Here is a 230,686-nt window from a genome sequence, read left to right as displayed (position 1 = left end):
AACCAATAAAAATGAGATAGAAAACCACAACTGAAAAAATATATTGATCATCAAAGAAGAGAATTGCCAGCCAGATAATGCAAGATCCAAGAATTAAATAGCGCAGCCAGGTCAGGTTGATTCTTTCGGTATGCGAAAATTGATTGTTGATGTTCTTTTGGTGTTTTACAAGTTTTTGCAGCGAAAGTAAAGGATAAATAATTCCCGAAAATACGATTGCAGCATACAAAATAGATATTAGGGTTTCGTAGCCTTTGCCTTTGTTTTTAAAAACGGCTGCTTTTTCTTCGAAAGACAAATTATAAAACGGAATCAGTACCAGAATGGCAGCTAGAAAAGGAATAAAATGTAAAAGATTAAACTTTTTATAGCGATTTTGGTTCGTTAAAGCCGAAGTGTATAAAAATAAAAAAGGTCCCTGAACTAAAGGCATTGGGAGTTCTAAACCCAGTAAAAAAGGGAAGTCCCTATAGTCATTTTTGTAATGAAGATAGAACAGGAATAAATGAAAGCCGGTAAAAAAGAGCCAAAGTGCCAGAATCTTGTCGGCCTCGGTTTTGTTCCTTTTGCTTGCCAGTACAACAACCAAAAAAAAGGTGATTATAATGCCGGTTAAATACAACATACAGGTCTGGGGGTATAAATTAAATCGGTTGTTAAAATATCGACCAAGATAATTTATTTTGCTCAATTGTCTGCAGTTGAGGTGTTTTGCAAAGATTAATTTTTTATAACCTGTTTGGCTTAGTAGTGAGGCTATTATTCCTCTTTAGACGTTTCAGTATGGTGGTCTTTAAATTCCCCATACCATTTTTCGATTGATGGATAAACAAAAGCGGCTACTTTTTTAACCGGATTATAAAAAATAGAATGATCTAAGGTTTCTTTTTTAGCAAAAGTGTTATTGAAATTGATCTTCTCAAAAAGAGCGATAAAAATACTTAAGATTAGTATGGTTTTTAAAATTCTGAAAAAGCCACCGCCTAATTTATTGGGTAATCCCAAAAAGGCAAAATCGGCAATTCCGGTAAGGATTTTAGCTAGGAAGTAAATACCAATTACCACTAAAATAAAAGTGAGAATAAAAGCAGTGATTTGTATCGTGTTCGGATTCCAGGAAACATGCTTCATGATCAATTCTTTCATAAAAGAAGAGAATTTAATCGCAATATAGATTCCCAACAATAAAGAAACGAAAGAAGCAACTTCTACAAAAAGCCCGTTTTTAATTCCTTTATATAAACTAAAAGCTAAAAGAGCGGCCACAATTATATCAAAAAAACTCATATTTGGGTGTGTTTAAAAAAGCGCAAAGATATACTTTTTTAGGTTCGGAGGTTCAGAGTGGCAAAGGTTCAACTGTTTTTTTGGAGTTCTTCTTTTCTAAGTGTTTAATTTTTTTAGGTGCAATGTGTTGAACTATGTATCTTTGTAAATCAAAATTTAGCGTTAAGATTGTAATTCTGTCCCCTTCAGAATTGAATTTTGCAACAATCTAAGATCTAAACTCAAGAATCTAAAATCATAAAATGTCCAGAGATACACAACTAAAAGAGCGATGGGAAAAGCTCGTCGATATATTGTCTAATCAATTTTCGCAAGGAGAAGATTTAGATTTAGACGCCATAATTTATTTAATCGGAGTTCAGGAACTTGGAAAAGTACACCGTGAATTCAAAAAAGATGAAAAATTAAACCTAATGCACATCGCCATTTGTCGATTATTGGAACCTTATGGGTTTTATGAATTTGACTTTTTTGATGCTGAGGGATGGCCACATTATAAAGTAAAAGAAGAATTACCGCCACTGAAAGCAGGCGAACAATCGGTTTTGATGAAAGAAGCCATTGTGAATTATTTTTTAGAAAGAGAACTGATAGAGTAGTTTTTAGTCTCAGCCTCAGTTTTAAGTCCAATTGAGACTGAAAACTGAGACTGAGACTGTATACTTTAAAGTAAAATTATGTAAATTTGCACCTTCAAAGCAAGACTGATGATAGACAAGATAAAAGAACATATAGAGGAAGCAAAAGCCTTTAATGATAAAAATAAAGAATCTTTAGAGCAATTCCGTATCAAGTATTTAGGTAGTAGAGGTTTAGTTAGAGAACTTTTCAATGAGTTTAAAAATATTCCAAACGACCAGAAAAAAGATTTTGGAGTAGTAATGAATACTTTAAAAACTGCTGCGGAAGAAAAGGTAAAAGCGATTCAGGAAGAGCTGGAAAGCAAGCAGGAAGTAAAAGGAATGTTTGGTGATTTAACTCGTGCGGCCGAACCAGTAATTATTGGTTCACGTCACCCGATTTCAATTGTTAAAAATCAGATTATTGATATTTTTGCAAACATTGGTTTCAACGTTTCTGAAGGTCCGGAAATCGAAGACGACTGGCATAATTTCACCGCTTTGAACTTACCGGAATACCATCCGGCGCGTGATATGCAGGATACTTTTTTCATTCAGACTAATCCTGATGTGTTGTTGCGTACGCATACATCATCTGTTCAGGTGCGTTATATGGAAAATCATAAACCGCCAATTCGTACTATTTCTCCGGGACGTGTGTTTCGTAACGAAGCGATTTCGTCTCGTTCGCATTGTATTTTCCATCAGGTAGAAGGTTTGTATATTGACAAAGAGGTATCGTTTGCCGATTTGAAACAGACGTTGCTTTATTTCACTAAAGAAATGTTCGGGAAATCGAAGATTCGTTTGCGTCCGTCGTATTTCCCATTTACAGAACCAAGTGCCGAAATTGATATTTATTGGGGTTTAAAAACCGAAACGGATTATCGTATTACCAAAGGTACTGGTTGGCTGGAAATTGGAGGTTGCGGAATGGTAGATCCAAATGTTTTGAAAAATTGTGACATCAATCCTGATGAATACAATGGTTTTGCTTTCGGAATGGGAGTAGAGCGTATTGCTATGTTACTGTATCAAATTGGTGATATTCGTATGTTTTATGAAAATGATGTTCGTTTCTTAGAGCAGTTCAAAGCCAATATTTAAAAATAAAGTTATTAGTAAATAGTGATTAGTGAGAAGCCTTCTTTCTAATCACTATTTACATTTTATGAATTACTAAGATTATGAAAAAAGATATAACAATTCCCGAAGTAGAAAACGTATTTCTTGCAGCAGTACAGGAATGGAGCGACGACTTTATGGAAAAAGTATGGTACGCTTACCTGGTAAACGACAGTGATTTTAACCTCGACAGCGTGATGGTAGTTTCAAAAGCATTTGGAACGATTGATGGCGAGATGAAAAAAACGTCTGTTTTACGTCATGCCTTTGTAGAAGTTCCTGCAGTTTCGGTTGTCAAAATCGAAATGGTTGAAAAGAGTTTACTGGTACTGAACAACGAGTTTATGGTAACGTTCTTCATTGGAAATACATTGTACGACAAGAAATTTACTTTTAAAGCAAACCTGATCAACGAAAACGATACGGAGGAAGTGCCTATTTTATTTGTTGAAGGAGTTATGGTGAAGTAAGTAGAGCGGAGTGCAGATTTGTAGAAGCAAGAAGTAAGAAGCAAGAAGCAAGAAGCTAGAGCAAAGAGGCAAGAAGATAGATTGTAGAGAATAGAATATAGAGTTTAGATTTCTTTATATTAAAATAGAAAAGAGTCAAGATGAATTTTAATTCTGTCCTGACTCTTTTTTTATCTGTCAAAAACAAGCTCACAATCTTATAATCTTGCTTCTTTGCTCTTGTCTCTATACTCTATACTCTTTGCTCTTGCCTCTAGCTTCTTTGCTCTTGTCTCTATACTCTTTGCTCTTGCCTCTGGCTTCTTGCCTCTATATTCTATACTCTCACTTCTCTAAAAAAGAAACTAATCCAAAGACTCCGTTAATTTTTTGAAAACCGATTTTGCATCTTTTCCTTCGTATAAAACAGCGTAGACAGCATCGATAATTGGCGTTTTTGCACCATAGCCCTGATTTAGTTTATAAGCGCTTTTAGTGGCGTAATAACCTTCGGCCACCATACTCATCTCCATCATCGCACTTTTTACCGTATAGCCTTTACCAATCATATTTCCGAACATTCTGTTTCTTGAGAACACAGAGTAACCTGTAACCAATAAATCGCCTAAATAAGCGGAGTCATTGATGTTACGTTTCATTTTATGAACTTTGCGGATAAATTTCTTCATCTCGCGAATTCCGTTACTCATCATAACCGATTGAAAGTTATCTCCATAACCTAATCCGTGAGCAATTCCGGCTGCAATAGCATAAATGTTTTTAAGCATTGCCGCATATTCAGTACCAATAATATCGTCTGAGATTTTGGCTTTGATATAATTTCCGGACAAATGTTTTGCTACGATTGAAGCTTTTTCCGGATCTCCACAGGCAATTGTTAAGTAAGAAAGTCTTTCTAATGCTACTTCTTCAGCATGGCATGGACCTGTAATTACACCGATATTGTAGTAGGGAATGTCGTATTGAATATGAAAATGTTCTCCAACAATCAAACTTGTTTCAGGAACGATTCCTTTAATAGCAGAAAAGATAATTTTATCAGACAATGAAACCGTTAAGTTTTTCAATTCACCATCTAAAAAAGCAGAAGGAATTGCAAAAATTACATAATCTGCATAGGCAACTGCTTCATTAATATTATTGGTCAGTTTAAGTTTTGCCGTATCAAATTCAACCGAACTTAAGTAATTCGGATTGTGTTTGTATTTCTGAATGTGTTCGATAGCAGCATCATTACGCATGTACCAGGCAATTTCTGAAAGATTTACACATAACATCTTTGCAATTGCCGTTGCCCAGCTTCCTCCTCCAATTACTGCAAATTTTAAATTTTCACTCATTATTTTAATAATTTAAAGCAAAAGTACTTAATAATGTAGTAATAATACAAAATCTCATTTAAGAAATTTGGAAAGGCTCTTTAAATACAATAGTTTCCGGAGGATTTAAATTGGAATAGAAAATATTTTAACGATTACACAATAAAAAGGCAATCAGTACGTTGTAACTATTTATAAATTAGAATTTAATGAGTTTAGCAAGAATTGAGTTAGTTAATTTTGTTTTAGTATTGTAAGAAGGCGTTCCCATAAAATGAGAACGCCTTTTTTTGTAAAATTCCAAATGAGCTTAAAATTGGAATTTGGATTTTTTTATTTGGAATTTATGCCTTAGTAGCTCATTTCAACAATCGATTTTACTTTGTCTAAAGTAATTAGTTGTTTTTCGCCCAAACCTTTCCAGCCTCTTTCATTAAATCGGTTTACAATAAAATCAGCCGTTTTGCTATAATCGTCTGTGTATTGCGAAAGTTTAGTATCCATTCCCATAGTATGGAAAAATGCTACCGTTTGATTGATGGCTTCTTTCGCTACTTCATCGTCAGAACCCGTTAAGTTGAAAATTCTTCTGCCGTATTGGGCAAGTTTTTCTTTTTTGGTCTCAAACATGATTTGGTATAAACTAGGTCCGATGATTGCCAAAGTTCTGGCATGATCAATTCCGTATAAGGCTGTTAATTCGTGTCCGATCATGTGAGTTGCCCAGTCTGAAGGAACTCCTTTTTGAATCAATCCGTTTAAAGCCATGGTACAGCTCCACATAAAATTAGAAGCCAAAGCATAATCGGTAGGATTTTCAACCACTTTTGGACCAACTTCAATTAACGTCTGTAAAATTCCTTCGGCAATGCGGTCTTGTAAATAACCTTCGTGCGGATAAGTCAGGTATTGCTCCATTACGTGCGTATAAGCATCCACAACGCCATTTTGTAATTGTCTTTTTGGTAACGAAGCAATTACAGTCGGATCGCAAATTGAAAATTTAGGGAAAAGAGCGCTTCCGCCAAAAGCAAGTTTTTCCTGAGTTGCCTCAATAGTGACAACCGCTCCCGAATTCATTTCACTTCCTGTTGCAGGTAAAGTCAGAACAGTTCCGAAAGGCATAGCGTTTTCTTTAATAAGTAATCGTTTTTGCAGAATATCAATCGGATCTCCGTCGAAATTTACAGCTGCTGAAATAAATTTTACACCATCGATTACGGAACCACCGCCAACAGCTAAGATAAAATCAATTTTTTCAGCTTTGATCACAGCAACCGCTTTAATCAGCGTTTCAAAATGCGGATTGGGTTCGATTCCGCCAAATTCTACAATATCGAAACCTTTTAAGTTTTGAATCACCTGTTCGTGAATTCCGTTTTTAAAAATACTTCCACCACCATAGGCCAATAAGATTTTGGCATCTTTAGGAACCAGAGTAGAAAGTTTTTCAATTTGTCCTTTTCCGAAAATTAAATTCGTCGGATTGTATAATTCAAAGTTTAGCATTTTTTTTTAGAGTTTCTAAGATGCTGAGGGGCTAGGGTTCTAAGTTTTTTCTTTAGATTCTTAAAATCTCAATGTCTCAGCATCTTTCATTATTTTTTTATTGTTAAGTTCATTAGTTTAATAACTTAGAATCTTAGTGTCTTAGTACCTCAGAATCTTTATTAATTCAATTGCTGTAACAATTTTCCAGCTACTAATTTAGACGAAGCAGGGTTTTGTCCGGTAATTTTTTAAGTTTCTAAGATGCTGAGGTTCTAAGTTTTTTTTAGATTCTTAAAATCTCAATATCTCAGCATCTTTCATTATAGTAATTGTTTTATTTTAATGTTTCTAAGTCCTGTTGCTTAGAACCTCAGAACCTTAGTATCTCAGTGTCTTTATTAATTCAATTGCTGTAACAATTTTCCAGCTACTAATTTAGACGAAGCAGGGTTTTGTCCGGTGATTTTTTAAGTTTCTAAGATGCTGAGGTTCTAAGTTTTTTTTAGATTCTTAAAATCTCAATATCTCAGCATCTTTCATTATAGTAATTGTTTTATTTTAATGTTTCTAAGTCCTGTTGCTTAGAACCTCAGAACCTTAGTATCTCAGTGTCTTTATTAATTCAATTGCTGTAACAATTTTCCAGCTACTAATTTAGACGAAGCAGGGTTTTGTCCGGTGATTAAAAGTCCATCTTCTACAGCATAAGGTTGCCAGTTGGCTGCTTTCGAAAAGATAGCACCATTTTTGGTCAAAGCATCTTCCAATAAGAACGGAACTACTTTGGTTAAGCCCACCGCTTCTTCTTCGGCATTTGTGAAACCGGTTACTTTTTTGCCTTTTACTAAAAATTCGCCTTTAACTTTTACGTTTTTTAAGACTGCCGGAGCATGACAAACAAAAGCAACAGGTTTTTTATGAGTATAGAAAGATTCAATTAAAGCAATGGAACTTTTATCCTCTACCAAATCCCAAAGCGGACCATGACCTCCCGGGTAAAAAACAGCATCATAACCTTTCTGGTTGATCGTAGAAAGTTTATGGGTGTGTTTTAACTTCTCCTGTAAAGTTTTATCGGCGTCAAAACGTTTGGTGTCTTCAGTGGCCGATGCCGGATCGGCACTTTTAGGATCAATTGGAGGCTGACCTCCTAGTGGAGAAGCAATTGTAATCTCGACGCCCTGATCTAACAATTCGTAATAAGGTGCAGCAAATTCTTCTGACCAAAATCCGGTTTTCTCTCCTGTATTTCCCAGTTTATCGTTACTGGTCACAACAAATAGTACTTTTTTGGTGCTTTTTTTCGTTGCTTTTTGTGCTATAGCTGAAGTACTAAAAGCACTAAAGGCTATAATCGTAAGTAAGGTTATCTTTTTCATAAGTTTAAATTTTGATCAAATTTACGACTAAAGTGATATCAGTAAAAATAAAATAAACTATGTTTGTTATAAATATATTTATATCATGGTGAATTTGGAGTGGTACAGAACCTTTAAAGCTGTATATAAAAACGGGAATTTTTCTATCGCTGCAAAAGAGTTATTTATGAGTCAGCCTGCGGTGAGCCAGCAAATCTCTATGCTGGAAGCACATGTTGGAAATAAATTGTTCAATCGAAAGTCAAAAGGCGTAGAACCAACGGAATACGCTAAGTTACTGAATAATTTAATTATAGATGCGCTGGATCGGCTTGAAAATGTAGAAAGCAGCTTTCGGGCAAAAGCGGAAGATGCCAATCGGCTAATCTCTGTTGGGATCTCCAAAAATCTTTTTAATTGTATTGGAAACCTGTTGATTGCTAAGTTCGATTTGATCGATTTTACTTTTGCAGAAAACGATGTGCTTTTTGAGTTAGTGGATGCCAAAAAGCTTGACTTCGCAATTACCACAAAAAGATTTGACACCTTTGATACGGTCTACGAAATTGTGGGGAAAATTAAGCTCATCATGGTGGCACCAGTACGTTTGGACGGAACAGAGTTCCGTCAGAAATTAAAATCAGATAATTATACGGAAGTAGAGCAGTGGCTCAATGAACAAAAATGGTACAGTCACGATGCCAGAATTCCACATATAAAGTTATTTTGGCTACACGCTTTTAATAAAAAAAGGCCCTCTATGGTTCCGAACTATATTATTCCGTCTGAATCTGAAATGTTAAGGATGTTATCCGATAATGAAGGAGTAGCGATAACCTGGAACTGCAATGCACGAAAATATATTAAAGAAAATAAATTGCAGTTATTATGGAATAGTTTTTACGTACCGGAAGAGTATGTGTACCTGCTAACCGCTAAAAACAATAATCTGAATTCGTTTTTTGAAATTATTTCCAAAGAGTTAAAATTGTTTTTTGGTAACAGATTATGATGAAAATCATTGTTTTCTGTATTTTTAAAGAATAATTTTGGGAGATAAATTCTTAATATTTTTAAAAATGAAAAAGATTGCATCAATTTTAATGCTTGCCCTGATATTTTATACGGCTAATTCTTGTAGCAAACATGACGACGAGGTTATCTTGGATTGTTTTGCAGAAGCAATTTATGTAAAATTGCACAATTCTACAGATGCTACTAATCCAAAATTAATGAACTATTCTGTTGGATATAGCGGAACCGGAACTTTAGTTAGTGTAAATTGGACATTTGGAGACGGGACTACCGGAACAGGTAAAGATATTACACATCTTTATCCGGCAGCAGGAACCTATGAAGTTAAAGCGGAAGTTACAGTTGCAAAAGATGGTGCAAATTGTACTTCTATTCCAAAGAGAAACGTAACAATAAACTAGGCAGGCCGAAGGAAAAGGATATTCATGAGAGTCAATTTTATAATTTATTGCTGATGTGATAGATTATAAAATTGACTCTCATTCGTTATATTTGTGAGATAGGAGTTTTTAAATATGGAAAATTTTCAAAATATTCGAATTGCGGTTGATGCCATTGTGTTTGGATATAAGAACAACAGTTTGTATGTGCTTTTAATTGAGCAAAAATTTGGCTCTGCCGATAAGTATTGGGCTTTACCGGGTGGATTAGTAAAACAGGACGAATCTTTAAGTGAAGCTGTGATTAGGGAGTTGCATGAAGAGACCAGCGTTCAGCTTACTTTTATGGAGCAGCTGTATACTTTTGGAGATGACATTCACCGGGACTCCAGAAATCGCGTAATTTCAGTTGCCTATTATGCTTTAGTAGATGCCTCAGGTCTGGAAATTAAAGCCGATACCGATGCCGAACGCGTGCAATGGTTTAAAATTGATGAGATCCCTGATCTGGCATTCGATCATAATATAATCGTAAAAACTGCCATAACAAGATTAAAAGCAAAACTGACTTATGAACCCGTTGGTTTTGATTTACTTCCGCAGGAATTTCTGTTTTCTGACCTCGAGAATCTTTACTGTACCATTTTGGAGAAAGAAATAGACCGTCGAAATTTCAGAAAGAAGATACTCAGCTACGGCTTTTTAGATCAAACCGATCATTTTTCGCCAGTTAAAAGTGGGCGTCCTGCAAAACTTTTCAAGTTTAATGATTTGAAATATAAAGAGTTAATTGAAAAAGGGTTTCACTTTGAAATAAAGTTTGCGTAAATTTTACACAAAATAAATTGTTTAATAAATATATTGCTTTATATTTGCGTATAATTAACGCAAACTAAAATACTATGATACTTAATTTAGACCCAAAATTCACTCCAATTCTTAATAAAGAAGAAATAAAATTCCAAAGCTTTACATTTTCAGGAGGAGAACCACATATTAAAATCAATCCTGATTTTGATAATACCCAAAAAGTAACCATCACACACCGATTAAATTCATTCAACGATTTAGGTTTATTGTGCATCACAGTAGATGCATTGCGCAGAATGGAGGTTAAAATAATTGATCTTTTTATGCCCTATTTTCCTGCAGCAAGACAGGATCGTGTTATGATTAAAGGGGAATCTTTATCTGTAAAAGTATATGCTGATATCATTAATGCACTTCAGTTGAATAAAGTATTTGTTTTTGATGCGCATTCTGAAGTGACTCCGGCCTTAGTAAACAATTGCGAAGTGATTCCGAATCATACTTTTATTGCAGCGGTTTTGAAAGTCATTGGCGAAAACGTAAAATTAATTTCTCCGGACGGCGGAGCATTAAAGAAAATTTACAAAGTTTCTGAATTTCTTGGAGGTATTGAAGTAGTAGAATGCAGCAAAAGTCGTGATGTAAAAACCGGAAGACTATCTGGTTTTAAAGTTTATGAAGACGATCTAAACGGAATGGACTGTTTAATTGTAGATGATATTTGCGACGGAGGAGGAACTTTCGTAGGGCTGGCTGAAGAATTAAAAAAGAAAAATGCCGGAAAATTGTATTTGGCCGTAAGCCACGGAATTTTTAATAAAGGTTTTGAAGTTTTGGATTGTTTCGATGCCATTTTTACCACCAATTCAGTAAAAGACTTCGAAGGTGAAAGCGTTCAGGTGATTGGATTGGATCAATTAATTTAAGAAGTTTCAAGTTACAGGTTTCAAGCTGTATAAGGAACCTGAAACCTGAAACAGAATAGCAGAGAACTCGTTTCTTTGTTTCAATAACAAAAAACATGAAATACAATATAGATACCATAGCTCCGGAAAGTAAATTTTTATTTTTCTGGGGACACCAGCCAACAAAAGATGGAAGCATTTCGAAAACCTGTTTCAGTCAGTGGTGGTTAAGTGCCTTTACCGTTGATAAAGTGACTTACAAAACTGCCGAACATTGGATGATGGCAAAAAAAGCCGAATTGTTTAATGACAATGAAGTTTTAGCAAAAATTATTAAAGCCAATTCTCCTGCTGAAGCCAAAAAGTTGGGACGTCAAGTTAAAAATTATGACGATACACTTTGGTTAGCCAATCGATTTGATATTGTTACACAAGGAAACTACCATAAGTTCAGTCAAAACCCCGATTTGAAAGCATTTTTGCTAAACACAGATGAAAGAGTAATAGTCGAAGCGAGTCCCGTTGATCCTATCTGGGGAATTGGAATGGCAGGTGACCATAAAGATGTTCTGAATCCTGAAAAGTGGAAAGGGCTGAATTTATTAGGTTTTGCTTTGATGGAAGTTAGGGATGAATTGAGATAACTATAGGTTATGAAAATAGAAATCATTAGAACCGATATAACCGAAATACACGTTGATGCTATTGTCAATGCAGCAAATACTTCTTTATTAGGCGGTGGTGGGGTTGATGGGGCTATTCATAGAAAAGGAGGAAAAGCCATTTTAGAAGAGTGTACCCAAATTCGAAATAAACAGGGTGGATGTAAAGTTGGGGATGCCGTGCTAACGACAGCTGGTAATTTGCCTTCAAAATATGTGATTCATACTGTTGGACCTGTTTGGAACGGAGGTAAAAGTTTTGAAGTCGAATTGTTGCAAAACTGTTATTTAAGTGTTTTAGAATTGGCGGTCACAAATAATATAAAAACAATCGCTTTTCCTAATATAAGTACTGGTATTTATAAATTCCCAAAAGATTTGGCGGCGGAAATTGCGATTAATATGATCGATAATTTTGAATTAAAAAATCATTTCGAAAAAATTGTTTTTGTTTGTTTTGATGAAGAGAATTTCAAGATTTATAATGATATAATAGAAAATGACTTCAATTATAAAATTAAATCCGGCTTGTTTGGAGTAGCGGTTGGTGATGCATTAGGTGTTCCAGTTGAGTTTTATTCTAGATCTGATTTAAAAGAAAATCCTGTTTCTGAAATGATAGGTTTTGGAACACATCACCAGCCAGCAGGAACATGGAGTGATGACAGTTCACTTGCTTTTTGTTTAGCAGAAAGTTTGTGCAATGGTTATGATTTATCTGATATTGCAAGAAATTTTGTAAAATGGTATAACACAGAATTATGGACGCCACACGGAAAAGTTTTTGATATTGGAATAGCAACCAGAAATGCAATTCATAATATTGGGAAAGGACATGAACCAGAATTATGCGGCGGTTTTGAAGAAAAAGATAACGGAAATGGTTCTTTGATGAGAATCTTACCTTTAGTTTTTTATCTTAAAAATGAAAAAGATATCGAAGTCATTTATAAAAAAGTAAAAGAAGTATCGTCTATTACCCATGCCCATTTTAGATCAGGATTTGCCTGTTTTATTTATGTTGTTTACTGTTTAGAACTTTTAAATGCCAATGATAAGACAGAAGCTTATAGAAGGATGCAGGATGTTGTCGCTGGCTTTTTGCGAGATAAAAAATTTAGTCCTGTTGAACTTCAATTGTTTGATAGAATTTTAAAGAGTAATATAGCCGAATATCCCGAAAATGAAATTCATTCGTCAGGTTACGTTCTTCATAGTTTAGAAGCCAGTTTATGGTGTTTTTTAAATTGGAATTCTTATGAAGGAACCGTTTTAAAGGCAGTAAACTTAGGAGGTGATACTGATACAACTGCAGCTATTACAGGAGGTTTGGCAGGTATTTATTATGGAATTGAGAACATTCCTCAAAAGTGGATTTTGGGATTAGCAAGAAAAAACGATATTGATGATTTGTGTGAACGATTGTTTTTAAAGTTAAAATAATAAAAGTTATGAATGAAAAAATAGCAAAAAGTGTCAGCAAATTTCTTAGTCTGGTGCTCAGACATTCACCTGAAACCATCGGCTTAAACTTAGACGAGAACGGATGGGCAGATGTTGAAGAATTGATTATAAAATGTAATAAAAATGGAAGCCAAAATCAGATGACGGCTGAACTTTTGGACTATGTGGTAGAAAATAATGATAAAAAACGTTTTGCTTTTAATGAAGACAAAACAAAGATCAGAGCCAGTCAGGGACATTCAATTTCAGTTGAGCTCAACTTGAAGGAGGCCGAACCTTCAGAGTTTTTATACCACGGAACCGTTGGGAAATTTATGGAAAGCATAAAACTTGATGGCTTACAAAAAATGAGCCGTCAGCACGTACACCTTTCCAAAGACAAAGAAACGGCAATAAAGGTGGGAAGCAGGCGAGGAGCCCCCCAAATTCTAACCGTAAGAAGTGGTGCCATGTACAGAGACGGATTTCAATTTTATCTGTCCGAAAATAATGTTTGGCTGACCGCTGAGGTTCCGGCAAAGTACATAGAGTTTAAATTATAAGGAGTAGTAGGCATCATTTTAAAATTATAAAACACAACAAATTATGATACTAGAAGCAGCAATAGGTGATGCATATGGTGCAGGTTTTGAATTTCGGGATTTAGATTTTATTACTCAAAACAACCATTTAACACAGTATCACAAACACGGACTTTATACTGAAATTTACAAACGCTATACAGACGATACGCAAATGGCAATTGCCATTTCGGAATTGCTGTTAGAGGAGGATAATTGGAACGAAATCAAAGTGGCCGATAAGTTTGTTGAGGTATTTCACCGAGATAAAAGAAGAGGATACTCTGATAGAGTCTACAATGCCTTGGACGCAAGTAGAAATGGATCTGATTTCATTAAAATAATCAACAATGGCAGTAACGGAAACGGTTCTGCTATGCGAGCCTATAGTATTGGTTATTTAAAAGATATAGAGCAGTTGATGAGTTTCTGCGAAATTCAGGCAAGAACTTCTCATCATACTCCTGAAGGGATTAGTTGTGCGAAGCGTATTGCCTTGGCCGTTCACTATTTCAAATACAATTTGGGTGATGGATCGACTTTAGTGTCATTTTTGAACGAAACGCTAAAGGAGAATGAAACCTATAAAATTACTTCGCCAATCGATATGCACGGTTATCCGACTACACAGGCGGTTATTAAAATCGTTTCCGAAGCGACTTCCATGAAAGATTGCTTAAAAACAAGTATCGGTTATGGCGGAGATACCGATACGGTTGCTGCCTTGTGTATGGCGATTTTAAGTAACAAAGAAAACTGCGATGAAAACCTGCCCGCATTTTTGTATGAAGGTTTGGAGAATGATACATTTGGAAAAGACTTTCTAATAAAATTAGATGCGGCTCTCGAAAATAAGTTTAATTAAATCATGAAAAGAACCTTTGTTTTTGGGGATATTCACGGCGGATTAAAAGCATTAATTCAGTTGTTAGAGAGAATGGATTGCTCAGAAAAGGATCGGTTTATTTTTTTGGGAGACTATGTAGACGGCTGGAGTGAATCAAAACAATTAATTGATTTTCTGATCGATTTATCCCAAAAACAGGAGTGTATTTTTATCAAAGGAAATCATGATGTCTGGTGTCAGGAGTGGTTAGAGAATGATGTTATAAACGATATTTGGTTTTTGCATGGAGGAAAATCGACTATAGAGAGTTATGTCGATGTTGAACGTTCGGAAAAAGAAAAACATCGCCATTTTTTCAATACTATGAAAGATTACTTTGTAGACGAAAGTAACAATTTATTCATTCATGCCGGTTTTTCGTCCATGCATGGCCCGGAGAAAGAACATTACCAAAGCAATTATTCGTGGGATAGAACGTTGTGGGAAATGGCTTTGACAATGGATAAGAGAATTAAAAAAGATTCGCTTTCCTATCCGAAAAGATTGTTACTTTATGATGAGATTTATATTGGTCACACACCAACCCTTCATTATAATGTAGAGATTCCAATGCAAGGATGTAATGTGTGGAATGTCGATACCGGGGCTGGCTTTTATGGCAGATTAACGGGGCTTGATGTAGAAACAAAAGTATTTTGGCAAAGTGATATAGTACAAGAGCTTTATCCAAATGAAAAAGGAAGAAATAAATAATTGAAAAAATAACGAAGAAATTTTATGAACCCATTATTATTAACCGACGGTTACAAAGTTGACCACAGAAGACAATACCCAGACGGAACAACATTAGTATATTCCAACTGGACGCCAAGAAAATCAAGAATTGAAGGTTTAGAAGAAGTTGTGTTTTTTGGATTGCAATATTTCATCAAAAAATATATCATTCATGATTTTGAGGCCGATTTCTTTAAAAGACCAAAAGAAGAAGTCGTTAAAAAATACGCTCGCAGAATCAACAATTATTTAGGGGAAAATCAGGTTGGAACCAAACATATTGAAGATTTACATGATTTAGGATATATTCCAATGGTTTTTAAAGCGTTGCCAGAAGGTGTTAGCGTGCCATTAAGAGTACCCATGTTTACGATGTACAATACGCTTCCGGAGTTTTTCTGGCTAACTAATTATTTCGAAACCTTATTGTCTGCTGTAGTCTGGTTGCCTTGTAACTCTGCTACTATTGCAAAAGAATATCGAAAAGTATTGGATAAATTTGCCCACGAAACAGCATCAGTTCCTGAATTTGTAGATTGGCAGGCGCATGATTTCTCAATGAGAGGAATGGGTGGAATCGAGGCAGCAATTACTTCTGCTGCTGGACATTTATTGAGTTTTACGGGTTCTGATACCATCCCGGTAATTGACTTTTTTGAAGAATATTATAATGCTAACTCTGATACCGAATTGATTGCAGGTTCAGTTGCGGCAACAGAGCACTCTGTAATGTGTATGGGAACCACTGAAGGAGAATGCGAAACGTTTAAAAGACTGGTTACAGAAGTGTATCCAAAAGGAATCGTGTCTATAGTTTCGGATACCTGGGATTTATGGAAAGTTCTGATCGACTATTTACCACGATTGAAAGAAGAAATAATTGCCAGAGAAGGTAAAGTGGTGATCCGACCTGATAGTGGCGATCCGGTAGATATTATTTGTGGTAATCCAAACGGAAAAACAGCAGAAGAGAAAAAAGGAGTAATTGAGCTGCTTTGGGATGTTTTTGGAGGCACAGTTAATGCAAAAGGATATAAAGAGCTTATTCCGCAGATTGGTGCCATTTACGGTGATAGTATTACGGTAGCAAGGGCGACCCAAATTTGCGAAAGATTAAAAGAAAAAGGATTTGCTTCTACAAACGTTGTTTTGGGGATCGGTTCATTCACCTATCAATACAATACCCGAGATACTTTTGGTTTTGCAATGAAAGCAACTTATGGAGAAGTTAATGGAGAAGGCAGAGCGATCTTTAAAGATCCAATCACAGATGACGGAACTAAAAAATCAGCCAAAGGATTAATGAAAATTGATTTAATTGATGGGGTATATCATTTAACGGACAATGTTTCCTGGGAAGAAGAAAAACAAGGCGAATTAAAAGAAGTTTTCAGAGACGGGAAACTTTTAACAGAGCAGTCTTTAGCAGATATTAGATTTCGAGTTAAATCTCAAATAAGCGTTACATTATAAAATGTAAAAGCCTGAATTTTGAACATGCCCCAAAAAGTTAGACACTATTTGGGGCATTTTTTTTGTGCTTGTCATTCCGAGGAACGAGGAATCACACCAGAAACTCTACAATCAAAATCGTCAATCTTTGTCGAATTACTTGTGTGATTCCTCGTTCCTCGGAATGACAAGATTGCGTATAAATTATTTCTTGTAAAAATTATTATGATCGATATATTCCCAAACTTTTGGCGGTAAAAGAGGCTGTATGTTTTTGCCTTCTTTGATACTGTTTCGGATAAAAGTAGAAGAGATTTCTACAATTGGAGCATCAATAATATGCACTTTTGGATGCGATTTTAATTCGATGTTTTCCTCTTCTTCAGATATTCGCGGATAAACATAAATATCGTAATCTGCTAAAAGCACTTCGTAGTTTTTCCATTTATGAAGCGTTTTTAAGTTGTCTTCGCCCATGATTAAAGAAAAGTCATGCGATGGATACTTTTCATGCAAATGAACCAGTGTATTGACCGTATAACTAGGCTGTGGTAATTTGAATTCAATGTCTGAAGGTCTTATTTTTGGATAATCTTCAGTGGCCAAATATACCATTTGCAAGCGTTGGTGATCGTCTAACAAGGTAGATTTCTTTTTAAGCGGATTGTGTGGGGTAACAACCATCCATATCTGATCTAAATCGGCAAATTCAGCCATGTGGTTGGCAATGATTAAATGACCAACATGAATGGGATTATACGTTCCGAAATAAAGGCCTATTTTCATGGTTTAGTAACTGGTAATTAGTGAAAAGTGATTAGTCTTTAAGTGTTTTGCAAAAAGAATTAATCATTTTTGATTCTTCTTCAATTAGATTTAGAATTTTTCTATAAAGAACTTCGTTAGTTATAAATCCTAGTTCATTTGCAATTACTAATTGAGTTTCAATCTCAAACAGAGACCCTCTGGATATATTTAGGAAATGGGTAAATGAATTATCAGTATTCCGGCCATAGCCTTCTGCGATGTTCGATGGAACTGAAACAGAAGCCCTTTTTAACTGACTAGTGAGTGCATATAATTCTTCTTGCGGGAATGATTTTACCAACTGATACGTCAGGGAAACAATTTTAATCCCTTTTTGCCAAATTAGTAATTCCTTATATGATTTAATTCCACTCATGTAATATTATAATTTAAATTCGAGATCTACTATTTATGACGAAAGACTAGCAACAAGTAACCAAGGGCTAATGACTAGTAACTAATGACTAATAAACTATTTCGAAATAAAATCTTTTACCAACTGATATGCTTCTTCTTTAGCGGTATCTAAATCGTAATTTTTGATAATCGTATCAAATTGCGGTGCAGTTGCCAGTTCAACCGAAGCCTTTGCAATTCGCATGTTTATTTTATCATCACTTTCTGTAGAACGTTGTTTTAGTCGACGTTTTAGTTCGTCAACACTTGGAGGTTTTACAAATACAGCCAAAGTTTGTTCCGGGAATTTATGTTTGATACGCAGTCCGCCGGCCACATCAATATCAAAAATCACATTTTTACCTAAAGCCCAGATTCTTTCAATCTCCGATTTTAAAGTACCATAAAAGTTGTCGCGATACACTTCTTCCCATTCCAGGAATTCCTCGGCCTTGATGTGTTTCTTGAATTGCTCCAGTGAAATAAAATAATAATCTTTTCCGTGTTCTTCCTCTCCGCGTGGGTCGCGAGACGCTGCTGAGATTGAAAATTCTAAATTTAAATCTTCTTTCCCCAATAAATGCTTTACTATAGTTGTTTTCCCCGATCCTGATGGTGCTGAAAAAACAATTAATTTTCCTTTATTCATTAATTTATGCTTTAGGCTTTAGGCGGTACGCTTTAAGCTCACTTACTCTATGTTTTTTTTGCTTAAAGCCTATTGCTTAAAGCTTGCGGCTTTTAAAGTACATTTAAAACCTGTTCTTTGATTTTTTCCAATTCATCCTTCATCATGACAACCAATTTTTGCATCTGCGCATGATTCGATTTTGAACCCATGGTATTGATTTCACGGCCCATTTCCTGAGTGATGAATCCAAGTTTTCTACCGTTAGCTTCAGAACCTTTTATAGTTTCAAGGAAATAATCTAAATGATTGGTTAAACGAACTTTTTCCTCCGTAATATCAAGTTTCTCAAGATAGTAAATCAATTCCTGTTCAAATCGGTTTTCATCCACATTCACTTTCAATTCTGAAATAGCAGTTTGAAGACGGTCTTTAATCGCTTTAATACGTTCCGGATCAAGTGCCAGAGCGTCATTCATGTATTGACGGATATTTGATATTCTAAGATTGAATTCTTTTTCAAGAGATTCGCCTTCGTCTTTTCTAAAAGTCAGAATGTTTTCCAAGGCCTCTTCGATGATCAGCTGAATTTGTTCCCAGTCATTTTCATCAATTTCTTCACGTTCGGTCTTTAGGGTATCCGGCATTCGAACGGCCATTTTCATCAGTTCCGTTTCGTCTGCATTCGGGTAAACTTCTTTTAGTTGGGCAATGTAGTTTTTTACAACAGGAACATTTACCTTAGTTGAGGTTTGTTCAGAAGTACTTTCAACGTAAATTCCGAAATCAATTTTTCCTCTTTCCAGTTTAGTAGAGATTTGAGTTCTTAAACCTAGTTCCATTTCGCGGTACACCGATGGCATTCTAACATTTAAATCTAAACCTTTACTGTTTAAGGATTTTACTTCAACGGTAATTTTTTTTGTAGGCAATTGCAAAGAAGCTTTGCCAAACCCTGTCATAGATTGTATCATATAATTGAGTATAAAGGCGCAAAGATACTAAAAAACTTTAGAGTGAGGTTTTCTAGTTTCTATTGCCTTATTTTTAAAAGGTTTTGGGCGTTCCCTTCGGTCGGGCTATTCGTTTCAATCTTTTTTTGAGCAGAAAAAACTCAAAAAAAGGATTTCCACTTCTATCCCTAACGCAAACCGGGAATCTTTACAGCTTTTAGCTATATTATTGTCCTAAGGCTTTCATTACCTGTAGAACATTCTGCTGACTGTTACCGATGTAGATTTTGCCGTCAATAATAAAAACAGGACGGCTTAAAAAAGTATAGTGTTCCAAGATGTATTTTTTAAAATCGGCTTCCGTTAAAGATTTGTTCTTTAAATCCATCGATTTATACAATTGTGCTTTTTTGCTGAACAAAGCTTCGTAACTACCCGAAAGTTGATACATTTCTTCTAATTCCGTTGCTGTAATCGGATTTTGTTTAATGTCGTGAAAAACCAGGTTATTGCCTTCCGGTAATGCTTTAATGATTTTTCGGCAAGTATCGCAGGATGCTAAGTAATATATTTTGTTCATAAGTTTAAATTTAAGAGACTACAAAGAAAATCCATTTGAAACTTAAAATTGCCTAATTTTAGAAAAAAAAATAAAAATATGAACCCAGTTTTTGAAGTACAAAAGACCATTAGAGAGATTCTTTTGAAAGTTTTAGACAGTCATTCATTAGAACAGTTAAACAAAATTCCACCGGGATTTAATAATAATATCATTTGGAATATCGCACATTGCGTTGCTTCACAGCAGGCTTTGGTTTATAAGTTATCGGGCTTACCGGTTACCATTTCTGAAGAGTTTATTGCTAAATACCGAAAAGATACTAAGCCGGAAGGAGACGTTTCGCAAGCGGAAGTTGATAAAATACGGGAGTTGCTTTCGACTACTTTAAAGCAGGTTGAAAATGATTTTGCGGCAGGTATTTTTGTAAATTATAATGAATACACCACTAGTTTAGGATATACCCTGAAGAATATAAACGGAGCTTTAGATTTTAATAATTATCATGAAGGCGTTCATACCGGGGTAGTAATGAGTATTCGAAAGTTTGTTTAGATCTTTTTTGGGACAACTCAATTTACGAAAAAATCCGACGGTTTCTAAAAAACTGTCGGATTTTGTATTTTAAAAGGATGTTATTCTACTATAGTTTCGATTGTAACTTTCATGGCACCACTTCCTTTACTTTTCGTGATTTCCATAAAGGCTCTTTTGGATAGATCGAGATCTCTTGTTCGAACAAATGGACCGCGATCGGTAACTTTTACAATTACAAATTTTCCGTTTGCTTCATTGGTGACTTTTATTCTGGTTCCGAAAGGAAGTTTTTTGTGTGCTGCAGTGTAAGCGCTGTTGCTGAATCGACTTCCGTTAGCTGTTTTTTTACCATTAAAACGGTCAGCGTAATAAGAGGCATGTGCATTTTTTTTATAAGGTTTTAATTTCAAGCCCTTATCCGTAAAAACAGAATCAGTTGGTATTGCAATTAAATTAGGTCTGGCAGTTTTGACAGTATCCTGAGTAATTTTAGGTTCAGTTGCAGGCTTTGTTTGGCTTATAACATAGGTAAAACAACTTAAAAAAGTTATAGTAAGTGCAGTGAGTAAAATATGTTTTTTATTTCTCATGTTTTATTTTTTTTCAGACTTGGGGAGTTTGTACAAATAATATGCCGAGATAAAAAAAGCCCTCTTTTTAGGGCTTTAATTGGTTTTTTCTTAGAACCATAGGTTCCATGGGATTCTGCTTAAAATAAGCAATAATCCTAATCCGTAAAAAATAGCAAATGTTTTAAACTTTGCAGCGCTATCGATTAATTTTTTATGTTTAGACCATCCGATGGTGATCAAAATGATAGCAATAATATTGATTAAAGGGTGTTCTAATGAAGTAAGTCTAAGTGCTGCATCAGACATTTGGCCAAGGACAGCTTTCCCTAAAGGAGATATAAAATAAAGAATAAGACCGATCAATAACTGCGTATGAGTTCCAATCAAAGCAAACAAGGCAATTTTGCGGTCTTTGGCTGTGAAGTCTTTTTTAGAAGTAAGGCCAAGGATGGCATTTACAACAGCAATTAATAAAAGCAACAGCGCCAAATAAGCCCATCCTGAATGGAATTTTTGTAAAAAATAGTACATAAATTAGATTTTTTGATAAAACAAATATAGCAAAAAAGGGTATAAAAAAAGCGGCATCAGACTAAAAGTCAATGCCGCTTTAGGTATTTATTTAGATTCTAAATATTAGAAATCATAACGTAGAGAGAAGTTCCATGTTCTTCCGAAACCGAAGAATACCTGGTTAATGTTTGCTACTCCATTGTAAAGCATTCCGTTAGATGCGTAAGTTCCTTTTGAACCAGCTGGTTGGCCAGAAGCTACAGGAAGGTTGTCATCAGCGAAAAAGTTTGTTCTTGATTCAGCGATGTAAATTTTATCAAGTACGTTGTTAACGTTTAATCTGAAGTTAACTGATTTGTCTTTGTTTTTTCCAGTTAACATTTTGTATGAGAAACCAGCATCCATCAAACCATAAGAAGGCAATTGTAATGCTCCTTTGTTTGTTGCAGATGTAAAACTAGTTGGGTTGATTCCTGCATATAAATTGTCGTTGAAGTTATAGTTTGCATCAACTGTTACTCTTGTTAGAACTTCGTAAGATGCTCCTAAAGAGGCTGTCATTTGTGCTGCGTCACCCACTTTTACTTTGTCCATGTAAACTGTAGTTCCTTGGAATCCTGGTACAGGTGAGTTGTCTGCTTGGAAGTAAGCATTAACTGTTGCATTTCCTTTGTATTCCCAAATACCATAAGAGAACATTCCTGTTACTTTTAATCTTTCTGTAATGTTAGAAGATCCTTCGAATTCAATTCCAGAGTGAACTTCGTTAAGTCCTAAGAACTCAGTGTAAGTTGAGTTTGCAGGTGTTGCAGTAGTAGTTGGAAGTGCATTACCTTTTAAGTATCTGTCATTCCAAGTAGTGTTGTAAACGTTTACTGTAGCGTTGAAAAATCTAGAACGGAAACCATATCCAGCTTCAAATCCAATAATTTTCTCGTTAGTAAGGTTAGGGTTTACTGTTGATCTGTTGTTTGGATAAACAGAGTTAAAGAAAGGTTGTTTGGAGTAATATCCAGCGTTTACATATACGTTGCTTTTTTCGCTAATATTGTAGTTAGCTCCCGCTTTTGCATTACCACCTAATAAGTTTTTGTAAGGAGTAGAAGCTAAAGGATCAGTTGGTAAATAAACGAAGTCATCTTCTCTTTTGTATCCTTGTTGAGAAATTGCTCCCTGAACAAATGCTGTTAGGTTGTCTTTAGAGTACTCTAATTGAGTAAATAAACCATACCATTTTACATTACCAGTACTGTTGAAAGATACTTTGTCGTATTTTCTATTTTGGAAAACATTCCATTGAACATCAGTATCGTAAGTGTTAGTTAACTGTCTTCCGTTTGGTTTTTGACTAGCAATAAAGTTGTCAAAATACTCACCACCACCTAATAAATCATTTACAACTGTAAAGTGGTATCCTTTATAAGTTCTTCCGTCAAAACCGAAATCTAAAGTTAAGGTATTAGAAAGTTTCTTGTTTAAGTTAATTACCGCACCAAACCAGTCATGAGAGTTGATAGATGACGTTTGTGAGATACCAGAAGTGTTGATATTTGTGCTTGGATTATAATTTGCTACATCAGAACCTGCATTAAAATAAGAACTGTTTTGATAAACTCCACCAATTTTTTGTCTTGTTTGAGGTCCTGTAAAACCTGCGATAGTAACTGGTTTTCCAGAGTTGTAAGCATAAATTTTATCATAGTCTACTAAACCGTCAGCAGTTCTGAATGCTATAGCATCATTGTATCCTTTTCCTTTAATTCCTCCAGTTGCACTAGCTCCTGCACCACGTCCCATAGAAGCGTAAACAACAGAAGAAAGTTTTGTAGTTTCGTTGATTTTATAATCCCAGTTGAAAGAAGCTACTGGTTTGTGGTAGTAGTTTTTTCTAATGTTATATTCTTCACCATTCAAATATCCTGCATCAGGATTGTATCTGATATTTGGTTCGTTATTTCTACCGTATTGTTGGTAAGCTGCGATTGTAGATACTGTAGATCTTTGGTTGTGCCATTGTGGAGCACCTGTTACCGTAAGTTGAAAGTCGTGTTTACCACTTTTGCTGCCATATCCTAAAGCAACATAGTAGTTAGATCCTTCAAATTGAGTTCCGTTAACATATCCGTCTCCCATTGTTTTTGATAACAAAACAGATGCAGAAAGACCGTTTTCTAATTTTCCGGTATTGTATGAACCTTGAATTTTGAAATTTCTACCGTTTCCGAAACCAGAAGAGAAAGATCCTCCTTCTTTTCTGTCAGAAGCTTTAGTTACAATGTTGATCGTTCCTCCTACAGAAGGAGTTGCAAGTTTAGATGCTCCTAAACCTCTTTGTACCTGCATAGCAGATGTAACATCTGAAAGACCAGCCCAGTTACTCCAGAAAACAGAACCGTTTTCCATGTCGTTTACCGGCATACCATTGATCATAACAGCAATATTGTTTTGAGTAAAACCACGAATATTGATTCTGGCATCTCCAAAACCACCACCTGCTTTTGTTACATACACAGAAGGAGTGTTTCTTAAGATTTCCGGAAATTCCTGAGTTCCAAGTTTTTCCTGGATCTCAGCAGCTTTAATTGTAGAAACCGCTACTGGAGTTTTTCTGTCTTTTGCGATGTCAACGATTGTGCTTTTTACAACAATTTCGCTTAATTCGTTAGAATTAGAAGTCAAAACAATTGTTCCTAGATTAGTAGTTTGACCATTTTTAACTGAAAATCTAAGAGTTAAGTTCTCGTAACCTAAAAAAGAAATAACGATTTCTCCTGTACTTGTTGTTGCATTAAGAGTAAATTTACCGTCAAAATCTGTAGAAGTAGCAACTGTAGATCCTTTGATCACAACGTTTGCTCCCGGAAGTGAACCCACTCCGTCGGTAATCATACCGGAAATTTTTCCTTGAGAAAATGCGGTTGAAACTATCATGAACAATAGTCCAGTAAGTAACCAATTTTTCATTGTCTTCATTTGTTAATTAGTTTATTGTTTTTGGCAAAATTATAACAATAAAATCAGATAATGTTATCAAAGTGTTAAGAAAAGAAAGATTTGTATAATGTGTTGCGCATTAAAATGATTTTTCTAATTTTTGCTAGATAAAATGTAGTTTTTGTAAATTTTTAGACACTGATTTTGTTAAAATCGTAATGATTGTAATGGTCTTGTAGTGCTAAACTTGCAAGAACGCGTTGTTTGGCTCCTTTTTCGCAGGTTTACGTACGAAAAAACGCCTTAATTTTTATTAAATCAAGGCGTTTCAGTATGTTGTGAAAAAAGGCTTTCGTTAATTTTATTTGTTCTTCAAAAAGTGATTTAACAAAAAAGAAGTCGAGCTGTCATGATTCTTTACGGTCGTACTGTTAATTTCATCCAAAATAGAATTCGCTAATTGCTTTCCTAGCTCCACTCCCCATTGATCGTAACTGAAAATGTTCCAAATAATACCCTGAACAAAAATTTTGTGTTCGTACAAAACAATCAGTGATCCCAAAGTTTTTGGAGTTAGTTTTTGAATTAAGATCGTGTTTGTAGGTTTGTTTCCTGTGAAAACTTTAAAAGGCAATAAGTAAGCTGCTTTTTCTGCTGATAATCCTTGTTTGTCAAATTCGGACTGAACTTGTGCAGCTGTTTTTCCGTTCATTAAGGCTTCCGTCTGAGCAAAAAAGTTGGACATCAATTTATCGTGATGATCGTTGTTTCCGTATAAAGGTTGAACGAATCCAATAAAATCTGTCGGAATTAATTTTGTACCCTGGTGAATCAATTGAAAAAAGGCATGTTGAGAATTCGTTCCCGGTTCTCCCCAGATAATTGTTCCGGTTTGGTAGTTAACCGGTTTTCCGTCACGACCAACACTTTTTCCGTTACTTTCCATAGTAGCCTGTTGCAGGTAGGGAGCTAATTTTTGAAGATATTGGGTGTATGGAATCAATGCTTCGCTTTCAGCACCAAAGAAATTATTATACCAAATGCTTAACAATGCCAGAATTACAGGGATGTTTTTGTCGAATGCTGTTGTCTTGAAATGTTCGTCCATTTCATTAGCTCCTTTTAAAAGTTCGTTGTAATTGTCAAAGCCAATCGCCAACGAAATGCTCAAACCAACAGCGCTCCATAAAGAAAATCTTCCTCCAACCCAATCCCACATTGGGAAAACATTGTCAGGATTAATTCCAAATTCAGTTACTTTTTGAATATTGGTGGAAACCGCAACAAAATGTTTGGCAATATCTTCCTGGGAAGCCGATTTCAAAAACCATTCTTTTATCGTTTCAGAATTAGATAAGGTTTCCTGAGTGGTAAAAGTTTTGGAAACAATAAGGAATAAAGTTGTTTCCGGGTTCAATTTTTTAATCACTTCGTTTACATGGTCGCCGTCTACATTAGAAACAAAGTGTAAGTTTAAGTGGTTTTTGTAATACTGTAAAGCTTCAACTGCCATAACCGGCCCAAGGTCAGAACCTCCGATACCGATATTTACTACATCAGTGAAAGCTTTTCCGGTGAAACCTTTTCTTTCTCCCGAAATAACTTCATGCGTGAATTGTTTGATTTTGTTTTTTACTTCATAAACTTCCGGAATTACATTTTCGCCTTCTACTTTAATAACTGCAGATTCTGGTGCACGCAACGCAGTATGCAAAACCGCTCTGTTTTCAGTCTGGTTAATGATTGCTCCTTCAAAATATTGAGAGATGGCTTCTTTTAATCCAATGGAATGGGCTAATTCCAGTAAAAGAGAAACGGTTTCCTGACTAATGTTATTTTTGGAATAGTCAATTAAAAAGTCATTCCATTGTAAATTGAATTTTTCAACACGCGCATTGTCCTGTTGAAAAAGTTCTTGTATCGTAGTTGTATGAGTTGCGTTATAGTGGTTTTGTAGATTTTTCCACGCTTCAGTCCCGGTTGGGTTTGTAGTGTTTAAAGCCATTTTTTGTTTAATTGAGAATGTGGTTATAAAAAAACAAAAATACTGAAATTAGTTCTAATAGCTTTAAGCTTCACAATTATATAACAAATAGTTACGAAAACGATATATGTGTTTATTTGTTCCGAATTCTTGCCGTTATTATAATGGCACCATCGTTTTCTTTTTCGTTGTAAATGATGCGGCTGCTGTTTTCATTTAAAAAATCTATACTTATGATGTCAGCTTTTTCAAGAGGCAAAATTATAGTGTCTTGCTTTTTGTCGTACTGGAACGGAACTCCGTTTATCACAATTAAAGGCGATTTTTTAATGATGTCTTTTTCGAATGCCTGTTGGATGGATTCCGATACAAAGTATTGATTTTGTTTCTTATCGTTTAAAAGAAAAGTGTGTGGATTAGAGCACCCCACAGCTATTGTACAAGAAAGTAGTAGTAAGAATCGTTTCATGCGTCGATGTAGGATTTGATAAATACTTGTTTTTAAGTGGAAGTTTTACCAAATTTTCCACCAGGGCTTTTTGTTGATTTCGATGCGCTTTTTGATTGTATTGATTTCTATTCTTTGAAGTTCCTCTTTTTTGATAGTTGAATCGTCAAAGTGTAATTCACCGGAAAGACTGATGCCAATAGGGGATTTTGTTTTTTCTCTCCAAACTTCGGTTTGTAATTCCGGAATTAGAGGAGCGTTGATTTTAGCGGTAAATTTTTGTCTTGCTTTTGTTGTAATTTCTTCTTCGAGATTTGAAATCGAATTTTTAAAAAGCGGAAGTGAGTTTCCGGGAATGTTGAGGAGGAAAATCTGGGTTTTGTTGTCGATTTTACAAATGTCCAATACTTTAAAGAAAGAATTGTCATCCAGAAGAGCATGTCCGTTTTTTGCCGAATCCGGATTGAATTTGGATAAATCTCTTGCTCCGGCACTTGCAATTAAAAATCTACAGTTTCCGGAAAGACCGCCACCAATAAAAGACATGTCTGTAAAGTCTTTTTCTTTTAATATTTGTCCAATTTGATACGCAGTAAGTAAACGATCATCTAAAGTGGTGTCTCTGTAGAATAATTTTAAATCTGAAAAAGTTTCATCAAGAAGGTCTTTAATGCGTTTGTTTTTCATGTTTGTTTCTATATTAAGGATAAAAACAGATTTTTATAGATTCCCAATACTGTCCAGTTCTCTCTTCAAAGGTTCTATTTGCTGGAAGAAACGGGTTTTGTAATTTCCGGTTAAAGATTCTCCGGTTGGTAAATTAAGTCTCAAAGCATCTACCTGTACGCCATTTTTCCAAAAACGGTAACAAACATGAGGTCCTGTTGCAAGCCCTGTGCTGCCCACTAATCCAATGGTTTGTCCTTGAGTAACACGCTGACCGCGTCGCACTAAAATTCGGGACATGTGTAAATATTGAGTAGAGTAGGTTCCGTTGTGTTTTACTTTTACAAAGTTTCCGTTTCCTGCTGTGTATCCTGTTGCTTCTACTATTCCCGAGGCAGTTGAAGAAATTGGTGTTCCGGTTGGAGCGGCATAATCCGTTCCTTTGTGGGCTTTCCAGGTGTGTTGTACCGGATGGAATCTGTTGGCTGTAAATCGCGAAGTGATTCGGCTGAATTTAATCGGAGTTTTTAAGAAAAAGTTTTTCAGCGTTTTTCCCTGATCGTCATAATATTCTATTTTCCCTGAAGTAGTGTCTTTTTCAAATGGGAAAGCGTAAACGATTTTACCTTTATATTCGAAAAAAGCGGCTTCAAGATCTTCAACACCGTCGTAAGTTTTGCCATTAATAAAACGTTCTGTGAAAATTAATCCATAACGATCTCCTTTTTTTAGTTTAAAGAAGTCAATCGACCATGAAAAAACTTTGGTAATTCTGCTGGCAAGAGCGGCTTCCACGCTTTCATTGCCTAGAGTTTCGGATAAGGAACTTTTTAAAACTCCTCCGATAATTTTGCGTTTTAAAGTGACCGGTTTTATTTTTTTGCTGGCCTTTGCAATACTGTCTCTTACATCTATTACATAATAAGTCAGCGGGTCCGGCTGATAAATAAAAACCTGTAACTTGTTTGTTTTGTTTTTTGAGCGAAGTATAGTATAAGGTTTGTTGTAGCGAATGGTCCTTACATTGAAAGAATCCTTTATTTGTTCTACAACATCATAGACTTTTTTGTCTCCAATATTCTGACTCTGAAGAATAGATCCAAATGAATCTCCTTTTTTAATAGTATCGTGAATAACATTGAAATCGGCGTAATTAAAACCAAATTCTACTTTTTTAGTTTTTGGCTTAGTGATTTTAGTTTCAACTTTTTCGGCAGTTTTATTGCATGAAAATATTGAGAATAAAACGATTATAATTACGAATGCTTTTTTCAAACTTTTAAATTTTTTTAGGAAATTAATTAGCTGTTTCATTTCCCCAATTGGACAATTCTTCTTCGGTCCACAATTTAGGAAAAAAGATGCGTCTTTGGTATTTTGGGTGCATATATTTTTGCCAATCACTTCCTCCGGTGGCTTCTCCATTTCCTTTTCCGCTTTCCAGTATGTATTTTCTTGCAGTATTTAAATGCTGCATTACCCAGGTGATGTTTACCGTTTTGTCGTAATGACGCATCGCATCAATTAACTCCTGATTTTGTTGGTCCTCTAAAGGTAACTGAGTAAATTTCTGCCAGATGTTTTTTGATTTAAAAGTTGACATTTGTCTTAGGAACTGATCCTTGTACTTGTTTTCAAATTCCTGAAGCAAATATGATTTTTCTCCGGTTTGATAATCTTTTCCGGCAGCCTGCCAATATAAATGTTCGAAACTGGTTTCTAGCGGAGTATTTTCGTCAAAGTTTGATTTGTATCGGCGATCGGTTAAATTGATCACATCTGTCGATGCAAATTCGATTAATCGGTATTGTGCACTTTGAAAGCCGCTTGCAGGAGTCAGTGTATTTCGGAATTTCATGTATTGATCTACTTCCATTCCGTTTTCCATAATGCTAAACGAATTGGTCAGCATGTCAAAGTATCTCGTTATTCTTGATAATCTTTCACTGAAAAAGACAACCTGAATAGCTTGCGTGTTGGAAATTTGGTCAATTTCCCATAATATCATTTTAAAGATCAATTCGTTAACCTGATGGTACATGATGAAAACCATCTCGTCAGGAAGCGTAGTGCGTTGGGTTTGTAAACTTAACAGGGCATCCGTTTGTATGTAGTCCCAGTAGGTGATAGGTTTTGACCAAAGCAATCCTTCTAATTGTACATCGGTTTTTTGATTTATAGCTTGGAATTTAAGGTCAATTTCTTTTAAAATTGATTCTGAATGATCAGTAGGGTTCATTATTTTTTTGCTTTAAATGGATTTTTTAATCCTTTATATTCGTCAAGGTCGGCTTTAAGTGATCCAACAGCCAAATCTGCTTTTATGCGTATCGGAACTTTGTTCTCGTCGTCTGTAATCCAAAGGGTTACGCTCTCTTTTTCTTTGAAAACTCTCCCGGTTTGTACCAGTGGTTTGAAAACCATTGAAGAAACAGTACCAAATTTAGTTGTAATATCCTGTCGGCCTACATATTTTAACTTAAATTTTGTGATTTCATCATCAAAAAACATATCAATGGTGATGGCCTCACCTGATTTGAGTTTGTCTATGTTGGGATGGTTTCTCAAATAATAAAAAGAAGAGATAATATCCTGAACATTGTCGGTGATTACAATTGTTTTTTCGGTTTTACGCTTGTAATCTTTTACTAAAACTTTTTTCTCAGACTGATCAAAAAAACCTTCCTGGTTTTTGGTGTAGCCTCCTTCGTTTATTTTTCTAACGTAGCGATAAGGATCTCCGTTTTGTTTGTCGAAATAACTTTCATAAAGGTCTTCCACCTTAAAGAAAAATTTTGACATTCCGGTGGTGTATCCTTTACCTACAGCATGAAAAACTTTTTTATTGTTGATCGTTGCGTCCTTAATTTCAAGGGTAGCGTAACCGGCGTTTATGATTCCGTAATGAATTCTGAATCTGAAGTATTCTCCGGTGTCAAAAGCATCTTCTTTTTGAGTGTCGAAACCTAGGGTCGTAAGAACTAATATGAGCAGGACTATTTTTTTCATAGTACATTTTTTACATTTCACTATTAAAGATATATAAATGCAAATTTTATTCCAAATGTATCAAAACAAAAAAACTCCGTCAAGGAATGACGGAGTTTTTATGCTATTAACTAACCAAAAAACTATAAATTATGAAATTTATATCAATTCGGAAGGAAACCACCCCTTCCTGATTTGCGAGTGCAAAGATAGATACAAAGTTCAAAAAATAAATGTTAAAAAGTGAGTTTAACATAACATTTGCATAAAAACCATCATTTTACAGAGAATTTTTTTGCATAATGTAAAAAAAAAGCGTTTTTACAACGTTCCTCTCAATTCCTGCTCTCTCTCGATTGACTCGAAAAGGGCTTTAAAGTTTCCTGCGCCGAATCCTTTTGCGCCCATTCTTTGTATAATTTCAAAGAATAGTGTTGGTCGGTCCTGAACAGGCTTCGTAAATATTTGTAACAAGTAACCGTCCTCGTCGGCATCGACCATGATAGCCAGCTTTTCAATTTCGTTAATGTCTTCTTTCATCATATCCATATGCACGCCTAATCTTTCAGGAATTGCCTGATAGTAAGTGTGAGGAGGAGCTGATAAAAATTCAACACCTCGTGCTCTCAATTGTGATACGGTTTTGATGATGTCATCTGTAGCAATGGCAATGTGCTGAATTCCGGGACCACCATAAAAATCTAAATATTCTTCGATTTGAGATTTTTTCTTTCCTTCTGCCGGTTCGTTAATAGGAAATTTGATTCTTCCGTTTCCGTTAGACATTACTTTACTCATCAATGCTGAATATTCTGTGGTAATTTGCTTGTCATCAAATGATAGGAAATTTACGAATCCCATAACATCTTCGTAGAATTTTACCCAGGTATTCATTTCGTTCCAGCCTACATTTCCAACCATGTGGTCGATGTATTTTAAACCGGTTGGCTCGGGATTGTAATCCGATTTCCATTCCTGATACCCCGGAAGGAAAATACCGTTGTAGTTTTTTCTTTCTACGAAAATGTGAACCGTTTCTCCGTAAGTGTATATTCCCGAACGAACCACTTCTCCAAATTCGTCTGATTCAACCGTTGGTTCCATAAAAGAACGAGCACCGCGTTTCATCGTTTCTTCGTAGGCACTTCTGGCATCTTCAACCCAAAGAGCGGCTACTTTTACACCATCACCGTGTTTTTTAAGGTGTTCGTGTATTGGTGAATCCTGAGTTAAAGGTGTTGTTAGAACAATTCTGATTTTGTCCTGTTTTAAAACATAAGAAGCCTTGTCCTTTACTCCGGTTTCCAGTCCGGCATAAGCTAATGACTGATATCCGAAAGCTGTTTTGTAATAATGTGCCGATTGTTTTGCATTTCCGACGTAGAATTCTACATAGTCGGTTCCTAATAACGGAAGGAAATCCTGTGCTCCTTCAAAGATTTTTTCCAATCCGTATTCTACTGATTTTACTTCTTTGCTCATTTTGTTTTTAATTTGAAAATGAGTTAATTAGAAAATTAGATAATGTGCGTTCTGATAAAAATTATCTCATTGACACATTTACAAATTATCTAATTATTTCATTTTTGATGTTGATATTATTTTGTTTAGAATTTTTAGAATTTCTGATAAATCGTTTAAAAGATTTTTACAATTTGGATAGTCCTTATGTGCTTCGCATAAAAACAACCAATACTCAGTTTCGTCAGCTTCTTTGATCGCAATTTTTAATTTATGAATAAAATCGGCCTTGCTTTCTGCGTTTTGTGCTTCTTTTGAGTTCGCTCCAATTGATGTTCCGCTTTTTAATAATTGATTGGCGATTACAAATTTCTTTTGTTCCTGAAGTTCACTCGTGAAATCAATTATGTTTAGGGCGAAATGGAATGTTTTTGTTAAAAGAACATTGTCTTTGTACTTGTCATTGAAAGTCATTGTTTTAATTAGAAAATTAGATAATGTGTTAATGAGATAATTTATTATGCTTAGTAAAGATAATAATTTGTAGTCTAAAGATTACTTTTTATTACCTCGTTTTCTAATTATCTCATTTTCTAATTGCCTAATTGTCACATTATCTAATTGCCACATTGACTAATTTTACTCACACCAGGATTTATAATACTGACCGTCGTCAAGACCCATGGCTTCTTCTGTAACCATAAGTGGGCGGAAAGTATCAACCATAACGGCTAATTCCTGTGTTTCTGTGTGACCAATGCTACGTTCCATCGCGCCTGGCGCAGGACCGTGTGGGATTCCTTTTGGGTGTAAAGTGATATGACCCTGCTCAATGTTGTTACGGCTCATGAAGTCACCGTCTACATAATATAGAACTTCATCAGAATCTATATTGCTGTGATTGTAAGGTGCCGGAATTGCTTTCGGATGATAATCGTAAAGTCTTGGGCAGAAAGAGCAAACAACAAAAGTAGCCGTTTCGAATGTTTGGTGTACCGGAGGCGGTTGGTGAACACGTCCCGTTATAGGTTCAAAATTATGAATCGAGAATCCGTATGGGAAATTGTAACCGTCCCAACCCACAACATCAAATGGATGTGTCGCATAAACCACTTCATGAATCATGCCCTCTTTTTTGATTTTAATTAAAAAATCGCCTTTTTCGTCATGTGTTTCCAGTTCGTTTGGCAAAATAAAGTCGCGTTCGCAAAATGGCGAGTGCTCTAAATGCTGTCCCGATTGGTTTTTGTAACGTTTTGGGGTATAAAAAGGGGAGTAGGATTCGACATAAAAAAGTCGGTTTTCTTCCGTCTCGAATTCGATTTGGTAAATAATGCCTCGTGGAATAATTAAGTAATCACCATATTCAAACGGAATGTTACCTAACATGGTTCTTAATTTTCCTTTTCCTTTATGGATGAAAAGCATTTCATCAGCATCGGCATTTTTGTAGAAATAATTTCGAAGTGATTCTTTAGGAGCAGCCAGTCCAATGATACAGTCTTTATTAACCATCATCGCTTTACGGCTGTCCAAAAAGTCATTTTCAGGTTTTAATTCAAAACCTTTAAAAAGTAACGATTTTATATTTTTTCCGATGGCAATTTTTGGCTCAACGGAATAGGAATTTAAAATTTCTTTTACCTGAGTTGGTCTGTGAACATGATAAGATAATGACGAGTGTCCGTGAAAACCTTCAGTTCCGAATAACTGTTCGTAGTAAAAACCTCCGTTAGGTTTTTCGAATTGTGTGTGTCTCTTTTGAGGGAAGTCTCCAAGTTTGTGATATAATGGCATGGCTTTTCTATTAGATAATTTTAAAATTAGATAATTTGAAAATTTGAATTGTGTGAACAGATAACCAGCTCAATTTCTTAAAATTGACCAATTATCTCAATTCGATAGCTTCACTCAGGATTTCTCTTGATGAGGAATTGAAGATACTCTAATAAACCTGTCCATTTTGTTTTCATTATAACAAATGTCGTAATTTTTGCTGAGTAAAATTATAAATTATATCATTTACAAACATGATTTTTTTTAATTTTTTTTGATATAATTTTTAAAGGGCAAAAAAATAGTACAATTTTGTTGAACTATTCTTTGCTTTAGTGCTAAAATAAAAACCCAATACTAAACCAGGTATAGCTTTTAGACATTTCCGGAGACCAGGATTGTTTAATCTCGATTGGGCCAATGATGGTTTCCAGTCCATAACCAACAGCATATCCGGTATATTTTGGCATTGAGATCCAGTCGACCTTAGTAAAAATATCATTTCCCAAGTTGGCAAAGTTAGCAGAAAGATTTACGTGATTCTTTTTGAAAATTTCATAATCGAGCGTAATCCCCGTTTTTATAAAGCTGTTTCCGGCTATACTTAGAAAATCGTATCCATAAAAATAATTGAAGTTGTTGATTTTGCTATACCCGTATCCTCCGAGTATAAAGTCGAAAAACGGAACGCTGTCGCTGCCAATGTTAAACCCTGCGTCGGCGTCAATTTTGAAAGTAGCCTTTCTGAAGAACGTTTTTACGAAAGCAATTTCGGCCTTTGCAATCGAGAATGGTTTAAATTGACGTGTATAGTCAGACGACGCTAAGTAGGTTTGTAAATCGGTAGAGAAGTACAAGCCGGAACGAGGGAAGCTTTTGCTGTCGAATGAATCGTATTTTAAGTAACCAAAAAGACTAAGATAGCTGCTCTTTTCAATAGTATTTACGGTATTGGTAAGTGTTGGAGAGTCTATTTTTAAATATTTGTATTCAAAACCACCCCCCATTAAAAATTTTTGTACAAAGATGGTTTGAAAATAGGCCTGATTGGTAATGTCTAAAAAGTCAACATTAATCAGATTTACATTTGGATTCTGTGCTGTTAAGGTATTAATGCTAGTGGTGACATTCCGATTAAATTGATTCAAACGGGACTGAAATCCAAAACTGATATTAAAACCGTTTTCTATATAGTAGTTGAAGTCGTACCTGAAGTTATCTCCCAAAATAACATCAAGCGAGGTAACATCATTTTTTAAAAAGGTCTTTTTGTGGGTAAGATTTAGCAGAATTCCACTTTTGTACAGCCCGTCATAATGCAGACCTAGTTTTAGAAAAGTCTGAGTGGGATTTTCTTTTAAGACGATATCAAGATCGTCCTGTTGGTCATCCGGCTGTAAACAGTAGGAAATAGTACTGAAGTTCTGGGTGGCATTCAGGTTATTGATTCCGGTTTTCAGATCATTGTAAGTAATCGTACTTCCGGGTTTAAAACGCAGTTTTCCGCGAATGTATTCTTTCGTGTAATTCTCAAGGTTTTCACTGTTTATCTGTTTGATTTGCAGTGTGTCACTGGCAATTTTTAGTTTAGGTTTTTTATAAAAATGAGCTTCATCGGTTAAAGATTTGATTCTTTCATAGACCGCAAAAGCTGCTTCTTCTCCTTTTCGGATAATTTCTTCTCCTTTGTCAAATGAAATTACGCCATAATCGCGAATGTCCGGTTTGATATAAACATCGGTATCCTTGATTTTGTTTTTCATCTTATCGATAGACTGCAAATTGGTAATCTGTACGAGTATCTTGGTCGCATTTTTCAGATTTTTGCGATTCATAAGATCGTCCTGAACATCGACACCAATAATAATATCAGCACCCAGATTACGAACTTCTTTTATGGGATAGTTGTTGACTACACCTCCATCTACTAGTAAATTTCCTTCAATTTCGACAGGGGTGAACAGGGAGGGGAATGCTGAACTTGCCATCATAGCCTGAACGAGATTTCCTTTGTTTAGTAAAACTTCTTCTCCGGTTTCAATATTAGTTCCGATACATAAAAAAGGAGTTGGAAGTTGATTGAAATCACGTACATGACGTACATTCCGAGTAAGACCACTTAACAAATTGTAATTGTACATTCCTTTTGAAAGGGCTTCCGGAATCCCGATTCTGAAGTTGCTAAAAGGTAATGAAATGGCATATAACTCATCATTTTTTTTGCCATAGAAGTTTTTGGACGATCTCGGTATGTAATCGTTGATGAGTTCATCAAAGTTGGTTTTCTTGAAAATGGAATCAATCTGAGAGGCATTGTACCCCGAAGCATAAAGTCCGCCGATTATAGATCCCATACTGGTACCACCGATAAAGTCGATTTTAATTCCGGCTTCTTCCAGAACTTTTAAAACTCCAATATGAGCGAATCCTTTTGCGCCTCCACCGCTTAAAACCAATCCGATTTTGGGTCTTTTAATGCTGTCTTTTTTTTGATCCTGTGAAAATGTTTTTTGCGGATTTAGAAGTAACACTATAAAAAGGAATAGTGCTGTGCTCCAGATCGAAACAGACAACTGCGAACTACAAAGAAACTTTCCTTTTGGAAAGAATAGAACAACTTTAGAAACATCTTTTTTCAGTGGAGAAAAAAAAGGTTTCGATGTGGTATTTTTGTGGGGCAGTTGATCTGGGCGCATAAAGATAACTAGTTGGTTTTGTAAAAGTCGACAATTTTTTTGGCTTTTGATACCCCTATTACATCAGATATTTCTTTTTCGGTAGCCAGTTTCAATCTTTTAACACTTTTGAAATGTTGTATTAACGTAAGCATTGTTTTTTCGCCAATGCCGGGTATGCCTTCTACTGAGGAGTTAAGTGCGGCTTTGCTTCGTTTGTCTCTGTGAAAAGTGATCCCAAATCGGTGCGCCTCATTTCGCAGCTGCTGAATCACTTTTAAGGTTTCGGATTTTTTATCGAGATACAACGGAATTGAATCTCCGGGGTAAAACAATTCCTCGAGACGTTTCGCAATTCCGATGATCGCAATTTTGCCGCGCAGTTCGAGAGCGTCGATACTTTTTAATGCTGCAGAAAGCTGTCCTTTTCCACCGTCAATGATGATTAATTGCGGCAATGGTTCGTTTTCATCTAATAACCTTTTGTAACGTCGGTAGACAATTTCGGTCATCGAGGCAAAATCGTCAGGACCTTCGACGGTTTTAACGTTAAAATGACGATAGTCTTTTTTGCTGGGTTTCCCGTCTTTAAAAACTACACAGGCGGCTACCGGATTTGTTCCCTGAATATTCGAGTTGTCAAAACACTCAATGTGACGGGGTTCAACAGGCAATCGCAGGTCCTTTTGCATTTGTGCCATGATCCGATTGGTATGTCGGTCAGGATCTACAATTTGTAATTGTTTGAGCTGTTCGATTCGGTAAAATTTCGCGTTCCGAATAGACAGTTCTAATATTTGTTTTTTATCTCCCAATTGAGGAACGGTAGTTTTGATGTTTTCACCTAAATCAATTTCAAACGGAACGATGATTTCTTTAGACAATAACTGAAAGCGCTCACGTAATTCTATAATGGCAAGTTCTAATAATTCTTCGTCCGTCTCCTCCAGCTTTTTCTTCATTTCTAAAGTATGCGAACGTATAATCGATCCGTGCGAGATTTGAAGGAAGTTAACATAGGCTGAGCTTTCATCGGAAACAATCGAGAAAACATCAATATTTGTAATTTTCGGATTGACAATGGTAGATCGCGACTGGTAATTCTCCAGAATTTCGATTTTTTCTTTTATTTTTTGAGCTTCTTCAAAACGCAAGTCTTTTGCATACTGGATCATCAGTCGTTTGAAGTCTTTCATGCTTTCTTTGAAATTCCCTTTTAGAATTTCGCGGATCGCATCAACCTGTCTTTGGTAGTCTTCCAGAGATTCAAGTCCTTCACAAGGTCCTTTACAGTTACCAATGTGATATTCCAGACAGACTTTGAATTTTCCGGAATCAATATTAGACGGACTCAAATCAAAATTACAAGTCCTCAAAGGGTATAATTCTTTGATTAAATCTAAAATAGTATGTACTGTTTTGAAACTGGTGTAAGGACCAAAATATTCAGAACCGTCTTTGACCATTCTTCGGGTAGAAAATATTCTCGAAAAAGGTTCCTTCTTGATACAGATCCAAGGGTAACTTTTGTCGTCGCGAAGCAAAACATTATAACGCGGTTGGAGTGTTTTAATTAAATTGTTCTCCAATAAAAGTGCATCAGTTTCTGTGGGAACTACGATGTGTTTGATGGTTACAATTTTCTTCACCAAAACATTGGTTTTGGCGGTATCGTGTATTTTATTGAAATAAGAGGAGACTCTTTTTTTTAGGTTCTTAGCTTTTCCAACATATAAAATCTTTCCGTCTTTGTCATAATACTGATACACACCCGGATTGTCCGGCAAGGTTAGGATTTGAAGATCTAAGGATGATGGTTTGTGCATTCTGTTTTGTTTCTGAAGATAGTTGTTAAACTTTAAAAAAACCTTTTGAGGTCTTAAAAAGCTTAACATTGATTTAGTTTCAAATTTACGAAATCAAAAGAATAATTTCTATATTTAGATTTTATAATTCCACATGAAAAACAGTAAACCCCTGATTATTTTTGGCGAATCAGTTTTGCCGGGCGAAAGTAAAACAATAAACGTTGAAATTGCTCGTCTGCATACCACTACAAAATTGAATATTCCGATTATCGTACGCCGTTCAAAAATTGAAGGTCCGGTCGTTTTATTTTCGGCAGGAATCCACGGTGATGAGATTAACGGTGTTGAAATAGTCCGACAGCTGATCAGCAAAAAAATCAACCGTCCCGCTAAAGGAACCATTATTTGCATTCCCATTATCAATATTTACGGTTTTGTAAATAAATCCAGAGAATTTCCCGACGGGCGTGACTTAAACCGCGTTTTTCCGGGGAGCAAAAAAGGATCTTTGGCAAGCCGTTTCGCTTATCATATCGTAGCAGAAATTTTGCCAATTATTGATTATGCGGTTGATTTTCATGCCGGGGGAGCGAGCCGATTTAATGTTCCGCAAATCAGGATTACGGAGAACAACCCGGAACTGAAAGAACTTGCCGATGTTTTCAATGCGCCTTTTACCTTGTATTCTAAAAATATTAGCGGTTCATTCCGCACTACCTGTGAAAAGGCCAATATAAAAATGCTGCTTTTTGAGGGCGGAAAATCTCTGGATATTAATGATTCGGTGGCAAATGAAGGGGTAATGGGAGTGAAGCGTTTGTTGAATTATTTGAATATGCTGGATTCAAAACATCTTGTCGAAACCGCAGAAGATCCTTCTATCTACATTAAAAATTCGGTTTGGCTGCGTGCGAAATGTTCGGGTCTGCTTCATGATTATAACAGGATTGGACGTTTTGTAACGAAAGGGACTATCTTAGCCATTATTACCGATCCGTTTGGTAAATTTGAACAAAAAGTAAAAGCACCGCATGACGGATTTGTGATCAATGCCAATCACTCGCCCATCGTGTACGAAGGAGATGCGATTTACCATATGTCTAAAAACAGAGACGAGTATGCCGACGAATAAAAAAGAATTACGATTACACTATAAAAATCTTCGAAAAGAACTTTCAGAAAATGATATCGAAGAGAAAAGTCTGGCTATTGCCAATAATATAATCCAATTGTCTATTTGGGATAAAATCTATTATCATGTTTTTCTTCCGATTGAAGAGCAGCGAGAAGTAAATACAGAATACGTATTGCATTTGCTTTCCGGAAAAGATAAAGAAATAGTAGTTTCAAAAAGTGATTTTGAGACTCGTGGTATGACGCATTTTTTGTTGACCGATAATACCAAAATCAGAAAGAATGAATACAATATTCCTGAACCGGTAAATGGTTTGCAAGTTCCTTCTGAAACTATAGAGGTTGTTTTTGTCCCGCTTTTAGTTTTTGATGTTTTTGGAAATCGGGTAGGATACGGAAAAGGGTTTTATGATAAATTCCTGTCAGAATGTAAACCCGGAACAATTAAGATTGGCCTTTCTTTTTTTGAAGCTGAAAATCAGATCGAGGATGTTTTTGAATCAGATGTGAAACTGGATTACTGTGTGACGCCTTTAAAAATCTATAGTTTTTCATTGTAAAACAAGAATTTGCCATAAGTAAACTTAAGAAGTATGCGGTCTTGAACTTAAGTTTATTTATAGTATCGATGCGATTCAGAAGTGATTGATACCCATACAAAAAATCCCAAACACCATTTTAAGAGGGGTGTTTGGGATTTTTTTATTTGATTTTTTTTGAATATTTATTTTACTTCCCGAATGGTAGAGGCATCCATCCAGCCTTCCGTTCCATCAGTTAATTCTATTTTTTTCCAGCCTCCAACAGTTTCCAAAACATATACTTTGGCTCCTTCGTGCAGTAAAATAATGGCAGAACCTGATTTCTGAGGTTCGCTGCGAACTTCACTTAATTCGGCAAAAACAATTGCAGGACGGTCGTTGTCAAAATGATTTTTTTCAGACATCCCTGCCGAAACACTTAAAAGCAAAGCGATCAAAAGAACAAACATTCCAATGAAATAAATTCTTTTCGAGAGCGTAAGCTGTGAGAAGTAATAGCCGATAAAAGTCAGTAAGAAAGCAAATGCGATTGCGATAGAAATTATTGCCCAGGTATTATAATCGAAGATTCCGGTAAAATTCTGAATCAGTTTTGCAAAACCTACTTTTGGGACTTCTTTAATTTCATCGATGGTTAGCTTTTTGGCAAATTTTAAGTTGTTTAGGGTCTCCGGATCATGTGGTTTTAAAACCAGTGCCTTTTCATAATTATAGATCGAAGGAGCTACTTTGTTTAATTTATAGTAACTGTTCCCTAAATTAAAATACAATTCTGCCGATTGCTGTTTGTCTTCTTTGAGAATACTTTCATAAACATCAACCGCTTGCTGATATTGCCCTTTTTGATACAGCGCATTTCCTTTTTCAAAGCTGCTTTGAGCAAAGAAAATCTGAGTGATTAGTAAAAAAAGATATACTATATTTTTCATCTTATTGTCGTTAAACCCGACAGGTTTTTTAAAACTTGTCGGGTTTGATTTTTTAAGTTTAAACGATTTGTTTCTCTAAGTCCGAAATGATCAGAACAGCTTTGTCAAAATCCTGTTGGATTGATGTGCTGGATGCCGGAGCATATCTTGCAAATTCACAGTTTTCAGTCAGATTAATAAAACTTTGAACCGATTCCGGGCTGGCATTTCGGGACAATAACAGTTCGCTAATATTATCTTTGCTCATTTCTGAAGTTTCGATATGCAGTTTCGCTTTTAGGAAATTGTGCATCGCTTTTTCCAGAGCAATATAAAACGGTTCTTTGTTGTTAAGTTGTTTTTTAGCTTCAGATAGATATTTCTTCGCCAGCTTATTGTTCATTTTAATACGGTTTCCGGTAACGTCGCCGTCAATTGCTTCTTTTCTTTTCTTAGCCAGAATAATGATTGGCAGAATTACGAAAGGCAGGAACAATAGCGTGTAATATAAATTAGAACCGTAAAAATCATTTTTAGCGATCGAAACCAAAGTGGTTTTAGGTTTGATGTACTTGAACTGTTCCGTTTTTGCAATTGTATTTGTAGCTGCATGTGCAGGGGTATTTGCTGCCGATGGCATTGGGCCGTCTAAAACGTCAATCATGATTTCCTGTGAAGTGATCGTTTTGTAGGAACCTGTGCTCAAATCAAAATAAGAAAACTGCATGGGTTTGATGGCATATTTTCCTTTGTATTGCGGAATAATGGTGTACTTGTCGCTTATTTTTCCGGACATTCCCGAAAGTGAAGTGGTTACTTTTTCATCGTGAACCGGATCATACATCTCTAAGGCATTAGGAACGACAGGTTTTGGCAAAGTAAACAATTTCATGTTTCCGTTCCCGGCTGCGCTCACAAACAGGTCAAGACTTTCTCCGCTCTTCAAGGTCGTTTTAGAAGGGGTAACCGTAAAATTAAATTTACCCACAGCACCGCCAAAGCCTTCAGGTTTGGTAGCTTCCGGTAAAGGTCGTACGTTGATTGTTTTGGCTCCGGCCGAAACTACTTTATTGTCGTCGCTTACAATCATCTGACCGAACATATCACGACGGTTGGTAGGCAATTGCACGCCTATGTCCAGTGAAAGTGGTTCAATGGTAAGTCTTCCTGATTTTTGTGGATACAAAATGGTCTTTTTCAAGACTACATAATAACATCTTTGCCCTTGATAACTTCCCTGTTCAACAGCAAGTTGTTTGATATCGATATTCTGATTCCAGAAGTCATTGTATTTAGGTTTAGCCAACTCTTTGAAACCGGTCACATTGATATAGTTGAAATACAGTTTGTAAACAACAGTTATAGGTTCATTCAGATACGGATTTGTTTTTGAAATTTCGGCCACAAGGTGTAGCATTTCATCACCTGTACTTGATCCTTGAGGTCTGTCATTAGGATCTCTTTCCTGTGCAACGGCATTGGTTACCACAATTTTTAAAGGTGCCGTTTTATAGATCTGACCATTGTATTCAATAGCAGCTTGTTTGATTGTTACAGTCCCTTTGTGGTCGGGCTGTAAGATATAGGAATAGATTTTTTGAAAAGAACTTCTTCCATTAATCCAGGATTGACTGATTTGCTGGCTTGGTCCGGCTACAATTTTAAAACCATCAAAAGAAGGCTGGTCAAAGTTGTCCCCATCAACATTCATGATGAAGTCGATACGAAGCCTTTCGTTTACTCCAAGCGTATTCTTGCTTACTCTGGCTTCAAATTGAACTTGAGCCATAAGTCCCTGAAAAGTGAATAGTAATAGAATTAAATATCTTTTCATTACTTGTTTAATCGGTTTGTTGTTTATGGTTTGTCGTTTGCCGTTTTTGGTTTATTGTTGGTTTAATAACTACGAACAATAAACTATAAACAATCGATCTACCAGTCTTTTTCTGTTTTTTTCGGGTTACCTTTTACTTTTTGAGCGTTGACTTTGTCCTGAATTTTCTTTTCTTCGTTGTTCACGGCATCCAGTAAATTCTGAACTCTTTCTTTAGATATCCCTCCAGGCATTGGTTTTGGCTCCCCTTTGTTGTCTGATTTGTCATCTTTCTTAGGGTCATTTTTACCGTCTTTTTTATCCTTGTCTTTATCGCCTTTGTCGTCTTTTTTCTGATCGTCTTTTCCGTCCTTTTTGTCTTTGTTGTCGCCGTCTTTTTTCTGATCGTCTTTTTTGTCGTTCTTTTTATCTTTATCCTTGTCCTTGTTTTTGTCGTTTTTCGGAGGATTTTCTTTTAGTTTCTGTTTTGCCAAAGCATAATTGTAACGGGTCTCATCATCGGTAGGATCGTTACGCAAAGCTTCTTTGTAAGCTTCAACGGCCTGTGTATAATTTTTCTCTTTCATAAAAACATTCCCTAAATTGTGAAATGCCTTGTGTTTATCAGGTCTTGCTTTAGCATTTTTTATCGCTTTAGCATAAGCAAACTTAGCCTCAGAAACCTGATTCTGTTTGTATATAGTGTTTCCCAGATTATAAGGAGCAGCAGTACGTTTTGGGAATTTTGATTCTGAAATTCTGTAATTGGCTTCTGCGTCCGTAAATTTATTCTGCTTATATTCTTCATTGGCCTCAGGCAATGTTTTGTCTTTCTCCTGAGCAGAAACTGCTAAAGAAAATGTGAGTAAAATATAAAGAAGTAAATTTTTCATTCTAATTTTTTTATGTTTTGTTTCCGGTTTTATGGGAAACAATTATTTCTTTTCGTTAAATAAATTCAACTCTTTAATCCAGTTTGTTTTTCTTTCCAAAAGGAAAATGTCTAAAAACAACAACAGAAAAGCAAATCCGATGAACCACTGAAATTGCGATTGAAAATCGGCCATTTGAGTTGCTTCGAATTCTGTTTTTTGAATGTTATTTAGGGCATTCTTGATGTATTCCAGCACTTCTTTGGTATTTCCGCCGTAAACATAGCCACCTTTGGTCGCTTTTGCAATATTTTTTAAATCTTCCTGATTTAATTTTGTGGTAACGGTTTGCCCGTTTTGGTCTTTTTGATAACCTCTGACTACGCCGTTTTCTTTTAAAGGAATGGTACCTCCTTTTTCAGTTCCAACACCAATGGTAATGATTTTCATTCCCATTTTGTTGGCTTCTTCTGCAGCAGCTGTAGCGCCTTCAGAGTGGTCTTCTCCATCGGAAATCAGAATCAGTAATTTACTGGTTTTGCTTTTTTCGTCAAAATAAGTAGAAGAAAGTCTGATGGCCTCGTCTAAAGAAGTTCCTTGTGAAGAAACCATGTCGGGAGTCATGCTTTGCAGGAACATTTTGGCAACACTATAATCGGAAGTAATTGGTAAAACCGGAAAGGCGCTTCCGGCATAGGCTACGATTCCGATTCGGTCACTTCCTAAATTGTTGATGATTTGAGAAACCAGCTGTTTACTTTTCTCTAAACGGCTTGGTGCCACATCTTCGGCAAGCATACTTTTTGAAACGTCAACGGCAAAAACAATATCGATTCCTTCCCGTTTTACGGTTTCCATTTTAGTCCCAATCTTCGGATTTACCAATCCGATAATTAAACAGGCAAGTGCCAAAAGCAATACCGATAATTTTAGGACAGGTTTAAAAACAGAGCGTTCCGGGCTCAGTCTTTTTACCATTTCAAGATCACCAAATTCACGTTGTTTTTTCTTTTTCCAATACATATTGAAAAGGAAAATGCACGCCACAATTGGGAGTAAGAATAAAAGGTATAAATATTTTTTTTCGTCTAATTCCATTTTTTAATTCTAGTTCTCAGTCGCAGTCACAGTTTTCAGCTGTAAAGGGAAAACTGTGACTGCGACTAAAATATTATATAAAGCTTCTGTAAACTGTATTTCTTAATCCTACTTCCAATACTAACAAAAAGGCGGCAAGTAAAACAAATATTCGGTACTTTTCGTCGTAATCGTAGAATTTTAGTTCCTGTATTTCGGTAGTTTCGAGTTTATTGATGGCACTGTATATTTCGGCTAATCGATCGTTACTGGTTGCTCTGAAGTAGGTTCCGTCTGTTTTTCGGGCAATACTTTTCATCAATTGCTCGTCGATTTCTACTTTTTGCATTTTAAACAGGAAACCTCCGTTTGGTGCGTAGGCGTATGGCGACGGAGCCATTCCGTTGGTACCAATTCCGATCGTGTATACTTTTATTCCGTATTGTTTTGCAATGTCTGAAGCTGTTTCAGGCTCAATAAAACCGGCATTGTTCACCCCATCAGTCATTAAAATAATCACACGACTTTTTGCCTTACTGTCTTTTAGACGGTTTACGGCTGTTGCCAATCCCATTCCAATTCCCGTTCCGTCTTGCAGCACCGTGTCGTATTTAATTCCTTTGATCGCTTCTAGAATAATAGCTTTATCGCTTGTAACGGGAGTTTTGGTATAAGCTTCTGAGGCATATAAAACCAATCCGATTCTGTCGTTAGGTCTTTCCCCAACAAAATCTGCTGCCACTCTTTTTAAAGCTTCCATACGGTTTGGCTTTAAATCTTTGGCAAGCATACTACCCGAAACGTCAATTGCCATTACAATATCAATCCCTTTCGTGGTCTTGGTCTGATTGCTGATGTCAACCGTTCTTGGTCTTGCCAATGCAATGATTAAAGAGCTTAAAGCGATAATCCTGAAAACATACAAACAAGGTTTTAATTTGGTCAATAGCGATTCGCTGTTTTTGAAACCCTGAGTTGAACTCATTTTTAAAGTCGCCGATTGCTGGTTGCGTTTCCAGAAAAACCAAGCGATCGCAATGGGGATTAACAGAAACAACCAAAAAAATTCCGGATTTAAAAAAGTTATCTTATCCATTAGTTACTCGCTTTTCTAAGTTCTACAGAATTTAATATTCTGGTTGTAATATCATTGGCATAGGTATCTCCTTCTTCGTGTAAAATCAAGATCTGTTGTAATCCCTGATCTTGTTTAAAAAGTAAGAGTTCATAATATGCTTTTGCACTTGTCTTGTCAATAGGATTGAAAACGGTCATGGTTCCGTATCCTTTTAGTCCCTGAACGCCTTCATTGGTTTGAAAATCTTCTTGTTTTACAATAATATTTTGTCCGCCCTGAGCTTCAATAACTTTTAAAGAACCTTCTAATGCTTTGGCTAAGTCAAGCTCTACAGGATTCTTAAACTTGCTGGTAGAAACGGTTACGTAGAAGTTTCCAACCATGCTTCCGTAAGCGAAAAGCTGCATTTCTTTGATGAGGGCCATAGTTTCTTTCGGAAGGACTTTTTGAGTATCCATACGTTTTAAAACCTTTGGAGTTTCAATCAGGATGCCCGGATTTCCGTACTCACTTTTTACCCATTCTCCTTCTAATAATTCTTTCGAAGGATGTCCGATTACATTATCTTTTACATAGTTAAAACCTTTTGTAACGATAAAGAAGGCGGTAGTGGCAATCAGTAAAAATAAAACAGATCCTACTGAGATCGCAATACGTTTGTTGCGTTTCTTTAACAACTGAAGTTTTATCTGTTTTTGTTTTTGTGCTTCGTTCAACAATTGATCCTCTTCTTCTGCCGGTACTTCGGTTGGAATAGCATTATCAAGTGTCAGGATTACTTTCTGAATTTTATTTCGGTCTTCTGTGATTTCAAACTCTAAGGGTTTAGATTTCGCAAATTTCACTAAATCCGCCTGACGTAAAACACGTTCTAAGTTTTCAACGGTTTCCGGTGTTAAAGTCATCTTCTTTTTGGTAGAAGCGGTTCTGATGGCCTGAATCAATTCAGAAGTGGTGCTTTCCATTGCCGGAATATGAATTGCCTCTTCGATGTAGTTTCGGGCAATATCCGTCAATTCACTGTAGTATTCTTTTATTTCTCCTTTTTGTACCAGTTCTTTCTGCTCCAGATTGTTCAACAAACTTGTCGCTTTTTCTATAGGAGTTTTGTAGACTTCCTCTTCTATCTTTTTCTTTTGATGTTTCTTAACATACCAATAAACAAACGCTCCGATGGCAAGAATTACAATCAGAATCAAAACGTAAATCCACCAGTTACCAATCCCATTGTCTGCGGGAGTAATGTCTTTGATGTCGTACATTTTTTGCTGTAACGTATCGACTTTTACATTGGCCACTTCAACGCGAATAGAATCTGTTGCATATGGTTTCTTGTCAATTAAAATTTTAATAGACGGAATGGTATATTTTCCGGAATCAAATTGGGTTAATCCGTATTTTTTAATCAGTTCGTAAGTGTCATTTTTCTTGACAGTGTCGATAGGATAGGATTGAATAACCTCTAAAGGACCAATGTTTTTTAGTTTAGGAAAAACAACCTTAGATTTTGAACTTACAACTGTTTTAAGAGTGAGTTTAAACTCGGCACCAATTTTATTTTTTGTAGTATCAATACTTGTCTCAACTTGTTTTTGTTGCGCAAAAACAGCTGAGGAAAGTAAAAATAAAAATATGTAAAATTTTAATTTCATTTGGTTTTTGATTTCAGATTTTGGTCTAAAATGAATGCTTAAAAATGGAACATGGATGACACAGATTTAAACGGATTTTTTTATCTAAAGACTTTATAATTCGTATAATCTAACAGTCTGACAATCTAAGAAGTCTAATATTCTAAGAAGTCTAACAATCTAAGATCATCTTGATTTGAAATAACCTAATAATTTGGTCACGTAATTTTCGTCGACTCTTGTATTTACGACACCAGCTCCCGATTTACTAAAAATATCCTTGAAATAATTCACTCTGTCCTGATAGTGTTTTTCGTAATTCAGTCGTACTGTTTTTGAGCCGGTATTTACCAATTGAATTTTTCCTGTTTCGGCATCGAGCATACTTACCATTCCTAAATTCGGAATTTTTTCCTCGCGGATATCGTACACACGTACCCCGGTGATGTCATGTTTTTTAGAAGCAATTTTTAAAGTCTGCTCATAATTTTCGGCCATGAAATCGGAAATCATAAAAACGATCGCTTTCTTTTTTTGTGTTCCGGACAGGAATTTCAAAGCTTGCGAAATATCGGTTTTGTGACTCTTTGGTTCAAATTCAATTAACTCGCGAATGATTCGGAGTACATGAGAACGTCCTTTTTTTGGGGGAATATACAACTCTACATTGTCAGAGAATAATATTAAACCAATTTTATCATTATTTTGTGTAGCCGAAAAAGCCATCGTTGCCGCAATTTCGGTGACGATGTCTTTTTTAAACTGACTTTTTGATCCAAAACCTTCAGAGCCTGAGATGTCTACCATTAAAACCATGGTTAGCTCACGCTCTTCTTCAAAAACTTTTACGTGAGCTTCGTTGTAGCGCGCCGTTACATTCCAATCGATGTTACGAATATCATCGCCATATTGGTATTGACGTACTTCACTAAAAGTCATTCCTCGTCCTTTAAAGGAAGAGTGGTATTCTCCTGAAAAGATATGATTACTCAGTCTTTTGGTTTTGATTTCTATTTTCCGTACTTTTTTTAAAAGCTCTTTTGTATCCATTTTATTTGTTTAAAGTTTAAAGTTTAAAAGTTTCAAGTTAGTCTTGCAACAACCTGAAACCTGAAACTTGAAACAAATTTTTAAGGTACCTCAATCTCGTTTACGATTTTGTTGATAATGTCTACAGAAGTAATGTTTTCGGCTTCAGCCTCATAAGTGATACCCACTCTGTGACGCAGAACATCATGTACTACTGCACGAACATCTTCAGGAATTACATAACCACGACGTTTGATGAAAGCGTAACATTTTGCTGCGTTAGCTAAATTGATACTTCCACGTGGTGATGCTCCAAAGCTGATAAGAGGTTTTAAGTCGGCAAGCTTGTATTTTTCCGGATAACGGGTAGCAAAGATGATATCTAAGATGTATTTTTCGATTTTTTCGTCCATGTAAACTTCACGAACAGCTTCTTGCGCACGCAAAATTTGCTCTACAGAAACGACAGGATTTACTTTTTCGTAACTTCCTTTTAAGTTTTGACGAATTACGAAGCGCTCTTCGTCAATTTTTGGATAATCAATTACAGTTTTAAGCATAAAACGATCGACCTGTGCTTCAGGAAGCTGATAAGTTCCTTCCTGCTCCACCGGGTTTTGGGTAGCAAGAACTAAAAACGGACGATCTAATTTGAAAGTGGTATCGCCAATGGTAACCTGCTTTTCCTGCATCGCCTCTAAAAGTGCCGATTGTACTTTTGCCGGAGCACGGTTAATCTCATCTGCAAGAACAAAATTAGCGAAGATTGGTCCTTTTTTAATGGAGAATTCGTTGGCTTTGATGTTGTAAATCATTGTTCCAATAACATCGGCAGGTAATAAGTCAGGAGTAAACTGGATACGGCTGAACGATCCCTGAACGGCTTGCGACAAAGTATTAATCGCTAAAGTTTTGGCTAATCCCGGAACACCTTCAAGCAAAATGTGCCCTTGTCCTAAAAGTCCGATTAGTAAACGCTCGACCATATGTTTCTGGCCCACAATAACTTTGTTCATTTCCATTGTAAGAAGGTCTATAAAAGCACTTTCTCTTTCAATTTTCTCATTTATCGCTCTAATGTCTAAAGTCGTTGTATTTTCTTCCATATAAATATTTTTAAAACCTTGATTTTTATGCCTAACTTTTGAGAGTGCAAATTGAATATTTTTTGAGAAGTAAGATGTTAAAAAATGGTTAAAACTTCGACCAAAGACCTAATTTTAAGGACGAATTGGGAATCTATTTTTATATTTTTAAGAACTTTGGTGATTATGCTTCAGAAAAGCATATTTATTACCAAAAATAACGCAATAAAACCATGAGTAAAACAGCATTATCGCCTATTATTTCGGGCACTATGAATTGGGGTGTATGGGATAAAAACCTAACGCTTAAAGAAATGGAAAACATGATACAGATCTGTATCGAAAACAAAATTACTACTTTTGATCACGCTGATATTTACGGAGCTTATACTACTGAAGCGGATTTTGGAAAAGCATTTCAGGCCAGTAAAATTTCGCGTGAAAAATTACAACTAATCACCAAATGCGGTATTCAGATGATTGCCGAAAGCCGTAAAAATACAATCAAACATTACGACTACTCGAAAGAATATATTATATGGTCTGTTGAAGAATCGCTAAAGAAATTAAAGACAGATTATGTGGACGTTTTTTTACTGCACAGACCTAGTCCGTTGATGCAGGCCGATGAAATTGCGGAAGCCGTTGAAAAGTTAAAATCAGAAGGGAAAATTATTGATTTCGGACTTTCGAATTTTACAAGTTCTCAAACCGAATTGATTCGTCAGAAAACAGAAGTAAGCTATAATCAGGTGCAATTTTCAGCAACGAATTTCGAGCCGATGGTTGACGGAAGTTTCGATTATATGCAGACTCACGGGATTCGTCCGTTGTCATGGAATCCGCTTGGAACGGTTTTTAGAGAAGACACTAAAAAAACACGTCGTTTGAAAAAGCTGTTTTCGGATTTAGTGAAGAAATACGGATTTGGTTCGGATACACTTTTATTAGCCTGGATTTTAAAACATCCTGCTCAGGTAATTCCGATTGCGGGAACGGTTAATATTGCCAGAATTCAGTCGTTGATGAAAGCAGTGGAATTGGAAATGGATAAGGAAGACTGGTTTGCGATCTGGACAGAAAGTATGGGCGATGATGTTGCTTAATTTTTTTAAGTTTTCAGTCGCAGTTTTGAGTATTCAGGGAAAATGCTAAAAATATTTTGCCACAGATTAACGGATTATAGATGATTGATTAATCTGTGAAAATCTTTTAATCTGTGGTAAAAAAATAAAAATATACAATGAAAAAAACAGTTTTAATTACTGGGGCCACAAGCGGAATTGGAAAAGCAACTGCGCAAATACTGGCCAAAAACAATTTTAAAGTGATCCTTTGCGGAAGACGTACGGATCGCTTAAACGAACTTGAAAAAGAACTTTCGGAGTTTACGGAAGTACATTCTTTAGCATTTGATGTTCGGGATAAAAAGGATGTTCTTGAAAAAATTGCTTCTCTTCCTACATCCTTTTCAGATATTGATATTTTGATCAATAATGCCGGAAATGCTCATGGTTTAGATCCGATTCAAACCGGTGATTTAGACGATTGGGATGCTATGATTGATATCAATGTCAAAGGACTTTTGTACGTTTCAAAAGCGGTGATTCCGAAAATGACAGCCAAAAAATCAGGCCATATTATAAACATTGGTTCAACAGCCGCAAAGGAAGTGTATCCGAACGGAAATGTGTATTGCGGAAGTAAACATGCCGTTGATGCGATTACAGCCGGAATGCGAATCGACTTAAATCCTTTCGGAATTAGAGTTGGAGGAATTCATCCCGGGATGGTCGCAACCGAATTTAGTGAAGTGCGTTTTAAGGGAGATACTGAGAGAGCTTCAAATGTATACAAAGGTTTCGATCCGCTACAAGCAGAAGATATCGCCGATATTATTCATTTTGTAGTTTCAAGACCGTACCACGTTAATATTGCCGATTTAGTGGTCATGAGTACGGCACAAGCCTCGTCGACAATTGTTAAGAAAGATTCTTAGACCTCTTAGACTGGCTTAGATTTTTAGACTAGCTTAGACTTCTTAGAATGTTCGATTATTGGATTCTTAGGTTTTTAGACTGGCTTAGACTTCTTAGAATGTTAGATTATTGGATTCTTAGATTTTTAGACTAGCTTAGACTTCTTAGAATGTTAGATTATTGGATTCTTAGATTTTTAGACTAGCTTAGACTTCTTAGAATGTTAGATTATTGGATTCTTAGATTTTTAGACTGGCTTAGACTTCTTAGAATGTTCGATTATTGGATTCTTAGATTTTTAGACTAGCTTAGACTTCTTAGATTTTTTTAGATACTAAATCAGTAATCTTAAAATAGAGTTTACGGACTTCTTAAAATTTTAGATTAATTTAGAGGTCTCAGAAGTCTAGCAATTTCGGCTTCTTAGATTGTTGGATTATTAGATCTTTAGACTAAGCAGTAATCCAACAATCTAAAACTCGAATAATCCAACAATCTAAAAAAAAATGATCAACAAGCGCCTTTTAATAAAAAACCTGCTCGCTCATAATGACGAGAGCAGTTTTTATGATAAGAAAAGGCAATTGAATCTGCATTCGCGGGAAGGAAAGGGGAAATTCCTGAAACATATCTGTGCCTTATCCAATTCCAACCCGACCAATAATTCTTATATCGTGGTGGGGGTGGAAGATCACGACAACGAAATCGTTGGGGATGATTTTTTTGATGACAGCCGAATCCAGAATCTCGTGAACGCCTTTTTAGAAAATCCGCCTAAAATTCAATACGAGAATGTACCGTTCCCAAATCTTCCAAAAGATAAAGTAATCGGATTGGTAACGATTAAGCCCAAAAGTAAAATCTCGTATTTTAAAAAAGGAATTCATACCATTCTTGCTAATAGTGTTTTTATTCGACGGGGAAGCAATTCTGTTCCTGTTGAAGGCGAGGTCGAAAAGAACTATCAAAATACAGAAACGGTCATCGGGATCGAAAACAGCTCAAGAAACAGCATCCAGTACACACTTGACGGGGTAATTGATTTTATGAATTTCAGACACAAAGACATGTCGCCTAAGTACCATGTTTTTAAAGAATTATTTGTGATCTGCTGGGCAGGAGTTCCTAAAAAATCCAGAGATAAAACATTCTTGTCCCGCGTTGATATTGAGCTGATCAACGAACAGATTAAGCTTTTTTATTCTGCTCAGGATGTGGTTACGATTGTGTATGATGAAGATAGTTTTACCATAACAGAATATGTTCCGCTGGGTTTAAATGACAAGACCAGTTATTATCCGTTGGAGAAGCAAACCATTCATTTTTTTGACAACGGCTATTATAAAATTGAAAGTGAAATGCTTTTTCAGCCCCCGGAATTCAATCGGAAAATGTTGTATCATATTTACAATTCAAATATCGCGCTACTCCAAAAACTTCAGAAAGGGATCGCTTTGTCAGCGCGTGAATTAAAAGATCTGGAAAATCTGCCCTCTACTTTTATGATTTGTCATCTGAATGGTTTTGAGGATGCCAAACAAAAATTGATTGATGCCAAACTGCTTTTAAAACCTTTTGGGAATATTTACCTGTCATTTAAAGAGGCGCTTCGAGTTTTGCGTAAGATGAAATACGATGTTCAGGAAGGGGCTAAATAGAGGTTCTAAGTTGCTAAGGTTCTGAGAATCTAAGGTTATTTTTGAAACGTGTAACTATTGGTACTTTAAATACTTGCGGACTTCATCGTACGGAAATAATAGCTCTTTAGGCCCGTCGGCATAAGAAGCGGCTTCATAGGAGTTGTAATATAAGAGCAATCCTTCTTTTGTATAAAAAATGTTCTGTGGCAGGTGAAATTTGTCATTTTCAAACATTAGACCAGTTGCATTGATGTTTGATTTTTCAGGGATTTTATATTTTTTGCGGAATTCCTTTTCGGCATAAGCCATAAATTCTTTTTCGTTTTTAAAGATCTGATCGGTAAAAATTGTTTTTCCCGTTTGGGAATGAAACAATAAGGAGCGATATCCCTGATAGCCATGTGCTCCTCCGGTAAACGTATAGTGATCAATTTTGATATTGATAATCTCATCAGATTCAAATTCGACATTCCCTTTTACGGTCGCTTCCCATCCGAAAGTTTCTGTTGGGAATTTTTTGTGCATTTCTTCATAAGAAGCTATAAAAGAGGTTGCTAAAGATTTGTAGTCGTTAGCTTTTTTGGGATCTTCTTCAAAATAGACGATCTCTTTTATCACAGAGAAAACTTTTTTATTAATACTGTCGGCAACAACAGGAATATTTTTTGCAATAGGAACGTCGATCGTTATTTTCGGACAGTCCTTTTCGCAAGGGATTGTCGATTCTTTTTCAAATGACTCATTTTCAAATGAAAGTTCTTTGCTGCAGCTTACAAACGTTAATAGCAAAAAGAGTATAAAAGGATAATGTTTCATGTCAAAAAGTGTTAATTATATACAAAGGTAAGAAGTTGTATCAGGATTAAAATAAATTAAACGGTAAATTTGTACCAGAATTAAGGATTTAAAATTTATAACCATATGAAATTCAATACTAAAGTAATACATGGGGGTCAGCATCATGATCCGGCTACAGGAGCAGTTATGCCTCCGGTGTATCAAACTTCAACTTTTATACAAACCAGTCCGGGTAAACCATTGGCAGATTATGAGTATAGTCGTGCTTCAAATCCAACGCGTACAGCTTTAGAAAATGCTTTGGCCAGTATTGAAAATGGTACTCGTGGATTGGCTTTTTCATCAGGTTTGGCTGCTACCGATTGTATTCTGAGATCGTTTAAGGCCGGTGATGAGATTATCGCAATGGATGACTTGTATGGAGGAACCTACAGAATGTTCTCCAGAATATATAAAGATTCAGGAATTAAGTTTCATTTTGTTGATATGACAGATATCGAAAAACTGAAATCATTAATCAATGAAAATACGAAATTGATCTGGGTGGAGACGCCAACCAATCCGTTGATGAAATTAGCAGATATTCAGGAAGTAGCCAAAATTACTAAAGCCAATAATATTTTATTTGCTGTTGATAATACATTCGCAACTCCTTATTTGCAAAAACCTCTTGATTTGGGTGCTGATATCGTAATGCACTCTGCAACAAAATATTTAGGAGGACACTCAGATGTTATTGCAGGAGCTTTAATTGTGAAAGATGAAGCTTTAGGAGATCAGCTGCATTTTCAGCAATTTGCGACCGGAGCAACATTAGGGCCAATGGACAGCTTCTTGGTTTTAAGAGGAATCAAAACACTTTCGTTAAGAGTACAGAGACATTGTGAAAACGGAGAAAAAGTGGTTGAATATTTAAGCAAACACCCTAAGATCAATACGGTTTATTATCCGGGCTTAGAGAGTCATCCTTTTCATGAAATTGCCAAGAAGCAAATGAAAGCTTTTGGAGGAATGGTATCTTTTACTTTTAAATCAGGGAAAAAAGAAGACTCAATTGCCTTTTTAGAGAAGCTGAAAGTTTTTACTTTGGCGGAGTCTTTAGGTGGAGTAGAATCTTTGGCCAATCATCCGGCTTTGATGACACATGCATCGATCCCGGCAGACAAAAGAGCCGAAGTGGGTATTACCGATGACTTAGTTCGATTGAGCGTTGGTATTGAAGATGCCGAAGACTTAATTGCCGACTTAGAACAGGCTTTAGCATAAAAAAATGAATAAAAAAATCCCAAATTCCAATTTGAATTATTTTGGAATTTGGGATTTTTTATTTGGGATTTTTAAAATTATAAGTATTGAATATATCCTATATTAAACCAAATCTGAGCATCGTTTGATTTGTTTTCTTTGTGAATTTTCTTATTCGGATTTAGACCGTCTACCCAGTCGGAATTAAAAGCCTGAAAACGGGTTTCAAACATCAAATCGCTCATTTCATTTAATTTATAATGAACACCTATTCCGGCAGTACCAGATAAAACGATACCGTTTTCACTTGAAAAGCCAAATTGACGGCCATCTGAAGGAGTCAGATATTTAGGAAATGTAGCTGCAGGAGTTCCCAACTGACCAAGGCTGGAACTTACTTCTGTTGTATAGTAACTTACCAAAAAACCTAAACTTACATAAGGGCTGAAAGCACCTACAGAATTTTCATAATAATGTATTTTCATTGGAGAAAATTCCAGTTGGGATCCGAGACTTATTACAGTCGATTTTCCTTGCATGGCTTTGAGTTGTCTAACCCCCAGTGTTTCGGGTTTTTTCTCTGTCCACTCTCCAAAATTATTCAGTTTTGTTCTGTTGAATGAAAGTTCTGATCTGACTTTAAAGTGTTCAGAAAAGAATCGTTCTCTGTTGCTGTTAGTGGAAAAGTTGACAAAATGAACAAGTCCAACTCCAACCCCTGTATTTCCAAGAGTCGTATCCAGATTGTTTCTTTCGCCAAAATCAGATTGGAAAAGAACAGGGCCGAATATTATTCCAACCTCGTGTGCTAGTGATTGTGCAGTCGATATTGTTGAGATGCCTAGAAAGGCAAAAAACGTGAGTATTATAGGTTTAAGCATGTGGTATTTGGTATGGGGTTTCAGATCCCGGCAAATATATAAAAAGAGGAGCAACTAAGAAGTATAAAGAGCTGTATTGATGAATATTTATTAAAAATATTAAAATATTAAATATATCGGTAGTAATTTACTGTAAAACGCAAAACCTAAAATATCTTTTTTCTTGATTTACTGTATAATGAATAAAAGTTTAAGAGAATCGTAAAAAAATATTCAATAAATGTCATTTTCGATTACCTTTGTCATAAATAACGAAAACGTTTTCTTAAATGTTAATAATCTAATAATCATGTCACAAAGTATTACCGCTTTTATGGATTCGGTTAGTCAAAAAAACCCGAATGAATCAGAGTTTTTACAAGCAGTTTTAGAAGTTGCCGAAACGGTAATTCCTTTTATTGAAGAAAATAAAAAATACCAGAACAAAATGCTTTTAGAGCGTATGGTAGAACCTGAACGTGTTATCTTGTTCAGAGTAAATTGGTTAAACGACAAAGGAGAAATCCAGGTTAATAAAGGATATCGTATCCAGATGAACTCCGCAATCGGACCTTACAAGGGTGGTTTGCGTTTTCATCCTTCTGTTAACTTAAGTATTTTGAAGTTTTTGGCTTTCGAGCAGACTTTCAAAAACAGCTTAACCACATTGCCAATGGGTGGTGGTAAAGGAGGATCTGATTTTGATCCAAAAGGAAAATCAGATAATGAAATCATGAAATTCTGTCAAAGTTTTATGACGGAACTTTCAAAACATATCGGAGCTGATACTGACGTTCCTGCCGGAGATATCGGAGTAGGTGGTAGAGAAGTAGGATATATGTTTGGTCAATACAAAAGATTAAGAAATGAATTCACCGGAGTTTTAACTGGGAAAGGAATTTCTTTCGGAGGATCATTAATTCGTCCGGAGGCTACAGGTTACGGAGCAGTTTATTTTGCTCAAAGTATGTTGGCAACTAAAGGAGATGACTTTAAAGGAAAAACGGTTGCAGTTTCAGGTTCTGGAAACGTAGCGCAGTACGCAACTGAAAAAGCAACTCAATTAGGAGCAAAAGTAGTTACATTGTCAGATTCTGCAGGATATATTTATGATGCAGACGGAATCGATGCTGAAAAATTAGCCTTCGTAATGGAGTTGAAAAATGAGCTTAGAGGAAGAATCAGTGAGTATGTGGCGAAATATCCAAATGCAAAATATGTAGAAGGAAAACGTCCATGGGAAGTTAAATGTGACGTAGCATTACCATGTGCAACTCAAAACGAATTGAATGGTGATGAAGCTAAGCTTTTAGTTGCTAACGGTTGTATTGCTGTTGCGGAAGGAGCAAATATGCCATCTACACCAGAGGCAGTTACTGTTTTCCTTGAGGCTAAAATTTTATTCGCTCCTGGAAAAGCTTCTAATGCCGGTGGTGTTGCAACTTCAGGTCTTGAAATGTCGCAAAACTCATTGCGTTTAAGCTGGTCTTCTGAAGAAGTTGACGAAAGATTAAAAGGAATCATGTTAGCAATTCATGCTTCATGTGTAAAATACGGTTCGGATAAATCAGGTTATGTTGACTACGTAAAAGGAGCTAACATTGCAGGATTTGTTAAAGTTGCCGATGCTATGCTTGCTCAGGGTGTAGTATAATTTTTTAGTTATAGTTTTTTAGTGCCTCCATTTGTCTTTTTTAAGATAAATCGGAGGCATTTTTTATTTGCAGGAGAACAAAAATCAAATACTTTCGTTTGTAGTATATTTGTCTATCTGAATTTATCAAACAATGAAAAGAAAGTTTTTGTATGTTTTACTTTTGTTGGTAGTACAATTTTGTTTCTCTCAGAATAAATTGTCCTGGCAGGGGTATTTTTCGTTTAACGAAATAAAAGATATCTCACAATCTTCAACAACTGTTTTTGTAGCTTCAGAGAATGCTCTTTTCTCTAAAAATACAGCTATGAACACAGTTAAAATGACTACAACGGTCGATGGACTTTCCGGGCAGACCATTTCTGCTTTATACCATAGTGAAGGATTTAAGAAAACCATAATTGGATACGAAAACGGACTAATGATTGTGGTAAATGAAACCGATGGCAGTATACTGAAAGTTATTGATATCATAAACAAACAATTGCCGGTCAACCTGAAAAGAATTAACCATTTTATGGAGTATAATGGCGTGATTTATGTTTCCTGCGATTTCGGAATTGTACAGTTTAATTTAACTAGCCTCAAATTTGGAGATACTTATTTTATTGGAGATAATGGGGCTGAAGTTCGAGTAAGACAAACGGCTTATTTTAATGGATTCTTCTACGCGGCGACTTCAAGCGGAATTAAAAAAGCCAATAGTACCAATACCAATCTTATTGATTTTAATCAATGGAGTCTGGTAAACGCGGGTGACTGGAGTAGTATTGAGCCGATAGATTCGGAGCTGGTCGCGATAAGTTCGGCAGGATTCATACACCGATACAACTCCAATTCATTTGTTGGTTTTTTACAGCTCCCAAAACCTTCAGTTGACATGCGGGCTGTAAATCATAATCTAATAATCACAACGCCGGATGTTGTTTATGTGTATAACAATCAAATGGTATTGATGCGACAGGTTACCAATACACAGGTCTTGGATAATATGCTAAATTTTACCTGTTCTAGTGTTATTGGAGATCAAATATATATAGGAACAAAAGAAAAGGGATTGTTCTCATCAACACTTTCAGGAACTTCCGCTTTTCAGGAGAATACACCATCAGGGCCAGTTCGAAATAATATTTTTTCTTTAGATGTAAGTCCTAACGCGCTTTGGGCAGTGTATGGGGATTATGATACTTTTTACAATCCGTATGAGCTAGACAGCTATGGAGTGAGTAAATATAGTACTTCGGGCTGGCTAAACATTCCTTACTCAGGGGTTTTTGGAGCGAAATCAATGACAAGGGTAATTACGAACCCCAGTAATGAAAAGCAGGTTTTTGTAAGTTCCTTCTTTTCCGGTTTGTTGAAAATAGAAAACGATATCCCGGTCTTATTGTACAATGAAAAAAATAGCGGATTAGAATCGATTTCGTTTGCAGGGCCCAACTATATTGATGTTCGTATTAATGGAACTGTTTTCGATAAAACGGGGAATTTGTGGGTCACTAACAGCAGAATTAAGAACGGTTTAAAAGTTTTGAAAACCGACGGAAAATGGCAAAGTTATGCGACAACTTCAATTCTTAAAGATGCAGAAACAATCAGTTATGCCGGAATTGTTGTCGATAGAAATAATACCAAATGGATCGCAACGAGTAATGATGGAGTAATTGCTTTTAACGAGAGTAACAATACTTTTAAAAAGATGACTTTTGGAGCTGATGTGGGAAATTTGCCGGTTGCCGATGTGAGGGCTGTGGCACTTGATGCCAAAAGTCAGCTTTGGATTGGTACTACAAAAGGGTTGAGAGTATTGTCAAATGTTGGGGGTTTTCAAACAGAGAGCCAGCTAAAGGCAAATCCAATCATAATCATGGAAGATAATCTGGCTCAGGAGCTGCTTTATGAGCAGTTTATCACATCGATCGCAGTAGACGGAGCAAATAATAAATGGATTGGTACAATTGATTCCGGGATTTTTATGGTGTCACCAAACGGTCAGGAAACAAAATATCATTTTACAATAAACAATTCGCCTTTGCCAAGTAACGTAATAAACGATGTCAAAATCAATAGTGTTACCGGTGAGGTTTTTATTGCAACCAACAAAGGAATGATTTCGTTTAAAGGAATTGCAACAGGAGCAAACGATGATTTGAATAATGTTTATGTTTATCCAAATCCCGTGCGTCCTAATTATGCAGGGACCGTAAAAGTTGCCGGACTTATTGATAAAGCCAATATTAAAATTACAGACATCGAAGGTAATTTAGTGTACGAAACTACTTCGTCAGGCGGAACAATCGAATGGGATACCACTGCTTTCGGAAAGTATAAAGTAGCTTCAGGGGTCTATATGGTTTTTATTTCAGCCGAAGATGGAAGTGAAACTAAAGTAAAAAAGGTAATGATAATTAGATAATTGGATTTTTAGATTGTTGGATTGTTGGATCATTAGAAAGAATTAGAATTTAACATCTAAAAAGTCTAACATCTAAGAAGTCTAAAAATCTGAAAATCCAACAATCTAAGCAGTCTAACATATAAGCAGTCCAATAATCCAACATCTAAGAAGTCTAACATCTAAGAAGTCCAACATCTAAGCAGTCTAAAAATCCAACAATCTAACAATCTAAAAATCTAATCTTGCTAGTCAAAACCAAAGCAATAGTAATCTCATCGTTAAAATTTCAGGAGAAAAGCCTGATCGTAAAGTGTTTTACACTTTCACACGGACTGAAATCCTATTTTGTACGTGATGCCTTTTCGAGTCGGAAAGCAAGTCAGAAAATTGCTTATTTTCAGCCATTGTCTGTTCTTGAGATTGAGGCGGTACACAAAAACAAAGGAACCTTAGAAACTTTTAAGGAGATAAAAACAGCAGTACCTTTTCAAAGTATCCATACCGATCTTGTAAAAAGTACGATGGTGATGTTTTTGTCTGAAATGCTCCATTATTCCATTCAGGAAGAAGAAAAAAATGAAGCCTTTTTTGTGTTTTTAGAGACAGCATTGGGTTGGCTGGATCACCATGATGAAATTTCGAATTTTCATTTGATTCTGCTTTTGGAAGCTACAAAGTATTTTGGTTTTTATCCTGATATTTCAGAAGTTGAATTTTCTTATTTTGAAATGATTGACGGCGTTTTTACTTTGTTTCATGGAGCAAATACTTTGACAGAACATGAAACAAATCTTTTTAAGAAATTAATTGATCTTAAATTCGAAAACGATCAGAAGGTTTTTCATGTAGCTGAAAGGCAAATTTTACTGAAAATCCTCATTGATTACTACAGTTTTCATTTGGAAGGATTCAAAAAACCAAAATCTTTAGAGGTTTTAAAGGAGATTTTTTCTTAATTTTTTAAAATCGACATTCTTTTTTACGAGATCTATTAGAAATTTTCTGTCCGGGCGCTTTTTTTAAACATCTTTTATCTATATTCCTCAAAATTCCTTACTTTCGCACCTCGTTTAAGAAAAGTATAAAATGAGCACAAAATTTACTGAATACAAAGGACTTGACTTGCCAACAGTAGCGTCAGAAGTACTTGATTTTTGGAAGAAAGAAAATATATTTGAAAAGAGTGTAAGTACCCGTGAAGGTGCTGAGCCTTATGTGTTTTTTGAAGGTCCGCCTTCAGCAAACGGATTGCCTGGAATTCACCACGTGATGGCTCGTGCAATTAAAGATATTTTCTGTCGTTACAAAACTCAAAAAGGTTTTCAGGTAAAAAGAAAAGCCGGTTGGGATACTCACGGATTGCCTGTAGAATTGGGTACCGAAAAAGAACTTGGAATTACAAAAGAAGATATTGGTAAAACCATTTCTATCGAAGAATATAACGAAGCGTGTAAAAAAACCGTAATGCGTTATACCGATGTATGGAATGATTTGACCGAAAAAATGGGGTATTGGGTAGATATGGAAGATCCGTATGTAACCTATAAACCTAAATATATGGAATCGGTTTGGTGGCTTTTGAAGCAAATCTACGATAAAGGTTTGTTGTACAAAGGATACACCATTCAGCCTTATTCACCTAAAGCCGGGACAGGATTGTCTTCTCACGAAGTGAATCAGCCCGGAGCATATCGTGATGTTACGGATACTACAATCGTAGCACAATTTAAAACGTTACCGGAAACATTACCTTCATTTTTGAAAGGTTTTGGAGATATTCACATCCTGGCCTGGACGACCACTCCATGGACATTACCATCGAATACTGCTTTGACAGTTGGACCAAAAATCGATTATGTTTTAGTAAAAACGTTCAATCAGTATACTTTTGAACCGATCAATGTGATTTTGGCTAAAAATTTAGTTGGAAAGCAATTCGGAAAAGGATTTTTTGCCAGCGAAGACGATGCTGATTTTGATAAAGTGAAAAACGGCGATAAACAGCTTCCGTATAAAATTGTAGCAGAAGCAAAAGGAACCGATTTGGCAGAAATTCGCTACGAACAATTATTACCATACGTGTTGCCTTATCAGAATCCTGAAAATGCGTTCAGAGTAATCACAGGAGATTTTGTTACCACAGAAGATGGAACAGGAGTAGTGCATACTGCGCCTACTTTTGGTGCTGATGATGCGAAAGTAGCAAAAGAAGCTAAGCCGGAAGTACCGCCAATGTTGGTTTTAGATGAAAATGGTACAGCAGTTCCTTTAGTAGATTTGCAAGGAAAATTCACTTCTCATGTAGGTGATTTGGCAGGGAAATATGTGAAAAACGAATATTACGATGCAGGTCAGGCGCCGGAGCGTTCTGTAGATGTTGAAATTGCTATTCGATTAAAAGAAGAAAATAAAGCCTTTAAGGTTGAAAAATACGTACATAGTTATCCACACAGTTGGAGAACTGATGAGCCGTTATTATATTATCCGCTAGACTCATGGTTTATTAAAGTAACCGATGTCAAAGATAGAATGTTCGACCTGAACGAAACTATCAATTGGAAGCCTAAGTCTACTGGTGAAGGACGTTTTGGGAACTGGCTGAAAAATGCCAACGACTGGAACTTATCTCGTTCTAGATATTGGGGGATTCCATTGCCAATTTGGAGGACTGAAGACAAAAAAGAAGAAGTTCTTATTGGTTCTGTTGAAGAATTGTATCATGCGATCGAAAAATCTATCGAAGCAGGTTTTCAAAAAGAAAACCCATTCAAAGGTTTTGAAATCGGAAATATGTCTGAATCAAATTATGATTTAGTTGACCTGCATAAAAATGTAGTCGACGGAATTACTTTGGTTTCAGCTTCAGGCCAGCCAATGAAACGTGAAAGCGATTTAATTGACGTTTGGTTTGATTCGGGAGCGATGCCTTATGCACAATGGCATTACCCTTTTGAAAATAAAGATAAAATCGATGAGAATAAAGATTTCCCTGCGAATTTCATCGCAGAAGGTGTCGATCAGACTCGTGGATGGTTTTATACACTGCATGCAATCGGAACTTTAGTTTTTGATAAAATTGCGTACAAAAATGTCGTTTCGAATGGTTTGGTTCTGGATAAAAACGGACAAAAAATGTCGAAACGTTTAGGAAATGCAACAGATCCTTTTGAAACCATTAAGGAGTACGGTCCTGATGCCACACGTTGGTACATGATCTCTAATGCAAATCCATGGGATAACTTAAAGTTTGATATTGAAGGAATTGCTGAGGTTCGCCGTAAATTCTTCGGAACGCTGTATAATACGTATTCATTCTTCTCGTTATATGCCAATATTGATGGGTTTAAATATGCAGAAGCTGAAATTCCGTTAAACGAAAGACCGGAAATCGATCAGTGGATCATGTCTGAATTGCATAGCTTAATAAAATTTGTTGACGAATGTTATGAAGATTATGAGCCTACGAAAGCAGCAAGGGCTATTTCTGACTTCGTTCAGGAAAACCTGAGCAACTGGTACGTTCGTTTGTGTCGTCGTCGTTTCTGGAAAGGAGAATACGCCCATGATAAAATCGCAGCCTATCAAACGCTTTACACTTGTTTATTAACGATAAGTAAATTAAGTGCTCCGATCGCTCCTTTTTTCATGGATAAATTATACCGCGATCTAACAGGTTCGACGCAAACAGAGCAATTTGCCAGTGTTCACTTGGCAGAGTTCCCGAAATTTGTCGAAAACTTTGTTAATAAAACGTTAGAAAGCAAAATGCAGAAGGCGCAAACTATATCGTCTTTGGTTTTGTCACTGCGTAAAAAGGAAATGATTAAAGTACGTCAACCTTTGCAAAAGGTAATGATTCCGGTACTTGACGAGAATCAGAGGGCTGAAATTGAAGCGATTTCTGAACTTGTAAAAGCAGAAGTTAACGTTAAAGAAATTGTGCTTTTAGACGATGATTCAGGTATTTTGGTGAAACAGATTAAGCCTAATTTTAAAGCTCTTGGGCCACGTTTCGGTAAGGATATGGGGTTGATTTCCAAAGAGATACAGTCTTTTTCTGCAGGTCAGATCAATCAATTGGACAAGCAGGGAGCATTGGATATTGTAATTGCAGGAAATACCGTAACTTTATCATTAGAAGATGTCGAAATAACATCTCAGGATATCGAAGGCTGGCTGGTTGCAAATTCAAATGGAATTACGGTTGCACTTGATATTACAATTTCTGAAGAATTGAAAAACGAAGGAATCGCGAGAGAATTGGTAAACAGAATTCAAAATATTCGTAAAGATTCAGGATTTGAAGTTACCGATAAAATTAAAGTTCAAATAAAAAGAAGTGGCCTTTTAGAAGAGGCAATTCTAAAAAATGAAGACTATATTAAGTCTGAGACATTGACTGATGATTTGGTTTTTGTTGACGCTTTAGAAAACGGCACAGAAATTGAATTTGATGACATTAAAACAATGATATTAATTTCAAAATAATATAAGATGATAGATGAAATTACAAGATACTCTGATGCTGATTTAGCAGAGTTCAAAGAAATAATTCAAAGCAAAATACAAAAAGCACAAGCTGATCTGGATTTAATTAAGAGTGCTTATATGAACGATTTGAATAACGGAACAGATGATACTTCTCCAACTTTTAAAGCATTTGAAGAAGGAAGCGAAACAATGTCTAAAGAAGCAAACTCACAGTTGGCGATCAGACAGGAAAAGTTTATACGCGATCTGAAAAACGCATTATTCCGTGTTGAAAATAAAACCTATGGTATTTGCAAAGTAACAGGTAAATTAATCAGCAAAGAAAGGCTTAAAATCGTTCCTCATGCTACAATGAGTATCGAAGCTAAAAACTTGCAGAGATAATTTTCAATTTTAATACTTCATAAAATAGACGCTCCTTAATTAGGGGCGTTTTTTTTGTTTAATGTTTTAACGGTTTTGTTTAAGGAGTAACGGAGTGATAAATAAAGAATTGAATTACAAAAGGCTAAATGTAGTAAAATAATGTTGCTTATTTTTTGTAAGAATTTTTCAAACGATAGTTTTTGGAGACTATAAGGAGTAAAAAATAATTAGAACTGCCAGTTTGGAAGACAGTTCTAATTAAAAAGTTGGCTTGAGATTAAGCCAGATTTTTTTCCAGTTCTAATTTGTGTTTTCTTAAAACAGCTCTTGTCATTCCTAAATTTGCTTTAGTAGAGTCAGCGGCAAGATAGATCATGAATTTTTTGTTGGGAGAAATGTCGATGATGTGAATTTGATTCGAAAGTGTAATCAAAATGTCTTCGATTTCCTGATTTAAATTTAAAGCTTTTACGGCGCTTAATTTTGCTTTAACAACTTCTAGGTTGTATGCTGCTGCAAGTTCAGGGTCAAATGCCGGATCTATTGTCAGGTTTCCAAAGCTTAATCCTGATTCGATTTCTGTTACAGCTACTGCAATAAAGCCGTTTACGTTAGTTTTCATTTCATTCAAAAAAACGTTTAAAAAGTCATTACTCATAGTTTTCGGGGTTTGGTGTTAATAGAAATATGTTATTTTAACAGTGAATTTTTGCTTAACTCAGCAGCAGTTTCCTCGGTCGATCGTAATAATAACCCCAGATTGCTTCCGTCTTTTGAAAATGTAATAATGAAATTTGTGCCGCTTATTTTGTTTCCGATAATAACTCCTTCAGTGGTTTTTAAAAAGAGTTGTTTTAAGGAGCCTTTTTCAAGATCTAATAATAATTTGTCGCTCATCGATACTATGGCAGAGCTCATTGCGGCAATACTGTCTGCATAGTCTAAGTGAAGTGATGTGATTAGTTTTCCTTTTCCATTGATAATTAATGCTGCGGAAGATTTGGTATGAAGCAGAAAATCGTTTAGAGTAGTTGTGATTTCATTCATATTTGTAGGATTTAAGAAAGTTGTTAAATTCTTTTCGTTTTAATGCCGTATAAAGGGTAAATATGATCTTTTAATCTAAACAAGTGTTAATTTTTATTAACAAATATAAATTAAATTATGTATCATTGTAATACCAAATCATGAATAATTTTATTTATTTAACATTAAAATCTTGTAAAATGGCTAAAGTGTTGAAATTTAAAGAGGTAAGCTCTGATGTAGAGCACAGAATGAAAGAATTTGAAAGGATTCGTATTCAGTTTAAAACTCAGGTCAAGAAAGCTGAGGCTAAGAACGCAGCAGCAGGAAAAGAAGGGAAAGGGCTCTTTAAGTCGATTTCAGAATTCTTCGCTGATCCTCCCAAAAAGTCAGCGCAGTCCAATGTGAGAAAATAAATTCTCTATATAGGTGATGAATTGATGTAATACCTGCTCGTTTGTCCTCAAAAAACAATTAACGCTCCATTGGGAGCGTTTTTTTTGATTAAATTGTTATTTTTGCCGCATCAAAATTTAATAAAATGTCATTACGAAAAGCGTATTTGCTTATATTCTTAGTTTTAATTGTTGATCAGCTTTCAAAAATCTATGTAAAAACAAACTTTGTACTAGGAGATGAAGTGGAAGTTTTTGACTGGTTTAGAATTCATTTTATTGAAAATGAGGGAATGGCCTGGGGAACTAAAATTCCCGGAGAATATGGTAAATTGATTTTGACTGTTTTCAGGATTTTTGCTGTATTCGGAATTGGATACTGGTTAGCCGATTCGGTTAAGAAGCGTTATTCTAATTATTTAATTGTTGCCATTGCTTTGATTTTTGCAGGAGCTGCCGGAAATATAATCGATTCAGTATTCTACGGGGTTATTTTTGATGCCAGTGATAGTAATTTAGCAACGCTTTTCTCGCCGGAACCTTATGGAACATGGTTTCATGGTTTGGTTGTAGACATGTTTTACTTTCCGATCTGGAGAGGTACTTTACCTGCCTGGTTTCCTTTATGGGGAGGTGAAGAGGTTTCTTTTTTTAATGCGATCTTTAATGTTGCCGATGTGGCAATTTCTACAGGAGTGGGGATATTGCTGGTTTTTAATAAAAGAGCATTTCCTAAAACAGCATAATTTTTGTAAAAAGTCTAAAATATTTAATTTCCAAATTCCAATAACTGTATGTATTAAATGCATCAGGTATTGGAATTTTACATTATTGGGATTTAGAGCCTGTTTAAAATTAATGTGTTATTTTTACCCTACGAAAAACCAAACTTATGCAAAGTCCGTCTTTCTCTATCTATGATGCATCTGCAGGCTCCGGAAAGACCTATACTTTGGTAAAAGAGTACCTTAAAATTATTCTTTCTTCTCCAAGGAACGATGCTTATCGCAACATTCTGGCCATTACATTCACCAATAAAGCAGTTCATGAAATGAAAAGCCGTATTGTTGGAAGTTTGTCTGAGTTTGCAAAAGATGAGCCTTCCGCAAAAGCAAACGATTTGATGGAGGATTTGTCTCGGGATACCGGACTTTCGGTTATTAAGATTAAAACAAAATCTCAAAATATTATCAAGCACTTAATTCATAATTATGCTGCTTTTGATATTTCTACCATTGATAAATTTACACATAAAGTGATTCGTGCTTTTGCACATGATCTTAATCTGCCAATGACCTTTGAAGTCACTTTGGATACAGAGAACTTACTGGTTGAGGCCGTTGACGCTATAATTGCACAGGCCGGTCAGGACGAAACATTGACTAAGCTGTTGGTTGATTTCACGATGGAAAAAACCGACGATGATAAAAGTTGGGATGTTTCCCGGGAAATCTTAGAAACGGGTAGGCTCGTTCTGAATGAAAACAATCGGAATGAAATTTCTCATTTTCAGGATAAATCTATTGAAGAGTTTATTGAGATCAAGAAAAAAATGCTCGCTTTGTGTAAAGAACTCGAATCTGAAAATGAAAATTTTGCGATTGAGGCATTAGCTTTAATCGATAAAAACGGAATCGATTTGAAGTCATTCTCTCGCGGTACTTTTCCAAACCATTTAGAAAGTATTCGCGACGGGAAATTTAATCCACGAAATAAAACTTTTCACGAATTTGATGATATAGCAATCAATAAAACCGCAAAAGACCGTGCGTTAATTGAAAATATAATCCCTGAACTGCTTCATATTCTGGTGAAAATCTATAAGAATTTCGAAAAAAGAGATTTCTATAAAGCCTTTCTGAAAAATATTACGCCATTGTCGCTGTTGAATACGGTTAGTAATGAATTGGCTAAAATTCAATCAGAGCAAAATGTACTGTCTATTTCTGAATTCAACGCTATTATTCACCGTGAAATTCAGAATCAGCCTGCACCGTTTATTTATGAGCGTTTGGGAGAGAAATACCGCCATTTTTTTATCGATGAATTTCAGGATACCTCCGAGATGCAATGGCAGAATCTGATTCCGCTGATTCATAATTCCCTTTCCGGAGAAGATGATTTTGGAAACAAAGGGACGCTGATGATAGTGGGAGATCCGAAACAATCTATTTACCGATGGAGAGGGGGAAAAGCAGAACAGTTTATAGAATTAGGAAAAGAAGAAAATGCTTTTTTTAACCATAAAAAAGAGGTTAAGCATTTAGATACAAATTACCGCAGTTATAGTGAGGTAATTGAATTTAATAACGATTTTTTTAAATTAATTTCGGCAGAGTTTACCAATGAAGATTACAAAGATTTGTATGAAAATCATAGTTTTCAGAACATAAATTCAAAGAAGGGAGGCTATGTTAATATTGCTTTTCTTCCTCTAATCGAGAAGTCAGATTATGCAGACGAAGAAGAAGTGGTCGAGAAATCGGATCTGTATGTTTTGGCGACTTTAAATACCATTCAAAAAGTGGTTCGGGAAGGTTTTGAATACAAGGATATTGTAATCTTAACCCGAAAAAGAGATCAGGGAATTGCTATTGCGAACTATTTAACGGAGCAGAATATTCCGCTTTTATCATCTGAAACCCTAATGATTCAAAATGCAACAGAGGTGCGTTTGATTGTTTACTTGCTGAAATATTTAAACAACAGTGCTGATTTAGAGTCGAAAGCAAATTTTCTTCATTTTTTGGGATCCAATAAAGAAGTTCAGCTGCCAATTCATGACTTTATTGCTTTAGGGATGTCTCAAAAAAAGGAAGGTGATTTTGAAAAATGGCTTTTAACTTTTGATGTCTCGCTTTCTTTCGAAGATGTTCGTAAAAAATCCTTGTATGAGGCGGTTGAAATTATAATTGCAAAATTTATTCTTCCTAATGAAGGAAATGCCTATGTTCAGTTCTTTTTGGATATTGTTTTAGAGCGGGACATGAGAAATCAGGCTGGTATAGCTGATTTTTTAAGTTATTGGGATAAAAATGCGGAGAAATTTAGCATTCCGTCTCCTGAAGGAAACAATGCTGTTCGGATCATGACGATTCATAAATCAAAAGGATTGGAATTTCCGGTTGTCATTATGCCATTTGCAGAAGAAGACTACAATCGAAAACCAAAGGATAAATTATGGCTCGACACCGAAGATGTAAATTTAGATGTTCCAAAAGCTTTGATCGATAATAGTAGTGCGGTTGAAGGTTTCGGTGAGAGTGCTTCGGCAGTTTTTAACTTGAAGAAACAGGAAGAACTGCTGGATAATATAAATGTTTTGTATGTTGCTTTAACACGTGCTGAAGAGCAATTGTATGTGATATCGCAAGGGATGAAAGAAAGGAAAGATGGTGAATTGCCTAATAATATGGCTTCTTTTTTTATTCGGTATTTAATGCATAAAGGGGTTTATGATGCTGAACGATCAGAGTATGAGTTTGGCAATAAGAGTAGGCTTTCGAATGCTGTAAAATCAGTTGATTTGGTGAAGACGATTCCTGTTGTTTCGGAAGTTTTAAATCCGAAAAACATCAAGATTGCACAACGAGAGGCTTTAATGTGGGGAACGCATCAGCAGGAGGCAATCGCTTATGGTAATATAGTTCACGAAATTCTGGCTTTTGTTAAAGATCGGTCGGATGTGGATCTGGCAATTACAAAAGGAATTGAAAATGGACTTATTACAAACGATCAGGTCGATATGGTTTCAAAGACACTTCAGGAAATTGTGAATCATCCGGAGCTGAGTATTTGTTTCGATGGAAATGCAACTATTTTGAACGAACAGACAATTGTTCAGAAAGAAGGCAGGATTTTAAAACCCGATCGTATTGTTCTTACTTCAAATAAAGAAGCTTATTTGTTGGATTATAAAACAGGAGTGATCAATTCAAAATATACAAGACAAATTCAGGAGTATGAGGAGGCTATAGAGGATTTAGGTTATAAAGTGTTAAAAAAAGCGTTGGTATACATCGGATCAGAAATCGATGTAGTAAATTTGTGAAAAAATTAATCAGATGTTAAAGGTTTGACTAGGTGTTTTTGTCTTAAGTTGTTAATTTTTAACGTTTTAAATAAATAGAAATGTACGGTAAAATAAAAGAACATTTGCAAAATGAGTTGCAAACAATTGAAGAAAACGGAATTTTCAAAAAAGAACGCATTATAACTTCAGCACAAGATGCTGAGATAACGATTTCCACAGGAGAAAAAGTTTTAAATTTTTGTGCCAACAATTATTTAGGACTTTCATCACATCCTGAAGTGGTACAAGCGGCAAAAGACGCAATGGATTCACATGGTTTTGGGATGTCATCAGTACGTTTTATTTGCGGAACACAGGATATTCATAAAACTTTAGAGAAGAAGATTGCAGATTTTTATGGGACAGAAGATACTATTCTTTATGCCGCGGCTTTTGATGCCAATGGTGGTGTTTTCGAACCTTTGTTAGGAGAAAATGATGCTATTATTTCAGACAGTCTGAATCATGCGTCTATTATTGACGGAGTTCGTTTGTGTAAAGCAGCGCGTTACCGTTATGAGAACAGTAATATGGAAGATTTGGAGCAGCAATTAATTAAAGCAAATGAAGCTGGTGCGCGTTTCAAATTAATTGTTACTGATGGAGTTTTCTCAATGGACGGCCTTGTAGCACCCCTTGATAAAATTTGTGACCTGGCAGATAAGTACGATGCTATGGTGATGGTAGACGAGTGCCATGCTGCAGGATTTATCGGAGCAACCGGAAAAGGAACTCTCGAAGCAAAAGGAGTTATGGGAAGAGTTGATATTATTACCGGAACCCTTGGTAAAGCTTTAGGTGGGGCAATGGGAGGTTATACTACTGCCAAAAAAGAAATTATTGAGTTATTGCGTCAGCGTTCAAGACCGTATTTATTCTCAAACTCACTAGCACCGGCTATTGTTGGGGCTTCTATTAAGGTATTTGAATTGTTAGAAAAGGATACTACTTTAAGAGATAAATTAGAATGGAATACCAATTACTTTAAAGCAGGAATGAAAAAAGCCGGTTTTGATATCATTGATGGAGATTCGGCTATCGTTCCGGTCATGTTATATGATGCGAAATTGTCGCAGACTATGGCAAATGAATTATTGAAACAAGGCATTTATGTAATCGGATTCTTCTTCCCTGTAGTACCTAAAGAAAAAGCGAGGATTAGAGTGCAATTATCGGCCGCGCATACAAAAGAGCACTTAGACAGGGCTATAGACGCTTTTACAGTTGTCGGACAAATGTTAAAAGTTATATAATTCCCACTTTGGTCGAATTTTTGTAGGTTTTTTTTAACATTTCATTTTGTATTTAAAAATTTTGGTGTTACTTTTGCTTGTAATTAACTAAATTGTAATTAAAAAAAATTAAGTATGAAACATCTTAACAAACTTTTAGTTGCTGTGATGATGGTGATGGGTTTAAGTTCTCACGCACAAGACAGCAACAATCCATGGGCTATCTCTTTTGGAGTTAATGCCGTTGATACTAGAACAAGTTCTGGGTCAGGAAGTGGTTTCTTCGATCAACATTTTTCTCAGCCATTCGCTGTAAAAGACAACTGGAATATTCTTCCTTCTCTATCTTACATTGGTGTAAATAGATATGTAGGTAGCGGTTTCTCTGTTGGTTTACAAGGATCTGTGAACAAGATTGATAAGTATGTTACTTTCAGTCCATCTGCTGTAGGGCATGATAGTAGAGGTAACGTAGTAACTAATCCTGGTGACTTGATGTATTACGGAATTGATGCTACTATTAAATATAGCTTCCAGGAATTAATCAAATCTAAAGTAATCGATCCTTCGTTATCTGTTGGTGGAGGTTATACTTTCTTCGGAGATAGCAGCTACGGAACTGTTAACCCAGGTGCTGGTGTTACTTTCTGGTTTACTGATGCTATTGGTCTTGAGCTTGCTACAAGATACAAATGGTCAGTTAGTGGTGATAGAACAGACAAAGCTGGTGTTCCAGATGCTCCATCTCACTTTCAACACACTGCAGGTCTAGTTTTCAAATTCGGAGGTAAAGATACTGACGGAGACGGAATCTACGATAAAGATGATGCTTGTCCAGATGTTGCTGGTTTAAAACAATTCAACGGATGTCCTGATACTGATGGAGACGGAATCGTTGACGCTTCTGACGCTTGTCCAGATGTATTTGGTTTAGCTGCATTAAACGGATGTCCTGATACTGACGGAGACGGAATTGCTGACAAAGATGACGCTTGTCCAGATGTTGCTGGTTTAGCTGCTTTAAAAGGTTGTCCTGATACTGACGGTGATGGTATCGCTGACAAAGATGACAAATGTCCTACAGTTGCTGGTCCTAGAGAAAATGGTGGTTGTCCTTTCTTAGACGCTGACAAAGACGGTGTAGCTGATAAAGATGACGATTGTCCTACAGTTTACGGTCCTGCTTCTAACAGAGGTTGTCCTGAAGTAACTACTGAAGCTTTAGAAGATCTTAAAGTTCAAGCTAGAGCGGTTTACTTTAACTCAGGAAAAGCTACTTTCAAAACTGGTGACAAAGAAACTCCAGCTAGATTAGATGCAATTAAAGAAATCCTTAAAAACTATCCAAACGCGAAATTCTCTATCGAAGGACACACAGATAGTACAGGTTCTGCAAAAATCAACGACAAACTTTCTCAAGAAAGAGCTGACGCTGTGAAAAATGCATTAATCGAAAGAGGTGTAAATGCTGAGAACTTAGAGTCTAAAGGATTCGGATCTTCTCAACCAGTTGCAAGCAACAAAACTGCTGCAGGTAAAGCACAAAACAGAAGAACAGAAATTAAACACATTGGTTCTAAATACCAAGGTAAAATCTAATTTACTGTCTAAATAAATACTAAAAGCCATTCTTAATTGAATGGCTTTTTTTATTTTTATCAAATGATAAATACTTCTTTTCTCGGGAAAATAGCGACCGTTATAATTCAGGAATATTCAGATAAACTTGCTGAAACAACTATTATTCTGCCTAATAAAAGAGCAAAAGTTTTTTTAATCGAGGCCCTGAAAAATGAGACGAAGAAAACAATACTTTCGCCTGAAATTATTAGTATTGAAGATTTTGTGCAGGACGTAGCCTCGATCCGATCAGTTGATTCAATTGAGCTTTTGTTTGAATTCTATGATGTGTATCTTTCCGTAACAGAGAAACAACATCAACAGTCTTTTGAATTATTTGCCAATTGGGCAAAAACACTTCTGCAGGATTTTAATGAAATCGATCGCTATCTGTTAGATCCTTCGCATGTCTTGTCGTATTTAAGTGATATTGAAGACATCAAAAAATGGGGGATTGAAGTCGAGAACAAAACCAAACTTTTAGAGAATTATATTGATTTCTGGAAACTTCTTCCATTGTATTATGATTCGCTATACAATCACTTACTGAATAAATCAATTGGATACCAGGGATTGATTTATCGGGAAGCCGTAAACAATCTCAATCACTTTTCGAATACCGTTTCAAATCGTAGTTTCATTTTTGCAGGATTTAATGCTTTGAACGCAGCTGAAGAAAAAATTGTTCAGCATCTTTTGGCCTTAGATCAGGCTAGGATTTATTGGGATGTTGATCAGACTTTCTTAAATGATCCTTATCATGATGCGGGACTTTTTGTGAGACGTTTTAAAGAAAATTGGAAACATTATAAGGCTCATCCGTTTGAATGGATTGTAGATGATTTTTCACAGTCTAAAAACATTCAGATCATAGGGACGCCTAAAACAATTGGTCAGGCAAAACTAGCGGGTAGTATTGTCGAGAATATGATCACAGAAAACCCAACTACTGCTTTAGATAAAGTGGCTATTGTGCTGGGTGAGGAGAATCTACTGATGCCGGTTTTATATTCCCTGCCTTCTTCGGTTGGAAGTTTGAATATTACAATGGGTTATTCGGGAAAGAACAACCCATCGCAGATATTAATCGCGAAATTGTTTAGAATGCATACCAATGCGCTTTCGCGTAAAGGAGAAAGTTATGTCTTTTATTATAAAGATATACTTGATATTCTTACACATCCATTGGTTGAACCTTATGCCAATGCCAGTAACTTGGTTCGGATTATCAAGGAGAATAATTACACTTTTATTACGCATAATCGGGTTTTAGAACTCAATTTGAGTCCAACGCCATTGTTTGATCTGCTTTTTCAAAAGTGGGAGAATGGATCGATTGCTGTTCTTGAAAATGTTTCGGCTCTTTTACTTTTGATAAAAGGAAATTTCAGCAATGATAATGAGGAGGAAAAAATTGCCAAAGCTTTTGTTTATGCTGTCTTTAAAGTAATTAATAAGCTAATTAATTATTACACAAAACACAATCACATTGATAATATAGATACTTTGCATGCGATCTATAAACAGATTATTGATGTGGCTGAAGTTTCGTTTGAAGGAGAGCCTTTACGTGGACTGCAAATTATGGGGGTTTTGGAAAGTCGTGTACTTGATTTTGATACTGTAATTGTGACATCGATGAATGAAGGAAAGTTCCCGGCTGGAAAATCTCAGAATTCATTTATTCCCTATGATGTCAAAAACGAACTGGGATTGCCTACTTTTAAAGAGAAGGATGCCATTTATACCTATCACTTTTACCATTTACTGCAAAGAGCCCAAAATATCTATTTGATTTATAATACTGAAAATGATGGATTGGATGCAGGAGAACGTAGTCGTTTTATCACACAATTGGAGGTAGAGAAACAAAAGAAACACAACTTAACGTTTGATATCTATAATCCTGTTTTGCCCACAACGGCTTATCAGCCTATGGTGGTTCCTAAATCCGATGCTGTGATGGATCGTTTAAAAGAAATTGCACTTGCTGGTTTTTCTCCTTCGGCTTTGACGAGTTACATCCGAAATCCGATAGATTTTTATTTTCAAAAAATACTTCGAATTAGGGAAGTGGAAGAGGTTGAGGAGAATATCGCGCTGAATACTCTTGGAACTATCATTCACGAAACGTTAAAAACACTTTATGAGCCCTTTATAGGTAAGTTCATCTCGGAAACAGATCTCGAAAATTGTTTCAAATTATTGGATGCTGAAGTTTTAAATCAGTTTAAATTGGTTTATAAAGAAGGTGAGATAAAAAAAGGACGTAATCTTTTGGCCTTTGAAGTAGCGAAGCGAAATGTCTCTAATTTTTTGAAAATGGAATTAGAATCTCTTAAAAATGGAGATGCGGTTCAGATCATAGCTTTGGAGGAAACTTTTGAACGTGAATTAAATCATCCGGATTTGCCGTTTCCTGTTTTAATTAGAGGTAATGTGGATCGTATTGAATTACACAACGGGAAAATCCGAATTATTGATTATAAGACAGGAAAAGTTGAAAAGACAAATGTTATCCTGAAATCATGGAACGGATTGACTCAGGAGCTTAAAAATGATAAAATTATTCAGGTTTTGGCTTATGCCTTTATGTTTGAAACCAAAGCGAAAGAAATCCCCATCGAAGCGGGTATAATTTCTTTTAAAAATCTTAAATCAGGTTTTTTGCCTTTCACATTCAAAGAGGATAAAGAGAGTACTACTACAGTTTCAAAAGAAATTTTGAGTAAGTATTTAGAGGAAATCGTATTACTGTTAAAAGAGATTTTTGACCGGACAATTCCTTTTGAAGAGAAAATGGATTAATCGTTTTTATTCAGAATATCAACTTTGATGTTTTCCTGATGAAAAAGTGATTTCATTTCTGAAATTATATTTAAAATGGACTTTTTTTAAATGAATTTTATGAAGTAAAATGTTATAATTTTTAAGGAGTGTATTTCTTTTTGATGAATTTGTCTACAAATTTCACCCAATAAACCATCAAAGTATAAACTATAAATAAAAGTGATTCAAGGGCTTAGGATTAGTGCATAAAAGGAATAACTTTGCCGAAATTTTTAAAAAGAAATTTTTAAAAAAGTATAAATTTTTGCCCCCAACAAAAAGAAGAAAAGGCTGTTTCGATAATTTTTCGAAACGGTCTTTTTTTATGTTGAAGGCCGTGATCTAAGAGAAAAATTGAGACAAAACGGTTTTTAATTCCTCTTTGTTTTCGATATGACTCATATGTCCGTCTTCGAAAGAAATGAGTTCTGCTGTAGTATCATCTATCTGAGTACGGGAATCTTCGTAATCCAGAACAGGATCTTTTTTTCCTAAAATTAATAAAACGGGAAAAAGGTTTTGTTGTAAAAGTGTTTCCCTGTCTTTTCTGACTTTCATTCCTTCAAGTGAAGCTATAATTCCCTGTAAAGGTGTTTGGAGTGCCTGCGTTTTTACTTTTTCGATTTCGTCGGTTAATCGGATTCGGTTGTTCTCACTGAACAAATTACCAATAGCCAGACTCACAAAGGTTGCGTAATTCTGTTTGACTGCTTTGATAGCTCGTGTTCGGTTAAGTTTTCTCTCTGGGCTATCCTCCCTTGAAGTAGAGTTGAGTAAAACCAGTTTCTGAATGTTTTTTGGAAACAATTCGGCGAAAGCCAAACCAACATAACCTCCCATTGAATGTCCTACAACGGTAGCTTTTTCAATCTTTAAATGATTCAGCACTTCCTGAACGGCATTGGCATTGTCTTCCATCGTATGCACATATCCCAAAGAATCCGATTCGCCGTGTCCTAATAAGTCGATTGTAATGACACGATATTTTTCAGAGAAAAAATCAACATAGTCTTTCCACATTTTTTTGTTTTCCAGAAAGCCGTGAAGGAATACAATTGCATTTCCAGTTCCCGAATCTGAGTATGATATTTTGGTATTTTTGTATAAAAGCGTTTTCAAAATGAACTTTTTTTGTTGTCAGGCACAAAGTTAAGAAAGCTGAAGTAAAATATCGAGATGTCTTGATTTAATTGGGAAATCTTTAAAACTGGAATAAATTTATTTATAGCAAAATACGGTTTGTGAACGAATTAAAAATGGCTTCCATTTCTGAAAGCCATTACAAATTAAAATCGGTTATCACCATCTAAAAGATTTCCTAATCCGCCTAGCAGGCTTCCTTCGTCACGGCTGTTTCCGCCAGATTTTGGTGCCGATGCAATAATGCGGTCAGCCAGTCTCGAGAAAGGCAACGATTGTATATAAACTGTTCCGGGACCTTTTAAAGTGGCATAAAATAATCCTTCGCCACCAAAAATAGAATTCTTAATTCCGCCAATAAATTCAATATCATAAGCTACATCTTTAGTAAAACCAATGATGCATCCCGTATCTACTTTTAGGACTTCGCCTGGTCCCAATACTTTTTTAGCCATTGTTCCGCCCGAATGTACAAATGCCATTCCATCTCCTTCGATTTTTTGCATAATAAAGCCTTCACCGCCAAATAAACCACGTCCAAGTTTCTGAGAAAATTCTATTCCGACAGAAACACCTTTAGCAGCACATAAAAACGAGCTTTTTTGGCAGATAAATTTGCCTTGAAATTCTGTTAAATCAATTGGAAGGATTTTTCCAGGATAGGGCGACGCAAATGAAACTTTGCTTTTGCTATTGCCTTGGTTTAAAAATGCTGTCATAAATAAGCTTTCGCCGGTAAGAACTCTTTTTCCTGCGCTTAAAAGTTTGTCAAACAAACCTGATCCTTGTTGTTGAGAACCGTCTCCAAATATAGTTTCCATCTGGATGTTGTTTTCCATCATCATGAAACTGCCAGCTTCGGCAATTACAATTTCCTGCGGGTCCAGTTCTATTTCAACATATTGCATTTCTTCCCCAAAAATCTGATAATCTATTTCGTGTGCTTGCATAATTTCTTAATTTATTTGTTTTTAAAATTAGACTAATAATGCCGTAGAATGTTACATTCTTTAGTCAGTTACCGCTGTTTTTAAGAGCATTAAATGATTTTGTTATTTTAAATTAGTCTTAATTATGTTTTTTATTGCTTTAAATTCTATATTTTTGCAACGTTATTATATTTTATCAGAATGGCGTTAGTTAGTGATTTGACCACCAAAGTATTATTTGAAACCGAAAAAGGATATAGTTATCAATGTGATTTGACCAATAGTATAATCATCAATTTTGTTGATACAGTGTCAAGTTACAAAATTCATGATTTTTTGATTTTTCAAAGAAAGGTCAATAGCGTTGATATTCTTAATATGCTTTATGACTTATCTGATCGGTCAGACGCACAATTGATTGAAACCACCAAAAGAAATTTTTCCAGAAATCTTACTATCTGTGAAATAGTGCAGTTAAGAGATTTATTAAACGGAACTAAATTTACCCTCACTTTACATTCTATGCTTTGTAATATTGTAAACGTAGAGCTTATTTAGATTCTTACTTAGATCAAATCCAAATTTTCGAGCAGTTAGAGGTGCCTTCTTTAATTTTTGTAATTTTACACATATAAAAATTAGAGGATATGAAAGATTTATTAAGAACACGTACTTCATTAGTTGAAAGTGTAGAAAATATATTAAACTTACAAGCAAAATTAGAAAGTGACGCTTCTAACAAATATTTAGCTATGGCAGCATGGTTAGATAGAAATGGTTATGCTAATACAGCATCTTATTTGTACAAACAAGCCGAGGAAGAGAGAGAGCATTTCCTAAAAGTTTTCAAATATATTACAGATATGGGAGGGATTGCCGTTACGCCGTCTGTTCCGGAAGTGCAGCAGGAATTTGCTTCTTTGAGAGAAGTATTTGAAATTGCTTTGCAGAATGAAATTGCAGTTACACAAGCAGTGAATAAAGTAATTGCAAAATGTAGAGCTGAAAATGACTATGCTACAGAAGATTTTATGATGTGGTATGTTGCTGAGCAGAGAGAAGAAGAGAAAAACGCAAGAAGAGCTTTAGAGCTTTTTGAGTTGATTGATGAAAGCGAAGCTGCCGGAAAATTCCAGTTGGATGTGCAAATCGCAAAAATCGGAGAGTAATTGATATATAAAATTGAAAAAGCCCTTAATAAATTTATTAAGGGCTTTTTTCTATTTATTCATTCATCAAGCTTTCAATCTCGTCAGCTTCAATAGGAATGTTGCGCATTAGGTTAAATGGCTCTCCTTTTTCCTGAATCACCACGTTGTCTTCTAAACGAATTCCGAATCCTTCTGCCGGAATATAAATTCCCGGTTCAACGGTAAAAACCATATTGGCTTTCATTGGCTCGTGAAGTAATCCGTAATCGTGCGTGTCCAGACCCATGTGGTGAGACGTTCCGTGCATAAAATATTTTTTGTAGGCGGGCCATTCCGGATTTTCGTTCTGAACATCGGCTTTGTCGATCAAACCTAAACCTAATAATTCAGAGGTCATCACTTTCCCTACTTCTACATGGTATTGTTTCCAAAGTGTTCCCGGAGTCAGCATTTTTGTAGCTTCGTTTTTTACTCTTAAAACAGCATTGTAAACTGCTTTTTGTCTTTCGTTATACCTTCCCGAAACTGGAATTGTACGGGATAAATCGCTTGAGTAGTTGGCGTATTCGGCAGCAACATCCAGTAAAATTAAATCCCCTTCTTTACATTGTTGGTTGTTTTCGATATAATGTAAAACATTCGCATTATTTCCCGAAGCAATAATTGGAGTATAAGCAAAACCTTTAGAGCGGTTACGAATAAATTCGTGAATCAATTCCGCTTCAATTTCGTATTCGGTAACATTTGGTTTTACAAATGATAATAATCTACGGAAACCTTTTTCGGTAATATCACAAGCCTGCTGAATCAAATCAAGTTCTTCGCTTTCTTTTACAGAACGAAGACGTTGTAAAATCGGGTTGCTTTTGGCTACATTGTGTGCCGGATAATGTTCTTTCCACCATTTTACGAATCGGGCTTCACGGGTTTCTGTCTCCACTGTAGCGCGGTAATGTTCGTTGGTGTTGATGTACATCGTATCGGCATACGTCATCATTTCGTTCAAAATCTTATGAAAATCCTGTAACCAATACACTGTTCTGATTCCTGAAACCTGAAAAGCACGTTCTTTAGTCAGTTTTTCACCTTCCCAAATGGCGATATGTTCGCTGGTTTCTTTTAGGAAAAGAATTTCTTTTTGATGCTCATAAGGTGCATCCGGAAACAAAAGCAAAATACTTTCTTCCTGATCTACACCACTCAGATAAAAAATATCTCTGTGTTGTGCAAACGGCAAAGTACTGTCGGCACTAACCGGGTAAATGTCATTAGAATTAAAAACGGCAACTGAATTAGGTTTCATTTCTGCCGTGAATTTTTTGCGGTTTTTTACAAAAAGAGCGCTGTTTATTTGGTGATATTTCATGATAATTCGGTTTTTGAACTTCGAATTTCAAAATTACGTTTTTTCAGCAAACAGCATGAAATTGATTTCTTAAAGTTTTATTATTTGTTTTGTGTTTTCCTGAGCGAAGTCAAAGGATCACCGCGAAGGGCGTTAAGGTTTACGCAAAGCACGCTAGTTTTTTCTCGCAAAGTCGCAAAGTAACCACAATCTTGTCATTCTGAGGAACGAAGAATCACACTAGTAACTCGACAAAGATTGGCGGTTTTGTTTCACGCAGATTTCGCAGATTCTGCAGATTTTTTCTTTTTTGCAGTTGGTCTTAACCACAATCTTGTCTTCCTGAGCGAAGTTGAAGGATCAACGCAAAGTAACCACAATCTTGTCATTCTGAGGAAAGAAGAATCACACTCGTAACTCGACAAAGATTGGCGGTTTTGTTTCACGCAGATTTCGCAGATTCTGCAGATTTTTTCTTTTTTACAGTTGGTCTTAACCACAATCTTGTCTTCCTGAGCGAAGTCGAAGGATCAACGCAAAGTAACCACAATCTTGTCATTCTGAGGAACGAAGAATCACACTAGTAACTCGACAAAGATTGGCGGTTTTGTTTCACGCAGATTTCGCAGATTCTGCAGATTTTTTCTTTTTTACAGTTGGTCTTAACCACAATCTTGTTTTCCTGAGCGAAGTCGAAGGATCAACGCAAAGTAACCACAATCTTGTCATTCTGAGGAAAGAAGAATCACACTCGTAACTCGACAAAGATTGGCGGTTTTGTTTCACGTAGATTTCGCAGATTCTGCAGATTTTTTCTTTTTACAGTAAGTATTAACCACTAATCTTGTCATCTCGACGAAGGAGATTCGAGCGAGAGCGAACAGACGAAGTAAATCACATTAGAAAATCTACACAGTAATTCGCCAATCTTTGTCGAATCCCGACTGTGATCTACTTCGTCGAAAGGACAATATTGCGTAATATTGTATAATCTATGTACAAGTAACAGCCCAATAAAACATAAAATGCATCACCCAAGTTTCAAATTAATAACAATCAAAGAAGTCAAATCGCAATATCTATTTTTAATCGATCGGGAAGGTTTCGATTATTTTGAGGAATGGGAAGAGGAGGATTTTTTTTTGGTTGCATCCGAAAGTGTAAATTTTGAAGGAAACTTTTACTTGGATCTTTATGAAGATAAAGAGAAAAAATGGCTTGCCGGTCTATTAAATCTTCCCTTAAAAGAAATGGAAGATCTTAGAATTGAAGGAGTCCTAATAAATGGAAATCTTTCTGTAAACGGAACGATTATAAATGCCGACGGCGATTACGGACCTTATGTTTTTATTAAAGGAAATGTGAGTTGTCAAAGCATGTTGTTGGGAGGTTCGTATGTCGAAATTGAAGGCAACGTTACTGCGAAAGAAGTAGTAATGACTTCCTATAATCACGGTAATTTTAAATGTTCGGGCTGTATTGAAGCTCCGGTTTTTATAGTCGAAGATCATTATACCACATTCTTAAGCCGTAATAACAATTTGTTCTACTATAATGATAAAACAGACGACATGGATCCTGAAAATGAATCGGAATATGATGAGGAAACTGACGAAGAAGTTATTTCAGCCGAATTGCGAAAACATCTTAATAATTCTCTAATAACCACTTTTGAAGAACTGAAAAGAGAGTTGGAGGAAGGGGAGTTGGTTTTAAAAGAAAGTAATCCGTTGCCAAAAAATCAGGAATACTGGCAAAAGAGAGTTTCGTCCAATTACAGAGATTTAAAAATAGTTCCGCTCGAGTTTAAAACAGCAGCATTGTGTGAGATGGCATTAAATATAACCCATCATGCATTACCGTTTGTGGAAGAAGATTTTATTACGTCTGAAATTTGCGAGAAATTAGTGAGTAAAGATGGTTTTGCGCTTCAGGTAATTCCCGATCCATTTATAACCGAAGAACTTTGCTGGAAAGCGGCTGAGAGCGGAACATTGGTTTCATTGATTCCGGAGCGTTTTTACTCGGAAGAATTAATTATAACGACTTTTAAAAAAGGCAAACACGAACCGAACATTAATGATGTTCCTGCTGAATTGATCACCGATAGTCTACTTGCAGCATATGTAAAAATCGGCAAAGGTTTATGGCTCGACAAGGTTTGTAAAGAAAGCGAAAAGGATAAATTATCCATTTTAAAAAGTGTAATTGATTCCGGAATACAGCATCTTGACGCTATTTTTGGGAATCACTTTAGTAAAGAAGTTGTTGATTATGCGGCATCTCTTTATAATAGTGGAGAAAATAAACAGAAATGGGATAGCTATGTTCAAAAATATAAGGTTAAATTCGGGCGTCTTGGATTAAACTAATTTCTTTAATCAGGCTTTAAATATAAAATAAAACAGATTATGATTGATAGAGAAAGAATAATTAAGAATTACGTTGAAGGTTACAATCAATTCGATATTGATAAAATGACAGCTGACTTTAGTCGGGATATTGTTTTTGAAAACATTCAGAACGGTGAAGTAAATATGACTTTAAACGGACTAAATGAATTTAAAGAACAAGCCGAAAATGCAAAAGCCTACTTTTCCGCCAGATCACAAGTAATTACTGTATTGAATCATTTTGAGTCTAAAACAGAGATCGAAATTGATTACCATGCTGTTTTGGCGATGGATTTTCCTAACGGAATGAAAGCGGGAGAAGAATTAAACTTGAAGGGGAAATCTGTTTTTGAATTTTTAGATAATAAGATTTTAAAATTGAGTGATATTAGCTAATTATAAAACTGGAGAAAAGAATTCAAGAGATTAGATTTAAATTATGGACAATGAAAAACTAAGAATATTAAGAAATAAAATTTCAATTCCATTAAGCCAGGCTATTAGACTTCTTAAAAAAAATAATGATGACATTGAATTGTGTGAGCAGGAATTTCATAATGATAATATCAAGATAATAAGTATAAAAACAGAGTGTGATTATGATGTTGCAAAAGAGAATTATGAGTTATGTAATTACGATGTTGTAAAAACAGTCGAAAGAATTAATCAAAAACCAATTATCATAACAACAGGAAAAGCAACAGATTCTAAAATAGGCTTTGTTTTATGGCCCGAAAATGGAAAAGGGGAATTCTATAAAACTGCTAAGCGAAATGATGCTTTTATTCCAACAGAAGATTTTGATCTTTTTTTGAAAGAGTTTCAATCTGTTTTCCCCTTGCGAAATCCGTGGAATGATGTAATTGAAGATGAATTTGATAAAACGGGTCATAATTTTTTTGACCATAAAACGATTAGATTGATTGTTGAAAAAATAAAACTTTTAGAAAATGAAAATGAAAAGGAGGGTGCTTTTTTATTGGAAACAATAAATTGGCTAAACGATAAATTAGTTTATGCTGAATATATTGTGGTTTATGGTAATTTATAGAAGACTATGGAATCAAAAGTTAAAATCAGAAAAGTAGAAAAACAGGATTTAGATTTTGTTTACAAAGCAATTTGCGAACTCGAAAATGAAGTTTTAGATTTTGAAATTTTCGAAACGATCTTCAGTGAGAATATTTCGAACCTGAAAAATCTCTATGTAATTGCCGAAAACGAAACGGAAGATTTAGGTTTTATTAGTTTTCATACCCAAAATCTTTTGCATCATTGTGGATTGGTGGGGGAGATTCAGGAGTTCTTTATTCACCAGAAACATCGCGGGCAAGGGGTTGGCAGGTTATTAATAAATGAGGTTTTGCAGTATGCCGATCGGAACAATTTAAAAAGTATTGAAGTGACCACCAATAAAAGACGAGTAGAGAATGTTGCCATTTACGAGAATCTTGGGTTTACTTTAAGTCATAATAAGTTTACGATTTATAAGTAAACTTTGCAGCGATGGGAAGATTCAACATAAAAAAACTGCTGTTTTGTAGGCAGCAGTTTTAATAAATGGGTAATTATGTTGTCATTAATGTGAGTATTCCATACAGATACTGCCAACTGCTGTTTTGTATAAAATCCAACCACATCTGTTTTGTCCGATAGAAGGATAGATTTCTTCGCCGTTACACATCGGATATGGTACACATTCTATAGTACTGGTACCACCGGCATTAATTGATTTTAATTCTTCTTTGGTTAATTTTTCGAAATTTTTCATAAATGGTTTTTTGTTTTTTTGATTTTCCTACTCTATAAGTTTTTCGGATGCCACTTTGATAAAAATATAAATTATTTTTAAATAAATACTTACAAAAGAAAGTTTTTGATTCGGAGTGATTTTTACTTGATGGAAGTTGGGTAAAAGTTTAATATTGTAAATTAATAATTTGTCTAAAGAAAAAATGAAGCAATTAAATACGTCCATAAAACATCATTTGATCGTTGGTGCACTAATTAGTGTTTGGCTATTTGTTTTTGCTTTCATCATTAGACCATTTGACGACGGAACGATCAATTTTAAGTCATGGCTTTTAATTAGTTTAGGCTTTAGTGTTTTGGCATTTTTATGTTATTCAATTGTCGGATTTATTCAAAAGAGTATTTACAAGAAGATATCCAAATGGAATGTTAGTTTAGAAATCGCAAGTATAGTTTTCTTTTATTTGATTTATCTTTTTGGAACTTACACCTATTATAAAAGCCCTATTTTAAACGGAGGATATGATTTTACAGCATTTTTCTCGATTATTTTTATCAAAGTCACCCTGATTTTAACTCCTGTAATTGTTTTGGCAAGACGTTATTTGCTTAAACTGATTCCGATAAAAGAGGATTTTTTGATTGTTAAAGGAGAAAACAAATTAGATGTTTTAAAAATTAAAAAAGCAGATTTGGTTTGTGTTTCGAATGCACAAAATTATGTCGAGATCTTTTATTTGGAAAACAATCAGCTTCGGACAAAATTGATTCGGTCTTCACTCAAAAAAGTAGAGGAAGATTTTGATTTTTTGCTTCAAATTCATCGTTCGCATTTAATAAATCCATTGCATTTTAAATCCTGGAGGAATTCAAATACGATCCTTCTTACTCAAATAGAACTTCCGGTATCCAAAAATTATAAAGCAAGTCTTTTGACTTTGTAATTTCGTACCTAAAACAGTACGTTTTGTACCAAAGCCAATAAAAATGGGGTTTGAGCGGATTTTAAAAAATAGTTTTGCTTCATCAATTTTAAAAATAAATTATGAAAACAAAACACATTTGCCTGCTTGGATTGCTATTTTTTTTGATCAGTTATCTCTTCTTTTCTAAGATTCTGCCAAACTTTCAAAAACCAATCGATTTTGCGCATTGGTTTAATTTAGTTGGAGCCTGTTTGTTGTTGTCATTTAATGATGTGTTTCCGAAAAGCAAGCTAAATTTGATTGCATCAGTATTAACCACTTTTGGTGTTATTGCCCACATTGGCCTTTGCACGATTGATTTTATGATGTGGAGTTTCGGGAATAACGATCTCGCCAGAGAGGCATTGGGCAAGCAGATTAGTGATACACCATCTATTCTTTATCCTTTTGTGATTGTTGGGCCCTCTTTGCTTTTTGTTGGTTTGGCGATTCATGCATTTACTTTTATAAAAACGGAAACCGTAAAATCTTTGATGGTAATTGTTGGTTCGGCTGCTGTGGGATTTTCATTTTTTGCTTTGAAAAATGGCGTTTTGATGCTTTTGAGTTGTTTGGTTTTTGTTTTAGGATTAGGTTTGCTTCTTTATAGAAAAGAAAATCCGGAAACAAATGGAGTATAAGGCAATTGGGAAAGAGTTTTCAGGTAGATTAGAACTTCTGTTTTAATTCATATCTTCGCTTTCATCTTGTGTGAAAATGAGGATAGAAAAAGCAAATACAACCGATAGCGAAATTCTAACACAAATAACCAAAAAGTCAAAAGCTTATTGGGGATATTCAGCAGAACAAATTCAAAAGTGGGAGGTGAATCTTACTATTTCTCCAGATTATATAAGAGAACATGATGTATTCAAATTGGTAAAGGACAAGGTAATAATTGGTTATTATTCTTATCTTTTTGAAGATGAAAAGAATGTAAAAATGGATAATTTATTTATCTTGCCTGAATATATAGGAAAAGGTTTTGGAAAATACCTGTTTCTCGATTTTTTAAACCGAATGAAAGAGGCTGGAATTCAGACCATTCAACTCGATTCAGAACCAAATGCTGAAGGTTTCTACTTAAAAATGGGGTTTGTAAAAATCGGAGCATTCGAAACTTCGATAAAAGACAGGTTTATGCCCATTATGAAAATGAAATTATAATAAATCAAATTAAAATTGAAAAACTATACAAAATACCTGCTTTCGCTCTTTCTGGCTTTTGTCGTGATTGTGAATGATGGTGTTTTAGTTTCTCCCTCAAAATCGGCAGATTATTATCAATCTTCGTTTGTAATTCTGAGAGCTGAGTTAGATTTTTCTAATTCTCGTTTATATAAATTTATTCCATCTGCTTCACGGGTAAGGACGCTGTTTTCGGTTGTTTTAAAGTATCTCGATTTAAGAGATGTTTTTAGTCTTCAAATCAGGGGAGCTCTAAATCTTCAACTATTTCTTTTTCAAAAAGTAAGTTCGTTTATAAAGCAGTCTGTTTTTGTAAATGAAACCGTTAACTCTGCAAATTTTAAAACAAGTTTATACATAGCTTAAAGGGATTCTCTCTTAAGTTTTGATGCGCTTCAATGCATACGATGGTAAAATAATGTCTAATCATTTATCATTTTCAAAATGTATAAACAAAATAATAAAACACGTTTAGAGCAATCTAAGCGACCACTTCATTGGATAAAAAGAAAATTAATAGTAATACTAACTGCTTTCATGCTCGGAATGTCACACGGAATGAATGTGCATGACGAAGCTCTTAAAGGAAATCAAAACTATACGGAACAACATAAGAAGGATTGATTTGTTGTTTAACCGCAAAGAGCGCAAAGATTTTGTCTGTTTAATGTCTTAAAAACGCAATGTTCGCAAAGCTTTGTGTTTATAGGTCGCACAAAACTTAGCGAACATTGCGTAAATCTTAGCGCTCTTTGCGGTTACATCTAAAAGTTAAGTTTAAAAAAAAACCGAAGCAATTTGCCTCGGTTTTCTATTTATTAGAATTTCTTAATCAACCCACTTATAATATCTCGCCCCAATCAAAACAGGGATCTCTTTTTCAATTCGGTCTAAAATCCATTCATTTTTTGGAGTTCTGACGCTTTGTTTTTGTTCTTTTTTGTGAAGGCTTTCGTAAGTGTTGAAATCAATTTCTTTACTTTCCTTCAAATTTTCAAAAAGCTTCACGTTTGCCAGTGCAGCTTTCCATTCCGGCTGAATTGTACCTTCAAAAACTTTCGATTTCGATCCGCTTCCGTAAGCTAAGAATCCAAATTGGGTTCCGGCGATTTCTTTATTGGTATCATAATAATGAGCCAAAGTCGATAACAATCCCATGAAAATAGATCCTGTATAAAGATTACCAATTAAAGACGAAGCCAATTCAGCAGGTTGTAATTTCTCGGTTACAAAATTTCTATATTCTTCAGATTTTGCGACTTCCTTAATTTTAGCCTGATAATCTGCCGGTTCAATGTTTTCTGAAATGATCTTTTCGGCACTGTCTAAAGCGTAAATTTCAGATAACATGCGTCGTCCTTGAAACGAATAGGGAAGGTGCATGATGATGCTGTTCCAGGTAGTGTATAAAGTTTTCGTAGTATTTTTTAGTTTCTTGAAGGAGAAATAAGCATTACGGGTACGATCCATATAACATTGGTTGGAATACTGACCGTCGAAAACCGGTTGGTCTTTATGGATTTCTATTTCGGCTTCTAAATTATCAAACCAAAGATCGTTGTTGGTATTTTGTGTAATTGCTTCTTTTGAAATGCTTCGGTACGGTTTAAAGAAGTCAAAAACTCCTTTTGTGCTGGTTGCCCAATTTTCGTCAAAAGCGATAATTCTGGGGTTAGAAGTCACTAACATTGCAACTGCTCCGGCACCCTGGGTATATTCTCCGGTGGAGTTTAAATCGTATTTGGCAAAATCGGTTGTTACGACAATTGCTTTTTTGGCTGGATTCAATTTTACAAAGTCAATACAATTTTGCAAAGCGTCGACACCACCGATACAGGCAAAAGTAAAATCGACTACATCACATTCCGCCAAAGTATCTTCGCCAAATTTTTGCTCTATCAAACTAATTAAGAACGAACTGATTGGTTTAGAGCTGTCAATACCACTTTCAGTTCCAACATAGATCCTGCTAATTTCGTTTAGGTTGATGTTGTGATCCAGAATAAGTTTCGTTAAAGCATTTGCTCCAAAAACTACTGGATCCTGATGAACATCAGGTAAAGTCATTTGAATTAGTCCAAGGCCTTTTTCTAATTTTTCGGGTTCGATATTTCTGGCAGTCGCCAAAGTTTTTATAGGTAAATGTATGTTGGCTACATCAAAAGAAATAGCGTCAATTCCTGTTTTCATTGTCATTTTTTTTGAAGCCGATAAAGGTAAAATTATGCTCTTAAAATTCCCTTGTTTTCATTCAATAAAATTCGGGCTCGCTTTACTTTTGAGGAAAACAGAGCAAAAAGGGGTGAAAAATAACAATTTGGTAATTATATAAAAACTAGGAATTCGTTAAAATCACTTGCGAAAAATTTCTATTTTATTGTTTTTAAATAATTTGCAATAATATCACCGAAAGCTCTTTAAAATCATTATAAATAACAACGAAATGGTTGTAGTTCATGTCTAATTGCTTTATTTTTGTCTAATTTTTTAAAACAAACTACTTTAACACTTATGGCACAATCTGCACTATTGAATGCTTCCATCTTAAAGAAAGTGGCTATGGCCCTTTCGGGAATATTCTTAATCACGTTTTTAGCGCTGCATGTTTCCTTAAATTTTATTTCTATTATTAGTGAAGATGTTTTTAACGAAGCTTCTCACTTTATGGGATACAATCCGCTGATTCAATATGTAATGCAACCTGTTTTGGCAATCGGAGTAATTTTCCATTTCGTAATGGGATTTGTATTGACTGCTCAAAATAGCGCAGCAAGACCAATTGCTTATGCAAAATACAACGGAGCTGCTAATGCTTCATGGACTTCGAGAAACATGATTATCTCAGGCTTAGTTATTTTGGCTTTCTTAGGATTGCATTTCTATGATTTTTGGTTTCCTGAAGTTACTTACAAATATATTGCAGGTACAGCACCGGACGCGACAAGATATTATGGAGAGCTAGTGCATAAGTTTCATGACCCAATCCGCACAGGTATTTATTGTATCTCATTTGTGTTATTAGGATTTCACCTTTGGCACGGATTCAGTTCATCTCTTCAATCTGTTGGGATGCACAATAAGTATTCTCGATTCTTAAGTAAAGTTGGTTATGGATTTGCGGTTGTAGTACCGGCACTTTTCGTTATCATCGCATTATTTCATCATTTCAATAATTAATATCAATTATAATGGCATTAGATTCAAAAATTCCAAATGGTCCAATATCGGACAAATGGACAAATTATAAAGATCATATTAATTTAGTAAACCCTGCTAACAAACGTAATTTAGATATTATTATAGTTGGAACAGGTTTGGCTGGAGGTTCTGCTGCGGCTACTTTGGCTGAGTTAGGATATAACGTAAAAGCTTTCTGTTTTCAGGATTCACCACGTCGTGCGCACTCTATTGCTGCACAAGGGGGGATCAATGCTGCAAAAAATTATAAAGGTGACGGTGACTCTGTTTACAGATTATTTTATGATACTGTAAAAGGAGGTGACTACCGTGCACGTGAGGCAAACGTTCACCGTTTGGCTGAAGTTTCGGCTAATATTATCGACCAGTGTGTGGCTCAAGGGGTACCATTGGCTCGTGAATATGGTGGATTATTGGATAACCGTTCTTTTGGAGGAACTTTGGTTTCCCGTACTTTTTACGCACAAGGACAAACCGGACAACAATTATTGTTAGGAGCTTATTCTGCAATGAACCGTCAGATTGGTCGTGGAAAAGTAAAAATGTACAACCGTCACGAAATGCTTGACATTGTAATTGTTGACGGAAAAGCGAGAGGTATTATCGCTCGTAACCTTATCACAGGAGAAATTGAAAGACACTCTGCTCATGCGGTAGTAGTAGGTTCAGGAGGATACGGAAACGTGTTTTTCCTTTCAACTAATGCTATGGGAAGTAACGCAACAGCAGCTTGGAAAATACATAAAAAAGGAGCGTTTTTCGCGAATCCTTGTTACACACAAATTCACCCAACTTGTATTCCGGTTTCAGGAGATCACCAGTCAAAATTGACTTTGATGTCTGAATCATTACGTAATGACGGTCGTATTTGGGTTCCTGCAAAATTAGAAGATGCGAAAGCAATTCGTGAAGGAAAGAAAAAAGCAACTGATTTATCTGAAGACGAAAGAGATTATTTCTTAGAAAGAAGATATCCTGCTTTTGGTAACTTAGTACCTCGTGACGTTGCGTCTCGTGCTGCAAAAGAAAGATGTGATGCCGGTTTTGGTGTGAACAAAACAGGAGAAGCGGTTTATTTAGATTTCGCTGCTGCTATTAAACGTTACGGTGCTGAGGCTGCTCACGTAAAAGGATTGAATGAAAATGACAGTGCTTTAGTAACTAAGTTAGGAACGGATATCGTAAAAAGTAAGTACGGAAACTTATTCCAGATGTACTTAAAAATTGTTGACGAAGATCCTTATGTGACGCCAATGATGATTTACCCTGCGGTTCACTACACTATGGGTGGTACCTGGGTTGATTATAACTTAATGACTACCATTCCGGGATGTTTCTCAATCGGAGAGTCTAACTTCTCTGATCACGGAGCAAACAGACTTGGAGCTTCTGCCTTAATGCAAGGTTTAGCAGATGGTTATTTCGTATTACCTTATACTATCGGGGATTATTTGGCTCCGGATATTAAAATGGGACCTATCTCTACAGATTTACCAGAATTCGTAGAAGCAGAAAAAGGAGTAAAAGATCAAATCGAGAAATTTATCAATAATAAAGGAACTCATTCTGTAGATTATTTCCATAAGAAATTAGGGAAAATCATGTGGGATAAAGTAGGTATGGCTCGTAATGCTAAAGGTTTAGCCGAAGCTATCGAAGAAATTGCCGCTTTACGTGAAGAGTTTTATAAAGACGTAAAAGTACCTGGAAGTGCTAACGAATTTAACCAGGAATTAGAAAAAGCAACTCGTGTTGCTGATTTCTTAGAATTGGGAGAGTTGTTCGCAAAAGATGCTTTACACCGTAACGAATCTTGTGGAGGTCACTTCCGTGAAGAGTATCAAACAGAAGAAGGTGAAGCACTTCGTGATGATGAGAACTTTGCATACGTTGCAGCTTGGGAATACAAAGGAAAACCAAGTGACGCAGTATTACACAAAGAACCTCTGGTTTACGAAAACATCAAATTAGTACAACGTAGTTATAAATAGGGTTTAGTCCAAAGTCCTAAGTCCAAAGTCTTAAAGTATTAAGCTTTCGATTTTTGACTTTATGACTTTAGACTTTAAGACTTTTAAACTTATAGAAAATGAAACTTACATTAAAAATATGGCGTCAGAAAAACGCCCAAGATAAAGGAGGGATTGTAGAATATCCTATTGACGGAATTGAACCGGATATGTCTTTCCTTGAAATGCTTGACGTTCTTAACGAACAATTGATCAATAAAGGAGACGAACCGGTAGCATTTGACCACGATTGTCGCGAAGGAATTTGCGGAATGTGTTCTTTGTTTATCAACGGAGAAGCGCATGGACCAGACAGAGGAGTTACTACTTGTCAATTGCACATGCGTATGTTCAAAGATGGTGATACGATTTTTATCGAGCCATTTAGAGCAAAAGCTTTCCCTGTAATTAAAGATTTAGTAGTTGATAGAAGTTCTTTTGACAGAATTCAACATGCAGGAGGATTTATCTCTGTAAATACTTCAGGTAATACAATTGATGCAAATACAATTCCAATCAACAAAGACGATGCAGATAAATCTTTTGATGCTGCAGCTTGTATTGGTTGTGGAGCTTGTGTGGCAACTTGTAAAAACTCATCAGCAATGTTGTTCGTTTCTGCAAAAGTATCTCAATACGCTTTATTACCGCAAGGTAAAGTTGAAGCAGTTGACCGTGTTTTAAATATGGTTCACCAAATGGATGCAGAAGGTTTTGGTAACTGTACAAATACCGGAGCTTGTGAGGTAGAATGTCCTAAAGGAATCTCTCTTGAAAATATCGCACGTATGAACCGTGAGTATTTAGCAGCAAGCTTGAAAGGATAATTTAAAACGTATCTTTTTAGTTATATAAAAAAGCATCCGCCTTTATGGCGGATGCTTTTTTTTTTTGTTAGCTCGAGAGGAGCGATAGGTGTTAGATTGTAAATAGATATCGCTCCTCTGGAGCTTTTTTTATAGGTCTTGTTGAAGTTTTATAAATAGAGTACCCCGTTGGGGTTTTACTGTTGCTTTTTTACGAATTTTTGTTCCATCAAAGGAGTTGTTATTTTGGGTTATCACTTTTGTGCTTTTACTCGAAATAGAATTGCGAAGCGCTGATTTCCTGTTTTTCTTTTCCTTCGGGTTGGATAAAACAATTTAAAGTAGTTCCGCCAATCTGGTCAAAATAACTGATATTGAATTTGTGGAAACCTTTTTCGAGTTTCACGACTCCGTAGGCTTCGTTGAGCCAATGTATTCCATCGTTATTCACGATCAGTTCATTGTCAATAAAAAGCTTCGATCCGTCGTCTGAGAGCGTTGAAAAGGTATAATTTGCAGTTTCCGGAATGTAGATATATCCGTCGAATTTTAAGCCAATATAGCGCTCTTTTTTCGTTTTCCATTTTTCGCTGCTTATGGTGCCTTCAAAAATTCCCGAATTCACTGGTTTTACTAATTCTAAATCCTGAACCTGCTGAAATAAGGTTCCGACAAAATACTCGTATTTCAAACCTTGTTTGGTTGGTTTTACAGCTAATGCAGGTTTTAAATCAGGATTTCGGAGTATAATTTTGTTGATTGAACTTTTTCTTCCGCTTGGGCTAATCTGAACGGTTTTTACGGTTCTGAATTCTCCTTTTGGAACGTGTATCGCGACAGGTTTGGTATAAAGTTCTGCCGTTTCATCCGGATTATAGCCGTCGATGGTATAGAAAATTTGTCCGTTTTTGATGGTTGGTTTTAGATCCAGGGTATATTTTGAAGTGATTAAAGCGGTTTCGTTTGCTCCAAACGGTGTTGGTACTTTGTATAATCTTTTCTGTAGTTCCAGTTTTTCTAAATGATGCGGCATGCGATTCAGAACAAAATTATGGTAATTTTTATTTTGTGGGGCTGTCCAGGCTATCTCTGCTAAAGCAAACATTCGGGGATAAAGCTGATAATTTAGTTTGGCCGGACTCGTTAAATATTCCGACCACAGATTGGACTGTACGCCCATGATGTATTTTTGTTCGTCAATCGTTAAACTGTCAACTGGAGTCGGGTTGTAGTTGTACATTTTTTCGACTGTGACTAATCTTCCCACCGTTAAAGGTTCATTTGGAGAATACGCCTGATTGTAATCCAGATACAAAATGTGCTCGGGATTCATGATGACAAAATGCTTTTGTTTGGCTGCGGCAATTCCGCCCGATTCTCCGCGCCAGGACATTACTGCTGCATTTGGAGTCAGGCCGCCTTCGAGCATTTCGTCCCAACCGAGAATTTGTCTTCCATTGTTGTTTAGGAATTTTTCGATTCTGGTGGTAAGATAAGTTTGTAATTCGTGTTCGTTTTTCAATCCTAATTCTTTGATCTTTTTTTGACAGTTTGGACATTCTTTCCATCTGGCTTTTGGGCATTCGTCACCACCAATGTGAATGTATTTGCTAGGGAATAACGCCATGACTTCAGTTAAGACATCTTCCAGAAAAGTAAAGGTTTCTTCTTTTCCGGCACAGAAGATATCTTCAAACACTCCCCAGTATTCAATAACTTTATAAGGGCGATCCGGAAAACAGGATAAATTTGGATAAGCGGTAACGGCTGCAGTGGCATGTCCTGGCATTTCGATTTCGGGGATCACATTGACATAATGTTCTTCAGCAAATTTTACCACGTCCTTGATTTCTTCCTGAGTATAAAAGCCTCCGTAAGGATTTCCGTCAAAAAAATAAGGGAATCTCTCGAACTTATTTCCTACGAGAGTCTGGGCTCTTTTCGAGCCTACTTCGGTTAGCTTCGGGTATTTTTTGATTTCAATTCTCCAGCCCTGATCGTCCGTTAAATGCCAATGGAAATTATTTAATTTATAACTGGACATCTGAGCGATAAAATCTTTTATAACATCAACAGAAAAAAAGTGACGGCAAACGTCTAAATGCAGGCCTCGGTAATCGTATCTCGGTTCATCCTCTATCGTCACACAAGGAAGTTTTATTTCCTGACTTTTAGGTTTGTTCGGAAGCATTTGCAATAAACTCTGAACTGCATAAAACAATCCTTCTTCACTTCCGGTAACGGTTATTTTTTTAGGAGTGATTGCAATTTTATATCCTTCTTTTTTTAGAGAGGAAGCAGGATTTTGTGTTAGGAATAAAACATCGATAGTGCTTTTTTTCTTTGAGGTGTTAGCATTTATAGCAGACTCCAACAGCTTTGCTGTTTTTTGTTCTTTAACACTGAATTTATTTTTCTCAAAAAGCACTTTAATTTGCCCATTTAAACGAATACTGTCTCCGGTGGCTTTGTAGAAATTAGGAGCCGGAATGATCGAATTATTATTTAAGGAAGTCTGGGCACTTCCAAAAGAATAACAAAATAGTAAAAGAATAAAAATATTTTTTTGCATGATTACTTTTTTGGTTTGTTAAACAAATGTAAGGTTTGTTGGGTGATTTGCATTTTTTTTGCAAATGCTATTTGTATTTAAAAGTCTTTATAATAGATGAATTAACGTTATTATTACACTGTATTCTAATTTGTTTCGCAATAATATTGCATTAATTGTTTACATTTGCTTTACTAAAATTGAACATGCATGAATAATGATAATGAAGTGGTTAATTACACCAAGGAAGAACGTAAAAATCTTATTTTAAAAGAGATTAACCTGCACACTCGTGTAAGTTTTGAAACCCTTTCGGCTAAATTATTTGTTTCAGAAGATACTGTGAGACGAGATATTAATGAACTTGAATCAGAGTCCTTATTGATTAAAGTAAAAGGTGGTGCGATGACAAAAGCCTATCACCATTCTTCTTCCAATCAAACTTATGCAGGAGAAGCAAAACAAACCATTGCACAGAAAACTTTAGGTTTACTTCGTGATGGTATGGTTTTATTACTTGGTGGCGGAACAACCATCAGAGAGTTTATCCGATTGATTCCTGACACTTTAAACCTGACGATTTTTACCGTTACCGTTTTATCGGCGGTTGAACTTCTGGACAAACCCAATGTTAAAATTATCATGATTGGCGGCAGCATTTCGTCGTACAGCCAAATGTGTGTGAGCGGTGATGTTTACAATCAGCTGGCAAATATTAAAGTCGATTTGTTAATATTAGGAACCAATGCCTTAGACATCGAAGGCGGCTTTTCAGATTCGGACTGGGAAACAGTTCAGGTCAAAAAAGCGATGATTCAGGCTTCTGAAAAAACAGCCATTCTTACGATTTCTGAAAAACTGGATACAGTTCTAAAAATGAAAATTGCCAACTTATCCGAGGTTGATTACGTGGTGACGGAAGTAGATCCCGATCACGAAAAACTACAGTCGTATAAGAAGGCAGTTCCCAGTTTAGTTTTTGTTTAATCCCAGTTTTTTAGTAAAAAGTTGATCCAGTTTTGATGAAAAATTTTATTTAAATCTTCATCTGAATAGCCATGATTTTTAAAGATCAGAACTAGTTTCTGCAAATCGGCAATAGTGTTTAAATCGTACGGAGATTGCTCTGTACCAAAAGCACCATCAAGATCAGAACCTACTCCTATATGATTGGCATTTCCGGCCAATTGACAGATGTGATCCATGTGTCTGAAAACAGTTTCAAGATTGCAGTTAGTTCCCTGTGGGGTTGAAACTCCTCTTTCCCAATTCGGAACCAGCATCCAGGCGTCTAAAGCTCCTCCTATAACGGCTCCTCGTGAAATCAAAGCTTTGATCATTTCGTCGCTGTATTGACGGTTGTGATCTACCAGACTTCGGCAATTGTTGTGGCTTGCCCAGACCGGTCCGTTGTAGTGGTCTAATGCCTGCCAGAAAGCATCATCACACAAATGAGTGGCATCCAGAATAATGTTCAGACGTTCCATTTCTTTGAGTAAATCAAGTCCGTTTTGCTGCATTTTTCCGGTGGCATCTGTTCCGTTTGCGTATCGGCCAGGACCGTAATGTGCGGGTCCGATAGCGCGTAATCCGTATTGATGTGCTTTTTGCAAGTAAGAAATATCGATAATAGAATCGGCACCTTCTAGACTTAAAATATAACCAATCGGTTTTTTATCATTTGGGGTTCCGTCATTCCATAAATCAATCTGTTTCAGTAGCGATTTTTTGTCTGTAATAGGAGTTATTTCTCCGGCTTCTTCCATGGCTTTGTACCAGACGAGCTGCCCTTGTGTTTGTGCCCATGCCTGCTCAGGAGAGTTCCAGCCGGGAATAAGACTGTCGGGTTTTACAAATCGTGCAATTTGAGTGGCGACCACAATTCCAATATTTCCTTTTCGCAAATCAGGAAAAGAAACAGTGGCACGTTCGCGATCGGGTTTGTCTGTCATACCTTTTTCTAAATGGCGTAAGGTGGCAACATCGTTTCGTAGGTCTCTGTTCCATTCCATCGCATTCATGCTAAGGTCTAAATGGGCATCTATTATAAACATAGTATTTTAAGGTTCTAAGGTTCTGAGGTTCTAAGGTTCTGAGGTTTTCTACAAGGTCTATGGTCTTTTTTCTTTTCTCTATTCTCTTGGTTCTATTCTCTTTCTTCTTGATTCTATTTTCTTGATTCTATCTTCTTGACTCTATACCTCTTCACTAGATATTAATTTTCCGATTTCTCGCAACCACAAGCCACTGATCACAAATCTGCTGTTCGCTATTGACTACCTGAACGGAATCGTACAATGCGCAAGTGGGGCAAACGTGGTAGGGCTGCGCATAAATAGTATCACCAATCGCATAGTTGTTTTTACCTCGATTTTCGATGACCAGATGCTCTTCAGAATGTGAAATTGGGATCAGGTCGTTGTCATTTAAAATGACCAGTCTTTTATCGATAGGATTTTCAGAAGCGACCGCTTTGTACCCAATGTCGATACAAAAAGTAGTATCGGTTGGTTTTGAGATGATGGTTCCAACGATTGCTAAAGCGGGTTCGAAATGTTGCTCCGGTAAGTTAATTTGATAGTTGGAATCCCAGAAGACAAAAGTTCCCGGACTGCATTCTACATTTTTCTGCGTGGCATAAAAAGGAAAGGTGTTAGATCCTCCTGCTACAATTTTTAATTCATAACCCAGTTTTTTCTGTATACTTTCAATTTCTTCGTTGATGCTAAAGAAGATATTTGAGGCAACCGAATTTCGATGTTCAACATCTCCTTTCAGATGACCATCATACAGGTGAATACCTGCAAAATGAATATTTTTTAGTTTGATGATTTCATCAATCAGGGCTTCCCAGTTTTTAGAAATTGAAATTCCGGTTCTGTTCATTCCGGAGTTCAGATCCAGGTAAAGGGTAAGTTTTAGGTTGTTTTTATGTGCCGCGATATCCAGTGCTTTTGCCGATTCGTAATTGTCAACAATGGTCGAAAAAGCGGTAGCAGGATATTTTTTAAGTAAGGAAATCCATCGCTCTTTTTTATTGCCTACAGGCTGATAGGCGAGAAGTACGTCTTCAATTTCGTGTATGGCAGCAAGTTCTGCTTCGGCAATTGTGGCGCATTTAACTTTGTTGATATTATAGGTTTTAAACAAGTCCAGAATCTCCCCAATTTTATGGGTTTTGATGTGTGGTCTTAATTTTTGAGTATCACCGTTCACAGATTCTATCAAACGTTCAATGTTGGTCTGAATGCGATCTTCGTAAACGGCCAAAAATGGGGTGTCTACACGGATTTCGGAGCTAATTTTCCACCAATTGTTTTGCATAACTTAGTTTCTTGTTTTTTTGACAACTTCAATTAAATTCTGAAAAGCCTTAAGTGACTGCTCATAACTTAAATCAAGCATCATTTCTTTAGTAAATAAATTAGAACCAATTCCAACGCAAACCACTCCTGATTTGAACCAGGATTTCAGGTTGCTTTCTTCTAAGGTTACTCCGCCGGTTGGCATTATTTTTAAGTTTGGGAAAGGGGCTCTGATGGCTTTTACATATCCGGGACCACCAATTTTATCGGCCGGAAAAAGTTTTACAATTTCAGCACCTAATTTATTGGCATGAAGTATTTCATTTAAGGTCGCGGCTCCGGGAATCCAGTAAATGTTGTTTTTGAAACAATAGTTCCCAATTTCCGGATCGGTATGTGGACAAACAATGCAATCTGCTCCTAACTGATGAAAGGTTTCGGCATCCTGAACGCTTAATATAGATCCCACGGCTATCTTAACCTCTAAATTATTTGCTTTTTTAAAATGGATCATTTGGCTAAAAACTTCTTTAGCATCAGTTGCACGAGCGGCAAACTCGATAATTTTTATGCCAGCATCAGCCGCCGATTGCAAGACTATTTGGGCTGTTTCAATGTTGATTTGTGTCACTAACGGAAGTACACCTTGCGTTTTTAATATGCTGTACATGTTTTTGTTTTATCTGTTAATTCTGTTACTTGAGCCATTTTTAATAAAATGATTTACTTCGTCAGGAGTGCTTATGGCAAAATCTCCGTGAATACTTTGTTTGATGACGCCGCAGGCAGTTGCCCACTCGATGCAATCCTGACCGGATAATTTATGAGTCAGTCCGTATAATAATCCTGCGTTGAAGGCATCTCCGGAACCTATTTGGTCTGTTACGACCTGTATTTTGTGTTCGGGTGTTTGATAGAAATTGCCTTCATGAAGCAATAACCCTTTGTATAAATGCGCCGGTCCGTCAGACTTTCTGAAACTCATGGCGAGTGTTTGCAGAAAAGGCATTTTTACTTTTAACAATTCGTATGTTTTTTGAAAACGGTCGGCATCAGATTCTCGTGCGTCAGTTTTGATTCCGAAATAAATTTCAATCGCATCTAAATCGGCAACCGTAATGGTGCTGTATTGAAGTAAATCAGGCATGACTTCTGACGGATGTTTTCCGTATTGCCATAATTTGGAGCGATAGTTAAAGTCAGAAGAAATAGGTAGTCCTTTTTGATGTGCCGCGAGAATGGCTTCTTTACAGACCAGAGAGGCTTCATGCGAAACTCCCGGACTTATTCCGGACCAATGAAAATGGGTCACATCGGCCAAAGCTAAATCCCAGTTAATCTGATCTTTTTGTATGGTCGCAAAGGACGAATTGCTTCGGTCGTAAATGACTTGCGATTGTCGGATCTGATTTCCGGCCTCGACAAAGTATAAACCTAAACGGTCTCCGCCATAAACACATTTCGAGGTGTTTACTTTGTATTTCTGAAGTTCGTTTACAGCCAATTGTGCTAAGTCATTTTGAGGTAATCGGGTAATGTAATCGGTGGGTATCCCAAGTTGGGAAAGTAAAACACAAACATTTGCTTCGGCACCACCCACGTAAACTTTTATTTCGTTGGCCTGTGTAAATCGATTTCCGTTGGCAACATTCATCCGGAGTAATAATTCACCGAAAGTTGCGATTTTTGTTTGTGAGGTATTTGTATTCATGTTTTTTGTTTTTTTGCCACTCCCGATAGTTGTCGGAATTATATTGATTTATAAACTTAGCGATTATTTTTTTAACACATAGAAGCATAGTTTTTGAAACCTTGTAATAGGCGTTTCACTTGCATTAATACACACAGCTATGTGCGAAAACGAGTTTTTTTGTTATTCTCAATGAAGTAAAAAAATCTATGTTTCTATGTGTTTAATTCTTTCGCCACGAATTTCACTAATTTTCGCAAATCAGTGCGTGAAAAATTAATTCGTGCTAATTCGTGAAATTCGTTGCAAACAAAAAAATCAATTTAATCATTAAAATCTGTGACATAACTTTTTAATATAATTCGAAAACGGCTTCTACTTCAACAGGAATATTTTCCGGTAAAGATCCCATACATAGACTTAGCGATTATTTTTTTAACACATAGGAGCATAGTTTTTGAAACCTTGTAATAGGCGTTTCACTTGCATTAATACACACAGCTATGTGCGAAAACGAGTTTTTTTGTTATTCTCAATGAAGTAAAAAAATCTATGTTTCTATGTGTTTAATTCTTTCGCCACGAATTTCACTAATTTTCGCAAATCAGTACGTGAAAAATTAATTCGTGCTAATTCGTGAAATTCGTTGCAAACAAAAAAATCAATTTAATCATTAAAATCTGTGACATAACTTTTTAATATAATTCGAAAACGGCTTCTACTTCAACGGGAATATTGTCCGGTAAAGAGCCCATTCCTACGGCGCTTCGTACTCCAATTCCGTTTTCGGGTCCCCATACTTCGGCAAATAATTCACTGCAGCCGTTTATAACGTATGGATGTCTTAAGAACTCGCCATTGCAGTTTACCATTCCGAGTACTTTTATAACTTTTTTTACTTTGTTCAGGCTTCCAAAATTGGTTACAATTGTAGAAAGCATGGTTAATCCGACTTGCCTTGCGGCTAATTTTCCTTCTTCGATGTCCATGTCATCACCAATTCGGCCAATGATTAAGGATTTGTCGTCTCTTACAGGCCCGTGACCTGAAAGGTATAAATATTTACCATCAACTAAATAGGGCTTGTATATTCCTAGAGGCTGAGGCGCCGGAGGAAGGGACAATCCAAGGGTTTCAAATTTTTCTTGTGGTAATAAATTCATGATATTAATGTATTATAGTGTTTAAAATAAAAATGAAAATGATTCCTAAAACGGATACTAAGGATTCCATAACGGTCCATGATTTGAAAGTATCTTTCAGGCTGATGTTAAAATATTCTTTGAACATCCAAAAGCTTGGGTCGTTTACGTGAGAGCACATTAAACTTCCTGCTCCAACAGACAGTACTAATAGGTTAGGGTCAAGTCCGGCAGTTTGCAATAAAGGCAATAGAACCGTGGCGGTCATTAGTCCGGCCGCTGTTGCTGAACCTACGCAAACACGAATGATCGCTGCCATCATCCATGCCAATAAATAAGGATGAATGTTGATTTGTGTTAAAGCTGTAACGATGGTTTCGTTTACACCGCTTACAATCATGACTTCTTTCAGACCGCCGGCCCCTCCAACAATTAAAACGATTAAGGCAACATCTTTGATCGCAACGGCATAGTCCTCCATTACTGAGGTAATGCTGCGGTTCATTCTGATGCCTAAAGTGTAAGTACAGATCAGTAAAGAGATCAGCATAATCATGCTTGGTTCTCCAATTGTTTTGCAGATATCAGCCAGAGTTTCATTTTTAGAAATCATAGGTGCTATCGAAGTCACTGTTAATCCAAAAACCGGAAATAAAGCAGAGAACAGACTCAATGAAAAGCTTGGAAGTTTGCCTTCGTTTGCAACTTCTTCAACGTTTAAGATTTCGTGATCCGATTCGGTTTTGATGTTTTTGAGTAAATTCGAAAACAATAGACCTGCAATAAAAATGGTTGGTATGGCGATGATAATTCCATAAACTAAAACGAGTCCAAGATCGGCATTAAAAATACTGCTTAAAGCCATTGGAGACGGATGTGGGGGTAAGAAACCGTGTGCTACTGAAAGCGACGCCAGCATTGGAATACCCAGATATACTTTTGACAGCTTAAATTGATGGGCTACTGAGAAGATTAAGGGTACTAACAAAACAAAACCAACACTATAAAATAGAGGTATCCCAACAATAAATCCGGTAATCATTAAGCCAAGGCGAACGTATTTTTTACCCGTCCATCCCATAACCGTTTTGGCAATAACATTGGCGGCGCCTGATGAAACGGTAAGTTTACCAATACAGGTTCCGAAAACAATAATCAGCGTAATAGATCCTAACATTTCGCCCAAACCTTTTTGTACAGTTTGTGATAAAGTATTTATTGGCAGGCCTAAAAAAAGACCTGCTAGTAAAGCTGTTATGATAAAGGCAATAAACGGATTGATTTTAAACCAGGCGATCTGGACGATTAGAAACGCAATGCATGCCGTAAGAATTAAAATGCTCATTTATCTGTTGTATTAGTAACTCCGCAGAGTGTAATTCGTATAAAATTGATTAAACACATAGCAACATAGATTTTTTTACTTAATAAAAGAATAACAAAAAAAAGTTAGCTTTTAAAACATAGTCCCGATGCATCGGGATGCGTATTAATGCAAGTGAAACATCTTTTTAGGATTACAGGATCTATGTCTCTATGTGTTTAAATTAATTATAGCAATGGATTTTTATTGTTTATCCCACCAGATTCTTGTAGTAAAAGTATCAGGTCCTTGTTGTTTAACCGCTTCTGCTAAGTTAGTTGTATTTACTGAATATTCACTGGTTGGATATCTAAGACGCCTTGGTATTGTGCCATTTGTTACATTTCCAGGGAAATTTACGGGAGTTAAAACAGGGTATCCGGTTCTTCTCCAATTGGCATAAATTTCCTGTTCGTCCACAAATAAAGCTACATAAACCTGGGTATGAATTTGATTCATTTTGGCTTCAAAAGTCCCTGTTGCGTTATAAGGATTAGCCGTTAAATAAGGAGTTGCATCTGTAATGGCGTAGGATGTTCCATAAATTCCCATATTTAGGAAAGATGCTTTCACTCCTTTTTCATATAAGTCCTTATCAGTTTCGGCGGTGTACCATCCTCTTGCAGCAGCTTCGGCCAGATATAAATTAGTTTCGGCATTGCTTATTAATACCAGCGGAGCATCGAATCTTAAAATGGTATTTTGATTTGGCTCAGAATAAGTGGCTTGCTCTAATGGTGCTAATGCTGTTGTGGTTCCATTTGGGAAACCTTTCTGCACGGCCGGGTTAGTATTTTGTATAGTTCCTTGCCAAACTCCGGCGTAAACACTGATTCGCGGGTCAGCGGTAGTTTTTAATAAGTCAATGAAAGTTTTGGCTAGTTTGCCTCCCTCAGTATTAGCTTGACCGTATGATCCGCTTGCATAATCTCCGGTTCTTGAGTCAAAAGCAACGGGGTTTCTGTTGAAGTTATTTGGGCCGTCGGTATAGTTCATGATGGCATTGTCTGCTCCATTAACGATTACTCCGCCTGCAATGGCTTTGGTAACCCAGGTTTTTGATAAAGCGGGATCCACTTTAGTTAAACGCAAGCCTAAGCGAAGCATTAGGGAGTAAGAGAATTTCTTCCATTTGGCAACATTTCCGTTATAGATAAAATCAGCAGTACCGAAACTCGGTTTCGCTGGATCCAGTGCAGTCGCAGCTTCATCAAGCTCTTTTAATAAATCTTTATAGATGAATTCCTGCGAGTCATATTTTGGAAGAAGTAGATTTGTAGTGTATGCCTGTACTGCTTGAGAGTAGGGAATACTTCCGTACAAATCTGTAATTTTATGATATAAAAAAACTTTCCAGATTCGGGCGATATTAAGTTTGTTGCTGTCGTTCGGCGTATCTTTTACGGCATTAATTACGATTTCAGTTTCATTTAATGCTGTTGGGTATGCCTGATTAAAGTAACCGGAATAGTATTTTTCTCCATCTAAGTATTTATCACCCACTCCGGAGACTTCTTTGTAAGTAGCATAATGTTGCAGCATTCCGCCACATTCAAGCATGTTAGTGAAAAAATAATTATTAGCTAGGCCGTCAATTTGAGCTCTGCTGAAAATAAAATTAGGATTTGGTTTTTCAACGGCATTGGGATTAGTGTTAATTTCTTCAAAATCTTTGGTGCACGCTGTCATGCAACCCAACAGTATGCCTGAAATGTATAATAGGGTTATCTTTTTCATGTCTTTTAGTTTAAAAATTAGGGATAGGGGGTGTTTAAAATTTAACATTTAAATTTAAACCGAAACTTCTGGTTCTCGGAACTCCAAATTGTTCTATACCCTGAGCATTTCCGGCACTAAATACAGATTCCGGGTCTACGTTTGGAGTCTTTTTGTAAAGAATGAATAAGTTTCTTGCTATGAAAGAAATGGATATACTTTGAAGTTTTGATAAACTGCTTATTTTTTCAATAGGGAATTGATATCCAATAATAACTTGTCTTAGTTTTATAAAGCTTGCATCGTAGACAAATTCTGATGAAATGTTTTTTAGACCATCATAATAATTTCTAAGGTCTTTAGGAGCAATTACCATATCTACCGGATTTCCTTTAGTATCAACACCCTTAATTGGTAAGCCGTTTTCACGACCTTCAAGTGTTAATTTGGTTAATCCCATACGGGTTCCATATAAATCAGTTCCGGAGTATAAACTACCACCAAATTTACCGTCGATCAGGAAGCTTAAAGATATGTTTTTGTATTTAAATTCATTATTAAGTCCTGCTGTCCAAGGATGAACACCCTGTCCCAGCTCCTGAAGCGGACCTCTTGCTACGGTTGCGGTATTGCCACTTACATTGTAAACAGTATTTCCGTTTGCATCTTTAAGCGGTTTATACCCTTTAATAGTGCTGTAAGGGCGTCCTACGTCACTCGTAATAAGGGCATAATCGTTTACAGAAATTGCCATCGTAATCGAGTTTAATTGATCTGTAAGTGCTTCAACGGTATTTTTGTTATAGGCTCCGTTGATACTTGCGTCCCAGGAGAAATTACTATTGTTTATGATTTTACTGCTAATTAATAATTCGACTCCTTTATTTCTCATTTTTCCAATGTTTAGCAAAGCCGTATTTGCACCTGATGCATTTGAAATGGTCGTTTGCACAATGTCATTTGTGGTAGCACGGTTGTACCAGGCAAAGTCAACATTCAAACGATTGTTAAAGAAGCCCATATCGGTTCCAATTTCAAAGGTTGTTGAAGTTAAGGGGCTTAATGTAGGATTTGGTACTCTTGTTCCTGTAGGGACTTGTACATGTTGGTTTTTGTGTCCTCCCTGAACCATTGAATACGATCGATTTAGGGCGTATGGATCTGGTGTAGCACCTCCAACCTGGGCCCATGAAGATCTCAGTTTTGTAAATGAAATCCACTCCGGCATTTTTACAATATCAGAAAGAATGATACTTGTTCCTATGGAGGGGTAGAACACTTTATTGTTTTCTTTAGATAGGGTTGAAAACCAATCCTGACGTCCTGTAACGTTTAGGAAAATTACATTTTTGTAATCCAGATCTGCGGAAGCATAAACAGAGTTTGTTTTTGTTTTTCCATAAGGATAAGTATACGATAAAGTAGTAAAATTGGTTGGAGCGAAAAAATCATCAAGGACAAAATTTGAGCCCTCAAGGCTTACTTCATCGCGTAAGGTTGTACGGGAGTTTACTCCAAGTAATGCATTCAGAGAAAAATCTTTATACAAGTTCTTTTTGGTATAGTTTAGTATAGCTTCTGAGTTCAGGTTTGACAGCTTTACGCGGGAACCTTGTGCGTATCCAATTGGATTGTTTAAGCTTGTCTTTGGAATGTATCCAAAGTAATCGTAATCTGTGTAATCCTGTCCAATTCTTCCCTGAAGAAATAGTTCGGGTGTAAAGTTTAATTTTACGTTTAACATTCCAAGGAAACGATTTTTAGTGTCCCTGTTTTTGATTTTATTGATGGTGAAGTAAGGGTTTGTTGCAACCGGAACAGGATTCCATGCTATTTCTTTACCGTTTTCGTCATAACCAGGTGAAAGATTTCTAATGTCTACAGTGTTAGCAAGCAGATAGGTGGCCCAGTTCGGGTTGGCTTCTGCATCGGAAACCGTAATTCTGTTGTTTGATTTCTCTATATTGTATTGTGCGACTACATCAAATTTTAACCAATTGGTTAAGTTTACATTGCTGGCAATGTTGACACTTTTACGGTTGAAATCAGAATTTGGTACAATAGACTGGTTGTCTGTATTAGAGAAGGAAAGACGTCCTGAGGCTTTTTCGTTTCCTCCTGAAAGTGCGATCGAATTGATAAATGTTGTTCCGGTTTCGTAGAAGTTTTTGATGTTGTTTTTTTGAGCAACATAAGGTCTTTTTACTCCGTCAAATTGAATAACATCAGTTCCGTCTATTTTTGCTCCCCACGACCAGCGACCAAATTCTATAGCTTTTTCTTTCGTTAATGGTTTTTGTCCTGCATCTCCGGCTCCGTACTCGTACTGCCAGTCCGGGATCACAGCCGGGGTTTCAAAAGTATAAGAGGAATTGAGTTCTACACCGATACCCTTTTGTGCGCCTCCTCTTTTGGTTTGAATAAGAATTACACCATTGGCAGCATTTGCTCCATAAAGAGCAGCTGCAGTTCCTCCTTTTAATACCGTGATGCTTTTAATGTCATCGGGATTGATAACTGAGGTACCGTCACCTCTATCGACGTTCATTCTTGGTGAGCCTGCTCCGTTTCCGGTTCCAGGCAGATTGAGTTGTGTATTGTCAATTGGTAAGTCGTTTACCACATACATGGGCTGGTTGTTTCCGTTTAGGGAACCATTTCCACGAATGATCACCCTGGTTGATCCGTTTGCGCCTGTTGCAGAGCTGCTTACGTTTACCCCGGCAATTTTACCTACTAAAGCGTTTGTGATATTGGTTTCTTTTGCCTTGGTGAATTCAGTTCCTTTTAATTCGGTAACAGCATAGGCAACTGCTTTGTTACTTTTTTTAACCCCTAATGCGGTTACTAATACCTGCTCCAGTACATTTTCGGCAGGTTTTAAACTTATTACTACATCTGTGACCTTATCTAGTTTATACTCTAAAGTTCCATAGCCCATGTAAGAAATGATGATGTGAGTTTCATTTTCCGGAACATTTAGTTTAAATTTTCCTGTTTCATCGGTTATAGTAGCTGTTTTCGAATTGCTTTTAGCATAAATAGTAGCTCCGGCAATTGGCATTCCATCGTCCTGACCAATGACCTGGCCCGAAATTTCAATCTGACTGCTTTTTTGTTCAAAGAGGTGCGTTTTAATTGCAGTCTCTTTTGCATTTACTGAGAAGATTACTCCCCCAATAAATACTAATGAAATTAGCTTTGCTTTCATAATACTTTGGTTTTCATGTTTTATTTTGGTTTTTATTGGCGATCAAATATATAGATAATTTTTATTCATTTGCATTTTTTTTGCATAAAGTGCATTTTTTTTGCAATATTTTTTTCTGAAGTGTTTTTATAATCCAAAAGAAATGAGGTTTCTAAAGGTGTTCTGAGAAAATTTTGCAGAATGAGTTTTTAGGGAAAGAATTCGTTTTAATCTTAAAATTCGTATTTTTAGAAGGGTATGAACGGGTGATTTTGCTTGTTTTTGATCGGAAAAGCCTAAAAAAATACCATTCATAATTCAATATAAATTACGAATGGTATTAGGATCAACATGAAAGGAGTGGTGTTGGGTTAGGGTTTAGCGGTTTAATCTACATCCCACCAAACTTTAGCCAGCCAGCTGTTGTTGTTGTATTTGGCACTGGCGGCCAAAAAGTTTTCTCGGTTGTTGGTCGATTCTTCCACCGGATAGGGTATTCTTGTAGGCATAATACCTCGGGTTTCAGAGTCTGCACGAGTAATTTTTATCATCACGGGGAAGTTTGTTCTTCTGTAATTGCTATAAGCTTCCATTCCGTTTAAGAATAAAGTGAGCCATTGTTGTGTGGCAATTTCTTCCAATTCTTTTCCAGGGGTAAGACTTTTAGTAGCAAGAAAAGAAGTAATAGCATTGTTGTTGATAATGCTGGCGTCTTTAAAAATAACCCATTGTCTGATACCGGCTTCGATTCCTTTTTTGTAATAATCTTTTGTGTCGCCCGGGTGGAGTCCTCTGAAAGAAGCTTCTGCCAGAAGTAATTGTGTTTCTGAATAAGTAAGATGCAGATATGGGGCACTGTTTTCGTATAAATAAGGTTGAATGGTTGATAAAGCGTCACTATCAGGTTTGTGGTCCCATCTGTAATCATTCGGATTAATGCCTTCGTAAACGCCTTTCGGATTTACTCTGAACCATATGTTTTTTCTTGGATCATCTTTTAGGATATTTAATATTGTGATGGTAGGATGATCGTATACGCCTCCGGAACCCTTTAAGGCTTGAGAAAGTCCGTTTCCATTGTTAAAAGCACCAACTGTTTCCGGAAGGGTGGAGTCGTGTTTCATGTAGCAGTTGTCGTCGTTGCTTGTAAAGATGCCATTGGTAACCGCTTTTTTGATTTGTTCTTTCGCTAATGCCGGGTCTACTTTTGAAATTCTCATAGCAATGCGTAATCGTAAGGAATTGATCATTTTTTTCCACTTCGAGACATTGCCTTCGTAAAAGAGATCTCCTTTTATTGCATCAGTTCCAGATTGTAATTGACTTTGTGCTTCGTCTAGTACTTTAAAAAAATCGGTATAAATGTCTTTCTGACTGTCGTATTTCGGATAGAAAATTTTCTGCAAATCGCCAAAGCCTGCTTCAGAATAGGGAACATCTCCATACAAATCGGTTAAGCGTTGATATACCATAACTTTCAGTGTTTTTGCAACAGCATTTAAGTTGGTGTATTCTGGTTTTCCTTTTGTTCTTTCCAGAACATCTGTTAAGTTTCGCACGATTCCGCCTCCATAGTTTGAAAACCAAAGAGCGTCTTGATATTCTCTGTTAGAAATATAAAAAGAGCCATAGTTGGCGACGCTCCATGATCCGCCAAGATGTTGAATAAAACCTTCTCCATATATAAGGTTGGCTCTCCATTGCTCAAACCAGCCACCGGATAAACCGGCTTGTATTCCGGTTATCTGAGTGTAAGGTTCAATGGTTTGAAAGCCTTCAGGGTTGGTGTTTGTTTCTCTGAAAAGTTCATCGTCAGCACAGTTAGTTACGGTAAGCATTAGAAGCAAGCCTAGCGCATATTTTGTTAGTTGTAATATATGTTTTTTCATTTCGATGCAGTTAAAAGATTAGAATGATAATTGTAGGTTAAAGCCGTAAGACCTTCTGTAAGGTAAAGAGCCGTATTCGAAACCTTGTCCATTACCGCTTGTGTAAGTTGATTCCGGATCAATGTTTGGGACTTTAGAGTAAATAGTCCATAAATTTCGGGCAATAACAGAGAATTTAAATCTTTCAAACCCGGTACCTTTTAACCATTTTTTTGGAAAATCATAACCTATAGAGAGTTCTCTTAGTTTAACATAAGAGGCATCATAAATAAAGGGTTCCGGTGTGGTATCGTCTCCATATAAGCTTCTCCAGTAAGTTTGCGGATTCACCGGTGTGGTGTTGTCTTTGTATCCGGTTACATTACCGTTAGTGTCTCTAACTTCATTTACACCGTCTACAATAAGTCCCGCACCAGGTTGTAATTTAGCGATATCTGCTGGTGTTTTTCCGGAGGCGATCTGCTGCGCAAACCACGCATTAAATTCATCTCTTCCGTCAAGAGTTCTGCTGGACAGTCCTGCAGCAGCAGCGTTAGCGTTAGTCATGGAGTATAGTTTGCCTCCAAATTTCATGTCAAGATTGGCTCTAAGACTAATTCCTTTGTAGGAGAACTCATTGGTAACCCCTCCAACCCAATCAGGTGCCGCTTTTCCAAAGCTTTCCAAAGTTGATGTCAACAGAGGATTTCCGTTTGCTCCTATAAGAATTTGTCCATCAGGAGATCTTTGGAATTTTTTACCGTAAATCTCTGTAGTACTTTGTCCGACTTTTGCAACAATTTGAGCTCCGGCCCATCTTGCATTCGAGATCACTTGTAGGTCGGTTTTGTCTGTTAGCTCGATTAATTTGTTGTCATTTTTAGCAAAATTGAAGGTGATGTCCCAATTAAAGCCATCTGGTTTTCTGAAAATTCCGGCGGTTATTAAGGCTTCAAAACCTTTGTTTTCAACCGTACCCGCGTTTGCATTAACGCCAACAAAACCGGAAGCTTGTGAGGTGTTTAATACAATCAGTTGATTTTTTGTTCTGGTGTAGTAATACGATAAATCAACTTGTAAGCGATTTTTAAAGAATCCTAAATCAATTCCGGCTTCGTAGCTGGTGGTAAGTTCTGGTTTTAGGTTGTTGTTTGGAATAATATTATTGTTAATCGAACCGATAGGGTTTCCTAACAAAGGTTTGGCTTGTATGTTGTAATTTAATAAAGTGGCGTATGGAGCTTCCAGTGCTTTTGCGGTAGTTGCCCAGGAGGCTCTGATCTTTCCAAAAGTTAACACGTCATTCTTAATGTCCAATCCATCAGTAAAAATAAAACTGGAAGATACAGACGGATAAAAATAGGAATAGTTATTATTATCAAGAGAGGTTATGGCTGAGGCCAGAGTTGAGTTCCAGTCGTTACGTCCCGTAAAATCAAGGAATAAATAGTTTTTGTAATTGGCTCTCACGTAGGTGTATAAAGAGCGTACTAATATTTCATCATTTGTTTTCGGACTTAAGACTGAGGATAGAAAGTTAGATTGTTTGTTTACTCCATTAAAAAACATGTCCGAAAGAGCTACCCCCGAAACAATTCTTTGGGTGTTTCTTTGGTTAGCACCAACGCCCACTGACAGATTAAAATCGCCGAACGATTTCTGAGCATTTAATAAGGCTTCGGCGTTGTATTCCTGAAAGGTTGTACTGCTGTTGATTAAAGATCCATTCTGCCTTGCAGTCCAGGTGGTTCCTTCGTTGACAAAATCAGAACTTTCAAATGTAAATCGATCAATTCCTGCTCTTCCGGTAGCGCTTAGCCAATCGGTAAAGGCATAGGTTGCGCTGAAATTCCCTAATATTCGGTGTTTTTCGGTTACATTTTTGTTTTCGTCTAATACAAAGTAAGGATTTAATTTATTTGGGTCGGAGTTCCATTGATAGTAGTTGCCGTTTGGATCTTCATAATTTTTTAACCAGGCTTGATTGAAGTTTGGTGCGAGTGAGGTTACTGTCAATCCAAGATTGCCGGCATCGTCTGAAAGGGCGGGTCTGTTGTTGGTGTTTTCTGTAATGTAATTGAATTTGGCATCTAATGTCAGTTTTTTGATTTGAGAATTGACACCTAATGTGAATGTATTTCGTTTAAGACCGGTTTTAGGAACGATATCTGTAGCATCAATATTGGAATAGTTTAATCTGAAGGTGGTATTATCTCCACCGCCTGAAAGACTAATGCTGTTGTTTACGGTTACGGCTGTTCTGAAAAAATCTTTAAAGTTGTTTTTCATGTATTCGTAAGGTTTGTAGGATCCGTCAAAGATTCGAACTGAAGTGTTGCCGGGAGATCCGAATCGTGGACCCCAGGCGCTGGTAGTAGCATTTCGTCCATTTGCGATTTCATCAGTATTTGGCAGTGTTCCATTTGTTCCTGTGCCATATTCTTTTTGGTAGTCTTTGTATCTTGAATTGATTTGGTCAAAAGTAGTAGTGCTGTTCCAATCGACTTTCAAAGAGTTTCTTTTTCCTTTTTTGGTAGTAATAACAATGACACCATTGGCGCCACGTTCTCCGTAAAGAGCACTGGCAGCTCCTCCTTTTAGCACAGAAATATTTTCAATGTCATCTGTATTTATACTGGACAATCCATCTCCATTGTCTCTTCCTTCGGAGTATCTGGTCGATTTATTGTCTGTTATGCTTCCAAGTCCGGTGTTTCCCAAGGTAACTCCGTCTACAACATAAAGGGGCTGGTTGTCTCCGCTTATAGATCGGTTCCCTCTTATTACAATTCTGGAACTGCCTCCAATACCTCCTGTGGTTTGAGAAATGTTAACACCCGCCACTTTTCCATACAAAGATTGGGCAACACTTATTGTGGGATTGTCCGCCAAATCTTTTCCTTTTACGTCCTGAAAAGAATAGCCCAGTTCCTTTCTTTCTCTTTTTAGGCCTAATGCAGTAACTACCACACCGGAAAGGGCTGTTGCTGCAGCTTCTTTTAGTTTTATGTTGAGGTTGTTAGAATTGCCTACAAGAATATTTTGAGGTTCTAATCCTAAAAAAGAGATCGTCAGTGTTTTTCCTTCTTGTACGTCGATAGAGAATTTACCGTCAAAATCGGTTGTAGTACCTCTTTTTTCTTCTTTTATGCTTATGGATGCTCCCGGTATCGAGATGCCATTAGTGTCGGTCACTGTTCCTTTGATGGTTTTTACTTGCGCCTGGGTGACCTGCAGCGCAAAAAAGAACATAAATAATAAAATAGTTTGTTTCATTCTTTGGGTTTTTAGTTAGTTGAGGTTTATTGATTGATTGTTTTTTTGTTTCACTGGTGAGGTGAAAGAGTTTCTTAATTCGTTTCCTGAAGACGAATTATTAGAAATAGAATCCTGTTGCTTTTACTACAGTTGTGGTCTTTACTGTAGCTTTAGTATTACGCTTTAAAGAATAAGGAATCTGCTTGTGGTATTTTAGTGTTTTGCTTTTTTATTGCAAATGATTCGTGACTATTTGTAAGAATCATTGTTGGCGGTGTGCCCTTTAAAACGGGGTGTTTTTTCATAATTAAGTGTTTTTTAAGGTGTTGTGTTTTTTAATCAGCGGTCAAATATATATAAATTATATTCATTGTTAGCAATATTTTCGCATAAATTGTGCAAGATTTTTGCATAATTTTTTCAGATAATGTTTTTTTATTCTGAAAAATCCGATATTTACTGGGTTTGTAGCTCTTTGTAGGAGGGTTTGTGAAACTCAAATCTTATTTAGACTTTTTGTTTAAAAAAAAGGTATTTTTACCATATGAAAATCGCACTTATACAATCCAATCTTTACTGGGAGAATGCTTCAGAGAACAGAAAGCAATTCGAATCCAAAATCAATACAATCGATACTGACGTTAATCTGATCGTGCTGCCGGAGATGTTTTCAACGGGATTTACCATGAATGCCGCCGCAGTTGCCGAAACAATGCAGGGAGAAACGATCTCCTGGATACAGTCTTTGGCGAAACAAAAAAAAGCAGCTATTGTGGGAAGTCTTGTTATTGTGGAGAACGAGAAGTATTACAATCGAATGGTATTTGTTTTTCCGTCAGGTGAAATTCAATATTACAACAAACGCCATTTGTTTTCGCTAGCAGGAGAAGATCAGTTTTATACCAAAGGAGATGAAAAAGTAATTGTGAATTATTTGGATTGGAAGATTTGCCTGCAGGTTTGTTATGATTTGAGATTTCCCGTTTTTGCCCGAAATGTAGAGAACTACGATTTACTACTGTATGTCGCCAACTGGCCTAAAGTAAGAACTAACGCCTGGGATGCTTTGCTTAAGGCTCGTGCGATCGAGAATCTAAGTTATGTAATTGGGGTGAACAGAGTAGGACTGGATGCCAATAATTTTGAACATATTGGGCATTCGCAAGCGGTTGATTTTTTAGGAAATTATATTCTCGAACCACAGGAGACCGAAGATGTTTTTGTGGTGGAACTGGATAAGAACACTATGTTAGAAACCCGAAAAAAACTTGATTTTTTAAGCGACAAAGATGTGTTTAGAATCGATCTTTGATTCTAATTCGAAAGCTTATTTTTGAGGTTCTTCTAAGACGATAATTTCGGTTTCAGGATTTTTGGCGCGGACAGTAATTTTTTGGTACGCCCATACTGTTCCTTTTTTGAAGGCAGAAATGTTTAATTTACCCTTTCTTTTGGCTCCGTTGACTCTTACCGATAAGTTGACGGTATTATGATGGTTGGAATACCTAACGTTTCCTTCCAGAATAGCCAGTTTGTCGATGGGTTCAATTGTGCCGATATTTTCAAGTATGCTTGGATTTTTATTCGCTTTTTCAATTGCTTTTTCAAAAAGCAGCTCGTCTGAATAAGCTTTGGCGATATCGGTGATGCCTTCGGGAGAGGTTGAAGCGGCCAAAAATCCAATTAAAAACAGACATAGGAAGGCGGAAGGTAAAAACCATTTCCAGTTTCTTTTGAACCAGTTTTCTTTTTCAATCCAATCGTTTTCCATAGCGCTGCGCTCAGCTATTAAAATTTAAAAGGCTTTCCTTTTTTTCTCCTCGTCTTTTTTCTTTTTTTCTGCCTGTTTTTTCTCTACTTCAGGATTGAACGGGACGCTTAAATCAATAGCCTGATCGACATCCCAATTGGTGCGGACATCTACAGCAGTTTGGTAATAAAAGACTTCTTCAGCGTACTTTTTATTCAGGAAATCTCCGGAGTCGTAGATTCTGTTCTTATTGTCGTCGTAGATTATTCGAATCGTAAATTTATCAGGGACTAATAAATTGAATTCCATTTTAGTCTTGCCTTCAGAGTAATCACTGGCGTATACAACATCCCCTTTTGCGTTAGTTGCTTCAACAATAATGGGGAAACGTTTTACATTTTTTAGGTTCAGAACCAGGTTTCCATAATCGGCAGGTTCTTTTGTGCTTAGTTTAATGGCCAGAGTGTCATTGGATTTTTCGTAAAAATCAGTTAGTGCGCCCGGGAAAAATGTTATGCTGTATTTTTCGACAGGCTCTTTTTTGAAATCAACATAGAGTTTTTGCTCAAATTCATCGTATTCTGTCGTAAAATCTACAGCAGTCGAATCTTTGTTAACCAGTCTGATTTTGGATTTGTCAAATTTTACCAGCGGAGTAGCCGATTCTAAGGTAAATCGATCACGGAAATTGATGGTCCCGTTTTGAACAGCGGTTATGTTTAAAGTGTCTTTCTTTTGGTCTTTAATCTTTACACTAAATCTTTTGTTGTATTTTTCTTTACTAACCTCCACTGCTAGAGAATCTGCTTTAGCTTTTAGGGGTTTATACCAAATTTGCAGGGAATCTTTTTTCGGAAATGCGGTAACAATGGTTTCCATGGTTTCGTTCCCGTGTTTCAGGACCACTTTAGGTTTCGAAAGTTTAAAGTTTTGTTTGCCTTCATAAGGAAGGTACAGTCTGTTTCCTGAGGCTTGTACAGGTTTTACAGCTTTAAATGGAAGTACCTCCTTAAACAGTTCCAATTCAAAAACAGTGTCGTTCGGAACGGTAATATAGTGTTTGATAAAACCGATTTTATCATCTTTAGGGTTGTATCTGTTGTTGTTTCCTTTGTCTTTCAGGGCCATCAGCAGGTATTTTCCGGCCTTTAAATTTTCTAGTTTGAAAGTACGTAAACTGTCCAGTGTATTGGTGATGTAGCGTGGGCTTTGCTTGTAAATTAAGGAATCTTTATAGGTGTCGTTTACTTCATAAAGCATTACCGAAACAAAATTATCTACATTTTTCTCATAAGCATCTTTAATTTGTCCGCTTATCGAAAGCGAATCAATAGAAGAACCTGTTGAAAAGACATATTTGAATTGGTTTATCGAGTTTCCTTCGTTGTTGTCTGCTATACTTTGTCCGAAGTTAAAACTGTAGGTAGTGTTAGGCTGTAAAGTGTCCTTTATTTTAATAGTAATCACTTTGCTCGCTGTGGTAGGTAAAATCAATGGCTCATGTTTCATTGGCGGTGAAATAATAAGCTGTTTGTTGAGGTTTTTAAGTTTTACATACTCGTCAAATCCCAGAATAATTTCGTTGCCTTTAAAATTAGTGCTGAAATTTTTAGGCGAGCTGTATTTCAATACCGGTGCCAGTGTGTCTTTTAGTCCGCCGGTAATGCTGCCGCGTTTGGCACAGCTTAACATAAAAAAGATCAGTAAAAATGCAATATATCTAAAGTTGTTTTTCAACATAACGGTTTCTGAATTTGATTGCACAAAATAACAATTATATTTGCTTTAATTGAAACTTTTTAGCCATTTATTAGGATTTACAGCTTTCGCTGACGGTTCTTTTTTTTAAATTTCAAAACTATAACAGCATATAATTTCTTACTTTTGGGTTAAAATATAATTTCTCCTAAGTTTTGATCAAAAGATTTTTTATTGGTTTCCTGATTCTTTTTCTGATTTCCTGTAGTAAGAATGAAAAGCCGGTTGTTGCTTTTTATTACTGGAAAACCATTCTGAAATTATCTGAAACGGAGAAGCTTGCTTTGAAGGACAATGAAGTCACGAAGCTTTATGTTAGGTATTTTGATATTGGGCAGCATCCCGAGACCAAACAGCCCATTCCGCTTAGTCCGATTCGTTTTCAGGATGCGGTAACCAAGTTCGAAATTGTACCCGTAGTATTTATTCAAAACAAAGTGATGTTGTCTTCTTCTCTTGATGTGGAGGATCTGGCACAGAAAACAGTTCGTTTGATTGAAGAAATCAGCACGAAGAACAAAATTACATCTCAGGAAATTCAGATCGATTGCGACTGGACCCTTAAAAGTAAAGACAACTATCTTAAATTTATGGAGAGTGTTAAAAAGCTTTCCGGAAAAAAACTCTCTGCAACAATTCGCTTGCATCAGGTGAAATATTTTAAGAAAACTAAAATTCCGAACGTAGATTCCGGAGTTTTGATGTACTACAACATGGGGTCAATTGCTCCTGATTCCTTAAATTCGATATACGATCAGAAAATTGCAGAACGCTATTTAAAAAGCCTGAAAAAGTATCCGATGCATCTTGATTTTGCCTTGCCGATATATTCGTGGGGAATTCATATCCGAAACCAAAAAGTAATTGGTTTACGTTCTAAAATGAATGTAGCGGAACTCAAAAAAGATCCCAATTTTCAACAACTAAGCGGAATCTTTTTTAAAGCAAAAAAATCCAATTATAAGAATGGCGTTTTTTATGAAGAAAATGACCTCTTAAAAATGGAGGCCATTTCGGCAGCAGATTTAAAACAAATGGCGGAAGAACTGAGCGAGAATACCGCACAGCAGCCCAAAGAAATTATATTTTACGATTTAGACGAATTCAATTTAAAAAACTATGAAAAGAATATTTTTGAACAAGTTATTTCTTGTTTCTAGTGCGGTTTTACTTTTTGCATACGGAGTAATTTATGCCTGTGCAGATGGCGATTGGGATTATTTTGGATCGTACAGTTCTAATTTTACTCCCGAAACTTTTGCAGACAATTCGTATAGACCGCTTTTCCTGTCGGGTGGAATTTTCTACGGAATTGGTTTTGATACCGAGCACAATTCCCGTTTCAATAAAGATATTAAGTCCGATTGGGGAACCTATCTTAAAGGGAAAATCGATACCACTACCGTTAATTATTTTTTAATTGGAGATGAAAAACCGGATTATTACTCGGAGAATAAAAGTGCGATAAAAAACAAGGAAGAGATCAAAGATCTTCATGTGTATTATAAAAGCAAAAAGGAAAATAAATCCTCTTTGAAGTGGGGGAAAAAGATTTCGCTGAAGGATGGTAAAGTGAAAAGCTTTGTCGAGTTTTTGTATCTGGCACAAAAAATAGAAACCGTTTCTATCAACAGAGATTATTGGAGTTACGATCCGGTGGTGGCCAAAACGTTCAACGATGCCAAAATGATTCAGTCTATCGAGAATGTGTACAATACGACTTCGGATCCTTTCCTGAAAAACAGATATTGGTTTTTGACCATGAAAGCTCGTTTTTACAGCAACAACAAACAAAAAGCCGTTGATTTTTTTAATAAAACAGAAAAATCGGTTCCTAAAAATGTGCTGTATTACCGTGGACTTTCCTACGTGGCAGGAGTGAATCACAAGCAAAATAAATATGCAGCTTCAAACTATTTGTACGCACAGGTTTTTGATAAATGCCCGGAATTGAGAACCGTTACGGCTTATTGTTTTAGTCCAAAAAATGAAACCGACTGGAATAAAGCATTGACGATGGCTAAAAATAATAAAGAAAAAGCAGCGCTTTGGGCTGTTCGTGGGTATTACAAAGACGAAAAAAAGTCCATTGAAAAGATCTATGAATTAGATCCTAAAAGCGAACATTTGAATTATCTGGCAACACGATTAGTGAACAGACAAGAGGAAGCGATAAACAATTCGTTTCAGAAGGATGGAGGAGAAAATCAGCCTATGAAGAAACTTAGTGTGGCTGAAAACAAAACCGAAAATCAGGTGAAGGTGGATCAAAAAACATTGGATTTAATCGCTAAAATTTCGGCAGCTGGAAATACAGACCGACCTTACTTATGGGATTTGTCTCTGGGGTATTTGCAGACGTTAAAAGGAGATTATGCCAATGCAGATAAGAATTTTGATAAGGCGGTGAAAACGCTTCCTAAAACAGAACTGGCAGGAATGCAATTGCGTTTGCTTCGTTTTGTAAATAATTTGAGCAAAATTGATAAACTTACGGATAAAAACGAAAAAACAATCCTCGCCGATTTAAACTGGTTGTATTTTGAACTTCCAAAGAATTACAAAGGGCAGGAATTCCGTTATCAGAATGCTTCTTCCTGGAGCAGAAGTTATTTGTCAACGCTGTACAGAGAAAAGGGGAATCCGGTAATGGCCGAAATTTATGGCGAATCGCGCTACAGTTATTGGAACGATGGAAATTCATTCTATGACAATGAAAAAGTTTTATTGGACATGAAAGCTTTTTTGTCTAAATCGAATAAATCTGAAATTGAAAGTATCGGAGCAGGGATTTATAGTTTGAAATTGAAGGATATTAATAATTTTCAGGCGGTTCAGGCAACCTTTAAAAATAAAATACCGGAAGCTATTGAGTACATGAAACAAACCGATTCGGTTCAATACAGCAAGTTTTTGGGGAATCCGTTTAACGGAAATATAAAAGACTGTCACGACTGCGATCACACGGCGTATCAGAAAAGAAAATATACTTTTATGGATTTCCTGACAACCATAAAGGAAATGCAGGGTAAACTGGCTCAAAAAGAAGACGTGTACACGAATAGCTTGTTGTTGGGTAATGCCTTTTACAATATTACCCATTTCGGAAACGGAAGAACTTTTTATGAAATCACGATTATAGGTTACGGCTCAAGTCCGTATTCTTTCAGGGATTCGATGAAGCGAATGATAACCAATTGTGATCTTCCTAAAATGTACTATCAAAAAGCGTTGGAAGCGGCCACAACAAAAGAGCAAAAAGCAAAATGTATTTATATGCTGGCCAAATGCGAACGAAACGAATATTACAATAATAAGTACAACAACCTTAAAAACTGGTGGGAAGCCGACGATGATAAGATTAATTTTATTGCCTGGAGCGGTTTTAAAGCGCTGCAGAAAGACTATTCGGATACGAAGTATTATCAGGATGTTATTGCCGAATGCGGTTACTTTAATACGTATGTAAATCAATAATTGAAATTAAAATTTAGAGGTTATGGTAAATAAAATTGAGCATATCGGAATTGCCGTGAAGAATATGGAGGACGCCAATGTGCTGTTCGAAAAATTACTGGGCGTTCCGTCCTATAAAATGGAGTCGGTAGAAAGTGAAGGGGTTTTAACCTCGTTCTTTCAAACTGGAACCAATAAGATTGAACTTTTGGTGGCGACGAATCCCGAAAGTCCTATTGCAAAGTTTCTGGAGAAAAAGGGAGAAGGAATTCATCATATCGCTTTTGATGTCGAAGACATTCATGCCGAAATCGCCCGTTTGAAAAACGAAGGTTTCGTGCTGATTAACGACGTTCCTAAAAAGGGAGCCGATAATAAATTAGTGGTTTTTTTACATCCAAAGAACACAAATGGCGTTTTGGTCGAGCTTTGTCAGGAAATTAAATAAAAAATTTTCTTTTTGGGATTCGAAATAAGCAGTTGAAAATCAATTGTGTTTTAGGAAACACAAGGGGTTGTTTGAAATTAAATGCAAATCATCTCCCAAAATATTTGGAGTGAATGAAAAATAGTAGTAATATTGCATCCTCAAACCGGTCCTATAGCTCAGCTGGTTAGAGCACCTGACTCATAATCAGGTGGTCCCTGGTTCGAGCCCAGGTGGGACCACAGAAATTCAAGCCTTTACAGCAATGTAGAGGCTTTTTTGTTTTTAAACATCGATTGTGTATGGAGGATACCGGTAGGGTGTAGTTAAAATTAATAAATGAAGAGTAGAAAAAGAAGACAAGGGCAGAGTAAAATAGGTAAAAAAAGTAAATCTTATGAAGTGCTAAGGTTTGCAATTGCCCTGGTTTTATTTTGGATTTACATTGTAACTGAAGAGAAAACAATAGGGTATCCGAACTATTTGTTTAATTCGCTTTTCTGGATAATATTGGTTGTTATTGTTGTAAGAAATTTACAGATAACCATCAATGATTTTAAAGATTTACGAGATAAGATTGATAAAGCAATTTTTACTTTTTTATATATATTCAAAATTTTAATTATTTCTTTCTTTTTAAGTGGAATCGTTTTAATTCCTTTTAATTTGTATAATAGGTATTATTCGAAAAGAAATGCAATAGAACTTATTAAATGTGAAATAACAGGATTGTCTGATTATTCGAAAAATAGTTGTTTTTATTATAGCTATAAAGGCGAAGTGTCTATTATTTATGCTCATCGAAAAATAATGTCCGATATTTATATTAATAAAAGTTATCAGGATTATTTATTCGTGGCTAAAGCTAGAAAAGGATTATTAGATACTTATTTAATAGAGAGCTGGGACATTGTTCATAAGTGATCTTCTGCCGACGGAACGTCGCGTTCATGAACATGACTTGAATGACGTTCAATAATGTCAGATAAGGAAGGAAATTATCTCCAAATAACAATATTCAAAATCCTACAGGTTTTTAAAACCTGTCCGGTTTATTTGTTTATAAGTAGAGAAAATGTATTGGTTCATTTCGGGGGCTGCTATCAAAAAAAGAGTAAACAGTGAGTTAATTTGTAAGAAAAAGAATATTTTTGTTGAATAAAACAACAACAAATTACTTTTCACTGGTAGTACACATTACTGTATATGTTTTTTACCTGTTGTTGGTTATAAAACTTAATTATTATCTTTGAATTATGAGCACACTAACAAAACCAAATCACATAGGGCGAAAGATCAGCCGTATTCGTGAACTTCGTGATATGAAACAGGAAGCATTGGCGCAGGCTTTAGGCACAAGCCAGCAGGCGGTTTCGAACATTGAAAACAGTGAAACACTTGATGATGACAAGCTTTTGGCAGTAGCCAATGCCTTAGGAGTTACTGTTGAAGCAATTAAAAATTTTTCAGATGAAGCTATGATCAGTTATTTTAATACTTTTAATGATAGTCCAAATAATAATTTTGGAAATCACCATTGTGCTTTTAATCCTCTTGATAAAGTAGTAGAGCTTTATGAGCGTTTGCTTCAGGCCGAAAAAGAAAAAGTAGAATACTTAGAAAAAGCGCAAAAAGGGAAATAACCTTTGATCGATTTAGATGAGACCGTTTCATATAGTGAAGCGGTTTTTTTATGCCTTGTTTTTCAGAGATTCCGAGAATTAGTTTAATTTTTCCTTACCCTTTCCAAAAGTATAAGTATATCCAACGTAAGGAAAATATTTAAACATTCTGACCTGTTCTAAATTAAAGGTGCCATTACTTAAGCTGGTTTCAATGATAAACGGTGGAGATTGTCCTACGAGATTGTTAACTCCAAAATACAATCTGGATTGGTTGCCGGATTTCGTTTTCTTTGTTTTTGAGACGCCAACATCGACATTGTAATTTCTCGGTAAACGGTAGTTGTTAGGTCTTGATATTTCATTGCTTTGGTTTGGATCTACTGGGTACGAGTCTTTTTTATTGCTATAGGAAAAAGAATCTGGTGCCGAGATTAAAACACCGGAACTATAATTGAACATAGTGGATAGGACCCAGGATTGATTAATATTCCAAATGACAGCTCCTTTTATTTGATGGGTTATATCGTTTGGAGAATTAAACGTCTGACCATTATTTATTGTGGGGAATCGCAATGTCGATTTGCTTAGGGTATACGCGGCCTGTACATCAAACTTTTTGAACTGCCTGGAAAATTCAAGTTCCAAGCCTCTTGAATTGCCAAAACCGATTAGTGGGGATTGTGTTTTGTCCTGATCTGAAACATCATAAAGGGGTGGATACATTAAAATATTGGATACTTTTTTTTCGTAAAACTGTAGTCGGATATATCCTTTGTTTAAAGTTTTTTCATAGCCTGCTTCATAGATAAAAGCCTTTTCCGGAGGTAACTGATCTGTACTTGGCATGCGTAAATCTGAAGGTAAGGCATAGGTATTCTGGGTAATTTGATGATAGAATTGCTCCATTATGGCATAGGAGGCAAAAAGACTATTAGAAGTGTTGTATTTATAAACCAAACTGGTACGGGGCTGAAAAGAATTATAAACCTTGTTTTTAGTTAAAAAAGTGGCATAATGAAGACCCGCTTTTATTCGAACTTTATCGGACAGCGTTATATCGTTGTCCCAATAGGTTTTGAAGTGTAATGACTTTATCAATTGATCACGGTCAATAGTGTTATTAGAAAAATTAGTCATATTTATTCGTAAGCCTATCGCGCTATTTAGGAAGGACGACCAGTGATAATTCAGGTTGTTTTCTATACCTATATCTGTAATGCGAAACTTTCTGGTTCCATCCTCATCTGCATTGGCAAACTGATTATTGTAGTTGCTTAGCAGTAGAACCGAATTCTGAAACAGTCTGGGGCTGTACACCCTGTTCCAGCGCAAAGAAAGTGTCTTGTTGGTCCAGGTAAGCTGAGGTGCTTCGGAAGAAAAGAAATTTACACGAATAAGATCTCCGCCGGTATAGGCGCCAAGGTACAATCGATTGGAGGAATTAATAAAATAGTTAATTTTAAAATAGGCGTCATACATCCGGTATTTAAAATTAATATCCTGATCAAAAATCGCTTTGGTCAAAGCATCAATCCAGCTTCTTCTTGCGCTGATCATAAAGGACATCTTGTCTTTTATGATAGGTCCTTCAATCATCGCAGAACCCGTTAGTAAACCAATATTAGCAGCCCCGTGGTAGGACTGCATGTCGCCATCTTTTGTTTTAACATCTATGACCGACGATAGCCTTCCTTCGTAACGAGCCGGAAAGCCGCCTTTGTAAAAACTTATTTGTTTGATGGCCTGCGAATCGAAAATAGATAACAAACTCGTAAAATGATTGTAATTGTAAATAGGAACACCATCTAATAAAACCAGATTCTGATCGCTTGAGCCTCCTCTTACATTTAAAGAAGTGCCGTAGGTGCCCGGTTTTAAGGTAAGAAGTTTTAACGGATCTGATTGCCCCATTAGAAGGGGAAGGGCGTTAACGTGCTGCGTATCGATTATGCTGGAAATCTCATTTAAAGGTTTTTTGGATGACTTAACCTCAACCGGAGCAAGGGATAGTCCCATGGTAAGATTGAAGTTTTTTTTAATGGTTTTGTTTACCAGTATCGTATCTGTTTGTGAAGTAAAACCGGTATAACTCGCATTTATGATGTACTTGTTTTTGGGTAATGTTAGTGTATAGTAGCCATAATCATTGCAATTAACAGCAATGTTTGTGTTTAAAACCCGTACGGTAGCGTAGGGTAGCGCTTCTTTACTATCGCCTGCATAAACAAAACCACTAATAGTAAATGGGGCAGGAGCCCGCAAAACGGTGTAAATAATTATTTTATCATCTCTCTCCAGAAATTTTACTGATTCTGAAGCAAAAAGAAGATTTAGCAGTGTCCCTAATTCATAAGTTCCTTTGTCGATCTTTATCTTTTTACTAAGATTGAGTTTATTATTGCTTAGGGATAAATTTGCGCCTTGTGTTATAATGGTGGAAATATAAGCTCCGATACTATCATTTTCTATTTGAATAGTGATCTTTTTTTTCAGCAAGCTTGTTTTTTGTGCTTGTACAGATCCGGCACAAAAGAAAAGTACAGAATAGCATGTAATGATTAACCAGTGATTTATGAAAGAATTACTTTTCACAGGATATGTTTTTCACCCAAACAGTATTGCCTTTTTGGGTATAACTAAGCCCAAACAATAAACGGAATTCTTCCAATATTTCTTTTATGGATTCGTTCTTGAAATTTGTAGTGACAGTACAGGAATCAGAGATTTTTCCGTCCACCTGTATTTTAATATGATAGCAATTTTCAATATCCTCAAAGGCTTTTTGAAGCGGAGTATTTTCGAAAGAAAGAGACTTTGTTTTCCAGGAGAGTAAGTTTTTGTCGGCTGTGTCACTTTTAATTAATCTGTTGGAGGTATAATGAGCTGCCTGTTTTTTCTCCAAAACCACTGTTTGGTTAGTAGGAGTGGCGGTAACCTTAACTTTTCCTGTAATCACTGCTACCGATTTCTCCTTTTCTGTTGTTGTTACAACAAAAGAGGTTCCTAAAACTTTTACGGCTAGTGTGCTCGTATTTACAGAAAAAGGCTTGCTCTCGTCGTGTTTTACTTCAAAAAAAGCTTCCCCATTTAAGCTGACAGTACGGTTGTTCCATAGGAATCTTCTATAAGTAATACTTGAGTTATCATTCAGCGTAACTAAAGAACCATCACTCAATTCGATACTTTTTACCTGTCCGTTAGCGGTTTGAACGGTTATCTCGGCATTTGCATACAAGAAAGCGAACGTGCTTATTAAAATAAAAACGGCTGCAACGGCTGTTGCGTATAGGTATTTTTTGTACAACTGAAATACGGTTGGCTTCGTGGATGATAAATTTGGAGCTATACGGTTCCAGGCATTAGCGGTTTCAAATAACTGAGGAGAGTCTAATGGCTGACTTTCTGCAAAAAAAATCTTAAGCGAGATATATTCATCAGGATTGTTTTTTATCCAATTCAGTAATACAGCTTCTTCCTCAGGTGTAGTTTCTCCTGAAAAATGCTTTGCTAATAATACATTGATATCTTGGTTGTCCATGGTTATACCTCTTTTAAATAAAACACAAATTCTTTTAAAACCCCCACTATATAATAACTAAAATACCATATTTTAAAGAAAAGAATTAAGTTGGGATGCTGTTTGACAAACTCCCGTATATGTCGGATGGCTTTGCCCATCTGATTTTCTACTGTTTTTATGGATATTTCTAATTTCTCTGCAATTTGTTTATAGCTTAATTTTTCAATACGACTCAGTTTGAAAATTTCAAGACATTTTGGTGAAATTCCATTAAATGCATCTTCTATAAGCTGGTTCGTATCTGGTAAGGGTTTCGTTTCGGGAATTTCTTCGGCAATATCGGTAGACATTTCGTCAATGTCAAGCATATAGATTTTTTTTCTCAAAATGGATATACACCGGTTCTTAACAGCTATATACAGGTAATATTTGAGGCTCTTTTCAGAAAGTAAATCCTTGCGGGTTTCCCATATTTTAATCATCAGTTCCTGTACTACATCTTCGCTTTCGTCCCTGTCCTGAAGATATTTATAAGCATGATTGCATAAGGGCTGATAAAGCTCGCTGAACAATTGTTTAAAATGCTTTAGGTCCTCATTCATATCATAAAAAAGTAGTGGTATTTTAAAATTTTATTGCAGCGTATAGGGGTATTTTAATTTTTAGCGTATTAGTAATAAGGCAGTATAAGATATTCTTGCCACAAATTTAAATTTATTAACTATAAAGTAATTAAAACAGATGAAAAAGTCGATTATTGTATGCGCAATTTTTTTAACATTCGGTACAACCGTAGTAAAAGCACAAGAAATCAGTAAGCATGAAATAAATCTAACCTATAGCGATGGTATACCAGTGTCCTTTGCAGATGGTTTTTCAAATGCATTATCTTCTGCAATTTTGGGGCAAAAATTAAATTCTGAGACGACCTCTTCCGGAAATTTTGGTTTGGGATATCGATATCAGATCACTGAACGAATAAGAGTAGGTGGTGATGTCGCTTTTCAACAGGAACAAACCAAACAAAGCGACAAAAATTACAAACCTATTGCTACGAGAACCAATCGCTATTTTATGGCAATGCCAACAATATCGTTTAGTTACATAAAAACAGAGTGGTTGGATTTTTACGGTTCCGCTGCTGCAGGTGTTATTGTGGACAACTATACCAATGCAGAAACGGGAAAAGCAGCCGTTAAAGATAATACTACTGATTTTGCTTTTCAGGTTAATCCTGCAGGCCTTCGCGTAGGTAAAAAATTTGGGGGATTTGTGGAAGCAGGATTTGGATATAGAGGAATTATTAGTGCCGGTCTCAATTATAAATTTTAAACAGTTGTTTATTAGAAAAAAGCAAATGGCATAAGCTGTTCATAGATGGCTAAGTATTAAAACTACTTAGCCATTTACTTTTACAAAAAGATCAGTTGTCTAAGAAAACAACTACCCGTGTTTTATTTATAGGAATAGATGTCTTTTTATTCAAGGAAATAACAAATTGCTTTTTTGTGTTTTTACATCACATCGCTTTTTTTTAAATTATGCAATCCTTTTATTGCGATGAAAGGAGTTTAGATTTGTAAAAACAGAAATGGGAATTTTATATTAGAAGTGGTATTTTGCTGCTACAGATAGATTTCTACCCGATGCATTGATACCCGATGCAAAAACGCGGTACTGTAGGTCTAAAATATTTTCAATTCCGGCATAAACCGACAGATTCTTATTGACATTAAAGGTTGTTTTAAAATTGATGGTTTGCCATGCCGGCGTACCTCCTTTAGGAGCATATTTTTGGTTGTCCTCACCATTTGAAGAATAATCACTAATATCTTTCTTGCCATTAAACAATGTATAGAAATCCAGAAGCATTATTTTATTTTCATATTTCAATCCTGCTTTTCCGTAGATTGGAGCGATATGATCTAATGGAGTATTCCCCGCACGATCCATTATTTCTCCTTTGGTAAACGTTACCATACCATAAATTCTCAGTGGTTTTGTGATAACCATTTTCAGGGTGGAAGAAAAACCGCCTACATAAGCATTTCCTTTGTTTTGCATGGCAAACACCTCGCTTTGCACTCCTTCGTAAAGGACAGAATTTTGTCCATTATACAAAAAATGATCGGTAACAATGGCATCAAAAAGGCGGGTACAATAAACCGTATTGTCAAACTGAATTCTCTTTCCCTGCCCAAATGCTACAGTAAAATCGGTTGTTACTGATTTTTCAGGAGCAATATTCGGATTGGGTACAATCAAGGTTCCAGGCACTGATTCGAAAAGTTTTCCTAAATCATCCACATTTGGAACTCTGTAACCCGAAGCCAAATTGAAAACCAATTTAGTACTCTTAATATTCTTTGCAATTCCGACAGTACCGCTATAAGTGAAGTTATGCTGCTCGATCATGTCATAAGGAAGTTTGAAAAATGAATTATCGGCAATAGTGCTTTTTAAGGAAGAGTAACCTGTACGAATGCCCAAATTATAGAAAGTAGTTTCGTTTATTTTTTCATTATAAGTTGCAAAAACATCTGCTCTAAAGGTATGATTTATGCCGTTTGGGTAACGAGTGTCTGTTGGAGACACCATGCCAGTGATGCGGTTTGAACTGTTAGCAGTCGAATTGAGATTATCATAAAAAAATTCGGTTCCGTAAAGAAAATCACCCTTGTCTAGTTTCTTTCTGAAATCTGCGTTAAAAGCAAATACATTTACTTTTTCGACCTGACTTTTAGTTTTGTTATCGTTAAATTTTCTGGAGATTCTGCTTTCTTCAATGTTTTGATAACTCACTCCAAGATTCATATCACTTTCGAACAAGGCCTTTTGTTTCGAAAATTTATAAGCCGAAAGAAATCTTTTTTGTGGGCCATAATTCCAAACAGCATATTTCAGCCCCGAACCTGATGGATCGGTAAGACGGTCATATCTTGGCACATCTGAAGAAGACGAATATTGTAGATTTAAGCTGTGCTGCGTATATTCATCCTGTCGAAAAAATATCTTTTGCATGGCATTGTATTGCTTATATCCGGAAAACTTCTGTATGAGCGGATTCTTGTTCTGTACCAAATAGTCTACATTGTTTGAAGTTTCAACATATTGAGGACGCTCGCCAAAAGATTCATTCTTTCCTTTAGGATTACTTCCCATTCTCAAATCGCCGTAATCATTATACGAGAAAGAGGATAGAGAGCTCCATCTTTTACCTGCAAAATTAAGATCAAAATACTGTGTTGATCCCTTATTGGCACTGTTGTATCTTACCATTGCATTTCCTGAAAACACTTTGTTATCCGTTTGGGACAGAAACATGGGGTTTTTGGTTCTCATATTGATGGCACCACCCAACGCATCGCTCCCAAAAATAGTTGATGAAGGTCCAAAAAGAACATCAATCTGTTCCAACGAGTTTTCATCAACCGTAATTATATTCTGTAAGTGTCCGGCTCTGTAAATAAGGTTGTTCATTCTAATTCCATCTATCAGAAGCAGGATCTTATTGGCTTCAAAACCTCTTAATACGGGACTTCCTCCTCCTTGTTGCGATTTCTGAACAGCTACTGTACCTGTGTTGGTTAGTAAATCGGCAGTGTTTTGGTTTTTTTGAAACTCTATCTCCTTTTGCGAAATGTGTTTAATATCCTGCGTCGACTTGGAGTAACGTTCTGTAATGATATGTATTTCTTTTAATTTTTTCGGCTCTGTAGTGTCGGCAATTTGTTGTGAGTAAGCTGTAATAACACCAAAGAATGCTATTAAAAAGGGGGCTTTTTTCATGTAATAATAAATTAGTTTAAAATTTTCTCTCGAATAGAAAAGTTGTTGATATTCTATTATAAAGCGTTAGGATTACACAACTCCTAAAATCTATGAATGGTAATTATTGTTTTCTGTGTAACATAAAAGGATAGTAAAAAACATTATTTCTTTTTCTTATATATAGAAGGCTTTTCTATGATAATTATTTTTTCACTATATATTCTTTCATCTAAGTGAATGCGTACAATGTAAGTTCCTGAAGATAATCCCTGAATGTTTACCTCTTTCTCAAACATAGCATTGTCGATACTCTCACTTTTTTGTTCTCTCACGAGCCTGCCGTTTACATCCATTATGCTATAGTAAAAACTCTTTCCGGTACAATCCATAAATTTGATATTGAAATGTGTGGTGCATGGATTTGGATATAAGATGTATTTAGGTTTAACAACAGGAGGATTCTCAATTGCCAGATTTTCACAAATCCCCATCTTAGACCAAGTGGATTGATCTTGATCAGGTCGTTTGTTTTTGTTAATTGCCAAAGCCCTGTAGATAATGTTTTGATAGATTACCTGATCTCCAATTAAATAATCTGTTGAAGTATTCCATGCCATACTTCTGCAATTTTTGCTCACTATATTTAAATTTGCAAAGGTGTATTCGGTACCGTTTTTGAGAACGGCGGTTGCTGTGAAATAGTGGTCTCCCGGACTTATGTTAGTTAGAACAGCTAAATAAGGATATTTGTTGATTGTAGAAATTATTTCCCCATTGTCTTTAATGATAATGTATGATAATACAGCATCAGGATCAGTAACATTGAAAGTGAATAAAAGATCCTTCCCATTAGCTACCGCCTGATTATTTTCGGAAGAAGAAATCATACTGATAATTGGGTTGGTTTTTACAACAATAATTACAGGAGCCGAGCTGGTCACATTTCCGGTATTGTCTGTAGCTTTTGCTGTTATCTGATAAGTTCCTGCAGGCACTTTTTCCCAATTGTATGTATAGGGACTGCTTGTTGAAGTCGATAGTAAGGTTGCTCCGTTATAGAATTCTACTTTAGAAATTGTTCCGTCAGAATCGGCTGCTGCGGCATTGATTGTAATACTTGCAGGAGCAATGAATATAGTAGTATTTACGGGAGCTGTAATGCTTACTGTCGGAGCCTGATTATTAGCAACAACTATGTTGACGACAGAAGATGTTGCTGTTGCATTTCTATTATCATATGATTTTGCTGTTATCTGATAAGTTCCCGCTGGTACCTTTTCCCAATTGTATCTATACGGACTGGTTGTTGAAGTCGATAGTAAGGTTGCTCCGTTATAGAATTCTACTTTAGAAATTGTTCCGTCAGAATCGGTTGCTACAGCATCGATTGTAATACTTGCAGGAGTAATGAATGTAGTATTGTTAAAGGGAGCAATAATATTTACTGTCGGAGCTTGATTATTATTAACGACTAGGTTTACCACGGCTGATGTTGCTGTTGCATTTGTATTATCATATGATTTTACTGTTATGGCATAAGCTCCCGCAGGCACATTTTTCCAATTGTATGTATAAGGACTGGTTGTTGAAGTCGATAATAAAGTTGTTTCATTATAGAATTCTACTTTAGAAATTGTACCATCAGAATCGGCTGCTACAGCGTCGATTGTAATACTTGCAGGGGCAGTAAATACAGTATTATTAGCGGGAGCAGTAATGGCTGCCGAAGGTGATTGATTGACTGGTGTATTTACTGTAATTGCAATTGCAGAAGAAATGGTAACATCGCCGTCATTATCGTAAGCTTTGGCCGTTAACGTGTACGTTCCGGCAGCTACGTTTTTCCAATTGAAAGTATACGGACTTGTATTAACTGTTCCTAATAGTGTAGTACCATTAAAGAATTCTACTTTATTTATGCTTCCGTCGGTATCTTTAGCTGTGGCGGATATGTCGAAAGTGACAGGAGCAACATAAATGGCATTGTCAGCCGGAGTGGTAATGCGTACTGTAGGGGGGTGGTTCACTCTGACTGAAACTATTGAAGAGGTAGTAACAGCTCCATGATTATCGTAAGCTTTGGCAGTTAAGGTGTACGTTCCGGTAGTTAAGTTTTTGCAATTGAAAGTATACGGACTTGCATTAACGATTCCTAACAGTGTAGAGCCATTGTAGAATTCTACTTTGTCTATGCTTCCATCGGTATCGTTAGCTGTGGCTGATATATCGAAAGTGGCTGGAGCAGTATAAATAGTATTGTCGGTCGGAGTGGTAATGTTTACTGTTGGTAGTTGGTTCACTTTGACTGAAACTTCTGAAGAAGAGGTAGCAATTCCATTATTATCGTAAGCTTTGGCAGTTAAGGTGTACTTTCCGGCAGCTACACTGTTCCACTTGAAAGTATACGGACTTGCATTAACGGTTCCTAACAGGGTAGTTCCATTGTAGAATTCGACTTTGTCTATTTTTCCGTCGGTATCGTTAGCTGTGGCTGAAATATCGAAAGAGGCTGGAGCATTATAAATGGCATTGTCGGCCGGACTGGTAATGCGCACTGTTGGAGCAATATTATTGATGACAGTAAAATTCACAGGAGCAGAAGAAATAACCATTCCGCTATAGTCGTAAGCCTTTGCTATCAGATTGTAAGTTCCGCCACTTACTCCTGCCCAGTTATAATTGTACGGGCTGTTAGTGGATGTACCGATTAAAGAGACCCCGATATAAAATTCCACTTTACTTACAGAACCATCTACGTTGGCAGCAATATTAATGGTGGCCGGAGCAACATAAGTAGCAGCATTAGCCGGAGCAGTAATGCTTATTTTTGGTGCATTGTCTAACCTGCAAAATTCAATTTCCGCTACATCACAATAACCATTGGCCGGAGATAAATATCTCACATATCTGAAAGCAGTACCATTGGAAATCGCAACCTCATTCCATGTCAGAATTGGAGTAGAGGGAATGGTGTACAGATCCACTACTCCACTACTAAAATCAGCGACATTGCTCCCCTGGAATTTTCCTCCTCTCATTCTGTTTTCATAAGATTTCCTTGGATAGAAACGTATTGTTTTAACCACTTTTGCTGTTCCGAAATCTAATCCGGTATATCCTGAACTGGCTGAACTAGCACTAAAATTTGTATTTGTATCTCCGTCAAATGCTTTATCATATTCATAACCTGCTACCCAGGGAGAAGTCCCAAAAGAGCTGCTTGAAAAAGAAGAACAGGCGGAAGTAACGGTAGCGGTTATAGGTGAAGAGTCAGTAATCCCGCCATGATTATCATACGCCTTAGCGGTGAGCGTGTAAGCTCCTGTAGGTGCATCTGTCCAACTGTAACGGTATGGACTGGTTGTTGAAATTCCTAACAAAGTGATGCCGTTATAAAACTCAACTTTACTGATAGTGCCATCAGAGTCAGAGGCTGTTGCATAAATGTTAATGTTCGCAGGATTTGTAAAGACCGCATAATCGTCAGGTGAAATAATGGAAACTGTTGGGTTTTGATTTCCTACTGTGACGGTAATATCAGAGGAAACGGATGTAGTATTTGTATTATCATAAGCTTTTGCATAAAGTTGATAAGTACCGGCGGGAACTCCCGTCCAGTTAAACGAATAAGGACTTGATGTAGCAGTACCCAGCAAAGTGGCACCCTGATAAAATTCGACTTTACTAATTGATCCATCTGTATCAGAGGCAGCTGCTGTGAGCGTTATATTCGCAGGACTAGCAGCATAAAGTTCATTATTGAGTGGTGCTGTAAGGTTTACTGTTGGATGCTCATTAAAAGCACAGAACTCAATCTCCGCAACATCACAATAACCATTGGCCGGAGATAAATACCTGTAATACCTGTAGGCAGTGCTGTTGGGTATACTAACGTCCTGCCAGGCATAATTTGGCTGGATTGGGATGGTGTACAGATCCACGAAACCAGCGGAAGTAGAGGTATTGGAACCCTGAAATTTTCCACCTTTCATCCTTATTGCTTGTGACGTTCTTGGATAATATCTGACATTGGTAACCACTTTTGCTGTTCCAAGATCTAATCCGGTATAACCTGAACTGGCTGATGAAGCATCAAAAACGGTATTTATATCTCCGTCAAATGCTTTATCATATGTAGAATAGGTGTAATAGGGAGCAGTGCCAAAGGGAGTTCCTGTGACTTTATTACAAACAAAAGTTACCATAACCGTTACTAAGGCAGAGCTTTTCTTGTTTCCCAGATTATCATAAGCTACAGCAGTCAGATCATATTTTCCGGACAATACTCCATTCCAGGAATAAGTATATGGGGAGGAGGTGCTTGTACCTAGTAACGTAGTTCCATTATAGAATTCTACTTTACTAATATTTCCTGAACTTACAGAAGCGGTTGCAGTGAGATTGATAGTAGCGGGACTGCTAAATGTTGTATTGTTGACTGGCGCAGTCATAGCTACCATAATGTTACTTGGGGGAGGGACCAAATCACTTTGCCATACCCCTCTTCCATAATAATAAACATTCAAAGCACCTTTAGAAATACCGTCATTATAGATATCCATATCTCTTATATTGCAGATTATAGGAAGGCCTGAAGAGTAATTTACCCAGGAGGGTTTAGTATTGTCCTTATAATAAACGCCCATAGCATAAGAAGCATATATAGCTTCATTCGTACTTTGATGATCAGCAACCACCTTTAGCACGCTTGCTGCAGGAAATCCTTTTGTAATTGTCCATGTTGTTCCTTTATCTGCAGAGCGATAAATAGTATTTCCAAGCCCTAAGTATAGAATATCTGAATTAGGTATGGGAGCGACGGAGCCTTTAGTTGATGTAGCAGGAAGTGTTGTCTGAACAAATGCAGCATCAGTCCTCGCATTGTCTGATCTGTATAATGCAGGAGAATCTGTAAATGCATATAAACGATCTGCATTACCAGGATCTACCTGGAGGTCTTTTATGTTACCGGACGGTACGGTGTAAATAAGTGTCCAGGAAGGAGAAGCTGAAGTTAGATTAGTGCAACGATAAATTTTTCCGGCATTAGCGTGGTAAGCAATATCTGCATTTTCAGGAGTGAAGATAAATTTCCCGCCCGAAGGAGTTTCTGGCAGATTCAAACTTGAACCAGAACCCGAAGGATAAGAACGTCTCCCTCCGTCTGATTCAGAGTAAAAATTACCGGAATAATCAAACCACATATACGAACTATAGTCACCACCTCTGTCATTATAAAAGACACCATTATTATAGTAAAATCCGCCATTATCCTGTGTTCCTATGTATTGTAGATTTCTATTCGCTTGGCCAATGGCACCATGATAAATTTCGGTGGCTGCTATACCGTCAGACTTTGGAGTCCATGGGCCTGTTCCGTTAGCTGTATTGCTCCAAACTCCACCATCGTTGGCATTCCAAAGCTGACCGCTAACATAAGGATCAAATAAAATGTGATGTTGGTCGGTATGAAGGTCGTATACCCAGGATGGTTGTTGCTTTACCCATGTAACACCCGCATCTGTAGAACGCCATATCGCATGAGCACATACATAAAGCTCATTTGAATTAGCAGGATTGACTTCAATATCAAAATTATAATCTCCCTGGCCACCCGCGGATGCCGAATATCCGGCAAGATACTCTGTAGTTGAACGCATGCTCGTAAAGGTATTTCCCCCATCTGTTGATCTGTAAATTTCTACTATAGTATTAGCGCCAATATTAGCAACATAAACAATATTCGGATCGACTTGAGAAACGGATACTCTTGTTCCGCTAGCTCCGAATACAAAGGCTGGAGAAGTGATTTCGGTCCAGCTGTCTCCGGCATCAAGAGAACGATAGAGATGTTTAGGATCCGTTGCATAAATTATCTGACCATTTGTGCCTGGTTTGAAACAGATATCCTCAACTTCAATATTAGGAACAGATTTTAAGGTCCAATTGGCACCTGCGTCTGTCGATTTATAGATGCCGTTATTGGTAGCTGCAATGATCGTATTGTTATCCGTAGGAAGAAAAAGCATGTGTATAACCAATCGATTACCCATGCCGGTATTTGATACCGCCCAGGTGGCTCCTCCATTGATCGTTTTATACACGCCTAAACCATTATAGGAATAATTTGCATCACCTGTCCCCCAATACATCACCTGATCGTTGGTAGGATCTACGGCGATGGAAGCAGATTGTGCTTTAACAACCTGATCGGTTCCTATTGATTTCCAGTTAAGACCTTTGTCATTACTCTGATACAATCCCCCTGAAGCACTGACAGCATACATTTTGTTAGGATCTGTGGCGTGAAATTTAATTTGACTACAACGTCCAATACCGTGTACCTGACCAATGGTTTTCTGTGGAAAGGGTATAGGTCCAATATTTTTCCAATTAGGAGTGGGAGTTTGAGCATTGGTAAGGTTAAAGAAAAGAAAGCATACAAGTAATACTGGAATAGGTAGATTTGTTCGCATAGATTATTTTTAAGATTATCGGGGATTTATTGCTTCGTTTCTTGTCTCCTTTGCAATTCTTGTCGGGCCATCTCCTGAATTTCATCCTCAGACATTATTCTTCCGTCAGATTTAATCAAACCTTCACTTTGGATTCTCCAAAATTTAAATCTCTTAAAATCTTCGACATACTGAAGCGATTCCTTTTTTAGTGCTCTGTTGCTTTTAAAGAGTCTGGAGATGAAGGATCTTTCTTTTAATTCTTCCAGTGCTTCTTCTTCTCCTTCCATCAATTCTAACGGATTGGGTTTCCCTTTCCAGAATTCCTCAAAAGCAACACTAGTTTCATTGAAGTTCGCATTAGGGTTCTTCATCATTTCTTTCCATTTTGGACTTTTACGAAATTCTTTCCGTTTTTCCTTTCCAATTTGTGATTGTGCAATCGACAGTTGCAGAAAGAACAATAATGGAAGCAGTATAATGGTAGTTTTCCTCATTTTATAATAGAATTAAGGTTAATTGTCTGTTTTTAAAAGAGATATGCAGGTAAAAATGTAAATGAACTTTTTTTTCTTTTTTCTTTGTGTATGAATCTTTTTAAATAAAAAGAAAGCTCGCTATAAAAAGACATAAGTTCAGTTGTCGGACTTGAGTTACTTTTCTTTAAATCAGGTGTTTTTGTTTTCTGACAACAACTGATTTGTTCCCTGATTTAGAAATCAAAGAAAACTTGGTTTAAAACTTACTTTGATTAGAAGTAGGCTCCATTTTTTGTTTGATATTAGGACAAAAGTATAGCTATAGTCTTGCTTTTAACAGGCTATTGTAACAACTGTAATTTGTGTGTAATGATTGGTTATTTGTGATTAATATCTGGTTTTTTTGAACGCAAGACAGTTGGGAGTGTTTTAGATGGGGTGGTTTTGCGAAATAACAATCTAATGAGCTAACAGATAGGAGTATACGTAAATAGCAGTGTGCGGTTAATAGTTTAAGGTTTATTCTTACGGTAAAATGGGTAGATTATTTTTGTTTTGCTTTTTTTGTTTTAAACCTTGTGTTTTTGTAAAAATCTTATACATTTGTCGCACAATTTGCTGTAAGCCCCCTTCTTTATGAGAATTGTAGTAGATAAAAATATGCTTAACAACCTACCTTGCTGTTTTTCAGCGTGTTAAAATTATGAAGACAATAAAGACCGTTTTTTTCACAGTTTGCCTGACTTTACTATCTGGGTTTAGTGCTTTGGCACAAGTGACACCACCAGCACCAGGCCCCGTAGTACCACCAGATGATCCATATGATCCGGACATAGTGCCCATAGATAATCATTTAGTGTTTTTGGCAATAGTGGCAGTTGTTCTAGGAATTGCAATTATATATCGAAATAAAATTAAAAAAGCTTCAGTGTAAACTGAAGCTTTTTTAATGAGTAGATTTTACGAATTATTTGTTTGTCGCATAAAGTCTTGAGATGTATTTTCCAACAACATCAAATTCAAGGTTTATTTTAGTTCCAACTTTGAAGTTTTTGAAATTAGTATTTTCAAAAGTGTAAGGAATAATCGAAACGCTAAATTCGTTTGTTTTTGAGTTTACAACCGTTAGGCTTACTCCGTTTACCGTAATAGAACCTTTTTCAATGGTAATATTGCTGAGGTTTTTGTCGTATTCAAAAGTATAATTCCAGCTTCCGTGTGCTTCTTCGATTTTAATACAGGTCCCGGTTTGGTCTACATGCCCCTGTACGATATGTCCGTCAAGACGGTCGCCAAGTTTCATTCCTCTTTCCAGATTTACAATATCGCCTTCCTTCCAGTCGCCAATATTGGTTTTTAAAATGGTCTCGTCGATAGCGGTTACTGTGTAAAGTGAATCTTTTATTGCTACAACCGTCAGGCAGATTCCGTTATGAGAAACACTTTGGTCTATTTTTAATTCATTAGTGATTGTGGAGTCAACTGTGATGTGAAGATTGTTTTGATCTTTTCTTATTTCGTGAATCCTTCCTAGGGTTTCTATAATTCCTGTGAACATTTTGGTTTTATTTTACTAAATTTGCACATCAAAATTAGTAATAAATAATCTGAGCTCATGAATAAAAAAGCAGAAAATATAATTGTTGGGATTTCAGTTGGAGATTTAAACGGTATTGGAAGCGAAGTTATATTAAAAACATTCGAAGATTCTCGTATGTTGGAGATGTGTACGCCAGTTATTTTTGCAAACGCCAAAATACTTTCTTTTGTTAAAAAGAGCTTTACCTCTACAGTTCAGTTTCACGGTGTAGATAAATTAGAGCAGGTTTTGCCTGGAAAAGTCAATGTTTTTAATCTTTGGAAAGAAGGGGTCGATATCAACTTCGGTAAAAATGATGAGAAAATTGGCGAATACGCAATTAAATCATTTGTTGCGGCTACCAAAGCGCTAAAAGAAGGTTTGGTAGATGTTCTGGTAACGGCGCCAATAAACAAATACAACATTCAATCGGAAGATTTTAAATTTCCGGGACATACTGATTATCTGGACAAAGAATTAGAGGGGAACGCTTTAATGATGATGGTTCAGGATAATTTGCGAGTAGGTTTGCTTACCGATCATGTACCGTTGAATGAGGTTTCTTCCCATTTGACAGAAGAGCTAATCATTAGAAAGATTGAAACGATCAGAAAATCACTGGTTCAGGATTTTAGTATTGTTAAGCCAAAAATTGCCGTTTTAGGATTGAATCCGCATAGTGGTGATGGAGGTGTGATTGGGAAAGAAGAAGATTTAATTTTGAAGCCAGCTTTGAAAAAGATCTTTGAAAAAGGGACTATGGTTTTTGGGCCATTTTCGGCAGATGGTTTTTTTGGAAGTGGTCAGTATGAAAAATACGATGCTATTGTAGCTACTTATCACGATCAGGGATTGATTCCGTTTAAAACCTTGTCGTTTGGTAAAGGAGTGAATTATACGGCTGGTTTGAATAAGGTTAGAACCTCACCGGATCATGGTACGGCTTATGATATTGCCGGAAAAGACATGGCAGATTTTAACTCATTTAAGGAGGCGGTTTATCTTGCAATAGATATTTTTCGCTCGCGTAATCAGTATGAGGAGATTACTGAAAAACCACTCAAAATAAAAGAAAAACAGTTATAAACAAAAAAAGGTGAATAAGATTATTAGTTTTATAATAATTTTATATCTTTGCACCCCAATTCAGGTATCTGAGTTTTAGATACGGATTGGACAAATTGATGTTGAAATGAGCAAAATAAAAGAATTTTTAATTCCTTTCGTAGGATTAAAACTAGGAAAACACCATTTTGAGTATCAAATAAGTAACACGTTCTTTGCGAACTTTGATTACGACGAATTTCAAAGTTCGGACATCAAAGTAGGTTTAGTTTTAGATAAGAAAAGCAACATGTTAGAGTTGGAATTCAAACACAAAGGAACTGTAAATGTACCTTGTGATCTGACAAGCGAAGATTTTGATTTGCCTTTAAAAGGTAAAATGAAATTAATTGTTCGTTTTGGAGAAGAATTCAATAACGATAATGAAGAGCTTTTAATCTTACCGCATGGAGAACATGAAATTGATGTAGCACAGTACATTTATGAAATGATTGCACTGTCGGTACCTCTAAAACGAGTTCATCCAGGAGTGAAAGACGGCAGTTTGCAAACTGACGCTTTAAAAAAACTGAATGAGCTAACGGTTAAAGAAGAGAAAAAAGAGAGTAAACAAGAAGAAGATATTGACCCGCGTTGGGACAAATTAAAGAAACTATTAACGGATAAATAATATAGTAAAATGGCACATCCTAAGAGAAAAATCTCGAAAACAAGAAGAGATAAGAGAAGAACACATTATAAAGCTACTGTAGCTCAAATCGCTACATGTCCTATTACTGGAGAAGCACATTTATACCACAGAGCTTACTGGCATGAAGGTAAAATGTACTACAGAGGGCAAGTTGTTATCGATAAATCTGTAGCGGTTGCTTAATACGTTTTTGTAAATGATACTGGAACTCTCACATAGTGAGAGTTTTTTTTGTTGGTTATACTTTTCTTTTTTTAAGAAAATAACTGCAAATTAATTTCGTTTTTTTTTGTAATTTTCAAGTCTTTTAAAAATTTTTCAGATACGCTGTATTTGAAACGAAATAATTGAATATAATGAATACAATCACAGCCGCAATTACCGCTGTTGGAGCTTACGTTCCAGACTTTGTACTTTCGAACAAAGTTTTGGAAACGATGGTCGATACCAATGACGAATGGATTACTACTCGTACCGGAATTAAAGAAAGAAGGATTTTAAAAGATGCTGATAAAGGAACATCGTTTCTTGCTATAAAAGCAGCACAGGATTTAATAGCAAAAGCTAATATTGATCCGTTAGAGATTGATCTGATTATAATGGCAACAGCTACAGCAGATATGCCGGTAGCCTCTACTGGAGTTTTTGTTGCGACAGAAATTGGAGCTACCAATGCATTTGCTTACGATTTGCAGGCGGCATGTTCAAGTTTCTTATACGGAATGTCTACCGCTGCAGCTTATGTGCAGTCAGGAAGATATAAAAAAGTACTATTAATTGGTGCCGATAAAATGTCATCAATTGTAGATTATACAGACAGAGCAACTTGTATCATTTTTGGTGACGGAGCGGGAGCCGTTTTATTCGAACCCAATTATGAAGGCTTAGGCTTACAAGATGAATACTTACGAAGCGACGGTGTAGGACGCGATTTTCTTAAAATTTCTGCAGGAGGTTCTTTAACTCCAACTACAGCGGAGACCGTACAAAACAAACAACACAATATTATTCAGGACGGAAAAACCGTTTTTAAATACGCTGTAACCAATATGGCTGATGCCAGCGAATTGATTTTGCAAAGAAACAATCTTACGAATCAGGATGTGAATTGGTTAGTGCCACATCAGGCAAACAGACGTATCATCGATGCTACTGCAAACAGAATGAATCTTGAGGATTCAAAAGTATTGGTGAATATTGAAAAATATGGTAACACCACTTCAGCTACGTTACCATTAGTATTAAGCGACTTTGAACATTTGCTTAAAAAAGGAGATAATATTATTTTTGCCGCTTTTGGTGGAGGATTCACTTGGGGATCTATTTACCTAAAATGGGCATACGATAAAAAATAAATCAAAACTAAAAACGAATCATTATGGATTTAAAAGAAATTCAAAACCTAATCAAATTTGTAGCAAATTCGGGTGTTGCAGAAGTAAAGTTGGAAATGGATGATGTGAAAATCACGATCAGAACAACTTTAGAAGGAAATGTAACTGAAACTACTTATGTACAGCAATTACCTGCTCAGGCAGCATTGCCACAAGCAGTTGCTCCTCAACAAACAGCTCCGGTAGTTGTAAATGTAAGTGCTGAGGCGCCTGCTGCTGTTGAAGATTCTAAATTCATTACTATTAAATCTCCAATTATTGGAACTTTTTACAGAAAACCATCTCCAGACAAACCAGTATTTACTGAAGTTGGAAGCACTATCGCAAAAGGTGATGTTCTTTGTGTAATTGAAGCAATGAAATTATTCAACGAAATCGAATCGGAAGTTTCAGGTAAAATTGTAAAAATTCTTGTTGACGATATGTCTCCTGTAGAATTTGACCAACCTTTATTCTTAGTTGATCCATCATAAATAAATTTAGATTTTAGATTTTAGATTTTAGATTGATCTGACAGAATTAATACAGACATCTAAAATTATCTAATGATCAAATTGTCTAATTATCTAATTAAAATAAGATGTTTAAAAAAATATTAATTGCAAATAGAGGAGAAATTGCACTTCGTGTAATTCGTACATGTAAAGAAATGGGAATCAAAACTGTAGCAGTTTACTCTACAGCCGATGCTGAAAGTTTACATGTTAAGTTTGCTGATGAAGCGGTTTGTATTGGTCCCCCTCCAAGTAACTTATCGTATTTGAAAATGTCAAATATAATTGCTGCTGCCGAAATTACTAACGCAGATGCAATACATCCAGGTTATGGATTTCTTTCTGAGAATGCTAAATTCTCAAAAATTTGTCAGGAGCACGGAATCAAATTTATTGGTGCAGCTCCTGAGATGATTGACAGAATGGGAGATAAAGCTTCTGCAAAAGCGACAATGAAAGCGGCAGGAGTTCCATGTGTACCAGGTTCTGACGGATTATTAGAATCTTTCGAACAAACACAAAAGTTAGCTAAAGAATTTGGTTACCCGGTAATGCTTAAAGCTACTGCCGGTGGTGGTGGAAAAGGAATGCGTGCGGTATGGAAAGAAGATGAATTATTGAAAGCATGGGAAAGTGCACGTCAGGAAGCTGCCGCTGCATTTGGAAATGACGGAATGTACATGGAGAAACTTATCGAAGAGCCACGTCATATCGAAATTCAGGTTGTTGGAGATTCATACGGAAAAGCATGTCACCTTTCTGAAAGAGATTGTTCTGTACAACGTCGTCACCAGAAATTAACTGAAGAAACACCTTCACCATTCATGACTGACGAATTGCGTGCGGCAATGGGAGAAGCGGCTGTAAAAGCGGCAGAATTCATTAAGTACGAAGGAGCCGGAACAGTTGAGTTTTTGGTTGACAAACACAGAAACTTCTATTTCATGGAAATGAATACCCGTATTCAGGTGGAGCACCCGATCACTGAACAAGTAATTGATTACGATTTAATTCGTGAGCAAATTATGGTAGCGGCCGGAATTCCAATTTCAGGAAAAAACTACTTACCACAATTACACGCCATCGAATGCCGTATTAATGCTGAAGATCCTTATAACGATTTTCGTCCTTCACCAGGAAAAATTACTACGCTTCATATGCCAGGAGGGCACGGAGTACGTTTAGATACTCACGTATATTCTGGTTACAGCATCCCGCCAAACTACGATTCGATGATTGCAAAGTTAATCACAACGGCACAATCAAGAGAAGAAGCTATCAGCAAAATGCGTAGAGCTCTGGATGAATTTGTTATTGAAGGCATCAAAACTACAATACCATTCCATAGACAATTGATGGATGACCCAAGATATATTGCAGGAGATTATACTACTGCTTTTATGGATACATTTAAAATGAAACCTATAGAGGAATAGAAGTAAAGGCTGTTGATTTTTCAACAGCCTTTTTTTATGTTACCAACTGGTAAACCCGATAGGTTTTAGAACTTATCGGGTTTGTTTTTTAGTGAAGTAAACACTTTCGGTGTGTATTTTTTATACAGGTTTTGCCTGGGTTACACACTTTTTATAAATTTTAAATTTTGGCACAAATGATTTAATCCCTTTAAAAATAAGGACTTAAGTAATTGCAGGTACAACGTTTTCGTTACGGCATAATAATTTCATTATCTAAAGCGTAAACAACTATTAATAATTTAAAACGTACACATTATGAAAAATTTATTTTTATCAGCCGCAATTGTTTTAGGAGGTTTAACATCATTCGCATCAAATGCTCCAATTGCAAACACTATCGTTAAAACGGTTTCTGTTGCAGACGAATATACAGAGATCAAATTAGAAGAAATACCTGCTCCAATTACGGAAGCTTTGAAAAAAGCCTATCCAAGCGCTGTAGTTACAAAAGCGTATAAAAACGAAAAATCCGAGTACAAATTAGACGTTACAGTAGGAGAAAAGGTAGGTAATCTTTTTGCTAATGCAGACGGAACCTGGATTAAAAAATAAGGTAAAGCCGTTCTTATGTTTATACAAATTAAGAACATTAAAATAAAATTAAGAGTACTTAAATATACACACTATGAAAAATTTATTTCTATCAGCCGCAATCGTTTTGGGAGGTTTAACATCATTTGCTTCAACTTCTCCAATATCAAATACAATCGTAAAAACAGCAGTTATCCAGGACGAGTACACTGAAATTAAAGTGGAAGAAGTTCCTGCTGCTGTAATCGATGCTCTTAAAAAAGCGTATCCGGATGCAATACTTTCAAAAGCATACAAAAATGAAAAAACGGAGTACAAACTGAGCGTTACAGTAGGAGACAAAGTAGGCTCTCTTTATGCAAATGCAGATGGAACCTGGATCAAAAAATAATTAATAAGAACCATTAAAAAGGATCATTATGAAAAAGTTAATCTTATCGGCAGCTATCGTGTTAGGTAGTTTGTCTATGCAGGCAGGAAATGGAACAATGACAGGTTTATTGGTGAAAACTGTAAGTGTTCAGGATGAATATAAAGAAGTTGATGCAGTTCCGGCTGCGATCAAAACCGCATTAGACAATGCTTATCCGGGAGTAAAACTGGACAAAGCTTATGTAAATGCAAAGAAGGAGTATAAAATAGAGATAACCGTTAGAGGAGAAAAATCTACAGTTTATACAGATGCTTCCGGAAATATTCTTAAAAAATAACGATTAGTAACCCATAAAAACCATTTATTATGAAAAAGTTAATTTTATCAGCAGCGATTGTTCTTGGAGGTTTATCCGTTCAGGCAGCGACTTCGACAGTGAAAACTTCAGACATTCAAGCTGTAGTTGTTCAGGATGAATATAAAGAGATTAGTGCGGATGCAGTTCCGGCAGCAGTTAAATCAACAATCGAAAAATCTTTCCCTAACACAAAACTTGAAAAAGCGTATAAGAGTGAGAAGGATGAGTATAAATTGGAAATTTCCAGCGGAGATAAAAAATACACTGTGTTTACAGATGCTTCCGGAAATATTCTTAAAAAATAATTGCCTAATTTTATCAGCTAATAGTAATTAAAAAAAGCAAGTACTTATGAAAAAATTAATTTTATCAGCTGTCATCATTTTAGGAGGTTTAGTAACGAATGCAGAAGCGACTACATTAAAAAAATCAGTTTTGAATGTCGTTACATTTCAAGACGATTTTAAGGAAATAAAACCAGAAGCGCTTCCAGCTGAAGTTAAAGCGACTTTAGAAAAATCTTTTCCAGGTTCGAAGCTTGTAAAGGCTTATGTAAATCCGAAAAAGCAGTACAAATTAGAACTGAATTCGGGGGCTGATCAGGAGAAACATTTTGTTTTCACAAATGACAAAGGAGACATTGCCCCGAAATATTAAAAAAGAATAATATGAAAAAGTTAGCCTTATCAGTAGCAGTTGTTTTAGGAAGTTTATCCGTTTCTGCGAATACTGTTGTTTCTCAGGAGCAAATAAAAATTGCTGTTAATGTTCAGACAGAATATACAGAAGTTGCTGCAGATGCTGTACCAGCTGCTGTGAAAACGGCACTACAAACCGCTTATCCGGGTGCAAAACTTGCGAAAGCCTGGGTAAACGAAAAAAAGGAATATAAACTTGAGATATCAGTTGGGGACCAAAAGGCTACTGTTTTTTCAGATGTCAATGGCAACTGGTTGAAGATATAATTAGGTGAATTTTAGATTTATGTTTTTGGTGAAAAAGAGATTGCGATAAGCAATCTCTTTTTTTTTACATAATTTTGTGAAAAGACAATTTTATTAGTATTATTTTAGCAAAAAAGTCCTCAGAAACAAATGCCAAAGATATTACTGATAGAAGATGATATTTCGTTCTGCAAATTATTAGAGAAATTTCTAATCAAAAAAACATACGAAGTAGCTATTGCTTTCTCAGCTGCCGAAGCCAGAGTTGCAATCAAAAAAGAATCTTTCGATTTGATTTTAACAGATCTCCGTTTACCTGATTCTGATGGTATCGGACTTATGGCCGAAATTAAAATGGCATACCCCCAAGTTCCGGTAATTTTGATGACGGGCTACTCTGATGTTAATACTGCAGTGAAAGCGATCAAAAATGGCGCAGCCGATTACATTTCGAAACCTTTCAATCCTGATGAAGTTTTACTGGTCATTACAAATGCGTTAAAAGCTTCAGAAGAGGAGACGGATGAAGTAGTGGTGAAAGAGAAGAAAACCGCAAAAAAACAAACTACTGCCGAAAACGAATTTGTAAAAGGGATTTCGATAGCTTCTAAAAAACTTCTGGATCATATTCAATTGGTAAGCCCGACAGATATGTCGGTTTTAATTATTGGAGAGAGTGGAACAGGAAAAGAAATTATTGCCAAAAGTATCCATCAGCAAAGTTTAAGGAAAAACAATAATTTTATTGCAGTCGATTGCGGAGCTATTCCGAAAGAATTGGCAGCAAGTGAATTCTTCGGACATCTAAAAGGATCTTTCACCGGTGCTATCAGCGACAAAATGGGTTATTTTGAAGCAGCTAATGGCGGAACGCTTTTTCTGGATGAAATTGGGAATCTTTCTTATGAGAATCAAATTCAACTGTTAAGAGCACTTCAGGAACGAAAAATTAAACCTGTTGGAAGTAATAAAGAAATAAACGTCGATATTCGCATTATTACCGCTACGAATGAAGATTTGCGTGAGGCAGTAAAAAACGGCGATTTTAGAGAGGATTTATACCATAGAATCAACGAGTTTTCTATATTGTCGCCTTCTTTAAAAGAGCGGGAGGAAGATTTGATGGTTTTCGCCGATTATTTTCTCGAAAAAGCGAACCAGCAGCTGAACAAAGAGGTGATTGGATTTTCACCCGAAGTAGTTGCAATTTTTCAAAATTACAACTGGCCGGGAAATTTACGTGAATTGCAAAATTGTGTCAAACGTTCGACGTTGTTGTCCAAAGGTGAATTTATCGAAAGTGATGTTCTGCCGGCAGAATTTTTTCAGATACAAAAGCCAACAAGTTCTAATGATAATTTTTCGTTATCTGAAAATGAAAGAGAGGCCATTATTCAGGCGTTATCGAGAGCGCAAAATAACAAATCGGAAGCAGCAAAATTACTTAAGATTACCAGAAAAACACTTTACAATAAATTAAAGCATTACAATATAGATTAAACTATTTCTTGTCGTAAAGCGTTAAAAAGTATATTTGTTTTAGATTTTAAGGTGTTCAGTATACTGTCTACTTCAGAAATGTCAAGGTTCGTACTTTCCAAAACTTTTAAAATTTCACTAATCTCTTGTGTTTGAATTTGTTTAAACATAGGAGCCATTCGATGCGCAATTAAGTTAATTTCGACCGTGCTTTTTGCTTCGAAGGCATTTTCTAAAGCGTTCAGATTCTCAGAACTGTTTTCAATAAACGCTTTCAGGATTTCTTTTAGTTCGTCATTGTCGTCGCCTAAAAACTCTTTCAGCGTATCCAGTGAATACAATGTTGAATTTACCGTTTCTTCCTCTTTGTTAATGTCAATATTGGGCAATGTGTCGTTTTCCAAAATTAGATGAATCGTCTCCAACAGTATTTTAGGGGAATAAGGTTTTTGAATTACCGTGGTAAAACCTGCCTTGGTATAAATTGCTGCATCCAGATCAGTTCTTCCGGTTAAAGCAATTACGGGCTGGTTTTTAAAAGTGGAGTAACCGCTGTTTTTGAGTTTTTCCAAGAACATAAAACCATCCATTTCCGGCATTTGTATGTCAGTGATAATAAAGTCGAAAGGAGTACTTCCAATGGCTTCTAAAGCTTTTTCGGCACTGTTAAAAGAAAATACCTCATGTTTTTCCTGTCTCAAAACACCGCTCGTTAAGTTCAGAAGATTAATATCGTCGTCAAGAACGATAAACGTTTGTTTTGGAGCATTCAGTATAATGGATTCTTTCTCTTCAACTACTAAATTTTGACTGTTATCGAACAATAGGGGAAGTTGAATTTGAAAAGTACTTCCTTTTCCAAAAGTACTTTCGAGACTTAAGCTTCCGCCTAAAATCGAAATTATTTTTTGACAAATGGATAATCCCAAGCCGGTTCCACCATATTTTTTTTCGATTCCCTCATTCGCCTGAGCAAATTCTTCGAAAACTAATTTCTGATTCCCTTTTTCGATTCCAATTCCTGAATCTTGAATAGAAACAACAAAAAAATCATTATTTTCTGTGGTGTAAGCGCTTATTTTTATGAAGCCTTCTTCGGTAAATTTATAGGCATTTCCAATGATGTTACTTAAAATTTGTTTTAGTCTAAAGGGATCTCCAACAATTCGGGCATTCAATTTTTCATCGACGTTAATAATAAGGTCGATGTTCTTTTGTTTGTACACGGTTTGAATACTCTTGGCTACTCCATCAATTATTTCCGGCAATAAAAATGGGACCTTCTCAATGGTGATTTTTCCAGCCTCGATTTGAGAAAAGTCCAATAAGTCCTGAACCAGCTGTGTAATGTATTCAGAAGAATTTTTAATGTTTTTGATGAAATAAGACTGCTTGGAATTTACCTCAGAATTACCCAGCAATTCTGAATATCCTACAATTGTACTTAAAGGGGTTTTTAAATCGTGACTCACCGTAGAAATGAGCTGTTCGCGGCTTTTCAGTAAGTTTTTTGTTTTAAAATTTGCAATCTCCAGCTTCTTTTTATAAACCTGCGATTTAGAGTAATCACTCACAATTAGAATCGAGAAAAATAAAGTAAGCACCAAACCAATAATAGCCGAAGCCGTAACAATATCATTCACTTTTTTAAGCGATTTTTCTTTTAAAGAATTGTTTTTTATCGAGTTGATGATGATTTCTCTTTCGATAATTCGAAGTACTTTTCGTAGCTGTTCTGAAATCGCGATTTCATTTTTTAATAGTTTGTTTTCTTCGAAGTTTAGTGATTCTTTTTTCTTTTCAGCTTTCAGTTTTACATTGCTTAAGAGTTTCTTCGAATTGGCCAAGATGGAATCCGAGGCTTGTTTGCTCAGGGTGTTTGTACTGTCGTCAGGGATATTCTGATTGAGATAATCCACATATTTTTGAAGTACATTGCGCTGATAACTCCCTAATTGATTCGGATTCTTGTTGAAATCCTGAAGTTCTAATTTACGGAGTTTAAACTCCATTTTGGTGATTTCATCAATTGCCGTATTTACTGAGACTTCATCGTCGGCTTTATTTTTTATGGTTTTTAACTGTTTGATGTTTTTTGTCTTTTCCGACAACAGGTACGTAACACTGTCCAGCAGGGTCTTTTGATATTGTGTGGTAACAATTTGTTTTAAGGTATCGATTCTGGATTTCAAAGAATCGGTTTCGATAAGGTAATTTTTGAAATCATCCTCAGAATTGGTCTGGATGGTTTTTCGGGCTAAACTTTCGGTCTTGTAAACGTTAGAAAACAGTTTGCTTACTTTTAAGATTTTAGTTTTCTCAAAAGCAATCTTACTTTCGAGTTTATTGTAAACCACATTTTCTGAATACAAAAACCAACCTACGGTAACCACTAATCCCAGTAGAGCAATATAACTGAAGAGTACTTTTATCGGCATGTAACTTTTTTTACTCTCCATGGGGTAATGTTATAGGTTTTTGGATGCTTATAATGGAAATCAGTGCAATTTATTTAAAATTTCGGTTTTTGAAATACAAAATAATGCTAATGTTTTACATAATTAAGAGGGCTCGGAAAATAAAATAGCCGCAGATTCTGAAAATCTACGGCTATTTTTTAATTTAAAATCTACGGTTTAAAGCGTCTCGTTCAACCATTTGAAGAATTCACCTTGCCAAACCTGAGCGTTTTGCGGGTGTAAAACCCAGTGATTTTCATCAGGGAAATACACAAATCTGCTTTTAAGTCCTCTTAATTGTGCCGCCTGAAAAGCTTCTTGTCCCTGTCCGATTGGTACACGGAAATCTTTTCCTCCCTGGAAAATTAAGATGGGTCTGTTCCAGTTTTGAACCATTGTTGCAGGGTTAAAAACAGTATACGATTTTTGAGCTGCTGCATTGTCTTTTTCCCAGTACGGACCTCCAAAATCCCAGTTGTTAAAGAAAACCTCTTCAGTAGTTCCTAACATACTCACAGTATTGAAAACACCATCGTGAGCGATAAAAGTTTTGAAACGGTTTTTGTGAATACCCGCTAGGTAAAACACAGAATATCCTCCGTAGCTTGCGCCTACACATCCTAAACGGGATTTGTCGACATAGCTTTCTTTAGAAACATCGTCGATCGCCGAAAGGTAGTCATCCATAACCTGTCCGCCCCAATCTTTACTAATCTGCTCGTTCCATTCTACACCGTGACCCGGCATTCCGCGACGGTTTGGTGCAACTACCACATAACCTTTTGCAGCCATTAAGGAGAAATTCCAACGGAAAGAATACGATTGTGTTAAAGCACTTTGTGGCCCACCTTGACAGAATAATAAGGTTGGGTATTTTTTAGAAGCATCAAAATTTGGAGGTAAAATTACCCAAACCAACATTTTTTTACCGTCTGTAGTAGTTACATAACGTTTTTCTGTTTTGCTAGGTGCTATTGTTTTGTAGGTTTCTGTATTTACATTTGAGATTTGTTTCCAGGTGTTTTTCTTCAAATTAAAAGAATAAATTTCCGGAGCGTGATTCATGTCATTTCGGGTGACAATAATATCATCACCGGCAAAACCTACTAAATCATTCACATCAAAATCTCCATTAGTCAATTGACGAACCTGAATAGCGATTCTGGTCAATCCCGGAAAGTTAACTGTAAAAAGCTGTTTTGTACCATCCACCGGAGCTACAAAGTATACATTTTTACCATCTTTGCTCCAGATAAAATTATCTACAGTTCCATCCCAGTTTGCCGTTAAATTTGTTTTGATCCCTTTAAATTCAACAATAAGATCGTTTTTATCCGCTTCATAACCGTCACGTTTCATTTGCAGCCAGGTTAAGTTTCCTGTTGGGGAAAATTGTGGCGCTGTATCGTAACCTAAATTACCTTCGGTTCTGTTTATTGTTTTTTGAGTTTCTAAATTATACTCGTAAATATCAGTATTAGTAGAAATTGCGTATTGTGTTCCTGCTTTTTTCTTGCACACATACAAAATGCTTTTTCCGTCAGGGGACCAGATGTAATCTTCGTCACCACCAAAAGGTTTTTGCGGAGAATCAAAATTCTCACCTTTCAGGATATCAATTCCAGCGGCACCTTCTTTGTTTTCTTTGTAAAAAACATGATTGAATTTACCTTCATTCCAGGTATCCCAATGACGATAATCCAATCCGTCATAAATTTGAGCATCAGATTTATCCAGTTTTGGATAAAAATCTTTGCCTAAAACTTTTTCCAGTTTCACCTCTTCGTTGTACACTAAAAATTTTCCGTCAGGCGAAACGTTTTTGTCTGCTAAAACTTCTTTAGTGTCTTTAATTTCGGTTGCAGTTCCACCACCTACAGGAATGATGTAAAATTTAGAAGACGATTTGTTTTCTTCAATAGAAGGGGTCGAAACCTTAAAAACAACATTTTTTGCATCTTTTGAAAGTCCGAGTGCACTCACTCTTCCTAATTTCCATAACAACTCTGGGGACATTACATTCTGTCCGATAGCGTTTAAACTCATCATTATTAAGGTTGTAAATAATACTTTTTTCATAATAAAATTCTAATTTTTCGTGGGACTAAAAATACAACAATTAAATTCCAAATTAGCTAAATTCCAAATTCCAAAAATTGTTAAAGTTTATGGGCTAAGTTTTTTCAGCCACGAATTTCCGAATTTTTATTCTTAAGGATCAGCAAAAATAATTTGTGAATTCGTGGCTGAAAAAAAATAGTACGCGTTTTGGAATTTTAAAAAATGAAAGTTCCGGTTTAAATTTATTTCCTAAATTGTGATTTGGATTTTAACTAATTGTGATTTATTATTTTATGATGGAACTAAGCTACTGGGAGCTCAAAAACTGGTTTACAAATGTTGATTATACTATTGTTGGCAGCGGAATCGTAGGACTGCACACGGCACTGCGCTTACGCGAAAGATTTCCGGCCGCAAAAATTCTGATTTTAGAAAAAGGAATGCTGCCGCAAGGAGCCAGTACTAAAAATGCCGGTTTTGCATGTTTTGGAAGTCTTTCTGAAATTATGGAAGATCTTAAAATACATTCAGAAGAGGAAGTGATACGGCTTGTAGAAAAAAGATGGAAGGGCTTGCAGCTGTTGAGAAAACGATTAGGCGATACTGCAATAGATTTTAAACCGTATGGCGGATATGAATTGTTTTTAAGAGAAGATGATTTAAATTTTGAGGAGTGTATGGCAAGGCTGCCTTTTGTCAATGAAATTTTAAAACCACTTTTCAAAGCGGATGTTTTTGCCAAAGAATTCGATCGGTTTGGTTTTGGAAGCAGTCACGATTATTTGATTTTTAATCCTTTTGAGGCACAAATTGATACCGGAAACATGATGCAGGAATTGCTGAGACAGGCTGTTGCTGAGAATATTTTAATTCTCAACCAGCAAACTCTTACTGCTTATTCTGACTTAGGAAGTGAGGTTGAACTGGTGTTGAATGATTTTAGTTTTAAATCCAAAAAAGTACTTTTCGCCACCAACGGTTTTGCAGCTCAGTTGACAAAAGGAGCGGTAAGGCCTGCCAGAGCACAGGTTTTGATTACAGAGCCCATTGCAAATTTAGCCATCAAAGGAACTTTTCATCTGGATCGCGGGTATTATTATTTTAGAAATATAAACGATAGAATTTTACTTGGCGGTGGCAGAAATCTTGATTTTGAAACCGAAACAACAACTGAATTTGGGGAGACGAAAATTGTACAAAATAAATTGGAGGATTTACTTAAAAATGTAATTTTACCGAATCAGGATTTCCGAATCGCCCATCGTTGGAGCGGTATCATGGGAATAGGAAACAGTAAAAATCCTGTTGTTACTCAATTGTCTGAAAACGTGTTTTGTGGAGTGCGTTTAGGTGGTATGGGAGTAGCAATCGGGAGTTTAATAGGAACAGAATTAGCAGATTTAATATAATTTTAAAAGAATTTAATTCAAAAATACCACAACCCAAAAAACGGATAATACATGCAAAAAACTACTCTAGTTGTTCTTTTTTCTTTTTTTACCTTTCTTTTTACACATGCCACTAATAAAACTAAACCTATTGTAGCCGATCCGGTTTTTGATGTAACCGTTTCACTTATTGGTGAAGTTTTGGTTGAATATCATGCATATGATGTTTATAATACTTACGAATGGCAGTTCGAATATGGGCCTGCAGGTTTTAAGCCTGGGGAGGGGATCACTAAGACTCTTTCCGGTATAAACTTTTATCGATTTACATTAGATCCATTAAGAAAATATGATTTTAGAGTCAGAGAGAGACGTTTGCAGGGGACAATTTTTTTATGGGGAAATTGGTCAGACACAAAAACGATACAGGCATCAAGTGATAAAGTCTTTTCTGTGGGTTATGCGACAAACTTTAATGATAAAAACACCACAAATTTAGAGTGGAGGGGCCTTATCTATAACAATAGCACCAGTATAGCCGGTGTATCTCTTACAACCTATAAGAATCATAGCGAAAATAATGCAGCAGGTTCTTCGATGATAATGGCTAGTTATAACTATGACGATAAAAGCCATATTGGTTTGATATCTCCAAGATTCAATGATTTAGCCACCGATCGAAAAATAAAATTTTGGCTAAACGGACTTTATAATTCGGATACAGAATTGTTAGTCGGGACTATGAGTGATCCCAATGACAAAAACACATTTCATCTTCTGCAAAAAATAGAACCAAAATTAGGGTTAGAATGGAGGCAGGAAACCGTTTATTTTACTAATTATAATGGCACCGATCAATATGTGGTGTTCTTTTTTAAGAGGGGATACTATGGGAGTAACAGTACCAGTTTGTATATAGATGATTTTAGTTACGAAAAAGCATCAGATTGTTTCAATCAGACTAATTTTGCCGTATCAAACGTTCAGCAAAATAGTGCTCAGATAAATTTTGATGCTCCTAATCAAAATAATTTTCAAGTGAGTCTGACTAATACAGTTAAGAAAACTACTGAAATTTTTACTATTCAGAGCAGCTCTTTTACTTTGGATAAATTGGTTGGAAATACAGATTATGAAGTAAAGGTACGCGCCAATTGTATTGATGATTTGTTCTCTAACTGGACTAAGACAATAAGTTTCAAAACACCTTGTACCGTAATTACAGATAGGTACAGTACCTCTTTTGAAGGGACAAAATATATTGATCCTTGCTGGAGTGTGATTGCAGGAAAATGTTTGGTTCAGAGTAGTTTGGAAGATACGGGCTGGGCAAGAAAGCCCGCACCTAAAACAGGTACGACAACGATTGTAATGTCGAAATTTGTAGGTGCTTTAAATGTTGATAAAGCCTATCTTGTAACACCATATATTGCAGATCTGGATTCTGATAAAAGAATAAGATTTAGTCTTTTAGCTTATAGTAGCGACGATGACTATAATAAAACTTCGCTGACCATAGGAACAATGTCTGATCCTAAAAATACAGCTACTTTTGTTGCTTTAAAAACAATTCTGCCTTCAGAGATAAACGAGACTGAAAACGGATATAAATCTTCGTTATGGAAAGAGCATACCGTTTATTTAGATAATTACGTAAAGAGCAATAACCATAATTATATTGCTTTGAGGTACAATAATGAAAGTGATTCCTATTTTAGTATCGATGACTTTACGTATGAAAAGACACCTGTATGTCTAGAACCTCTTAATCCTAAAACCATCAATTTGGGTTATGATTCTGCCACTGTTAGTTGGGAAAATTATAAACCTGCATCACAATTTCAAATAGAATACGGACCAAAAGGATTTGCTCATGGTTCAGGAAAGATCGTTGATGCGGCAGTAATTCCGTTTAAGTTAGAATCGCTTCAGGACGATACAGATTTCGATTTTTATGTTCGTGCCAAATGTGGAAGTGAATACAGCGCGTGGTCTGACAGAGGTAATTTTAAAACCAAATGTTTAGGATTAACGGCTGGTTATACTGAAAATTTTGAAAATGCCGCTTTTGAAAAAAATGGATGCTGGACCAGAATTGTGCCTTATATTTATCAGAGGTATTATCGTAAAGATCGTTTTGTGAATATTAATACGATCAATAACGGTAGTTCTACGGTGCGTAATGGTTCCCAATCAGTATTGCTTTCAAGTCAGTTAGATCTTGTTTACCCTCCGGGAACGGGAGAAAAAACGGATAGAGTAGTGCTGGTTTCTCCGAGATTTAAAGATTTTGACAATTATAAAAAGATCAACTTTTGGATGCAGGTTCCTAAAGAGTCAGATGACCTGTCAGTGGAACTTATCATAGGAACCCTTTCAGATCCGGAAGATTATTCTACTTTCAAAGCTTATAAAACTATTGTAGTTCCGGTTGCAAATAAGGCTAAATGGCTGAACTATGATGTTGATTTTTCTAATTATTTTGGAACGGATAAATATATCGGGTTCAAACAAAAGATTAGTAATCAACGATCAACCAGGTTTTTTATAGATGATTTTGAATACATTCAGAATAACTGTCCAATTCCCGGAATATTAGGTGCAAGACAGTCAGGTCCTGATAGTGTTTTGCTGGATTGGAGAGATAATAATACTCTAAAACCATCTCAAAGTTTTGATATTGAGTATGGACCTAAAGGTTTTGTAAGTGGTTCAGGAACGATAATTAAGGTCACTGAAAATCCTTATAATTTGGCGGGATTAGCTCTTGGCACTTACGAGTATAGAGTAAGAGCATATTGCGATACCAATATTACCTCAGATTGGAGTGATAGATATACCTTTAAAACTTTTTGTTCAAAAACAGCACCTTTTGTTGAGAATTTTGATGAACATGGCAGGAATTTAGATCAAAGTACTACTTTTTGCTGGAGTTACAATATTCAGCTTTATGCGCAATTAGCAGAATTTAATTTGCCGAATATTACCAGTGCGCCTTATGCTTTTGCATTGTATACAAACAAAGACAGTGCAATATTGATTTCTCCTTATCTGGATGATTTTGATAAAAACAAAAAAGTAAAATTTTGGCTTAGAGGTTCGCAAACGGGTAGTTCGAAAGCCGGAACTTTAATTGTAGGAACAATCAAGAATGCTGCGGATCTTAGTACATTCGAACCTTATCTGACCATTACAGAGCAGGAAATTAATAGTTTGCCACTATACGGAAAAGAAGTTAATATTGACTTCTCTCAGTACCAGGGAGCAAACAAACAGATCGTTTTTAAATATATGGCCGAATCAACTAATGGAGACTACGTACGAAACACTCTTTTAATAGATGATTTTCGTTATGATCAGACTTTACCATGTTATGAACCAATAGATGTAGTTTTCTCTGATATTAATCATAATTCGACGTTAATAAGCTGGACTTCTAAAAATCAGGCAACAGAAAATGTTCAGATAGAATACGGATTAACCGGTTTTGCTAAAGGTACGGGAACTATTGTAAACACCAAAAAGAATGAGATTTTGATTTCTAAGCTGCAAATCGGAACCTCGTATGAGTTTTATTTCAAAACCACTTGCGCATCCGGTAATTCATTAGAAGCAGGACCGCGAAAAATAGAAACGACATGCGAGTCACTGGCACTACCGTGGAAAGAGAAATTTACCAATCTGAGTCGTTACGGAACAAACGTCCTTCCGGATTGTTTTAAGTTTTTAAGAGGCGAATTTATTTTAGAAAATACAGCTAAGGATGATCTTAATTATAGATTTAGTCCCGATTATAAAAGGTCGGGATTTGATGATACCGGTTATTTATATCTTACCGGTGGATTTTTGACTCAGATCATGACTCCTATGTTTTATTTAAATGCGGGGACTACTTATAAGTTTAACCTGAAAGGACGAAATAGTTACGAGTATCGTATTCAGGGTGTTGGGTTATATGTTGGAAAAGGGCAAAACGATTACAATATGTCACTTAATATTAGTCAAACAGGGAACAACGATAGACTGACCGAATACAATTATAGAGATGTATCTTATTACTTCACGCCCCTGGTATCGGGAGACTATAGCTTTTTGATGGAATTTGCCAATTCGGGTGGTTCACGATTACTTGTTGATGATTTTGAATTGAAAGAAGGATATACGTCTTCTATCGATGGAAGTGGAAAAACAGTAACATATGACTTTACAAAAATGCCGCCAGGAGAGTTGATTTTTGAGGGGGGCAATAAGAGAATTATTTTAGATTCTAGCAATAATATACTGGTGATGAAAGGAAACAGTACACCATCAGAATGGAAGAATGTCAATGGAACTTCTCAAATAAAGAAAGGAGCCGCTGTTGAGAATTCTTCGGTATGGGAAAGAAATGAAAGTAGTATCGCCAAGATAAATACAAAAGTAAATGCAGCAAATGCAAGCAGTTTATTTATGCATTTTGATCTAAAACAAACCTTTGTTTCTTCAAATACAGAATCAATGTTTAGAGTTGTCGTAAACGGGAATGTAGTGGGGGATGTAATAAAACCAGAGTCGGCCAGCGGTGATGATTATAAAAAATACACAGTTGATTTGACACCATATGTTGGGGCAGATATTAGAATATCATTACAGCATATTGGTAAATCTGATGCCGGAGATAATGCTTATCTGGATAATCTTGTGTTTGATAAAACATCGTCACTGGGTATTGACGGAACTCATTTTTCCAATTTTAAATATTATCCTAATCCAGTAGAAAATGTTCTATATATAGAAAGTAATTCGGTACTTTCGAAAGTAGAAGTTTATACTTTAAGTGGACAGTTGCTTTCTATAAATAATTACTCGGATTCTAAAGTTAGTATTGATTTTAAAAATCATGCTTCTGGGGTATATTTGTTGGTGGTAACTCAGGATGATAAAAAAGAAACGTTTAAAGTAATAAAGAAGTAATGTTCTAAGTTGTACTATTTTTAGTATTACATTTTAGATTAACAGATTTAATATAATGGCAGCACCCAAAAAACCGGCACCAAAAAAAACAACCGCCAGTAAACCAAAACCGGCACCAAAGAAAGGCAATCGCTCTTTTGGCGAAAAAGTAAAGTGGTTTTTCATCAAATTATTTTTATGGTTCTTCGGAATCTCGATTGCGTCTGTTGTGTTTTTTAAATATGTGCCTGTACCTTTTACCCCTTTAATGATCATTCGGGCAATCGAAAATAAAACGGCTGGTAAAGAAGTCTATTTTGATCATGACTGGGAACCTATCGATAAGATCTCAATGAATTTGCAAAAAGCGGTTATTGCCAGTGAAGACGGAACTTTTCTAAAACATAATGGTTTCGATTTTAAAGCACTTCAAAAAGCCTATAAAAGCAACGAGCGCGGACGTCGTATTCGTGGCGGAAGTACCATCTCGCAGCAAACCGCTAAAAATGTCTTTTTATGGCAGGGGAAAAGTTATTTCCGTAAAGGTTTAGAAGCTTATTTCACCGTTTTAATTGAACTCATTTGGGGCAAAGAACGTATTATGGAGGTTTACCTGAACAGCATCGAAATGGGAGATGGAGTGTACGGAGCTTATGCCGCTACCGAACATTGGTACCGACGTGATGCTTCAAGTTTAACACCTATGCAGGCAGCCGGAATTGCAGCCATTTTGCCAAACCCAAGAAAATTTAAAGCAACAGGATCTTCCAGTTATATCAACCGTAGAAAAGAACGAATTGTTCGTGAAATGCGCTCGGTTGGGAAAATAAATTACAATGCAGAATAAAAAAAGCTTTCTCGGATTCCTGTTATTGACGACGGTTTTGAGTTTTGGACAGGCGAAAACGACAGAAATAGGTTTAATTACAGATAACGATTTGTATACTTCGTCTAAAAACGATATGTATTATACCAATGGCCTGGAGCTTTTTTATCGTTTTTTGTCGAAGAACAATAACGAAAAAATCAGCAAGAAAATCACTGAATTTCGTATTGGGCAGTATATCTATAATCCGAGATTTATAAATGAAGCGGCCGTTACGATCAACGACCGTCCCTTCACAGGTTATCTTTTTGCCGAAGCAGGACGAAGTTTTTTCTATAAAAGCGAATCCGTTTTAAAGACCGATTTTCAACTTGGTTTTATGGGCCCTAATGCCATGGGAAGAGAAACTCAGGAAAGTTTCCATCATCTTATTGGGTACAAAACGGTGTATGGTTGGGAAAACCAGCTGCGCAACGCATTCGCCATTCAGATGCATGTAATGTATTCGAAGAAATTGTTTCCTGCAAAGCACAATGATTTTGTCGATCTTCACTTTCAGTCGGAAGCCAATGTAGGGACAATCTTCACAGGTGTTTCAACAGGTTTACTGACTAGAATTGGTTTCAAAAAACTACTCCCGGTTTATGATTCCAATTTACACGATGCCTCGGTAAGCAATACTCGGCAATACAATATCCGTGAGTTTTACTTTTACGCAATGCCAAGTGTCAATTACCAGTTTTACGACGCTACCATCGAAGGCAGTATGTTTAGCAACACCAGTCCGCTAACGTTTGACTTGGAACCCCTTCGTTTCAATGCCGAGGCAGGGCTAAAATACCGACACAACAACTTCAATATGTCGTACTCGTTTATCTATCGGGGCAGAGAATTAAACGATCCGAATACCAATACCAATGCGGGTTACTTTTACGGGTCGATTCGATTTGGGTATTTGTTGAAATGAGGAAAATTTTATTAGAACATTTTTTTGTAGGAATAATTATCTATTTTTGAATCAAAGTTTTTTTGAGCAAATATTAAAATAAAGCATATGAAGATACTTATTGATACAAATATATTTTTAGATTTCTACCGCTCTAATGGTGCATCGATACATATTTTTAGTACTCTAATTGAGAATATAGATCAGTTTATTTTAACGGATCAAATAATACAAGAATTTGAAAGAAGTAGAGAAGGTGTTATAAAAAGTGTACAGGAAAGATTCCAAATAGAATCTAAAATCGATAATTTTTCAAGTTCATATCTTCAGAATTTACCCGAATTTAAAAAATTAGTTGATATTCAAAAGCAGTATAGTGCGCAGCAAAAGATTGTAAGTTTGAGTATTTCAGAAATTTTAAAAAACTCAGCTAAAGATCCTATTGCAAATTATTTTAAGGAATTTGTAAATGAATCTTTAAAAAAGGATAAAGTCTATTTTACTACGGATGAAATTATAAGCAAGGCCGTTAAAAGAAAAAATATTGGAAATCCTCCTACATCAAGTAAGTTTTCATTGGGAGATGAAATTAACTGGGAAATAATTTTAGCAAATATTCATGAAGATATTATATTGGTTGGACGAGATAACACTTATATAAATAATCTCACTTTTTTGTAAAAAGATTTTCATAAACAAACAGGATATAATGTTGTAGATTTGACAGAAAGAATATCTGTAGCTTTAGAAAAGGCAGGTATTGAAGTTACGGAAGCATTGATTAAAGAGGAAGAAAGAGTAATTGAAGACTTAAAACATTATGATGAGTTTTGGAAATTTAAAGCTCAAGTAGAATAATTACCTTGAAATCGAAGTCTTTACTAAATATAAACTAGTTACATAAAAATGGGCAAATTTGTTATTACAAAACGAACAAACGGTGAATTTCAATTTAATTTAAGGGCAGGTAATGGTCAAGTAATATTAACAAGCGAAGGTTATACTACCAAAGCTGCTTGCTTAAATGGAGTAGAGTCTGTTAGGATTAATTCACAAGATGATAGTAGATTTGATAGAAGAGAGTCTTCAAATGGAAGACCTTATTTTAATTTGCGAGCGTCAAATGGTCAAATTATTGGGTCAAGTGAGATGTATGAAACTACATCTGCCAGAGATTCTGGAATAGCTTCTGTCAAAGTAAATGCCCCGGATGCTATTATTGATGACCAAACCTCTTAAAAAAATAGATTAGTATCTTTGATGTAAAATTTTATTTTGGAATTATCCAATTAGTTCGTATTTAAACATATCTACAAAGTAATTCTCTATTAAAATTGAAAAAGCCATTCTAAGTAGAATGGCTTTTTCAATTTTAATGTTTACGTAAGAATTATTTATTCTTTAATAATTTCTCTAAATACTCAACTTTATCTTTTTCGGCTAAAACCAAACGCTCATAAAGTTCCACAACTTTATCAAGTGGGTTAAAGTTGCAAATGGAGCCACTTTCAAATTTTCCAAAATTTCCGTGACTATCGTTGAAAGTATTAAAATAAGTAATCATATTTTCCTCTGAAAAACTTTTTATGGCTTCGGCAGTTACACCAAGTGCTTTTGCTATTTCAGCTAGTTTTTCGTCGTCTATAGTTTCGCTGTTTTCTATGGTTGATATCGTTTGCTGGCTTGTACCTAAAGCCTGTGCCAGTGCTTCCTGTTTCATATCTCGTAATTCACGAATACGACTAATTTTTCGTCCAATATGATTTGGTTTTGTTGTTGTGCTCATAATTCAAAGATATTTAAAAAAACTTTTACAAAATTACTTTTGGTAGAAAACAAGGTTGTTCTAGTATTATACATTCTAATCCATTTGAGGTTTTATGACTAAGGGATTTTGTTTGAAGCAAAAATACAATTTTTCATACATTTTTTTTAACACAAAAGGGATCTTTTCTGTTTTTGTTTGCTCTATTTGAATTTATAACTTGGTATAATTCCCGGGTAAATGTCCTTTTGACTCTATTGTATTATCTGTCTTTCTGAAAAAGTTAAATCGGATTAATGATCCTTCAAGCCCCTGACCAAAGTCTACAATATAGAGATTATCAGTTTTAGCTATTTGTTGCGGGATGATTTGGTTGGAGGATATCCTAATTTGATTTTTACTGAAAGAATAGGTATTTCCGTCAGAATTGTATTTGATGTCATTTTTGGTAAAAGTAAGGATCGCTCCGGTTGTATTATCCTTCCAGCTTCCTTGTATCCAGGAAGGAGAATGGAAAATACCCTGGGTGTTTTCGTCGCTTGACGAACAAGAAGTAATAAAAATAAGGCTTAGGAGTAAAATTAAATTCTTCATTTTTTTGGCGTTTAAAAGTTGTATTCGATAAGTTTAACAAAAACAATTCCGAACTCTCTTCTTTTGATACATTTAACTTTTATTTATGGGTACAACCTAAGTTTTTATGAAAATATTAAAACAAATCTTTCTAACTTAATGGAGTGAATTGTAAGGAGATTGTTTTTTCGCGAGCAATTTTTTCGATTCCGGATTTTTTTAAGTTAAGGTTTAACTTTTTGGTAATGTTACAAAGCTTCTAAATTTTTATTTTTAACTCAAAATTAAAGTTATGGAAATCAATTGGATAGTAATAGGAGCCGTAGTGCTTGTTGTAATCATCGTGATCGTATTTACAGTCAGAAAGAATCAAAGAGAGAAAAAGAAACTGACAGATCTCTTAAATAATGATTTTAAAAAGGCTAAAAAAGATAGAGTAGATGCCGAAGATTCTGCGAATGAACAGTAAGAAATTTTCTTTCAAAATAAAAAAACCGTATTCCAATGAAGTAATACGGTTTTTTTGTGGAGAATACCGGATTCGAACCGGTCACCTTCCCGATGCATCGGGATACTCTAGCCTTTTGTTTTAATTAGAGTTTCAATATATTTTCGGCTTTTCATTTTCTTGATTTGTAATTCTCTTTTGCAGGCTTCACTTCTGGTTGGAAAAGTTTCATAATATTTTAGTTCCCAGTCTTTAGTAACTTTTGTGTAGCTACTTCTGCTGTTTAAATGATCCTGAAGTCGTTTTTCAACATCCTGACAGGAACCGATATAATAATTGTCAAGCGCTTTTGAGTATATGATATAAGTGTAGAACATAATGGCTATAAACAAAAATACCCAAACTTACGTTTGGGTATTTTTTATAAAAACTTTAGTGGAGAATATCGGATTCGAACCGATCACCTTCCCGATGCATCGGGATACTCTAGCCTTTTGTTTCAATTATGGTTTCGATATATTTTCGGCTTTTCATCTTCTTGATTTGTAATTCTCTTTTACAGGCTTCACTTCTGGTTGGAAAAGTTTCATAATATTTTAGTTCCCAGTCTTTAGTAACTTTTGTGTAGCTACTTCTGCTGTTTAAATGATCCTGAAGTCGTTTTTCAACATCCTGACAGGAACCGATATAATATTTGTCAAGCGCTTTTGAGTATATGATATAAGTGTAGAACATAATGGCTATAAACAAAAATACCCAAACGTAAGTTTGGGTATTTTTTATAAAAACTTTAGTGGAGAATATCGGATTCGAACCGGTCACCTTCCCGATGCATCGGGATACTCTAGCCTTTTGTTTTAATTAGAGTTTCAATATATTTTCGGCTTTTCATCTTCTTGATTTGTAATTCTCTTTTGCAGGCTTCACTTCTGGTTGGAAAAGTTTCATAATATTTTAGTTCCCAGTCTTTAGTAACTTTTGTGTAGCTACTTCTGCTGTTTAAATGATCCTGAAGTCGTTTTTCAACATCCTGACAGGAACCGATATAATATTTGTCAAGTGCTTTTGAGTATATGATATAAGTGTAGAACATAATGGCTATAAACAAAAATACCCAAACGTAAGTTTGGGTATTTTTTATAAAAACTTTAGTGGAGAATATCGGATTCGAACCGATCACCTCTACGCTGCCAGCGTAGCGCTCTAGCCAAATGAGCTAATCCCCCGTGTGATTTGTTTGGTGGAGAATATCAGATTCGAACCATCACCCTCCCGATTTTTCATCGGGACGCTCTAGCCAAATGAGCTAATCCCCCGTGTGATTTGTTTGGTGGAGAATATCAGATTCGAACTATCACCCTCCCGATTTTTCATCGGGATACTCTAGCCAAATGAGCTAATTTCCCAAATACGAGAGCAAATTAAGTCAATTAATTTTCAAAAAGCAAATTTCAAATCACTTCCGATGAAAATATTTTTCAAAACCGTAACTTTACGATCAAATTTATTTTTATGAGTGCAGAAAAACTTGAAGGTTCTTTACAGACTACTTACCATAATGCTGTTGCAACAGTTGAATTTGGGCATCCGGCCAGCAATTCTTTTCCAAGACAATTATTAGATCGTTTAACTTCCGAAATTAATACTCTAAGTCAGAATAAAGCCGTTTCGGTTATTGTTTTACAAAGTTTAGGGACTAAAGTTTTTTGTTCAGGTGCTTCTTTTGACGAGTTGCTAGCAGTGAAAAATGAACAACAGGGAGCACACTTTTTCTCTGGTTTTGCTCATTTGCTGAACGCGATGCGAAATTGTTCTAAAATTATTGTGGCTCGTGTTCAGGGAAAAGCAGTTGGTGGCGGTGTCGGAATTATTTCGGCTTGTGATTATGTTTTTGCGACTCCTGAAAGTGCCGTGAAATTGTCGGAGTTGGCCATCGGAATTGGGCCGTTTGTGATAGAACCTGCTGTTTCGCGTAAGATTGGAAAAGCTGCAATGGCCGAAATGACCTTGGCAGCACATGCATGGAAATCGGCAACATGGGCATTAGAGAATAAATTGTTCACAGAGATTCATACTCTTGAAAATTTAGATGTGGCGGTGGCAGATTTTGCTCAACAATTAAGTCTGTATAATCCTGAAGCTTTGTACGAAATGAAGAAAATTATTTGGGAAGGAACCGAACATTGGGAATCTTTACTTGTCGAGCGTGCCTCTATAACAGGAAAATTAGTTTTGTCGGACTTTAGCAGAAATGCTTTAGAGCAGTTTAAGAAATAGCGGGAATCCTAAAATTTTATCTGATTCCTTTTAGAGATTTTGTATTATGATATTTGTCATTGGATGCAGCGTCAGACAGGCATAAATTTGAAATGTTTTTGAAGTGAAACATAAAAAATAAATCAAGATGAGGATTATTTCGTTGTTGCAGCAAGTTGATGTTGCAGAGAAAATTAAGGCTGCTCCGGACGGCAGTTATCAGATAGGAGTGGTGATCGGATCCTTTATTCCTTTCGTTGTTTTAGTCGGAATTGCATATTGGATGTATAACAGAGCTAAAAAAAGAGACGAGAACGGTTATTAATTTGTAAATTTGCAACCTAAAATTCAAATCGATGAGTAATATCAGAATTACAAAACAATTTAGTTTCGAAACCGGACATGCTTTGTACGGTTACGACGGGAAATGCAAGAACGTTCATGGACACAGTTATAAATTATCGGTAACGGTTATTGGTTCGCCAATTACAGACCGATCGAATGTGAAATTCGGGATGGTAATTGATTTTTCGGATCTAAAGAAAATTGTAAAGGAAGAAATCGTCGATCAGTTTGATCATGCGACGGTTTTTAATCAAACAACACCACATGTCGAATTGGCAAATGAATTGAAGAATCGTGGTCATCATGTAATTCTGGTAGATTATCAGCCTACAAGTGAAAACATGGTAGTTGATTTTGCCGACAGAATTATAGCACGGTTACCTAAGGAGATTTCCCTTTTTTCCCTTAAACTTCAGGAAACGGAATCTTCGTTTGCCGAATGGTACGCTTCAGATAATTAATTTAGTCGAAAGTCGAAAGTCAAAAGTCAAAAGTCAAAAGTCGAAAGTCAAGCGATCTGACAATTTAAAACATCTAGGAAGTCTAACATCTAGGAAGTCTAACATCTAGGAAGTCCAACATCTAAGAAGTCCAACATCTAAGAAGTCTAACATCTAAGAAGTCCAACATCTAAGAAATCCAACATCTAAGAAGTCCAACAATCTAATAATCTAAATGAAAAAAGTATATTTTGCTTCAGATCAGCACTTCGGAGCACCAACGCAAGAGTTGAGTTTGCCACGTGAAAAGAAATTTGTGGCCTGGCTGGATGAGGTGAAAGAAGATGCAGAAGCTATTTTTTTACTGGGGGATTTGTTTGATTTTTGGTTCGAATACAAAACGGTTGTACCAAAAGGATTTGTTCGTATTTTAGGGAAACTGGCTGAAATTCGTGATAGCGGAATTCCTGTTTATTTTTTCGTGGGAAATCATGATTTATGGATGGATGATTATTTTGAAACCGAATTAAATATTCCGGTTTACCATGATAACAAGGAGTTTACTTTTAATGGAAAGACCTTTTTAATTGGTCACGGTGACGGAAAAGGACCAGGTGATAAAGGGTATAAACGTATGAAAAAGGTCTTTACTAACCCGTTTTCAAAATGGCTTTTTCGTTGGCTTCATCCCGATGTAGGGGTAAGTCTGGCACAGTATTTATCCGTTAAAAACAAATTGATTTCAGGGGATGAAGATGTAAAATTCCTGGGAGAAGAAAACGAATGGCTGGTTTTATACGCCAAACGTAAACTGGAGACCAAACACTACAATTATTTTATTTTTGGCCATCGCCATTTACCGATGGTTCTTCCGGTTGGAGAAGATTCCAATTATGTGAATTTAGGCGACTGGATTGGCTATTTTACCTATGGCGTATTTGACGGTGAAAACTTTGAACTTAAAAAATTCGAGAAATAATCACTTTGTTTTTGTTATAAACGAATGATTTTGAGCGTTTTTTTAGTTTAAGCCAACTCCGTAAACATATTCATCCAGTTCGATTCGGAATAAAGAACCTTCAACTAAGTCTTTGATTGATTTTAATTCTTTGATAGAAACCGCCAAATCTATTGCAGCGCAAGGAGTTTTGAGCAGGAATTTATGACAGGAGTTTTTTAGTTCGCAAGCCTCACAACACGCATTTTCAATCATACTGTCCTCAATTAAATCACAAAAATAATTCAGTTCCTGAACCGTGAAATAAAATCCGGTTTCTTTAAAAACCAATTGTACTTTGTCGGTGATGGTTTCGTTTTCCTTTTTCCAATAAAAGGCGATTCCAAAATTATTATGATATAATTGTTCTATTTCTCTCATTACAGATTCTTTTATTTCAACAAATATAGATATTATTTATATTTGTTCTAAATAAAAAAGTCTTAAAAAAATGTTTTTTTTAAACGCATAAGTTATATATGCGAATTTGGTTTTCTGTCTAAGTCAAAAAGCACATAATGTTTAGGACGTTTAAACCACTTTTACTGAAATTTTGGAATTTGAAAAATTAAATATGGAATGTTTTATTCCATATTATGATGGTCGTCCATGTCTTTTTGAAGATCCAGATTCCTAAAAGTAGGAGAGATCAGTCCAAAGCCTAAAACCGTTAGAAGTGTGACACTACCCCCAAAAATTACTGAAGTTACCGTTCCCATTAATTTGGCAGTTGCACCACTCTCAAAGGCTCCCAGCTCGTTAGAAGATCCAACAAAAATAGAGTTTACTGCACCCACGCGTCCGCGCATATGATCCGGAGTTTTAAGCTGTAAAATCGTTTGACGGATTACGACCGAAATTCCATCGGCAAGTCCGCTTAAAAATAAAGCAAAAACAGAAAGCCAGAAATAGGTAGAAAAGCCAAATAAGATGATCGATAATCCGAAAACGAATATGGCAATCAAAAGTTTTTTTCCTGCGTTTTTATAGAGAGGTACGTAAGCCGAAACAAGCATTGTTATAAAAGAACCCACTGCAGGAGCGGCTCTTAAAATGCCAAATCCTTCTGAGCCAACTTTTAGAATATCCTGAGCAAAAATGGGTAATAAAGCTACGGCACCTCCAAAAAGTACTGCAATCATATCCAGTGATAAAGCTCCTAATACAATTTGGTTTCTGAATACAAACGTTAAACCTTCGGTAAGACTATCTTTTATTGATTCTCCAATCTTTGGGTTTATAATAGGTTTTTTGCTGATTTGTGATAAGGCAATTAAGGAAAGTACAGAGAATCCGAAAACAAGACACATCGACCAGTGAACTCCAATCCAATTGATTGAAAAACCGGCAACGGCAGGGCCTAATACAGCACCAATTTGCCAAACTGTACTACTCCAGGTTGCGGCATTTGGATATGCTTTTTTAGGAATTATCAAGGATAAAAGAGAAAAAATAGTCGGTCCAAGGAAAGCTCGGACTAATCCGCCCAAAAAGACTAAGATATAAATGGAGTATAAAATTACATTTGAAGATAAACCGCCAACAACTCTTGGCCAGGTGACCAGAAATAATCCGAAACTGATTACCGAAAAGCCCAGTATACATTTTACCAATAATCCTTTCTTTTCTCTTTGATCGACAATGTGTCCGGCAAATAGTGCCATTGAAACAGCCGGTATGACTTCCATTAAGCCAATAATTCCAAGCGATAGCGGATTTTTAGTGATGCTGTAAACTTCCCATTCAATTACAATAAACTGCATTGCCCAGGCAAAAACCATCGCAAAACGCAATATTAAAAATATGTTGAATTCTCTGTAACGCAATGCCTGATACGGATCAGGTTTGTTTGAATTATTTTTTTCCATTTGTTCTGATGTCTTTAAGCATAAGTTGGTTGGAAACGGTTCCGTTCCATTCATTTTCAGCCAGAGAATAAGCCAGCTGAAATGGGTTTTGATTTTTTGCGAGATCTAATTTTTTTCCAAGACCAAAACCTATTGCGGCGATTCCATCTGAATTATGTTGCTTTACAAAAAGCCTCAAATGTTCCTCTTCAGCACCTAAAGTTTTGGCATAGCCCGTGTCTTTTATATCCGAAGTCATAAAAACCGGCGTCATGTTCTGGGGGCCAAAAGGTTCGAATTGTTTTAGGATACGGATTAGTTTTGGAGTGATGTCGCTGAAATTTATTTCAGCGTCAATTTCTATTTCCGGCGTTCGCATTTCCGGAAGTATGGTTGCAGAAACTTGTGTTTCGAAAGCTTCTTTAAAGGTTTTATAATTTTCGGCTTTCAGGGTCATTCCTGCGGCGTACATGTGCCCTCCAAATTGTTCCAGATGTTCAGAACAGGCATCAAGCGCATTATAAACGTCAAATCCTTTTACGGATCTTGCTGATGCCGCATATTTGTCTCCGCTTTTGGTAAAAACCAAAGTAGGGCGATAGTAAGTCTCGATTAATCTTGAAGCCACAATTCCGATGACACCTTTGTGCCAGTCTTCCTGAAAAACAACCGTTGAAAATCGATCTTGTTCGTTGTTTGCTGCAATTTGCTGAAAAGCTTCTTTTGTAATTTTTTTGTCCAGATCTTTTCGGTCTGCATTGTATTGCTCAATTTCTGAAGCAAACTGCTGAGCCTGCTCAAAATTAAACTCTGTGAGTAATTCTACAGCATGATTGCCATGTTTGATTCTTCCCGCTGCATTTATTCGCGGAGAGATGATAAAAACAACATCGGTTATGTCTAATGTTTTCTTTTTTACCTGATGCACCAAAGCCTTGATTCCGGGTCTTGGATCGGAGTTGATAACCTGTAGGCCATAAAAAGCCAGGATTCTGTTTTCACCTGTTATAGGTACAATATCTGCAGCAATTGCTGTGGCAACTAGATCAAGGTAGGGAACGAGATCGTGTATGGTTTCGTTTCTGTTTGTTCCTAAAGCCTGAATGAGTTTAAAACCAACACCACAGCCACACAGCTCATCATAAGGATAAGAGCAATCGTCTCTTTTAGGGTCTAAAATGGCGACAGCGTCCGGAAGAGAATCTCCGGGTCTGTGGTGATCGCAGATGATAAAATCAATGTTCTTTTCTTTTGCGTAAGCGATATGATCAATCGATTTTATGCCACAGTCGAGAGCAATGATTAATGAAAATCCGTTATCGTCGGCAAAGTCAATTCCTTTAAAAGAAATTCCGTAACCCTCATCGTAACGATCCGGAATGTAAGTCGCAATATTGAGATAATGTGATTTCAAATAGGAAGAAACCAAAGAAACAGCCGTTGTTCCATCGACATCATAATCACCAAAAACCAAAATGTTTTCCTGATTTTTAATCGCCAGTTCTATTCTTGAAACCGCTTTGTCCATGTCTTTCATCAAAAATGGATCGTGAAGCTGGTCTAATTGTGGACGAAAGAAATCTTTTGCCTGATCAAAAGTCTCTATGCCACGCTGAATCAAAAGTGTTGCGACAAAATCTTCTACATTTAAAGCTTGTGCTAAATGCTTGATTTTTTCTTCAGAAGGTTTTGGTTTTATGGTCCAACGCATGGTTGATTTTAGATTTTAGATGGTTGATTTTAGATTGCTGATCTCTGAAATCAACAATCAAAAATCTTAGATAGTTATTTTTGCTCTAAAGCATTTCCTTCAAACTGAATTCCGTCCCAGCCTAAATTGATGAAGTTTCTAATGTTTTGATGGTTAGTTCCGTTGGGATCGCCCAAAACTTCCTCGAAATAGAAAGCTCCAAAACAGGCCAAAGTTTCGTCTTTAGTTAAGTTTTGCAGTTTTGCGAAAGAGAATAATTTGCAGGAACCGGAATTTTCTCCGGCAGCATTATGTTGTGTTCCGTTTTGGAAAGCAGTTGGAGTGAAGTTGTAGTTTTCTTCAATTACTGCAATCGTTTCCGGGAATGTTATTTCGTTTGGAGTTTGTTTTACTTTTTCTAAAAAGGCTTGTATGCTCATGATGTTTATGCTTTGCTATTTTATATATAATCTTGTTGTCTGTTCGACCGAAGCCGAGTGTCAGTTCGAGCGAAGTCGAGTCTGGTTGTCCGTTCGAGCGAAGTCGAGTCTCGTTGTCCGTTCGAGCGAAGTCGAGTCTGGTTGTCCGTTCGAGCGAAGTCGAGTCTCGTTGTCCGTTCGAGCGAAGTCGAGAACGGGTTTTTATTCTTCTTCATCATCCTTAGAATATTTACTTTTCTTCGTTTCTTTTTCTACTGTTTTTCCTGCAACCACCACGACAATTTCGCCGCGTGGTGCTGTTTTTTCAAAATGTGTTAAAACTTCCTTAGCCGTTCCGCGTACATTTTCTTCATGCAGTTTTGATAATTCCCTGGAGACGCAAACTTGTCTGTCTTCTCCGAAATACTGAATGAATTCGGCTAAAGTTTTGACCAGTTTATGTGGCGAAACATATAAAATCATGGTTCGGGTCTCCTCGGCTAAAGTCAGAAAACGAGTTTGACGTCCTTTTTTGTCAGGTAAAAAACCTTCGAAGACAAATTTGTCATTGGGTAATCCGCTATTGACTAAGGCCGGAACAAAAGCTGTAGCTCCGGGAAGGCACTCCACTTCAATTTTATTTTCGACACAGGCACGTGTGAGTAAAAAACCGGGATCTGAAATAGCAGGAGTTCCTGCGTCTGAAATCAGGGCGATATTTTCACCCGCCTTCAGACGTGCAATTAAATTTTCGGTTGTTTTATGCTCGTTGTGCATGTGATGACTGTGCATGTGCGTACCAATCTCAAAATGCTTCAACAGTTTGCCACTGGTTCGGGTGTCTTCAGCCAAAATCAAATCGACTTCTTTCAGAATCCGAATGGCACGAAAAGTCATGTCTTCAAGATTACCAATTGGCGTGGGAACGATATATAGTTTAGACATAATTTTTCTGAATTCTAAATGGAGTTATTGGACACGAATTTCACTAATTGACACAAATTTTAAGTGTCTTTAGGAATTTTACAAACAAAAGGTTCGTGCTAATTCGTGTAATTTGTGTTTTAGTTTTTATGAAAATTTCTTTTCTACAATTCCTAAGAAACGTTCGGCGTAATCATCTTTTCCATCCCAGTTGTTGTAATCTGGTTTTACCATATCCTCAATAAATTCTTTTGCTTCACCGTAAGTGTCAAAAGTCAGTAATTGATTTAAAACGCGGCTGTAATCTTCTGAACTGTTTCCAAAAAGATTTTTAGTGAAAGCAATTCGGTCGTTTAAATCAATGTGAAAACCTTTTGCCAGTTTTTCATTTAGAGTGGCAGCTTTAGGTTCAGCAGGAGTTTCTAATACAGTTGTTTCAACTGTTTTTTGCTCTTTGAACTCATTGATTGACGGTGTTGGTGTTGGAGTAGGAGAAACCGCTTCGAAACTGTCTACTTTTACAAAATGCGCATCGGCATAGTTTACGCCTAATATCTCTTCAAAAGAAATGTGAACAGGCTCCGGTTTTGATGGGCTTTCTGCTTTTGGCTCCTCTTTTTTCGGTTTCTTTTCTTCTTGTACCTCTTCTGATTTATCCAGTTCAAAAGCTGGAATAAAATCAGGAATCGGTTTAGAGTTACTAACAGTTGTAAACGAAAGTTCTGCTACAGTTTCCGGTTCTTTTGCCGTTTCTGAAATTGGTTCTTCAGCTTCTTCAACAATTGGTTGCTCCGCGATTTCCGCGACTGGTTCGGCAATGGTTTCAACAATTGGTTCGGCAGTTGTTTCTTCAGGAATTTCCGTTGTTATTTCTTCAAAAATCTCAGGCTCCGGATTTATATCTTCCGAGGGTTCGCCAATTGCTTCTTCAGAAGTTTCAGGATCAGGATCTGTTTCTTTTGCAGACTCAGCAGTAATTTCTTCAGCAATTATTGGCTCTAATGTTTCTTCAGCTACTATTTCTTCAACGATTATTGGAGTTTCAGTTTCAACTTCATTTGGAATTATTTCTTCTTTTTCAAAGATAGCTTCAATTTCAGAATGCATTTCGCTGTGGCCAATGGTAGGCTTCAGAGTGTCGAAATTTTCATCTACAAATTTTAAAACCGCTAGTTTTTCATATAATTTCTGCGTTTCAAGATACAATTGATTGATATCGGATTTGTTTTTGAGCTTTAAAATTCGATGAGCAATGCTGATTAAATCGGCTTCCAATTTTTTTTTCATAACTGTTGAAATTATAGTGAATAGGGTATTTTAGTATATTTTGTATTTGAATGTCTTCATTCGTCGCCGAAATCTGAAAGATATTTTTTTATTTCTGTTAATACGCGTTTGCGAATCTTCGATTTGATAAAAATTTTCTACTTTTGAAAAAGTGAAAAATTGCGATTTTTCACGTCGATTTATTACCAGTACAAAGTAATAAAAACTATTCATTTTTAAAGGTAGAAAAATACAAAATGTTTCTCGAAAATACAGTAAATCACAAAGAACAATTTGGTTGGATTGAAGTTATTTGTGGATCAATGTTTTCGGGTAAAACCGAGGAATTAATCCGCAGATTAAAGCGCGCCCAATTTGCCAAACAAAGAGTCGAAATCTTTAAACCCGCTATTGATACCCGCTATCATGACGAAATGGTGGTGTCTCACGATGCCAATGAAATTCGTTCTACTCCGGTTCCGGCGGCTGCCAATATCTCTATTTTAGCGCAAGGTTGCGATGTGATCGGTATTGATGAAGCACAATTTTTTGATGATGAGATAGTGACAGTATGTAACGATCTCGCCAATCAGGGAATTCGTGTGATAGTTGCAGGACTTGATATGGATTTTAAAGGAAATCCTTTTGGACCCATGCCGGGACTTATGGCAACCGCCGAATATGTCACCAAAGTTCATGCGGTTTGCACCCGAACAGGAAATCTTGCCAACTACAGTTTTCGTAAAACTGACAATGATAAGTTAGTGATGCTTGGTGAAACGGAAGAGTATGAGCCACTGAGCCGCGCAGCCTATTTTAATGCCATGAAAAAGATTCAGGATAAATAAAGTTTTCTTTTCTTAACAAAAAACAAACGAACAGATGCAGCAACCAACTAAAAAAAAGAATTTAACCATTTTAATAGTGTGTGCAATTGCAGCATTATTACTGGCTTTGATTGTGTATTGTTCTTTTAAAGAGCCTGTAACAGATAAGGGAATGGTTGAACTGGTTGCAAAATACAATGAAAATTGCCCTTTAACCATTCAGGAAGGGATTCGTTTGGATAATGTTACACTGCCTAAAGATAAAGTGGTTCAGTACAATCTGACTTTGTTAAATGTAGAAAAAGAAAGTGCCGAAATTGAAGTAATTAAACGAAACATAGAAGAAAGTCTGCTAAGTACGGTTAAAGCAAATCCTGGGCTTAAAGCTTTTCGGGATAATGATTTTACCCTGATCTATAATTACGATGATAAAAAAGAAAATTATCTGTTTCAGATTACGATAACGCCGAGTCAGTATAAATAATAGTTTAAACAAACTACAAATTAAACCCGACAGGTTTCAAAAACCTGTCGGGTTTGTTGTTTTTGAGGTATAAAAAAACCTAACAGTATTTAAAAAGCTGTTAGGTTTATTATTTATAAGATGATTTTTTTTATTGTAGAAGGAGTAGAAAATTAAATTTTCTTCCTCATTCTTGCTACCGGAATGTCTAATTGTTCGCGGTATTTTGCAATAGTTCTTCGGGCAATTGGGTATCCTTTCTCTTTCAGGATTTCGGCCAGTTGATCGTCCGGTAAAGGTTTCTTTTTATCTTCTTCTTCAATGGTATTTTGAAGGATTTTTTTAATTTCTAAAGTAGAGACATCTTCTCCCTGATCATTTTTCATGGCTTCAGAGAAAAACTCTTTGATCAGTTTTGTACCGTATGGTGTTTCAACATACTTACTGTTGGCTACACGCGAGATCGTCGAAATGTCAAGACCAACCATATCCGCAATGTCTTTTAAGATCATTGGTTTTAGTTTGGTTTCGTCACCGTCCAGAAAGTATTCTTCCTGATAATGCATGATAGCGTTCATCGTAACAAAAAGAGTTTCCTGACGCTGTCTGATCGCATCGATAAACCATTTGGCCGAATCTAGTTTCTGTTTGATGAACTGAACAGCATCTTTTTGTGCCGATGATTTATCACGAGAATCTTTATAGGTCTGCATCATTTCCTGATAATCTTTAGAAACGTGCAGGGAAGGAGCATTTCGTCCGTTTAAGGTAAGTTCCAGTTCTCCGTCAACGATTCTAATGGCAAAATCGGGAACAACGTTCTCTGTTACTTTATTGTTTCCGGTGTAAGAACCTCCCGGCTTTGGATTCAGTCTTTCGATTTCGTGAATGGCTTTTTTAAGCTGTTCGTTTGAAACACCGTATTTCTGTAAAAGTTTGTCGTAATGTTTCTTGGTAAAAGCATCAAACTGATTCTCGATGATATCAATCGCTAAATCAATATATTCGGTTGGAGTTTTATGTTTTAACTGCAGTAACAGGCATTCCTGTAAATCACGTGCTCCTACTCCCGAAGGTTCAAGCTCATGAATGACATGAAGCATTTTTTCGACCATTTTCTCATCGGTGTAAATTCCCTGAGTAAAAGCCATATCGTCTACAATATCCGGAACACTTCTGCGGATGTAACCCATATCATCAATACTTCCAACAAGGAATTCAGCGATTTCGCGTTCTTCATCATTTAAAATAAAAGTATTCAACTGATTGATTAAATCCTGATGGAAACTAATTGGCGAAGCAAAAGGAGTTTCGCGCTCCTCGTCTTCACTGTAATTGTTCACCTGAGTTTTGTAATCAGGGGTGTCGTCGTCGCTTAGGTATTCGTCAATGTTAATGTCGTCTGCTTCGATTCTGTCTGATTCAGCATCATCGTAATCGTCGTAGTCTTCATTGGCAAATTCATCGGCTTCGTATTCGTCTTCTTTACCGGCTTCGAGGGCCGGATTTTCGTTCATTTCTTCCAGTAAACGTTGCTCAAAAGCTTGCGTAGGCAATTGAATTAACTTCATCAGCTGAATTTGCTGTGGAGATAATTTTTGGGATAATTTTAGATTTAAAAATTGCTTTAGCATTTGTTTTTGTTAAAAGTTTCAAGTTTCAGGTTTCAAGTTTCTCCTAAATGAGCACAACCTGAAGCCTGAAACTTGAAATAAATTTTATTATATTTTAAAAACTTAGAACCTCAGTATCTCAGTACCTTAGAGCCTTTTTTTAAAACTCTGCGTTCCCGGGAGTTCTTGGGAAAGGAATTACATCACGGATGTTTGTCATTCCGGTTACAAACAATACCAAACGCTCAAATCCAAGTCCGAAACCTGCGTGAGTTGCCGATCCGAATCTTCGGGTATCTAAATACCATGATAATTCTTCTTCGTCAATTTCTAAGGCTTTCATTTTTTCAACCAAAACGTCGTAACGCTCTTCTCTTTCTGAACCACCAACGATTTCTCCAATTCCAGGGAAAAGGATGTCCATGGCACGAACGGTTTCTTTTCCAGGTTCAGTATTGTCGTTCAGACGCATGTAAAATGCTTTAATGTTTGCCGGATAATCAAACAAGATTACCGGACATTTAAAGTGTTTCTCTACTAAATAACGCTCGTGTTCCGACTGTAAATCAGCTCCCCATTCGTTGATAAGATATTGGAATTTTTTCTTTTTATTTGGAGTAGAATCTCTCAAAATGTCAATTGCTTCAGTATAAGAAACACGTTTGAAGTTGTTCTCTAAAACAAAGTTTAGTTTCTCTAACAAAGCCATTTCGCTTCTTTCCGCCTGAGGTTTTGATTTCTCTTCGTCTAAAAGTCTTCCTTCTAAAAATTTCAAATCATCCTGACAGTGGTCTAAAGCATATTTAATTACATACTGAATAAAATCTTCCGCCAAATCCATGTTGTCATCCAGATTGTTGAAAGCAACTTCCGGCTCGATCATCCAAAATTCTGCCAGGTGACGGGAAGTATTAGAGTTTTCAGCTCTAAAAGTTGGTCCAAACGTATAAATCTGACCCAAAGCCATTGCATACGTTTCTCCTTCTAATTGTCCGGAAACCGTTAAGTTGGTTTCTTTTTCGAAGAAATCTTCTTTGTAGTTTACTTTTCCGTCTTCTGTTCTTGGGGTATTGTCAAAAGGTAAAGCTGTAACTTTAAACATTTCTCCTGCACCTTCAGCATCAGAACCAGTAATAATTGGAGTATTTACGTAAACAAAACCTTTGTCCTGAAAATATTTATGAACAGCATAAGACAATACCGAACGCACACGCATAATAGCACCAAACATATTGGTACGTACGCGTAAATGTGCATTTTCGCGCAAGAAATCTAAACTAGGTTTGTTTTTTGGCTGTATTGGGAATTTCTCTGCATCCGAATCTCCTAAGATTTCCAGTTTGTTTACCTGAATTTCGTATTTCTGACCCGCACCTTTACTTTCGATCAAAGTACCAATTACAGAAATAGCAGCACCGGTAGTGATTCTTTTTAAAGTTTCATCAGGTGTATTTTCAAAATCAACAACACATTGTATATTATTAATGGTAGAACCGTCATTAAGCGCGATGAACTGATTATTTCTAAAAGCTCTCACCCATCCTTTTGCATTCACTTCCTGTAACGTCGTCGTACTGTTTAATAAGTCTCTAACTTTTGTGTGTTTCATTTTATATATACTATTGAAATTAAATTATTTGTTGTGTAATAACTGCAAATATAAACGATAATAATTAAAATTAGAAGCTGTTTCCTGCTATCCGCTATATCTTTTTCTGCCTAAAGAAGTCAGAAAAAGGATACCGCTGCTATCAGGGCTAGGGCAATCGTTTTTATAAAATCAGTTATTCTCTTTTTTGTTATTCCGAGGAACGAGGAATGACAATATTGTGTTTTAATCTGTGTTAATTCGTGTAATTCGTGTTTACCTCTCTAAATTCTCCAAATCCTCTTTCTTAGCTTTTTTCTTCTCAAAAGTCAATACCAAAGCCGGTAAAACCAATAGATTCGCAAACATTGCAAAGGCCAATGTACAGGAAATTAATCCTCCCAATGCGATGGTTCCGCTAAAGCTGGAAAGCGTGAAAGTGGCAAATCCTAAAATTAAAACCACCGAAGTGTAAAAAGTACTGATTCCGGTTTCTCTTAAAGCACTGAAAACTGATTTTTTTACCTTTCCGTTATTCTGCAACAAATCATGATGGTACTTCGCCATAAACTGAATCGCATTATCAACTGAGATTCCGAATGCAATGCTAAATACCAGTATCGTCGAAGGTTTTAACGGAATGCCAAAATACCCCATCAGTCCCGAGGTGATACAAAGCGGTAAAATATTGGTGATTACCGATGCAAAAACCATTTTGAACGATCGGAACAAGTAAAGCATCAATACCGCAATTACAAGTATTGCAAAAATCAAAGACTCAATTAAATTATCAACCAAATAAGAGGTCCCTTTTTGAAACACTAATGCTTTTCCGGTTACGGTAACTTCATAACGGTCTTTCGGGAAAATCTCATCGATCTTGCTGTGAAGTTTTTTCTCCACTTTTGCCATTTCATCCGTACCAATATCTTTCATGAAAGTAGTGATTCGGGCATATTGTCCGGTTGAATCTACATAAGCTTTCATCAGATTTTCTTTGCTGTTTTTAGTAGCATTTTTAGCGTACGACAAAATAAAAGTTTGTTCCTGCGATGTTGGTAATTGATAATATTCCGGATTTCCGTTATAGAAAGCCTGTTTCGAATACTTCACCAAATTTACAATAGAAACTGGTTTCGCTAATTCAGGCATTTCTGTGATGGTGTTTTGCAATTCATCCATTTTGCGAATGGTAGAGGCTTTCATGACACCCTTTTTCTTTTTGGTATCAATCATAATCTCGAGCGGCATTACACCGTTAAATTCTTTTTCATAGAAAATAATATCCTTAAAGAAAGAGGCGCTTTTTGGCATTTCACCAATCAAACTTCCCGAAACTTTCATTTGAGTCACTCCAATAACGCTGAAGGCTAACAATAAACCGTAAATGATATAGATTACTTTTCGTTTATTTTTTACCACATTTTCAACAAAATCCAATAAGGTTGAAATGTATGTTTTGGTGAGATGGTACAAATGTTTTTCGCCCGGAACCGACATAAAACTGTAGATGATCGGTACAATTAAAAGCGTCAGGAGGTATACCGAAATGACATTGATAGAGGTAACCAAACCAAATTCAAAAAGCAAATCGTTTCCGGTAATCATAAACGTTGCAAAACCTATTGCAGTCGTTAAATTGGTCATTAGAGTCGAAACTCCAATTTTAGAAATGATACGCTGTAAAGCCTTCGCCTGATTATTATGAAGTTTGATTTCCTGTTGGTATTTATTGATCAGGAAAATACAATTCGTAATTCCGATTACAATAATTAATGGCGGAATGATCGCCGTTAGAATCGTGATTTTATAATGAAATAATCCTAAAGTTCCGAAAGACCAGATTACTCCAACAATCAAAATACAGATGGAGATAAAGGTAGCTCTGTACGAACGGAAGAAGAAAAAGAAAATCAAAGAAACCGTTAGTAAGGCCGCGCCAATAAAAAGTCCGATTTCACCTTTCATATTGTCAGCATTGATCGTTCTGATGTAAGGCATACCTGAAACACGTAAATCGATTCCGGTGGTTTTCTCGAATTTATCAATTTTCGGAACCAGATTTTCCAGAATAAATGTTTTTCTTTCAGCAGTGTTTACAAGTGCTTTGTTGATGTAAATTGCCGAACGGATACTGCCGCTTTCTTTGTTGTAAAGCAATCCTTCGTAAAAAGGCAAATTATGAAACAAGTCATATTGTATCTTTTTTAAATATTCCGGATCTGTTGCTTTGCTTTGATCGATGAACGGAGCGAGAACAAATTTTTCGTTAACGGTATCTTTCTCCAGTTTCTTTAAATCGTTCAAGGAAACTACTAAATCTACTTCTTTCGATTTTTTAAGCCCCGTCATTAATTCATTCCAGGCAGCATAATTTTTTGGCGTGAAGAATTTTTTATCCTGAAAACCAATGACAACCAGGTTTCCTTCTTCGCCAAATTTATCCAGAAATTTTTGATAGTCTTTGTTTGCAATATGATTTTTAGGAAGCAAATTTGCTTCGGTATAAGTCATGGAAAGGTTTTTCCATTGGTAACCAAGGAAAATTGTCAGGGCAGCGACCCCAACGAGTATAGAAATTCTATTTTTAAGTATGATTCGGGCTAATTTTTCCCAAAATCCAACTTGTACGGCGTTTTTCATAAAAATTGTAAAATGGATGCAAATGTAGTGAAAAGTGCTCGAAATCATAAATATTCGGCTTGGTTTTTACGGTTTGTTAACACAATTGGAATGTTCCCGCAATCTAAAAATGGGATAATTTGTAGCATTCTACGCTAGGTTTTCTCATCTTTGTATCTCATTTAAAAAGGCGTAGAAAATGAATTGGATTTTATTAGTAATCGCAGGACTTTTTGAAGTTGCATTTGCCTCTTGTCTGGGCAAGGCCAAAGAAACAACAGGAATGGTTTCGACTTATTGGATGATTGGTTTCTTTGTTTGTCTTGCTATCAGCATGTTTTTACTGTACAAGGCTACACAGGTACTGCCTATTGGAACAGCCTACGCTGTTTGGACAGGAATTGGAGCCGTTGGAACCGTTCTGGTTGGAATCTTAATTTTTAAAGAACCCGCTACTTTCTGGCGAATATTTTTTCTTTCGACTTTAATTGCTTCGATTATTGGGTTGAAGTTTGTTTCCAGTCATTAAGATTTTCCTAGTTTCTTTAAGAATAGAAGAAATGCTTTTATATATTAGGAGTTATGCGTATTTAAATAAAGTGAAACGCCTTTTTTATGGATACAGGACCTATGTTACTATGTGTTAAAATGAATTACACCAAGTAGATTACAGTAGGTAGAAAATCTTTATCATCTTTGTAATCTGTGGCGAAAAAAACTTTTAAACTTTACATAAACAATGCAAGAAAACAATACAATCACTTTTATTTTTTTGGCGATTCTTTTATTGCTTATCGTTATCATCTGTTTTTTGATGTATCAATTGATGCAGTTCAAAAAGGCAAAGGACGATGCTGAGAAAAGTTTCTATGCACTCGAAATGAAGGTTAATGACTTGCAGTTGGAAACTCTGGAGTCTAAACTGAATCCGCATTTGTTTAAAAATATTTTAAATTCGATACAATCTCATGCGTACCAAACGTATTTTGCTTTAGATAAATTGGCCAACGTATTGGACTATATTCTGTATGAGAGCAAAAAGAAATTTGTTACTGCCCGGGAGGAAATTGACTTTGCGCTCAATTTAATCGAAATCAATAAAATTAAAATCAGTCCACTCTTTGAATTGAAAATCAAAACCAATGTCAATAAAGAAGACAAATTGTACGAACAGCCTTTATTGGCACCGTTAATTTCGATTGATTTAATTGAAAACGCATTTAAACATGCCGATCTTCAGAGTGCCGATGCCTTTATCTCGGTAGTTTTTGAGTTTAGGGACAATGCTTTTTTTATGACGGTTTCGAATAAGATATCAAATAAAAAAGTCTTAAAAAAAGAACGAAGCGGTTTTGGTCATGCTACTTTAGAGCACCGATTAAGAATTATTTATAAAAACAACTTCAAACTCGAAAGGTTTGTAGAGAATGACGTTTATATTGCTCATCTAAAAATAGATCTACTTGAATACAAAACTGAAATGCTTGCTGCTGGACGATGAGCTGCCGGGCTTAACGTATCTGAAAATGCTTTGTGAACAGATTCCTGAAGTGGAAATTGTAAAAACATTTAACAATCCCGAAAAACTCCTTGTCGAAATACCGAATCTCGATTTTGATTTGTTAATATCGGATATCGAAATGCCAGGGATCGACGGTTTGCATCTGGCAGAAATGCTGGACAATAAGCTGGTTATCTTTTGCACCGCTTACAAAGAGTATGCTGCCGAAGCTTTTAATATTGACGCGGTAGATTACATTACCAAACCGGTAAAACTCGAACGCTTGCAAAAAGCGATTTCGAAAGCCCTGGAGCGTTTCGATAAGCCTGATGCAGCAAAGAAGTTCATTCAGTTAAATACAGATAAAGGCAAAACATTGCTTTACTTCAATCAGATTCTATACATCAAAACGGCGGTTAGTGACAGTCGTGATAAAACTGTACTTCTTACTGATGGCAGTTTTCTGAACTTAAAAAATGTGAAATTCGACACCCTTTTACAGGAACTTCCCGAAGCCGATTTTTGCCGTGTCAATAAAAAGGAAATCGTAGCCGTAAAGGCGATAAAATTTTTCAATCACAATGAAATCGTTTTGCATCATCAGGAAAAAGAGGGTAAAAACAGTGCGTTAATTCTAAGTGAAACCTATCGTGCCGATTTCCTGAAAAGAGTCAAACTATAAGACGATCAGCTAAGGACAAAGTCCAAAGCCCTGTCCGGCTGAGCGAAGTCCTGTCCGGCTGAGCAAAGTCCTGTCCGGCTGAGCAAAGTCCTGTCAGCCTGAACGAAGACGTGTCACGCTGAGCGAAGTCGAGTCAGGCTGAACAAAGACGTGTCACGCTGAGCGAAGTCGAGTCAGGCTGAACGAAGACGTGTCAGGCAGCGAAGTCGTGTCCGGCTGAGCAAAGTCCTGTCAGCCTGAACGAAGTCGTGTCCGGCTGAGCGAAGTCGAAGCCCCCCCCCTTTTTCGTTACACCAGCTTTCGATTTCGTTCAGAATCACAATCGTTTTAGCTGTCGTTATTAACTTATTACAAAGTTTTTCAGACTTGTTACATGGATTTAAAATTAGCGGTAAATTTACTTTTGCACTACAGTAGGAGTGTTGATATTTGCAGCAATAAATCAAAAAAACGAGTTATGAATAATCTTAAAAACTCCTTGTTTTACATTACGGTTATTGGCGGTTTTACAGGCCTGATCTATTGGGTAATTTCAAAAGGGGTTTCACTTGAGGCCGGACGCGGAGTCGTTCATAAAAAAATAGAAAGCAACCATTGGAATGATTTTCTTCACTCGATGATAGAAAACCTTCAGCATCCTTTGGCTATTTTATTAGCACAGATCGTGACTATTATTTTAGTAGCCCGTTTGTTCGGGTGGTTTTTTAGAAAAATAGGACAGCCTTCCGTAATTGGAGAAATGATTGCCGGAATTGTTTTAGGACCTTCTTTGGTCGGAATGTATTTTCCTGAATTTTCTGCCGCTTTATTTCCAAAAGAATCTTTAGGGAATCTGCAATTTTTAAGTCAAATCGGTTTGATTCTTTTCATGTTTGTGATTGGAATGGAATTGGATTTGAAAGTTTTGAAAAACAAAGCACATGATGCTGTAGTTATAAGTCACGCAAGTATTGTAATCCCTTTTGCCCTGGGGCTTTCATTAGCTTATTTTATCTACCATACTTTTGCGCCGGTTGGGGTGGAGTTTGCCTCTTTCGGACTGTTTATGGGAATTGCGATGAGTATTACCGCATTTCCGGTTCTTGCGCGTATTGTGCAGGAGCGCGGGATGCAAAAAACAAAACTCGGAACTATCGCCATTACGTGTGCTGCTGCCGATGATATTACGGCATGGTGTATTTTGGCAGTGGTAATTGCTATTGTAAAAGCAGGTTCGTTTACAAGTGCTTTATATGTAATTGGTTTAGCATTATTGTATGTAATTGTCATGTTGAAAATAGTTCGTCCGTTTTTAAAACGTGTAGGTGATTTGAATTCAACACGTGAGAGTTTGAATAAACCTGTGGTTGCCATCTTTTTTCTAACCTTGTTGTTCTCTGCATATGCTGCCGAACTTATCGGAATTCACGCTTTGTTCGGCGCTTTTTTAGCCGGAGCAATTATGCCTGAAAACAATACTTTCAGAAATATTTTTATTGAGAAAGTAGAAGATGTCGCGATCATCGTTTTACTGCCATTGTTCTTTGTGTTTACCGGTTTACGTACACAGATTGGTTTATTGAACGATCCGTATTTATGGAAGGTAACTGCCGTAATTATTGGGGTAGCCGTAGCTGGAAAGTTCTTCGGAAGTGCCTTTGCAGCGAAATTTGTCGGACAAAGCTGGAAAGACAGTTTAGCGATCGGAGCTTTAATGAATACTCGTGGTTTGATGGAACTTGTAGTGCTAAACATTGGTTACGACTTAGGAGTTTTGTCAACAGAAATTTTTACCATGATGGTCATTATGGCTTTGGTAACTACGTTTATGACCGGCCCGGCACTGGATTTAATAGATTTTATATTTAAAGATAAGGTAACCGCCATTCCGCAGGAAATAGGGAATAAAAGCAAGTATAAAATCCTGCTTTCTTTCGCCACGCCTGAAAAAGGGAAAAAATTGCTTAAACTGGCCAATAGTCTGGTGAAGAAACAAGCCGATAATTCGATTGTGACAGCCATGCATTTGTCGTTAAGTACCGAAATACATTCGTTTGATATCAAAGACCATGAGCGTAAAATGTTGTTGCCGGTGGTCGAAGAATCAGAACGTCTGAATCAGAATATGGTTAGCGTTTTTAAAGTAACAAATGATATTGATACTGATATTATTGATACCGCAAATCAGGGAGAATATGATTTATTATTAGTCGGATTGGGACAGTCTATTTTTGAAGGAACCTTGTTGGGGAAAATTCTTGGATTTACGACGAGAATCGTAAACCCGGACCGCTTAATCGATAAGTTTACCGGAAAAGAAGGATTGTTTGAAAATTCTCCTTTTGACGAAAGAACACGTCATATTATTGCGAAAAGCAAAATGCCGGTAGGAATCTTTATTGATAAAAACCTGGAAGAAATCAATCAGGTTTTTATGCCGGTTTTTAGTAAGGAAGATGCTTTCTTAATTGATTATGCCAAAAAGTTAATCAACAACAACGGGTCTCAGATTACCGTTTTGGATGCCAGTGGAGAAGTAAAAAGTACCAGAGATATTCAGGAAACGATTCGTTCTATCGAACAGATTGCGCCGAATCACATTATGATCATGCACGACCGAACGATTAAGAAAGAATTCTTGGAGAACCAGAACTTAATGATTATCAGTTTAGACAGCTGGAAGAAATTAATAGAATCTCAGAGTACCTGGTTGAACAATACACCTTCGGTATTGATTTTAAAACCATAGAGGAATTAAATTCTAAATTTCAAATCCCAAATTCCAATTTTGTTGGAGTTTGGGATTTTTTGTTTTCTTATTTCTTTGAGGTTTCTCTTTCTGTTGAAACGAAACTAGGCCTTCAATTGGGAATTAAGAGATTGGAGTTTAGATTGTGTTATGGCACGCGGATGACACAGATTCGCTTTGCTAAAACACAGATTTACACGGATTTTGTTATGCTTACTCCTTTCGTCGTAACGAAACGAAACGTCACATTGGAATTTGGAATTCAAAAGAATTGGAATTTAATATTTATAGTCCCAAATCTAAAACATAAGAAATTTTAACGGCAATGTTATCCTCAAATTTCATTAACTGGTTCGGGCCATATCGATAAAAGCCGCCAAAACCAATGCCCTTGTAAATTTTGTTTAGTTCGATTCCAGATTCAAAAAAGCCCCTGTCTAAAGTTTTATAGATTGGACCTACATGCTGTTGCGGATTTTCCATATTTCCCCATGCCATTCTCGTTACCAGCACTAAAGAAGGACGCACTTTTTTGAGGATTCTGATTCGGTCAAAACCATGTTTAAGTTGAAAGAAGACATATTGACTGGAGAAAAACTCATTAAAAAACATCGTTTCAAAACTGTTTCGTCCGGCAAAGGTAATACGCTGGATAATGGTTTCTTTTGTTAAGTTGTTGGGCATGGTATTGTAAAGATGGGTAATGGGAACATCGCCCGTAGCATAACCTCCTTGCAGAAGCAAACTCGTTTTTTGACCGTTTAGGTATTTCTTCTCATATTCAGCTTTGAAATCTATTTTCCCAAAAGTAAAATCATTTTCCAATACATTAGGTAATGATTGTGTGTACTGAAAAGTAAACCTTGGAAATCTTTTATCCGTTTCAGTTCTCCCGGTTGGAGTTTGCATAAAAGCACTAAAAGGAGCCCATACGATCGAAACCATTGCTGTAGTCATAATAAAATCCGAATACAGTTTTCCATTGTAATTAAAAAGATAATCAAATTTGGGCTCGACATAAGTTCTCGAAAATTCTAGTACGGCTTCCGTTTTAGGAATAATTTTGGTCTGAATATTAGCTTTCCAGCCCACATATTGATAAAAAGTACTAATGTTGATCGGACGTGGATCGTAAATTTTGAAAACACGTTTGTCAACGGCAAAAACGGTACTCGCAATTTCCCGAACATCATCGGTATAATATCCGTTTACCCAAGTATTGGTGTTTTTGTCCAATAAAAATCCTGCTCCCAGACTGTATTTGTGCTGACCGTCTTTTGTACCGTAAGCCGAGTATCCCTCGATTCTGAAGTTTTTAGAAAAACGGTCATTGGTAATACCGCCAAGCCCCAGTCTGAAGCCTTCGTAATTGTTGTAACTGATAATCTTTTTTAAATCCAGATCAATAGGTCCAATCGGGAAATAGCCATTGATGATTTTTCGTCCAAGTCCCAAACGATTCTCGATTCTTTTCTTTATCGAAAGACTGTCAATTAACTGATAGGTTCTCTGGCTTTTTAAGTCCAGATCTTCTTTTCTGTATTCTTCCCAGAAGGTTTCCGGTTTTTTGTTGGCATCGTCTTTAATTTCAATGTAAAGTGCCGGATCTTTTATAGGGGCAGTAGTATTATAGTGAATGTCAAAATTGTTACTTTCAGAAAGCAGATAAGTAAAATCGGAAGCCGATTTTTTTCGGGGTTCAAAATTATCTTCAACATCTCCGTCAAACTGAATTGTTCCACCTAAGATTTTAATATCATCGTCGTTTTTCCCTTTAACAATTTTAAAAGTGGTGTTGCTCTGAAACCATATTTTCTCACTGGGTACGTATTCAAATTCATGAATCCCACTAATGTCCAGAACCCCTTTGATACGCATTACCGCTTTAGCGATGGCAAAATTCTCCTGATCGATATACAAAACTCCTTCTAAACCGGATGATTTTCTTCTTTGTTTGTTTTTAAAGTAAATCATGTACGTTTCACGTCCTTTTATAGTTACCGTGTCCAGAATCTTGTAATTGTAACTTTGAGGAGCACTATTCGAAATTGGATTTTCGTACTTCGTTTCAAACAATTCGTATTTCGGATCATAAATCGAAATCGATTGGAGATTAAAAGCAATAACCTCATAAATAGGTTGTTTAAACCCGGACATTTTGGTTCCTAGTATCGTTTCTTTCAGTTTGTTGTTGCCGAACTGGTATTGTGAAACTTTCTCGGTTTGAAACAAGTGCTGCTTGCTAATTATTTCTTTGAATTTATAATCCGAAGAATCAATGTTAATACGCTTTTTGTCGAAATTTTTATATGTGGCTGTAGAGTCAATTCTGCCATCAATAGAATCAGGATTCGCTGTTACAATAAGTTTGTTGTAGCTTTTGTATTCGAAACTGTTCAGTTTTCTTTGCGGATTGTTTTTGTTTTTATTCGCAATGACCTTCTTAATTATCGTAAGGGCCGGATTTTCGTTTGAAACCACAACCTCCCTCAAATCGTCGGTTTTTTGAAAAAGAGAAACAGGGTAAAAAGTTTTTTGGTCCGTAATTACAATTGTCTTCGTTTGAAAACCAATGTACGAAACGGTAAAAGTCTCCGGTCTTGAAAGGGCTTTTAGAATAAACTTCCCGTCAACATCCGTAATTGTATTAGTACTGTCAGAAGTTGTAATGGTAGCAAAAGGAAGCGGTTTGTTATTAGAGTCCGTTACAATTCCGTTTATTTGAAATTGTGCCTGAATGGTAAGCGTGAAAAACAAAGTCAACAAACAGAATAGCTTCATAGAGAATGTTATAGTTTCAAAACGGACAACTTGTACTTTTGGTATGCAAAAATAACAATAAAAAAATCCGTTCAGTATAATTTAACTAAACGGATTTTTATTTTGTGTTGAATAGGATTACACCTTCATGATTTCGGCTTCTTTAGCAGCCAGTAATTCATCGATTTTTTTGATGTAAGTATTGGTTAAATTCTGAACTTGCTCCTCAGCTGATTTGCAAATGTCTTCAGAAGTTCCTTCTTTTTCTAGTTTTTTGATATCCGTATTGGCATCTTTACGTACGTTACGAACACCAATTTTAGCATCTTCTGCTTCAGCTTTCGCTTGTTTAGCCAGTTCTTTACGACGTTCCTCTGTCAAAGGCGGAACGCTAATGATAATAACGTCTCCGTTGTTCATTGGGTTGAAACCAATGTTGGCAACCATGATTGCTTTTTCAATTACAGACAGCATGTTTTTTTCAAAAGGCTGTAGTGTAATTGTTCTGGCATCAGGAACACTGATTTTTGACACTTGAGAAAGGGGTGTTGCAGCTCCGTAGTAATCTACAAAAACACTTCCCAACATTGCCGGAGAAGCTTTTCCTGCACGAATGTTAAGAAATTCTTTCTCTAAGTGCGCAATCGAACCGTTCATAGATTCTTCCGTACTGTCTAATATAAATTCTATTTCTTCCGTCATTTTTTTTGTTTTTAGTTTTCAGTCTCAGTTTTCAGTCTCAGTCAGTATTGATAACTGTAAACTGTAACTGTTGACTTATATATTAACTACTGTTCCAACGTTTTCACCTTCACAGATTTTCAAAAGATTACCAATTTTGTTCATGTCAAAAACAACGATTGGCAATTTGTTCTCCTGACTTAAAGTAAAAGCGGTAGTATCCATTACGTTTAGTCCTTTTTTAAGAACATCATCAAACGAAATAAAATCAAATTTTACTGCCGATGCATTTTTTTCCGGATCAGAATCATAGACACCATCTACACGAGTTCCTTTTAAGATCACATCTGCATTGATTTCAATTCCTCTTAAAACGGCCGCTGTATCCGTTGTAAAATAAGGATTTCCGGTTCCGGCACCAAAAATTACAATTCTTCCTTTTTCAAGATGACGGTCTGCTCTTCTTTTAATGTAAGGTTCTGCAATAGACTCCATTTTCAAAGCAGTCTGTAAACGCGTTTTCATTCCTTTGTCTTCAAGTGCCCCCTGCAAAGCCATTCCATTAATTACGGTAGCAAGCATACCCATATAATCGCCTTGTACTCTATCCATACCGGCACTTGCACCTGCAACGCCTCTAAAAATATTTCCTCCTCCAATTACAATAGCAATTTCTACTCCTTTACTGTGAATTTGCTTAATCTCTTCAGCATATTCGGCTAATCTTTTAGGGTCAATACCGTATTGTAAATCACCCATTAAGGCTTCGCCGCTAAGTTTTAGAAGAATTCTTTTATATTTCATTTCTGTGTTGCGTTAATTTGTGCAAATATAGACATATTCTGATTTTTAGAAATAATGTTTTAAAAAAAATAATAGTTCTTCTCGTTTTAAATTTTTACCGTTTTTTCGGATTTCTCCGAATGTGACAAAAGTCATTCTTTAAGTCCTTTTAAAAGTTGTAATTTTATAGAATTCAAAAAATCCTAAATATGAAAAGTACCATAGCTAAATCATTATTCAATAGTCATTCGTATACAGAATATCGAAAAATAGTTACCGATTTATTACTGGAAGGGAAATCAACAGGCAATGAACAATCCGAAAGCTTAACCAATTACAGTAAGCTGAATGAGGCCAGGATGAACCGACTGGAGAAAACCATGAAAGTTTCGGATGAGGTAGTTTCCGAATTAGAAAGCTTAAAGCACAATTATATCTGGCTGGTGATTTCTGAAGGCTGGTGTGGTGATGCAGCACAAATACTTCCGATTATTAATAAGATGGCTTTGGCTTCGCATAAAAAGATAGATCTCCGAATCGTTTTTCGTGATGAGAATGAGCCTCTGATGAATCAATACCTGACCAATGGCGGGAGGGCGATTCCTAAAGTGATTGTGATTTGTAAAGAAACCGGAATAGCCCGCGCTGACTGGGGACCTAGACCAAAAGGAGCTACTGAATTAATGGCAAACTATAAAAAAGAGTTTGGCGTAATTGATGAAAAAATCAAAACTGATTTGCAATTATGGTATTTGGCCGACAAAGGGTTGAGTACTCAAAATGAACTTATGGATATCATGCATGTGCTGGAAATTAGGGAGTAATATGAATGATTTTGAGCAAAACGGATATGTGTTTTTGGAGAATTTCTTTTCGGAAAATGAACTGGCAGCTATTGAAAAAGTACTGGTTAAATTCCACGAAATCTGGTTGCGTGATCATGAGATAAGTTATGAAAAAGGGGCTTTAAACAGTCATAGTCTGACCAAGGGAGATTGCTTAAAGGAGGAAGAAAAAATACGTCTTTTTGAATTTATGACTCAAGCCAAATTTGAAGAAATACGAAGTGTTATCTTTCCTAAACCTCCTGTTTTTTTGAATACCCAGCTTTTTTTTGATCCAAAAGATAAAGTCCAGAAGAATTATTGGCATCGTGACATACAATATACAGGAATGTCCGTTGAAGATCAAAAGAAGGCCATCAAAACTCAAAATGTAGTTCACTTCAGGATTCCCCTGAAAAGTGAACGAGGAATTGAATTGATTCCAAAAACACATCGCGAATGGGATTTGCCGGAAGAGTTTGAGGTTAGAAATTCTTTGAACGGCCGTCTTCAAAGTGACGATTTAAAACGCGGAGAAATTGTAAGATTGAATCGGGGAGATTTACTGATTTTTTCTGCCAATATGATTCATCGTGGTATTTATGGAAAGGATAGATTTTCTCTGGATATCATTTTTTGCGATAATATTCCTGTAATGAAAACTTTTATTGATAAGGATAATTTGCCATCAGCAAAAATATTGGAGAAGCTTATAAACAAGCAGCTTTTTGATATTTAGTACGTCGATAATGGTGAGTAAGACTGTTGAGATAGATTCCTTAAGTTTTTAAGAAATAAATCGTTAAACAGCCTTATTTTTCAGGTATTCTGTTGTAAATAAGAATTTTAGTAATAAATAATATGCTAAAAATATTTGTATTGCTTCAATTTTTTGTAACTTGCAGGAGTCATCCCACTTCTATTATTCATTTTCTTATTTACTCTTTTTATTGGTGTTTATTTAATGTTTAACAACTAAAAATTACACTATCATGAAAAAGTTATTCGAAAGATTTTACGATTTTGTTTCGGGCTTGTTGTTTGGAGGAAAGAGTATATCTCATTACTAACTTCAAAAAACAGAGCTTATGAAATAGAACTACTTTGTAAGAAGTCGGCACATTGCTATGGGGATTCCTGAAGTAATGTGCTTTTTGTTTTTGAATTCAGCAGATTTGGACTTTGAGACCAAGAAAATAATCAAGACTCTTTTTGTATATGTTGAATTTATTGATCAATATGTAATCTGTCCTGTAAAAAATAATGAAAAATAGCATCTGACAAGAGATTTAGAATATAGCTTAGAATCTTCACCATGTAAGGTTGCTCAAACAGGTTGCTCTGAAAGAGCTCCAGACATAGCATAGTGCTTTGCATTATGAATGAAGATAATGATTATTTGTGCCCTGTAAGGGTAAAAGACTACAGACAAAGAAAAGTACTCACATTATGTTTTCTGAGAAAATTAATTGATCTACAGGTTCTTTTGTTTGCTTTTGCCCTTTCAGGGCGTTACTTATTGTTAAATCTATTTTTTATAGTGCGTTGCACCATACTGATGCTTTTAGGCTTTCAGCCTTTTTTATAAAATAGTTTAAAATTTTACTCCGCAGTTTTAAAATCGATTAAAAAAGGTTTTAGTCTCACCCCGTTTTGTTTTCTGAAATTATCCGAAATTAAAATTTGGTAATGTTGGCCGGGTTTTAAATCTGCTTTAATAGTCCAAGATTTCATATCGGCAGACCAGATTCTGTTGGTGTCTATTTTTGGGAAAAAGCTTTCTCCAAGAGGGCCAAAATCAATACCTGTACTGCGCCCGTTTAACGGTTCCGAAAAAGTAATCGTGATTTCAGTTTCTCCCGATTTTACTTTTTGACTTCCATTTTTAAATGCAGAGATAGATACAACGCTAGGCCTTTGTTTTTCATAATTCTGACGTAATTTTTTTAGATTTTGCGGAAACAATTTGGTGCCATCGACTATGCGTGCCACTTCTTTTTCATTATGATAATCTAGTTCAATTAAGGTCTTTATCGCTTTCGTCTTGTCTTTGGATGAATTGTAGTAACGTTCGCAGATTTCATAACCTATATAATATCCCAAATCTCTAACTTTTAAAAGATTTCTGTTTTCTCCCCAGATCCAGTTGTAATTGTTGCTTTTGATGTACAAATCTGCGATGAACTGATCGATTACTCTTGGCTGATTGCTTTTCCCGAATTCAATGGCAGGAGAGCTTGATTTTTTATGGGTTACTTTACAGGAAATAAATTCGGCGACACCTTCGTAAAGGCACATCAAAAGCAAATCTTCGACCAGTTCTTTTTGCTGAGTATGCACATATTCATGCGTGCAGAGCAATGCAATGTTTTTTCTAGGCTCGTATTCTTTGTAAAAGGGTTGTCTCCAGGCTGGGAGTTCATCAATAATAGTAGTTTCATCTGCGAGACTCAGTTCGCTTCCAATTAAAACCCGATCTTCCTGAATGGTTCCATTTGTTCGAAATGCACCAATAGAAAAATAAATAGTAGATGGTTTTAAATCGGGATAAGCTTGTTTTAGTTTACTGATGTCGGCATCAATTTCCGGATAAAGTTCGGCGGAATTTAAAGTGTTTGGTTTTAATGAATTCCAGAATTTAGGATATTTATTTATGGCATTGATGTAGTCTTTGGCAGTATAATTTCGAACCTCAAGCAAGCTTTTTAGGCCCGGAGTAGCTTGGTCTAAGTATAGTTCTTTTAGAAAAGAATATTGTTTGATGCTGTCTTTTTCGGCGACAATTTTATCGTAAGCCTTCCAGAAATTATCAATATCAGTGGAAACCATTTTTTGATTAATGGTTTGACTGTTTGATGAGATTGTGAAGACAAACAAGAGTAGTAGAAAGTGGTTTTTCATGTTTTGGTTTTTAATCTTGTGACTAAAGTACAAAAAAGAAAAAGACACAACCTTGCTTAAAGGGGCTTGAAAAATATATTATGCTTTATTCCTGCTGCAGACTTTCTTCAAAAAGTGTAATGTCAATAGCATTTTTTACATCGTAATCGCCAATTTTAGTTCGGCGTAAAACAGTTAAATGCGATCCGGAATTCATCGCTTTTCCAAAATCAAAAGCCAGAGAACGAATATAAGTTCCTTTACTGCAGACCACTCTAAAATCTACCTCAGGTAAAGCGATTCGGGTAATTTCGAATTCATGAATGGTTGTTTTTCTGCTGGCAATTTCTACTGTTTCTCCTGCACGCGCATGCTCGTACAAGCGAACACCGTCTTTTTTGATGGCAGAAAAAATAGGTGGTTTCTGGTCTATTTCACCCAAAAATTGTTTCACCGTTTCATGAATTAGTGTTTCGTCAATATGATCGGTTGGAAAAGTCTGATCGATTTCGGTTTCTAGATCGTAAGATGGAGTAGTAGCTCCAATATAAAAAGTTCCGGTATATTCTTTTGCCTGACCCTGTAGTTCAGAAATTCTTTTGGTAAACTTTCCGGTACAGATTAGCAATAGGCCGGTTGCCAAAGGATCTAAAGTTCCGGCATGGCCAATTTTGAACTTTTTAGGAAGTCCGACTTTATTGATTAAAAGATATTTTAATTTGTTGACAGCTTGAAACGAACTCCATTTTAAAGGTTTGTCAATCAATAAAACCTGTCCGTTTAGATATTCTTCAGGAGTCATTATATAATCGTAAGAGGATGAATGAAAAAGTGAATCAGTAACAGAACGATTCCTGCAATAATTCGGTAATAACCAAAAACTTTAAAACCGTTTTTAGTCAAAAATCCAATAAAGGATTTAATAGCTAAGAGCGCCACAATAAAAGCAACGACATTTCCAATTACCAGTATGTTAATCTGATCGTGAGACAGTTCAAATCCGGCTTTGTAATAATCGTAACATTTTTTTACCGTCGCTCCTAACATGGTTGGAACAGCCAAAAAGAAAGAGAATTCTGCTGCTGTAGTACGGGATAATTTTTGAGACATTCCGCCTACAATACTGGCTCCGCTTCTTGAAACTCCCGGAATCATAGCAATGCACTGGAATAAACCAATTTTAAAAGCTTGTAAATAGGTGATTTCAGAAGAGCTTTCAGTTGTATTTGGATGGTTGAACCACTCGTCAACTTTTAGTAAAATTAAACCTCCTATCAAAAGAGAAACAGCAACTGTAACAGGGTTTTCTAATAAACCATCGATAAAATCACTTAGCAATAAACCTAATACGACAGCCGGAATAAAGGCAACCAAAAGTTTAAAATAAAAATCAAGTGTTTGAAAGAATCGTTTGAAATACAAAACCACTACCGAAAGTATCGCGCCAAGTTGAATGACAATGGTGAAAAGTTTAGTGAAATCTTCATGAGCAATTCCGAAAAAGGAAGAGGCGATAATCATGTGACCGGTTGAAGAAACAGGCAAAAATTCCGTGATGCCTTCAATAATAGCTAGAACGATAGCTTGTAATGTATTCATTTATTAAGATTGTTAGATTTTTAGACTCCTTAGACTTCTTAGATTTTATAAAAGATTATCTAAATAATCTAAAGATCTAAGAAGTCTAAGGAGTCTTAATAAAGTCTATTTGGATTTTTTGAAAATAGAATAAATCGTGATTCCAAAACCGATTAAAACTGTAGTTGGAGCCAAACGAATACGTCTGAAATTAAACACATCTTCATTGAACACATTCGGATCGTTGCTTCCTCCGCCAGACATTAAGATAAAGCCTAAGGCAATAACTCCAATTCCGATTAATAGAATTTTGTAATTAATTCCGTCAAAAAGGAATTCTTGCTTTGATGTCTGTTCTTCTTTATTGTTGTTTTTCATTTTATTTCTTTTGTGCCTTCGAGCGTAGCGAAAGGCTTTTTAAAAATCTGCAATCTAAAATCTGCAATCTAAAATCTGCGATCTAAAATTAATACAAATCGTCCGTTCTTAAATTTAGGAAACGTTGTGTGGCAAAGTGAGTACTTACCCAGGTAATCAAAACTCCTAATCCGAATACGGCTAATAACACCAATCCAATTAAGGCTTTATCTTCTAAAATTCCCAAGCCCGGGAAATTAGTTTCTACATAGAACAAAAGTCCTATAAGGGCAATAATAGCCAGACCGGCGCCTAACATTCCTAATTTTACACTGCGCATTACAAATGGCTTACGGATAAACGATTTTGTTGCACCAACCATTTGCATCGTTTTGATGATAAAACGATTCGAATGAATAGATAAACGTAACGAACTGTTGATTAGTAGAACAGCAATAATCGCAAGGAAACCACTGATAATTAAAATCCACATACTTACTTTTTTGATATTATCATTTACCAGATTCACCAATTGTTTGTCGTAAACAATATCTTCAATCATGGTATTTTGACGTAGTTTGCTTTCTATTTTAAGGATACTGTCTCTTTCAACATACTCCGCTTTTAAGTGAATGTCGTAAGAGTTCAATAACGGGTTTTCACCTAAGAAAGTCAGGAAATCTTCTCCGATAATGTCAGTGTGTTCTTTTGCCGCTTTTTCTTTTGTTACATAAACGAAAGACCTTGCAAAAGGCGCTCTTTTTAGTTCAGTATTGAAAGCTTTTATCACGCTGTCATTAGCCTCGTTTTTAAAGAAAACCGTCATGGCAATTTTTTCTTTAAAATCATTAGCCAGTTTTTTAGAATTGATAATGAATAATCCCAGTACTCCTAGCAGGAATAAAACCAGAAATACACTTAATACAACCGAAAAATAAGAGGAAATTAACCTGCGCTTTTGAAATTTATCAAAGTTAGAACTCATAGTTTGCTTAAATTATGGGGTAAAAATAATAAAGAATTTCTTTATATGAAGTTAATAACGGCCAAAGTTTTAACTTTCGTACAATATAAGCAATTTTAGACTTGTATTTTATCTCAATAAAAATGAAGAAATTATAATTTACTTTTTAGGAATTAAAATACTTTTTGTTACAATCTGTAATAAATGTAAATTTGCGGCTTAATTAATTTAGTGAAAAGCTTAGAACCTTAGTAACTTAGAATCTTAGTCACTTAGAAATGAAATACAATCCAAACGAAATAGAAGCCAAATGGCAAAAATATTGGGCCGAGAACCAAACTTTTGCCGCAAAAAATAATTCTGAAAAACCCAAACATTATGTGTTGGACATGTTTCCTTACCCATCCGGGGCGGGATTACACGTAGGGCATCCACTGGGATATATCGCTTCGGATGTTTATTCTCGTTTCAAAAGGCATCAGGGTTTCAATGTTTTGCATCCAATGGGGTACGACAGTTTTGGATTGCCGGCAGAACAGTATGCGATTCAAACCGGACAGCGTCCGGAAGATACCACACGTGTTAATATTGATGGTGGAGTAGATAAAGAAGGAAAACAAATAGCAGGATATAGAAAACAGTTGGATAAAATTGGATTTTCATTTGACTGGGAGCGTGAAGTGCGAACGTCAAATCCGGACTATTATAAACATACACAATGGATTTTTATTCAGTTGTTTAATTCATGGTATAACAAGAGTGTTGACCAAGCAGAAGATATAACAACTTTAATTGCTCTTTTTGAAAAAGAAGGAAATGCAAATGTAAATGCAGTTTCTGATGATAACATTGGAACTTTCTCGGCTGAGGAGTGGAATGCTTTATCGTCTGACGAACAGGAGGAAATTCTTTTACAATACAGATTGACTTATCTGGCAGAAACAGAAGTAAACTGGTGTCCTGGTTTAGGAACGGTTTTGGCCAATGACGAAATTGTAAACGGTGTTTCAGAACGTGGAGGATTTCCGGTAATTCGAAAAAAAATGACCCAATGGAGTATGCGTATTTCAGCTTATGCAGAGCGCTTGCTTCAAGGTTTAAATGAAATCGACTGGAGCGAGTCTATCAAAGAATCACAAAGAAACTGGATCGGAAAATCGGTAGGAGCGTTAGTAAAGTTTCAAGTTTTAGGTTTCAAGTCTCAGGTTGATGCGCAAAGTGATGAAACTTTAAACGTGAAACCTGAAACCAATTTTATTGAGGTATTTACCACCCGCCCCGATACCATCTTTGGAGTAACTTTTATGACTTTGGCACCAGAACATGATTTGGTAGCTAAAATTACAACTCCGGAACAAAAAGAGGCGGTTGAAGCGTACATCGAAAAAACAGCAAAACGTTCCGAGCGTGAGCGTATGGCTGATGTAAAAACCATTTCGGGAGTATTTACAGGAGCTTATGCGGAGCATCCGTTTACAAAAGAACTAATTCCGGTTTGGATTGGGGACTATGTTTTGGCCGGATACGGAACAGGTGCTGTAATGGCGGTTCCTTGCGGAGATGAGAGAGATTATGCTTTTGCAAATTTCTTTAAAGGTCAGAACGGAATGCAGGAAATCAAAAATATTTTTGCCAACGTTGATATTTCTGAGGCGGCTTACGGTTCGAAAGACAATGTGGAGATCGCAAATTCTGATTTCCTAAACGGATTAAATTATAAAAAAGCTACTCAGGCCGCTATTACTGCCTTAGAAAAATTAGGACAGGGAATTGGAAAAACCAATTACCGTTTGCGTGATGCGGTTTTCTCCCGTCAGCGTTATTGGGGTGAGCCATTTCCGGTTTATTATGTGAATGGTTTGCCAAAAATGATCGAGGCGCAGCATTTACCAATTATTTTGCCTGAGGTAGAGAAATATTTACCAACCGAAGACGGTTTGCCTCCATTAGGAAATGCAGCTGTTTGGGCTTGGGACACCACAAATAATAAAGTCGTTAATACCGACTTAGTGGATCATGCAACGATATTTCCTTTAGAATTGAATACCATGCCAGGTTGGGCAGGAAGTTCATGGTACTGGATGCGTTATATGGATGCACACAACGAAACCGAGTTTGCAAGCAAAGAAGCATTAGCGTACTGGGAAAGTGTTGATTTGTATATTGGAGGAAGTGAGCACGCCACCGGACACTTATTGTATTCGCGTTTCTGGAACAAATTCTTAAAAGACAAAGGTTTTGCTCCAACCGAAGAACCATTCAAAAAACTGATCAATCAGGGAATGATTTTGGGGACTACTGCCTATGTGTATAGATTAGAAGGAACGAACACTTTTGTTTCTAAAAATAAAATCGGAGATCAGAATGTACAGCCGCTTCGTGTGGATGTTAATTTTGTAAATTCTTCAGATGAATTGGATGTAGAAAGATTTAAAAACTGGAGAGAAGATTTTAATTCGGCAGAATTTATTTTTGACGAAAACGGAAAATATATCGTTGGACGTGAAGTCGAGAAGATGTCGAAATCGTATTACAATGTAGTAACTCCGGATGATATTTGTAACGAATACGGAGCCGATACTTTGCGTTTGTACGAAATGTTCTTAGGGCCGTTAGAGCAGGCAAAACCTTGGAATACGGCTGGTATTTCGGGAGTATTTGGTTTCCTTAAAAAGTTATGGAGATTGTACTTTGATGATAATGGTTCAATCGTAAACAACGACGAACCAACAAAAGACAACTTAAAATCATTGCATAAAACCATCAAAAAAGCAGCAGAAGACATCGAGAGTTTTTCTTTCAACACCTCTGTTTCTCAGTTTATGATTTGTGTAAACGAATTGTCTGCTCAAAATTGTCATTCAAGAGCCATTTTAGAACCATTAGCCATTTTAGTTTCGCCTTATGCACCGCATATTGCTGAGGAATTATGGTTGCAGTTAGGAAATACAACTTCGATTTCAGAAGTTTCCTTCCCGGTTTTTGAAGCAAAACATCTGGTAGAAACGAGCAAAGAATACCCGGTTTCTTTCAATGGAAAAATGCGTTTCACCATCGAATTGCCTTTGGATTTAACCAAGGAGCAGATCGAAGAAATTGTCATGAAAGACGAAAGAACTTTACGTCAGTTAGATGGTCGAACACCTAATAAAGTGATTATTGTTCCTGGTAAGATTATCAATCTTGTAGGGTAAATAAATTTTTCAATACTATAAATTCCAAATTCCAAATTCCAAATTCCAATTTTACGATTGGGGTTTGGGATTTTTTTTTGTCATTTCGAGCGAAGGGAGAAATCACACTAGCTAATCGACAAAGATTATCGATCTAGTTTGCGGAGTTCCTTGTGTGATTTCTCGTTCCTCGAAATGACAAGATTGTGTAGTTTTTTTGTTGGGATTTGGGATTTTTTTTGTCATTTCGAGCGAAGGGAGAAATCACACTAGCTAATCGACAAAGATTATCGATCTAGTTTGCGGAGTTCCTTGTGTGATTTCTCGTTCCTCGAAATGACAAGATTGTGTAGTTTTTTTGTTGGGATTTGGGATTTTTTTGCGTTTAGTTTATCATTTCGACCGAAGGGAGAAATCACACCAGTTAATCGACAAAGATTGTCGACTTAGTTTGCGGAGTTTCTTGCGTGATTTACTTTGGCAGTCGCTATCAAGTCTCCTTCGATCGAAAGGATGAAAAAGCTAGGGGTGAGTGTTTTTTTTTTTTTTTTTTTTTTGAAACAGCTTCGCCGGAGCAAAATATTTATAGCAAATGTAATTTTCCGGTATCAAGAAGCTCCGGCGGAGCGGAAGATTAATATTGGAGGCAGTCCCGTTTTATAGTTTTTTGTATGGACCGGAATTGATATTGACGTATGAAAAGATTTTTTTTATCAAAAAACAATCCACGTTTCTGTGTGCTTCATCCCTTGTAGGTGTTGAGATTTAGGCTTATGTGTGAAGGTTGGAATTTGGATTTTGGAGATTGAATTTTATTTTTTTTTAAAATAATTTGTAACATTTTAAAACATCTCGTATCCAAAAGGCGAATTTAACTAATAAACCATTTAACAACTTAAATCTATTAAAAATGAAAAAGTATATCATCTTAGTTATCGCCTTATTATTTTCAGCAGTATGTTTAAATGTATTTGCACAAACAAAATCATATCCGTTTGAAGTTCTTAAAACCGGAAAAGGAAAACAAGCTGTAGTGTTTATTCCCGGATTTGCATCTTCGGGAGATGTGTGGAAGGAAACCAGAGCCAATTTAGAAAAAGATCACACTTGTTATACACTTACCATGGCAGGTTTTGCCGGAGTGAAACCACAGTCGAATGCAAGCTTCAAAAATTGGGAAACTGAAATTGCAGACTTCATCAAAACAAATAAAATTGAAAAGCCAATTGTAATTGGTCACAGTATGGGTGGAGGATTTGCATTGGCTTTGGCGGCAGATTATCCGGAATTGGTTGGTAAAATTGTTGTAGTAGACGCGCTTCCGTGTATGGCTGCTCTGATGGATCCTAATTTTAAATCAAAAGAAAATAACGACTGTTCGTCAATGGTGAATCAGATGACGGCTATGACGGAGACTCAGTTTTTGGACATGCAGAAAAAAACAATGCCAAGACTGGTTCAGGATGCCTCAAAAATCGATATGATTGTAGACTGGAGTGTAAAATCAGACCGAAAAACATTTGCTGAAATGTATTGTGATTTTTCTAATACTGATTTAAGAGAAAAAATCGCACAAGTAAAATGTCCATCATTAATTTTACTGGAATCTTATTTTGTAAATTTAAAACCTGCTATTGAAGGACAGTATCAAAATTTAAAAAATGCTAATTTTCAATATGCCGGTAAAGGGTTACACTTTATTATGTATGATGATGCAGCGTGGTATTTAAATCAGGTGAATAATTTCGTAAAATAGTACTGATGGAATTTGAAGTTATCTATAAAACGTATTGGGATAGAATTTTCAGGCTTTGTATGGGTTTTGTTAACGATTATGATATTGCTCAGGATTTGGCTCAGGAGACTTTTGTTATTGTCTGGCAAAAACTGGACACTTTTAGAAACGAGTCGGGCATAGGAACCTGGATTTTTAGGATAGCTTCTAATAACTGTTTGCGGCAAATAGAAAAAGAAAAGCGTTTTCTTAAATCAGACCTTCCGGTGAATTTGCAGGAAGAGAAACAACAATCGTTAGAACCGCAAATCCAGTTTTTGTACCAGTGTATCGCTGAATTGCCTGAAACGGAACGTATTATTATTTCGCTCGAACTTGAGGAAGTAAAGCAGGCTGAAATTGCTAAAATTGTGGGGCTTTCGGAAGCAAATACAAGAGTGAAAATTCACAGGATAAAGGAAAAACTGACTCAAAAATTTAAAGAAAATGGACCAAAATAACAATATAGATTTCAAAGATTTGTGGAAAAAACAATCCGTAAGTCAGCCTGATATGAAAGATTTATTGGGGAGATTGAAGGAATTTAAAGCAGCCGGCCTTCGCCATCTGTGGATTACTAATATTTTGCTTTTGGCAACTACTGCGTTTATTGTTTTTGTCTGGTACTATTATCAGCCGGAATTTATTTCTACTAAAATAGGAATTGTGCTGGTGATTATGGCCATGATCATGTATGTTGGTGTTTATAATGGATTATTGGTCGGTTATAAAAATATCGATACCACACAATCCAATCAGGAGTACCTGCAGCGATTGATTCTAATTCGAAAAAAACAGCAGTTTATGCAGTCTACGATTCTGAATTTGTACTTCATTTTATTGAGTATCGGAATAGGTCTGTATATGTACGAATACACTTCGAGAATGACGCTTGTTTATGCGTTGCTCGTTTATGGGGTGGTATTGCTTTGGATTGGGGTGAACTGGTTTTACATTCGTCCGAAACAAATTAAAAAACAACAGGCAAAAATCAACGATCTGATCGGGAAATTTGAAGAAGTCAATAAGCAGTTGGAGTTGTAATGGAGTTTTTTAGTTTTTGTAAAGTTGCTTAAGAAGTACCCTGACGCTAAAATGTCAAAATGACATTTTTTGAATTTGGTTCAGAATTTGCGGTTTATTCTGTAAATTTAGTAATCAATCAAAAAAAACAAAGATATGGGAAGTGGACATTTAATTCTTGCCGGAGCAATTATGTTGTTCAGCTGGATAGTGAGTTCAAGACTCAAGAGTAAATTTGAGCAGTATTCTAAACTGCAATTAAGAAATGGAATGAGTGGTGCTGAAATCGCCGAAAAGATGCTGGCTGATCATGGTATTAGAGATGTTCGTGTTATTTCGACACCTGGTCAGTTAACAGATCACTACAATCCTGCAGATAAAACTGTAAATTTAAGCGAGGTGGTTTACAACGAACGCAATGCGGCTGCGGCTGCGGTGGCTGCACACGAGTGTGGTCATGCGGTACAGCACGCTGTTGGTTATGAGTGGTTGACAATGCGTTCCAAATTGGTACCGATTGTAAGTGTCGCATCCAATTATGTACAATGGATTTTGTTAGCCGGAATTTTAATGATCAAAATCTTTCCGGGGCTATTGCTGATCGGAATTATTATTTTTGCTGCAACAACTTTATTTACAATTATTACACTGCCGGTAGAGTATGATGCAAGTAAGAGAGCATTGGCTTGGTTGGAAAATAAAAATATGCTGACGCAGCAAGAGCAGGCCGGAGCTAAGGATGCGTTGAAATGGGCTGCGAGAACTTATGTTGTTGCCGCTATCGGATCAATCGCGACCTTGTTGTACTATATCTCGGTCTATTCCGGAAGCAGAAGGAATTAATTGGTCAATGAGATAATTGGTCAATGAGATTATTAGATAATTAGCCAATTAGATAGTTAAAATGAAACCCGACAGATTTTTTTGAAATCCGTCGGGTTTTTTCGTGTAGAAATATTTCGTGATCTCATTGACTAATTATCTCATTCTCTAATTCTATAATTGAATCTGCCTGTCAATCTGCTGATCCAGGGAGATAAATGTTTCTGTTCTGGAAACGCCTTCTATTGCCTGAATTTTGGTGTTTAAAAGCTGCATTAAGTGTTCGTTATCGCGACAGATGATTTTGATCAATACCGACCAGTTTCCTGTGGTGTAGTGGCATTCTAAGACTTCGGGGATTTTTTTTAAATCTTTCACGGCTTCGGAGTTTCTGGAGGCTTTGTCCAGATAAACACCAACAAAGGCCATGGTGTTGTATCCCAATACTTTTGGATTAACGGTAAATTTAGAACCTGAAATAACACCCGATTGTTCCAGTTTTTTCAATCGCTGATGAATGGCAGCTCCGGAAATACCTATTTTATTGGCGATTTGCAAAATGGGTTTTCGGGCATCGTCCATCAAATAGCGCAGGATTTCTTTGTCGATGCCGTCAATTTCAATAATAAGGGAGTTGATTTTCATTGGAGTTGTGATTTGAAACTAAATTTAGTTATTTGGTTGTAGTTGTAAATCAAATGTACTCATAATGATTTGAAAAATAAAATTCCAATCTTTGAAATTCCAAATGGAAACTGAAAATGTTGCTTGTTTTTCTTTGTTAGAGTTTTAAGAATTTGACAAAGATTGGGGAGAGCAATATTTTTAAAAAGAAAAATTCCAAATTTCAACCCTAAAGTTGGAATTTGGAATTTAAATATTGTTATTTTCTAAAAGGATTATTTTCCTTTGTTTGCTTCTGCAATATATTTCTCTAAAGCCATCGTCATTGAAGGTGTTTCAGGAGTTGGAGCAAGAATATCAATTCTTAAGCCATGATCAAGCGCTTCTTTTTGAGTTGTGCTTCCAAAAACAGCAATTCTGGTGTCGTTTTGTTTAAAATCAGGAAAGTTTTTAAACAATGATTTGATTCCGGTTGGACTGAAAAAAGCCAAAACATCATAGTAAACATCAGCCAGATCAGATAGATCGCTCATTACTGTTTTGTAGAAAACAGCTTGTGCCCAATCTACTTTCAGATTGTTTAATGTTACAGGTGCATCAGCGTTTAACTGATCAGACGCCGGTAAAAGGAATTTTTCGTCTTTGTATTTTTTGATAAGCGGCGATAAATCTGCAAAGTCTTTTGCTCCCACGTAAATTTTACGCTTTCTATACACAACATACTTTTGCAGGTAAAATGCAACAGCTTCAGATTGGCAGAAATATTTCAATCCTTCAGGAACTTTATAACGCATCTCATCTGCTACTCTGAAAAAATGATCTACCGCATTACGGCTCGTCAAAATGATTGCAGTATAATGATTAAGATCGATTTTCTGTAATCGGATCTCTTTTGCATTAACCCCTTCCACATGAATAAATGGTCTGAAATCAATTTTTATTTTGTGTTTTTGTTGGAGCTCAAAGTAAGGAGAATTTTCCACTTTAGGTTCAGGCTGTGACACCAAAATTGTTTTCACTTTCATATTATAAACATTTACTAAGCCGCCTCTTTTGTAATCCAATAATACAGGAAATAATAAGGGGCTATTTCAAGAGCGCAAAGATATAAAATAAAATAAAATAACTTGCTGATTATTGCATTTTGATACGTTTTTATTGAAATAAAATAAGAGTAGAGGCTAATACACAGCGAAATGGCTATTATTGCCAGGGGTACAATCTTAGGAATATTGTCATAATAAAACAAAACAGCATTAACAGGAAGGATTAAAACGCCTATATAAGTCCTGTAAGTTACTTTTTGTAAGTTAAAAAGTTCTGCAAATTCGTCAATGTTAAATGAAGTGGCTACAATTTTTTCAATTAAAAATTTTCCCAGAATAAAGTAAAGTAAAAAGGTAGCAAGCTGAATGAATAAAATCCAGTCCGTTTTCGACGCATATCCAAAAATGTGCATGGTAAGCTGGATGAAAAAAGCATACGAAACAACTTGTACAAAAAATAAACCAACCGTAAAACTGCTTCTTAAATGATTGTTGTCGCGATAGATTTTAGCATACTTGTCAGAAAAAATAAGCTTACTGAATTCGCTAAATCGGGTTTCGTAAGCTGATTTAGTCATGGCAACAACAGCAAAAGTCAACACGAATAAAAGTGTTGCCCAGTCTTTGTTTTCCAGAATTCGGGGGTGAAGTTGTTCAATCATAGCGATGCAAAATTAGTAATTTTTTGTATCAATAGTTTTATTATATATTTATTATGAATCAAATGCTATAAAAAGTTTACTTTTGCGGTGAAATTACTCAGAAAAATGAATGATTGTATTGTCATAATCCCCACCTACAACGAAATCGAAAATATTGAAAGCATAGTTAGAGCTGTACTTTCGCAACACAAACCTTTTCATCTTTTAATTATTGATGATAATTCGCCTGACCATACTGCCAATAAAGTAGTCGCTTTACAGGAAGAATTTCCGGGACGGTTGTTTTTAGAAAAAAGAGCTAAAAAATCTGGTTTGGGAACGGCCTATGTTCATGGTTTTAAATGGGCATTAGAACGTCAGTATGATTTCATTTTTGAAATGGATGCTGATTTCTCGCATAATCCAAATGATCTTGAGAAATTGTTTGATGCCTGCCATTTTGGTGGAGCAGATCTAGCGATTGGTTCCCGATATGTAACAGGAGTAAATGTGGTGAACTGGCCCTTAAGCCGTGTTCTAATGTCGTATTTCGCTTCGGTGTATGTGAAGTTTATTACGGGAATGAAAATTCACGACGCAACAGCAGGTTTCGTTTGTTACAAACGAGAAGTGCTGGAAAAAATCAATCTCAACAAAATTAAATTCGTGGGTTATGCGTTTCAGATTGAAATGAAGTACAGAACATACTGTGCTAAATTTGAAATTAAAGAGGTTCCGATTATTTTTACTGACAGAACAAAAGGAGTTTCTAAAATGAGCAATGCCATTATCAAAGAAGCCATACTGGGAGTAATTTCGCTTCGATTGAAAAAACTAGTCAATACTTTATAAAGCTATGAAAATGAATAGGGTTCTAATAAAAAATGCCAAAATTGTAAACGAAGGATCTATTTTTGAAGGAGATGTTTTAATCGAAAATGATCTGATTGTTGAAGTGGCAGACAGCATCAGTTTAAAAACATCCGATTGTAAAGTAATCGATGCTGAAGGGAGTTATTTAATTCCGGGGGCAATTGATGATCAGGTTCATTTTAGAGAACCGGGACTAACACACAAAGGAGATATCGAGTCAGAGTCAAGAGCTGCGGTGGCAGGAGGAATTACATCTTTCATAGAGCAACCGAATACAGTTCCAAATGCGGTAACTCAGGAAATACTAGAAGATAAATATCAGGTTGCGGCAGTGAAATCATTTGCGAATTATTCGTTTATGATGGGTGCAACTAATGATAATCTGGAGGAAGTTCTAAAAACAAATCCGAAGAATGTTGCCGGAATAAAGATCTTTTTAGGATCGTCAACAGGAAATATGCTGGTAGATAATGAGGCAGTTTTAGAAAAGATTTTTTCAAGTACTCCGCTTTTAATCGCGGTACATTGTGAAGACGAAACGACGATTAAAAATAATTTACAGCTGTACAAAGAACAATATGGTGATGATATTCCGGTAACGGCGCATCATTTAATACGCAGTGAAGAAGCTTGTTATATTTCTTCTTCAAAAGCGGTAGCTCTGGCGAAGAAAACGGGAGCTCGTTTGCATATTTTTCATCTTTCGACTGCGAAAGAAATGGAATTGTTTACCAATAAAATTCCACTTGAAGAAAAGAAAATTACTGCCGAAGTTTGTGTGCATCACTTGTGGTTTACAGACGAAGATTATAAAACCAAAGGAAATTTTATTAAATGGAACCCTGCGGTAAAAACAGCAGACGACAGAAAAGCATTATGGGAAGCTTTAAATGACGGACGTATTGATGTAATTGCAACCGATCATGCGCCACATACTAAAGAAGAAAAAATGCAGCCTTATGTGAATGCTCCATCTGGGGGGCCGCTTGTGCAGCATGCGGTCGTAGCGATGTTTGAAGCGCATCATCAGGGGAAAATCAGTGTGGAGAAAATTGTCGAGAAAATGTGCCACAATCCGGCTAAACTTTTTAAAATAGAAAAAAGAGGTTTTATCAAAGAAGGTTATTTTGCCGATTTAGTGATTGTAAACCCAAGTTTGCCATGGAGTGTGAAACCTGAAAATATTCTGGCGAAATGCGGCTGGTCGCCTTTTGAGAATTTTACTTTTAAGTCGAGAATTACACATACTTTTGTAAACGGTGAAATGGTTTACAATAACTTTAAAGTAAAAGACATTCGCGCAGGAAAACGCCTATTGTTTGACAGATAAAAAGCTGATATGAAAAATTTTATAGTAATAATATTGGTGTTGTTTCTTTCTGTAAGTTGTAAAAAAGAGCTGGTAAAGCAGCCTGCAAAGCTTATCGGGAAAGATAAAATGATTGATATTATGTATGATTTGTCTATCCTTGAAGCGATGAAATACCAGCACCCGGTTTCGGCAGATTCAGTTGAAACCAGTCCTACTGCCTTTATTTTGAAAAAATATAAAGTGGATAGTGTGCAATTTTCACAAAACAACCGTTATTACGCCGCCGATTATGAGAATTATAAAAGTATTTTCGACGAAGTAGGAAAGCGTTTGGCTGTCAACCAAAGAGCTACAGATTCAATTGTGAAAATTGAAGAAAAGAAAGCAGCAAAAGAAAAGAAGAAACCTATAGTTAAAGATACGATCAAGAACAAGCTGAGTAAGACGAGCTTGGATTCTATCCGAAAAACAACACGATTAAAGAGATAGTTAAAGTCTCGAAACATCTTTTATGTACGCATGTACATCCTGAAAAACCGTTCCTCCCAGAGCGGTTTTTATTTTTTCATTAGAATATAAATTACTAGAATAGGAAGCCTTTGCAGTTGCTTTTGTCAGGCGTCTTTTCTGAAAAAATAAGGTCGAAAAAATTCCGTCGACAACCCAAAGGAAATTCATGAATAAAGGTGTGGCATGAACGGTTGGTCTTTTTACTTTTAAAGCGTCGGCAATAGTATCCAGGATGTCCTTAAAAACAATATTGTCGGCAATTAAAGTAAAGCGTTCGTTTTTAATGTCACTCTTCATTAAGGTGTCAGCTATTTTTATGACATCCGTTATGGTAACAAAACCGGTACTTCCAAGAGTGTAAAAAGAAAGGCCGTTTGCAACTTTGGCATAAAGCTCTGCGCTTCCTTGTATGTGGGTTTTGTTTTTTGGAATTGGCCCTAAAATAACACCCGGATTTAAGATGATTACATCTAAACCTTCCTGTAAACCACGCCAGACTTCCATTTCGGCTCCGTATTTAGAAATCGCGTAATCACTATGAGGCTTTTCGGGATTCCAGTCTGTTTCTTCAGTGATATAAGTTTCATGAGCTGCTAAATCACCTAAAGCAGCGATAGAGCTGATAAAACAAAACTTTTTTATGTTTTTGGCAATAGAAAAATTAACCATATTGGCGGTTCCTTCGATATTGGTTTTTCGAAGTAACTCTTCGTCTTTTGGATCAAATGAAATTAAAGCAGCGCAATGGTAAACGTAATCAATACCTGAGAACGCAGTTTCTAAAGAGGGAACATCCAGAATATCGGCTTCAAGCCATTCTATTTTTTCAAACAGATCCACTTTTTTGTACAACTCAAAAACCGATTTGGTTTTTTGAATGTTATTTTGAGTTCTGTAAATAGCCCGAACGTTTTCTCCATTCTCAATCAGATGAAGTAATAAATGTGCGCCAACTAAACCTGTACCTCCTGTTATTAATACCATTTCGTAAAGATAGTACTTTGGTCTAAAGTTGCAAAAAAGGGACAGGTTTAAAGGCGCAAGTTTTTATTCAATTTTGTTTTTTTAGAAAATCGTATACCCTAGTATAAAATCTAATGATCTGTAAGCTCCGCTATAAGAGGTGTATCCGCTAAGGACCTCTTTGCGGCCATTTACCCTAATTTCTGCACTCACTTTGTTCTTGAAATTGTAACCAAGTCCGGTTAGAAAATTACCGCTTGTGGAGCTGTCTAAGTTGGTTGGTTTGCTTGTAAGTTTGAATTTACCACTTACATCAATGGCATAACCGGCATTAATAAATATTTTAGATTTGCTGTTTAGGAAAAAATAATAACGTACTCCAAAGGGAACCTGTATGGCTGTGTATTTAACCTCTGAAGGAAATTCGACTCTCATACCATTATTCATGTAATTTATAACTCCGGTTTCGCTCTTGTTTTCGTACTGTTGAAAGGTTGGGTTTATAAAAAGACTCCATTTGTTTTTGTTGAAAGGGAGTATAAGTTCGCCTTCCAATCCTATTTTAAAAGTTGCTTTCTGAGAGTAGTCTACGCTATTATATCCATCCCTATTGATGCCATCAATTGAAATAGAAGAAAAGCCAATACCTGGAGTTACTTTTAAAAGGTAAATACTTTTATTTACTGAGGTAATTGTTTTTTCGATTTCGTCAGATGAGATATTATTGTATTTCAGGAAATATTTCATCAAAGCCTCTTTTTTATAAGGCAGGTTCTTAACATCATTTTCAGTTGTGTTTTTGGTTTTGACATTGTTGAATAATTGCTGTCTGAAGTAATTGTTTTCAACTGTTGTGCGGGAGTTATTCAGTTCAGCAATGTATTCTTTACGTACAAGTTGTTCTACGGATCTTTCTTTTGTTTCATAAAAGAACCTTGTAATGTCATTATTGGTATAGTAATATAAAGAAGCGTCTCCTGTAACAAGGACTTTTAAGAAAACGAGCTGTTCTTTCCAAATGGGATTTTTATCGGTGGAAAAACTTTCTAATACGTCACTTGAAAGGTCAATGTTAACTTTTGCTCTTTTGTATGTAGTGCTGTTTCCAATTCCAAACTCTTGAACATTCGTAATGGTTTCTGTTTTCGTTTCGGTGTCTTCGTTAGTTGTTTTGTACTTAAAATCTGTTGGGTTGTAGTTCCAGTCTATGTTTTTGATATAACATTCAGTTCGGATTCCATTATTGGTAATGAAATATCCTTTTTCAAAAGAGATCTGGGCGTTCGTAAAGGAGTAGGAGAGTAAGATTGCAAGAAGCAAAAGTTTTTTCATAAAGGTAATTTTTTGGTTGGTTATTAATGGATTAGTTGAGGTAAAAATAGGTAAAAAGTAATGAATGAAAAGTAAAAAATTATAATTGGAGTTTTTTTTTTGAACAGCTAAAGTTCTAAGTATGGTTCTCTTTGTAGTTAAGAATTTTGATGTTGAAATTGCTTTTTAGCATTGATATTGAAACTGCTTTTTGTCATTGCCATTACCATTGATTATATTTGCACAAATTATTTAAAAAATGAAGAATCTAGTTGAAGAATTAAAGTGGCGCGGGTTATATCATGATAGCATGCCAGGAACGGAAGAACAATTGCTAAAAGAGGTAACTGCTGCTTATATAGGTTTTGACCCAACAGCAGATTCGCTGCACATTGGCAGCATGGTTCAGATTATTTTATTGGTTCACTTAAAGAATTTTGGACATCAGCCTATCGCTTTGGTGGGAGGTGCAACCGGTATGATTGGTGACCCATCGGGGAAATCTGATGAAAGAAATCTGTTGAATGAAGAAACTTTAGCTAAGAACGTTGCCGGTATCAAAAGTGTTTTGTCACGTTTTCTTGACTTTAATTCAAAAGAAGCAAATGCTCCTGTTATGGTAAACAACTATGACTGGATGAAGGAATTCTCATTTATTGATTTTGCACGTGAAGTTGGAAAACGTATCACGGTAAATTATATGATGGCGAAGGATTCTGTTAAAAAGAGATTTGCCGGAGACGGTGTAGGAATGTCTTTTACAGAGTTTACCTATCAGTTAATTCAGGGTTACGATTTTTATCATTTATATAAAAATAACAATTGCGTGCTTCAAATGGGAGGTTCGGACCAATGGGGAAATATCACCACCGGAACGGAATTGGTACGCAGAATGGGAGGAGAAAGTGCAAAAGCTTTTGCATTGACAACGCCATTGATTACAAAAGCAGACGGATCTAAATTTGGAAAATCTGAAGGTGGAAATGTTTGGTTGGATACTGATAAAACCTCAGTGTATAAATTTTACCAGTTTTGGGTGAATTCAACTGACGTTGATGCAGAGAAATACATCAAAATCTTTACGTTTTTAGATAAAGAAACGATTGAAGCTTTAATCGAAGAGCACAGAACTGCTCCGCATTTAAGAGTTTTACAAAAGAAACTGGCAGAAGAAATTACCATTTTTGTTCACTCTGAAGAAGAATTGGAAAAAGCAATTCAGGCGTCGAATATTTTGTTTGGAAATTCTACAGCCGAAGATTTGAAAAAATTGGATGAAGCTACTTTTTTAGAAGTTTTTGACGGTGTTCCTCAGGCTGAAATCGCAAAAGCTGATTTAGAAAATGGTTTGGAGATTATTACAGTTTTAAACGAAAAAACAGGTTTCTTTAAATCAAACGGAGAAGCGAGACGTGCCTTAACCGCAAATTCGATCTCGGTGAACAGAGAAAAAATAAAAGAAGATTTTGTGTTAACTGCAAATGATTTAATTAATAATCAGTTTGTGTTATTACAAAGCGGAAAGAAGAATTATTTTGTGATTCGAGTGGTTTAGTTTTTAAACTAACGAAAAGATAAGTTAAAAGCATCCTGTATCAGGATGCTTTTTGTATGAATGGGCTTTTTTATTTTTTGTAGATCTTTCGTGTTGTATCATTAGATTTAATGATATAGAAATCATTTTTTAAGGATTGCACTAATTCGTTTTCTTCTTGTTTTGAGTGTACTTCTTTCGTTAAGATTTTTTCTCCTTGGAAATTATAGACTGTTATAGTATAGTTTTCTGGTATATCGTCAGTTTCTAATTTTGTTGCTATCGATTTTTTTCCAGAAGGATTATAGAAGGTTACAGGTATAACTGTTACGTTGTTATTTTCATTTGATTCGGTATTTGTTTTAGAATCGTCAACAACCATAAGAATGTTCCAGTTATTGTTAAATACAGTACTAATATTGCCAAAATCTGAGGGGAAGATAGTCCCGCCTGGTACTACAAGCAATTCTCCTGCGTTAATGGCATTTACGGTTATAGCACTTCCGTTTGATTTTAAATCTGATGTATCGAGTGTCGTATCGGAGGACAGGTAGAATCTTATATTTGTTGCTGTTGATGCGGCATTTCCTGCGTTTTTGATGGATATTAGTGATGGCCTAATTGACCCGGATTGATTGTCGACCCTATGTCTTTTTTTTAATTCACTTAAAGTAGAAGTGCAATCAAAACAATCACTATAAACTAGTGTATTATTTGAATCGATAATTAAATCAGGTTTTCCTATCGGAGTTGGAGTTGGTGTTGGCGTTGGGGTCGGAGTTGGCGTTGTAGGGGCTGTTCCTTCTTTTATAGTTATTCTGTATGTTGATGAGGCGATGTTATTATATTCGTTGAAATCTTCACTGTTTGTAGTTACAGCGGTTAAATAGTACTTACCGGCAATAGCATTGTAGGGAATGCTGTAGACCATTGGGAAGTTATGGGATGTTTTTGGATCTGAAGGTGCAGGTGCATCTGTAGGATTCTGACCAACAGCATATAGTTTAATGTCGTTGCCACTGAGAAAGTTTCTTGATGTCGTGAGGTATAATGTATATGCAGTAGTTGCGTTTTGAATTTTTGTGCCAATATTTCGTACTCCGAAATAAGCAATTTTGTTGCTTGTTCCACGGTAATAATTACCATCGTCCTGATATGGAGTAACATGTACAGCTTGCAGATCGGGTTTTTGACAATTGAATAAAACAAGGGAAAATTGAGAATTGCTATCTGTTGAATCTACTTCGTAATCTGCATCTCCGCTTTCTACACTAGCTCCATCAATTAAATAAAAATTAGGGCCTTTTCCAAAATCCATAAAACAAATGTCACCAGAAGATAACGGTTTTTCTATTTTAATATTTACCATTTCTCTGGTACTATTAACTGTTAACTTTGAGCAAAAGTTATTTTGAGCTTCTTGTAATGTTGATCCTAATAAAATTGGTCTTATATACTTTTTAGACAATGAAGAGCATAAGTCAGTAATTGGAGCGCCAAAATCAGGTGGGGTGTCAACTTCATCTCCCATGTCAGCACCAGAATCTCCTGCATAAGTAACTTTGTAATACCTTGTGCCGAAGTTGCCGTAGTTTAGGCCTAAATCTGCTTTGTAAATTTTACCAACTTCCAATTTAAAATTTTGTCTTAAATTTACTTCTCTAATTCCTACGGGAGGATAATGCTGGGTGCATTCAACAGCAATAGCCCATTCTATAGTAGTGCCTAAATCTTGGAGTTCGTGGTATCTATAATTTGGATTCTGTGACCTGCTTGTAAAGCTAAAAAGGATAAAAACTAATAGGGTAATTTTTTTCATAATTTAATATTTAAAAAGTTACAGTGAAAGTAATTTTTAAATATTTGTGTAGTATTTTTTCTACATTAACAATAGGTTATTAAATTAGGTATTTTTTTACATTGAACTTAATGATAAAATAGCAGTAGTATTATGGCAAATTTTGTTTACAAAACCATTAGGTTACAGCCACGAATATCAGAATCATCAAAACGTCCCAATACTTCAAAAGAGTTGTTGGGATATTTTTTAATCTATTTTTTCGCGATTAAACGATTAACCAAATTAACGGTTCAACATTTACAAAACCATTAAGTTACACCCACGAATATCAGAATTATCAAAACGTCCCAATAGCTTGAAAGAGTTGTTGGTTTTTTTTTTAATCGATTTTTTCACGATTAAACGATTAATCAAATTAACGGTTCAACATTTACAAAACCATTAGGTTACAGCCACGAATATCAGAATTATCAACGCGTCCTAAATACCTCGAAAGAGTTGTTGGGATATTTTTTAATCTATTTTTTCGCGATTAAACGATTAACCAAATTAACGGTTCAACTTTTACAAAACCATTAGGTTACAGCCACGAATATCAGAATTATCAAAACGTCCCAATACCTCGAAAGAGTTGTTGGGATTTTTTTTACCTAAATCCTGAGTGGCGATAAAGGAACAGGAATTGATATTGGCCAAATCAATCACATTGATTCCGCCAGTTTTTCCGTCTTTTAGATATGTTAAGGCATCTTCAGGATCGCGAACCAAAATGTGCATCCACGAAGGGCATTCAAATACACCTTCACCCAGAGAATAAGCTTGTCCCAGAAGTTCGGTCATGCCGTATTCTGAGTGAATAGCCGAAACGCCAAATCCTGCACAAAGTTGTTCGTGTAATTCCTCGCGAATCATTTCTTTTCGCTTGCCTTTCATGCCGCCAGTCTCCATAATAATAGTATTCTGAAGATTGAACTGGTGTTTCTCAATCAAATCGAGTAAGGCGTAAGTAACACCAATTAAGATTACATTTTGACCGGATTCGTCTAAAGCGGTTAGTTTTTTAATAAGATCGTCGTGATTGTGCAGGTAAAACCCACTGTCAGGCTGATTGGAGCGCTTTATTAAATCTTCGACCATATAGATTAACGAAGATCCATCGCGCTCGAGATAAGACGGTAAAAGTGCTAAAACAACGTAATCTTCGATATTGCCGTAGAATTGTGAAAATCCATTGCGGTAACTTTCTTCGTAAAGACTTACATCGGTAACGATATGTCTGCTGGTAATTGCGCCTGTGGTTCCGCTGCTGGTAAAAGTTACCTGAGCCGGATCATTGTTGGAAACTACATTATGACTTTTGAAAAACTGAATGGGTAAAAAAGGAATTTGTTCCAATGATTTTACCTGTTGTGGATTTACTTTTAAAAAATCGCAAAAATCACGATAGACAACGTTATTCTCATGTTGAAAACGAAACACTTTTAGTGCTATTTTCTCAAATTGTTTCTGACTTGAAATGGTAAAGATATCGTTGGCTGTGATCAAAACTTTTTTTGTGCAAAGATATTGTTTTTAGTTTTTAGTCACAGTATTCAGTCGCAGTTTTCAGTTGTCATTTTAGGGTTTCGCAGAAACTGAAAACTGTGACTGTGACTGAAAACTAAAAAAGCTCTAATTTTCATTAGAGCTTTTGTGTTTTATCGAATAATGAGCTTTCGTGTTGCCGAAGCATTTTCTTCGCTTATTTTGATGATGTAAACGCCTGGAACCAGATCAGAAACGTTTAATTCTCGAGAACTTAAATGTGTTTGAAGTACCTTTTTACCCAGAACATCAAAGATGATAATCTCTTTTTCTAAATCATTTTTAGAAGAGATGGTTACTTTTCCACCGGTCACGGGGTTAGGGTACAAGCTTAATCCCTCAATGGTTGCTACCTGTTGAGGTTTTGGTAATTGCTTACTGTCTTGTGCCGAAACACTTACAGTAAAGAAAAAAGCCAATAAGAAAGTAATATAAAAGTAATTTTTTGCCATCGCGTTATTTTGGTTACTGTAAATATACAAAAAAAAGTACAAAAATTACACCAAAAAAAAACATCCTAAAATTTTAGGATGTTTTTAACAATATTTTTTTTTAAACTTTTATTTAGTCAAATCAACACCATTAACTGTTGCCCAAGCACCTCCAGTTATTGAAGCTCCGGTAGCAGTATCATCTGTTACAAAATTTCCAGCTGGGAATGCAACAGTACCGTCCCAAGGAGCTACTACTACACCTAAGATGTTTTTAGAAGTATTAGTGATTTTAACTTTAGTAATTTTAATTTTACCACCGTTTACTTGGTTTGTGTTTGTTGAAGCATCTTGTATTTTTACAGCTGCACCAGTGTAAACTTTACCAGCTTCAGTATAGTCACCGTAACCATCGATGATAATGTTACTGAAATCACCATTTCCTTCATTTTTGAATTGGAAAGCATCTACTTGAACATCTCCAACTGCTTCAGGAGTTGTACCAGCAATTCTTCTTAAAGTGATATTTGTAACTTTAGGGAAGTAAGCGTTATTGTTTTTAGAAGATTCGATTTCAATTCCGAAGTTTCCTTTTACATTTTGACGTGCATACCAATTTGAATTGGCTTGACCTTGCCATCCATCTTGCCAGTCAAAAGAATCATCTGTATTTTCGTAAGAGATCGCATTTGTTAAACTTGCAGTTCCTCCGTAAAATTCGAATCCGTCATCAGCACCTCTGTAAGATACTAAGTGGTCTAAAGTTGTTCCTGATCCTACAGAGTAGAAAGAGAATCCGTTTAATTCTTTAGTTCCGTCAGCTAATTTAGAACCAGCATATTCTACTCTTACATATTTTAATGAACCACCGTTATGAGCAGCATTTGTTCCTCCATATGGTAAAGCATTTCCATCTTCTGAAGTAGAAGTTTTTACACCGTTGATAGCATTGATTGGTGCGTCACCATACATGATGATACCTCCCCAAGAACCTGCTATTTTAGATTTTTCAGTAAATACAACTGGTTTGTCAGCTGTACCATTGATAATTAGTTTACCTCCATTTAAGACTACTAATGCATTATCTCCGGTAGTTTTATCAACTGTAATAGTTGAACCAGCTTCAAAAGTTAATGTTACACCTGAATTAACTTTCACCATACCTTTCATGGTATAGTTTCCTAAAGCATAAGTTTTATCAGCTGTAATTGGACCTGTAATTTCTCCAGTTGCTACAGGTACAGCCGTTACAGTTACAGTTTTTGTAACAGAAACAGATTGTACTGTATAAGTAATTACTGAAGTACCAACAGAAACTCCTGTGATAACCCCAGTTGAAGCCGCAACAGTTGCAACAGCAGGTGTAGCACTTGTGTAAGTACCGCCAGTAGTTGTACTGCTAAAAGTGGTAGTCGCTCCTACAACAATACTTTCAGTTCCTGTTAAAGGAGCTATAGTAAATGGAGCCGGATCGTTGTCGCTACTACATGATGAAAATAATAAGCCAATAGAAAGGGCTAAAGCGAAAAATTTAGTTTTCATAGTTGTGTTTTAATAGTTTATTTCTTTGCTGACAAAATTAGGATGGGAATACTTCATATGTGTTAGCTAAGTATTACAATACTGTTATTATAAAATCTCTTAAATATGAATTTAATGTTAAGTTGATTTATAATGGACTATAAAAAAAGCCCTATCGAAATAGGGCTTTGTATTTATAAAAGCAAATAGTATTAGAATGTGTATCCCAGGCTTAAAGAAAACCCACGGCTTTTTTTGTAACTTCTTGTGATCGGATCTCCTATAACAGGAGTTACGCTGTTATCTCCAATTTCAAATTTACGAGCAGGGTCAATTAAGTTGTCTGCTGAGAATTTTATATCAAAATGATCATTTATTTTACTGCTCCATACAAAGTCTAATTGTTGTACTGGCAGTTCGTAAATATGATCTAAACCATTTGTCCCTACTGCATAGATTCTCTTTCCAAATACGGAATAAACTAATGAAAGAGTATTGCTCCAATTCTTATTAATGTCAAATTGATATTTTAAATCGGAATTAATCAACCATTTTGAAGCACCTTGTAAATCTCTTGATCTATGAGTTTCTATTGATTGTGAAGTACTTCCGTCAGGGTTTATGATGAAAGGTTTTACTTCTGCTTTTGTACTCATTAATGAAGTATTGAATCCTAGTGAGAAATCTTTAAAAGTATTAGTAAGTCTTCCTAAATCATATATGAATTCAATTTCTGCACCGTATAGAACGGCATTGTCTGAATTCAAATAGGTAATGATTGTAGAACCTGCAGCATTAGCGGTTAATGTTCTTTCAATTGGATTTTTCATTTTCTTTCCAAAAAGACCAACTGCAAACATTTCTTTCGCTGTTGGGAAAAGCTCATACTTTAAATCAACATTGTAATTGTCGCTATTTACTAAATATGGGTTTCCTTTCATAGAAGTTCCATCGGCATTGATGTATTCAATTGGATAAGCTTCCATTATTACAGGTTTTGTATAAGTTATACCACCGGCTAAACGGATATTTGATTTTTCATTAATACTGTATTTAGTATTTACCGAAGGTAGAAAATAAACTTTATCGTAATTTAAAGTTATGAATGGTTCGTCAAATGAACCTTGTTGTCTGTACTTAGTAGTTCTATTTGCATTTTCTACTCTTACTCCACCATTCACTTCAAGTTTTTCATTGAACTTATAAAGTAAATTTGCATACCCGGCATTGGTTCCTTCTTTTAGGATTGCTTTATAAGTCGAGTTAGAGCTTTCTCTGTAGTTAAAAGCACCTCCGGCTACGTAGCCGTTCAATTGATTGTCAATGCTATTCAAAGGAGCATCAACATTTGGACCTGTAGTTGGTGAAATAAAACGATAAGAAGATTCCATATCAGATTTATTTCCGTTATATCCAACTGTAAGTTTATGGTTTTTGTCTGATCCAAACTTTAAGTTGTATTCTGCTAAGCCAGAGAAGTATGAATTTCCGGTAATTTCCAGATATTGTTTGATAAAGTTATTTCCGGCAATTGAAGCTATAACTCCGTCATTTTCAGTTTTTACACCTGAGAATGCTTTTCTGTCAGGTTGGTCGTATTTTGTTTTTGCATAAGAGATACCAGCTTTTACAGTCTGACTTTTGTCTTCAGTTAATGCGTATTCTCCTAACAGTTGATTATTCCAATAATTTGACTGGTCTAATTGATTCGTTCGGATAAGAGTTTTGTTTGTTCCGGTTCCTGTTTCAGCATTTGCAACACCAAATTGATCTTTGATTAAATTGTCAGTAGTTCTTATAAAAAGACTATTGTAAGCTAATTTGAATCTTTTGGCACTATAATTTAAACCTAATAAACCCGTTAAAGAAGTTTTATAATGGTTGTCTGTCGTAACAAAGTCAGTTTTGTAAGCGATTCCGGTACTTTGATAGGCAAAAGTTCTGTCTACTCCTTCTTGAATCCCATAGCTGTTTTCAGCATTTATCGAAAAGATATAAGAAAAGTTTCTGTCCTTACCTAAGTCGAATTTTTCTGAATGTAAAAATCCAATACTTGTGTTTAGCGGACTTCTAATCGGTGAAACATCAAAACCACTTTGAAATGAATTTAACGATTCTTGAGGAGTAAAAACATGTCCGGAAGGAGTACCTCCTAATAATGAAGGCAGTTTTCTATTGTCTCCTGTCATTCCAAAGAAACCTTCTGCTGAGTCTGCATCTTTAGAAAGAGAGAATCTTTTAAAATTACTATTGGCAATATAACTAGTTCCGATATTAATTTTTGTAATGCTTTTTGTGTTTTTCGAAGTCTGAATATTAAATGTTCCTCCAGCGAAGTCACCATATATATTAGGGTTGAAAGTCTTGTATACTTCTATAACACCAACAATATCAGTTGAAAATAAGTCCAATGGGATAATCTTTAAAAAAGGATTGTTTGTTGGAGCGGCAAGATCGTTGATTAATAAATTGTTGTATCGGTCTTCTAATCCACGAACAAATAAACCTCTTGATCCTACTTTTGTAATTCCGGTGATTTTTGTCAAACCTTCTTCAACATCACTAACACCTTTTCTTGACATTTCCTGTGCTCCAATACTTTGTTTGATAACAACAGCATTTTTTTGATCGAGTAATAAGGCGGTTTCTTTTTCTTTGTTTACGGCAGACGATTTTACAACAACATCTTTAAGTGTAAAACTTCCTGACGAAAGTACCTGATTTACAGTGATTGTTTCATTTGCTTTTACAGTAACTGGCTTTTCTACAGATTCATATCCAACGAAACTAAAAATAATGATATAATTTCCCGGATTTACATTTAAGGAATATTTTCCCTCAATGTCAGTGTTTGCGCTAATGTTTGTTCCCTTTAATAAAACATTTGCAAAAGGTAGGGCTTCATTGTTGGTTTCTTTGTCGGTTAATACACCAGAAATCGTACCTTTGTTTTGTGCGATCGAAATCGTACAGATGAATAATGTGATAAATAGAAATTTTAAATTGAATTTCATTTCAGTGTTGTGTTTAAATTTTTGTGCAAAGAAAAAGACGCTGTGTAAAGTTCATGTTAGCCACTTGTTATGTTTTCGTGTTGCTTAGATTATCAAATTGTTACCAGATTAAATTACCGTTAACCGCAATTTTTAACGGTCGTTTTATTAGTATATTTACCATCTCAAATGAAAATCATCGAATGTATAATAAAGAAAATTTGATGTAAAAATCTCAATTTTTGCTATTTATGAAAAAAACACAAACCAAGATTTTACTAGTTGACGATGAACCAGATATCTTAGAAATCGTTGGCTATAACCTTGCTCAGGAAGGCTACCAGATTGTAACTGCCTCTAACGGAAAAGAAGCAATTGCAAAGGCTCAGAAAGAATTGCCGGAATTGATTATTATGGATGTAATGATGGCAGAAATGGATGGAATGGAAGCTTGCGAACACATTAGAAAAATTCCCGAATTAAATAATGTTATCATAACATTCCTTACCGCAAGAAGTGAAGATTATTCACAAGTAGCTGGTTTTGATGCAGGTGCAGATGATTATATTACCAAGCCAATAAAACCGAAATTATTGGTCTCCAAAGTAAAGGCGCTGTTAAGAAGGTTAAAAGAACAAGAAGTCGTAAGTGATACCTTAAATGTAGGCGGAATAGAGATTAACCGTGAAGAATACAAGATCATTAAAGGTAACATTGAGATTGCCTTACCAAGAAAAGAATTTGAATTGTTTTACTTGTTAGCTTCAAAACCAGGGAAAGTTTTTAAAAGAGACGAAATTCTCGATAAAGTCTGGGGGAATGAAGTGGTAGTAGGAGGAAGAACGATTGATGTTCATATTCGAAAGCTTCGCGAAAAAATTGGAGAAGACCTTTTTAAAACCATAAAAGGAGTGGGGTATAAATTTGAAGTTTAGATTTTTAAGGTCCTGAGGTTCTTGTGAGTTAAGTTACTAAGAAAACTTTATCAGGATTTAAATTCATTCAAATTGTTTTAAAATATTCAATACATTTAAACCATATAAGAATTGAAGTTTGTGTAATCTTCATTTTCTTATATGGTTTTTGAGTTGTTCCTTTTTTTCTTTTGCCCGAAAGAATAGAACTCAAATACAGAACTTAATTTTCTTAATCTCTTAATGACTCAATAATTTCAATGAAAATTAATTTTAAAAAAACATACAAATTTGCTGTAAAGTCAGCATTATACATAAGTCTTTTTGCAACAGGATTTGTGATGATATTGATGTCTTTGTTTTATAAAAACCAATTGAAGTATCAATTTGCATTCGGAATAATCTTTATAATATCTATTTATGCTTTTTCATTTTTGGTCTTGCAATACCGTGTGGAGCGTTTTATTTATAGAAGAGTCAAGAAGATATACGATGAGGTTTCGTTATTAGAGACAACAACATTGATCAATCAGCCTATAACTACAGACATGGAAACGCTTTCGCGCGAGGTAAAAAAGTTTGCCACCGATAAAAAGCTGGAAATTGAAATGCTGGAGATCCGGGAGCAGTACCGACGTGAGTTTCTTGGAAATGTTTCGCACGAGCTGAAAACGCCTTTGTTTACGGTTCAGGGGTATGTTTCGACTTTGCTGGATGGCGCTATGGAAGATAAGAACATTCGAAAAAAATATTTAAAGCGAGCTGAGAAAGGGGTTGAGCGATTGATTTATATCGTTGAAGATCTGGACATGATCACCAAATTAGAATCAGGAGATCTGGATTTAATCATGAGCGATTTTGATATTGTAGAACTGATTCAAAACGTTTTCGATTTATTGGAGATGAAAGCCGACAAAAAGAAAATTAAACTGGCTTTTGAAAGCAAGAACATTAAGTCAGTAATCATTCGCGGAGATAAGGACAGAATTCAGCAAGTTCTGGAAAACCTGATCGTGAACTCTATTAAGTATGGTAAAGAAGGTGGTTTGACTGAGGTGGGAGTTGTTAACCTAACCAAGAAAAAAGTACTGATTCGTATTAGTGATAATGGTGAAGGTGTTGAAAAACAAAACATTCCGAGACTTTTCGAACGTTTTTACAGAGTGGATAAAAGTGGAACCCGTTCAGAGGGTGGTTCCGGATTAGGATTGGCTATTGTAAAGCACATTATTGAAGCACATAAAGAGAAAGTATATGTAGAAAGTGAGTTCGGAATTGGTTCTGAATTCTCTTTTACGCTTGAAAAAGCAAATAAAACAGTAAAAGCCGAAGTTAAATAATTGTAAGCTTGTTGGAGTGAAGTACCGTGAAATCTAATGTTTTAACACTAATGAAATTTACGTAACCATTTCGAAACAATTCCTTTTTGTTATAGTAACACCTTGTTAATGATATCTTAACATAGGTGGCAGATCTTTGCATTCGAAAAATTAAGGGATCAGAAAACAAAAAGAATGAAAATAAAACTAATAGCAATTCTGTTGCTAATTACTTGTGTATCAAACGCACAGGATCTAAGTAAAGAAGAGGTAAAAAAAGAAGTAGTACGTCTTCTTGATTCAATCAACAAAGCAAAACTGCCAGACACTCAATCCGAAAAGAATGATGATGAAACGGATAAAGATCGCTGGTATGATAAGATTTCTTTAAGAGGTTATGCACAAATACGATACAATGGTTTGTTTTCTACAAATGATAAAGTATCATGTGATCAGTGCGACAGATCATGGGGGACAACTTCTACGGCCCCGGATGCAAAAGCAAACAATGGTTTATTTATCAGACGTGCACGTTTAGTGTTTTCTGGTCAGGTTCATCCAAATGTATTTTTTTATTTTCAACCTGATTTTGCGAGTTCTCCGGTTACAGGAGTTCAGAATTTTGTTCAGGTTCGGGATTTATATTTTGACCTTTCTTTTGATAAGAAGAGAGAGTACAGATTACGTGTCGGGCAGAGTAAAATACCATACGGTTTCGAGAATATGCAGTCAAGTGGACAGCGTTTAACTTTAGATCGAAACGATGCATTGAACAGTGCCATATTAAACGAACGTGATTTAGGAATGTTTTTTTACTGGGCACCGGCTAAAATCAGAGAGCGTTTTGAAATGTTGGTAAAAGACGGTTATAAAGGATCAGGTGATTATGGTGTATTCGCTTTTGGAGTGTACAATGGGCAGATCGCGAATAGATTAGATGGAAACAGAGATTTGAATGTGGTGGCAAGAGTAACGTACCCATTTGTAATTGGAAGCCAGATTATCGAACCCGGAATTCAGGCTTATGCCGGAAAATGGGCTTTTTCAGGTGAAATTTCATCAGGAGTTAAAGTGAACAATTCACAGCACGTAAAAGATCAAAGGGTAGGAGCAACCTTTGTATTATATCCAAGACCTTTTGGAATTCAGACAGAGTACAATATCGGAAAAGGACCAAGATACAATTCAGTAACTAATGCAGTCGATGAAACAGATCTGGACGGTGGTTATGTTTTACTGAACTACAAATTAGATATTAAAAAACAAGTTATTTATCCTTTCGCCAAATTTCAATATTACGACGGAGGGAAGAAATATGAGAAAGATGCCAGAAGTTATGTCGTTAGAGATTATGAATTTGGTATAGAATGGCAGCCTCTAAAAGCCTTTGAACTTACTGCGGAATATGTGATTGCCGACAGAACTTTCCAGGACAGTGCACTTCCTGTGAACAGACAGCAAGGAAACTTATTGCGTTTGCAGGCACAGTTTAACTTTTAGTTTTCATCCTCAAAAACGGTAAACAGAGTATCCCAGTCTATCGTATCGTTAAATTGAGTCAGACCTTTAAACGACTTTACTTTTGAAAGATCTTCAATCGTAAAGTCGTCTTGCATTGCATAAGGTACTAAATTTTCGTTCTGAAGCTTTATGGCCAGATATTCCTGCTCGTATTGCCCCGGAGTTGGAATAAAAAAGGCTTTCTTGCCTAATTTTGCCAAATCCATAACGGTCGTGTAACCGGAGCGGCATAAGACAAATTCACTTTCGTTAAAAGTCTGTTCCAACTGTTTAGAGTTCATGAAATTATAATACGTAACATTTCCGGCTTGCCATTTGGTTTGTGTTTTTTCCACAATACCCTGAACAAACACTACTTTTCCTTTATAATTGACAATTTCTTTCTGTAATTTTTCGTCCAAAAAAGTACGCTGAGGTTCAGGTCCTGAGAGGATAATCATCAGATCATATACTTTCGGAGTGTCTTTTTTACGCATTCTGCTTAATGGACCAATATACTTTAGTTTTAGATCATCCGTTTTAAGATGACCCAATTCTCCGGTGAGATTTATCGTGTCATTAGTGTCCGGAACCCAGCATTCCGTGTATTTTTTTATAATATGCTGATGGCATTTACTGGTGAACCAGGTGGTGTTTCCGGTCATGACATTCAATTGATGGGTCATAAAAACGGAAGGGACTTTTTTACTGAAAACCCCTAGTCGGTTATCCGAAATAATACCGTCTATTCCGTGTTTTTTAATCCAGCTTTTTACGATTTTTTTTTCGTCAAGGATGGCGACAATCATTTTTGGCAGGTTTTTAATCAGCTTCCATTTGAAGTTTTTAGCATTCTTGGCGTATTCGATATGATAAGATGGTAATTCAAGGGTTTGAATGTATGGAAACTCTTTTCGTAACAATGCTAACGCAACACCGTCAGAAGCAATTATCGGGATGTAATTGTTTTCCTGAAGCGCTTTTATAATAGGGATGCATCTTGTCGCATGACCTAATCCCCAGTTTAATGGAGCAACTAAAATTGTTTTGTTCGCAGAATAGTCAATGCTCATAGTGTAACACTTTTTAAAAACGAAGATAAAGAAATATGCTTTTTATGTTATTTCGTACGTATTACTAAATTATTAACTCTATAAGGGGCTTCAGCCCATATAATTCGTTGTTTAGGTTGTGGAATTAGTAGTGTTTGGAAGGAAAAGTTATTTGTATGTTAACGAATATTTGGTTTCTCAATAGACAAAAAAAAGGAGTTACTGTAAGTAACCCCTTTCAGATATTGGTAAAAGGAACTTTAATCCTGAATATAGGTTTTGTTTCCATTTTTATTAATGTAGTATTTACCGCCTTTTGGTCCGGTATATACTTTTTTTCCATTGTACTCGCCGGTTACTTTGTCGGCTACTTTTGGAGCTTTTTCATTCGTTTCTTTTATTGTTTTCGAAGCTGTTTTTTTTGCAGCAGCGGCGTCTTTTTGTGCTGCTTTTGAAGCTTCAGTTGCTTTTGCTGCTGTTTTTGTTACGTCAGCTTTTGCACTGGCGGCTTTTGTGCTTGCTGCTTTGTCAGCGGTCTTTGTGGCTTTTACAGCATCAGTTTTTGCTTTTGTAGCCTCGTTTTTAGCTTTGGTTGCCTGTTTGTCGGCAGCTTTTTTTGCTGTGCTTGCAGACTCTTTTGTCGCTTTTGCTGCCGCTTTGCTGGCATCATCAGCTGCCTTTTTGGATTTTGCAGTTTCTTTTTTAGCGTCGGCTTTCGCTTTATCTGCTTCTGCTTTTTTCTTTTTCGCAGCAGCTTCGGTTTTGCTTTTTACTGCTTTTGTAGTTACATCTTGCCCATAGAAATTAGAAGACAGAAGAACTACAAAACAAAGTACTAATAATTTTTTCATAATGTTACAAGTTTAAATTTCATTTAAAATTAAACAATTTCTGATTATGTTTTTTGTAAAGTGTTAAAAATAAGCACGGAGTTGTATATTTCCGGTATGAACCACCGAGCCTGTCTCACTTTTTCGCCCCTGATAATTTAAATTCACATCTAAAAACTGTGTGATGTTTTTTTGTAAAAGAAACTTCCACACCAGGTTTTGTCCGGCTTGTAGCCCTTCCAGAATTTGAAACCCTACTGACGAAAATTCATTTCCTGTAAATTTATTTTGATAAAAAGAAAATTCTCCGTTTACCGTTATTTTTTTTTCTCCCGCAAATGAAAATGAAGTTCCCAATCGATTTTGAACCAGAGTTTCAAAATTTCCTATTTGATTTTCTTTGTTCTGAAACTCAAAAAAGAAATCCAGACTGGTGTTTTTCGAAAACAAATAACTCACTTTGGGAGCCATTTGGTAGCCCGTGATAGCATAGTTTTTTTCGACAAAATCTTCAGAAACCAGGTCGGTTTTAATCGTTTTGGTAAAGAAGTTAAACAGCCAGCTTTTTTGATACAAATGGGTGTATTGCAATTGATGTGAATTGTTTTGAACATTTTGCGACCCAATCGAAAGTAGGTTTTTGCCTTTATTGACCAAATAAGTATAGGTAACGGAATGTTTTTGTTTGCCGCGATTGTAGTACAAACTATTTCTGAAACTCGAATTAAGTCCCAGAATATTTTCTTCTGAAGAATTAAACGGATTCAATTCCAGACGCTCTCCCTGACTTTTTACTTTGCGATCCATAATAAAGGATGTCTGATTGTAAAAATAAGACAGGAGTTTTTTGAAACCGGTCTCGTTCTGCCACTGCAATGGATTTAATGCCACAGATTGGGAGAACCTATTTTGATTGGTTTTGATGTAAACCCGATTTGGTAAAAAGATTCGGATGTAGCGGGCCTGATCGGGAAAGGCTGCAATTTCAAATTCTTCCAGTTCCTGAATTCCGTTTCCGTTGTAATCGTTCCAGGTATAAACCCCCTGACCCGTCGGAACTTCAATATAGGTAAACTCCTGTTGGGCAATAGTTCCTGAACTGGTTTCATAGGTGGTTCCAATTTGCAGGAGCTGATTAAAAAAACGATCGTTATAAAGTATTCGGGAGTTTAACGAAGGTTCATTTTTTCGGGTAGTATCGGTAAAATCCAGTTTGCGATAGCTGGCATATACCGCCAGATCGGTTTTCTTATTCTGAATTAATTTTGATTTTAAAAAGTAAGTTTGAGAATTGTTTACATGCTGTAGAGATCCGTTTTGTAAACTGTCATTTCGACGTTGCAAATAACCAATTTCGACAAAAACTTTAGTGCTGTCACCACGGCCAATAAAAACACCATACTCTGAAAATCTTTGGCTTAAGGCCGAGAACTGATTAGTGATTTTATTCTTCTGCTGATTGTCTTCGAGCTGCATACTGGCGCCGACCCAGTTTTTACCAAAATGATATTTAGTTCTGGTTTGATTCCGAATAAATTTTGAAGTAGAATTTGTCGCATCTGAATTCAGGAAGCTGCCCCTATTTTCGATCGTCCATTGCTGCAATTTGAAAAGTGCTGTTGAGGTGTGACGCGATCCGGAATAACTTTTGGAGTAATCTAATTTCTCAAATTGATAGGTAAACAATCCAATATTGGAAGTCTCTTTTTTGGCAAATAAATCAAAATTTAGTCCTGTGATCAACATGTTTTGGTTCCCAAATAGTGTCTCGTTTAAATTCCAGTCGCGGTTGAATTCAATATTGTACAAACGCTCAACAGACCTGAAATCTTCCTGAACGAATTGATAGTTTGCAAAGGCATCCAAAGACCAGCTTCGTGTAAAAAGACGTTTTTTAATATTGGTTTTAATAGCAATACCGTCATTATTGGCATCATCTATTCTAGAGAACAGGTTTTTGTCGTTGTTGCTTACTGCAATTTCAAAGTCAACCAGCGTTTTTTCGTCCGGATTGTATTTGCCTAAAAAAGTAGCTACCTGTAATTTTATAGGTGCGACCAGATTGACAAGTGGTTCATAATTTCCTTGTAAAATTCCGTTAATAGGAGCTTTATATTCATAAATGCGTTCTACAGAGTTATTGTTTTGAATGATGTAATTACCGGCATTGTTTCCAACAAGACTAAATTTTACGTTGTATAAAACAGTGCTCGCATCTTTTGAATATTCATAAATTTCGACAGAATTGACTATTTTTTTTCTGTAAAGTATTTTAGTATCGGCATAGGTATCTTCATAGGCCGAAGGGACTTTCATTAAATTCGGATCATCTCCGGCCTGACTTAGAATCTGAACCTGTTCTTTTGAAAGATTTTGTTGTAAAGGCTGATTCTTCATGTCGTTTTCAGAATAGAGATAACCGCCAAAACTCCAGTTTTTGCTTTCATGAGTTCCGCCTGCATAGGTCACGAGTCTGTTGTAATTTCGTTCAGAATATTGGTACTCTACATTAATTCGCATTTCGGAAGTAATCGTAAAAAGAGAAGTGAAAGTAATTTCACCCGCATTGTAGTCGATCACATAATCGTTATTTTCTCCGCGTTTCAGCAAAACACCATTTACATAAACACGCTCAGAGCCTGAAATTACCAGAACATACAATTCACCATTTTGTCCTTTTAATTTATAAGGTCCCTGATTTCCTTCCTGGCCTGTAAAAGTACTTTTGGCGTATTGTCCCTTTACAAAAGCTACTGAAGCAAATATGTTGGTTTTGTTTTCGTCTGTACCAAAATTAAAACTGGCCGAAAGCCCCTGGACTTTTTTATTGAAATTTAAAAACTGGGTTTTTCTGTTCTCTAAAAAAACATCTCCGGCCCGAATATTCCAGTCGTCTGTGAAAAGTTCCATGAAGATATTGTCAAACTGATCCAGTTTTTGAGAATAACCGCCATCCTGAAGCGGGATATTGCTGTCTTGTAAGGAAGCTCGTAAACTAATTTTGTCAGATATTTTTCCTGTAATCTGCAAATCCAGATTGGAATTTAGAACTGTATTTTGGTTGTTTCCAACGGTTACTCCTCTTGTAATACTTCCGGAGGTATTTAAACCATCAAACGGAGTGACTTTTTTGGTGACAGCATTATCAATTTTATACAGTTTTTCAGTACCAATGTCGTTGGATACGACCTGATTTGATTTGTATAAGGTATATTCTTTAGTTAAGAAATCAGGATATTTCAGATAATTTACAATTAAAGTATCGGCAGTTGAGCCTAACTTTTCATTTAGAACTAAAGTTCCCTTTTTAAAATCAATTTTATAAAAAGTAGAATCGACAGCTTCATTTTTAGTTGTAAAAAGTTGAAAAAATGCCGAATTGATACTTACTTCTTCAAGATGAATAGTATCCCGGCTGGCAATTATTTTCCTGGTTTTGTACGATGATACCGTTTCCTGTGCCTGAAGCCCGGAAAACCAGATGAAAATAGTAAGAACCAGTAATTTTTTCAACATAAATACTTTAACTCTCAAAAATCAAAAGTAGTATTTATAATTGGGAAATAAAGAGTCCGCGATTCAGACAGATTGGGGATCCGTTTAAGCGCAAATTGTCCTATCTCCCGCTTCTGATCTGACAGCACATCGTCATAAAAATAGAAAGTGCTAAAACAAGAGCGGTTCCCGTTTTAATCATGCTGCCGGCACGTTCTGAATTGTAAAAGAAATAGGCCAGATAAAGACAGCTTATAACGGCAATGCTGTATTTGAGTATAAAAAGTTTCATGTTTTTAAGGGTGATTTAAAATAATAATCAGCTGTTTTGAGTTCAGGTACTAAGAGTTTCTTGTAAAAATTAGTAGTACAGCGATTATTGCTATGGCGGTGCATATTGAATTGGGGTTTGCAAAATTTATAGTCCACCCAAGTTGCTTAATTTTTTTTGGAGGGAACAATCTTTTATCCTGAGGGTTATAATAGAAAACTCCCCAAATCCAATTGTTTGGATCGCGGTTCCAGTTGTTTTGGGTTTCTTTTGTAGGTTTAGTGTTGAAATCCATTATTTTAGAGGGTTAAGTTTTTATCAGAGGAGGGGATTTTGATAAAATGATTTAACTGTTTTTTCTACTAAAGCGATATCCTAATGCTATAATAATGATCAAAAGGCAGAGAAATAAGACTGGTCGGGTCATGGTTTTTTGGGTTTAGTGTTTTTTGGGGTTAATCCAATTCCTGAGCCTGGTTAAGCACAAGAAATTGTTTATTTATTTTTCGGTGGCGCTAATTTAGCATTTTGTAAGGTTCTCTATTATGTGATTATCGGGTATTTTTAATAAGAAATTAACATATGTTTTTTTATTTTAAAAATAATTTGTTTTTTGTGAGTATATATGTGTAAAAGTGTCCTCTATTCTTTTGGACGGAAAAATTTGCTAAACCATGAATGTAATTGTAGGAAACAAGCTTAAAATACTTCGGAAAAATAAGAGAATGTCACAGGAAGAAGTGGCAGATTTTCTTCACATCTCACAATCAGCATATGCCAGAATGGAAAGTGGTGAAAGCAGTTCATGGGCGAATCATATTTTAAGAATCTGCGAAATTTTTGAGATAATTCCCGAGGATTTATTGAAAGTGGAACATAAAAAACAGGATCTGAATGGGGAGGGTTTCTCCACTACCACCGCTCATTTATCGGGTAAAATAATTGAGGAATATGAAGAACGTATAAAAGAGTTAAAACAAACCATTCGCGATCTGAAGAAGGTGTAGTTTTTATTTTAAGAAAGAGAATAAAAGTAGTTAAAATAGTATTTTTTTTTAGCTTTGTATGGAATGTAACAATCTTAAACAATGGATTCCAGTAAAGAACTTTTATTCTTTTTTAGTGCATTAGGAGCTTTTAACGGAATTATCTTAAGCATCTATTTCTTCTTTTTTACTAAAAAAAGATTTCTTACAAACTATTTTTTGGGAGGCCTTTTGTTTGCTTTAAGTATACGAATCGCAAAATCAGTATTTGTTTATTTTAATCCAACTTTACCCAAAATGTATTTGCAGATTGGGCTGACAGCTTGCTTTTTCATAGGTCCTTGTTTGTACTTTTTTTTAAAATCGGCTGTAGATGAAATAAATGTAATGCCAAAATCATGGAAACTCATACTTCTATTTTGGGCGATCCTCAGTATTTTGGTTGGTGTTATTTTTCCTTATGAATATTATCCGAAACTCTGGAGTTTTCGTTTTATCAGAATTATTTATCTGCAATGGTTTATTTATATTGTTGCTTCAGGGTTTACTATTAAAGCAATTCTGAAAAAAATCTTGAGCAGAAAAGAGAAAACCTCTCCATCTGAAACGTGGTTTGGGATGCTCTTTTTAGGGATCTTTTTACTTTTCGTTTTTTATTTTCTTGCTTTAATTGGAGCACCGGCCGCAATTTATATCAGCGGTGCAGTTGTTTTTTCTTTTATTCTATACTTAGTGGTATCAATCCTTTTGTATCGAAAGAGAACGGATGATCTATTTCTGTTAAATGTCACAAAAGGTGCTGTAAAAAAAATAGATACTGAAGAGGCAGAAGCTTTATCTCAAAAGTTAGAAACTATAATGAATGAAAAAACATTGTATAAAAATCCAAATCTTTCACTGCAGGATCTGGCTAAAGAGGTCAATATTACAAGCCATCAATTATCACAGTTTTTAAACAATAATTTAGGTAAAAACTTTACCAGTTTTGTAAATGAATTCAGAATTAGAGAGGCCCGCGAAATTATAATTTCAAATGACAAGCTTACTTTAGAAGCTATTGGTTACGATGTGGGTTTTAATTCTAAATCGACATTTTTTGCAACGTTTAAAAAGTATACCGGAAAAACGCCTTCTTATTACCAAAGCGCAGATTTTAGAAGCTCAAACCAAGTGTGAATTTATAAAATGGTACTCCTGATTTCTATTTTGAAGATCTCATGACGTGATTTACTGCTGACTTTTGTTCCAATAAAAGTCAAATTTTAATTACAACAAACTATGAGATCCCTTGTTACCCTTTCTTCCTGTTTTTTATTTTTCTGTTCT

202 protein-coding genes and 2 tRNA genes (2 of these 204 cut by a window edge) are annotated in these 230,686 nt (G+C 36.0%); 102 read left to right on the top strand and 102 right to left on the bottom strand.

All coding sequences use genetic code 11. The features are described from left to right. Together LNQ34_RS07230 and LNQ34_RS07225 are read right to left on the bottom strand one after the other, a co-directional pair. Nucleotides 1–625, bottom strand: partial view of a helix-turn-helix domain-containing protein gene (locus LNQ34_RS07230; protein ID WP_229999072.1) — the 5' portion only. The gene continues 488 nt to the left of window position 1, outside the view; 625 of the gene's 1,113 nt are visible here — the first part of the coding sequence; its start codon is at nt 623–625; its stop codon lies off the left edge, out of view. Nucleotides 626–759: 134 nt separating this feature from the next. Next, on the bottom strand, nt 760–1,287 hold the full coding sequence (locus LNQ34_RS07225) for a CvpA family protein (protein ID WP_229999071.1): 528 nt from the start codon (nt 1,285–1,287) through the stop codon (nt 760–762). Between the two features lie 242 nt (nt 1,288–1,529). Here LNQ34_RS07225 and LNQ34_RS07220 point away from each other — a divergent pair, with 242 nt between their 5' ends. From LNQ34_RS07220 to LNQ34_RS07210, 3 genes are all read left to right on the top strand, one after another. Beyond that, entirely contained in the window at nt 1,530–1,886 is a 357-nt protein-coding gene (locus tag LNQ34_RS07220) for a hypothetical protein (protein ID WP_029270935.1), read from the top strand. Between the two features lie 108 nt (nt 1,887–1,994). Beyond that, a complete protein-coding gene (gene pheS, locus LNQ34_RS07215) occupies nt 1,995–3,014 on the top strand; it encodes a phenylalanine--tRNA ligase subunit alpha (protein WP_202700508.1) in 1,020 nt (339 codons plus the stop codon). A gap of 80 nt (nt 3,015–3,094) precedes the next feature. Continuing rightward, nucleotides 3,095–3,502 (top strand): hypothetical protein, encoded by a 408-nt coding sequence (locus LNQ34_RS07210; RefSeq protein WP_070906388.1) that lies wholly within the window; start codon nt 3,095–3,097, stop codon nt 3,500–3,502. A gap of 344 nt (nt 3,503–3,846) precedes the next feature. Here the strand turns inward: LNQ34_RS07210 and LNQ34_RS07205 are convergent, their stop codons facing one another. The 3 genes from LNQ34_RS07205 to LNQ34_RS07195 all read right to left on the bottom strand — a co-directional run bounded on the left by LNQ34_RS07205 (nt 3,847) and on the right by LNQ34_RS07195 (nt 7,691). Beyond that, complete coding sequence (locus tag LNQ34_RS07205; RefSeq protein WP_017497416.1) at nt 3,847–4,842, bottom strand: NAD(P)H-dependent glycerol-3-phosphate dehydrogenase; 996 nt, start codon at nt 4,840–4,842, stop codon at nt 3,847–3,849. 330 nt (nt 4,843–5,172) lie between these two features. After that, a complete protein-coding gene (locus LNQ34_RS07200) occupies nt 5,173–6,330 on the bottom strand; it encodes an iron-containing alcohol dehydrogenase (RefSeq protein ID WP_229999070.1) in 1,158 nt (385 codons plus the stop codon). Between the two features lie 599 nt (nt 6,331–6,929). Beyond that, complete coding sequence (locus tag LNQ34_RS07195; protein ID WP_202700510.1) at nt 6,930–7,691, bottom strand: type 1 glutamine amidotransferase domain-containing protein; 762 nt, start codon at nt 7,689–7,691, stop codon at nt 6,930–6,932. Nucleotides 7,692–7,776: 85 nt separating this feature from the next. On the opposite strand from LNQ34_RS07195, the gene LNQ34_RS07190 reads away from it, so the two are divergent. The 10 genes from LNQ34_RS07190 (at nt 7,777) to LNQ34_RS07140 (ending at nt 16,580) form a co-directional block, all read left to right on the top strand. Further along, nucleotides 7,777–8,682: a LysR family transcriptional regulator gene (locus tag LNQ34_RS07190; RefSeq protein WP_202700511.1), complete on the top strand. Its 906-nt coding sequence runs from the start codon at nt 7,777–7,779 to the stop codon at nt 8,680–8,682. Nucleotides 8,683–8,749: 67 nt separating this feature from the next. Further along, nucleotides 8,750–9,106 (top strand): PKD domain-containing protein, encoded by a 357-nt coding sequence (locus LNQ34_RS07185; RefSeq protein WP_202700512.1) that lies wholly within the window; start codon nt 8,750–8,752, stop codon nt 9,104–9,106. A gap of 114 nt (nt 9,107–9,220) precedes the next feature. After that, nucleotides 9,221–9,913: an NUDIX hydrolase gene (locus tag LNQ34_RS07180; RefSeq protein ID WP_202700513.1), complete on the top strand. Its 693-nt coding sequence runs from the start codon at nt 9,221–9,223 to the stop codon at nt 9,911–9,913. A gap of 74 nt (nt 9,914–9,987) precedes the next feature. Next, nucleotides 9,988–10,821, top strand: a complete 834-nt coding sequence (gene prs, locus LNQ34_RS07175; RefSeq protein ID WP_229999069.1) for a ribose-phosphate diphosphokinase — start codon at nt 9,988–9,990, stop codon at nt 10,819–10,821. 95 nt (nt 10,822–10,916) lie between these two features. After that, complete coding sequence (gene ybiA, locus LNQ34_RS07170) at nt 10,917–11,444, top strand: riboflavin biosynthesis intermediates N-glycosidase (protein WP_229999068.1); 528 nt, start codon at nt 10,917–10,919, stop codon at nt 11,442–11,444. 9 nt (nt 11,445–11,453) lie between these two features. Beyond that, the gene (locus tag LNQ34_RS23530; protein WP_202700516.1) at nt 11,454–12,905 is read left to right on the top strand and encodes an O-acetyl-ADP-ribose deacetylase; all 1,452 of its coding nucleotides are present in this window, start codon (nt 11,454–11,456) and stop codon (nt 12,903–12,905) included. Between the two features lie 8 nt (nt 12,906–12,913). Then, nucleotides 12,914–13,468 (top strand): RNA 2'-phosphotransferase, encoded by a 555-nt coding sequence (locus LNQ34_RS07155; RefSeq protein ID WP_229999067.1) that lies wholly within the window; start codon nt 12,914–12,916, stop codon nt 13,466–13,468. 43 nt (nt 13,469–13,511) lie between these two features. Continuing rightward, a complete protein-coding gene (locus LNQ34_RS07150) occupies nt 13,512–14,351 on the top strand; it encodes an ADP-ribosylglycohydrolase family protein (protein WP_229999066.1) in 840 nt (279 codons plus the stop codon). Between the two features lie 3 nt (nt 14,352–14,354). Further along, nucleotides 14,355–15,086 carry a metallophosphoesterase gene (locus tag LNQ34_RS07145; RefSeq protein WP_229999065.1) on the top strand — a complete coding sequence of 244 codons (732 nt, stop codon included), beginning with the start codon at nt 14,355–14,357 and terminating at the stop codon, nt 15,084–15,086. A gap of 24 nt (nt 15,087–15,110) precedes the next feature. Beyond that, on the top strand, nt 15,111–16,580 hold the full coding sequence (locus LNQ34_RS07140) for a nicotinate phosphoribosyltransferase (RefSeq protein ID WP_229999064.1): 1,470 nt from the start codon (nt 15,111–15,113) through the stop codon (nt 16,578–16,580). Nucleotides 16,581–16,763: 183 nt separating this feature from the next. Here LNQ34_RS07140 and nadD read toward each other — a convergent pair whose 3' ends face one another. From nadD to LNQ34_RS07115, 5 genes are all read right to left on the bottom strand, one after another. After that, complete coding sequence (nadD, locus tag LNQ34_RS07135; protein WP_229999063.1) at nt 16,764–17,345, bottom strand: nicotinate (nicotinamide) nucleotide adenylyltransferase; 582 nt, start codon at nt 17,343–17,345, stop codon at nt 16,764–16,766. A gap of 31 nt (nt 17,346–17,376) precedes the next feature. Beyond that, nucleotides 17,377–17,742: a four helix bundle protein gene (locus tag LNQ34_RS07130; protein ID WP_229999062.1), complete on the bottom strand. Its 366-nt coding sequence runs from the start codon at nt 17,740–17,742 to the stop codon at nt 17,377–17,379. A 96-nt stretch (nt 17,743–17,838) separates the two neighbouring features. Then, nucleotides 17,839–18,411, bottom strand: a complete 573-nt coding sequence (gmk, locus tag LNQ34_RS07125; protein ID WP_202700529.1) for a guanylate kinase — start codon at nt 18,409–18,411, stop codon at nt 17,839–17,841. A 92-nt stretch (nt 18,412–18,503) separates the two neighbouring features. Beyond that, entirely contained in the window at nt 18,504–19,364 is an 861-nt protein-coding gene (locus LNQ34_RS07120) for a YicC/YloC family endoribonuclease (protein ID WP_202700533.1), read from the bottom strand. 205 nt (nt 19,365–19,569) lie between these two features. Beyond that, nucleotides 19,570–19,923 carry an arsenate reductase family protein gene (locus tag LNQ34_RS07115; protein ID WP_202700535.1) on the bottom strand — a complete coding sequence of 118 codons (354 nt, stop codon included), beginning with the start codon at nt 19,921–19,923 and terminating at the stop codon, nt 19,570–19,572. A gap of 78 nt (nt 19,924–20,001) precedes the next feature. On the opposite strand from LNQ34_RS07115, the gene LNQ34_RS07110 reads away from it, so the two are divergent. Beyond that, a complete protein-coding gene (locus LNQ34_RS07110; RefSeq protein ID WP_229999061.1) occupies nt 20,002–20,457 on the top strand; it encodes a DinB family protein in 456 nt (151 codons plus the stop codon). 80 nt (nt 20,458–20,537) lie between these two features. Here the strand turns inward: LNQ34_RS07110 and LNQ34_RS07105 are convergent, their stop codons facing one another. The 14 genes from LNQ34_RS07105 to uvrC form a co-directional block, all read right to left on the bottom strand. Then, nucleotides 20,538–21,029: a septal ring lytic transglycosylase RlpA family protein gene (locus LNQ34_RS07105; protein WP_017497434.1), complete on the bottom strand. Its 492-nt coding sequence runs from the start codon at nt 21,027–21,029 to the stop codon at nt 20,538–20,540. Nucleotides 21,030–21,119: 90 nt separating this feature from the next. Then, nucleotides 21,120–21,542, bottom strand: a complete 423-nt coding sequence (locus tag LNQ34_RS07100; RefSeq protein ID WP_202700539.1) for a hypothetical protein — start codon at nt 21,540–21,542, stop codon at nt 21,120–21,122. Between the two features lie 105 nt (nt 21,543–21,647). After that, a complete protein-coding gene (locus LNQ34_RS07095) occupies nt 21,648–24,497 on the bottom strand; it encodes a TonB-dependent receptor (protein WP_202700540.1) in 2,850 nt (949 codons plus the stop codon). Nucleotides 24,498–24,819: 322 nt separating this feature from the next. Next, on the bottom strand, nt 24,820–26,463 hold the full coding sequence (pgi, locus tag LNQ34_RS07090) for a glucose-6-phosphate isomerase (protein ID WP_229999060.1): 1,644 nt from the start codon (nt 26,461–26,463) through the stop codon (nt 24,820–24,822). 112 nt (nt 26,464–26,575) lie between these two features. Further along, a complete protein-coding gene (locus LNQ34_RS07085; RefSeq protein ID WP_229999059.1) occupies nt 26,576–26,911 on the bottom strand; it encodes a hypothetical protein in 336 nt (111 codons plus the stop codon). Nucleotides 26,912–26,956: 45 nt separating this feature from the next. Continuing rightward, entirely contained in the window at nt 26,957–27,577 is a 621-nt protein-coding gene (locus LNQ34_RS07080; protein WP_202700543.1) for a hypothetical protein, read from the bottom strand. Nucleotides 27,578–27,610: 33 nt separating this feature from the next. Then, nucleotides 27,611–28,831, bottom strand: coding sequence for a M23 family metallopeptidase (locus LNQ34_RS07075; protein WP_229999058.1), 1,221 nt, complete (start codon nt 28,829–28,831; stop codon nt 27,611–27,613). Nucleotides 28,832–28,853: 22 nt separating this feature from the next. Beyond that, complete coding sequence (locus LNQ34_RS07070) at nt 28,854–29,795, bottom strand: tryptophan 2,3-dioxygenase family protein (RefSeq protein WP_229999057.1); 942 nt, start codon at nt 29,793–29,795, stop codon at nt 28,854–28,856. Continuing rightward, entirely contained in the window at nt 29,795–30,565 is a 771-nt protein-coding gene (locus LNQ34_RS07065; protein WP_202700546.1) for a DUF3108 domain-containing protein, read from the bottom strand. The genes LNQ34_RS07070 and LNQ34_RS07065 overlap by 1 nt, the downstream gene beginning before the upstream one ends. Nucleotides 30,566–30,865: 300 nt before the next feature. Further along, complete coding sequence (hppD, locus tag LNQ34_RS07060; protein ID WP_202700547.1) at nt 30,866–32,026, bottom strand: 4-hydroxyphenylpyruvate dioxygenase; 1,161 nt, start codon at nt 32,024–32,026, stop codon at nt 30,866–30,868. 93 nt (nt 32,027–32,119) lie between these two features. Next, nucleotides 32,120–32,479 carry a four helix bundle protein gene (locus tag LNQ34_RS07055; RefSeq protein ID WP_229999056.1) on the bottom strand — a complete coding sequence of 120 codons (360 nt, stop codon included), beginning with the start codon at nt 32,477–32,479 and terminating at the stop codon, nt 32,120–32,122. A 165-nt stretch (nt 32,480–32,644) separates the two neighbouring features. Beyond that, nucleotides 32,645–33,802 (bottom strand): homogentisate 1,2-dioxygenase, encoded by a 1,158-nt coding sequence (locus tag LNQ34_RS07050; protein WP_229999055.1) that lies wholly within the window; start codon nt 33,800–33,802, stop codon nt 32,645–32,647. A gap of 317 nt (nt 33,803–34,119) precedes the next feature. Further along, complete coding sequence (locus LNQ34_RS07045; protein ID WP_202700548.1) at nt 34,120–36,477, bottom strand: patatin-like phospholipase family protein; 2,358 nt, start codon at nt 36,475–36,477, stop codon at nt 34,120–34,122. Between the two features lie 8 nt (nt 36,478–36,485). After that, nucleotides 36,486–38,282: an excinuclease ABC subunit UvrC gene (uvrC, locus tag LNQ34_RS07040; protein ID WP_229999054.1), complete on the bottom strand. Its 1,797-nt coding sequence runs from the start codon at nt 38,280–38,282 to the stop codon at nt 36,486–36,488. Nucleotides 38,283–38,415: 133 nt separating this feature from the next. On the opposite strand from uvrC, the gene LNQ34_RS07035 reads away from it, so the two are divergent. Both LNQ34_RS07035 and LNQ34_RS07030 read left to right on the top strand, forming a co-directional pair. Beyond that, a complete protein-coding gene (locus LNQ34_RS07035) occupies nt 38,416–39,396 on the top strand; it encodes a succinylglutamate desuccinylase/aspartoacylase family protein (RefSeq protein ID WP_202700550.1) in 981 nt (326 codons plus the stop codon). Further along, nucleotides 39,383–39,958, top strand: coding sequence for a 5-formyltetrahydrofolate cyclo-ligase (locus LNQ34_RS07030; protein WP_229999053.1), 576 nt, complete (start codon nt 39,383–39,385; stop codon nt 39,956–39,958). Before LNQ34_RS07035 ends, LNQ34_RS07030 begins: the two co-directional genes overlap by 14 nt. A 164-nt stretch (nt 39,959–40,122) precedes the next feature. Here the strand turns inward: LNQ34_RS07030 and LNQ34_RS07025 are convergent, their stop codons facing one another. The 8 genes from LNQ34_RS07025 to LNQ34_RS06990 form a co-directional block, all read right to left on the bottom strand. Further along, nucleotides 40,123–40,869, bottom strand: coding sequence for a tetratricopeptide repeat protein (locus LNQ34_RS07025; protein ID WP_229999052.1), 747 nt, complete (start codon nt 40,867–40,869; stop codon nt 40,123–40,125). 58 nt (nt 40,870–40,927) lie between these two features. Then, entirely contained in the window at nt 40,928–42,682 is a 1,755-nt protein-coding gene (locus tag LNQ34_RS07020) for a BatD family protein (RefSeq protein WP_202700553.1), read from the bottom strand. 98 nt (nt 42,683–42,780) lie between these two features. After that, nucleotides 42,781–43,554: a tetratricopeptide repeat protein gene (locus tag LNQ34_RS07015; RefSeq protein ID WP_026110087.1), complete on the bottom strand. Its 774-nt coding sequence runs from the start codon at nt 43,552–43,554 to the stop codon at nt 42,781–42,783. 42 nt (nt 43,555–43,596) lie between these two features. Beyond that, the gene (locus LNQ34_RS07010) at nt 43,597–44,631 is read right to left on the bottom strand and encodes a VWA domain-containing protein (RefSeq protein ID WP_017497453.1); all 1,035 of its coding nucleotides are present in this window, start codon (nt 44,629–44,631) and stop codon (nt 43,597–43,599) included. Between the two features lie 73 nt (nt 44,632–44,704). Further along, a complete protein-coding gene (locus LNQ34_RS07005; RefSeq protein ID WP_202700556.1) occupies nt 44,705–45,706 on the bottom strand; it encodes a vWA domain-containing protein in 1,002 nt (333 codons plus the stop codon). Further along, nucleotides 45,706–47,340, bottom strand: coding sequence for an EGFR-like transmembrane domain-containing protein (locus LNQ34_RS07000; RefSeq protein ID WP_202700557.1), 1,635 nt, complete (start codon nt 47,338–47,340; stop codon nt 45,706–45,708). The genes LNQ34_RS07005 and LNQ34_RS07000 overlap by 1 nt, the downstream gene beginning before the upstream one ends. Nucleotides 47,341–47,505: 165 nt before the next feature. Then, nucleotides 47,506–48,369: a DUF58 domain-containing protein gene (locus tag LNQ34_RS06995; protein WP_017497456.1), complete on the bottom strand. Its 864-nt coding sequence runs from the start codon at nt 48,367–48,369 to the stop codon at nt 47,506–47,508. Nucleotides 48,370–48,449: 80 nt separating this feature from the next. Continuing rightward, nucleotides 48,450–49,454 (bottom strand): AAA family ATPase, encoded by a 1,005-nt coding sequence (locus LNQ34_RS06990; RefSeq protein WP_017497457.1) that lies wholly within the window; start codon nt 49,452–49,454, stop codon nt 48,450–48,452. Nucleotides 49,455–49,666: 212 nt separating this feature from the next. On the opposite strand from LNQ34_RS06990, the gene LNQ34_RS06985 reads away from it, so the two are divergent. The 3 genes from LNQ34_RS06985 to LNQ34_RS06975 all read left to right on the top strand — a co-directional run bounded on the left by LNQ34_RS06985 (nt 49,667) and on the right by LNQ34_RS06975 (nt 53,070). Beyond that, entirely contained in the window at nt 49,667–50,539 is an 873-nt protein-coding gene (locus tag LNQ34_RS06985) for an aldo/keto reductase (protein WP_202700558.1), read from the top strand. A gap of 137 nt (nt 50,540–50,676) precedes the next feature. Further along, a complete protein-coding gene (locus LNQ34_RS06980) occupies nt 50,677–51,432 on the top strand; it encodes an SDR family NAD(P)-dependent oxidoreductase (RefSeq protein WP_229999051.1) in 756 nt (251 codons plus the stop codon). Between the two features lie 486 nt (nt 51,433–51,918). Further along, on the top strand, nt 51,919–53,070 hold the full coding sequence (locus tag LNQ34_RS06975) for an ATP-binding protein (protein WP_229999050.1): 1,152 nt from the start codon (nt 51,919–51,921) through the stop codon (nt 53,068–53,070). Between the two features lie 54 nt (nt 53,071–53,124). Here LNQ34_RS06975 and LNQ34_RS06970 read toward each other — a convergent pair whose 3' ends face one another. Continuing rightward, nucleotides 53,125–53,868 carry a DUF3298 and DUF4163 domain-containing protein gene (locus LNQ34_RS06970; RefSeq protein ID WP_229999049.1) on the bottom strand — a complete coding sequence of 248 codons (744 nt, stop codon included), beginning with the start codon at nt 53,866–53,868 and terminating at the stop codon, nt 53,125–53,127. A gap of 105 nt (nt 53,869–53,973) precedes the next feature. Here LNQ34_RS06970 and LNQ34_RS06965 point away from each other — a divergent pair, with 105 nt between their 5' ends. After that, on the top strand, nt 53,974–55,116 hold the full coding sequence (locus tag LNQ34_RS06965) for a cystathionine gamma-synthase (protein ID WP_202700562.1): 1,143 nt from the start codon (nt 53,974–53,976) through the stop codon (nt 55,114–55,116). Between the two features lie 77 nt (nt 55,117–55,193). Here the strand turns inward: LNQ34_RS06965 and LNQ34_RS06960 are convergent, their stop codons facing one another. Continuing rightward, nucleotides 55,194–55,976: a THC0290_0291 family protein gene (locus LNQ34_RS06960; protein ID WP_229999048.1), complete on the bottom strand. Its 783-nt coding sequence runs from the start codon at nt 55,974–55,976 to the stop codon at nt 55,194–55,196. Nucleotides 55,977–56,265: 289 nt separating this feature from the next. Between LNQ34_RS06960 and gdhA the strand changes: the two genes are divergently transcribed. The 5 genes from gdhA to LNQ34_RS06935 all read left to right on the top strand — a co-directional run bounded on the left by gdhA (nt 56,266) and on the right by LNQ34_RS06935 (nt 64,882). Next, a complete protein-coding gene (gene gdhA, locus LNQ34_RS06955; protein WP_202700608.1) occupies nt 56,266–57,609 on the top strand; it encodes an NADP-specific glutamate dehydrogenase in 1,344 nt (447 codons plus the stop codon). Nucleotides 57,610–57,742: 133 nt separating this feature from the next. Then, nucleotides 57,743–60,025: a type IX secretion system anionic LPS delivery protein PorZ gene (gene porZ / locus LNQ34_RS06950; protein ID WP_229999047.1), complete on the top strand. Its 2,283-nt coding sequence runs from the start codon at nt 57,743–57,745 to the stop codon at nt 60,023–60,025. A gap of 224 nt (nt 60,026–60,249) precedes the next feature. Continuing rightward, complete coding sequence (gene recO, locus LNQ34_RS06945) at nt 60,250–60,963, top strand: DNA repair protein RecO (RefSeq protein ID WP_202700565.1); 714 nt, start codon at nt 60,250–60,252, stop codon at nt 60,961–60,963. 130 nt (nt 60,964–61,093) lie between these two features. Further along, complete coding sequence (gene ileS / locus LNQ34_RS06940; RefSeq protein WP_229999046.1) at nt 61,094–64,495, top strand: isoleucine--tRNA ligase; 3,402 nt, start codon at nt 61,094–61,096, stop codon at nt 64,493–64,495. Between the two features lie 6 nt (nt 64,496–64,501). Further along, a complete protein-coding gene (locus tag LNQ34_RS06935) occupies nt 64,502–64,882 on the top strand; it encodes a TraR/DksA family transcriptional regulator (protein ID WP_017497677.1) in 381 nt (126 codons plus the stop codon). Between the two features lie 259 nt (nt 64,883–65,141). On the opposite strand, the gene LNQ34_RS06930 is transcribed toward LNQ34_RS06935, so the two are convergent. Beyond that, on the bottom strand, nt 65,142–65,522 hold the full coding sequence (locus LNQ34_RS06930; RefSeq protein ID WP_202700567.1) for a hypothetical protein: 381 nt from the start codon (nt 65,520–65,522) through the stop codon (nt 65,142–65,144). Nucleotides 65,523–65,554: 32 nt separating this feature from the next. After that, nucleotides 65,555–65,911 (bottom strand): roadblock/LC7 domain-containing protein, encoded by a 357-nt coding sequence (locus tag LNQ34_RS06925; RefSeq protein WP_202700569.1) that lies wholly within the window; start codon nt 65,909–65,911, stop codon nt 65,555–65,557. Between the two features lie 179 nt (nt 65,912–66,090). On the opposite strand from LNQ34_RS06925, the gene LNQ34_RS06920 reads away from it, so the two are divergent. The 6 genes from LNQ34_RS06920 to LNQ34_RS06895 all read left to right on the top strand — a co-directional run bounded on the left by LNQ34_RS06920 (nt 66,091) and on the right by LNQ34_RS06895 (nt 76,017). Continuing rightward, complete coding sequence (locus tag LNQ34_RS06920) at nt 66,091–66,306, top strand: hypothetical protein (protein ID WP_229999045.1); 216 nt, start codon at nt 66,091–66,093, stop codon at nt 66,304–66,306. A gap of 125 nt (nt 66,307–66,431) precedes the next feature. Beyond that, nucleotides 66,432–67,031, top strand: coding sequence for a lipoprotein signal peptidase (locus LNQ34_RS06915; RefSeq protein WP_202700571.1), 600 nt, complete (start codon nt 66,432–66,434; stop codon nt 67,029–67,031). Between the two features lie 146 nt (nt 67,032–67,177). After that, the gene (locus LNQ34_RS06910; protein ID WP_229999044.1) at nt 67,178–70,336 is read left to right on the top strand and encodes a UvrD-helicase domain-containing protein; all 3,159 of its coding nucleotides are present in this window, start codon (nt 67,178–67,180) and stop codon (nt 70,334–70,336) included. A gap of 80 nt (nt 70,337–70,416) precedes the next feature. After that, on the top strand, nt 70,417–71,610 hold the full coding sequence (kbl, locus tag LNQ34_RS06905) for a glycine C-acetyltransferase (RefSeq protein WP_202700573.1): 1,194 nt from the start codon (nt 70,417–70,419) through the stop codon (nt 71,608–71,610). A gap of 114 nt (nt 71,611–71,724) precedes the next feature. Next, the gene (locus LNQ34_RS06900; RefSeq protein ID WP_202700574.1) at nt 71,725–73,188 is read left to right on the top strand and encodes an OmpA family protein; all 1,464 of its coding nucleotides are present in this window, start codon (nt 71,725–71,727) and stop codon (nt 73,186–73,188) included. A 63-nt stretch (nt 73,189–73,251) separates the two neighbouring features. Further along, on the top strand, nt 73,252–76,017 hold the full coding sequence (locus tag LNQ34_RS06895; protein ID WP_229999043.1) for a PD-(D/E)XK nuclease family protein: 2,766 nt from the start codon (nt 73,252–73,254) through the stop codon (nt 76,015–76,017). A gap of 363 nt (nt 76,018–76,380) precedes the next feature. Here LNQ34_RS06895 and LNQ34_RS06890 read toward each other — a convergent pair whose 3' ends face one another. Both LNQ34_RS06890 and LNQ34_RS06885 read right to left on the bottom strand, forming a co-directional pair. Further along, nucleotides 76,381–77,157: an alpha/beta fold hydrolase gene (locus LNQ34_RS06890; protein WP_229999042.1), complete on the bottom strand. Its 777-nt coding sequence runs from the start codon at nt 77,155–77,157 to the stop codon at nt 76,381–76,383. 167 nt (nt 77,158–77,324) lie between these two features. After that, a complete protein-coding gene (locus LNQ34_RS06885; protein ID WP_202700577.1) occupies nt 77,325–78,128 on the bottom strand; it encodes a TIGR00266 family protein in 804 nt (267 codons plus the stop codon). Between the two features lie 180 nt (nt 78,129–78,308). Between LNQ34_RS06885 and LNQ34_RS06880 the strand changes: the two genes are divergently transcribed. Together LNQ34_RS06880 and LNQ34_RS06875 are read left to right on the top strand one after the other, a co-directional pair. Next, nucleotides 78,309–78,665 (top strand): hypothetical protein, encoded by a 357-nt coding sequence (locus tag LNQ34_RS06880; RefSeq protein WP_017497689.1) that lies wholly within the window; start codon nt 78,309–78,311, stop codon nt 78,663–78,665. Between the two features lie 89 nt (nt 78,666–78,754). Next, nucleotides 78,755–79,276, top strand: coding sequence for a ferritin (locus LNQ34_RS06875; RefSeq protein ID WP_202700578.1), 522 nt, complete (start codon nt 78,755–78,757; stop codon nt 79,274–79,276). Between the two features lie 55 nt (nt 79,277–79,331). Here LNQ34_RS06875 and LNQ34_RS06870 read toward each other — a convergent pair whose 3' ends face one another. Next, entirely contained in the window at nt 79,332–80,624 is a 1,293-nt protein-coding gene (locus LNQ34_RS06870) for an aminopeptidase P family protein (RefSeq protein WP_089077432.1), read from the bottom strand. A gap of 1,004 nt (nt 80,625–81,628) precedes the next feature. Here LNQ34_RS06870 and LNQ34_RS06865 point away from each other — a divergent pair. Genes LNQ34_RS06865 through LNQ34_RS06850 form a run of 4 tightly spaced genes read left to right on the top strand, consistent with a single transcriptional unit; the run spans nt 81,629 to nt 84,491 of the window. Then, a complete protein-coding gene (locus LNQ34_RS06865; RefSeq protein WP_229999041.1) occupies nt 81,629–82,975 on the top strand; it encodes a polymer-forming cytoskeletal protein in 1,347 nt (448 codons plus the stop codon). Between the two features lie 39 nt (nt 82,976–83,014). After that, nucleotides 83,015–83,392, top strand: a complete 378-nt coding sequence (locus tag LNQ34_RS06860) for a nuclear transport factor 2-like protein (RefSeq protein WP_229999040.1) — start codon at nt 83,015–83,017, stop codon at nt 83,390–83,392. A 43-nt stretch (nt 83,393–83,435) separates the two neighbouring features. Beyond that, the gene (locus tag LNQ34_RS06855) at nt 83,436–84,047 is read left to right on the top strand and encodes a hypothetical protein (RefSeq protein WP_229999039.1); all 612 of its coding nucleotides are present in this window, start codon (nt 83,436–83,438) and stop codon (nt 84,045–84,047) included. 6 nt (nt 84,048–84,053) lie between these two features. Beyond that, on the top strand, nt 84,054–84,491 hold the full coding sequence (locus LNQ34_RS06850) for a GNAT family N-acetyltransferase (RefSeq protein WP_229999038.1): 438 nt from the start codon (nt 84,054–84,056) through the stop codon (nt 84,489–84,491). A gap of 84 nt (nt 84,492–84,575) precedes the next feature. Here LNQ34_RS06850 and LNQ34_RS06845 read toward each other — a convergent pair whose 3' ends face one another. After that, nucleotides 84,576–84,767: a bacteriocin-like protein gene (locus LNQ34_RS06845; protein WP_202700583.1), complete on the bottom strand. Its 192-nt coding sequence runs from the start codon at nt 84,765–84,767 to the stop codon at nt 84,576–84,578. A 184-nt stretch (nt 84,768–84,951) separates the two neighbouring features. On the opposite strand from LNQ34_RS06845, the gene LNQ34_RS06840 reads away from it, so the two are divergent. From LNQ34_RS06840 to LNQ34_RS06825, 4 genes are all read left to right on the top strand, one after another. Beyond that, on the top strand, nt 84,952–85,692 hold the full coding sequence (locus LNQ34_RS06840) for a LytTR family DNA-binding domain-containing protein (RefSeq protein WP_229999037.1): 741 nt from the start codon (nt 84,952–84,954) through the stop codon (nt 85,690–85,692). 101 nt (nt 85,693–85,793) lie between these two features. Then, nucleotides 85,794–86,354, top strand: a complete 561-nt coding sequence (locus tag LNQ34_RS06835) for a hypothetical protein (RefSeq protein WP_229999036.1) — start codon at nt 85,794–85,796, stop codon at nt 86,352–86,354. Nucleotides 86,355–86,430: 76 nt separating this feature from the next. Further along, a complete protein-coding gene (locus LNQ34_RS06830; protein WP_202700586.1) occupies nt 86,431–86,880 on the top strand; it encodes a GNAT family N-acetyltransferase in 450 nt (149 codons plus the stop codon). Between the two features lie 15 nt (nt 86,881–86,895). Further along, the gene (locus LNQ34_RS06825; RefSeq protein ID WP_202700587.1) at nt 86,896–87,267 is read left to right on the top strand and encodes a hypothetical protein; all 372 of its coding nucleotides are present in this window, start codon (nt 86,896–86,898) and stop codon (nt 87,265–87,267) included. Between the two features lie 462 nt (nt 87,268–87,729). Here the strand turns inward: LNQ34_RS06825 and LNQ34_RS06815 are convergent, their stop codons facing one another. Continuing rightward, nucleotides 87,730–89,091 (bottom strand): hydroxymethylglutaryl-CoA synthase family protein, encoded by a 1,362-nt coding sequence (locus LNQ34_RS06815; protein WP_229999034.1) that lies wholly within the window; start codon nt 89,089–89,091, stop codon nt 87,730–87,732. Between the two features lie 321 nt (nt 89,092–89,412). Between LNQ34_RS06815 and LNQ34_RS06810 the strand changes: the two genes are divergently transcribed. From LNQ34_RS06810 to LNQ34_RS06800, 3 genes are all read left to right on the top strand, one after another. Then, entirely contained in the window at nt 89,413–90,078 is a 666-nt protein-coding gene (locus tag LNQ34_RS06810; RefSeq protein ID WP_017497708.1) for a succinate dehydrogenase cytochrome b subunit, read from the top strand. Nucleotides 90,079–90,089: 11 nt separating this feature from the next. After that, the gene (locus LNQ34_RS06805) at nt 90,090–92,090 is read left to right on the top strand and encodes a fumarate reductase/succinate dehydrogenase flavoprotein subunit (protein ID WP_017497709.1); all 2,001 of its coding nucleotides are present in this window, start codon (nt 90,090–90,092) and stop codon (nt 92,088–92,090) included. 98 nt (nt 92,091–92,188) lie between these two features. Next, the gene (locus tag LNQ34_RS06800) at nt 92,189–92,935 is read left to right on the top strand and encodes a succinate dehydrogenase/fumarate reductase iron-sulfur subunit (protein ID WP_017497710.1); all 747 of its coding nucleotides are present in this window, start codon (nt 92,189–92,191) and stop codon (nt 92,933–92,935) included. 247 nt (nt 92,936–93,182) lie between these two features. On the opposite strand, the gene LNQ34_RS06795 is transcribed toward LNQ34_RS06800, so the two are convergent. Then, nucleotides 93,183–95,486, bottom strand: coding sequence for a family 20 glycosylhydrolase (locus tag LNQ34_RS06795; RefSeq protein WP_229999033.1), 2,304 nt, complete (start codon nt 95,484–95,486; stop codon nt 93,183–93,185). A 189-nt stretch (nt 95,487–95,675) separates the two neighbouring features. Here LNQ34_RS06795 and LNQ34_RS06790 point away from each other — a divergent pair, with 189 nt between their 5' ends. Continuing rightward, entirely contained in the window at nt 95,676–96,452 is a 777-nt protein-coding gene (locus tag LNQ34_RS06790) for a DeoR/GlpR family DNA-binding transcription regulator (RefSeq protein ID WP_202700590.1), read from the top strand. Here the strand turns inward: LNQ34_RS06790 and LNQ34_RS06785 are convergent. The 11 genes from LNQ34_RS06785 to LNQ34_RS23425 form a co-directional block, all read right to left on the bottom strand. Beyond that, complete coding sequence (locus LNQ34_RS06785; RefSeq protein WP_229999032.1) at nt 96,449–97,519, bottom strand: dipeptidase; 1,071 nt, start codon at nt 97,517–97,519, stop codon at nt 96,449–96,451. The two genes, LNQ34_RS06790 and LNQ34_RS06785, sit on opposite strands and share 4 nt — an antisense overlap. A gap of 154 nt (nt 97,520–97,673) precedes the next feature. After that, entirely contained in the window at nt 97,674–98,789 is a 1,116-nt protein-coding gene (locus tag LNQ34_RS06780) for a D-TA family PLP-dependent enzyme (RefSeq protein WP_229999031.1), read from the bottom strand. Nucleotides 98,790–98,792: 3 nt separating this feature from the next. Then, nucleotides 98,793–99,440: a bifunctional 4-hydroxy-2-oxoglutarate aldolase/2-dehydro-3-deoxy-phosphogluconate aldolase gene (locus tag LNQ34_RS06775; RefSeq protein WP_202700593.1), complete on the bottom strand. Its 648-nt coding sequence runs from the start codon at nt 99,438–99,440 to the stop codon at nt 98,793–98,795. Between the two features lie 9 nt (nt 99,441–99,449). After that, complete coding sequence (locus LNQ34_RS06770; RefSeq protein ID WP_229999030.1) at nt 99,450–100,481, bottom strand: sugar kinase; 1,032 nt, start codon at nt 100,479–100,481, stop codon at nt 99,450–99,452. Between the two features lie 674 nt (nt 100,482–101,155). Next, a complete protein-coding gene (locus LNQ34_RS06765) occupies nt 101,156–101,623 on the bottom strand; it encodes a RidA family protein (RefSeq protein WP_017497717.1) in 468 nt (155 codons plus the stop codon). Nucleotides 101,624–101,627: 4 nt separating this feature from the next. Continuing rightward, on the bottom strand, nt 101,628–102,947 hold the full coding sequence (locus LNQ34_RS06760; RefSeq protein WP_202700595.1) for a GntP family permease: 1,320 nt from the start codon (nt 102,945–102,947) through the stop codon (nt 101,628–101,630). 222 nt (nt 102,948–103,169) lie between these two features. Then, entirely contained in the window at nt 103,170–104,702 is a 1,533-nt protein-coding gene (locus LNQ34_RS06755) for a SusD/RagB family nutrient-binding outer membrane lipoprotein (protein WP_229999029.1), read from the bottom strand. 34 nt (nt 104,703–104,736) lie between these two features. Beyond that, the gene (locus LNQ34_RS06750; RefSeq protein ID WP_229999028.1) at nt 104,737–107,892 is read right to left on the bottom strand and encodes a SusC/RagA family TonB-linked outer membrane protein; all 3,156 of its coding nucleotides are present in this window, start codon (nt 107,890–107,892) and stop codon (nt 104,737–104,739) included. A 365-nt stretch (nt 107,893–108,257) separates the two neighbouring features. Continuing rightward, nucleotides 108,258–109,760 carry a SusD/RagB family nutrient-binding outer membrane lipoprotein gene (locus LNQ34_RS06745; protein ID WP_202700598.1) on the bottom strand — a complete coding sequence of 501 codons (1,503 nt, stop codon included), beginning with the start codon at nt 109,758–109,760 and terminating at the stop codon, nt 108,258–108,260. 18 nt (nt 109,761–109,778) lie between these two features. After that, nucleotides 109,779–113,015, bottom strand: a complete 3,237-nt coding sequence (locus tag LNQ34_RS06740; RefSeq protein ID WP_229999027.1) for a SusC/RagA family TonB-linked outer membrane protein — start codon at nt 113,013–113,015, stop codon at nt 109,779–109,781. Nucleotides 113,016–113,173: 158 nt separating this feature from the next. Beyond that, a complete protein-coding gene (locus LNQ34_RS23425; protein WP_255664212.1) occupies nt 113,174–113,302 on the bottom strand; it encodes a hypothetical protein in 129 nt (42 codons plus the stop codon). Between the two features lie 239 nt (nt 113,303–113,541). Between LNQ34_RS23425 and LNQ34_RS06735 the strand changes: the two genes are divergently transcribed. Beyond that, complete coding sequence (locus LNQ34_RS06735) at nt 113,542–114,309, top strand: nitrilase family protein (RefSeq protein WP_229999026.1); 768 nt, start codon at nt 113,542–113,544, stop codon at nt 114,307–114,309. Nucleotides 114,310–114,324: 15 nt separating this feature from the next. On the opposite strand, the gene LNQ34_RS06730 is transcribed toward LNQ34_RS06735, so the two are convergent. Continuing rightward, entirely contained in the window at nt 114,325–114,768 is a 444-nt protein-coding gene (locus LNQ34_RS06730; RefSeq protein ID WP_229999025.1) for a cytochrome c oxidase assembly factor Coa1 family protein, read from the bottom strand. Nucleotides 114,769–114,792: 24 nt separating this feature from the next. Next, nucleotides 114,793–116,487, bottom strand: a complete 1,695-nt coding sequence (locus tag LNQ34_RS06725) for an Ig-like domain-containing domain (RefSeq protein WP_230000581.1) — start codon at nt 116,485–116,487, stop codon at nt 114,793–114,795. 173 nt (nt 116,488–116,660) lie between these two features. Here LNQ34_RS06725 and LNQ34_RS06720 point away from each other — a divergent pair, with 173 nt between their 5' ends. The 6 genes from LNQ34_RS06720 (at nt 116,661) to LNQ34_RS06695 (ending at nt 122,031) form a co-directional block, all read left to right on the top strand. Beyond that, nucleotides 116,661–117,665 carry a hypothetical protein gene (locus LNQ34_RS06720; protein ID WP_229999024.1) on the top strand — a complete coding sequence of 335 codons (1,005 nt, stop codon included), beginning with the start codon at nt 116,661–116,663 and terminating at the stop codon, nt 117,663–117,665. Continuing rightward, complete coding sequence (locus LNQ34_RS06715; RefSeq protein ID WP_229999023.1) at nt 117,625–119,982, top strand: hypothetical protein; 2,358 nt, start codon at nt 117,625–117,627, stop codon at nt 119,980–119,982. Before LNQ34_RS06720 ends, LNQ34_RS06715 begins: the two co-directional genes overlap by 41 nt. Nucleotides 119,983–120,004: 22 nt before the next feature. Next, a complete protein-coding gene (gene mce, locus LNQ34_RS06710; protein WP_017497728.1) occupies nt 120,005–120,409 on the top strand; it encodes a methylmalonyl-CoA epimerase in 405 nt (134 codons plus the stop codon). Between the two features lie 147 nt (nt 120,410–120,556). After that, a tRNA-Ile gene (locus LNQ34_RS06705) sits at nt 120,557–120,630 on the top strand. Nucleotides 120,631–120,727: 97 nt separating this feature from the next. Beyond that, nucleotides 120,728–121,312: a hypothetical protein gene (locus LNQ34_RS06700; protein WP_229999022.1), complete on the top strand. Its 585-nt coding sequence runs from the start codon at nt 120,728–120,730 to the stop codon at nt 121,310–121,312. Nucleotides 121,313–121,644: 332 nt separating this feature from the next. Continuing rightward, complete coding sequence (locus LNQ34_RS06695; protein ID WP_229999021.1) at nt 121,645–122,031, top strand: helix-turn-helix domain-containing protein; 387 nt, start codon at nt 121,645–121,647, stop codon at nt 122,029–122,031. Nucleotides 122,032–122,109: 78 nt separating this feature from the next. Here the strand turns inward: LNQ34_RS06695 and LNQ34_RS06690 are convergent, their stop codons facing one another. From LNQ34_RS06690 to LNQ34_RS06680, 3 genes are all read right to left on the bottom strand, one after another. Beyond that, nucleotides 122,110–124,509 carry a TonB-dependent receptor gene (locus LNQ34_RS06690; RefSeq protein ID WP_229999020.1) on the bottom strand — a complete coding sequence of 800 codons (2,400 nt, stop codon included), beginning with the start codon at nt 124,507–124,509 and terminating at the stop codon, nt 122,110–122,112. A gap of 85 nt (nt 124,510–124,594) precedes the next feature. Continuing rightward, the gene (locus LNQ34_RS06685) at nt 124,595–125,551 is read right to left on the bottom strand and encodes a FecR family protein (protein ID WP_229999019.1); all 957 of its coding nucleotides are present in this window, start codon (nt 125,549–125,551) and stop codon (nt 124,595–124,597) included. A gap of 2 nt (nt 125,552–125,553) precedes the next feature. After that, entirely contained in the window at nt 125,554–126,135 is a 582-nt protein-coding gene (locus LNQ34_RS06680) for an RNA polymerase sigma-70 factor (RefSeq protein WP_229999018.1), read from the bottom strand. A 139-nt stretch (nt 126,136–126,274) separates the two neighbouring features. Here LNQ34_RS06680 and LNQ34_RS06675 point away from each other — a divergent pair, with 139 nt between their 5' ends. Next, complete coding sequence (locus LNQ34_RS06675; RefSeq protein WP_202702315.1) at nt 126,275–126,865, top strand: porin family protein; 591 nt, start codon at nt 126,275–126,277, stop codon at nt 126,863–126,865. 273 nt (nt 126,866–127,138) lie between these two features. Here LNQ34_RS06675 and LNQ34_RS06670 read toward each other — a convergent pair whose 3' ends face one another. From LNQ34_RS06670 to LNQ34_RS06660, 3 genes are all read right to left on the bottom strand, one after another. Next, the gene (locus LNQ34_RS06670) at nt 127,139–129,322 is read right to left on the bottom strand and encodes a TonB-dependent receptor plug domain-containing protein (RefSeq protein ID WP_229999017.1); all 2,184 of its coding nucleotides are present in this window, start codon (nt 129,320–129,322) and stop codon (nt 127,139–127,141) included. A gap of 143 nt (nt 129,323–129,465) precedes the next feature. Next, nucleotides 129,466–135,780 carry an Ig-like domain-containing protein gene (locus LNQ34_RS06665; RefSeq protein WP_229999016.1) on the bottom strand — a complete coding sequence of 2,105 codons (6,315 nt, stop codon included), beginning with the start codon at nt 135,778–135,780 and terminating at the stop codon, nt 129,466–129,468. A 26-nt stretch (nt 135,781–135,806) separates the two neighbouring features. Continuing rightward, the gene (locus tag LNQ34_RS06660; protein ID WP_229999015.1) at nt 135,807–136,256 is read right to left on the bottom strand and encodes a hypothetical protein; all 450 of its coding nucleotides are present in this window, start codon (nt 136,254–136,256) and stop codon (nt 135,807–135,809) included. A gap of 685 nt (nt 136,257–136,941) precedes the next feature. Between LNQ34_RS06660 and LNQ34_RS06655 the strand changes: the two genes are divergently transcribed. After that, nucleotides 136,942–137,172 carry a hypothetical protein gene (locus tag LNQ34_RS06655; RefSeq protein WP_202702319.1) on the top strand — a complete coding sequence of 77 codons (231 nt, stop codon included), beginning with the start codon at nt 136,942–136,944 and terminating at the stop codon, nt 137,170–137,172. A gap of 33 nt (nt 137,173–137,205) precedes the next feature. Here LNQ34_RS06655 and LNQ34_RS06650 read toward each other — a convergent pair whose 3' ends face one another. After that, nucleotides 137,206–137,796 carry a riboflavin synthase gene (locus LNQ34_RS06650; RefSeq protein WP_229999014.1) on the bottom strand — a complete coding sequence of 197 codons (591 nt, stop codon included), beginning with the start codon at nt 137,794–137,796 and terminating at the stop codon, nt 137,206–137,208. A gap of 57 nt (nt 137,797–137,853) precedes the next feature. On the opposite strand from LNQ34_RS06650, the gene pdxA reads away from it, so the two are divergent. The 13 genes from pdxA to LNQ34_RS06585 all read left to right on the top strand — a co-directional run bounded on the left by pdxA (nt 137,854) and on the right by LNQ34_RS06585 (nt 146,645). Beyond that, a complete protein-coding gene (pdxA, locus tag LNQ34_RS06645) occupies nt 137,854–138,903 on the top strand; it encodes a 4-hydroxythreonine-4-phosphate dehydrogenase PdxA (RefSeq protein ID WP_202702321.1) in 1,050 nt (349 codons plus the stop codon). Between the two features lie 106 nt (nt 138,904–139,009). Next, the gene (locus LNQ34_RS06640) at nt 139,010–139,552 is read left to right on the top strand and encodes a YceD family protein (RefSeq protein WP_229999013.1); all 543 of its coding nucleotides are present in this window, start codon (nt 139,010–139,012) and stop codon (nt 139,550–139,552) included. Nucleotides 139,553–139,561: 9 nt separating this feature from the next. Next, the gene (rpmF, locus tag LNQ34_RS06635; protein ID WP_007137315.1) at nt 139,562–139,756 is read left to right on the top strand and encodes a 50S ribosomal protein L32; all 195 of its coding nucleotides are present in this window, start codon (nt 139,562–139,564) and stop codon (nt 139,754–139,756) included. A gap of 173 nt (nt 139,757–139,929) precedes the next feature. Further along, nucleotides 139,930–140,928, top strand: a complete 999-nt coding sequence (locus tag LNQ34_RS06630; RefSeq protein WP_017496278.1) for a beta-ketoacyl-ACP synthase III — start codon at nt 139,930–139,932, stop codon at nt 140,926–140,928. A 23-nt stretch (nt 140,929–140,951) separates the two neighbouring features. Continuing rightward, nucleotides 140,952–141,440 carry an acetyl-CoA carboxylase biotin carboxyl carrier protein gene (accB, locus tag LNQ34_RS06625; protein ID WP_202702322.1) on the top strand — a complete coding sequence of 163 codons (489 nt, stop codon included), beginning with the start codon at nt 140,952–140,954 and terminating at the stop codon, nt 141,438–141,440. 107 nt (nt 141,441–141,547) lie between these two features. Continuing rightward, nucleotides 141,548–142,897: an acetyl-CoA carboxylase biotin carboxylase subunit gene (gene accC, locus LNQ34_RS06620; protein ID WP_017496276.1), complete on the top strand. Its 1,350-nt coding sequence runs from the start codon at nt 141,548–141,550 to the stop codon at nt 142,895–142,897. A 297-nt stretch (nt 142,898–143,194) separates the two neighbouring features. Beyond that, entirely contained in the window at nt 143,195–143,491 is a 297-nt protein-coding gene (locus LNQ34_RS06615) for a hypothetical protein (protein ID WP_089077200.1), read from the top strand. 73 nt (nt 143,492–143,564) lie between these two features. Continuing rightward, nucleotides 143,565–143,861 carry a hypothetical protein gene (locus tag LNQ34_RS06610; protein WP_202702323.1) on the top strand — a complete coding sequence of 99 codons (297 nt, stop codon included), beginning with the start codon at nt 143,565–143,567 and terminating at the stop codon, nt 143,859–143,861. 28 nt (nt 143,862–143,889) lie between these two features. Beyond that, nucleotides 143,890–144,180, top strand: coding sequence for a hypothetical protein (locus LNQ34_RS06605; RefSeq protein ID WP_026109966.1), 291 nt, complete (start codon nt 143,890–143,892; stop codon nt 144,178–144,180). A gap of 29 nt (nt 144,181–144,209) precedes the next feature. Next, nucleotides 144,210–144,506, top strand: coding sequence for a PepSY-like domain-containing protein (locus LNQ34_RS06600; protein WP_229999012.1), 297 nt, complete (start codon nt 144,210–144,212; stop codon nt 144,504–144,506). A gap of 46 nt (nt 144,507–144,552) precedes the next feature. Beyond that, complete coding sequence (locus LNQ34_RS06595; protein ID WP_229999011.1) at nt 144,553–144,858, top strand: hypothetical protein; 306 nt, start codon at nt 144,553–144,555, stop codon at nt 144,856–144,858. Nucleotides 144,859–144,869: 11 nt separating this feature from the next. Further along, nucleotides 144,870–145,166, top strand: a complete 297-nt coding sequence (locus tag LNQ34_RS06590) for a hypothetical protein (protein ID WP_202702326.1) — start codon at nt 144,870–144,872, stop codon at nt 145,164–145,166. A 129-nt stretch (nt 145,167–145,295) separates the two neighbouring features. Then, nucleotides 145,296–146,645, top strand: a complete 1,350-nt coding sequence (locus tag LNQ34_RS06585) for a sigma-54-dependent transcriptional regulator (RefSeq protein ID WP_229999010.1) — start codon at nt 145,296–145,298, stop codon at nt 146,643–146,645. On the opposite strand, the gene LNQ34_RS06580 is transcribed toward LNQ34_RS06585, so the two are convergent. After that, nucleotides 146,642–149,083, bottom strand: coding sequence for an ATP-binding protein (locus LNQ34_RS06580; protein ID WP_229999009.1), 2,442 nt, complete (start codon nt 149,081–149,083; stop codon nt 146,642–146,644). The genes LNQ34_RS06585 and LNQ34_RS06580 overlap by 4 nt on opposite strands. Before the next feature lie 177 nt (nt 149,084–149,260). Then, nucleotides 149,261–151,162, bottom strand: a complete 1,902-nt coding sequence (locus LNQ34_RS06575; protein WP_229999008.1) for a S9 family peptidase — start codon at nt 151,160–151,162, stop codon at nt 149,261–149,263. 278 nt (nt 151,163–151,440) lie between these two features. Between LNQ34_RS06575 and LNQ34_RS06570 the strand changes: the two genes are divergently transcribed. The 7 genes from LNQ34_RS06570 to LNQ34_RS06540 all read left to right on the top strand — a co-directional run bounded on the left by LNQ34_RS06570 (nt 151,441) and on the right by LNQ34_RS06540 (nt 160,475). Next, nucleotides 151,441–152,553, top strand: coding sequence for an NAD(P)/FAD-dependent oxidoreductase (locus LNQ34_RS06570; RefSeq protein WP_230000580.1), 1,113 nt, complete (start codon nt 151,441–151,443; stop codon nt 152,551–152,553). 51 nt (nt 152,554–152,604) lie between these two features. Beyond that, nucleotides 152,605–157,485: a T9SS-dependent choice-of-anchor J family protein gene (locus tag LNQ34_RS06565; RefSeq protein ID WP_229999007.1), complete on the top strand. Its 4,881-nt coding sequence runs from the start codon at nt 152,605–152,607 to the stop codon at nt 157,483–157,485. A gap of 55 nt (nt 157,486–157,540) precedes the next feature. Beyond that, complete coding sequence (gene mtgA / locus LNQ34_RS06560; RefSeq protein WP_229999006.1) at nt 157,541–158,311, top strand: monofunctional biosynthetic peptidoglycan transglycosylase; 771 nt, start codon at nt 157,541–157,543, stop codon at nt 158,309–158,311. Continuing rightward, nucleotides 158,301–159,257, top strand: coding sequence for a lipid A deacylase LpxR family protein (locus LNQ34_RS06555; protein ID WP_229999005.1), 957 nt, complete (start codon nt 158,301–158,303; stop codon nt 159,255–159,257). The genes mtgA and LNQ34_RS06555 overlap by 11 nt, the downstream gene beginning before the upstream one ends. 87 nt (nt 159,258–159,344) lie before the next feature. After that, nucleotides 159,345–159,917: a PIN domain-containing protein gene (locus LNQ34_RS06550; protein WP_229999004.1), complete on the top strand. Its 573-nt coding sequence runs from the start codon at nt 159,345–159,347 to the stop codon at nt 159,915–159,917. A 39-nt stretch (nt 159,918–159,956) separates the two neighbouring features. Then, nucleotides 159,957–160,094: a hypothetical protein gene (locus LNQ34_RS06545; RefSeq protein ID WP_229999003.1), complete on the top strand. Its 138-nt coding sequence runs from the start codon at nt 159,957–159,959 to the stop codon at nt 160,092–160,094. A gap of 48 nt (nt 160,095–160,142) precedes the next feature. Continuing rightward, complete coding sequence (locus LNQ34_RS06540) at nt 160,143–160,475, top strand: YegP family protein (protein WP_229999002.1); 333 nt, start codon at nt 160,143–160,145, stop codon at nt 160,473–160,475. 151 nt (nt 160,476–160,626) lie between these two features. Here LNQ34_RS06540 and LNQ34_RS06535 read toward each other — a convergent pair whose 3' ends face one another. Beyond that, entirely contained in the window at nt 160,627–161,022 is a 396-nt protein-coding gene (locus LNQ34_RS06535; RefSeq protein WP_229999001.1) for a helix-turn-helix domain-containing protein, read from the bottom strand. 192 nt (nt 161,023–161,214) lie between these two features. Continuing rightward, nucleotides 161,215–161,595 carry a hypothetical protein gene (locus LNQ34_RS06530; RefSeq protein ID WP_229999000.1) on the bottom strand — a complete coding sequence of 127 codons (381 nt, stop codon included), beginning with the start codon at nt 161,593–161,595 and terminating at the stop codon, nt 161,215–161,217. A gap of 271 nt (nt 161,596–161,866) precedes the next feature. Between LNQ34_RS06530 and LNQ34_RS06525 the strand changes: the two genes are divergently transcribed. Beyond that, nucleotides 161,867–162,043, top strand: a complete 177-nt coding sequence (locus LNQ34_RS06525) for a hypothetical protein (protein ID WP_202702334.1) — start codon at nt 161,867–161,869, stop codon at nt 162,041–162,043. A 107-nt stretch (nt 162,044–162,150) separates the two neighbouring features. Here the strand turns inward: LNQ34_RS06525 and LNQ34_RS06520 are convergent, their stop codons facing one another. The 4 genes from LNQ34_RS06520 to LNQ34_RS06505 all read right to left on the bottom strand — a co-directional run bounded on the left by LNQ34_RS06520 (nt 162,151) and on the right by LNQ34_RS06505 (nt 163,248). Further along, entirely contained in the window at nt 162,151–162,399 is a 249-nt protein-coding gene (locus tag LNQ34_RS06520; protein WP_229998999.1) for a GIY-YIG nuclease family protein, read from the bottom strand. 109 nt (nt 162,400–162,508) lie between these two features. Next, complete coding sequence (locus LNQ34_RS06515) at nt 162,509–162,757, bottom strand: GIY-YIG nuclease family protein (protein WP_229998998.1); 249 nt, start codon at nt 162,755–162,757, stop codon at nt 162,509–162,511. A gap of 109 nt (nt 162,758–162,866) precedes the next feature. Beyond that, nucleotides 162,867–163,115 (bottom strand): GIY-YIG nuclease family protein, encoded by a 249-nt coding sequence (locus tag LNQ34_RS06510; RefSeq protein ID WP_229998997.1) that lies wholly within the window; start codon nt 163,113–163,115, stop codon nt 162,867–162,869. Between the two features lie 59 nt (nt 163,116–163,174). After that, a tRNA-Ala gene (locus LNQ34_RS06505) sits at nt 163,175–163,248 on the bottom strand. Between the two features lie 286 nt (nt 163,249–163,534). On the opposite strand from LNQ34_RS06505, the gene LNQ34_RS06500 reads away from it, so the two are divergent. From LNQ34_RS06500 to LNQ34_RS06485, 4 genes are all read left to right on the top strand, one after another. Then, nucleotides 163,535–164,299 (top strand): enoyl-CoA hydratase/isomerase family protein, encoded by a 765-nt coding sequence (locus tag LNQ34_RS06500; RefSeq protein WP_229998996.1) that lies wholly within the window; start codon nt 163,535–163,537, stop codon nt 164,297–164,299. A gap of 127 nt (nt 164,300–164,426) precedes the next feature. After that, nucleotides 164,427–164,603: a hypothetical protein gene (locus tag LNQ34_RS06495; protein WP_202702336.1), complete on the top strand. Its 177-nt coding sequence runs from the start codon at nt 164,427–164,429 to the stop codon at nt 164,601–164,603. A 31-nt stretch (nt 164,604–164,634) separates the two neighbouring features. Beyond that, entirely contained in the window at nt 164,635–165,084 is a 450-nt protein-coding gene (locus tag LNQ34_RS06490) for a 6-pyruvoyl trahydropterin synthase family protein (RefSeq protein WP_202702337.1), read from the top strand. A 214-nt stretch (nt 165,085–165,298) separates the two neighbouring features. Further along, nucleotides 165,299–166,042, top strand: a complete 744-nt coding sequence (locus LNQ34_RS06485; RefSeq protein ID WP_202702338.1) for a UDP-2,3-diacylglucosamine diphosphatase — start codon at nt 165,299–165,301, stop codon at nt 166,040–166,042. Nucleotides 166,043–166,084: 42 nt separating this feature from the next. Here the strand turns inward: LNQ34_RS06485 and LNQ34_RS06480 are convergent, their stop codons facing one another. From LNQ34_RS06480 to LNQ34_RS06455, 6 genes are all read right to left on the bottom strand, one after another. After that, nucleotides 166,085–166,441 carry a hypothetical protein gene (locus LNQ34_RS06480; RefSeq protein WP_017496256.1) on the bottom strand — a complete coding sequence of 119 codons (357 nt, stop codon included), beginning with the start codon at nt 166,439–166,441 and terminating at the stop codon, nt 166,085–166,087. A 203-nt stretch (nt 166,442–166,644) separates the two neighbouring features. Continuing rightward, nucleotides 166,645–167,928 (bottom strand): MFS transporter, encoded by a 1,284-nt coding sequence (locus tag LNQ34_RS06475; RefSeq protein ID WP_202702339.1) that lies wholly within the window; start codon nt 167,926–167,928, stop codon nt 166,645–166,647. Then, entirely contained in the window at nt 167,915–169,618 is a 1,704-nt protein-coding gene (gene recJ / locus LNQ34_RS06470) for a single-stranded-DNA-specific exonuclease RecJ (protein ID WP_229998995.1), read from the bottom strand. The genes LNQ34_RS06475 and recJ overlap by 14 nt, the downstream gene beginning before the upstream one ends. A gap of 74 nt (nt 169,619–169,692) precedes the next feature. Further along, a complete protein-coding gene (locus tag LNQ34_RS06465) occupies nt 169,693–170,037 on the bottom strand; it encodes a HopJ type III effector protein (protein WP_229998994.1) in 345 nt (114 codons plus the stop codon). Nucleotides 170,038–170,238: 201 nt separating this feature from the next. Further along, nucleotides 170,239–170,961 carry a 16S rRNA (cytidine(1402)-2'-O)-methyltransferase gene (rsmI, locus tag LNQ34_RS06460; RefSeq protein WP_229998993.1) on the bottom strand — a complete coding sequence of 241 codons (723 nt, stop codon included), beginning with the start codon at nt 170,959–170,961 and terminating at the stop codon, nt 170,239–170,241. Nucleotides 170,962–171,087: 126 nt separating this feature from the next. Beyond that, nucleotides 171,088–172,227, bottom strand: a complete 1,140-nt coding sequence (locus LNQ34_RS06455) for a hypothetical protein (protein ID WP_229998992.1) — start codon at nt 172,225–172,227, stop codon at nt 171,088–171,090. A 236-nt stretch (nt 172,228–172,463) separates the two neighbouring features. Here LNQ34_RS06455 and LNQ34_RS06450 point away from each other — a divergent pair, with 236 nt between their 5' ends. Together LNQ34_RS06450 and LNQ34_RS06445 are read left to right on the top strand one after the other, a co-directional pair. After that, nucleotides 172,464–173,054, top strand: coding sequence for a thymidine kinase (locus tag LNQ34_RS06450; protein WP_017496250.1), 591 nt, complete (start codon nt 172,464–172,466; stop codon nt 173,052–173,054). 34 nt (nt 173,055–173,088) lie between these two features. After that, a complete protein-coding gene (locus LNQ34_RS06445) occupies nt 173,089–173,517 on the top strand; it encodes a hypothetical protein (protein ID WP_229998991.1) in 429 nt (142 codons plus the stop codon). A gap of 152 nt (nt 173,518–173,669) precedes the next feature. Here the strand turns inward: LNQ34_RS06445 and rpoN are convergent, their stop codons facing one another. The 3 genes from rpoN to LNQ34_RS06430 all read right to left on the bottom strand — a co-directional run bounded on the left by rpoN (nt 173,670) and on the right by LNQ34_RS06430 (nt 179,340). Next, nucleotides 173,670–175,130 (bottom strand): RNA polymerase factor sigma-54, encoded by a 1,461-nt coding sequence (rpoN, locus tag LNQ34_RS06440; RefSeq protein ID WP_202702345.1) that lies wholly within the window; start codon nt 175,128–175,130, stop codon nt 173,670–173,672. Nucleotides 175,131–175,269: 139 nt separating this feature from the next. Continuing rightward, nucleotides 175,270–176,718: an asparagine--tRNA ligase gene (gene asnS / locus LNQ34_RS06435; protein ID WP_202702346.1), complete on the bottom strand. Its 1,449-nt coding sequence runs from the start codon at nt 176,716–176,718 to the stop codon at nt 175,270–175,272. 255 nt (nt 176,719–176,973) lie between these two features. After that, nucleotides 176,974–179,340: an efflux RND transporter permease subunit gene (locus LNQ34_RS06430; RefSeq protein WP_202702347.1), complete on the bottom strand. Its 2,367-nt coding sequence runs from the start codon at nt 179,338–179,340 to the stop codon at nt 176,974–176,976. A gap of 178 nt (nt 179,341–179,518) precedes the next feature. Between LNQ34_RS06430 and LNQ34_RS06425 the strand changes: the two genes are divergently transcribed. From LNQ34_RS06425 to LNQ34_RS06410, 4 genes are all read left to right on the top strand, one after another. Beyond that, complete coding sequence (locus LNQ34_RS06425) at nt 179,519–179,848, top strand: DMT family transporter (RefSeq protein ID WP_202702348.1); 330 nt, start codon at nt 179,519–179,521, stop codon at nt 179,846–179,848. A 210-nt stretch (nt 179,849–180,058) separates the two neighbouring features. Further along, nucleotides 180,059–180,820, top strand: coding sequence for a histidine kinase (locus tag LNQ34_RS06420; RefSeq protein ID WP_202702349.1), 762 nt, complete (start codon nt 180,059–180,061; stop codon nt 180,818–180,820). Beyond that, the gene (locus tag LNQ34_RS06415; RefSeq protein ID WP_202702350.1) at nt 180,783–181,502 is read left to right on the top strand and encodes a LytR/AlgR family response regulator transcription factor; all 720 of its coding nucleotides are present in this window, start codon (nt 180,783–180,785) and stop codon (nt 181,500–181,502) included. Before LNQ34_RS06420 ends, LNQ34_RS06415 begins: the two co-directional genes overlap by 38 nt. A gap of 457 nt (nt 181,503–181,959) precedes the next feature. Then, nucleotides 181,960–184,230, top strand: coding sequence for a cation:proton antiporter (locus LNQ34_RS06410; RefSeq protein WP_202703213.1), 2,271 nt, complete (start codon nt 181,960–181,962; stop codon nt 184,228–184,230). A 285-nt stretch (nt 184,231–184,515) separates the two neighbouring features. Here the strand turns inward: LNQ34_RS06410 and LNQ34_RS06405 are convergent, their stop codons facing one another. The 3 genes from LNQ34_RS06405 to pyrH all read right to left on the bottom strand — a co-directional run bounded on the left by LNQ34_RS06405 (nt 184,516) and on the right by pyrH (nt 188,475). Next, nucleotides 184,516–187,011, bottom strand: a complete 2,496-nt coding sequence (locus LNQ34_RS06405; protein ID WP_229998990.1) for a DUF5686 family protein — start codon at nt 187,009–187,011, stop codon at nt 184,516–184,518. A gap of 117 nt (nt 187,012–187,128) precedes the next feature. After that, the gene (frr, locus tag LNQ34_RS06400) at nt 187,129–187,692 is read right to left on the bottom strand and encodes a ribosome recycling factor (protein WP_202703215.1); all 564 of its coding nucleotides are present in this window, start codon (nt 187,690–187,692) and stop codon (nt 187,129–187,131) included. Nucleotides 187,693–187,767: 75 nt separating this feature from the next. Continuing rightward, nucleotides 187,768–188,475: a UMP kinase gene (pyrH, locus tag LNQ34_RS06395; RefSeq protein WP_017496236.1), complete on the bottom strand. Its 708-nt coding sequence runs from the start codon at nt 188,473–188,475 to the stop codon at nt 187,768–187,770. Nucleotides 188,476–188,663: 188 nt separating this feature from the next. Here pyrH and LNQ34_RS06390 point away from each other — a divergent pair, with 188 nt between their 5' ends. Beyond that, nucleotides 188,664–189,278: a thioredoxin family protein gene (locus tag LNQ34_RS06390; protein WP_202703216.1), complete on the top strand. Its 615-nt coding sequence runs from the start codon at nt 188,664–188,666 to the stop codon at nt 189,276–189,278. Then, nucleotides 189,235–190,017, top strand: a complete 783-nt coding sequence (locus tag LNQ34_RS06385; RefSeq protein WP_428979059.1) for a phytanoyl-CoA dioxygenase family protein — start codon at nt 189,235–189,237, stop codon at nt 190,015–190,017. The genes LNQ34_RS06390 and LNQ34_RS06385 overlap by 44 nt, the downstream gene beginning before the upstream one ends. A gap of 863 nt (nt 190,018–190,880) precedes the next feature. Here LNQ34_RS06385 and LNQ34_RS06380 read toward each other — a convergent pair. From LNQ34_RS06380 to LNQ34_RS06360, 5 genes are all read right to left on the bottom strand, one after another. Further along, on the bottom strand, nt 190,881–192,179 hold the full coding sequence (locus LNQ34_RS06380; protein ID WP_229998989.1) for an Ig-like domain-containing domain: 1,299 nt from the start codon (nt 192,177–192,179) through the stop codon (nt 190,881–190,883). 85 nt (nt 192,180–192,264) lie between these two features. Further along, nucleotides 192,265–192,960: a tRNA pseudouridine(55) synthase TruB gene (gene truB / locus LNQ34_RS06375; protein ID WP_017496232.1), complete on the bottom strand. Its 696-nt coding sequence runs from the start codon at nt 192,958–192,960 to the stop codon at nt 192,265–192,267. Continuing rightward, on the bottom strand, nt 192,960–193,757 hold the full coding sequence (locus LNQ34_RS06370; RefSeq protein WP_202703219.1) for an undecaprenyl-diphosphate phosphatase: 798 nt from the start codon (nt 193,755–193,757) through the stop codon (nt 192,960–192,962). The genes truB and LNQ34_RS06370 overlap by 1 nt, the downstream gene beginning before the upstream one ends. A 105-nt stretch (nt 193,758–193,862) precedes the next feature. Continuing rightward, nucleotides 193,863–194,114 (bottom strand): DUF3098 domain-containing protein, encoded by a 252-nt coding sequence (locus LNQ34_RS06365; RefSeq protein WP_202703220.1) that lies wholly within the window; start codon nt 194,112–194,114, stop codon nt 193,863–193,865. Nucleotides 194,115–194,202: 88 nt separating this feature from the next. Continuing rightward, complete coding sequence (locus LNQ34_RS06360) at nt 194,203–195,078, bottom strand: cell division protein FtsX (protein WP_202703221.1); 876 nt, start codon at nt 195,076–195,078, stop codon at nt 194,203–194,205. Nucleotides 195,079–195,335: 257 nt separating this feature from the next. Here LNQ34_RS06360 and leuS point away from each other — a divergent pair, with 257 nt between their 5' ends. The 5 genes from leuS to LNQ34_RS06335 all read left to right on the top strand — a co-directional run bounded on the left by leuS (nt 195,336) and on the right by LNQ34_RS06335 (nt 201,870). Next, entirely contained in the window at nt 195,336–198,251 is a 2,916-nt protein-coding gene (leuS, locus tag LNQ34_RS06355; RefSeq protein ID WP_229998988.1) for a leucine--tRNA ligase, read from the top strand. A gap of 889 nt (nt 198,252–199,140) precedes the next feature. Next, nucleotides 199,141–199,986, top strand: coding sequence for an alpha/beta fold hydrolase (locus LNQ34_RS06350; RefSeq protein ID WP_229998987.1), 846 nt, complete (start codon nt 199,141–199,143; stop codon nt 199,984–199,986). A 5-nt stretch (nt 199,987–199,991) separates the two neighbouring features. Next, nucleotides 199,992–200,465: an RNA polymerase sigma factor gene (locus LNQ34_RS06345; protein WP_202703224.1), complete on the top strand. Its 474-nt coding sequence runs from the start codon at nt 199,992–199,994 to the stop codon at nt 200,463–200,465. Next, the gene (locus LNQ34_RS06340) at nt 200,452–201,048 is read left to right on the top strand and encodes a hypothetical protein (protein ID WP_229998986.1); all 597 of its coding nucleotides are present in this window, start codon (nt 200,452–200,454) and stop codon (nt 201,046–201,048) included. Before LNQ34_RS06345 ends, LNQ34_RS06340 begins: the two co-directional genes overlap by 14 nt. A gap of 135 nt (nt 201,049–201,183) precedes the next feature. After that, a complete protein-coding gene (locus tag LNQ34_RS06335) occupies nt 201,184–201,870 on the top strand; it encodes a zinc metallopeptidase (RefSeq protein WP_229998985.1) in 687 nt (228 codons plus the stop codon). A 153-nt stretch (nt 201,871–202,023) separates the two neighbouring features. Here the strand turns inward: LNQ34_RS06335 and LNQ34_RS06330 are convergent, their stop codons facing one another. From LNQ34_RS06330 to LNQ34_RS06320, 3 genes are all read right to left on the bottom strand, one after another. Then, nucleotides 202,024–202,494 carry an Lrp/AsnC family transcriptional regulator gene (locus tag LNQ34_RS06330; protein ID WP_017496220.1) on the bottom strand — a complete coding sequence of 157 codons (471 nt, stop codon included), beginning with the start codon at nt 202,492–202,494 and terminating at the stop codon, nt 202,024–202,026. A 254-nt stretch (nt 202,495–202,748) separates the two neighbouring features. Next, the gene (locus LNQ34_RS06325) at nt 202,749–203,498 is read right to left on the bottom strand and encodes a uroporphyrinogen-III synthase (protein WP_026109960.1); all 750 of its coding nucleotides are present in this window, start codon (nt 203,496–203,498) and stop codon (nt 202,749–202,751) included. A 14-nt stretch (nt 203,499–203,512) separates the two neighbouring features. Continuing rightward, on the bottom strand, nt 203,513–204,181 hold the full coding sequence (locus LNQ34_RS06320; protein ID WP_202703227.1) for a DUF4271 domain-containing protein: 669 nt from the start codon (nt 204,179–204,181) through the stop codon (nt 203,513–203,515). A 105-nt stretch (nt 204,182–204,286) separates the two neighbouring features. Between LNQ34_RS06320 and LNQ34_RS06315 the strand changes: the two genes are divergently transcribed. From LNQ34_RS06315 to LNQ34_RS06305, 3 genes are read left to right on the top strand one after another with little or no spacing between them, the layout of a single operon-like run. After that, on the top strand, nt 204,287–205,012 hold the full coding sequence (locus LNQ34_RS06315) for a polyprenol monophosphomannose synthase (protein ID WP_202703228.1): 726 nt from the start codon (nt 204,287–204,289) through the stop codon (nt 205,010–205,012). Nucleotides 205,013–205,022: 10 nt separating this feature from the next. Next, the gene (locus tag LNQ34_RS06310) at nt 205,023–206,363 is read left to right on the top strand and encodes a dihydroorotase (protein WP_229998984.1); all 1,341 of its coding nucleotides are present in this window, start codon (nt 205,023–205,025) and stop codon (nt 206,361–206,363) included. A 9-nt stretch (nt 206,364–206,372) separates the two neighbouring features. After that, nucleotides 206,373–206,834, top strand: coding sequence for a DUF4296 domain-containing protein (locus tag LNQ34_RS06305; RefSeq protein ID WP_202703230.1), 462 nt, complete (start codon nt 206,373–206,375; stop codon nt 206,832–206,834). Here the strand turns inward: LNQ34_RS06305 and LNQ34_RS06300 are convergent, their stop codons facing one another. Then, entirely contained in the window at nt 206,835–207,839 is a 1,005-nt protein-coding gene (locus tag LNQ34_RS06300) for an NAD-dependent epimerase/dehydratase family protein (protein ID WP_229998983.1), read from the bottom strand. It lies immediately after the preceding gene. Between the two features lie 81 nt (nt 207,840–207,920). Beyond that, nucleotides 207,921–209,150, bottom strand: a complete 1,230-nt coding sequence (locus tag LNQ34_RS06295; protein ID WP_229998982.1) for a PorT family protein — start codon at nt 209,148–209,150, stop codon at nt 207,921–207,923. Nucleotides 209,151–209,388: 238 nt separating this feature from the next. Between LNQ34_RS06295 and tyrS the strand changes: the two genes are divergently transcribed. Then, nucleotides 209,389–210,684 carry a tyrosine--tRNA ligase gene (gene tyrS / locus LNQ34_RS06290; protein WP_229998981.1) on the top strand — a complete coding sequence of 432 codons (1,296 nt, stop codon included), beginning with the start codon at nt 209,389–209,391 and terminating at the stop codon, nt 210,682–210,684. Nucleotides 210,685–210,754: 70 nt separating this feature from the next. On the opposite strand, the gene LNQ34_RS06285 is transcribed toward tyrS, so the two are convergent. The 5 genes from LNQ34_RS06285 to LNQ34_RS06265 all read right to left on the bottom strand — a co-directional run bounded on the left by LNQ34_RS06285 (nt 210,755) and on the right by LNQ34_RS06265 (nt 219,014). Then, the gene (locus LNQ34_RS06285) at nt 210,755–212,482 is read right to left on the bottom strand and encodes a T9SS type A sorting domain-containing protein (RefSeq protein WP_229998980.1); all 1,728 of its coding nucleotides are present in this window, start codon (nt 212,480–212,482) and stop codon (nt 210,755–210,757) included. Nucleotides 212,483–213,028: 546 nt separating this feature from the next. Further along, nucleotides 213,029–214,009, bottom strand: coding sequence for a LuxE/PaaK family acyltransferase (locus tag LNQ34_RS06280; protein ID WP_202703683.1), 981 nt, complete (start codon nt 214,007–214,009; stop codon nt 213,029–213,031). Between the two features lie 152 nt (nt 214,010–214,161). After that, on the bottom strand, nt 214,162–214,500 hold the full coding sequence (locus tag LNQ34_RS06275) for a T9SS type A sorting domain-containing protein (RefSeq protein WP_017496209.1): 339 nt from the start codon (nt 214,498–214,500) through the stop codon (nt 214,162–214,164). A 108-nt stretch (nt 214,501–214,608) separates the two neighbouring features. Then, nucleotides 214,609–216,021 (bottom strand): YdgA family protein, encoded by a 1,413-nt coding sequence (locus LNQ34_RS06270; RefSeq protein ID WP_202703684.1) that lies wholly within the window; start codon nt 216,019–216,021, stop codon nt 214,609–214,611. 191 nt (nt 216,022–216,212) lie between these two features. Continuing rightward, on the bottom strand, nt 216,213–219,014 hold the full coding sequence (locus LNQ34_RS06265) for a TonB-dependent receptor (protein WP_229998979.1): 2,802 nt from the start codon (nt 219,012–219,014) through the stop codon (nt 216,213–216,215). A 230-nt stretch (nt 219,015–219,244) separates the two neighbouring features. On the opposite strand from LNQ34_RS06265, the gene LNQ34_RS06260 reads away from it, so the two are divergent. The 3 genes from LNQ34_RS06260 (at nt 219,245) to LNQ34_RS06250 (ending at nt 222,726) form a co-directional block, all read left to right on the top strand. Further along, nucleotides 219,245–219,928 carry a response regulator transcription factor gene (locus LNQ34_RS06260; RefSeq protein ID WP_202703686.1) on the top strand — a complete coding sequence of 228 codons (684 nt, stop codon included), beginning with the start codon at nt 219,245–219,247 and terminating at the stop codon, nt 219,926–219,928. 239 nt (nt 219,929–220,167) lie between these two features. Continuing rightward, a complete protein-coding gene (locus tag LNQ34_RS06255; RefSeq protein WP_202703687.1) occupies nt 220,168–221,247 on the top strand; it encodes a sensor histidine kinase in 1,080 nt (359 codons plus the stop codon). A 174-nt stretch (nt 221,248–221,421) separates the two neighbouring features. Next, nucleotides 221,422–222,726, top strand: a complete 1,305-nt coding sequence (locus tag LNQ34_RS06250) for a porin (RefSeq protein WP_229998978.1) — start codon at nt 221,422–221,424, stop codon at nt 222,724–222,726. Here the strand turns inward: LNQ34_RS06250 and LNQ34_RS06245 are convergent. The 5 genes from LNQ34_RS06245 to LNQ34_RS06225 form a co-directional block, all read right to left on the bottom strand. Then, nucleotides 222,723–223,799, bottom strand: a complete 1,077-nt coding sequence (locus LNQ34_RS06245) for a glycosyltransferase (protein ID WP_202703689.1) — start codon at nt 223,797–223,799, stop codon at nt 222,723–222,725. The genes LNQ34_RS06250 and LNQ34_RS06245 overlap by 4 nt on opposite strands. Nucleotides 223,800–224,038: 239 nt before the next feature. Further along, complete coding sequence (locus LNQ34_RS06240; RefSeq protein ID WP_229998977.1) at nt 224,039–224,629, bottom strand: hypothetical protein; 591 nt, start codon at nt 224,627–224,629, stop codon at nt 224,039–224,041. 63 nt (nt 224,630–224,692) lie between these two features. After that, a complete protein-coding gene (locus LNQ34_RS06235) occupies nt 224,693–228,124 on the bottom strand; it encodes a hypothetical protein (RefSeq protein ID WP_229998976.1) in 3,432 nt (1,143 codons plus the stop codon). Nucleotides 228,125–228,224: 100 nt separating this feature from the next. Beyond that, complete coding sequence (locus LNQ34_RS06230; RefSeq protein WP_017496200.1) at nt 228,225–228,395, bottom strand: hypothetical protein; 171 nt, start codon at nt 228,393–228,395, stop codon at nt 228,225–228,227. Nucleotides 228,396–228,444: 49 nt separating this feature from the next. Then, nucleotides 228,445–228,669: a DUF5808 domain-containing protein gene (locus LNQ34_RS06225; RefSeq protein ID WP_229998975.1), complete on the bottom strand. Its 225-nt coding sequence runs from the start codon at nt 228,667–228,669 to the stop codon at nt 228,445–228,447. A 379-nt stretch (nt 228,670–229,048) separates the two neighbouring features. Here LNQ34_RS06225 and LNQ34_RS06220 point away from each other — a divergent pair, with 379 nt between their 5' ends. The 3 genes from LNQ34_RS06220 to LNQ34_RS06210 all read left to right on the top strand — a co-directional run. Then, a complete protein-coding gene (locus LNQ34_RS06220) occupies nt 229,049–229,381 on the top strand; it encodes a helix-turn-helix transcriptional regulator (RefSeq protein ID WP_202703692.1) in 333 nt (110 codons plus the stop codon). A gap of 81 nt (nt 229,382–229,462) precedes the next feature. Next, nucleotides 229,463–230,536 (top strand): helix-turn-helix domain-containing protein, encoded by a 1,074-nt coding sequence (locus tag LNQ34_RS06215; protein ID WP_202703693.1) that lies wholly within the window; start codon nt 229,463–229,465, stop codon nt 230,534–230,536. Between the two features lie 102 nt (nt 230,537–230,638). After that, nucleotides 230,639–230,686 carry the 5' portion of a TonB-dependent receptor domain-containing protein gene (locus LNQ34_RS06210; RefSeq protein WP_229998974.1) on the top strand. The gene runs 2,124 nt beyond the window's last position, so 48 of the gene's 2,172 nt are visible here — the first part of the coding sequence; it begins with the start codon at nt 230,639–230,641; the stop codon falls past the right edge of the window.

Source organism: Flavobacterium lipolyticum (assembly GCF_020905335.1).
GTDB lineage: Bacteria > Bacteroidota > Bacteroidia > Flavobacteriales > Flavobacteriaceae > Flavobacterium > Flavobacterium lipolyticum.
The sequence above is the reverse complement of the archived record's forward strand: the minus strand, read 5'-3'. Positions and strand labels throughout refer to the sequence as shown.

Excerpts from the sequence above, each read along its gene's own strand:
- LNQ34_RS06535 (WP_229999001.1), bottom strand. The coding sequence starts at position 161,022 with ATGAGCACAACAACAAAACCAAATCATATTGGACGAAAAATTAGTCGT.
- LNQ34_RS06495 (WP_202702336.1), top strand. The coding sequence starts at position 164,427 with ATGAGGATTATTTCGTTGTTGCAGCAAGTTGATGTTGCAGAGAAAATT.
- LNQ34_RS06605 (WP_026109966.1), top strand. The coding sequence starts at position 143,890 with ATGAAAAAGTTAATCTTATCGGCAGCTATCGTGTTAGGTAGTTTGTCT.
- LNQ34_RS07130 (WP_229999062.1), bottom strand. The coding sequence starts at position 17,742 with ATGAGTGGAATTAAATCATATAAGGAATTACTAATTTGGCAAAAAGGG.
- LNQ34_RS06740 (WP_229999027.1), bottom strand. The coding sequence starts at position 113,015 with ATGAAACAAACTATTTTATTATTTATGTTCTTTTTTGCGCTGCAGGTC.
- LNQ34_RS07095 (WP_202700540.1), bottom strand. The coding sequence starts at position 24,497 with ATGAAGACAATGAAAAATTGGTTACTTACTGGACTATTGTTCATGATA.
- uvrC (WP_229999054.1), bottom strand. The coding sequence starts at position 38,282 with ATGCACAAACCATCATCCTTAGATCTTCAAATCCTAACCTTGCCGGAC.
- LNQ34_RS07005 (WP_202700556.1), bottom strand. The coding sequence starts at position 45,706 with ATGGATAAGATAACTTTTTTAAATCCGGAATTTTTTTGGTTGTTTCTG.
- LNQ34_RS07180 (WP_202700513.1), top strand. The coding sequence starts at position 9,221 with ATGGAAAATTTTCAAAATATTCGAATTGCGGTTGATGCCATTGTGTTT.
- LNQ34_RS06265 (WP_229998979.1), bottom strand. The coding sequence starts at position 219,014 with ATGAAATTCAATTTAAAATTTCTATTTATCACATTATTCATCTGTACG.
- LNQ34_RS06250 (WP_229998978.1), top strand. The coding sequence starts at position 221,422 with ATGAAAATAAAACTAATAGCAATTCTGTTGCTAATTACTTGTGTATCA.
- frr (WP_202703215.1), bottom strand. The coding sequence starts at position 187,692 with ATGACGGAAGAAATAGAATTTATATTAGACAGTACGGAAGAATCTATG.
- LNQ34_RS07015 (WP_026110087.1), bottom strand. The coding sequence starts at position 43,554 with ATGAAAAATTTACTTCTTTATATTTTACTCACATTTTCTTTAGCAGTT.
- LNQ34_RS06575 (WP_229999008.1), bottom strand. The coding sequence starts at position 151,162 with ATGAAAAAAGTATTATTTACAACCTTAATAATGATGAGTTTAAACGCT.
- LNQ34_RS06885 (WP_202700577.1), bottom strand. The coding sequence starts at position 78,128 with ATGCAAGCACACGAAATAGATTATCAGATTTTTGGGGAAGAAATGCAA.
- LNQ34_RS06555 (WP_229999005.1), top strand. The coding sequence starts at position 158,301 with ATGCAGAATAAAAAAAGCTTTCTCGGATTCCTGTTATTGACGACGGTT.
- LNQ34_RS23425 (WP_255664212.1), bottom strand. The coding sequence starts at position 113,302 with ATGAAAAAACACCCCGTTTTAAAGGGCACACCGCCAACAATGATTCTT.
- LNQ34_RS06985 (WP_202700558.1), top strand. The coding sequence starts at position 49,667 with ATGAGTAAAACAGCATTATCGCCTATTATTTCGGGCACTATGAATTGG.
- LNQ34_RS06485 (WP_202702338.1), top strand. The coding sequence starts at position 165,299 with ATGAAAAAAGTATATTTTGCTTCAGATCAGCACTTCGGAGCACCAACG.
- LNQ34_RS06385 (WP_428979059.1), top strand. The coding sequence starts at position 189,235 with ATGAACTTATGGATATCATGCATGTGCTGGAAATTAGGGAGTAATATG.
- LNQ34_RS06675 (WP_202702315.1), top strand. The coding sequence starts at position 126,275 with ATGAAAAAGTCGATTATTGTATGCGCAATTTTTTTAACATTCGGTACA.
- rpoN (WP_202702345.1), bottom strand. The coding sequence starts at position 175,130 with ATGCTAAAGCAATTTTTAAATCTAAAATTATCCCAAAAATTATCTCCA.
- LNQ34_RS06365 (WP_202703220.1), bottom strand. The coding sequence starts at position 194,114 with ATGAAAAACAACAATAAAGAAGAACAGACATCAAAGCAAGAATTCCTT.
- LNQ34_RS06930 (WP_202700567.1), bottom strand. The coding sequence starts at position 65,522 with ATGAGTAATGACTTTTTAAACGTTTTTTTGAATGAAATGAAAACTAAC.
- kbl (WP_202700573.1), top strand. The coding sequence starts at position 70,417 with ATGTACGGTAAAATAAAAGAACATTTGCAAAATGAGTTGCAAACAATT.
- LNQ34_RS06305 (WP_202703230.1), top strand. The coding sequence starts at position 206,373 with ATGAAAAATTTTATAGTAATAATATTGGTGTTGTTTCTTTCTGTAAGT.
- LNQ34_RS06525 (WP_202702334.1), top strand. The coding sequence starts at position 161,867 with ATGGAAATCAATTGGATAGTAATAGGAGCCGTAGTGCTTGTTGTAATC.
- LNQ34_RS06990 (WP_017497457.1), bottom strand. The coding sequence starts at position 49,454 with ATGGAAGAAAATACAACGACTTTAGACATTAGAGCGATAAATGAGAAA.
- LNQ34_RS06910 (WP_229999044.1), top strand. The coding sequence starts at position 67,178 with ATGCAAAGTCCGTCTTTCTCTATCTATGATGCATCTGCAGGCTCCGGA.
- LNQ34_RS06915 (WP_202700571.1), top strand. The coding sequence starts at position 66,432 with ATGTCATTACGAAAAGCGTATTTGCTTATATTCTTAGTTTTAATTGTT.
- LNQ34_RS06650 (WP_229999014.1), bottom strand. The coding sequence starts at position 137,796 with ATGTTCACAGGAATTATAGAAACCCTAGGAAGGATTCACGAAATAAGA.
- LNQ34_RS06580 (WP_229999009.1), bottom strand. The coding sequence starts at position 149,083 with ATGGAGAGTAAAAAAAGTTACATGCCGATAAAAGTACTCTTCAGTTAT.
- LNQ34_RS07000 (WP_202700557.1), bottom strand. The coding sequence starts at position 47,340 with ATGAAATTAAAATTTTACATATTTTTATTTTTACTTTCCTCAGCTGTT.
- LNQ34_RS06270 (WP_202703684.1), bottom strand. The coding sequence starts at position 216,021 with ATGAAAACTAAATTTTTCGCTTTAGCCCTTTCTATTGGCTTATTATTT.
- prs (WP_229999069.1), top strand. The coding sequence starts at position 9,988 with ATGATACTTAATTTAGACCCAAAATTCACTCCAATTCTTAATAAAGAA.
- LNQ34_RS06975 (WP_229999050.1), top strand. The coding sequence starts at position 51,919 with ATGATCAACAAGCGCCTTTTAATAAAAAACCTGCTCGCTCATAATGAC.
- LNQ34_RS06895 (WP_229999043.1), top strand. The coding sequence starts at position 73,252 with ATGATAAATACTTCTTTTCTCGGGAAAATAGCGACCGTTATAATTCAG.
- LNQ34_RS06510 (WP_229998997.1), bottom strand. The coding sequence starts at position 163,115 with ATGTTCTACACTTATATCATATACTCAAAAGCACTTGACAAATATTAT.
- LNQ34_RS06965 (WP_202700562.1), top strand. The coding sequence starts at position 53,974 with ATGAAATTCAATACTAAAGTAATACATGGGGGTCAGCATCATGATCCG.
- LNQ34_RS06830 (WP_202700586.1), top strand. The coding sequence starts at position 86,431 with ATGAGGATAGAAAAAGCAAATACAACCGATAGCGAAATTCTAACACAA.
- LNQ34_RS06660 (WP_229999015.1), bottom strand. The coding sequence starts at position 136,256 with ATGAGGAAAACTACCATTATACTGCTTCCATTATTGTTCTTTCTGCAA.
- LNQ34_RS06870 (WP_089077432.1), bottom strand. The coding sequence starts at position 80,624 with ATGAAATATCACCAAATAAACAGCGCTCTTTTTGTAAAAAACCGCAAA.
- recJ (WP_229998995.1), bottom strand. The coding sequence starts at position 169,618 with ATGCGTTGGACCATAAAACCAAAACCTTCTGAAGAAAAAATCAAGCAT.
- LNQ34_RS06245 (WP_202703689.1), bottom strand. The coding sequence starts at position 223,799 with ATGAGCATTGACTATTCTGCGAACAAAACAATTTTAGTTGCTCCATTA.
- LNQ34_RS07210 (WP_070906388.1), top strand. The coding sequence starts at position 3,095 with ATGAAAAAAGATATAACAATTCCCGAAGTAGAAAACGTATTTCTTGCA.
- LNQ34_RS06685 (WP_229999019.1), bottom strand. The coding sequence starts at position 125,551 with ATGGACAACCAAGATATCAATGTATTATTAGCAAAGCATTTTTCAGGA.
- LNQ34_RS06350 (WP_229998987.1), top strand. The coding sequence starts at position 199,141 with ATGAAAAAGTATATCATCTTAGTTATCGCCTTATTATTTTCAGCAGTA.
- LNQ34_RS07085 (WP_229999059.1), bottom strand. The coding sequence starts at position 26,911 with ATGAAACGATTCTTACTACTACTTTCTTGTACAATAGCTGTGGGGTGC.
- LNQ34_RS06465 (WP_229998994.1), bottom strand. The coding sequence starts at position 170,037 with ATGAGCATACAAGCCTTTTTAGAAAAAGTAAAACAAACTCCAAACGAA.
- LNQ34_RS06735 (WP_229999026.1), top strand. The coding sequence starts at position 113,542 with ATGAAAATCGCACTTATACAATCCAATCTTTACTGGGAGAATGCTTCA.
- LNQ34_RS06370 (WP_202703219.1), bottom strand. The coding sequence starts at position 193,757 with ATGAATACATTACAAGCTATCGTTCTAGCTATTATTGAAGGCATCACG.
- LNQ34_RS06810 (WP_017497708.1), top strand. The coding sequence starts at position 89,413 with ATGGCACAATCTGCACTATTGAATGCTTCCATCTTAAAGAAAGTGGCT.
- pdxA (WP_202702321.1), top strand. The coding sequence starts at position 137,854 with ATGAATAAAAAAGCAGAAAATATAATTGTTGGGATTTCAGTTGGAGAT.
- LNQ34_RS06755 (WP_229999029.1), bottom strand. The coding sequence starts at position 104,702 with ATGAAAAAGATAACCCTATTATACATTTCAGGCATACTGTTGGGTTGC.
- LNQ34_RS06425 (WP_202702348.1), top strand. The coding sequence starts at position 179,519 with ATGAATTGGATTTTATTAGTAATCGCAGGACTTTTTGAAGTTGCATTT.
- mce (WP_017497728.1), top strand. The coding sequence starts at position 120,005 with ATGGTAAATAAAATTGAGCATATCGGAATTGCCGTGAAGAATATGGAG.
- LNQ34_RS07190 (WP_202700511.1), top strand. The coding sequence starts at position 7,777 with ATGGTGAATTTGGAGTGGTACAGAACCTTTAAAGCTGTATATAAAAAC.
- LNQ34_RS06360 (WP_202703221.1), bottom strand. The coding sequence starts at position 195,078 with ATGAGTTCTAACTTTGATAAATTTCAAAAGCGCAGGTTAATTTCCTCT.
- pheS (WP_202700508.1), top strand. The coding sequence starts at position 1,995 with ATGATAGACAAGATAAAAGAACATATAGAGGAAGCAAAAGCCTTTAAT.
- LNQ34_RS06865 (WP_229999041.1), top strand. The coding sequence starts at position 81,629 with ATGCATCACCCAAGTTTCAAATTAATAACAATCAAAGAAGTCAAATCG.
- LNQ34_RS06340 (WP_229998986.1), top strand. The coding sequence starts at position 200,452 with ATGGACCAAAATAACAATATAGATTTCAAAGATTTGTGGAAAAAACAA.
- LNQ34_RS06240 (WP_229998977.1), bottom strand. The coding sequence starts at position 224,629 with ATGAAAAAATTATTAGTACTTTGTTTTGTAGTTCTTCTGTCTTCTAAT.
- LNQ34_RS06765 (WP_017497717.1), bottom strand. The coding sequence starts at position 101,623 with ATGAATTTATTACCACAAGAAAAATTTGAAACCCTTGGATTGTCCCTT.
- LNQ34_RS06285 (WP_229998980.1), bottom strand. The coding sequence starts at position 212,482 with ATGAAAAAAATTACCCTATTAGTTTTTATCCTTTTTAGCTTTACAAGC.
- LNQ34_RS06310 (WP_229998984.1), top strand. The coding sequence starts at position 205,023 with ATGAATAGGGTTCTAATAAAAAATGCCAAAATTGTAAACGAAGGATCT.
- LNQ34_RS06600 (WP_229999012.1), top strand. The coding sequence starts at position 144,210 with ATGAAAAAGTTAATTTTATCAGCAGCGATTGTTCTTGGAGGTTTATCC.
- LNQ34_RS06590 (WP_202702326.1), top strand. The coding sequence starts at position 144,870 with ATGAAAAAGTTAGCCTTATCAGTAGCAGTTGTTTTAGGAAGTTTATCC.
- LNQ34_RS06850 (WP_229999038.1), top strand. The coding sequence starts at position 84,054 with ATGGAATCAAAAGTTAAAATCAGAAAAGTAGAAAAACAGGATTTAGAT.
- LNQ34_RS06855 (WP_229999039.1), top strand. The coding sequence starts at position 83,436 with ATGGACAATGAAAAACTAAGAATATTAAGAAATAAAATTTCAATTCCA.
- LNQ34_RS06925 (WP_202700569.1), bottom strand. The coding sequence starts at position 65,911 with ATGAATGAAATCACAACTACTCTAAACGATTTTCTGCTTCATACCAAA.
- nadD (WP_229999063.1), bottom strand. The coding sequence starts at position 17,345 with ATGAAAATAGGCCTTTATTTCGGAACGTATAATCCCATTCATGTTGGT.
- LNQ34_RS06780 (WP_229999031.1), bottom strand. The coding sequence starts at position 98,789 with ATGCAAAACAATTGGTGGAAAATTAGCTCCGAAATCCGTGTAGACACC.
- LNQ34_RS06480 (WP_017496256.1), bottom strand. The coding sequence starts at position 166,441 with ATGAGAGAAATAGAACAATTATATCATAATAATTTTGGAATCGCCTTT.
- LNQ34_RS07155 (WP_229999067.1), top strand. The coding sequence starts at position 12,914 with ATGAATGAAAAAATAGCAAAAAGTGTCAGCAAATTTCTTAGTCTGGTG.
- LNQ34_RS07120 (WP_202700533.1), bottom strand. The coding sequence starts at position 19,364 with ATGATACAATCTATGACAGGGTTTGGCAAAGCTTCTTTGCAATTGCCT.
- LNQ34_RS06800 (WP_017497710.1), top strand. The coding sequence starts at position 92,189 with ATGAAACTTACATTAAAAATATGGCGTCAGAAAAACGCCCAAGATAAA.
- LNQ34_RS07070 (WP_229999057.1), bottom strand. The coding sequence starts at position 29,795 with ATGAACCCTACTGATCATTCAGAATCAATTTTAAAAGAAATTGACCTT.
- tyrS (WP_229998981.1), top strand. The coding sequence starts at position 209,389 with ATGAAGAATCTAGTTGAAGAATTAAAGTGGCGCGGGTTATATCATGAT.
- LNQ34_RS06695 (WP_229999021.1), top strand. The coding sequence starts at position 121,645 with ATGAGCACACTAACAAAACCAAATCACATAGGGCGAAAGATCAGCCGT.
- LNQ34_RS06430 (WP_202702347.1), bottom strand. The coding sequence starts at position 179,340 with ATGAAAAACGCCGTACAAGTTGGATTTTGGGAAAAATTAGCCCGAATC.
- LNQ34_RS07200 (WP_229999070.1), bottom strand. The coding sequence starts at position 6,330 with ATGCTAAACTTTGAATTATACAATCCGACGAATTTAATTTTCGGAAAA.
- LNQ34_RS06960 (WP_229999048.1), bottom strand. The coding sequence starts at position 55,976 with ATGCTTAAACCTATAATACTCACGTTTTTTGCCTTTCTAGGCATCTCA.
- LNQ34_RS06875 (WP_202700578.1), top strand. The coding sequence starts at position 78,755 with ATGAAAGATTTATTAAGAACACGTACTTCATTAGTTGAAAGTGTAGAA.
- LNQ34_RS06935 (WP_017497677.1), top strand. The coding sequence starts at position 64,502 with ATGATAGATGAAATTACAAGATACTCTGATGCTGATTTAGCAGAGTTC.
- LNQ34_RS06275 (WP_017496209.1), bottom strand. The coding sequence starts at position 214,500 with ATGGCAAAAAATTACTTTTATATTACTTTCTTATTGGCTTTTTTCTTT.
- LNQ34_RS06320 (WP_202703227.1), bottom strand. The coding sequence starts at position 204,181 with ATGATTGAACAACTTCACCCCCGAATTCTGGAAAACAAAGACTGGGCA.
- LNQ34_RS06410 (WP_202703213.1), top strand. The coding sequence starts at position 181,960 with ATGAATAATCTTAAAAACTCCTTGTTTTACATTACGGTTATTGGCGGT.
- LNQ34_RS07035 (WP_202700550.1), top strand. The coding sequence starts at position 38,416 with ATGAAAAACAGTAAACCCCTGATTATTTTTGGCGAATCAGTTTTGCCG.
- LNQ34_RS07100 (WP_202700539.1), bottom strand. The coding sequence starts at position 21,542 with ATGTACTATTTTTTACAAAAATTCCATTCAGGATGGGCTTATTTGGCG.
- LNQ34_RS06595 (WP_229999011.1), top strand. The coding sequence starts at position 144,553 with ATGAAAAAATTAATTTTATCAGCTGTCATCATTTTAGGAGGTTTAGTA.
- ileS (WP_229999046.1), top strand. The coding sequence starts at position 61,094 with ATGAGCACAAAATTTACTGAATACAAAGGACTTGACTTGCCAACAGTA.
- LNQ34_RS06380 (WP_229998989.1), bottom strand. The coding sequence starts at position 192,179 with ATGAAAAACCACTTTCTACTACTCTTGTTTGTCTTCACAATCTCATCA.
- LNQ34_RS06345 (WP_202703224.1), top strand. The coding sequence starts at position 199,992 with ATGGAATTTGAAGTTATCTATAAAACGTATTGGGATAGAATTTTCAGG.
- LNQ34_RS07025 (WP_229999052.1), bottom strand. The coding sequence starts at position 40,869 with ATGAAAAATATAGTATATCTTTTTTTACTAATCACTCAGATTTTCTTT.
- LNQ34_RS07220 (WP_029270935.1), top strand. The coding sequence starts at position 1,530 with ATGTCCAGAGATACACAACTAAAAGAGCGATGGGAAAAGCTCGTCGAT.
- asnS (WP_202702346.1), bottom strand. The coding sequence starts at position 176,718 with ATGAAACACACAAAAGTTAGAGACTTATTAAACAGTACGACGACGTTA.
- accB (WP_202702322.1), top strand. The coding sequence starts at position 140,952 with ATGGATTTAAAAGAAATTCAAAACCTAATCAAATTTGTAGCAAATTCG.
- LNQ34_RS06455 (WP_229998992.1), bottom strand. The coding sequence starts at position 172,227 with ATGAAAAAAAAATTGGAAGCCGATTTAATCAGCATTGCTCATCGAATT.
- gdhA (WP_202700608.1), top strand. The coding sequence starts at position 56,266 with ATGTCACAAAGTATTACCGCTTTTATGGATTCGGTTAGTCAAAAAAAC.
- LNQ34_RS06730 (WP_229999025.1), bottom strand. The coding sequence starts at position 114,768 with ATGGAAAACGATTGGATTGAAAAAGAAAACTGGTTCAAAAGAAACTGG.
- LNQ34_RS06700 (WP_229999022.1), top strand. The coding sequence starts at position 120,728 with ATGAAGAGTAGAAAAAGAAGACAAGGGCAGAGTAAAATAGGTAAAAAA.
- LNQ34_RS07080 (WP_202700543.1), bottom strand. The coding sequence starts at position 27,577 with ATGAAAAACAAACGCATTAAAGACCTTCTTGATGAAACTTTTTCAGAT.
- LNQ34_RS06530 (WP_229999000.1), bottom strand. The coding sequence starts at position 161,595 with ATGAAGAATTTAATTTTACTCCTAAGCCTTATTTTTATTACTTCTTGT.
- LNQ34_RS06520 (WP_229998999.1), bottom strand. The coding sequence starts at position 162,399 with ATGTTCTACACTTATATCATATACTCAAAAGCGCTTGACAATTATTAT.
- LNQ34_RS06540 (WP_229999002.1), top strand. The coding sequence starts at position 160,143 with ATGGGCAAATTTGTTATTACAAAACGAACAAACGGTGAATTTCAATTT.
- LNQ34_RS06835 (WP_229999036.1), top strand. The coding sequence starts at position 85,794 with ATGAAAACAAAACACATTTGCCTGCTTGGATTGCTATTTTTTTTGATC.
- LNQ34_RS07205 (WP_017497416.1), bottom strand. The coding sequence starts at position 4,842 with ATGAGTGAAAATTTAAAATTTGCAGTAATTGGAGGAGGAAGCTGGGCA.
- LNQ34_RS06880 (WP_017497689.1), top strand. The coding sequence starts at position 78,309 with ATGGCGTTAGTTAGTGATTTGACCACCAAAGTATTATTTGAAACCGAA.
- LNQ34_RS07140 (WP_229999064.1), top strand. The coding sequence starts at position 15,111 with ATGAACCCATTATTATTAACCGACGGTTACAAAGTTGACCACAGAAGA.
- LNQ34_RS06980 (WP_229999051.1), top strand. The coding sequence starts at position 50,677 with ATGAAAAAAACAGTTTTAATTACTGGGGCCACAAGCGGAATTGGAAAA.
- LNQ34_RS06995 (WP_017497456.1), bottom strand. The coding sequence starts at position 48,369 with ATGGATACAAAAGAGCTTTTAAAAAAAGTACGGAAAATAGAAATCAAA.
- LNQ34_RS06220 (WP_202703692.1), top strand. The coding sequence starts at position 229,049 with ATGAATGTAATTGTAGGAAACAAGCTTAAAATACTTCGGAAAAATAAG.
- LNQ34_RS06450 (WP_017496250.1), top strand. The coding sequence starts at position 172,464 with ATGTTTCTCGAAAATACAGTAAATCACAAAGAACAATTTGGTTGGATT.
- LNQ34_RS06405 (WP_229998990.1), bottom strand. The coding sequence starts at position 187,011 with ATGAAGCTATTCTGTTTGTTGACTTTGTTTTTCACGCTTACCATTCAG.
- LNQ34_RS07020 (WP_202700553.1), bottom strand. The coding sequence starts at position 42,682 with ATGAAAAGATATTTAATTCTATTACTATTCACTTTTCAGGGACTTATG.
- LNQ34_RS06805 (WP_017497709.1), top strand. The coding sequence starts at position 90,090 with ATGGCATTAGATTCAAAAATTCCAAATGGTCCAATATCGGACAAATGG.
- LNQ34_RS06680 (WP_229999018.1), bottom strand. The coding sequence starts at position 126,135 with ATGAATGAGGACCTAAAGCATTTTAAACAATTGTTCAGCGAGCTTTAT.
- LNQ34_RS06300 (WP_229998983.1), bottom strand. The coding sequence starts at position 207,839 with ATGGTATTAATAACAGGAGGTACAGGTTTAGTTGGCGCACATTTATTA.
- rpmF (WP_007137315.1), top strand. The coding sequence starts at position 139,562 with ATGGCACATCCTAAGAGAAAAATCTCGAAAACAAGAAGAGATAAGAGA.
- LNQ34_RS06570 (WP_230000580.1), top strand. The coding sequence starts at position 151,441 with ATGGAACTAAGCTACTGGGAGCTCAAAAACTGGTTTACAAATGTTGAT.
- LNQ34_RS06640 (WP_229999013.1), top strand. The coding sequence starts at position 139,010 with ATGAGCAAAATAAAAGAATTTTTAATTCCTTTCGTAGGATTAAAACTA.
- LNQ34_RS06790 (WP_202700590.1), top strand. The coding sequence starts at position 95,676 with ATGAATAATGATAATGAAGTGGTTAATTACACCAAGGAAGAACGTAAA.
- LNQ34_RS07105 (WP_017497434.1), bottom strand. The coding sequence starts at position 21,029 with ATGAGAAATAAAAAACATATTTTACTCACTGCACTTACTATAACTTTT.
- LNQ34_RS06325 (WP_026109960.1), bottom strand. The coding sequence starts at position 203,498 with ATGAAAGTGAAAACAATTTTGGTGTCACAGCCTGAACCTAAAGTGGAA.
- LNQ34_RS06970 (WP_229999049.1), bottom strand. The coding sequence starts at position 53,868 with ATGAAACATTATCCTTTTATACTCTTTTTGCTATTAACGTTTGTAAGC.
- LNQ34_RS06630 (WP_017496278.1), top strand. The coding sequence starts at position 139,930 with ATGAATACAATCACAGCCGCAATTACCGCTGTTGGAGCTTACGTTCCA.
- LNQ34_RS06815 (WP_229999034.1), bottom strand. The coding sequence starts at position 89,091 with ATGAAAACAGGAATTGACGCTATTTCTTTTGATGTAGCCAACATACAT.
- LNQ34_RS06490 (WP_202702337.1), top strand. The coding sequence starts at position 164,635 with ATGAGTAATATCAGAATTACAAAACAATTTAGTTTCGAAACCGGACAT.
- LNQ34_RS07145 (WP_229999065.1), top strand. The coding sequence starts at position 14,355 with ATGAAAAGAACCTTTGTTTTTGGGGATATTCACGGCGGATTAAAAGCA.
- rsmI (WP_229998993.1), bottom strand. The coding sequence starts at position 170,961 with ATGTCTAAACTATATATCGTTCCCACGCCAATTGGTAATCTTGAAGAC.
- LNQ34_RS06840 (WP_229999037.1), top strand. The coding sequence starts at position 84,952 with ATGAAGCAATTAAATACGTCCATAAAACATCATTTGATCGTTGGTGCA.
- LNQ34_RS06715 (WP_229999023.1), top strand. The coding sequence starts at position 117,625 with ATGAAAAGAATATTTTTGAACAAGTTATTTCTTGTTTCTAGTGCGGTT.
- LNQ34_RS06860 (WP_229999040.1), top strand. The coding sequence starts at position 83,015 with ATGATTGATAGAGAAAGAATAATTAAGAATTACGTTGAAGGTTACAAT.
- LNQ34_RS07110 (WP_229999061.1), top strand. The coding sequence starts at position 20,002 with ATGAACCCAGTTTTTGAAGTACAAAAGACCATTAGAGAGATTCTTTTG.
- LNQ34_RS06665 (WP_229999016.1), bottom strand. The coding sequence starts at position 135,780 with ATGCGAACAAATCTACCTATTCCAGTATTACTTGTATGCTTTCTTTTC.
- LNQ34_RS06390 (WP_202703216.1), top strand. The coding sequence starts at position 188,664 with ATGAAAAGTACCATAGCTAAATCATTATTCAATAGTCATTCGTATACA.
- LNQ34_RS06295 (WP_229998982.1), bottom strand. The coding sequence starts at position 209,150 with ATGAAAAAACTTTTGCTTCTTGCAATCTTACTCTCCTACTCCTTTACG.
- porZ (WP_229999047.1), top strand. The coding sequence starts at position 57,743 with ATGAAAAGAAAGTTTTTGTATGTTTTACTTTTGTTGGTAGTACAATTT.
- LNQ34_RS06565 (WP_229999007.1), top strand. The coding sequence starts at position 152,605 with ATGCAAAAAACTACTCTAGTTGTTCTTTTTTCTTTTTTTACCTTTCTT.
- LNQ34_RS06315 (WP_202703228.1), top strand. The coding sequence starts at position 204,287 with ATGAATGATTGTATTGTCATAATCCCCACCTACAACGAAATCGAAAAT.
- LNQ34_RS06785 (WP_229999032.1), bottom strand. The coding sequence starts at position 97,519 with ATGTTTATAATAGATGCCCATTTAGACCTTAGCATGAATGCGATGGAA.
- LNQ34_RS06775 (WP_202700593.1), bottom strand. The coding sequence starts at position 99,440 with ATGTACAGCATATTAAAAACGCAAGGTGTACTTCCGTTAGTGACACAA.
- LNQ34_RS06550 (WP_229999004.1), top strand. The coding sequence starts at position 159,345 with ATGAAGATACTTATTGATACAAATATATTTTTAGATTTCTACCGCTCT.
- LNQ34_RS06235 (WP_229998976.1), bottom strand. The coding sequence starts at position 228,124 with ATGTTGAAAAAATTACTGGTTCTTACTATTTTCATCTGGTTTTCCGGG.
- LNQ34_RS23530 (WP_202700516.1), top strand. The coding sequence starts at position 11,454 with ATGAAAATAGAAATCATTAGAACCGATATAACCGAAATACACGTTGAT.
- LNQ34_RS06475 (WP_202702339.1), bottom strand. The coding sequence starts at position 167,928 with ATGGAAAAAAATAATTCAAACAAACCTGATCCGTATCAGGCATTGCGT.
- LNQ34_RS06500 (WP_229998996.1), top strand. The coding sequence starts at position 163,535 with ATGAGTGCAGAAAAACTTGAAGGTTCTTTACAGACTACTTACCATAAT.
- LNQ34_RS07225 (WP_229999071.1), bottom strand. The coding sequence starts at position 1,287 with ATGAGTTTTTTTGATATAATTGTGGCCGCTCTTTTAGCTTTTAGTTTA.
- LNQ34_RS06225 (WP_229998975.1), bottom strand. The coding sequence starts at position 228,669 with ATGGATTTCAACACTAAACCTACAAAAGAAACCCAAAACAACTGGAAC.
- ybiA (WP_229999068.1), top strand. The coding sequence starts at position 10,917 with ATGAAATACAATATAGATACCATAGCTCCGGAAAGTAAATTTTTATTT.
- LNQ34_RS06445 (WP_229998991.1), top strand. The coding sequence starts at position 173,089 with ATGCAGCAACCAACTAAAAAAAAGAATTTAACCATTTTAATAGTGTGT.
- pgi (WP_229999060.1), bottom strand. The coding sequence starts at position 26,463 with ATGGCTTTAAACACTACAAACCCAACCGGGACTGAAGCGTGGAAAAAT.
- LNQ34_RS07150 (WP_229999066.1), top strand. The coding sequence starts at position 13,512 with ATGATACTAGAAGCAGCAATAGGTGATGCATATGGTGCAGGTTTTGAA.
- LNQ34_RS06900 (WP_202700574.1), top strand. The coding sequence starts at position 71,725 with ATGAAACATCTTAACAAACTTTTAGTTGCTGTGATGATGGTGATGGGT.
- LNQ34_RS07055 (WP_229999056.1), bottom strand. The coding sequence starts at position 32,479 with ATGACTTTCAATGACAAGTACAAAGACAATGTTCTTTTAACAAAAACA.
- LNQ34_RS07065 (WP_202700546.1), bottom strand. The coding sequence starts at position 30,565 with ATGAAAAAAATAGTCCTGCTCATATTAGTTCTTACGACCCTAGGTTTC.
- LNQ34_RS06610 (WP_202702323.1), top strand. The coding sequence starts at position 143,565 with ATGAAAAATTTATTTCTATCAGCCGCAATCGTTTTGGGAGGTTTAACA.
- LNQ34_RS06335 (WP_229998985.1), top strand. The coding sequence starts at position 201,184 with ATGGGAAGTGGACATTTAATTCTTGCCGGAGCAATTATGTTGTTCAGC.
- pyrH (WP_017496236.1), bottom strand. The coding sequence starts at position 188,475 with ATGAAATATAAAAGAATTCTTCTAAAACTTAGCGGCGAAGCCTTAATG.
- LNQ34_RS06750 (WP_229999028.1), bottom strand. The coding sequence starts at position 107,892 with ATGAAAGCAAAGCTAATTTCATTAGTATTTATTGGGGGAGTAATCTTC.
- LNQ34_RS07045 (WP_202700548.1), bottom strand. The coding sequence starts at position 36,477 with ATGCGCCCAGATCAACTGCCCCACAAAAATACCACATCGAAACCTTTT.
- LNQ34_RS06260 (WP_202703686.1), top strand. The coding sequence starts at position 219,245 with ATGAAAAAAACACAAACCAAGATTTTACTAGTTGACGATGAACCAGAT.
- accC (WP_017496276.1), top strand. The coding sequence starts at position 141,548 with ATGTTTAAAAAAATATTAATTGCAAATAGAGGAGAAATTGCACTTCGT.
- LNQ34_RS06845 (WP_202700583.1), bottom strand. The coding sequence starts at position 84,767 with ATGAAAAATTTCGAAAAATTAACCAAAGAAGAATTAAAATCAATTAAT.
- LNQ34_RS06230 (WP_017496200.1), bottom strand. The coding sequence starts at position 228,395 with ATGAAACTTTTTATACTCAAATACAGCATTGCCGTTATAAGCTGTCTT.
- LNQ34_RS06745 (WP_202700598.1), bottom strand. The coding sequence starts at position 109,760 with ATGAAAAAACATATATTACAACTAACAAAATATGCGCTAGGCTTGCTT.
- mtgA (WP_229999006.1), top strand. The coding sequence starts at position 157,541 with ATGGCAGCACCCAAAAAACCGGCACCAAAAAAAACAACCGCCAGTAAA.
- leuS (WP_229998988.1), top strand. The coding sequence starts at position 195,336 with ATGAAATACAATCCAAACGAAATAGAAGCCAAATGGCAAAAATATTGG.
- LNQ34_RS06725 (WP_230000581.1), bottom strand. The coding sequence starts at position 116,487 with ATGTTGAAAAACAACTTTAGATATATTGCATTTTTACTGATCTTTTTT.
- LNQ34_RS06655 (WP_202702319.1), top strand. The coding sequence starts at position 136,942 with ATGAAGACAATAAAGACCGTTTTTTTCACAGTTTGCCTGACTTTACTA.
- LNQ34_RS06920 (WP_229999045.1), top strand. The coding sequence starts at position 66,091 with ATGGCTAAAGTGTTGAAATTTAAAGAGGTAAGCTCTGATGTAGAGCAC.
- LNQ34_RS06585 (WP_229999010.1), top strand. The coding sequence starts at position 145,296 with ATGCCAAAGATATTACTGATAGAAGATGATATTTCGTTCTGCAAATTA.
- LNQ34_RS06515 (WP_229998998.1), bottom strand. The coding sequence starts at position 162,757 with ATGTTCTACACTTATATCATATACTCAAAAGCGCTTGACAAATATTAT.
- LNQ34_RS06615 (WP_089077200.1), top strand. The coding sequence starts at position 143,195 with ATGAAAAATTTATTTTTATCAGCCGCAATTGTTTTAGGAGGTTTAACA.
- LNQ34_RS06215 (WP_202703693.1), top strand. The coding sequence starts at position 229,463 with ATGGATTCCAGTAAAGAACTTTTATTCTTTTTTAGTGCATTAGGAGCT.
- LNQ34_RS06760 (WP_202700595.1), bottom strand. The coding sequence starts at position 102,947 with ATGAGCATTTTAATTCTTACGGCATGCATTGCGTTTCTAATCGTCCAG.
- LNQ34_RS06770 (WP_229999030.1), bottom strand. The coding sequence starts at position 100,481 with ATGAATACAAATACCTCACAAACAAAAATCGCAACTTTCGGTGAATTA.
- LNQ34_RS07030 (WP_229999053.1), top strand. The coding sequence starts at position 39,383 with ATGCCGACGAATAAAAAAGAATTACGATTACACTATAAAAATCTTCGA.
- LNQ34_RS07010 (WP_017497453.1), bottom strand. The coding sequence starts at position 44,631 with ATGGAATTAGACGAAAAAAAATATTTATACCTTTTATTCTTACTCCCA.
- hppD (WP_202700547.1), bottom strand. The coding sequence starts at position 32,026 with ATGAGCAAAGAAGTAAAATCAGTAGAATACGGATTGGAAAAAATCTTT.
- LNQ34_RS07185 (WP_202700512.1), top strand. The coding sequence starts at position 8,750 with ATGAAAAAGATTGCATCAATTTTAATGCTTGCCCTGATATTTTATACG.
- LNQ34_RS07050 (WP_229999055.1), bottom strand. The coding sequence starts at position 33,802 with ATGCCATTATATCACAAACTTGGAGACTTCCCTCAAAAGAGACACACA.
- LNQ34_RS07195 (WP_202700510.1), bottom strand. The coding sequence starts at position 7,691 with ATGAAAAAGATAACCTTACTTACGATTATAGCCTTTAGTGCTTTTAGT.
- LNQ34_RS06420 (WP_202702349.1), top strand. The coding sequence starts at position 180,059 with ATGCAAGAAAACAATACAATCACTTTTATTTTTTTGGCGATTCTTTTA.
- LNQ34_RS07115 (WP_202700535.1), bottom strand. The coding sequence starts at position 19,923 with ATGAACAAAATATATTACTTAGCATCCTGCGATACTTGCCGAAAAATC.
- truB (WP_017496232.1), bottom strand. The coding sequence starts at position 192,960 with ATGACTCCTGAAGAATATCTAAACGGACAGGTTTTATTGATTGACAAA.
- gmk (WP_202700529.1), bottom strand. The coding sequence starts at position 18,411 with ATGAATAAAGGAAAATTAATTGTTTTTTCAGCACCATCAGGATCGGGG.
- LNQ34_RS06255 (WP_202703687.1), top strand. The coding sequence starts at position 220,168 with ATGAAAATTAATTTTAAAAAAACATACAAATTTGCTGTAAAGTCAGCA.
- LNQ34_RS06795 (WP_229999033.1), bottom strand. The coding sequence starts at position 95,486 with ATGCAAAAAAATATTTTTATTCTTTTACTATTTTGTTATTCTTTTGGA.
- LNQ34_RS06670 (WP_229999017.1), bottom strand. The coding sequence starts at position 129,322 with ATGAAAAAAGCCCCCTTTTTAATAGCATTCTTTGGTGTTATTACAGCT.
- LNQ34_RS06330 (WP_017496220.1), bottom strand. The coding sequence starts at position 202,494 with ATGAAAATCAACTCCCTTATTATTGAAATTGACGGCATCGACAAAGAA.